Here is a 230,686-nt window from a genome sequence, read left to right on the forward strand (position 1 = left end):
TTATTATTAAGAGTTTACAGAGGTTTACCAAAAAACAAAGCCTTAATTAAGTTTTTATCTCAAGAAGGAATCAAGCAAATTCTTCAAAAGACAGAAAACTTTTATATGCAAGATAATAACAAGTTGATGCCAGAGGTTGATGCTGAATTATGGTTTACTGTTGAAGAAAAAAATAATCAAATTGATTTAACTGATAGAGGTATTGCACATTTATCAGATAAAACACAAAATGATACTTTTTTCGTTTTACCAGATATTAGTGTTATCGTTGGTCAGATTGATAACAGTGAAGAAACTCCAGAAGAGAAAGCAAGTAAAAAAGAAGAATTATATCGCGATTTTAGCGTAAAAAGCGAACGTATTCATACCATGAATCAACTTTTAAAAGCCTATACTGTTTTTGAAAAAGATGTTGAGTATGTGGTCATGGATAATAAAGTAATGATTGTTGATGAGCAAACTGGTCGTATTATGGACGGTCGTCGTTACTCTGACGGATTACACCAAGCATTAGAAGCTAAAGAAGCTGTAAATATTGAAGATGCAACACAAACATTTGCAACAGTTACTTTACAAAACTACTTTAGAATGTATCGTAAGTTATCTGGTATGACAGGTACTGCAATCACTGAAGCAGGTGAATTTTGGGAAATCTACAAATTAGATGTTGTAGAAATTCCTACAAACAGACCTATTCAAAGGGATGATAAAGAAGATTTAGTTTACAAAACTACTCGCGAAAAATACAACGCTGTTATTGATGATGTTGTAGAGCTATCTAACCAAGGTCGTCCGGTTCTTATCGGAACAACATCTGTAGAAATATCAGAATTATTAGGAAGAATGTTACAAATGCGTAAAATTCCTCATAATATATTAAACGCAAAATTACACAAACGTGAAGCAGATGTTGTTGCAGAAGCAGGTAACGCTGGTGTAGTAACAATTGCAACAAACATGGCAGGTCGTGGTACCGATATTAAATTATCAGAAGAAGTGAAAAAATCTGGTGGTTTAGCAATTGTAGGTACAGAGCGTCATGATTCTCGTCGTGTAGACCGTCAGTTACGTGGTCGTGCAGGTCGTCAAGGAGATGTTGGTTCAACACAATTTTATGTTGCTTTAGACGATAATTTAATGCGTTTATTCGGTTCTGAAAGAATTGCAAAAATGATGGACAGAATGGGATTAAAAGAAGGCGAAGTAATTCAGCATTCTATGATCTCTAAATCTATTGAAAGAGCACAAAAAAAGGTTGAAGAAAACAACTTTGGTATTCGTAAGCGTTTATTAGAATATGACGATATTATGAATGCACAACGTGAGTTTGTTTACAAACGTCGTCGTCATGCATTAGATGGGCAGCGTTTACAAATTGACATTGCAAACATGATTTACGATACTTGTAGCTCAATTGTTAAGCAAAACAAAGCAAATAACGATTATAAGAACTTCGAGTTCGAATTAATTCGTTTTTCGTCAATGACTTCTCCTTTCTCTGAAGAAGAATTTAACAAATTAACAGAAGAAGAATTAACTGACAAGTTATATGTAATTGTTTCTGCTCATTATAAAAATGATACAGAAAGACATGCTGATAGTGCTTTTCCCGTAATTAAAAATGTTTTTGAAAACGAAGGTGATCGTTACGAACGTATCGTAGTCCCTTTTACCGATGGTGTAAAAACATTACAAGTAGTTACCAATTTAAAAGAAGCATACGAATCTGAAGGGAAATCATTAGTAAACGATTTTGAAAAAAATATTACTTTATCTATTATTGATGAAAACTGGAAAGATCACTTACGTAAAATGGACGAGTTAAAACAAACTGTTCAGAATGCTTCGTACGAACAAAAAGATCCATTATTAGTTTATAAGTTTGAAGCTTTCGAATTGTTTCAAAAAACAGTAGACAAAGTAAATAAAGAAGTTTTATCTTTCTTATTTAAAGGACATTTACCAAGTCAAGATGCCTCACAAGTATCAGAAGCTACCGAACAAAAAAGAGAACAATTAGACACTCGTAAAGACGATGTTCAAAATTCTTCTCAACAAGCTATAAACAGGGCTCGTAATCAGCAAACTCAAGAAGAGCAAGTTGTTGAAACAATTGTTCGTGAGCAACCAAAAATTGGTCGTAACGAAAAAGTTACCATCAAAAATGTAATGTCTGGCGAAGAGAAAGAAGTTAAATACAAACAAGCCATCCCTTTATTAGAAAAAGGAACTTGGGTGTTGTACAACAAATAAACATTCTTAATTTTATAGTAAAAAAGCTTGGTAATTAAATTACCAAGCTTTTTTTATCTCTTTTTATTCTACCAATTAATAATATCAGAATTTATACTTTTTAAAAACGCATTTGTTTTAGAAAAATGCTCACTACCAAACCAACCTCGCCAAGCTCCTAAAGGTGACGGATGCGGTGCTTTAAAAACGGTATGTTTTTCTATATCAATAATACTCCCTTTTTTTCGGCAAACTTTCCCCAAAGTAAAAACACCACATTTTCTTTTTCTTCGGATATTTTTCTAATAACAACATCGGTAAATTCCTCCCAACCTTGCTGCTGATGACTTCCCGCCTCACCCTCTCTAACGGTTAAGGTTGCGTTTAGCAATAAAACTCCTTGTTTTGCCCAACGGGACAAATCTCCAGAAATAGCATACGGGATTCCAACATCTGTTTCAACCTCTTTAAAAGTATTTTTTAACGAAGGCGGATGCTTGATTCCGTCTTGAACAGAAAAACACAATCCGTTTGCTTGTCCTTTTCCGTGATATGGATCTTGCCCAATAATTACCACTTTTAAATCATCAAAAGAACAGTGATTAAAAGCTGCAAAAACAGCTTCTTTATTCGGAAAACAGGTGTGATTATCATATTGACTATCAACAAAACTGATTAATTTTTTAAAATATGGCTTTTCAAACTCAATTTGTAAAATATTTTTCCAGCTATCACTAATATTTAGTTGCATTGTTTGTTATTTTTGCTTCGGTTTCAAATATACTATTTTGACTAAAAACATTTCAGAAAAGACACTTCAAGATTTAGAATTCACAACAGTTTTAGAACAAGTTGCAGAACATTGTATTACAAATTTAGGTAAAGAAAAAACACTTGTAGTTCAGCCTATATCAAATAAAAGAAAATTATTTTTCGAGTTAAATTTAGTAAACGAATACTTGTCTTCTTTTGAAAACGAAAACAGACTTCCGAATCACTTTTTTGAAGATATTACAGAAGAAACTAAACGATTAGCCATAGAAAATAGTTTTTTAGAAACCGAAGCTTTTTTAAGAGTTGCTACAGTTACAGAAACTGTAAACGAAATGAAAAAGTTTTTAAAAAAATTTCAAACCTACTACCCTACTTTATTTACTTTAAGTGATCAGATAGAACTTACTACTTTTGTATCTGACAGTATAAAAGAAATTATTACTTCTTACGGCAAAGTTGCAGATAACGCTTCGCCTGTTTTAAAACAAATAAGAAAAGATATTAATAACGTACGCGGAAAAATATCGGAAAGCTTTACACATGCTTTAAGTAGAAATATTGCTAGTGGTTATTTAGATGATATTAAAGAAACTATTATAGATAATCAGCGTGTTTTGGCTGTTACAGCAATGCATCGTCGTAAAATTAAAGGAAGTTTATTAGGTGCTTCTAAATCTGGTAACATCGTTTATATAGCCCCACAAGCTACTTTAGCTTATAGTAGAGAATTGCAAAACTTAATATATGAAGAAAAGCAAGAGGTTGTTAAAATATTAAGAGCCTTGGCTAGTAAAATTCACCCTTTTACACCTTTATTAAACGAATACATTGTTTTTTTAACACATTTAGATGCGGTTGCTGCTAAAGCTAAGTACGCGAAAAGCATTAACGGGCTATTACCTAAAATTACCAAAGAGAAAAAGATTCTTTTTAAAGATGCTTATCACCCTGTATTATGGAAAAAAAATAAAGATCAGAATAAAAAAACATTTCCTCAAACAATTCGATTAGACGAGAGACAGCAAATTATTGTTATTTCTGAGTCCCAATGCTGGTGGAAAAAGTATTACTTTAAAAACAATTGGTTTATTACAGTTGATGTTACAAAGCGGATTATTGATTCCTGTTCACGAGCGAAGTGAAACCACATTATTCAACACTATATTAACGGATATTGGAGATAATCAATCCATAGAAAATCAGCTAAGTACTTATAGTTATCGATTAAAAAACATGCGTTCGTTCTTGAAAAAATGCGACGACAATACCTTGTTTTTAATTGATGAATTTGGTACTGGTTCTGATCCTGAATTAGGTGGTGCCTTGGCTGAAATTTTCTTAGAGGAATTTTATGAAAGAAAAGCATTCGGAATTATTACAACGCATTATGCTAATTTAAAGGTATTAGCTAACGAACTAGATAATGTTACTAATGCAAATATGCAGTTTGATGAACGTACCTTAGAGCCTTTATATAAATTATTTATAGGGCAAGCAGGAAGTTCTTTTACTTTTGAAGTTGCTCAGAAAAACGGAATTCCGTATAGCTTAATTAACAGAGCCAAGAAAAGAGTAGAAACAGAAAAAATTAGATTAGATAAAACAATTTCTAAACTTCAGAAAGAGCGTAATCGTTTACAAAAAACTTCTGAAAGCTTGGTTAAGCAGAAATCTAAAGGGCAAGAACATATTGATAGCTTGCAAGAAAAAGAAGATAAACTACAAAGTAAACTTTCTGGTTTTCAAGAATTGTATGACAATAACCAACGAATGCTTACTTTAGGTAGAAAAACAAATGAATTGTTGAATAAGTATTTTCAAACCAATAATAAAAAGGAGTTATCTGCCGATTTTTTTAAATGGGTTGCTGCCGAAAAAACAAAACGCATAAAAAAAGCGCCACTTAAAAAACTTACGAAGCTAGAAAAAAAGCAAGATAAAATTACTACTCAGAAGCAACAAGAAGCTATAAAAAAGGTAGAAAAAGAAGTACTTCAAAAAGTAGTAATAGTAAGAGCTGAAAAGAAAGAAGAAGCTAAAAAAATAGCCAATGAAAGAGCGGCTTATATTTACAAAATAAATGATCGCGTTCGCTTAATTGATGGTAACTCTGTTGGTACTATTGATAAAATTGAAAAGAAAAATGTTTTCATCAATTATGGTGTATTTACTACCAAAGCGAAACTAGAACAGTTAGAATTGGTAGAACGAGCAAAAAAGTAGTTAATTTTATCTTGATTTATTATTAAAAAAAACGAACTTTGCTAACTCATTTATTTAATGACTTAAAAACCTCTCACTAAAGTTATCAGTAAGCAAAAATAAAATCCTTAAAAAAGTAAAATAAACTATTAACCTAAACTTACTAATATATTAATTCGAGGAAATCAAAAACATGATTCTATTACTTAAAAAAAACTATAAAACACTTGTTATCCTTAACAAGTTCTTAAAATACATTCATTACATTATTAGGGAGATTTCACTAATTTTGATTACGATGTGTAGAAATAATTGGAATAAAGAAAAACTACAATACAACAAAGAAAATAAATTAAAACATTCACTAACAACATTGATGATCATAATTATCATTAGTAGTATGAATGCACAGTTAGAACTCGAATCTTTTATAGATATTGGTGAAAACAATGTATCAGAAGGTGTATATATAAAAAATGCTTATAGAGGTAATTATCAGTATAAAAAATATAATATTGAAACTGGAATACAATTTGATCTAAAGAGTCGTAATCCAAACACACTTACTGGGTTTGATATTATAGGTTCTAGAAAGTTTTTTATTAAAAACTTTTCTTTTGATGTTAAAGGTTTTTTTATGCTAAATAGATTTTCAGACTTACTTTATGAAACCAATTACGGAATAAGGTTAGAAACAAAAAAGCTTAAACATATTCTTTTTGAAATTGGTACAAATTTTAAAACGTATACAATAAATTCAAAAGCCAGAAAAAAATACAATATTGATAAATCAAATAGTAAACTGCATGAAGATTATATTGTAATGTACTTATTAACTGTCTTCCTAAAAAATCATGATAGTGATTGGAATGTTGGTTTTTCTGTTACTAATTTTGATTATTATGCAATTGATCAATTGGTTCATCCTCGTATTAATTTACAAATGAAGTATAAAATAAAACCTAATCTAACTTTATATCTTGATTCATGGTATAGACGTTCGGGTATTTTTAATATCAGTGCTAATCATTTTGGTTATTTTTTTAGAGGAGGTATAAAATGGAAAATATGAAAATAAAAATATTATTACCTTGCTTATTACTCACTTTATTATCTTGTGACGATAATGAATTTCGCGGTTTTTTCACCTCTTATGAAGATGCAAACAAACGTTTTGAGCAATCTCTTAACTGGAATGAACAATATGGGTATTCTGAACTAAACTTAAATAAAAATACATATGCGTTACATTTAATGGGAGATTCTCATGTTGGCGGGATAAAAGGTATAGATGCTTTCTTTAAAGAAGCCATAGACAAAGAAGCCACAGCTGCAGTATTATTAGGTGATTTAACATCTGGCCGTAAAGATGATTATGATTTTTTTGCAGAACACATTCCATCAAAAGATTTGCTAATGTACTATCCTATTGCAGGAAATCATGACTTATATTATGATGGTTGGAAAAGTTTTTATTCTTTATTTGGCTCATCGTCTTATTACTTTGTTGTAAATACTCCTACTGCAAGCGATCTTTTTATTTGTTTAGATACTGGTGGAGGAACTTTAGGTGACAAACAACTAAAATGGTTTAAAAAACTTTTAGAAGCGAAAAGAAAAGATTACAGATACTGTAATGTATTTACTCATAACAGTCTATTTCGCTTAGATTCAAAATCTAATTTACCGCTTATAGGCGAAGAGGTGCAAGTTTTATTAGATTTATTTATACGACATCGTGTAGACGTGGTAGCTACTGGTCATGACCACAAGAAAAACACTGCTACTTTGGGTAATACAACTCACATTGTCGTGGATGACTTGAAAGATGATAATAAAACTCCGAATTATTTAAAACTTATTTTTACAGAAGAAAAAATTGATTATAATTTTATTAAACTTTAACTATTTTCTCTTAACTTATTACTAAACAAAAATTGCTAGCTAAAACTTATTTAAATAAGTTTTAGCTAGCAATTTATATTGGAAAATAAATTTTTAAAAAGAAACTTATTCTAAACCTTCCATTTCTTTATCATAAAACTCTCCTGCCTTATCCATTAAACCGGCTAATTCGGTAGTAATATCTTCTTCTGTTTCTCCTGTTAAATCTTCAAACCATTCTACTTCATCGTCTTTTAAGTTGATTAAAAAACGTGGAAATTCTGTATGTAATACAAAAATATCTTCTGGATGATTGCTATTATCTGCTAATAAAAATTTAGGTAAATTCATAAAAAACGTATTATTTATATTTTATTTATCCCCAACAACGGGGTTTCTTTCAATCAATTTTAAAGTTAATCTGTTAAATCTAATAAAAAGTAAAATAGATGCTGTTGTTAAACCTGCTAATAAACCTAACCAAATACCAAAACTACCATAAGTTTCTTCAGTTCCTAAAAAATAACTGATAGGAAAACCTACAATCCAATACGATATAAAAGTAATTATTGTTGGTATTTTAACATCTTGTAACCCTCTTAATGCTCCTAATATTACAACTTGAATACTATCTGATATTTGAAAAATGGCTGCAGCTATTAATAAATTTGCTGCAATCTTCATTACTTCCATATTATCCGCATAGTTTTCAGCATCACTTAAATCTACATATAAATTAGGTAGCGATTTGTGAAATAGGTAAAATATCGTTGCAAATCCTATTGCTAATATTATCCCTAATAAAAAGATAGAAAAAGCGATTCTTCTAAGATCTATAAAGTTTTTTAATCCTTTTTGATTTCCTACTCTAATCATAGAGGCAACTCCTAATCCCATAGCGACCATAAATGTCATTGAGGACAAGTTTAAGGCTATTTGATTTGCTGCTTGTGCATTTTTACCTAACAATCCGCTTAACCAAATGGCTGCCGTAAAAATAGCGACTTCAAAAAACATTTGCATAGCACTTGGTGCACCTAAATTTATTATTTTACGAAGCATTAATTTATCGAGTACAAATAATTTGATATTAGTTACCAGTAACTTTGAGCGTTCTTTTCTTTTTAAAATCCACCAAAGGTGAAAGACCATTACAAATCGAGAAAATAAGGTTCCGTATGCAGCACCTACAATTCCCATTTCTGGAAAGCCGAATTTTCCGAAAATCAACAAATAATTTAAAATTACATTTAAAACATTCGCTAAAATTGTAGCATACATTGGGTAACGTGTCATAGACAAACCATCACTAAATTGTTTGAATGCCTGAAAAACAATCATCGGAATTAAAGAAAAAGCAACCAAATCTAAATACGGAATTGCTAATTCAACAACTTCAACAGGTTGCTTCATTAAATACATTAAAGGTTTTGATAAGAAAACCAATAGAAACATTAAAATACCTATAGTGGTACATAAAAACAAACCGTGTTTGAAGGTAGATTTTGCTTCTTTAAAATTGTTAGAAGAATCTGCTTCGGCAATTAAAGGTGTAATTGCTGTAGAAAATCCGATTCCTAAAGACATGGCAATAAACATAAAACTGTTTCCTAAAGAAACAGCTGCTAACTCTGCCGTTCCTAATTGCCCTACCATAATATTATCTACAAAACTTACAAAGGTATGCCCTAACATTCCTAACATTACTGGGGCTGCAAGCTTTAGATTGTATTTAAATTCTGATGTGTATTGTTGTAAGTTCAAAAGGTATTGTATTTCAAAACGCGAAGATAACTTTTTTAATAGTCCGCTATCTTTATCTTCTTCATTTTTTAATTAATTTAATTACCTTTGATTTTTATAAAAACAAACAGAAAATGGCTACAATAACATTAAAAGGAAATTCAATAAATACAACAGGAAATTTACCAGAAAACGGTAGTAAAGCAACTGACTTTTCATTAATTGCAACAGATTTATCAATTAAAAATTTAAATGATTTTTCTGGTAGTAGATTAATTTTAAATATTTTTCCTAGTGTAGATACTGGAACATGTGCAGCATCTGTTAGAGAATTCAATAAAAAAGTTGCAGGTTTAGACAATACAAAAGTTTTATGTATTTCTAAAGATTTACCTTTTGCACAAGGTCGTTTTTGTGGTGCTGAAGGAATTGAAAACGTAATTATGTTATCTGATTTTGCTACTGGAAAATTTGGTAAAGACTATGGTTTAGAAATTACAAATGGTCCTTTAGCAAACTTACACTCTCGTTGTATTGTTATAATTAACGAAGAAGGAAACGTTATATATACAGAACAAGTAAGTGAGGTTGTTGATGAACCAAATTATGAAACAGCTTTAAAAGCTTTATAATATTTCATGAAAAATCCTAATGATGGTTTTATTAAAGGAAGGTTGCGTAGTATGACCTTTGCTTTAAAAGGAATGTGGTTATTAATTACCACTGAAGACAGCATTAAAGCACAACTTTTTTTTGGCTTTATTGCTACTGTTTTAGGTTTCTATTTTAATATTTCTATGAATGAATGGATGCTTCAAACTTTAGTTATCGGAATGGTTTTAGTGGCTGAAGCATTAAATACTGCTGTTGAAAAAGTAGCTGATTTTGTACATCCTGACTATCATGAAAAAATAGGTTTTATAAAAGATATTGCCGCTGGCGCACCCGCTTTTGCAGCCTTTACCTCATTGATTATTGCAGGTATAATTTATCTTCCTAAAATAATAGCTATATTGTAACATTCAATTTATTTCTAACCTAAATACATGGCAAAAAAAAAGACAACCACTCAAAAGAAACAACCTAAAAATAATTCGTTAAAAAAAGTTTATTCTTTTTTTCTAACAAACACAATCAAACTATTTTAGGTGCTTTTTTAGTGCTTTTTTCAATATTTTTAACTGTTGCATTTATCTCTTTTTTCTTCTCTTGGCAAGAAGATCAAAGTGCTTTATCGCAATTCTCTAACAAAGCAATTCCTAGTAAAAATTTATTAGGAAAAATTGGCGCTATATTAAGTAACTTTCTTATTTACAAAGGTTTTGGATTAGGTGCTTTTATTATACCAATTACGTTATTTTTAACGGGAGCAAGAATTTTACTTCAAACCAATTTAAAAAGAATCGTAATTTCATGGAACTGGGGTTTATTAATAATGCTTTGGTTATCTATTTCACTAGGGTTTGTTAAAAAAAAGAATGCCCTTTTGTCTGGTATTATTGGTTTTGAATTAAACGAATACTTACAAACATTTTTAGGAAAAACAGGATTAATTATTTTATTATTTTTCTTTTTAATTGCTTATTTAATTATTCGTTTTAGTATTACTCCAGAAAAAATTAGCGAAAAAGTAAAAACAGCTAAAGAAAACAAAGTAGTAGACATAGCAATCGCTAATGAAGGAACTGTTGTAGCACCTGTTAAGGAAAAAGATTCAGAATCAAAATCTGGATTTGAATTATCTGTAGAAAATTTACAACCTACTATTTCAAAACATTCTGAAGTAAAAACCGCTACGGAATCAAAAGAGGAAGAAATTACTCTAAATGTCGATTTAAAAAGCGAACCTTTAGTAAAAGTATCCGAAGAAACAAAAAAAGAGATTGAAATTGCTATTGAACAAAATTCTGAGGAAAAAAGTGTTACTGAAAACTTATCTGATAAGTTAGTTAAAGATTTTGGTGAATTTGATCCTACCTTAGATTTAGGAAACTTCAAATTCCCAACTTTCAATTTATTAAAAGAGTATAACGAAACTATTTCTATAGATCCGGAAGAACTTGAGGCTAATAAAAACCGAATTGTAGAAACACTTAAAAACTATAAAATTGGTATTGCTCAAATTAAAGCAACTGTAGGATCAACAATTACATTATATGAAATTGTTCCTGAAGCTGGTATTCGAATTTCAAAAATAAAGAATTTAGAAGATGATATTGCCTTATCTCTTTCTGCCTTAGGTATTCGTATCATCGCACCTATTCCTGGTAAAGGAACTATTGGTATTGAGGTTCCCAATAAAAAATCAACGATTGTTTCTATGCATTCTGTTATTGCTTCAAAGAAATTTCAAGAATCTCAAATGGAGCTTCCTATTGCTTTGGGTAAAACAATTTCTAATGAAACCTTTGTGGTTGATTTAGCTAAAATGCCACACTTATTAATGGCAGGTGCTACGGGTCAAGGAAAATCAGTAGGTTTAAATGCTGTTTTAACTTCTCTATTATATAAAAAACACCCTGCAGAGGTTAAGTTTGTTTTGGTAGATCCGAAGAAAGTAGAATTGACATTGTTTAATAAAATTGAGCGTCATTACTTGGCAAAATTACCTGATAGTGAAGATGCAATTATTACGGACACTGCTAAAGTTGTAAACACATTGAATTCTTTATGTATAGAGATGGACAATCGTTACGACTTGCTTAAAAATGCCATGGTTCGTAATATTAAAGAATACAATACTAAATTTAAAGCACGTAAATTAAATCCGAATGACGGGCATCAGTTTTTACCATATATTGTTTTAGTAATTGATGAATTTGCCGATTTAATTATGACTGCTGGTAAGGAGGTAGAAACACCAATTGCTCGTTTAGCGCAATTAGCTCGTGCCATCGGAATTCATTTAATTGTAGCTACCCAAAGACCTTCTGTAAATGTAATTACAGGTATTATTAAAGCTAATTTCCCTGCAAGAATCGCTTTTAGAGTAACTTCTAAAATAGATTCTAGAACAATTTTAGATGCGGGTGGAGCAGATCAATTAATAGGTCGTGGAGATTTATTATATACTGCTGGAAATGATTTAAACCGAATTCAGTGTGCTTTTGTAGATACACCTGAAGTTGAAAAAATAACAGATTTTATTGGCTCTCAACGCGCATATCCTGAAGCTTATTTATTACCAGAATATGTAGGAGAAGAAGGTGGCACAAATGTTGATATAGACATTGCAGACAGGGATAAATTGTTTAAAAGTGCGGCTGAAGTTATTGTTACAGCACAACAAGGTTCGGCATCTTTATTGCAACGTAAATTAAAATTAGGATACAATAGAGCTGGTAGAATAATAGATCAACTAGAAGCTGCTGGTATTGTAGGCTCTTTTGAAGGAAGTAAAGCTAGACAAGTTCTAGTTCCTGATTTTGTTGCTTTAGAACAATTACTAGAAAACGAAAAAAATTAATAGTTATAAAAATATTCCCGTAACGGAAAAAAGTATAAAATGAAAAAACTAGCATTATTATTTATTGGATTATTTATTAGTGTAACCGCTATCGGTCAAAACACTTCTGCACAAGCTGAACAGTTATTAGATGAAGTTTCTAGTAAAATGGGGGCTTACAATAACATGCTTATTGGCTTTAATTCTTCTCTAATCAACAGAGAAGCTGGTATTACTAACGATCCACCAATACGAGGAGAAATAACTCTTTCTGGCGAAAAATATAACTTAGATTATTTAGGTAACAATTTTGTTTTTGATGGTAAAAAACTAGTTGTAATTAATCAAGAAGAAAAGGAAGTAAATATTTCAAACGGAAACTTAGATGAGGAAGATGGTTTTATTTACCCATCTAAATTATTAACTTTTTACAAAGAAGGTTATAATTACTCTATGGGGAAGCTTAATAATAGTAATGGTCGAAAAATACAATTTATTAACTTAACACCTATCGACAGTAATTCTGATATTGTAAAAGTTCAATTAGGTATTGATGCGAAAACAAAACACATCTATAAATTAGTACAAATAGGAGCTAATGGAGCTGAAACAACGTTTACGATTACCAAATTTAAAAGTAATCAACCTATTTCTAAAAATCTATTTTCTTTTGATAAGGAAAAGTATCTAAAAAAAGGATATTTTATCGATTAAGTTTTAAAATATAAGTTTTGTTAATAGTACTAAAAATCATTAACAAAACTTTTATTCTTTTATCCATTTAACCCACTACCTTTGCTACTGTGAAAACATTAGACAAATATATTTTAAAAAGCTTCTTACAGCCTTTTTTCGCAACATTCTTAATCATACTATTCGTTTTAGTAATGCAAGTACTTTGGCTTGCTTTTGATAGCTTTGCTGGTAAAGGAATAAGCCTTGTTATTATCTTAAAATTTCTTTGGTACACCATGCTTCTTATGGCGCCCCAAGCATTGCCTATCGGTGTTTTACTCTCCTCAATCATGACTTTAGGTGGTTTATCTGAAAATTATGAATTTGCGGCAACAAAATCTGCTGGTATTTCACTACCAAGAATGGTTCGTCCTTTAATTATTTTAACAATTATTTTAAGTGCTGTAAACTTTGTTTTTTTAAACAATGTATACCCGTATGCAATGTTAAAACAGCTAAACATGAAAGTTAATATTAAAAAGAAACAACCTTCAATTGCCTTGGTTGCTGGAAGTTTTAATACGGAATTACCTAACTTTCAAATTAAGTTTGATGAAAAATACGGTGAAGAAAACAATCTTCTTAAAAAAGTTATTATTTACGATCTTTCTGATAGAAAAGGAAACAATAAAATTATAACCGCAAAAAAAGGAAAAATAATTTCTGATGAAGGCAGTCGATACATGACATTAATTTTAGAAGATGGTTATTATTTTGAACATCATATAAAAAATGGAGCACCCATTAAAGAGAAACAAAAAATGCCTGCCTCACATGCTTATTTTGACGAGTATACTATTAACATCGATATTTCTTCTTTAAGTGGTGATGATTTAGAAAAAGAAAGGTATAAAACACAATACAATATGTTGAGTTTAAATCAACTTAAAGATACGATACCTGTGATGAAGAAAAATTATGACAGCCATATCTCTAGTAGAGCTAAAAACTTATTTTTAAGTATTGATGTAGACGATTTACATTCATATCCTGATTCTATAATAAATAAAGAGCTTTCATTAAATACTCTTGAAAATTTTAAACCAAGAGAAGTGAACATTATTTTAAGAAGTTCGATTTCTAAAATTGACCGTACTTTAAATAATATCAAGTCAAATAAAGAAACTATCAAGAGAAAACGAAAGTACCTAAATTTATACGATATTGAATTTTATAACAGAGTTGCTTTTTCACTTTCTTGCTTATTACTTTTCTTTATAGGAGCTCCATTAGGATCTATAATTAGAAAAGGTGGAATGGGGTTACCTATGATTCTTGCAATAGCGGTCTATGTACTCTATTTTTTCACCAACACTTTTGGTAGGAATTTAGCAGAAGAAAGCTCGGTTACAGCTATTTTTGGTTCTTGGCTAAGTGTATTATTAATGCTACCTTTGGCTATAACATTAACTATTAGAGCTAGTAAAGACAAAGGTTTATTCGATTTTAAAAGTTTTTTCACCTCAATTATCAATACATTTAAAAACATATTCTCTAAAAAAGAGAAAACAACATAACAATGGCAACACAAACAGCAACTAAAGTTCAATTAAATACTATTGAAGAAGCTATACAAGACATTAAAGACGGAAAAGTTATAATTGTTGTAGATGATGAAGATCGCGAGAATGAAGGAGATTTTTTAGCAGCTGCAGAAAAAACAACTCCTGAAATGGTTAACTTTATGGCAACGCATGGTAGAGGTTTAATATGTACTCCGCTTACCGAAGATCGATGTAAAGAATTAGAACTAAATATGATGGTTCATAATAATACTGACCCTATGGAAACCGCTTTTACTGTTTCTGTTGATTTAAGAGGGAAAGGTGTTACTACAGGAATTTCCGCTGCTGATCGATCTAAAACAATTCAAGCATTGGTTGATTCAGAAACAAAGCCTTTCGACCTTGCTCGTCCTGGTCATATTTTTCCTTTAAAGGCAAAAAACGGAGGTGTTTTAAGAAGAACTGGTCATACTGAAGCTGCTATTGATTTTGCTCGTTTAGCAGGTTTAAAACCGGCAGGTGTTATTGTAGAAATCATGAATGAAGATGGTACCATGGCTCGTTTACCACAGTTATTAAAAGTTGCAAAAAAATTCGATCTTAAAATTGTTTCTATTGAAGATTTAGTTGCCTATAGAATGGAGCATGATTCTTTAATTGAAAAGAAAGAAGACTTTAATATAAAAACTCGTTTTGGTGACTTTCGTTTAAGAGCTTACCAACAAACTACAAATAAACAAATCCATATCGCTTTAACTAAAGGTAATTGGACAAAAGATGATGCTGTTTTAACTCGAATTAATTCAACTTTAATTAACAATGATATTCTTGGTACTTTAACTAACAATGCAGACAAAAAACTAGACCAAATGTTTAATGTCATCAATGAAGAAGGTAAAGGAGCTATTGTTTTTATCAATCAAGAAAATCAAGCTTTAAACTTATTAAACCGTTTAAAAGGTTTAAAAGAAAACCAAGCAAACGGAGAAATGAAGGCTCCTAATGTTGTGATGGACAATAAAGATTTTGGTATTGGAGCGCAAATATTACACGATTTACACTTACATAAATTACGTTTAGTTTCTAACACAAAACAAACCAAACGTGTTGGTATGATTGGTTACGGATTAGAAATTGTAGACTACGTAAATTACTAAGACATACATTTTACAAAATAAAAAAGGAAGCTCTAGAGCTTCCTTTTTTATTTTGTAAATTTCACTAATTATAAATTGGTTATTGATAATTTAACCTCTTCGTATTCTGTTACTATCTCTTCGATAACTTCTTTAGCTGATTTTATGTCATTTATAATTCCTGCTATTTGTCCAATTTCAAGCTCTCCATCTTCTAAATCGCCTTCAAACATTCCTTTTTTGGCTCTTGCTCGCCCTAACAATTCTTTAATATCTTCTATAGATGGATTCTTTTGATACAACTCTTGAACTTCATTATAAAACTTATTTTTAACCAAGCGAACTGGCGCTAATTCCTTTAATGTTAATTGTGTTCCACCATCTTTAACAGCTACAATTGTTTTCTTAAAGTTATCGTGAGCAGAAGACTCTATAGTAGCTGCAAAACGACTACCAATTTGCACTCCGTCTGCTCCTAAAATCATCGCCGCTAGCATTCCTCTACCCGATCCTATTCCTCCAGCAGAGATCACAGGTATTTTAACCTCTTGCTTTACCATTGGTATTAAGGTAAGCGTAGTAGTTTCTTCACGTCCGTTGTGTCCTCCTGCTTCAAAACCTTCACAAACCACAGCATCTACACCTGCAGCTTCGGCTTTTAAAGCAAACTTTACTGAACTTACAACATGTACAACTGTAATACCTTTTTCTTTTAAATGAGAGGTCCAAGTTTTAGGGTTTCCTGCGGATGTAAAAACAATTTTAACGTCCTCTTCAATAATGATATCCATGATTTTTTCAATATCAGGATATAACATTGGTACATTTACGCCGAAAGGCTTGTCGGTTGCTTTTTTGCATTTCTGAATATGTTCACGCAATACATCAGGATACATAGACCCTGCGCCGATTAAACCTAATCCGCCTGCATTAGAAACTGCAGATGCCAATTTCCATCCAGAAACCCAAATCATTCCTCCTTGAATAATTGGATATTTAATATTAAAAAGTTGTGTGATTTTGTTTTGCATTACCCTCTAAAGTTTAATGGTTGAGAAAAATTAAATGGAATTGTTCTATTTAAATGTGTGGCAGGAATCCAACCTTCTATATTTTCAAAAAAAGTGATTATTTGTTTCTTTAATTTAGTGGGAAGCTCCTCGTCTATAGTAACATCTTTAATCCTTCCTTTAGTATCTATTACATAATAAACGTTCACTTTTCCTTTAACCTTAAAGTCTATATTTCTTATTAACTTTTTTAGTTTATCAATATATTTTTTATTCCCACCTTTAAATTTTGGTTTTTTAATCTTAAAATCATCATATTTAAAATCAATTTTATTTCCTTGCAAATTATAGAAAGTAGATTTTAATAGGGAATCCTTCTTAAAAACACCTCTACTGGCAATTGATCCATTATAATGATATAATTTCCAAACCCCTTCTTTATTTCCTTTTAAATATAAGGCCTCTATATTCTTATTTCCATTGTCAAACCAACGTGTTTCTTTTCCATGTTTTTCTCCTTTATCATTGTAATATAATAAAGAAGTCATTTTTCCATACTTGTTAAAATTAACCGACTCGCCAATTTTATTTCTTTTATCTTTTGATTTATAATGGGTATAATTATACAATTTCCCACTTCTTAGAAACTTTCTAACAAACCACAAAGAGTCTGACTTCTTTGTAATTATTTCAAAAGACCTTGCTTTTGATTTATCTTTTGTAATCTTTCCTTTTTTATCTAAAAAATTCACAATAGAATCTTTTTGTGAGTAACCTTTAAAACTCACTAATAAGATTAATAATAGCAATACCTTTTTCATATTTTTCTTTTCTTATTTGCAATCTATGATATTACTCCCGAACCTAAAAGTTCTTCGTTTATATACCAAGCTACAAACTGTCCTTCTTGAATAGCAGATTGCGGATTTTCAAATTCAACATACAATCCGTTTTCAACTTTATGAAGGGTTGCTTTCTCTAATTGTTGACGGTAACGAATTCGAGCTTCAACTTTCATTGTTTCGCCATATTTTAATCCTAAATCTTCACGAATCCAATGCAACTCTTCGTTAGATACAAATAATACATTTCGATATAAACCTTGGTGATTTTTACCTTCACCTGTATAAATTACATTTTCGTTTACATCCGTTTCAATAACATACAAAGCTTCTTTGGTTCCTCCTACATTTAATCCTTTTCGTTGCCCTTTTGTAAAATAATGCGCTCCTTGATGCTTACCTACTATTTTTCCATCCTCTTTTTTGTATGAGAATTTTGTCGAAAAATAACTTAGTTCAGCTTCTTTGCTTTCAAACTTCGGAATTGGACGCGTATATTGTTCAAAATCTGAAGGAATTTGTACAATTACTCCTTCTTTAGTTTGTAATTTTTGTTGTAAAAAATCTGGCAATCGAACTTTACCTATAAAACATAATCCTTGAGAATCTTTTTTATCCGCAGTAATTAAATCTGCTTTTTTTGCAATTTCTCTAACATCTGGCTTAGTTAATTCACCTATAGGAAACATTGCTTTAGATAATTGTTCTTGCGATAATTGACATAAAAAATACGATTGATCTTTATTGTTATCTTTTCCTGCTAAAAGTTTATAAACAGGTTTACCATCAATAACTTCTTCATCTTTTCTACAATAATGACCCGTTGCTACATAATCGGCACCAAGACTTAAAGCGATGTCCATAAAAACATCAAACTTAATTTCTCGATTACATAAAACATCTGGATTTGGTGTACGTCCTTTTTCGTATTCATTAAACATATAATCTACAATACGTTCTTTATATTGATCGCTTAAATCTACCGTTTGAAAAGGAATTCCTAATTTATCAGCAACAATCATTGCATCGTTGCTATCTTCTAACCAAGGGCATTCATCAGATATCGTTACCGAGTCATCGTGCCAGTTTTTCATAAACAAACCGATTACTTCGTATCCTTGTTCTTTTAATAAATAAGCGGTTACACTACTATCTACACCTCCCGAAAGTCCTACTACTACTCTTTTCATTCTATACTTTTGTAAGCTGCAAATTTACGAATAAGTTTCTGTTTTTATAATGGATAAAACTAATAGAATCATCAATTTAATTGATTGCTATTAATTACCATTCTTTAAGTCAGATAGTTTTTCTTTTTTTCTTTTATCAACAATTTCACCATCCATATAAAACTCCCACTTTCCAACTCTTTTTCCGTTCTTGTAGATACCTTTTTCCTTTATACCTCCTTTTAAATCGTAGTATTTACCTTCTCCTTCTAACTTTCCGTTTACATAAAATACGTCTTCAATTAAAATTGCAGAATCTGTAAATGTTTTAGAGACTCCATTCTTTTTACCGTCTTTATAAGATGTTTCTTGAGTTATATTTCCGTTCGGGTAATAATTTTTAAGAGTTCCATCTAGTTTCCCATCCTTATACTCTTCTTCAGAAAAAGTTTTTCCGTTCGAAAAATAATAAATCCATTTACCGATGCGGTTTTTCCCTATCATTTTACCTTCACTTTTAAGCGTACCTAATTCATTGTAAAACTTAACCGATGCAGTATCTTTAACAAATGTTTTTACAATTGTTGGTATGGTAGACGATGTAATATTATAAAATTTAAAAACGCCAACTTCTTTACCATCTTTAAAAGCACCTGAATAACGAATTTTTCCATTATCATAATTCTTTTTCCAAACTCCAGTTCTTTTTCCATTGGCATCTAATTTGTTTAATTTCTGAGCTTCTATAGAAACCATAAAAAAAACTGATAATAAAAGTACTGTTGAAAATATCCTCTTTATATTTAGCATTGATAGTTTTTTTATTTAATTTGATAATTTACTAAAATCAAAAATACACAAACCGTACCAATATGAGTATCGATTTTTTAATTTCTGTTTTAAATGACATGAAAAACCCTGCTAGGGTAAACAGAGATAATGCTGCTAATATTGTATTAGCACAACCAAATTTAATAAAACACTTAGTTGATTTAACTTTTAATGTAAATGTTAAGCTCTCAATTAAGGCTGCTTGGGTATTAGAATGGATTTGTACGCATCACGGAATTGAACATATTTTACCTTATTTAGATCGTTTTACTACAAATATTTCAATCGTCCGTTTTGATAGTGCTGTGCGTCCTTGCGCTAAAATTTGCGAACACTTAGCTAATGCTTTTACTTCAAAAAAAGGCAATAAAACTAAAACTACTTTAACACAAAGTCATATTGATGCGATTATTGAAACTGGATTTGATTGGTTAATTACGGATCAAAAAATAGCCGTTAGAGCTTATACTATGACTTTCTTATATTTATTCGGATTACAAAAAGACTGGGTGAATCCTGAATTAAAACACCTTATTGAAACAAAAATCATTCACGAAAGTAAAGGCTGTAAAGCTCGCGGAAAATATATTTTAGAAATGATTGAAAAACAAAAAACGAGCTTTTAAAACTCGTTTTACAATCTTAATCCAACTCATCTAAATTAGTTGGTTTCCTATAACCAACAAAAGGTTGTTTTAATAACTCTTTTAAACTGGCATTTTTTTCCGCATCTGGAAAAGTATCTACACCATACACAATTTTTTCTCTATCAAACTCCATATAAGTTCCGAAAATTCTATCCCAAATAGAAAAAATATTTCCGTAGTTAGAATCCGTGTATGGTAACATATTATGGTGATGTATTTTGTGCATATCTGGCGATACAATTATATAACTCAACACCTTATCTAACTTTTTAGGCATTTTTATATTTGCGTGTGTTAACTGTGTAAAAATTAACGACATTGATTGATACAGCATTATAATTGCAATTGGCGTACCCACTAACAAAACACCTATTAATGTGAACGTAAAACGAATAATACTTTCTAAAGGATGATGACGATTTGCTGTAGTTGTATCTACCTCATGATCGGTATGATGCACCAAATGTACCATCCAAAGTTTTGGAATTTTATGTTCGGTAAAATGTGCTAAATATGCTCCGAAGAAATCTAAAAACAACACACCTAAAACTACATATAACCACAATGGCATTTCCGGAAGCCAATTAATCAATCCGAAATTATTTACTTGCACCCAATCTGCTGTTTTTAATAATAAAAAAGCTAATGTAAAATTGATGACAATGGTAGTTGCTGTAAAAAACAAATTCGGAAAAGCATGTTTCCATTTATTATATTTAAAACTAAATAATGGTACTGCGCTTTCTAATAACAAAAAAAAAGTAATTCCGCCAACTAAAATTAAACTTCGATGACTAGACGGTATCGTCTCAAAATAATGAATAAGGGTTTCCAATGTAAAATATTTATCAAATAATTAGGAAACAAGTTACAAAAATAAATTTTCACTAAACAAACAGTTGTCTATAAATTATGATGAATAATTATTTTAATTATCATAAATTGCGATTATTATTTACCCACTCATTTCAAAATTATGCTAAAAGGCTGTTATACTATTTTAATCTTTTGCTTACTATTTTCTCAATTTAGCAGAGCACAAACACCTCCTAATGGTATAAATGACTTTAATACAATTGATATTAACGCCGTTTTAAATGTAACTGCTCCTGGATTACTAGACAATGATACTGATTTAGAAAACGACCCTTTAACTATTACTTTATTTACCATTAACGGTATTAATTTTACCGCAGGACAAACGGCTATTTTTAGTGAAGGAACCATTACGATAAATGCTAATGGTAGTTATAATTTTGTTCCTAACACCAATTATATTGGTATGGTAAGCGTTATTACATATACCCTTTTTGATGGTACGTTTTCTGCTACTGCAGACCTGCAAATAACAGTTGAAAATGAAAATGAACCCGAAGCTTTTAATGATTATGACACCGCTGAAGTAAATACGCTTTTATCTGTAAATGCTCCTGGTGTACTGGATAATGATACAGATGCTGATAACAATGTTTTAACAGTTACTTCTTTTACTATTAATGGTATTAATTTTGTTGCTGGTCAAACAGCCAATTTTAGTCAAGGTAGTATTACTCTAAATACAGATGGTAGTTATAATTTTACGCCTAACACTAATTACACAGGTAATGTTGATACTATTACCTACACTATTTCTGATGGTACTTATACAACTACTGCTAATTTATATTTAACTGTTGAAAACATAACCGATTTAATTGAGATAAGTAATATAGAGAGTTGTAATCAAGGCTATACTGTTAATGATGAATATAGAATACTCTATGAAATGTCGATAACAAATACAAGTACCGCTAGAGATTATCATGCTTCAAATCTTATTCGTAATATTAATTTAACAAATGATTTACAAGCTATTTTTGGTAATGGTTGTGTTACCGAAATTAGTGAAATGGAGATAACCACATCAGGAACCGTAGATTACGTAAACAATCCATATCCTTTAGAATACGGCACAACAAATGTAAATCCCAATTTTTTAAACCTAACATCAAGTGCAATTTTTGATAGCGCTACGATTAATAACGCTGTTTTATACCCAAGACAATCTATAAATATTAGATTTTGTGTTACAATTAATCCGTTTTGTAACGGACGCCCTAATCCTACACCTTCAGGATCTGGTATTGATTTTAATACAATTTTTAATGTTAGTTCGTCTATTGGAAATGCTACTGAAAATCTTTCTATATCAGATTTTCATACAACAGAAGCTATTATTGCTGCTGCATTACATGTACCTGAAACCAATCCTATCGTAAACTCTGATGGTACATTTGATTATAACAACCGAGTAATTATTACCAATGAAGGAGCTGGAACTGCTACAAATGTAAATTATAACATGGGCTTAGGTAATTTTATTGATAACGGAATCAATTTTAACAATATCGTTGTTTCTCAAATTTCTGATCCAGCCGTAACCATCAACCCTAATTATAACGGAGATACAGATTCCTTCTTATTAACCACTAACAATTCATTAGCAGCAGGAGAAACTATAATTTTAGAAATATTTTATCATATAGCCCCTATTTCATCTTCAAATGCCAATTCTTTTGATCAGTTAGAAATATCACAAACACAAGGTAATTTAGACGACTTTGATGAAACCATTTTAACAAACTCTAGAAGATATTCATACACCACTTGGTCAGATAGTTTAGGAAATCATTTAGATCGTTACTATACTACTTCCTCTCCAACAGGAGTCGCTTCATCTGCTTCTCAATGTACATGCACTACTACTAGTATGCGATTTTCATTTAGTGCTTCGTCATCAACCGAAAAAATTATTTCTTTGATTGATGAACAACCTAATGGAATTTTAGAACACCAAGAACTTACTTTTCAAATTACTATAACCAATACCAGTAGCGCTGTTCAAATTAAACATTTACAATTACAAGATGACTTAAATGCTATTTGTGGAGGAAATATTCTTTCAGTTAGCACTCCATTTTTTCAAAATTCTACAGCAACTACAAATCCCGTATTAAATCCATCTTACAATGGTACTTCTGATATTAATTTTTTTGATGGTAATTCTGGCCTTTTAGAAGCCAATGAAACCATTACTATCCAATTTTCTGTTCTTTTTGAGGAAGAATGCATTGGTAATAATACTGCCGAGTTTACAGCTATTGATCCATTAAACAACAATGCAAACTCAACAGGAATAATAGCTGTAAATGTTTCTACAGATACAGATAATGATACAATTATTAATGAGATAGATATTGATGACGACAACGATACAATTAGAGATATTGATGAATATAATGGTCTAGATCCACTAGACGATCACGATGCTGATTCTATTCCTAATTATAAAGATACTGACTTTAATATGGATGCAAATAATGATGGTGTTGTAGATATTTTTGATTTTGACAATGATGGTATACCTAATCATTTTGATCTTGACAGTGACAATGATGGAATTTATGATATTGATGAAGTTGGAAACGGGCATTTAAACAACAGTTTCGAAGGTAAAACAGACATGAATGTAGGTAGTAACGGACTGCATAATACTATTGAAAATAACGACACACCAACCACCGGCATTAACTATACAATTCTAAATACTGATGCTGTTGGAAACCCTGATTATATAGACATTGATGCTGATAATGATGGCATTGTTGATAACATAGAAGCACAAACCACAACTAGTTATACACCACCAAATAATACATATTTAATAACAGGTGTTGATACTGCTTACCCAAACGGAATAACACCTATAGATACAGATGGAGATCTTATCCCCGATTATATCGATTTAAACTCAGACAATGATATTCGTGATGATTATATTGAAGGGTGGGACTTTAATAACGATGGAACACCCGAAACAATAACTTCAAATTCTGATACAGATAACGATGGGTTAGATAATGCTTACGACAATGATGATAATCTTGTTAACCCTACAAACAATCAAATTCCAACTGATTTTCCTGATATTGATAATACTGATAATCCTGAAAGAGATTGGCGAGAAACTAATGCTATTTTTGTACTCATCAACAATGTAACTGCTAATGAAGGCGATCCTCTTCTTTTTACTATTTCATTAGTAACAAAAAACGACCATGCTGTTCTAACTCAAAGTGCCTCAATAATAAATATTAATTTTTCAAGTAGTGACGGAACAGCTACAACTAGCCAATATACTATAGCTACTGATCCATATGATTATAATCAAATTAACGCTTCCACTTTTAGTATTCCTGCATTTCAAGAAACCGCAATATTTTCAATGCCTTCATTAGACGATGCTATTCATGAACTCGATGAGCTTTTTACCATAACCGGAACCATAACATCTACAAACACTGTAAATACAGATATTTCAGGAATTGCAACTATTATTGATAATGAAGCACCACCTACCATTACCATGAACAATTCTATAGAAGACGAAGGTGTCGATTTAATGCATACAATTACAATTAGCCACCCTTCTTCTACCCCAATAAGTATTAATATTCAAACAAGTAACGACATTGCTGTAGAACCTTTTGATTATACTAGCGTTACAACAAACTTAACTATTGATGGAACTCTTGATCCTGCTAATGCAAATACAAATATTTCCTTTAATATTCCTACAATAGTCGACAATATAAATGAACCTGATATAGAGAATCTAATAGTAATCGGAACCGTTATTAGTAATAATGTAGGCATACAGGATTTACAAAAAACAGGAAGTATTGTTGATATTGACCCTTATCCAATAATACAAGTAGAAGATCTAACTGTAACAGAAGGTGAACCATTTATGTTTGAAATTAAACTTTTAAATGCTAGTTTAAATCCGATGCAAAACTATGCACCTATTTTTCTTAATATAGCTACTTTAGATGAAACAACTACAAGATCATTAGATTATCAAACAATACCAACCACCAATGTTATTCCTGCAAATACAGAAAGTATAACACAAATTATTACAACAATTGACGACACCTTAAACGAGGATACAGAAACTATGCTATTGCAAATAACTATCGCAACCCCATCAATAACATTAATAAGCAGAGGTACTATTAAAGATAATGATGTCCCTAATCTGTTTTCACCTAACGGCGATGGAAAAAGTGACACCTTTAAAATTTCTGGAATTGAAGGTTTCCCAAACTTTAAACTCATAATTTATGATCGTTGGGGAAGTGAAATATATAACTACAATAATAATGGAAGAACAACACCTCTTTGGTGGAATGGAAACTACAATGGAAAACCTGTACCAGCTGGGGTTTATTATTACACGTTAGATTTTAATGATGGTAAAGCAAAAGTTAAAACAAACTTTATACAACTTATAAGATGATATTTACAAAAAAAGCATTCTTAACCGTATTTACTGTTTGTTATAGTATTATCTGTGCGGCTCAACAAACACCACACTACACGCAATATTTATACAATATGCAAATTATAAACCCTGCTACCGTTGGTGCAAGGTCAGATTTAAATATGTCTTTATTAACCCGCCAACAATGGGCTGGTGTAAAAGGTGCACCAACGACTAATACTTTTTCTATTAACGGACGAACAAATAATGGTTTGGGCATAGGAACAACTGTTATAAATGATAAAGTAGGTTTATCAGAAAGCACCAATATAAATGTAGATGCCTCATACACCTTAATAATGTCGAGATATACAAGGCTTTCTTTTGGATTAAAAGGAGGTATTACTTTTTTTAATGATAACTTATCTGAAGGAATCACACCAGACAATGAAACTTATAATTCAACAAACGGAAATTATCCTAACATTGGATTTGGTGCCTATTATTATACTAAAAAATACTTTGTCGGTTTTTCAATACCATACTTATTAAAAACTCCTCAATTTCAAATACAACAAAATTCATCAACTGGAGTGCTTTCTAGTAACATGAGTTATTTTATGACAGGTGGAGTGCGATTAAAATTAACAGATAATATTTTATTTAAACCATCTACCATGGTAAAACATGTTAAAAACCTTCCTATCTCTATCGATTTTAATACTAACTTCCTTTACGACAATTTTTTAGAAGCAGGTATTTCGTATCGTTATGACGATTCTGTAAGCGTAATGTTTGCATTAATTATTGATGAAAAATACCGAATAGGATATGCTTACGACACTAAATTAACAGGATTAAGTAATAATTTTAATTCTCACGAAATTGTACTTCATATTGATTTTGACTTAAAAAGAAAAGGTCGATGGCTACAACATGAATCTTGTTATTTTTAACAGTTAATAGCAAGCATTAAAAATTATATCATTTGTTTTAACTGTAAAAATTCAATGCTTTTTACAGCTAAAACAAATATAATATTAACCTAATCTTTTTATTTTCTCGTTAGATCTAACTGGCAAACGTTTTTTAAGCTCTTCTACAATTCTGTATGTTGCAGGGCAAATAGCTGTATTTGCTATTGTTAAATCTGCTATTTGAATAAATTTCTTACGATTTGTATGCGGATATTCTGAACATGCTTTCGGGCGCACATCATAAATAAAACAAGAATTATCACTTTCATCTAAAAATGAACATGGTGCTGTTTTTAACACCATAAAATTATCAGAATCACGCTCTAAATGTTGTGCTTCAAAATCACGAACCTTCATTTTTAAATGCTTAGAAATACGCTCGATGTCTTTATCTGTAAAAATCGGACTCGTAGTTTTACAACAGTTACCACAATCTAAACAATCAGTTTTTGCAAATTCCTTCTCATGTATATCTTGTACTACAACATCAAAATTTTTAGGAACTCGCTTTTTTATAGTGGCAAAGTATTTTTTATTTTGCTTTTCTACGTCTGCTGCTAACTTTTCTAAATTCTCTAAATCTTTATCCATAATTTTTATTTTAAGAAGAAGTTTCGATGCTAATAATTAATGCATAATTACCTGAAGTAATATTCAGAAATATTAAAGACAAAACTTACTGCAAAACTAACCATATAAATTGTTAGAATCAGTTTAAATATCATCCAAATAAATTATGTAATTTTGCACTTCAATTTTCAACAACTAATGAGCATACAAACCTTAATAGAAACCAAAGTAAAAGAAGGATTTTTAGCCTTATATAATATTGAAATTCCTAGTGTAGAATTTCAAGCAACTCGTAAAGATTTTGAAGGAGATATCACCGTAGTGGTTTTTCCTCTTTTAAGGTATAAAAAAGGAAATCCAGTTCAAATAGGTAACGATTTAGGCGCTTATTTAGTTGAAAACGTTACTGAAATCACTAATTTTAATGTGGTAAAAGGTTTCTTAAACTTAGTAATTGAAAATAGTTTCTATACTGATTTCTTTAATAAAATAGCTACAGATACTACTTACGGGTTTATTTCGCCTTCGGCGGATGATTCTTCTCGTATGGTAGAGTATTCATCGCCAAACACAAATAAACCTTTACACTTAGGACATGTTCGTAATGTGTTATTAGGATATTCGGTTGCTGAAATTTTAAAAGCTTCAGGTAAAAAAGTATACAAAACGCAAATTATTAACGATCGTGGTATTCATATTTGTAAATCGATGTTGGCTTGGCAAAAGTTTGGAGAAGGAGAAACTCCAGAATCAACAGGTTTAAAAGGTGATAAATTAGTTGGTAATTATTACGTAAAATTCGATCAAGAATATAAAAAAGAAATTGCGACTTTAATAGCTTCAGGAATTTCTGAAGATGATGCTAAAAAGCAAGCTCCTTTATTTATTGAAGCACAACAAATGTTACGTAAATGGGAAGCTGGAGACGAACAAGTTGTTACCCTCTGGGAAACAATGAACTCTTGGGTTTATAAAGGTTTTGATGTTACTTATAAGAGTATTGGAGTAGATTTTGACAAATTGTACTACGAAAGCAACACCTATTTATTAGGAAAAGATGTTATTGATGACGGACTAAAAAATGGTGTTTTCTATAAGAAAGAAGATGGTTCTGTTTGGTGCGATTTAACGGATGATGGTTTAGATGAAAAATTGGTGTTACGTTCAGACGGAACAGCAGTTTACATGACACAAGATATTGGTACTGCAATTCAACGTTCTAAAGACATGCCAGATGTTGGTGGAATGGTTTACACCGTTGGTAACGAGCAAGATTATCACTTTAAAGTATTATTCTTAATTTTAAAGAAATTAGGTTATTCTTGGGCAGAGCAATTACATCATTTAAGTTACGGAATGGTAGATTTACCTTCTGGAAAAATGAAGTCTCGTGAAGGAACAGTTGTTGACGCTGATGACTTAATGGATGAAATGACAAATACTGCGCGTACGATTTCTCAAGAATTAGGAAAGTTAGAAGGTTATTCTGATGAAGATAAAGAAGAACTATATAGAATTATCGGATTAGGCGCTTTAAAATATTTTATTTTAAAAGTAGATCCTAAAAAGCGTATTTTATTCGATCCAAAAGCATCGGTAGATTTTCAAGGAAATACAGGTCCTTTTATTCAATATACCTATGCTAGGATTCAATCTATTTTAAGAAAAGCAGATTTTGACTCTTCTAAAGAAGTTACAATTGAATTACATGCTAAAGAAAAAGAATTAATAAAACAATTAGAGTTATATCCTGAGATAATTCAGCAAGCAGCGAAGAATTATTCACCTGCAGTAATTGCTAATTACACGTATGAGTTGGTAAAAGAATTTAATTCATTTTATCAAAACGTACATATTTTAGGAGAAGAGAATCAAGATAAAAAAGTATTTAGAGTTCAGTTATCTAAAAAGGTAGCCGATACTATAAAATCAGCATTTGGATTGTTAGGAATTCAGGTTCCTGAGAGAATGTAGATACCTAACAAGTACACGCGTTAGGGATTGAACGGCTTGTTTGAGCTCTTTTTAGTTGTCAGTTCGAGTAAACTTATGAAGAATGAATAAATTTGTATCGAGAACAAAACTAAAAAAGCGAGTAGTGAAAGCCCGCTCGAACGCCCAAATTATCGATATGATTCTGAAAATGTAATCAGTCGAAGTGACATAAATAATAAGAATAAACAAACAACAATAAAAACATACACATGAAATACGACGTATTAATAATCGGAAGTGATCCTGGAGGATATGTAACTGCAATTAGAGCATCTCAATTAGGATTTAAAGTTGGAGTAATTGAAAAAGAAAACTTAGGTGGAATTTGCTTAAACTGGGGATGTATTCCTACCAAAGCATTGTTAAAATCTGCTCAAGTTTACGATTACTTAAAACATGTTGATCAATATGGTTTAAAGGCAGAAGCAATCGATAAAGATTTCGAAGCGGTTATTAAACGTAGTCGTCGTGTTGCTGAAGGAATGAGCAAAGGTGTTTCTTTTTTAATGAAGAAAAACAAAATTGACATCATTAACGGTTTTGGTAAAATTAAAACTGGTAAAAAAGTGAATGTTACTGCTGAAGATGGATCTGTAACTGAATATAGTGCTGATAATATTATCATTGCTACTGGTGCTCGCTCTAGGGTATTACCAAATTTACCACAAGATGGTAAAAAAGTAATCGGTTATCGTGAAGCAATGAGCTTACCAAGCCAACCAAAATCTATGATAGTTGTAGGTTCTGGTGCTATTGGTGTTGAATTTGCGCATTTTTACAACTCAATGGGAACTGATGTTACTGTGGTTGAATTTATGCCAAATATTGTTCCTGTTGAAGATAAAGATGTTTCTAAGCAAATGGAGCGTTCTTTCAAAAAAGCGGGAATTAAAGTAATGACAAGTTCTTCTGTAGAGTCTGTTGATACTTCTGGTGATGGTGTAAAAGCTATTGTAAAAACCAAAAAAGGAGAAGTAACTTTAGAAGCAGATATTTTATTATCGGCTGTTGGAATTAAAACGAATATTGAAAACATCGGTTTAGAAGATGTTGGAATTATAACTGATAGAGATAAAATTTTAGTAAACGACTGGTACCAAACTAACATTCCTGGATATTTTGCTATTGGTGATGTTACTCCTGGATCTGCATTAGCACACGTTGCTTCTGCCGAAGGAATTACTTTGGTTGAAAAATTAGCTGGTGTACATACTGAAGCGATCGATTATGGAAACATTCCTGGTTGTACCTATGCTACTCCAGAAATTGCTTCTGTTGGTTTAACCGAAGAACAAGCTAAAGAAAAAGGATACGAATTAAAAGTTGGTAAATTTCCTTTCTCTGCCTCTGGTAAAGCTACTGCAGCTGGAACGCCAGACGGATTTGTAAAAGTGATTTTTGATGCTAAATATGGTGAATGGTTAGGTTGCCACATGATTGGTGCCGGAGTTACCGATATGATTGCTGAAGCTGTTTTAGGGCGTAAGTTAGAAACTACAGGTCATGAAGTATTAAAAACAATTCACCCTCACCCAACAATGAGTGAAGCGGTTATGGAAGCTGTTGCTGATGCTTATGATGAAGTGATTCACTTATAAGACTCTTAAAAATTTATATAATTGAAACCTCGCCTATTTATTGGGCGAGGTTTTTTTTATATCTTTGAGCATGAAAAAATTAATCCCAATATTCGCTTTATTAATTGTATGTTTTTATTCTTGTAAAACAGAAGAAAAAAAAGCTGCTACACACCCATTAAACGTTCCTTTTAACGAACGCCCAATTCCTACACTTCCAAACAATAATAATCTTGCAACGAGTGTTGTAGGAGGAGCCCATTATATATGTCCAAAAAAATGTAAAGGAGGAACTTCTGGTGTTAAAGGCGCTTGTCCCGTTTGTAAAACAGCACTTGCACATAACCAAGGTTTTCATAATACACCGCAAACACCTACTACAACACCAATATCAACTCCTGTAGCACCACCTGCTGCCGGACCAAATGCTGCAGGCCAATACCACTATACTTGTACTAATGGTTGTGCAGGAGGCGGAGATGCTGCTGGTAAATGTAAAAGTTGTGCTGGAGATTTAGCACATAATGCTGCTTTTCATAGTTAAAGACTTACACAATTTATAGAAATAAAAAAACCGAAGCAGCTTGCTTCGGTTTTTTTATTTCTATAATTAATCAACTTAGCTTATTATGAAACTCTATTAAATTGAGTATTTTAAATTTATTTTTATTTTATCATAAAACACACAAAACTAACAAATTACTAGCTAATTGATATTTAAAAACAAATTAATTATCAAATACTTAATAAAAGCAATATTTAATTATGGTTTCGGCACACTTATTGCATTTAACAATGCTTTAACACAAATCACAAACTATGAAAAACTATCTACTAAACAGTTTTAATTATTGGTGGGAGAATTGTTAAATGAAAAGGAAAGAAAAAACTCGAAGTATGCTAGCTTCGAGTTTTTGTTTTTTATTGTAATATATAGTAACTAATTATCTAATCAATTTTCTATATTTAATACGTTTCGGCATTAAATCTCCACCTAAACGTTTCTTCTTATTTTCTTCATATTCAGAGAAACCACCTTCAAAGAAATACACTTCACTATTTCCTTCAAAAGCTAAAATATGTGTACAAATTCTATCTAAAAACCATCTATCGTGACTAATAACAACCGCACAACCTGCAAAGTTTTCTAAACCTTCTTCTAAGGCTCTTAATGTATTTACATCTAAATCGTTTGTTGGCTCATCTAATAATAAAACGTTTCCTTCTTCCTTTAAAGTCATCGCTAAATGCAAACGGTTACGCTCACCACCAGATAATGTAGAAACTTTTTTGTTTTGCTCACTTCCTCCGAAATTAAAACGACTTAAATATGCACGAGAATTTACTTGCTTTCCTCCCATCATTACTAAATCTTGTCCTTCAGAAAAGTTTTCCCAAATAGATTTATCTTGATCGATATTAGAGTGTGCTTGATCTACATAGGCAATTTTAGCAGTTTCACCTACTTTAAAATTTCCGTCATCAGGAGTTTCTTCTCCCATAATCATTTTAAAAATGGTGGTTTTACCAGCACCATTTGGCTCGATAATTCCAACAATTCCCGCTTGCGGAAGATTAAACTCTAAATTATCATATAATAATTTATCACCAAATGCTTTCGAAACGCCACTCGCTTCAATAACATTGGTTCCTAAACGAGGTCCATTAGGAATATAAATTTCTAATTTCTCATCAGTTTGTTTTTGATCTTGACTCATCAATTTATCATAGTTCTTCAAACGTGCTTTTTGCTTTGTTTGACGACCTTTTGCTCCTTGACGAACCCATTCTAATTCTCGTTCTAATGTTTTTTGACGCTTAGAAGCTGTTTTGCTTTCTTGTGCCATTCTTTGAGATTTTTGATCTAACCAAGAAGAGTAATTCCCTTTCCAAGGAATTCCTTCACCTCTGTCTAATTCTAAAATCCAACCTGCAACATTGTCTAAGAAATATCTATCATGTGTTACTGCAATTACAGTTCCTTTATATTGCGCTAAATGGTGCTCTAACCAGTGAACAGATTCTGCATCTAAATGGTTAGTTGGCTCATCTAATAATAAAATTTCAGGTTCTTGTAATAAAAGTCTACATAAAGCAACTCTTCTTCTTTCCCCTCCCGATAAGTTTTTAATTGGCGTATCACCATCTGGAGTACGTAAAGCATCCATAGCAATTTCTAACTTCGTATCTAGTTCCCAAGCATTAGAAGCATCAATTTTATCTTGAAGCTCTGCTTGTTGTGCCATTAACTTATCCATCTTATCTGCATCAGAATACACTTCTTCTAAACCAAACATATCGTTGATTTTATTGTATTCTTCTAAAATAGCAACCGTTTCAGCAACTCCTTCTTTTACGATTTCGATAACTGTTTTACTATCATCTAATTTAGGCTCTTGCTCTAAATAACCAACTTTATATCCTGGTGAAAAAGTTACATCTCCTTGAAAATTTTTCTCAACTCCTGCGATGATTTTTAATAAGGTAGATTTACCCGATCCGTTCAAACCTAAAATACCAATTTTGGCTCCGTAGAAGAAACTTAAATAAATATCTTTTAAAACTTGTTTATTAGTACTTTGAAAGGTCTTTGAAACCTTATTCATTGAAAAAATGACCTTCTTATCGTCTGACATTTTATTGTTTTTTTATTAATTAAACTCTTCCTTTTAATGCATTAAAAACCCATGCATTTGCAAAGAAACCTAAACCTACTGCTGCAAATCCATAGCCAGCTACTTCATCGTATCTAAAAGCTCCTAAACATACCAGTAAAAGACCTATTAAAATCATTATAAACGTTGCCCAAGCTAGGACAGTATTTTTATTCATTGCCATAATTTACTTTTTATAAAAAATGTGAATTGCAAATATCGGGATTTATTCTCTCTTTAAATAATTCGCATAAAAAAATCTCACTAAATAGTAAGATTTTTTTATGCTCTTTTTATTTTTATCCTCTAGCTAACTTACGTAAAGCTACCCATTGTTTCATCATTTCACGAGCTTCTGCAGCTGGGTAACCAACTACTGTCTTTCCTGCCGCAACATCTGCTATTACTCCAGATCCTGCGCCTACTTTTGCGCCTGAATGAATTGTTGTATGATCTTTTATAGAAGCACTTCCGCCAATAACAACACCATCACCTAAGGTAACTGACCCTGCTAATCCACTATTTCCTGCCATGATACAAAATCTACCTAATACCGAATTATGACCGATTTGAACCAAATTATCAATCTTACATCCATCGCCTAAAACAGTAGAGCTAAACTTACCTCTATCGATACATGAATTTGCGCCTACCTCAACTTGATTACCAATTACAACATTTCCTATATGCGGAATTTTAGTTAAACCATGTTCACTTGGTCTATAACCAAAGCCGTCTGCGCCAATACTCACATTAGCGTGAAAAATACAATCATTTCCTACAATACTTCTTTCTCTAATTACGGTACCCGACCAAACTACAGTATTGTTTCCAATAGTCGTATCATCAAAAATTGAAACGTTCGGGTACAAAATAACACCATCTCCAATAACCACATTTTTACCAACATACGTGTTAGCACCAACCTTAGAACCGACACCTATTTTTGCTGTTTTATCAATTACTGCCGTTGAATGAATATCAGTTTCGAAATGAGGCCCATTTTCTTGAAATGCTTCCAATAATTTTGCCATTGCTAGATCGGCATTTGTTACTTTTATAAATGCTTTATCAACTCCTGGTTCAATTTCTATTTTAGCATCTATAATTGCTGCACTTGCATTAGAACTATCCCATAAACGCGCGAATTTCTTATTTCCAATAAAAGTAATTTGACCTTTTTTTGCTTTTTCTATTTGCTCTGGAGCGGTAATTTCTTCAGAACAATTCCCTATTAATTCTCCGTTTAATAATGAATTAATTTCTTTTATTGTAAATAATTTCATCTTGGTTTTTTGTAGTTAGTTTGCTAAAAATACTATTTAATTATCTAACAAAAAAAATCCTGCAAAAAAGCAGGACTTTTAATATTCGAGGGTCTTATATTTTTAAATTCCAGCTGCCAATCTACTTCCTTGATTAATAGCTCTTTTCGCATCCAATTCTGAAGCAAAATCTGCACCTCCAATTACATGGGTTTTTATTCCTTTGGCTTCTAGAGGCGCTAGTAATTCTTTTAACGGAACTTGACCTGCACAAATAATTACATTATCAACTGCTAATATTTTTTGTTCTTCATTTTGAGTGTAATGCAATCCTTCATCATCAATCTTAGTGTATTGCACTTCATTAATGAATTGTACTTTTTTCTTCTTTAAAGTTGCACGATGAATCCAACCTGTTGTTTTTCCAAGATTCGCTCCAAACTTTCCTTTACTTCGTTTGAACATAAAAATTTCTCTTGGTGATGGATGTATTGCTGCTTTAACTCCTTCTATTCCGCTTCTTGACTTAAGTGTTTTATCAATTCCCCATTCTTTTAACCAAGCATCAATATTTAAAGCGGTGCTTTCTCCTTCGTGTGCTAAATATTCTGAAACATCAAAACCAATTCCTCCTGCACCAATAACGGCGACTCTTTTACCTACTGATTTTTTGAACTTAACGACATCAATATAACTTAATACTTTTTCGTGATCAATTCCGTTAATTTTTAACTCTCTAGGTTTAATTCCTGTTGCTATTACAACCTCATCAAAATTACCTTTCGCTAAATCATCAGCAGATACTCTAGTATTTAACTTTACTGTTACATCATGTAATTCTAATTGCTTATTAAAATAACGAATTGTTTCATAAAATTCTTCTTTACCGGGGATTTGTTTTGCGATATTAAACTGACCTCCTGTTTCTTTATCGGCATCAAAAAGTGTAACTTCATGTCCTCTTTGAGCAGCAATGGTTGAAGCTGCCAAACCTGCGGTCCTGCACCTACAACTGCAATTTTTTTCTTTTTTTCTGCTGGATTGTAATTGAATTCTGTTTCATGACAAGCTCTCGGATTTACCAAACAGCTGGCTACTTTTTTCTGAAAAGCATGATCTAAACATGCTTGATTACATGCAATACAAGTGTTAATTTCATCATCCTTTTCTTCTCTAGCTTTATTTACCCATTCAGGATCTGCTAAAAAAGGACGTGCCATAGAAACCATATCTGCATGTCCTTCTGCTAATACTTTCTCTGCCGTTTCTGGCATATTTATACGATTAGAAGTTATTAACGGAATTGATAATTCTTCTTTCATTTTTTGTGTCACCCAAGTAAACGCGGCTCTTGGTACCGATGTTGCAATAGTAGGAATTCGTGATTCGTGCCAACCAATACCTGTATTAATTATAGTAGCTCCTGCTTTTTCAATCTCTTTTCCTAATTGAACAACTTCTTCCCATGAGCTTCCTTGTTCAACTAAATCTAACATTGATAATCGGTAAATAATAATAAAATTTTCACCTACACTTTTACGAATTTTATGGACTAACTCAATTGCTAAACGGATTCTATTTTCATAACTTCCTCCATAATTATCGGTTCTTTTGTTTGTTTTTTTGACAATAAACTCATTGATCAAATACCCTTCTGAACCCATAATTTCTACCCCGTCATAACCAGCTTCTTGTGCTAGCTTTGCACAGTTCACAAAGTCTTTTACGGTTCTACGAATTCCTGATTGTTTTAAAGCAAACGGTTTAAACGGATTAATTGGTGCTTGTATTTTTGACGGTGCTACTGTTACTGGGTGATATCCATAACGACCAGAGTGTAAAATTTGCATACAAATTTTACCTCCTTCTTTATGCACTGCATCTGTAACTACTTTATGTTCTCTTGCATGTTTTTTAGTGCTCATTCGAGCAGAAAACGGAGCCGTCCATCCTTGAATATTTGGTGATATTCCACCTGTAATAATTAATCCTACTCCTCCTTTAGCGCGCTCTGCATAATATGCTGCAAGTCTTTCTGTTCCGTTTTTTTCTTCTTCTAAACCAGTATGCATAGATCCCATCAGAATACGATTTCTTAAGGTTGTAAAACCTAAATCTAATGGCTCAAATATATGTTTGTATTTCATGAATTGAATATTTAAAAGTATTATGCACGCATAATACTTTGCAATATATGTTTATTTTTTGAACTTAAAAAGTAAAACAACTAATTACAAAATCATAAAATATTAATAAGTAATTCTTATGATATTAATATCTGTTAAGTAAGATAAATTAAGTATCAAATAAGTTTTAGCTTAATTATAACTGAAGTATTGATATTTTTTTTCATCTGATAAAAATACTATAAAAGAGAACTACGAATTTTATAAGCTAAGGTTTTTGAATAAATAAATTCAATTATTATTACATATTCATGGGTACATCAACAACCAATAATTTACTGTTTTTGTTACCAGTAATAGTTACGACATCTACATCATAAATACCTATTGCATCTCTTGTTTCTAATGTGTCATTTTCTACATCAATCGATCCGTCTATCAAGAAAAAATAAGCTGCATTTTTTAATTCATAGGTAACTTCTATACCTTTATCTAAATCAATCATTGCTATATAACCTTGTTGATTTATAGGTAAAGAGTTTGCTATTTGCTTATTTCTTGGGGATACTAATGTTTGAAATTTGTTTTTCCTTTCCACTTTATCAAACATTTTTTGATTGTAATATGGCGTTACATTTTCTATTTCTGGAATAATCCAAAGTTGTAAAAAATTAACTTCTTCTGTTTTACTATCATTAAATTCAGAATGTGTTACTCCTGTTCCGGCACTCATCACCTGTAATTCTCCAACTTCTATCGATCGTTTGTTATCCATACTATCTTTATGAGACAATGCACCTGAAATCGGAATAGAAATAATTTCCATGTTCTTATGAGGATGCGTACCAAAGCCCATTTTTGGTTGTACAATATCATCATTTAAAACACGAAGCATTCCAAAATTCATTCTTTCAAAATCCTGATAACTTCCAAAACTAAACGTGTGATTAGACTTTAACCAACCATGATCTGCATAACCTCTAGAGGCTGCTTTGTGAATTATTTTTTTCATCGTTTTAAATATTTATCGCATTCATAAAGTATATATAATGGTAATTGTTAGAGCCAAAACTGTTTTTTAAAAACATTAATATAAATAACCCATTTTTCCTTTTTGATAATCACGCATGGCTTCCATAATTTCGGTTTGTGTATTCATAACATAAGGACCATATTGCGTTACTTTTTCTTTAATTTCCTCTCCTGACAACACAAGCAAAGTACTTTCTTTTTTAGCTTCAAATTCAATACAATCACCATCTTGATTAAAAGTTAGCATTTGTGTTGCTCCCTTTTTTAAGGTTGCTACATTATTAATCAAAACTTCACCATCTAACAAATAAACTAAAGATTGATGATTTCCTGGAAGCTTTATATCCATTTTACCATTTTCTTTTGTCTTTACAGTAAAAACATTCACTGCTGTTTGCGTTTTTATCAAACCTTTTTTACCAGCCTGCTCTCCGGCAATAACTTTTAACTGAATAGTTTCATCATCGTTTTCAATTACAGGGATATATTCACTTTTTAAATGTTGATAATTCGCTGGCATCATTTTTTTTGATGCTGGTAAGTTTAACCACAATTGAATTCCTTCTAAATCTCCTCCTTTTGCTATAAATTCTTTTGATGGTCCTTCTGCATGAATAATTCCTCTTCCAGCCGTTGTCCATTGTACATCTCCCGCTTTTACTAACATTTCATTTCCTAAGGAATCTCTATGCAATTGTTCTCCCTTAAATAATAATGTAATTGGTTCAAAACCACGATGTGGATGCGATCCTAAATCAAACGGATTGTTAAATTCACTAATAGCATACGAGCCATAATGGTGTAATAACAAAAAAGGATCTACATTTTCGATGCCTTCTGTTGGTAATGGTTGGCGTAGTTTTATTGACCCCATGTTAACTAAAGGACTCGCTACTTTATGTTGTATTGTTTTTAGTTTCTTCATTTTTATTGATTTAACGCTAAATAATCTCCATGGAAAATATCTTCACATAATTAGTCTATCTTAACCCTATAACTAATAAATATTTTATCTAATTTTATCTAATAAATCACTCAGCTGAGCAGCTTCTTTTTCTGTTAAATTACCTAAATAATCTAAATTCAATGATGTATCAATCTCTTTTAATAATTCTAATCCTTGTTTAGATATATTAATATAAACGACTCTTCTATCATGATCGCAACGAATTCTTTCTATGAATTTTTTATCACATAACTTATCCATTAAACGAGTTGCGTTAGGAGCTCGTTCTATCATTCGATCTTTAATAACCTGTACCTTTATAGCTTCTCCGGCGCCTCGTAAAATACGTAGAATATTAAATTGCTGTGGTGAAATTCCGTAAGGTTTAAAAAACTCATTTTCGTTACTACTTAACCAATTTGCAGTATATTTAATATTGATTAATGCTTTTACTTTATTACTTGGAAATTTAGATTTTATGTCTTTTGATATATCTCCCATTTTTAATTAATCGTAATTAGTATAAAATCTACTTATCCCTTTAGGCTAGCTTCCTGTAATATTTTATTAAACTCATCAGAAGTTGGTGTTAAATACACCTCATCATTAATAAATAATGTTGGATATTTTAAAACGCCATCATACAATTCTTTTGTATGTTCTTTAGCTTTTTCATCAGTAGCTACATCTTTATATTCAAACGGAATGTCTGCCATTCGTAAATAATTTTTAAAAGCTACTGTGTGCGCATGTCCTTTTCTACCGTATATAATAATCTTCATTTTTTCACTTCTTTTCTGAATACAAATTTACAAAAAAACACTTTTTAATCCCAAGGAATATAAAGTCAACTCATTTAACAACTTATAATGAGTTTTTAAATATGGCAGCCGATTTTTTTAACTGCTCATTTAATTCTTCATTTACAATACTTCCTTCTTTATAATTATCATAAAAACTAGGTAATGAAAAATCAGCAACTACGTTTCCACCCATGTGAGCGAATCCATTTTTAGCTATTGATAAAGCAGATGCTCCGCCTCTCCCTCCTGGAGATGTTGCCATTAATAACATCGGAATGTTATTCCATAATTTCTGATTAATACGAGACATCCAATCATACATATTTTTAAAGGCAACCGTAAAGTTTCCATTATGTTCTGCTAAGGATAAAATAATTCCGTCTGTATCTTGAATTAAATCAAAAAACTTCTGAGCATTCTTCGGAATTTCGTTTACAGCTTCTTCATCAATTCCATAAACTGGTAAACTAAAATCATTTAAATCTAAGACTATTGTTTCTACTCCATCAATTAAATCAGAAGCATAAACCGCTAATTCTTTATTGATTGATTTTTTACTATTACTACCTGCAAAAGCTACTATTTTTTTCATTCTTATATTATTTTTGATGTTATTGGTGTTTCTCCTTTTACCATTTTAGCAACAGGACATTTCGCTGCCATTTCTAACAACTTAATTCTTTGCGACTCCGTAACTTCCTTTTCAAAAGATATTTCTTCTGTTAATGTTTTTTTAATTCCTTCGGATGTTAACTCTTCTTTCTGAGTTACGTTGACCGTTATTTTACCAACATCCCAGTTTTTACGCTCTGCATACATTCGTAATGTAATTGAAACACAACTACCAATTGCTGTTAATAAATACTCTACAGGCGTTGATCCTTTATTATTACCTCCTTTATTTGTTGGTACATCAATTACTGCCTTATAATTTCGCATAGTCGCCTCTGCAAAATAATTATTAGTTGTTAATATGGTTTCTGAAGATACTTTACTTGCCATTTATATTTTTTTACTATACACATACGAAGTTATTAATAAAACCATTGCTATTCCTGCGCCAAATTGCTCCCCATCTCCAATCATAACATGTGCAAAAAAAGCAAGAATAAAAGCAAAGAAAAAACCTGCATATGCCCATTCGTTTAAAAACTTACCTCTAAAAAACCACAAGGCTATTAGCCCTAAAATTTTTACAACTCCGTATGGATAAATAATATAAGATGGATAACCAAACCCTTCAAACATTGTTGATACTTCTACATTATTAAAAAAGTACATTCCTGCAGACATCAGCATCATTACGGTTAATAAACCTGTAGTCACATAAAAAATAATTTTATCTCTTTTCATCTTGATTCGTTTTAATTTCAATGCAAATGTACAAAAAATAAATTTAATTTCCATGGAATTTAATTTCTAGGTAAATTATTGTAATAAAACAATAGTATTTTATACTTTTGTAAAATGAATACAATAGAAATAGAAAATTTTAAAACTCAATATTCTACTCATTTTTATGACTTGAATATAGAATGGCTGAAAACCTTTTTTTATGTTGAACCTTTTGATGAAGAAGTTTTAAGCAATCCTACTACATATATTATTAATAAAGGCGGACATATATTTTTCGCAAAATTAAATAATGAAATTGTTGGTACAGTTGCTTTAATGCCAAAAGGAACTACTTTCGAGTTAACGAAAATGGCCGTTTCACCAAAACACAGAGGTTTTAAAATCGGACAAAAATTAATGCAGCATTGTATAAATTTTGCTAAAACTGATTTACAGTTGAACAACTTAATTTTATATTCTAATACCGCCTTAGAAAACGCTATTTACATCTATAAAAAATATGGATTTATAGAGATTCCTGTTGAAGAAAATTGCCCATACGAACGTTGTAATATTAAAATGGAATTACATCTAAATAATTAAAAAACTCCAGCTTTCGCTGGAGTTTTCACTTCAAAATAAAATATACAATTAACTAATTATACACTTTTAGTTTATTAAAATTATCTATACTGCAACTTCAATTTTTCTGATTTCTTGCTGATTTAATTCAAACTGATTAGATGTGTTTTTCTCACCTCCTGCTTTTAAAGCATTATCACCTGCAAAAAAGGTTTTATGATCGTCTCCTAGGTTAGATCCTGCCATTCTTTGATGCTTCACACACGAAACTCCTTTTCTGATTTCTTGTCTTTGCACACCTTTTACATATGCTAACATTCCGTCCTCTCCAAAATAACCTTCCGTTAAATCATTCATGTGAAGCGCTGTTGTATGATATGTTGGTAACGTTATTAAATGATGAAAAATACCTGCTTCACGTGCACTATCTGCTTGAAAAGTTTTAATTTTTTCATCAGCTATCCTACATAATTCCGAGCCATCATATATAACATCCATTAAATTGTTTTTATCATAAAAAGACATGTCTTTTCCCTCAATAAACATTGTATCATATACTTGATTACGGAAATTTAATGTCCAATTAAAAGAAGGCGAATTATTATATACTAATTTTGCATTAGGTACCACTTCTCTTACCTTATTAACCATATTTGCAATTTGTCCTACATGCGGAGTTGGCGTTTCGATCCATAATAAATCGGCACCATTTTGTAAACTCGTAACACAATCTAACACTACTCTATCAATATTAGAACCTTCCTTAAATTTATACAATCCGTTTGCCAATCTTACCGGACGCACTAATTTTCCGCCTCTCTTCAATAAAACATCATCCTCTTTAGCTTCGTCAATTGCAATTTCTTCAGCTTCTACAAAAGCTAAATATTGCGATGCTAAATCTCCTGGTTCTTGACTTACTGGTAATTTTTGGGTTAAACCTGCTCCTTCAGAATCGGTACGTGCTACTATAATTCCGTCTTCAACACCTAGTTCTAAAAATGCATATCTAATAGCATTTAATTTTGCAATAAAATCTTCATGTGGCACCGTTACTTTTCCGTCTTGATGACCACATTGCTTTGCATCAGAAACTTGATTTTCAATCTGTATAGCACAAGCTCCTGCTTCAATCATTTTTTTAGCTAAAAGATACGTTGCTTCTTCGTTACCAAAACCAGCATCAATATCAGCAATGATCGGTACAATATGAGTTTCGAAATTATCAATTTCATTTTGTACATCTTCACCATTTTCTAATCTTCTAAATAAATCATTTAACTCAATTGCATCTGCTTGACGTAGAAAATCATAAATCTCACTAATTAATGAAGAAACAGCTGTTTTTTCGTGCATTGATTGATCTGGAAGTGGTCCAAATTCAGATCGTAACGCTGCTACCATCCAACCCGATAAATACAAATACCTTTTACTAGTTGTTTGATGATGTTTTTTTACTGCTATCATTTTTTGCTGCGCCACAAATCCGTGCCAACAACCTAAAGACTGCGTATATTTTGATGAATCTGCATCATACTCAGCCATATCTTTTCTCATAATACCTGCTGTGTATTTAGCAATTTCTAAACCTGTTTTAAAACGATTTTGTGTAATCATTCTAGCTGCATTTTCAGAAGTAATAGCATCCCAAGTACTACCGTATTTTTTCTTAAGAGATTTTACGGTTTCTAATGCCGAATTATAACTTCCTTGCGCTAAATTTTTCATAAGTTTGTTTTTTAATTATTGAAGTTTTCTAGATTTTGATAATTCCGTCTCGCAAACTATTGCCGTAGTTGCGAGACACTTTTTTTATATGTGTTTGTATGCCGAAAGCGTTAAAAACTCTTTGTATTCTTTTGATACAACTAATTCATCAAATAGCTCAATTGCTAGTGTAAATTTTCCATTTGTAAAATTACTTTCTCCTACTAAATTTTTAATTTTTTCTAACTCTTCTTTCTTTAATGATTGATACATCGAAAGATTAAAATTTCTACCATCTTCAATCTTTACATTGCGATGTAACCATAACCAAACCTGAGTTCTTGAAATTTCTGCAGTAGCAGCATCTTCCATTAAGTTATACAAAGCTGCCGCTCCGTTTCCGCGCAACCAACTTTCGAGATATAAGATACCAACATTTATGTTTTTTCTAATTCCCTCTTCAGTAATAGTTCCTTTTGGCATTTCAACTAAGTCAGCTTCAGAAATTTTTATATCACCTCTAGAAACATGTATTTGGTTTTTAGTAGTCATATTTTCATTAAAAACATCCATTGCTACTTTTACCAAACCCGGATGTGCAACCCAAGTACCATCGTGCCCGTTCTTTACTTCTTGCTCCTTATCTGCAAATACTTTTGCAAAAGCAGCATCGTTAGCTTTTTCATCATTTTTAATCGGAATTTGAGCAGCCATACCTCCCATTGCATGTACTTTTCGTTTATGACATGTTTGAATTACACGTAATGAATACGCTTCCATAAACGGAGTTTTCATTGTTACCTGATCTCTATTTGGAACCATAAAATTCCTGTGATTTCTAAACTTTTTGATATATGAGAAAATATAATCCCAACGACCACAGTTTAAACCAGCCATATGATCTTTTAACTCATATATAATTTCATCTAACTGAAAACTAGCAGTAATTGTTTCAATCAACACCGTTGCTTTTATTGTTTTCTGCGGAATATTTAAATAGTCTTGCGCAAACACAAAAACATCATTCCACCATCTAGCTTCATTGTAATGTTCTAATTTTGGCAGGTAAAAATAAGTTGCTGAGTTTTGTTCTTGTAAGGTTTTAATATTATGAAAAAAATACAATCCGAAATCAACCAAAGAGCCAGACATTTTTTCTCCTTCTATAATAAAATGTTTTTCATTTAAATGCAATCCTCTTGGTCTTACCAACAAAGTTGCAATTTGATTGTTCAGTGAATATTTTTTATCATTTTTCTCATTATAAAACGAGATTGTTTTGTTGTTTGCGTCTCTTAAGTTAATCTGACCTTCTAAATTATTTGAGATATTAGGAGAGTTACTATCTTCAAAATCTGCCATAAAAGTTTTAGCTCCAGAATTCAAAGCATTAATAACCATTTTACGATCTACCGATCCAGTAATCTCAACTCTTCTATCTAATAAATCGTGAGGCAATTCTGCACACACCCAATCACCTTCTCTAATAGCTTTTGTTTCTGAAGGAAAAGAAGGGTAATTTCCCATATTAAAATAAGCCTGATCAATTTCTCTTTCCTCTAATAATTGCAACCGTTTTTTATCAAATTTTTCATGTAGTTGCAATAAAAATGTTTTCGCTTCAATAGTTAAAATATTTTTGTAATTAACTTCATTAAAACCTATACATTCTATTCTTTTAATCAAAACATCTTGATTCATAATAATTTACTTTTAATTATTGATACCTCAATAGTATAAAAAATAATTAAATAAATTTAGCGAACGTTCGCTAAATAATTAAAATATTCTAATTTTTATTAATTCGCTAATTTTAATATCTTTGAATTGCGAATCTTTTAATTAAAAATTTTGGAAGAAGAATATATTAGACTTGTTTTTGGATTAAAGCTAAAACAAATACGTACAGACAAAAAAATATCTCTTTTCGGGTTAGCTAAACTTACAGGCTTATCAAAATCTTATTTAAACGAGATTGAAAAAGGGAAGAAATATCCTAAAACAGATAAAATTGTTATTCTTTCAGAAAAGCTAGAAGTTGCTTACGATCATTTAGTTTCTTTAAAACTTGATAAAAATCTGGCTCCAATTGGTGAGATTTTACAATCAAAAATTTTAAAAGAAATTCCGCTGGATTTATTCGGTATTAAAGAAAGTAACTTAATAGACATTGTAGCAAACGCTCCTGCTAAAGTAAATGCATTTATTAGCACTATTATAAAAATATCTCAGAACTATAATTTAACTCGAGAAAATTTCTTCTTAGCTTCTTTACGTTCTTACCAAGAAGCACATAATAATTATTTTGAAGATATTGAAAACAACGTTATTGCTTTTGCTAAAGCGTATCATATCAACCTAAACAAACCTATTCATTCTAAAGATTTAGAAGATATTTTAACTGAAGAATACGGCTACACTATTAATAACGAAGAACTTTCTAAACATCAAAAACTATCAGAAATAAGAACTATTTATATCCCTAAAAACAAAACATTACTTATATATAACGATATAAGCGAAGCTCAAAAAACATTTATTTATGCAAAAGAATTAGCTTACAATTATCTAAAAATAGAGAATCGTTTATATACTTTTCCTTGGATAAAATTCGAGAGTTTCGATGAGGTTTTACATAATTTTATAGCTTCTTATTTTGCTGGTGCTTTAATAATACCAAAAGACAATTTAATAGAAAACTTAACTCATTTTTTCTCATTAAAAGAATGGCAACCGCTACAATTACATAAAATAACTAAAAATTATAATTGCTCTGACGAAACATTTTATCAGCGATTAACTAATATTTTACCGAAGCATTTTAATATAAAAAACCTGTTCTTCTTACGGTTTACACATGAAGAAAACTCACCTGTTTTTAAGCTATCAAAAGAATTACACATTACACAGCAACAAGCACCGCATGCCAACAGAAATAACGAGCATTATTGCAGAAGATGGGTTTCTATAAAAACAATTCAAGATTTAGAAAAAACAGTCGATAAAAACTCATCTTACGGAATACAAATTTCCTCTTATGAAAATTCAAGCAATGAGTATTTAGTATTATCTGCCGCAACTTCCGATCCTTTTAAAGGAAAAAATAATCGAAGTGTAAGTATTGGCATGTTACTTTCACCTCATTTAAAGAAAAAAATTCAGTTTTTTAAAGACGATACTTTCACAAAAAAAACAGTAGGTGTTACTTGTGAAACCTGTGCTATTAAAAACTGTGAAGAACGCGTAGCTGAACCGCGTATTTTAAACAAACAATCTAGAAACAACGAAATTGCAAAAACCATAGAAAACATCATTCAATCATATACTTAAACCACTTGTAGTATAAACGGTTTTTCTTACTTTAGCAATCGCAAACAAATAACTTACAAATGGATCTTAACTTCAACAAAAACGAAGACCACAATAAACTTTTAGCATCAGATTTACGCACTCGCTTTGCCAAAGTAAAATTAGGCGGTGGACAAAAGCGTATTGATAAACATCACGAAAAAGGAAAATTAACCGCACGAGAGCGTATTGAATATCTTTTAGATGACAATACTAAATCGATAGAAATCGGAGCTTTTGCTGGTGAAGAAATGTATAAAGAACACGGTGGATGCCCTTCTGGTGGTGTGGTTGTAAAAATAGGTTATGTTAGCGGTAAACAATGCATTGTTGTTGCCAATGACGCCACTGTAAAAGCTGGTGCTTGGTTTCCTATTACAGGAAAAAAGAACTTAAGAGCACAAGAAATATCAATAGAAAATAAATTACCAATTATATACTTAGTTGATTCTGCTGGTGTTTATTTACCATTACAAGATGAAATTTTTCCGGACAAAGAACACTTCGGAAGAATTTTCAGAAACAATGCGATTATGAGCAGCATGGGAATCACTCAAATTTCTGCCGTAATGGGTAGCTGTGTTGCTGGTGGTGCTTATTTGCCAATTATGAGCGATGAAGCTATGATTGTAGACAAAACAGGAAGTATTTTCTTAGCAGGAAGTTATTTAGTAAAAGCTGCAATTGGCGAAAGTATTGACAACGAAACATTAGGTGGCGCAACTACACATTGCGAAATTTCTGGTGTTACCGATTATAAAGCAAAAGACGACAAAGATGCTTTAGATAAAATAAAATTTGTTGTTGATAAAATCGGAGATTATGACAAAGCTGGCTACAGCCGTAAAGAAGCTTTTCCTCCAAAAGAAAACGAACAAGATATTTTCGGGATTCTTCCGAAAGAAAGAAATGCACAATACGACATGTTAGAAATTATCAATCGTTTGGTTGATAATTCTGAATTTGAACAATATAAAGAAGGTTACGGAAAAACAATTATTACAGGTTACGGCCGTATTGATGGTTGGGCTGTTGGTATTGTTGCCAATCAACGAAAATTAGTAAAAACTAAAAAAGGCGAAATGCAATTTGGTGGAGTGATCTATAACGATTCTGCCGACAAGGCAACACGTTTTATAGCGAACTGTAATCAGAAAAAAATCCCTTTAGTTTTCTTACAAGATGTTACTGGTTTTATGGTAGGTTCTAAATCTGAACATGGCGGAATTATAAAAGACGGTGCCAAAATGGTAAACGCTGTAAGTAATTCAGTTGTCCCTAAATTCACCATCGTTATTGGTAATTCTTACGGAGCAGGAAACTACGCTATGTGTGGTAAAGCTTACGACCCAAGGTTGATTGCTGCTTGGCCAAGTGCCGAATTAGCAGTAATGAGCGGAAACTCTGCCGCAAAAGTTTTATTACAAATTGAAACTGCTTCGTTAAAAAAACGTGGAGAAGAAATTACTCCTGAAAAAGAAGCTGAATTATTTGATAAAATAAAATCTCGTTACGACAATCAGATTTCACCTTATTATGCAGCTGCAAGAATTTGGACGGACGGTGTAATTAATCCGTTAGATACCAGAACTTGGATTTCTATGGGGATTGAAGCTGCGGATCATGCTCCTATCGAAAAAAAATTTAATTTAGGAATCATTCAAGTATAGATAAATGAGAAAGAAAATACTCCTTTTAATAATGCTTTTTACATTATTAAACGCTTATTCTCAATATAAAGAAACGAAGGTATTTTATAGAAACGGAACTGTTGAAAAAGGGTTTGCTAAGTTTCTTTTCTTAAGCAGCAATCTAAAGTTTAAAAAAAGTAAAACTCAAAAAGCACCTGAAATATTAACCTATAAAGAGGTTGATAAATTTATCATATATAATAGAGGTGAACATACAGAATATCAACACAAAATAGTAAATGGTAAAGCTGGTTCTAAATTATTAAAAGTTAAAACAAGAGGTAAAATTGATTTATTTTATGAAGTAAGAAAATCTGGTGCAGCTCCAATGGGAGGAGCCACTGGCGGTATGAATTTTTCTATAGGAGTTAGTTCTTCTTCTGAAGTATATTATATATCAAAAAAAGATTCTCCTTTTGCAACTAAACTTTTTCATTTACTTGATCCTTCAAAAAGAATTTTCAAAAAAATAATCCCTGAGTATTTCGGTGATTGCCCTGAGTTGATAGAGAAGATAAAAAAGAAGGAATATAAAAAAAGGCACATAGTTGAAATAGTAGATTTTTACAATAATCAATGTAAATGATTAATATTAAACAGGTATGAGAAAAAAGATTTTATGGACTGTGCTACTAGCCTTTTTAGGGTTTTTAGCGTATCAAACTTATGTTTTTACACTTGCTGAAGAAGATAATATAAAACCTATTTACCTTGTACCTAATGATGCTGTTTTTATCTTAGATACCGAAAGACCTATTGATACTTGGGAAGAAATTAATGCTAGTGAAATATGGCAACACCTTAAAAAGAATGCATATTTTAAAGACATTAGTAAAAGTGCAAACACACTCGATAATATTGTAAAAGAGCAAAAAAGCATTCTTAATTTTATTGGCGAACGCGATGTATTAATATCTGCACATGTTTACAAACCTAAAAATTACGACTTTTTATATATTATTGATCTAGAGAAACTTTCGAAACTCGATTTTTTTAAAAGCAGTATATCACAACTAACAGGCGATGGTTTTCAAATTACAAAAAGAATATTTCAAAACCACGAAATAACAGAACTGTACGACAAGAGCAAAAGAGAAACATTGCATATTGCTTTTATCAAAAATCAGTTAATAGCTTCGTACACACATATTTTAGTAGAAAATTCAATAAATCAATATCAAAAACCAGTAATTGGTAGAGATGTTAATTTTATTGAAATTACTAAAGAAACACCTGAAGATGGTTTTTTTAAAGTGTTTTTTCTATATAAATATTTACATAAATATCTTTCTTGTTTTACAAATAAAGCCAACAAAGAAGTTGTTGAAAATATTCAAAACTCTCTTTATTATTCTGGTTTTGATGTTTCTTTAATTGAAGGAACTATTATTCAGGCTGAAGGATTTACCAATGTGCAAGAAAACTCAGAAAGCTACTTAACTGCCATTCAAAAATCAGGAAAAGGTAAAAGAACTATTGCCAATGTTGCTCCAAAAAATACTGCTCTATACGTAAGTTTTGCTTTTGATAGTTTTGATACCTTTCAAGAAAACTTCGAAGAATTAAAAAAGGAGAAACCTCAAGAGTTCGAAACTTATAATCAGCAAATTAAAGAAATAGAAAACACACTCGACATCAATATAAAAGAAAATGTGTATAGTTGGATTGGTGATGAAGTTGCTTTAATACACTTCAATTCTTCACTTTCTAAAAACAAAAAAGATGTTGCGGCAATTTTTAAAACTACCGATATTGATGATGCTTCTGAAAACTTGGATTTCATTTTATCAAAAATCAAAGAAAAAACACCTTTACAGTTTAAACAAATTACATACAAAAAGCACACTATTAATTTTTTAGACCTTAAAGGTTTCTTTAAAATAGTTGCTGGTAATATGTTTAAAAAAATGGAAAAACCATATTTTACCATTATTAATGATTATGTTGTTTTTAGTGCAAATCCGAATACTTTAAAAGAAATTATAAATAATAATATTACCAATTACACTTTAGCATCTTCAAAAGAATTTAAAGAGTTCAATTATCTATTCGATAACAAATCTACCATTTTCACCTATATAAACACACCGTATATTTATAATGATTTAATGAGTTTTGTTGATAAAAAAACACAGCTTCAAATAAAGGAAAACAAAGATTATTTTATATGTTTCAATCAACTTGGTATTCAATTAACTTCTGAAGGAAATATTTTTAGAAGTAATATTACAACTACTTTTAACGAGCCGAAATTTGTGAAAGAACAAGTTGCTCTTAATCAAAAATTAAAAAAAGAACTAGCTTTAAAATTAGCTCCTAAAAAAGATAGTGTTTCTATAAAATCTGCTGATGCTATTTTTAACATCAAAGAAATAAATCCTTCTGATTTAAGTGCGAATGAATACATGGAATATTATAGTGACGGAAAACTAAAATTTGAGGTACAACTAGATGATGGTTTACTAGATGGAAGATATAAAATGTATTACCGTAACGGAAATATAAAAATAAAAGGAAGCTACAAAAACGGGAAGAAATCGGGTACCTGGAGAGCTTACGACGAAAAAGAAAATAATCTGATTATCAAAAAAAGATTTTAATTGTAATTAAATAATGCAATAGTTACATTTGCCGTTGCATAAACAAAACTTAAAAAATGGGAAGAGCATTCGAACTTAGAAAAGGACGTAAAATGAAGCGTTGGTCTGCAATGGCTAAAACATTTACCAGAATTGGTAAAGATATTGTAATGGCAATTAAAGACGGAGGTCCGAATCCCGATACAAATTCGCGTTTAAGAGCTGTAATGCAAAATGCAAAGGCTGCAAACATGCCTAAAGACAATGTAGAGCGTGCTATTAAAAAAGCGGCAGATAAAGATACTAGTGATTATAAAGAAGCTTTATTTGAAGGTTATGCGCCACACGGTATTGCGATTGTTGTAGAAACTGCAACCGATAATAATAACAGAACTGTAGCTAATGTGCGTGCCATTTTTAATAAATGTGATGGTAACTTAGGTACTTCTGGTTCAGTAATTTTTATGTTCGACCGCGTTTGTAACTTTACAGTTAAAAAAGAAGACATTACTGTTGATTTAGAGGAATTAGAACTAGAATTAATCGATTTTGAGGTTGAAGAAGTTTTTAACGACGATGAAGGAATTATTATTTATGCTCCGTTTGAACAATTTGGCGCTATTCAGTCTTATTTTGAAGAAAATAATATTGAAATTATATCTTCAGGATTTGAAAGAATTCCGACAACAACAAGCAAGCTTTCAGAAGAACAGCAAGCTGATGTTGAAAAGCTTTTAGAAAAACTAGAAGAAGATGATGATGTACAAAATGTATATCACAGTATGATTATGTAACCATCATACTTACATATAACAAAAACAAATCTCTCTATTGAAATAAAATAGAGAGATTTTGTTTTTTATATTCCTGTGTATTTATTTATCAACCGAACAATTAAATCATTTAACTTTTCTACTTTAAAATCGGTTGTTGTAGGTTTTAAGTGCTTATTTCCAATTCCGCTATCATCGGTTAAAAAAACATAGGTTCCGTTTGTTGAAACACTAAAATAACGCATTAAATACTCTACCGTTTTATCTGCACCACTAGCAACAATCGGTATAATTTTAATTCCTATTTCTTGTGCTTTCTTTATTTCGTTTTTTATCATAGCAATGTTTTCTTTATTTAAATGCGGTGGCGCATCTAACAATAAAAATAGCAACTTAGATTTTGCATTTACATTCCATGATTTAGACAAAGAAATTCTTAACGCCTCCTCTACAGCTTCTTCATAATCTCCTCCTCCACCAGCTGTTTGATGAGATAAATTTTCTTTTATTTTAGTAATATCCGTAGTAAAATCAAAATCTCTAACAACATATTCATCACCATGATCTCTATAAAATGTTAAGCCTATTCTTTTTTTCTGAACACTTGAATCTATACGAGTAATAATATTTTTTATTTCAGATTTTAAATAATTAATCTCATCACCCATTGAGCCTGTTGCATCGATTGTAAACATAATATCGATGTCGTTTAATTTTTCATTGGAATTATATGTAAGTCCAATTTTTGTGGTTTTCTTATTAATTCTTACTCCTTTTATCTCATTTTTATAAATTACTTGTAATGTATTATACTTACTATCATCTTTAAAAACTACCGCTTTACCAAAAACATCTGTTTTTGTTTTAATAATCACCTTATTTTTATCATCTAAAAACAAAATCGTAGCATTTATAATTGGTATATTATTTATGTCTTTCACAAACACATCAACTCTATTTTCTAAAGAAAATTTCCAATTGTTTTTCACTTTTAAAAATGCATCATTTTTCATTAACGCTTGCCAGTCTTCCCATTTGTCAATATCATTAATTTCTCCTGCTGTTAATTGCCCTGATTGTGATCCATCTATTTTCAATGAAGATGAGCCTTTCGTTTTTAGAGGTGAATATGCTAATGCTTTACTTTTTCTTTTAATTCCCATAGCAGTAGTTACTACTTCATCTAAAACATCAGTATTTTCAATTAGTAAGGCATTAATTATAGTTTTATCTTCAACCAAAACTTCTTTTGTTTCCATTCCTATAAATGAAAAAACTAATACATCTCCTTTACTTGCTTTTATAGCATACTTACCATCAAAATCAGTTTCAACACCTGTTTTTGTTCCTTTAATTAAAACAGTAGCTCCTGGCAAAACACCAGAATTATCAGAAACAACTCCTGTTATTTGTATCTCTTGCGCTTGCATCAATGACACAACGGTTATTAGAAACATGAAAATTATTCTTTTTAGCATAGTTATAGGTTTTAAATTTGATATAAACCTATTGCTATTTGTAACAATAGAAAACATATAATGAGTGAATGCTCACTTTAAGAAAGTAAAGAGGTTTATTTAATTAGTATAGCTGCGTTAATTTTCAATATATTTAGCAAAAAATAAAAATTGATATGATTTTTTACGGAACAAAAGGCTCGCACCTAAAAAGTGAAAGAAGAGGAGGTATAAAATGTGATCATTGTAATGAAATTACAAACCACACAATTTCTGTGTACGGTAAATACGCGTATTTATATTGGATTCCTGTTTTTCCTATGACTAAAAAAGTATTCTCAGAGTGTTCAAATTGTAAGACAACCAAGGCTTACAAAGAAATGAACGAGAAACTTAAAAATGCTGGTTTAGATGTAAAACGAAATACTAAAACACCTATTTGGTATTGGTCTGGCTTGGGTATTATTGCCATTTTAATAGCTATTGGTGCATATTCAGCTGGTAAGCATAAAGAAGATTTAGTTAATTACATTAAAGAACCTGCTGTTGGTGATGTAATTGAATTTAGAGTTACTGAAACAGGGTATTATTCTACTTTAAAAATTAAATCGGTTACTAACGATTCTATTTTTGTAATTCAAAATGATTATGAAACTGATAAAAAGAAAGGAATTTCTGATATTGACAAAGCTAAAAACTATACAACACCACCTTATAGTTTGGGTAAAAACGAAATTCAAGGATTCTTTGACAAAGGCTTATTTTATGATATAAATAGATAATGTTTAAAACTTAACTAAATCCAGCGTTTTTTTTCGTTGGATTTTTTTTGTTTCCGTCTCTATAAACTCTTTAACAAAATAAACCGCTTTCGGAATTTCATATTTAGAAAGTGATGCCTCTTTTTTAATTTTTGATAACAAAGAACTCTCGACTCCGCTCGAAGTGACATCCTCAATAACAAGAACTAATTTTTCTCCTAAAACTTCATCTTTAATTGCTGTAACGAAAAAACGTTGGTCGATAATTTCTGATAATTTCTCTTCTATTTTCTCCGGATGTAATTTTACTCCGCCAGAATTTACAACATTATCGTAACGTCCTAACCACTCAAACGCTGTTTTAGAAACAAGTTTTACAACATCATTTGTCCTAATTATTTCTGATGATACTTTTGAAGCTTCAATTATTAAGCAATTTCGGTCATCCTGACTTATTAAAACATTTGGTAGTGTTTTATAAAGATTTCTCGACTCCGCTCGAAGTGACAAATTATTTAATTTTTTAACAGCAACATGGGTAATCGTTTCTGTCATTCCGTATGTAGCAAATACTTTTGTAGAAATATTTTGAATCGCTGCAATTAAATCATTCGACACTACGCCTCCTCCAACAATTAGTTGATCTATTTTATGTAATTCATTCAACGAATTTCTTAACTGTAACGGAACCATTGCAGAGAAATTATACTGCTTTTTTATGTCTTTTAACGGATTCGAATCTGGTTTTACAACATCTAATTGCCAACCTAAAGTTAAAGCGCGTACCAACATCATTTTACCCGCAATATAATCGGTAGACAAACATAACAACGCTGTTGTATTTTCTTTTAAACTAAAAAATTCTCCTGTAGCAAAAGCCGAATTTTTCATAAACTCTTTTTGGAGCTGTATTGGTTTTGGCTTTCCTGTAGAACCCGATGTTTGTACAATTACAAAATCCTTTTCATTAAACCAATCCGTTAAAAAAGTAGTTACCGAACTTGAAATGTTTTTAGAAAAAGCAATCAATTCTTCTTCGGATGAAAATGATGCTCCGTTTAATTTAAAATTTTTGTGAAACTGATTTTCCATATCTCTAGTTAATGATTACTTCGTTCTTCGACCTCGTAATGACGTTAGGATTTATTTTCCGGTTATAATTATACTTTATACGTCATTCCGAATTTATTTCGGAATCTCATCAATTAAAAACAGCTCCTTATTATGAAAACCTGAAACAAGTTCAGGTTGACGAATTGCATTTATCATCAAGAAAAGATAACAAATAAACTATAACGATTCAATTTCTAATGGTTTTTCAATTTTACCCACCAACTTATCTTTCCAGTTTGTCCAACCGTATTTTTTAGAAAACAAAAACAACAGCAACGGATACAATACAAAAACAGATAAAAACATTTCAGAACCTACCGAAGGCTCAGAAGTATCAATAAATAAAGCATCTGTTTGAAAAACCATCCAATCGGTAGTTACTAAAAAAGCGGCTATAATATTATTTACGGCATGTAAACCCAAAGCTAATTCAGTTCCTTCATCCATTAAAGTTGTAATTCCGAAAAAGAATCCTGTTCCAATATAAAATACCATTGAAATATACCCTAATTTTTCAACTTCAGGATTTGCACCATGTAACAAACCAAAAGCAACTGACGTTATGATTAAAGGCATCCATCTGTTTTTAAACCAAGTTCCTATTCCTTGCATAAAATAACCTCTAAATAACAATTCTTCGAAAGTTGTTTGCAATGGCAAAAACAAAAAAGAAATAGCGACTAAAGTAAAAAACGGAACGGGTTTAAAATTCCATGTATAACTTTCAGGTTCTAAAAAAATACCCAATAATGTAATACTTACCGCTACAATTCCCCAAGTTATAAATCCGAACCAAAATCGATTCCAATCAATAGTTTCTCTACTTGTTATTACTGTTTTTACAGCTCTTTTATGAATATATTTTATCGTTAACAATAAAAAAAGTAAACCGATAGCAAACATGGATATCATTAAAAATAAAAACAAATTCTTATTGATACCTAAACTCATAAAGCTATCATTCGCAGCGCGAGAAAACTCACCTAAATCAGTCGAATGCAATGCAGCTACAACTGACAAAGGAATAATACCTATAAACTGCCAACCGAATAGTACTAACAAAATACCTGCTAAATAATAAACCCAATCGTTTCGACCTTTATATGCTTGTTGTATAAAATTCATATGTTATAAGTATGATAAGATTCTGAAACAAGTTCAGAATAACATTAGTCTAAATTAAATCCCCATTTCTTTAATGGATTGTATGCTAAACTCCCGTTTAAAACTTCTAATGGGCTTTCGAAGTTATTGGTAAATAAACTACCAGTTCCTAAACCTTGTGGCAATTTAGTGTTTAAAACATGCGTCCATTGTGCAATAGCGTTTAACCCAATATTACTTTCTAATGCTGATGTAATCCAATTATCGGCATTGTATTTTTTGGCTATAGAAATCCACTCTTCACTTCCTTTAAATCCGCCTACTAAACTTGGCTTTAAAATAATGTATTGTGGCTGTATGGTTTGGATGCATTTTTCTTTTTCTTCGGATGTAAAAACACCTATCAACTCTTCGTCTAATGCAATTGGCAATGGTGTATTTTCACACAAAGCTGCCATTTCTTGCCATTGACCTTGTTTTATAGGCTGTTCTATTGAATGTATATCTAATTCAGACAATCGTTGTAATTTCTCTAAAGCATTTTTTGGTGTAAATCCGCCATTTGCATCTACGCGCAAAGTAATTTCTTTTGATGAAAACTCATTTCGTATAGATTTTAACAAATTGATTTCTGCATCAAAATCGATTGCACCAATTTTCATTTTAATTGTTGAAAATCCTTGTTGTAGTTTATCTTTTATTTGCTGCTGCATAAAAGATTTATCGCCCATCCAAATTAATCCGTTGATGGATATATTTTGTTTTCCTTTTGTAAAATCTGATGGGAATAATTCAAACGGATTTTTTGCTTCTAACGATAAAAATGCTTGTTCTAATCCGAATTGAATACTTGGATAACGAATCGTTTCTGGTAATAAAGTTGTTAAACCTATATTAATATTTTGGCATACCCATTTTAATTTTCCTTCGTAATTTGGTATATCATCAATACTTAATCCTCTAAACAATCCACATTCTCCAAAACCTTGTTTGTTATCTTTTGATAACTTTATAAACCAAGTTTCTTTGGTTTTTAAAACACCACGAGATGTTCCGCTAGCTTGTTTAAAATTAAGAATGTGTTTATGATATGTTGCTATTATCATTTTAACCGATTATTGTTTTGCGTTAGGGATTGCAATGAAAATCCTTTTGTGAGGCACGAGCAAAAGATTGTAATGTAAAGCCCGCTCGAACGCCCAAAAACTTATTTTTCTAGCGTTGTTTTTAATTGATTCATATAGCCTAAACTTAATTCTTTAAAGGTTCCTTTAAAATAAGGAAACAAGCAAGCGGTCATATATGATTTGCTATTTATACTGCAATTTTGGACTATTTTGGTTTTGTTTCCGTTGGCGATAAAGTTAAAATCATCTGTTTTTATCATTTGATCTGAATCGAACTTAAAGGTGATTTTTTGATTCGGAATATATGCCGTTATTTTCTGAATCATTTTCATTTCTTGTCCGTTATTTACAGCAACTACAGTATAAGTGCTTCCTACCATTCCTGGTTTTTCTTCGATTGGCTCTATCGACTTAATATCTGGCAACCAGTTTTTCATTAAATCGACATTGGCTACGTTTTCGAAAACTTCATTTATTGGCTTATCTATTTCTATTTCGGCAGTATAGGTAACTTCGGTAATAACCACTCCTGTTAGTAAAAACATGATTACCAAAGCGGAAACGATTCCTAAAATTATCTTTATTGTTTTCATAATTGTTCTTTTAAAATTGTTTTTTCTGTTTACAAGATATTACCCAATCCGAATAGTATTGCAAATAAGAATGTACTTAATGCTACTTTTTTTAATTCGCCATCTAACAGTACTTCTTCTTTATTTTTATACACAAATATGAAGTGTTTTACTATTGGTATATAGGCTATTAAAAATAAGAATTGCATTGGTGAATAATATGTTAATACAACAAATATTAATGCAAACAAAAATGAGGTAATAATTAAAGAGTAATGGTACAATTTTGAAGATTTTGCTCCTATTTTAACAACCAAGGTATTTTTACCAACCTTTGCATCATTTACTCTATCGCGCATATTGTTTAAGTTTAAAACCGCTGTACTTAATAAACCTATTGTAATAGCTGGTAAAAAAATAATTAAATTTAAACTCTTTGTATATAAAAAATAGGTTCCTACAACAGCTAATAATCCGAAGAAAACGAACACAAAAATATCGCCAAAACCGCTATAACCATAAGCCGATTTGCCTACGGTGTATTTAATTGCTGCAACGATTGATGTGATTCCTAATAAGAGGAAAATTACTGAATATAAAAAATTGTCTCCTCCGAAAGAAACATAAATAAGCAAAAGGGCAATTACCAAAGTTATTGCTCCGGTAACGATCATTGCAGTTTTCATTTGTTTTGGCGTAATTGCGCCCGATGAAACCATACGAGCTTCCCCTTCTCTATTATCGTCAGTTCCTTTTACACCATCTCCGTAATCATTCGCAAAGTTTGATAATACCTGAAAACCGATGGTTGTTAGGATTGCTAGAATGAAAATTAAATAGTTTTTTTCATTCAAAAAATCAACATCTAAAAGTCCGTCAAATTCAATCTCTTGTATAAGAGGAACTGAAAAATTTGCTAAAAAAGCACCTACTACAATTCCTGAAATAGATAATGGTAAGGTTCGTAAACGTGCTGCTTTTATATAGTTTTTTATCATTTTAAATTTTGATTAAAACCTCTCGACTGCGCTCGAGAAGACCTATTTTGGTGTCTGTTCGAGCGCAGTCGAGAATTATTTGCTATATTTTATTTTATAAATTATTTGCTTCTGCAATTAGCTCGGCAATATCTTTTACAACTACTTGATCTTCTTTCATCTTAAACTTTACACCATCTGTCATCATTGTGTTACAATAAGGACATCCGGTTGCGATGATTTGCGGATTGGTTTCTAAAGCATCTTGCGTACGCAACACATTAATATCCATGGCTCCTTTTTCTGGTTCCTTAAACATTTGTGCTCCACCAGCTCCACAACATAAAGCGGTAGATTTACTACGCTTCATCTCTGTCATTTTAACACCCAAACTACGAATTAAGTCTCTTGGACTTTCATATACATCGTTTGCGCGACCTAAATAACAAGGATCGTGATAGGTTACTCGTTTTCCTTTTAAATTAGCGTCATCTATAGCTAAACGACCATCACTTATTAATTTACTAATAAACTGTGTGTGGTGATATACCTCATATTTACCTCCCAATCCTGGATATTCATTTTTTAATGTATTAAATGAATGTGGATCACAGGTAACTATTGTTTTTACTTCGTATGCATTTAAAATTTCGATGTTTGTCATTGCTTGCATTTGAAACAAAAACTCGTTTCCTGCACGCTTAGCAGCATCACCAGTTGAACTCTCTTCAGTACCTAACACAGCAAAATCTACACCTGCTGTATTTAATATTTTTACAAACGATTTTGTTATTTTCTTTGCTCTATCATCATAACTTCCAGCTGCTCCTACCCAAAACAATACTTCTGGTTGTTTTCCTTGAGCCATCATATCTGCCATTGTTGGTACGTTCATAATTTTATGTTTTTTAATTGATATGCTTTTTTTCTAAATATTCTCGATACAATTTTTCTTCATTCTTCAGAAAAATCACTCGAATTGACAATTACTAGATTAATCTTCGTCTTTCCAGTTTAATCTGTCTTGTTGGCTATACTGCCAAGGTGCTCCGTTATTTTCGATATTGGTCATCATTGCATTTAACTCTTGCGGAGCTGCTGATTCTTCCATCACTAAATAACGACGCATTTCCATTATAATAGATAAAGGGTCAATACCTATCGGACATTCTTGCACACAAGCATTACAACTTGTACATGCCCATAATTCTTCTGGAGAAATATAATCGTTTAATAATTGCTTTCCGTCATCTTTAAATACACCGTTGTTTGCATCAATGTTTTTTCCTACCTCTTCTAAACGATCTCGGGTATCCATCATGATTTTACGAGGCGATAATTCTTTACCTGTTAAGTTCGCAGGACAAGAAGATGTACATCGTCCGCATTCTGTACAAGTATAGGCGTTCATTAACTGCACCCAGTTTAAATCGGTAACGTCCGAAGCACCAAATTTTGCTGGCACTTCCTCTTCCGCTCCTTCTTCTGGCATTGCATACGGATCGGCATCAGGATCCATCATCATTTTAACCTCATTCGTAACAGCTTCTAGGTTATTAAACTGTCCTTTTGGCTTTAAATTTGCGAAAAATGTATTTGGGAAAGCTAATAAAATATGTAAGTGCTTAGAGTAATATAAGTAGTTTAAGAAAATTAAAATTCCTATAATATGTACCCACCAAGCCGATTTTTCTATAGTGTGTAAAGCTTCTGGTGAAAAATCAGAAAACCAAGGAGCTATAAATTGAGAAACGACATTTCCTGCTCCCGCTTCTTGAAAAGCAGTATCTGTAGCATTCATTACTAAGAATAACGACATTAAAACCATTTCGAAATATAAAATAATGTTTCCATCATTTTTTGGCCAGCCTGTCATTTCTTTACTCCAAAAACGTTTTACTTTTTCGATATTTCTACGCAACCAAAAAATAATAACTGCTACAAAAACTAAGGCTGCTAAAATTTCGAAATTAGCAATTAAAAATCCGTAAATAGCGTCACCTAAAATTGGTTGAAAAACACGATGTGTACCAAACAAACCGTCAATAACGATTTCTAACATTTCAATATTAATCAAAATAAAACCAACATAAACAACTACGTGTAAAATTCCAGAAACTGGGCGACGTACCATTTTATATTGACCTAAGGCTATTTTAGCCATGTTTTTCCAACGTTCAGGTTTTCTATCCGTTCTGTCTATATCTTTTCCTAATTTTATATTTCGGACAAGTTTTCGAACATTCATTACAAAAAATCCAATTCCTGCAATTAAGATAAATGCAAATAAGATATTTGGTAGGTATTTCTCCATCGTTCTTTAAGTATTAAGTTCTGTTAGTTTTTTAATAATTATAAGTTACTTCGTACTTACATTTTTAGTATTACTTTCTTCATTATATGGTTTTGCTTTTTTACCAAATAATGAAAAATGAACAAATCGTTTTGGATTTAATTTCATTTCACGTAACAACTCTTCCATTTCTTTAGAGGCATTGGTTAAGTTTGTGTACATTTTATCGTCGGTCATTAACTTACCTAAAGTTCCTTTACCAGCTTTCATATTTGCTAGCAAACCATTTACGTTTGTTAATGTTGATTCTAACTTTTTAACTGTTTCGCCTAAATTAGCTTCTGCTAAATCATTAGATATTTTAGAAAAATTATCTGTAATTTTTTTAGCATTATTAAGTGTTGAATCTATAGTAACTTTATTGTTTACTAACAAAGTATTTACGGATGATAATGTTTTGCGAACATCATAAATAGTACCTTCTAAACCAATAATACTTCTATTTAAACTTTTACGTGATTTTTTATCTAAAATTTCATTAAAACCTATTAGTAAAGAATCGGCTCCGACTAATACTTTTTCTAGTTTAGATTGAATAGGATTTAGTTTTTCTCCTACAGATGAAAAAAGATCAGATTCAACTTCTCCCTTTAAATAATCTCCAGAAACAGCTGTTTCGGCATCATATTTAGGAACAATTGCTAAGTTTTGCCCTCCCATTAAACTAGCCGAATAAATTTTAGCTATACTATTTTTAGAGAATTTAAAATCGTTGTCTAACGATATTTCGACTAATAAAACTCCTTTTTTTTCAGGAGTTGAATTGAATGATATATCAGAAATTTTACCAACTTTTAAACCGTTTATAGTAACTAAACTGGCGGTATTTAATCCATTAATATTTTTGTATTCAACAAAGAATTTTCTGCTACTACCATTAAACAAATCTTGCCCTTTTAAGAAATTGTATCCCCAAATAAATAAGACAATAATTACTATTGCAACAATCCCCGTTTTAAGTTCTTTCGACATATAAAAAAATTATAGCACGAAAATAGTAATAATTTTGACAGTATAAATATAGAACCCCTCTAAATTAACGGTTTTTCAATGCTTCTTTTATAGAAATTTTTTGTCCGTTTTTAAAAGCAACAACCCAAGCATCTTTATAACCGATATTTCTAACCGTTATTAAAGTCTTTTTTATTTCTGAAAAACTAGAAGAATTACCGTAGTAGTATTTATGATAACCGCCAATAAACATGGTCGTTGTATTCTTTAACCCTTTGAAATTAAAATTACTTCCGTCCAATTTCTTTTTTGATGCAGCAATTTGAACTTTAAAAACGACACCTGTAACTACTTTTTTAGTAGGTGTTGATTTTTTAATTACCCTATTGGCAGGCTTCTTAACTATTTTCTTAGGTATTTTTTTTGTTACTACTTTTGCAACAACACCTGCTTTAACTGTATTTAGTTTTAATCTGTTTACATATTTTTTTATGGCATCAGCAATTGCTTTAGCCATTTTTATTTGTCCAGATCTTGTATTTAAAAACTTACCCTCTTTTTTATTAGTTAAAAAACCTAATTCTATTAAAACACTCGGCATAACCGTTTCTCTTAATACTAAAAAATTAGCTTGTTTTACTTTTCTATTAACTCTTTTTAAGGACACAAAATTACTCTGAATAAAACTCGCAATACCTAAACTATTATCTAAATTCTCTTCTTGAAGCACAGATAAACCAATAACTGATTCTGGTGAATTAGGATCGTAGTCATAATTTTGTTTATAATTATCTTCTAATAAAATTACAGAATTTTCTCGCTTTGATATCTCTAAATTCTCTTTATTTCCACTTAAACCTAAAACAAATGTTCCTGCTCCGTTTGGTTCTGACTTATGGAATGCATCACAATGAATAGAAACAAATAAATCTGCTTTTTTATCATTTGCTATTTTTGCTCGATTGTGTAATTCGACAAAAACATTAGTCTTTCTCGTATACACAACATTAACATCTCTTGCTGTTAATAGTTCTTTTCCTACATCCAAAGCAATTCTTAATGCTACTTTGGCTTCTTTATATCCGTTTCCGATATTACCAGGGTCTTTTCCTCCGTGACCTGCATCTAAAACAATTGTATATTTCTTCTGTGCGGAAAGTGTCGTTGTAAACCCCAATAACATACATATTGTGGTTAAAAATAAAAAATAACTTTTCAAGTGATTATATTTACGTAATTTTAAGAATTGCATCAATAAAATTTAACTATTTTTGGATTTTATATTTAGGCATTCAAATAGTACGCCAAAGTTTTTAAATATAACACAAAAATAGTATTTATAACATTGCGAACAAATCTAACTTACATACTTTTAATTTTCTACCTTTTTTGCTTTCAATTAAGTGTAGCTCAAGATTTTGGTAAAACAACTATTAGCCCTCAAAAAGCTAAAAAAAAGTCGACTTTAAACATTTCAAAAGACATGTTACCACACTTAAAAGGAAAAGAACTGTTGAACTCAAAAAAAGATTCGATAGTTAACGACTCTATTAAACCTAAGGAGGTTATTGAAGGCATCATTACTCATAATGCTGAAGATTACACCATTCAGAATGCAAAAAACAAAACGGTAACTTTATATAACAACGCTCAAGTACTTTATACTGATATCGATTTAAAATCAGGTATAATTGTACTCGATTATAAAAACAATACCGTTTATGCTAAAGGAATTAAGGATAGTTTAGGATATCATCAACGACCAGTATTTAAACAAGGTGGTCAAGAATCTGAACAAGACTCTATTTTATTTAATTTCAAAACAAAAAAAGCGTTAGTTTATGGCGTAAAAACGGTTCAGGGTGAAATTATAACTTATGCTGAAAAAACAAAACGTGTAAATGACTCTACCATATATATGCGTCGTTTGCGTTTTACAACCTCTAAAAAGAAAAGACCAGATTATTACATTCAAACCAACAAAGCTAAACTAGTTCCTGGTAAAAAAATAATTGTGGGTGGTAGTAATTTAGTCTTAGCAGATGTACCTACGCCTGTGTATTTACCTTTTGCTTATTTTCCGATGACTAATAAAAGAACCTCGGGATTTATCATTCCTTCTTATGGAGATAGTAATAGTCAAGGTTTCTTTTTACAAAACGGTGGATACTATTTTGCATTAAGTGATTATTTTGATTTAACTGTTTTAGCAGACATATATACGAATGGAAGTTGGGGGTTAAGAACGGATTCTAATTATTATGTTCGTTATAAATTTAGCGGAAACTTTAGTGTACGTTTTGAAGATGTAACTCGAGGAATTAGAGGATTGAGTGATTATAGTAAATCTTCTAATTTTAATATTAGATGGAGTCATAGTCAGGATACAAAATCGAGTCCGAATTCTCGTTTTTCTGCCTCTGTTAACCTAGGAAGTAGCACCTACTACAGACAATCTTTAAACGAATATAATAATGCTCAGTTTTTAACCAACACATTAAGTTCTTCAATTTCGTATTACAAAAAATTTGTAGGTACCCCTTTTAATATAAATGTTACGGCAACGCATTCCCAAAATACAAACACCGAGCAAATAACCATGACACTGCCGTCTTTACAATTAAATATGGATCGTATTTATCCGTTTACAGGCAAAAATGGTGTTAAGAGAACTCCTATTCAAAAAATGGGATTAAACTATAGTATGCAAGGTAAATATCAAATAAATACTACTGATGATGAGTTTTTTACTGATAAGATGTTTCAGACTGCAAAAAAAGGGGTTCAACACAACTTAAGTACAAACACAAACATTAAAGCTTTTAAATACTTTACTTTATCGCCAAGTGTAAATTATAAAGAAGTTTGGTATTTTGATAAAATTAATAAACGATACGACCCTGCTGCTCTAAACTCTAACGGTAATTTAGGTGCTGCTGTTAACGATACTATTAGTGGTTTTAATCGTTTTCACGAATATAATTTTGGTGCATCATTATCTACAAACATTTACGGAACGTTTAACTTCAAAAAAGGAAGATTAAAGGCAATTAGACATACTATTAGACCTTCAATATCTTACGGGTACAGACCTAACTTTGCTCAAAACCACGATTTACAAGTACAACAAAATTCAGACCCTACCGATTTACTTACCTACTCTCCTTTTGCAGGTGGTATGTATGGTACTCCTGGTAGCGGTATATCAAACTCTATTGGTATTTCTGTTAATAATGTTTTAGAAGCCAAAGTAGCTCCTAAAGATCCTGATAGTGATGAAGAAGATAAAAAAGTTACCATTCTGAACAACTTAAATTTCAGTACTAGCTACAATATTGCTGCTGATAGTTTACGATGGAGCCCTGTTAGTGCAAATGCTGGTACTCGATTATTTAAAGATAAATTAGCTTTAAATGTAAACGCTAGCTTTGATCCGTATCAAGTAAATGACAAAGGACAAAGAATAAATCAATTTAACGCTAATATTTTAAGGCTTACTCGTTTTGGTGTTACTGCCAACTATTCTTTATCAAGTAAAGACTTCGAAGCAAAAAAAGAAGGAGATAAAGATGCGTCTAAAAACAAGGGGAATGGCGCACAAGATACTCCTGATGTATTTGGGCAGAATATGTCTGTTACAAATGGATTCCCGAACATTGCTAATAGTAGTCAAAACAAAAGTAAAACAAAAGAAACTAAACTATATGGCGCTAAAATCCCTTGGTCGTTAAATTTAGCTTATGCTATGAATTATACTGATAGCGGACTTGAAAGTAATATCGGAAGTCATTCTTTAATGTTTAGCGGTGATGTAGAGTTTTCACCTAAATGGAATGTTGGCTTTTCTTCTGGATATGATGTTAAAGACAATGCTTTTACATACACAAGACTTTCTTTTTCGAGAGATTTAGACAGTTGGCGTTTAAATTTTAACTGGACTCCTTTCGGTATAAATTCTTCTTATAATTTCTTTATCGGTGTAAAATCATCTGTTTTAAGTGATTTAAAATGGGATAAAAACAAACCACCAGATAGAGTATTATTCTAATAATGAAGAATAATGAAGAATAATGAGTCAATTTTTAATTTATCAATCATATGAAAAAAATTATAACAACAAGTAAAGCTCCTGCTCCTATTGGCTCTTATAATCAAGCAGTTTTAAGTGGAAATACACTATATACTTCTGGTCAAATTGCTTTAAATCCTGAAACTGGAGAATTAATTATGGACTCTATTGAAGCTGAAACAAAGCAGGTAATGAAAAATATGAAAGAAGTTTTAGCTGCTGCTGAAATGACTTTTGAAAACGTAGTTAAATCATCTATTTTTATTTCAGATATGCATAACTTTTCAAAAATAAATAGCGTTTATGCTGAGTATTTTAATGAAGCAACTGCTCCTGCTAGAGAAACCGTAGAAGTTGCCAACTTACCAAAATTTGTAAATGTAGAGATTAGCATGATTGCAATTAAGTAGTTATTAGAATTAAATCTAATATTTTTTACTAGCATTGATGTATACAAAATGAACGAAATCAGAAAATTTATTGATAATATTTCTCCAATGAATGATTCTGACTGGGAATTGTTCTCTTCAAAACTACAAGAAGTAAAATTAAATAAAAACACAATTTTATTGAAAGCTGGTAAAACTGAAAATTATTTATCTTTTATTTCTAAAGGAATAGTCCGACTATACATCCCAAAAGTTGAATCAGACTTAACTTTCGGTTTCCTATTTGACAATGAATTTGTTACTGCTTATGATTCATTCTTAACTCAAAGTCCGTCTGAATATCAAATAGAAACATTGACAGAAACTACCTTGTGGAAAATTTCGAACAAAGATTTACAAGAGGTTTATGACAAAACAAAGAATGGAAATATTATTGGACGAAGAATGGCTGAAAAAATGTTTTTAATAAAGTCTAAAAGAGAAATTTCCTTACTAAACAAAACAGCTGAAGAGCGATATTTAGATTTATTCTCTGATAGACCAATATTATTACAGCAAATTCCTTTAAAATATATAGCCTCATATATCGGAGTTACTCCACAAGCATTAAGTCGAATTAGAAAACGCATTACTTAATTTGGGTTCATTTATTTCTTTTATTCTTTCCTGACATTTGTACTTCTAAAACCCGGAAAACATGAAACCTTTAAGTATCCTTATATTAACTTTTATAATATCTATTTTTACCAATAAATTTATAAAAAAAGAATATAACTTTGCACTATCAGCCAGAATAGCAATATCAATAATGTTATTATTTACGGCAATTGGACATTTTTATTTTACAAAAGGAATGTCAATGATGATACCTAAATTTATTCCTTTTAAAGAATTTATTATTTATTTAACAGGAATGTTTGAAATACTTTTAGCAATAGGTATACTAATCCCTAGATTTCAAATAATATCTGCGTGGTTACTAATTTTTTTCTCCTATTAATGTTACCAGCTAATATATACGCTTCATTAAATAAGATAAATTACCAAAGAGGAACATTTGATGGAAATGGACTTATTTATTTGTGGTTTAGAATCCCTTTACAAATCCTTTTTATTGTATGGACATATCTTAGCACAATTCGATTTTAATATTCAAAAAAACTAAAAAAATCCATTTTTAAAAATTGGATTTTTTTAGTTTATATCGCCTTCATTAATAATTCAGCTGTTGCAGGATTTGTTGCTAACGGAACATCATGTACATCACACAAACGTAACAACATCGTAATATCTGGCTCGTGTGGATGTTTCTCGTTCGGATCTCTAAAAAATAACACCATATTACATTTACCTTCAGCAACTCTTGCGGCTATTTGAGCATCACCTCCATAAGGATCAGATAAGAATTTAGTCACTTTAAAACCTGCTTTTTCAGCTTTAGAACCCGTAGTTCCTGTTGAAATTAATGCTATCTTTTTTTGAAGTAAAATATTTTTATGTTCATTTAAAAACTGAACCATTTCAGCTTTCATTCCATCGTGTGCTATTATTGCTATTTCCATATTTATAAAATTAACTAAAAATTCCCGCTAATAGCGGGAATTAATATTAAATTAAAATTATTATTTTTTATAAAGAAGCTGAATACTCCAGTAAATCAACGATTTTCGTTGCATACCCATATTCGTTGTCGTACCAAGAAATAACTTTAAAAAAGTTTTCATTTAACTCTAAACTTGCATCAGCATCAACCACAGATGTTCTTGTTTCAGAAACAAAATCTTGAGAAACAACTTCATCTTCCGTATAACCAATAACACCTTTAAATTCGTTTTCTGAAGCAGCTTTAAAAGTTGCCATAATTTCTTTTAATGATGTTGCTTTTGCTGTCTTAAATGTTAAATCTACTAAAGAAACATCAGCTACAGGAACTCTTACAGCCATTCCTGTTAATTTCCCTAACATTTCAGGAATTACTTTGGTTACCGCCTTTGCAGCTCCCGTTGAAGTAGGAATAATGTTATTCACTACAGAACGCCCTCTTCTCCATTTTTTATTAGATCCATCAACGGTATTTTGTGTTGATGTTGCCGCATGCACAGTTGTCATTAAACCTTCCGTCATTCCGTAAGTATCATTAATAACTTTTACCAATGGCGCCAAACAATTTGTGGTACAAGAAGCATTAGAAATAACAGCTTCGTTTGCTGTTAACTCTTTATGATTTACACCCATCACATACATTTTAGCATCTTTAGAAGGTGCTGAAATAATTACTTTTTTAGCACCGCCTTTAATATGTAAGGCAGCTTTATCTTGATCTGTAAAAAAACCTGTTGATTCTATAATATACTCAGCTTCTACTTCATTCCATTTTAAATTCTCAGGATTTCTATCCGCAGTAACTCTAATTTCTTTTCCGTTTACAACTAAGTTTCCGTCTTTTACTTTTACATCACCATCAAAACGACCGTGAACAGAATCATACTTTAATAAATATGCTAAATAATCTACATCTAACAAATCGTTAATTCCTACAACTTCTATATTTGTTCTATTGATTGCTGAACGGAAAGCTAGTCTACCTATCCTTCCAAACCCATTAATTCCTATCTTGATCATTTTCTTTATATTTTGAATACTATTAGTCGTTTTTCTTAGAAAAACTTAAACTTTTTCTAAAAAAAGGAGGACTACAAATATAAAAATTATCGCAATAAAAAAACCTGATAATCATTAAAACTATCAGGTTGTGTTCTTCAAATAAATAAGTATTTATAAAGATGCTGAATACGTTAATAAATCAACAATTTTAGTTGCATAAGCAAATTCATTATCATACCAAGATATCACTTTATAAAAGTTACTATTTAACTCTAAACAAGCATCAGCATCTACTATTGAAGTCCTTGTATCAGACACAAAGTCTTGAGAAACCACCTTATCCTCAGTATACCCTAAGATACCTTTTAATTCTCCTTCGGATGCTTCTTTTAAAGCTGATTTAATTGCTATTAATGAAGTTGCTTTTTCAGTTCTAAAAGTTAAATCAACTAAAGAAACATCAGCTACAGGAACTCTAACAGCCATTCCGGTTAACTTACCTTCTAATTCAGGAATCACTTTGGTTACTGCTTTTGCTGCTCCTGTTGACGCCGGAATTAAATTATTTAAAACCGACCTACCTCTTCTCCTATCTCCATTTGGGCTATCTACCACTCCTTGCCCAGAAGTTGCTGCGTGTATGGTTGTCATTAACCCTTCTGCAATTCCGAATTTCTCGTTTAAAATTTTAGACAAAGGTGCTAAACAGTTTGTTGTACAAGATGCATTAGAAACAATTACATCTTCTTTTGTCATTTCTGTATGATTAACACCCATTACAAACATTTTAGCATCTTTTGAAGGTGCTGAAATAAACACTTTTTTTGCACCTCCTTTAATATGTAAATTTGCTTTTTCCTTGGTTAAAAAGAAACCTGTAGATTCTATTACATAATCTGCACCTACTTGATTCCATTCTAAATTTTCAGGATTTCTTTCTGCTGTAACCCTAATTTTTTTCCGTTTACAACTAATTGACCATCTTTTACAGCAACTTCGCCATCAAAACGTCCATGAACAGAGTCATACTTTAATAAATATGCTAAATAATCTACATCTAGTAAATCGTTAATTGCTACAACTTCTACATTACTTCTGTTGATTGCTGCTCTAAAAGCGATTCTACCTATTCTACCAAATCCGTTAATTCCTATTTTTATCATATTTATTGTTTTTAACATCTATTTATGTAGTCATGATATCGGAGACTCTTAATAACTCGATATCAATACTATCTTGTCCTTTAATTGCTTTTTCTAAATCGGTAGCAACTACCTTATTATTTTGTAAACCAACCATTAAATTTGTTTGATTATCTAATAAAAGCTCTACAGCTTTTACCCCTAATCTACTTGCTAAAACTCTATCAAAACAAGTAGGTGAACCTCCTCTTTGCATGTGTCCTAAAACCGAAACCCTTACTTCATATTCAGGTAAGTTTTTTTCTACATAATCAGCCAATTCAAAAACGTTTTTCCCAGTCTTATCGCCTTCAGACACTACAACGATACTTGAAGATTTTCCGGTTCGTCGGCTTTTCTTCAAAGATTCTAACATTCTTTCTAATCCTAAGTTTTCTTCCGGTATCAGTATTTCTTCCGCTCCAGCTCCTACACCTGCGTTTAAGGCGATAAAACCTGCATCACGCCCCATTACCTCAACAAAGAACAATCGATTGTGTGATGATGCGGTATCTCTAATTTTATCAATTGCTTCAACCGCCGTATTTAATGCTGTGTCGTAACCTATTGTATGCGTGGTACCAGAAATATCATTATCTATTGTACCTGGTATGCCTATGATAGGAAAATTAAATTCCTTGTTAAACACAACACCTCCTGTAAAAGAACCGTCTCCTCCAATTACAACTAAAGCGTCCACTTTATGTTCTTTTAAATTTTCATATGCTTTTAGTCGACCTTCTTTAGTTCTGAAATCTTTTGATCTTGCAGATTTTAATATGGTACCGCCTTTATTGATAATATTATTTACACTACGTGCTGTAAACGGAACTAAATCGCCTTCTATTAAACCTTGATAACCTCTGTAAATTCCCATGCATTCAGTACGATAGTAAGCACATGCTCTTACCACCGATCTAATTGCCGCGTTCATGCCAGGAGAATCCCCTCCTGAAGTCATGACTGCTATTTTTTTTATTTTTCCCATAAGATGAATATCAAATTTACTCATTTTAAATCATTTTAAATGCAAAGGATTGTTATCAAAAAGCATTAATTATGCTAACTTTTTTAAAAAAGAATTTTCTTTTTTTATCGCTTCAATAAATGCTATTAACGGTCTTCTTATAAATTTTTCTGGCACTTTTATTTTTCGTTTTTCTAATACCTCGTTAATTATTTCTCTTGCATGATACCCTATAGATCCTATAAAATACAGCGGTATTTCTGTTAATTCTTCTTTATACTTAAGTAGTTGTTTATCTATAAATTCTGATATACAATTGGTTATTATATTCTTAGCATACGGGTGTTCTATATTCTCAAATAAAAATCGAGCATATTTCGCTAAATATTTATTAGGCATTTTAGATCCGTATAACTTAGAAAGTACTTTATCATTATTCAAATTAAATTCTTTCTCTAACGAAAATTTTAAATCCTCAGGAAGTTCTTGATAATAATAGGCTCTTAAAACTTCTTTTCCTAAATGATTTCCGCTTCCTTCATCCATTAAAACATAGCCCATTGCTTTTACTTTTTGAACTATTTCTTTTCCATTAAAAAAACAACAATTAGAGCCCGTACCTAAAATAGCAACAACCGATGGTTTTTGAGATGCAGACAAAACTGCTAACATTAAATCTTCTTTAACAACTATTTTTGACAAACTAGGGAAAAAGTTCTCGAACACTTTTTTTACTTTTCTTTCGGCTTTTATGTTATTGCAACCTGCACCAAAAAAAAGACAGTGGTTATATTATTTTTATACTCATTTAATTCTTTACTATTAGTAAGAATATCATGAATACTTTTCTTCTTTAAAACAGAAGGGTTTACGCCTGCTGTTCTTAACCTTGTGATAACCCTATTATTTACAAGTTCATACAAAAACCAGTCACATTTTGTAGACCCACTGTCTGCTATTAAAATCACGTTAAGAAGCTTTTAATTGTACATTATTCTGTCTTATTCTAACGATTAAATCGTTTACTATTTTCTTCCCATATTTCGTTGTAAACTCTATAGTATCCTCAGTGATAACGTTTTTCTTATTTACAATCGTAAAAGGAGTATTACTTTTTGAAATATTATAGTAACTTTTATTACCATCTAAATATTTTTCAGAAAAAAAGGAAGTACACACAATTAATCCATCTATAATATCTTCTGACAATAACTTAATATAATTTACTTCTTTATTAGGATTATTACAAGTTTGATATATCATAACTCGATGACTATTTTCACTTGTTTCTTCTGTTATTCCGTTTACCAAATTGTAAAAAAAATCGTTTCGAAAATCAGGAATAATAACACCTATTATAAAGTTTTTTTCTTCTTTAAATTCCGCGCAAAAAAATTAGGCGTATAATTTAATGCAGTTGCTATTTTAATAATCTTCTCTTTAGTTACACTACTAATTTCATGACTATCATTTAAGGCTTTTGAAACTGTTGATATTGAAAATCCTGTTTCTAAAGCTATATTTTTAAGTGTTATTGTGTTTTGCATTTTTAAAAATATTTTCCGCTTATTTGAGTATAAAAAGATTCAAAACAACCTCTATCAGACATTGTAATAAAACATTGTTTCTTTTCTAAACCTCCAAAAGTTATATTAGTAGGCTTTTTTCCTTTAAGAGATATCTCTTCTAACAATACAGCTTTTGGCGACAATATAACTACGGTTCCTTTACCGTACCTACAAACATATAGGTTACCTAAACTGTCACAACGCATACCATCTAAACCAAAATCAATAAAATTTTTAAATAATTTTTTATTTTTAATAGTACCATCTTTATTAATATCATATACCCAAATTTTCTTTTGATGAGATTCATTAACATATAATTTTGTTCCTGATGGGTTTACTTCTATACCATTTGTTGTTCCCATATTTTGTTCAAGTAATACCATTTTTTCATTAATCACCATCCATAAATTCCCTGTATTATCTGACCAATTAGGATCACTTAAATATATAATTCCTGAAGGAGATATTGTTAAATCATTAGGCTGATTCATCTCTTTATTATGAGCATAAATATTTGGTACTATTGAGTTTTTTTTAACAATTAGCACATTATGACTAACATAATCAGCTATGTACATATTATCTTCTTTATCAAATCGGATTCCATTACCAATACTATTTTTAGGAAGCGTAATGTATGAGATTGAATTACCTTTTTCATCTACTCTACCTATTGTACCCTCTTTATCAAAATTCACAGCATAAAGATTCCCTTTACTATCAACCGCAGATCCTTCAATACCTTTGGTAAATAAATGTTCTTCTGTAAAATCGAATGCCACATAATAATTCTCTTTTTTACATAAAAAGAATAGAAATATCATACATGTGAAATAATAAAATAATCTTTTTGTTGTTACTTTTATTCTACTCATTTAAACTAAAGTTTTTCAATAATTTTTCTAATGAGAAACAAATCATAAGTTCTGTATCAACCATTGGTTTTTTTAAAAAAGCAATACACTCTTTTATTTTACCTTTTTCTTTAGCACTTATTTTATTATTTTTTAATATTTTTAAACATAAAATAGAAAGATCATTTATTTTATTATAGTGTACTTTTAAAGGTTTTGTATTCGCGTTTAAAGGTTTTTCTAAAAACTTACGATACCCTAAAATCCATTTATTAAAATATTTTTTTACTTCTTCTTTATTTTTGGCTGTTGGTTTAGCGGTAAATAAAACTACTTTTTGATTAAAGTTATACGCATCTATTGCATCGGCTGAACAAGCATCTGCAAAAAGTGTAAACGGTGAGAATGTTTTATATTCTATACCTTCTTTGTTTCTTGAATATACTTTTATTGGTTCGAAAATATTTGTCAAAATTTTAATTGATTCAACATCATCCGTTTTTGCTATATTTCTTAAAATAACATCTTTATTTTTTTTATGCGTTATTCCTAGCTCTTCTAAATTAGAGTTTACAACCGCTAATCGTACTCGCATATTTTTAAGATCGTTAACTTCTTTTTTAGACCAAAATCGTTCTGCAATAGCAGCTGTTCTTGGCCAAATTCGAGAATCTATTGTCAACGGAGTTACTAACTCACTCCACATTGTTGCTTCTACCCCTAAAATTCTTTTCCGTTCTTCTTTCGTTAATATCGCATCTCCAATTGGATCTACCGAATAATGATGTTCTACAGACAACATTCTGTCAATATAATACCCATTAGAAAGTACTGCTTGGTATCCTTTTTTAGCTGCTTCTATTAATGTACTTTGCTTTAAACCTTCGTGTTTTCCTCTCCAAGAATGAATCACTGCTGTAGTTGGTAATGAAGGTGTTAATATTTCATCCCATCCCATTAATTTTTTATCTAATTTTTTTAATATTTTTTCTAATTTGATATTAAAAAAAGTTTGAACATCATGATTTGTTTTTAAATTATGTTTATTTTTAAATGCTTGAATTTCTACATTTTCATCCCAATGTTTCCCTTCATTTTCATCTCCTCCTATATGAAAGTATTCATCAGGAAATAAGGGAGCTATTTCTCTAAATAATGTTTCTAAAAATAAATAGGTAACTTCTTTCGACGGATTTAAAGTTGGGTCGAAAACACCCGAAAAACGTTCAACATTATAACCATAACCATCTTTACTACCTAATTCTGGATATGCTGCTAATATTGCAGATGCATGCCCAGGAACATCAAATTCTGGTACTACTCTAATTCCTAAATTAGCTGCGTAATTGACAACATCTTTAATTTGTTCTTGTGTATAAAACAATCCGTCAGCAGCAATTTCTTGTAATTTAGGGTACACTTTAGATTCTACTCTAAAACCCTGGTCATCTGTTAAATGCCAATGAAAAACATTTAATTTCACAGATGCCATTGCTCTTAAATTTCGTTTAATAACGTTTATTGGCTGAAAATGCCTGGCAACATCAATCATTAAACCTCTCCATACAAAACGTGGCGAATCTTTTATCTCAACACCTTTTACATAAAAATAATTTTCATCGAAAGTTATTAATTGTAATAGGGTTTCTAAACCTCTTAAAGCACCAATATCCGTATTTGCATTTATCTCAATTTGATTATTTTTTACATTTAAAGTATATGACTCGTCTGTATCAGAATTTAATTTACCAATATTTGTAAAAGTAATTTTTACAGTTGCGTTTTCATTCTTTACTAAAGGAAAACCTTGGTTAATAAAAACACCTGTTCTATTAGTTACTCTTCTAATAAAATTAGTAGCATATTCATAAATTCTACTTTCCTTTTTATGTAAACTAACCGTAAAATTTTCATCAATAACTACCTTACTTTTATTTTCTTTAATTTCTTGTGGCCAAGGCATTAAATTATAATTATTTGATAATTTATGCTGACTGCTTACCGCTAAAAAACAAAGCAAGAAAACTATATAAAGTTTTTTTATTATTATTTTTATCATCTATTATTTTTTTTCTGAAAATTTTACGATTACTTTTCTTATCTCTTTCTATTAAAAGACCATTTTTTTTAAAAATGATACCTTTTAAATGCTTCAATAGCCGCATAATTTGCCATCCCTAGTTTGTGATACTTTTCTGCAGTTAATCTATTTCTATCTTCTGCTCTTACCCAAAACTCTCTGGCATCGTTACCCTGAAACATCACACCATCTTTTTGAGATTGATGATAAAAAATTGCGTGACGTTTTTTTATCACTTGATCAGGACTCATTGGTACTGCCATTTCAATTTCATGTGAACCCCACTCAAACCAAGCTCCCCTATACAACCAAACCCAACAATCTTTCATGTACTCCTTGGCTTTCAGTATTTCTATTGATTCAAATAAAGCATCTAAACATACTTTATGAGTACCATGTGGATCAGCCAAATCACCAGCGGCATAAATTTGATGCGGCTTAATATCTTCTATCAAAGCACACATAATATCTAAATCATCTTTTGATAGATTATTTTTTTTCACCTTTCCTGTTTCATAAAAAGGAAGATTTAGAAAATGAACATTCGAGTCTTCAAGACTTAAATATCTTGTTGCTGCTAATGATTCTGCTCTTCTAATTCCTCCTTTCAGCATTCTAACTTCCGGGGAATCAATATGATTTAATGTTTTATTATTGATACTTTTTATAATAGCATCTAAACCTTCATGATCTGATGTTAATGTTTTTGCTACTTCTGCAAATTTTAAAGCATCACTGTCTGCTACTGCAATATTACCTGATGTTTGATAGGCTATATGCACTTCGTGTCCTTGCTCAACCAAGCGATCAAATGTTCCTCCCATAGAAATCACGTCATCATCTGGGTGCGGGCTAAAAATAAGTACACGTTTTTTTGATGGTGCTGCTCTTTCTGGACGATTGCTATCATCTGCATTTGGCTTACCTCCTGGCCAACCAGTAATAGTGTGCTGTAGTTTATTAAATATTTTTATATTTAAATCATAAGCACTTCCTCCTTCTTCTGATAACAAACCAGACATTCCATGTTGATTATAATCTTTATCTGTAAGTTTTAAAATTGGTTTTTGAAGTTCTTGACTTAACCAAAACACTGCTTTCTTTTTTAGTTCGGTAGTCCACACACAAGAAGCTACTAACCAAGGTGTTTTAATTCTTGTTAATTCTGTTGATGCTTCTACATCTATAATAAAAGTGGTATTCTTATGATTTTGTAAATAACTTGCCGGAATTTGCGATGTTATTTCTCCTTCAATAGTTTGCTTTATAACTTCAGCTTTATTAATACCCCATGCTAATAACACAATTCTTTTTGCATTTCTAATTGTATTAATTCCCATAGTTATTGCTTTTTTAGGAACATTGTCTATTCCTAAAAAACTTGAAGCAGCATCTTGTCTTGTTATATGATCTAATGTTATACTTCTAGTACCTGAATTGTAATGTGACCCAGGTTCATTAAAACCAACATGACCCGTTCTACCAATACCTAACAATTGAAAATCTAAACCACCTGCTTCTTTTATTTTCAATTCATAATCTACACAGTATTGATAAATTTCGTCTGCCTTTATAGTACCATCCGGAACATTAATGTTTTCAGGTAAAATATCAACATGATTAAATAAATGCTCATGCATAAAATAGTGATAACTCTGAACATCATCTGGCTGCATAGACCAATATTCATCCAAATTAAATGTAATTACGTTTGCAAAGCTCAATCCTTCTTCAACATGTAAACGAACTAATTCTTCATATACTTTTATAGGTGATGATCCTGTTGCTAAACCTAAAATGCATTTTTTATTTTCTGCTTCTTTTTGCTTAATAAGTTCTGCTATTTCATTTGCAACAATCTTTGACGCTTCTAAAGAATTATTAAAAACTATGTTATGATTTTTCTCATAACGTGTTTCTTCAAATTGTCCTGCAGGCTTATATAATATATTTTGTGGGGTGTCTATTTGTGCGTATCCAACCATCTTTTTGTTTTTAGTAAATTTATTACCTATCTCCTTTTTTTGCTAATTTTTTCGACTAAACGCTAAAAAAAAGGCATAAAAAACAAGCGAGAGTAAAATAGTTTTACTCTCGCTTAAAAATTAATTCAAAAAAATTTAATTATTACTGTTTAAATACTAATAATACTAGTTTACATCCCACCAAAGTGGTGTAGAATAAGCATCAGCTCCTTGCTCACTTACTGCAAACTGAACTGCTGATGAGTTTTGTAGTTTAGTAGCTTGTGAGTAATTTAAACGTTTACCCATTTTATTATTAATACCCCCTGATGTATCTACCCATTCATTTAGAGCTGTATACGTTTTATCTGGAAATATATTTAAATCGAAACGTCTCATTACAGACCAAGCTTCATATCCGTTAGTGTATGCTGCATACCATCTATTTAAACCTATTTGTTGCATGGCATCAGCAGTTGTCCCAGATAATTGAGCTGAAGGTTCGTTAGATATATAAGTATTTACAGCCGAAGCATCTGCCTCCCAATCTGCTCCATTTGCTCTAATAGCTTCTTCAAAATGAGTTTGAGCTGCTACAATATTAGTTGCATATTTAGCTTCAGCTTGTAATAACTGTGCTTCAGCATACGTCATCGTTATGTATGGAAAAGTATCATCACTCCATACCCGAGCGTTAACTTTTGAAAGACTTTCAAAAGGCACTCCTGCAGAATAAGTTGATTTAGTTGCTACTTTACCTCCTTTATAGTCTGCCCATACACCTGCTACACCTCCTGCAATAGGCTCTGTGAAACCAAATAAACGAGGATCGTTGTTCGTTTTAAATGAGTTTACTATAGTTTCTGATGCTACCCATTTAGCTCCTGTTCCTCCCCAAGTGTGCCATATACTATAATAACCATTAAAAACAGCATCAGCATTTGAAGGGTCTTGTTCAATCTTAAAATTATCAGCAGAACTTGCTATAAATGGATTTGTTAAGGCTTCGTCAATAATACTTTGATTTCCTCCATTAGCTTCTTTACTACGCAAAGCCATTCTTAATAACAAGGTGTTTCCTGCTGCTAACCACTTGGCTGCATCTCCTTGATATACCATATCTCCATCGGCAATAGAATCTAATATTCCGCTACATGATTTTAAAGTATTAATTGCATCAGATAAATCTTGCATAATTAACCCATATACTTCTTCTTGTGTTTCAAATTTAGGGATTCCTCCATTACCTCCTTCTATATACGGCACAGCTCCAAACTGATCTGTCATTCGTTGATAGAAAAATCCTTTTATGATTTTTAAAACAGCTTCTGTACACTCATCTTCAAGTTTACCTCCTGACCCTGTTAACACTAATAATTCATATAAAGGTGCAGAAACTTCTCCCATAGGTGTATCCCATGCTGCATCATTCCAACCCGCATTATCATATCTTAAGCCTGCACCACCACCAAACCAGGTTCCTGAAAAACCGAATGAAACCTGTTCTGAAAAACGACCTGCCAAAATCATGTTACCTCTCCAAGTATTATACCTAGCTTCTACAAAGGCATGTCTTTGAACTTGAACTAATAAAGGATTTATATTTTCAAGAGTTTCTGAAGAAACACTATTTGGATCTGTATTAATTTCTTCAAAATCATTTGTACAAGAATGTAATCCTAATGATAGAATTAGTACAAAAGTAATTTGCTTAATGTATTTAATAATTCTCATTTCTTTTGTAATTTAAAATTTAACTGATAAGTTTACACCATAACTTCTTGTCCCAGGTAAAGAAAGTAATTCTATACCTTGTGCGTTTCTAGTATTAAAACCTGATACTTCTGGATCAAAACTATCTGTGCTTCTATCAAAAAAGAAAAGGTTACGTGCTATAAAACGAATAGAAGCACTTGATACTTTTATTTTACTAGTAAGCTCTTCAGGGAATTTATAACCTATAGATAATTCTTTTAATTTAATATAATCTGCATCATACACATAATCTTCTATAATATTTGACCCTGCAACTGTATTGTAATACGTTTGCGCGGGAACTGCAATGATATTGGCTACTCCAGTAACTTCATCAACACTATTTGGCACTATTATTCCTGTTTCACGGCCTTTTAAAGTACGTTTACTATTACCATTTAAATCTAAAATCATATCTGTTCTTGACAATATTTTACCTCCCATTTTAGAAGATATTAAAAAACTCAATGAAAAATCTTTATAAGTAAATGTGTTTGTTAAACCACCTGTCCAATCAGGATTGAAATTACCAAAACTTTTTTGTTCTAAAGATTGCAATGGTAAACCAGAAGAGCCTACTAAGATTTGGCCTTGATCATTTCTTCTATAGCCATTTCCTACTATCTCTCCATAACCTCCATTATTTATAGCTGAAATATTAAAAGATGTATTTCCTGTTATTATAGCTAAAGGCAACTGATTAGTACTTAAACCTGACACTTCTGTATCGTTTTTAGCAAAATTAGCGCCTACTTTCCATGTGAAATTTTCATTATTTATAACTTTGTAATTCACATCAACCTCAATACCTTTGTTAGTTATAGCACCTTCGTTAACTAAAAATCTTTCGTATCCAGAATCTACAGGTGCTGTTAATTCAAGAACTTGATCTACAGTTTTTGTGTTGTATACAGATAACTCTATGTCTAACTTATTTTTAAACAAACGTAAGTCTGTACCAAATTCTAAAGAAGTTGTTATTTGCGGTTTTAAATTAAGATTTGGTTTAAGAGTAGTAGTTGTTGCTGTTCCATTTCCAAGATAAGGATTACCTGATACATATCTTGGGTGAACATCATAAGGAGATATATCTCCATCACTACCCACTTGTGCCCAAGAAGCTCTTACTTTCCAATAATTAAAAGAATCGTTTTTAATATCAAACATATCTGATAAGATACCACTTACAGAAACTGAAGGATAAAAAAACGAATTATTACTTAAAGGTAATACGGACGACCAATCATTTCTTGCTGTAAATTGAGCAAACAAAAAGTTTTTATAATCAAAGTCTAAAGTTCCGTAAACAGAATTTACTTTACTTGTGTATTCACCAGTACCTGCATGTGGCTGACGACTATCTGTATTCCTCACATTATAAATACCAGGGAATATTATACCACTACCGATAGTTCCTTCTATAGTATTCCTTTTTTCTAACCTATTACCTCCTGCAGAAACTGACATACCTATGTCTTCATTTAACTTACGATTGTAAGTTAATAAAAAATCGATATTTGTTTCTTGATTGGTATATGTATTTTGGGTTACTTGCCCATTACCTATACTTATGTGACCAATAGGTATATATGAGAGAAAGTTTTGAGAACTATAATCTGTACCGGCTCTAAACATTGCCTTAAAATTATCTGTAAAATTATATTTAGCAGAAACAAAACCAAACACTCTGTTTTTCTTATCGTTCGTACCTACTCTTTCTGTAGCATGATAAGGGTTATTGTATACACTGGATAGATAATCATTATCTATATTTGCTTTTAATGCAGATAAACTAACATTTCTAGGCATAGAGTATAAACTAAAAACAGTATTATCTGTCCAATAAGACAAAGCTGGTCTGTTATTTACATTCTGATTAATATAGTTTCCTTTTAAATCTACATCTAGTTTACCCATATTTAGTTTTGTATACACAGAAAACGAATTTCTTTGCAATTCGTTATTCGGTACAATACCACTAATATCACTTCTTGTATAAGAAACTCTTGCTGTTAATTTTTCACTACCACCCTCTACATAAAAAGAATTAGTAATAGTAGAACCTCCTTTATAAAAGTTTTTTATATTATCTGGCTGTGCTGAATAAGCTCCCGTTTCTCCTGTCCAAAGTAATTGATTAGAGCCATCCATTTTTGGCACACAACTACTGCTAGAGCGTAAACCTGCTATATCTGAAGGAATTGCACCAAAAGAACCTTGTCCATAAGTATTTTGCAATTCAGCGTAGTAAGCTATCTCATCGAAAGTAACAGAAGAATTAAAACCAAAAGATACTTTCCCAGCTTTCCCTTTTTTAGTAGTAATCATAATTACACCATTTGCTGCTCTAGAACCATACAAAGCTGCAGCATTAGCTCCTTTTAACACTGAAATACTCTCAATATCATCTGGGTTTATATCGGCAATACCATTACCAAGTGAAACACCATTTCCCCATTCATCTACTTCACCTTCACTTTCATTATTAGAAATAGGAACTCCATCTACAACATAAAGAGCTTGATTACTACCAGTTATAGAAGAGTTACCTCTAATTACAACCCTATTTGCAGCACCAACACCTGCTGATGCTTGGTTAATATCTATACCTGCAACCTTACCTTGTAAAGAATTTACAACATTCGGGTCTTTACCTCTTTCTAATTCATCATTTTTCACATTAGTAACTGCATAACCTAAAGCCTTTTTTTCTTTTTTAACACCTAAAGCAGTTACAACTACCTCGTCTAAAACATTACCGTTTTCTAATGATACATCAATAACATTAACATCATTTACTGTTACTGATTTTGTTTTCATCCCTACAAATGAAAATACTAAAACATCTCCTTTAGTAGCTTTTATACTATACTTTCCATCGAAATTTGTTTCGGCTCCTATTGCAGTATTACTTATTATTACACTTACACCTGGTAAAGGTCCTTTGTCAGAAGCTGACATAACTGTTCCTGTAATTGTTTTTTCTTGTGCTAACGAATTGTATGTAAGCATCAATGAAAAACAAAAGAATAACAGGTTTTTAATTTTTTTCATAAAATAAAAGTTAATTATTTGTTTTGTTAAATTTAGGTTAAATAAAAAAACACTTTAAAAAAAAATATACGAACGACTTAAAAAAGGCAACAAACAACGTCTTTTTAACAAAAACTATAATTCTATAAAATTTCTTATTGTTTTTTGATAAAAAAAAATTAATTTCCTACTTTTTTTAACATATTTAAAACTAAATGACCCATAAACTAATTTATAGTAAAAAGAATAATAGAACTATTTCACGGAAATATCATGTTGTATTTTGGTTAAGTTATTTTATTTTTAATGTTATACGGTGGGGTAGCTATTTTGATGATTATTGGTATTCTTTTAAATCAAATTTAGTTGAATTTCCTTTACATATACTATTAGTTTACACAAACGTATATTTTTTTATACCGAAATACTTAATTACTAAAAAATACAAAACCTATGTTACATTATTGCTGTTAGCGTTAGGTATGCTTTATGCAGTTCGTACTGGTTTAAATTATATTTTAGTTACCAAAAATATTTGGCCAGAAACCGAATTGTATCAACAAGCTTTTACCTTTAATCATATTGTTGCAGTTACCATTGGCGAGTTATATGTACTCGCCTTAGCGACGGCTATTAAATTAACTGTAGACTGGGTGAATCAAAAAAACAGAATAGAAACATTAAGGAAAGAACATTTAAAGAGTGAATTAAATTTTTTAAAATCTCAAATACAACCTCATTTTTTTTAACACTCTTAACAATTTATATGCTTTAACTTTAGAAAAATCTAACCTTGCACCCAATGTTGTTTTAAAACTGTCAGACATTATGCAATATGTTATTTATGATGTTAAAAAAAGTAAGGTAAAATTATTAAACGAAATTGAATACATTCAAAATTACGCTGATTTAGAACTTTTACGATGTCATAAAAACTCAAAAATAACGATCAATCTAGAAGGAAATATTAATGATGTAAAAATTCCTCCTTTAATTTTTCTTTCTTATATCGAAAACTGCTTTAAACATGGTAACAAAAATAGTAGTGATTTTTACATCTTTATCAGAATAGAAAAAAAATCAAATGACTTTCTTATTCTAAATATCGAAAATTCTTTCGATATTACCAATACATTTATAAATAAAAATTTAAAGAGCGGTATAGGAAACTCTAACACAAAAAGAAGGTTAGATCTCATCTATAAGAATAAATACAGTTTAAAAATTCAAAAGAAAGAGAAAACATTTACCGTAAATCTTAAAATTCCTTTAACTTAAAAACAAAAAAGTGAACATAAATTGTGTTATTATAGACGACGAACCCTTAGCTATAAATGTTCTTAAAAATCATTTACAAGATTTTAAAAACATTGTAATTATTGATACTTTCAATAATCCTATAGAAGCAATGCATACTATTGAAAGTAACAAAATAGATGTGCTTTTTTTAGACATAAACATGCCTAAAATGAACGGTTTAGATTTTTTACGAAATACAAAAATAAAACCCTACATTATAATTACAACCGCTTATCGCGAATTTGCTATTGAGGGCTATGATTTAGATGTTTTAGATTACCTCGTAAAACCAATTCCTTTTCCGCGATTTTTAAAAACTATTAACAAATTAACACAACGTATACAAAGTAATAATACTGATTTAGAAATAGTAAAAGATGCACATATCTTTTTAAAAGTTGATAAAAAATTAGTAAAAATTAAACACAATGATATTTTATATATAGAAAGTTTAAAAGATTACATAAAAGTCACCACAACTGAAGGTAATTACGTTGTACATAAATCACTAACAAGTATCACAGAAGAGCTTCCTAGTGAACATTTCCTAAGAATTCATAGATCTTATACTATCGCTTCTGATAAAGTAAATTATATGGAAGGAAATTCTTTAAATATTAGCAATAAAAGAATACCTATTGGAAGAAAGTATTTAAATACTACAAAACAAATCATTTTAAAGAATAATAATGAATAAGACCAATAACGTTATATTTAATGTTGTTTAACAAAAAAATAACGTTGTTAGTAGAATTTATTTACAAACGAACCTTCAACTTAACTAAATTTAAAATCTTAAAACAAAAATAAATTCAATGATCAACTTAAGCTTGCTCGATTCTTCAATCATTATCGGATTCTTTATTCTCTCTTTACTTATAGGTCTTTGGGCTTCAAAATCCGCAGGAAAAAGTAGTGCAGAATTCTTTTTATCTGGCAGAAACATGCCGTGGTGGTTATTAGGTGTTTCAATGGTTGCAACTACATTTGCTGCCGATACTCCTGGATTAGTAACCGAATTGGTTCGTAAAAACGGAGTTTCAGGAAACTGGGTTTGGTGGGCAATGTTACTTACCGGTATGCTTACCGTTTTTTTTTACGCAAAACTTTGGCGAAAATCTGGAATTAGTACCGATTTAGAATTTTACGAATTAAGGTACTCTGGTAAAATGGCAAGTTTTTTAAGAGGATTTAGAGCCATATACTTAGGGGTGATTTTTAATATAATTACCATGGCTGGAGTTTGTTTAGCAGGTGCAAAAATCGCCAATATCTTATTAGGTATCTCACAAGGTGAAATGTTGTTATACTCATCTATCATTGTTGTTATTTATTCTTCTTTAGGTGGATTAAAAGGAGTGTTACTTACCGATTTTGTTCAGTTTATAATTGCAATGATTGGTTCGGTTTGGGCAACTATTTACATTATAAATCTCCCAGAAATAAATGGATTATCTAATTTATTAAGTCACCCTAATGTGAGTGATAAATTAGCAATGTTACCTGATTTTTCTAATACAGAATCTTTAATTACCTTATTTATAATTCCGTTTGCAGTACAATGGTGGAGTACTTGGTATCCTGGTGCAGAGCCTGGTGGTGGTGGTTATATAGCACAACGAATGTTGGCTGCTAAAGATGAAAAAAATGCCACTTGGGCAACTTTGTTTTTCAATTTTGCACATTATGCGTTACGCCCTTGGCCATGGATTATTGTTGGATTAGCTTCTTTGGTTGTTTTTCCAAGTTTAGAAAGCATGAACCAAGCATTCCCAAGTTTATCTCCTGAAATGCAAGGACACGATGTTGGATATGCTGCAATGATGACCTATTTACCTGCAGGATTATTAGGAATCGTATTAACATCCTTAATTGCTGCTTTTATGAGCACCATTTCAACTCAATTAAACTGGGGAAGCTCATATTTAGTAAACGATTTTTATAGCCGATTTATAAACAAAAGTGCTTCTGAAAAACAAAAAGTAGTAGTTGGTAGAATATCAACTGTTTTATTAATGCTGCTTGCTGCCCTATTTTCTTTCTATTTACAATCAGCAAAAGACGTATTCGATTTATTATTACAAATCGGAGCAGGAACAGGATTACTATTTATTTTACGCTGGTTTTGGAGCAGAATAAACCCATATAGTGAAATTGCTGCAATGGCCATTTCATTTGTTATTGCACTTTTCTTTTTTATCAACGGAAAAATGGAAAACCCTTTCTTCGAAATTGCAGGATACTGGCAATTAATAATCGGTGTTGTAATTACAACTATCGGATGGGTTTCTGTAACTCTTTTAACACAACCTAGTAATGCTGAAACTATTAATAAGTTTGAAGCTTTAATTTTCGACGGAGAAGATAAATTTAAAAATATAGGTATAAAAATAGTAGGGTTTATTACAGGTACTATTGGAGTATATAGTTTCTTATTTGCAACTGGTAATTGGATTTACGGCAAAACATTGCTAGCTACTTGCTTATCGATATTAACCTTAATATGTGTTTATATTTTACTTAAAATTTGGAAACGTATTTCTTAAAAAGTAAAAACCCTTAAAATAAAATTATTTTAAGGGTTTTTATTAATTAATAGCTTTCCTATAACTCAATAATATTTGTTGAATGTGTTTATTCTCATAAACCGAAGGATATAATTCTTTAATAATCGAATGATAATCATAGTCAATGGCTATTGCATTTCTTAAATGCGTTAAACTATAATCTTCTTTATCAAGAATCATAAATAAACCACACAAACGATATTCTATCTCGGCAAATTCTTTGTATATTTTTTTCGCTTTAATTACTATTTTTAAAGCATCTTCAAAATCACCTAAAAACAATAATATATCTGCCAATGCGGTATATATTTCTATTTCCTGATCACCAAAGGCTACACAAGTGTAAAAAGCTTTTACAGCTTCTTCATAAAAGTTAAGCTTCAAGTTAATATCACCATATTTTTTCCAATAACGCGTATTGGTATCATCAATCTGTAGTGCCTTATTTACATAATACAATGCTTTTTGATAATTATCATCATTATAGCAAGCATTTGCGAGTAACATCCATGCTTTATCTAACAACGGATCTTCATGAACCGCCTTTTTATAAAAATGCATAGCAGTATGAATATTCTGTAATTTTTCATAACACTCTCCTACTCTTATGTATGCAAACGCCGTAGGATCGTCTAATTCTAACGTAATTAAATAGTTATTTATGGCTTCTTCATAACGATTCAGTTCCTCTAAAGTTTTGGCTTTTTCTAAATATCCACCAATAAAACTCTCGTCTATTAAAACTGAAAAATCGAAAGCTCTAAGCGCTTCCTTGTGCATACCTAATTCAGAATATTCTTTTCCTAATTGATGCCAAGCAACCTCGCAATACGGGTTATGATCTACATACTTTTTTAAAAACTGTATTGCCTCTACATGTTTTTCTTGCATATCAAAACAATATACAATGTTGTACAAAGATGAGTAATCTTCATAATCAGCTTCTACACATTTTTCAAAATTTAAACGTGCGTTTTCAAAATCATCCAAATACAAATACTCCATTCCTAACATCGACCAAATATCAGACGGATCTTCTATAAAACTCAAAGATTCTTTTAAAATTTTTATTGCTTCAATATGTTGTTTCTTTTTAGATAAAATCAACGCCTTTTGAATAAAAACTTCATCATTATAAGCATCAATAGCCTCAATCGCTTTTAGCATTCTACTAGCTTCCTTCAATTCATCTTCAAAAATTAAAAGCTCAACCTTCATTAATTTTAACTGAATTGAAGAAGGATGCTGCTCTAAACCTAATCTCACCGCTTTTTTTGCCAATGAGTGTTTGGCAATACTTAAATAATGTTCAATAATAGTTTCAAACTCAACGGCGTCAAAAAAATATACATCGTTGGTTTTCAACATAGATTCAAATTTCAATATCGACATAAGCTACATATTTGAATGTATATAAATTTACTGCAAGAACAGTGCCTATTTACCTTTAACTCTTTTTGTTTTCAACAATTTAATTAACAATACCAAGCTCATTTTAGTTATTCAGTTTTCTTATTTGAAAGAACAAATTATTTTTCTATATTTGGAAGGATTAAAGTTTTACAACAAAACTTACACCTAATTATAAATAAAAAAATCATGAGTAAATTTGACGAAAAAGTAGCATTGTATAAGAAATTTATGGATGATAGAAATCTTCCTTGTAATCTTGATTTATTAAAAGCGGTAACTAAAGGATTAGGCCTTCTATTTACAAAAAAGATGCTGAAACAGTGTCTGGTACTGATGCTAAGGAATTAGAAACAGTTAAGAAAAATTTCTTAATGAAAAAGTTAAGTTTAGCTGATAGTACTGAATTAGACAAGGCTATTGATGGTGTAATGGAAAAAATAGGAAGATCTGAAAGAAACAAGTATCGTGCTGTAGTTTACTATATGTTAGCTCAAAAATTTGGCAAAGAGGCTGTTTACGGAATGTAAAAAATACATTTTTTATAAAAAAAAGTCCTGTATTGATTTTAATACAGGACTTTTTCTATTTTAGCCGTCAACAAACAAACTATAATTATGTCGCAGTTTATTAGTGTTTTTGACATGCTTAAAATTGGTGTTGGCTCTTCTAGCTCACACACTTTAGGCTCTTGGAGAGCCGCTCAGCAATGGATTGAAAAGTTAAAAAAAACGCAGGTTTTTAATGCCGTTGATGGGATTAAAATAGATTTATATGGTTCTTTATCCTTAACAGGAAAAGGACACGCAACCGACTTAGCTGTTTTATTAGGTTTAAGCGGTACAGATCCAGAATATATTCCTGTAGATGACATAGATGCCATTATCTATAAGATAAAAGAAACAACTACTTTACATTTAAATGCCGAAAAACAAATCGTTTTCTCTATTGAAAATGTTGTTTTTAATAAAGATTTTTTACCATTTCATTCTAACGGATTAACTTTTAAAGCGTTTTCTAAAGGTAAAGAAATCTCTAGTGAAACTTATTATTCTATCGGTGGAGGATTTGTCATTCAAGAAGAAATAACAACACCTTCAGATACTGAAATAAATAAAAAAAACTTTCCATACCCAATAAATAGGGCAACCGAATTAGAAGCATATTGCGATAAAGAACAAAAAAATATTTCTGATATTGTTTATCAAAATGAATTAGTTTTAAAATCTTCGGATGAAATAGATGCTGAACTAAAACGCGTTTGGGAGACCATGCTAGAATGCATGTATATTGGTTGTCATACAGAAGGTATTTTACCTGGTGGATTAAACGTAAAACGTAGAGCATATGGCACTCATACGAAACTAATTAAAGATGCAGCATACTCCAACGAACAAGAATGGATTACCGCCATTAGAAGTACCGAAGTAAAGTTTCGTGAAATTTTAAAATGGGTAAGTTGTTTGGCTTTATCTGTAAATGAAGTAAATGCTGCCTTGGGTAGAGTTGTAACAGCACCTACAAACGGAAGTGCAGGTGTTATTCCTGCTGTTTTAATGTATTATTTAGTTATAGAAAACCACGAAGCTGATTTTGAACATATTAAAAAATTCTTATTAGTAGCTGGCGAAATCGGAAGTATCTTTAAAAAGAACGCAACAATATCTGCCGCAATGGGTGGCTGTCAGGCTGAAATTGGTGTTTCATCGGCAATGGCTGCTGCTGCGCTAACGGAGCTTTTGGGAGGAACACCAGGGCAATGTTTGGTTGCTGCCGAAATAGCTATGGAACACCACTTAGGTTTAACTTGTGACCCTATTGGTGGTTTAGTTCAAATACCATGTATTGAACGTAATGCAATGGGAGCAATTAAAGCTATTAATGCTGCTGAGTTAGCTTTAGAAACAAATCCAAAAGAGTCTTTAGTTCCTTTAGACAAAGTGATTGATACCATGTGGGAAACTGCAAAAGACATGCACAAAAACTATAAAGAAACCTCTGAAGGTGGTTTAGCAATTACCGTTGGTTTAGCTGCTTGTTAAAAATTTATAAACAGTAATCTATATTTTTTCCTTAGCTTCTTTGATTAAAGAATAAATCTTTTTTGAGTCAGGTATATATTCTAAAATAGAGTAACTTATTTTTCTATCAAAGAGCTGATTTGTCCAATGGAAACCATTAAAATTATAAAAATCTAATGGATTTTTTTCACCAAAGTAAATATTCCCAAAACCTCTACTATATTCATAAAGTTCAATTCCGCTAACAGTCTCTAAATCTATTTCAACCCTTCTTTTAAAGATAAGTTTTGATTTAATAATTATTTGCTTCTCTGTTAAAATATATTCTAAGTTTTTTCTGTAATAAAAATCGATAAAGAATCTGAGAAAACAATAAAAAAAAGATGTTGTAACAGCCAAAATTCCTAAAAAGAAAAACATTAAATTACCATCAGGTATGTTTTTTACCCAATTAATAGAGAGTAAAAAAATAATAGTTGTAAAAGGAATTGTAACTATGTCAGAAAACCTGAAGAAAACACCTTGTTTTGGTTTAAATTTTAAAATTATATTATCTTTCATTTTGTTACCATAAACTTAGCGTGTAAAAAACAATTCTGTATCAGTAGACATTTCTTCAGAAAATCTGTAATTATCAACGTTAAACCCTTTTAATTCTGCTATTTTTTTAACATCATTTTCAATAATATACCGCACCATTAAACCGCGTGCTTTTTTAGCAAAAGTCATAATCGTTTTATATTCTCCGTTTTTTAAATCTTTAAAGACAGGGGTAATCATTGGTACTTTCAATATTTTCTTTGGCAGTGCTTTAAAATACTCTGTACTTGCTAAATTAATTAACAACTCGTTGTCTTCTAATTCATCATTTAAAGAATTTGCTAAATCATTGCTCCAAAATTTATATAGGTTTTCTGTTCTTCCTACTTTTAATTTCGTTCCCATTTCTAAACGGTACGGCTGAATTAAATCCAATGGTTTTAGCAATCCATACAATCCTGATAAAATTCGGAGTTTATCTTGTAAAGCAGGTAATTTATCTTCTGAAAGTGTCATTACATCAATTCCTCTAAAAACTTCACCTGTAAAAGAAAAGATGGCTTGTTTTGAATTCCCGATCTCAAACGGAGTTTGCCAATCTTGATTTCTATCATAATTTAAACTTGCCAAATCATCAGAAATTTTCATTAAATCACTTAACTTCTTTCTAGAAAGTGTTTTTAATTTTTTATTCAATTTTGTTGATTGCTCTAAAAATCGTGGCTGAGTATATAAATTGGTATTTGCTTTGGTTTCAAAATCTAATGACTTTGCTGGAGATATAATAATTTTCATTCAACTAATATTTAATGTAAAAATAGCAAGCTATTTTAAAAAATGCGTTTATAGTTAGTATTTTAAATCAATCGTGTTATCAAAAAAAATAATAGCTTCTTAAATTATTAATCCATCATAAGCTAAAAACACATTTTCGGGCAATTCTTTTTCAACTTCTTCATGTAAACCTAGCAATTCGCTTATATGAGTTAAATATGCTTTCTTCGGATTTAATGCTGCAATAAAAGCTAAAGCTTCCTCTAAATTAAAATGAGTTGCATGTGCTTCTTTTCTTAATCCGGTTACAATTAGTATATCTAGGTTAGATAATTTCTTCTTTTCTTCTGCGGATATTGTTTTAATATCTGTAAGATAAGCAACATCGTTAAAGCGATATCCTAAAATTGGTAATCGCCCGTGCAGTACTTCAATTGGGGTAACTTTTACATCCTCTAAAAAAAAACTGTTTTGATGAGATATTACATTCGGGGCTACTTTTGGCGCACTAGGATACCTGTTTTCTGTAGCAAAAATATAATCATACCTTCTCTTAAGAACCTCTAAAACTCTTTCTGACGTATAAATAGGCACTGCTCCCATCTGAAAACAATACGGTCTTATTTCATCTAAACCTGCAATATGATCGGCATGTTCATGAGTAAATAAAATTCCGTTTATCGATTCCACATTTTCACGTATCATTTGCTGACGAAAATCAGGATCGCAATCAATTACATAGTTAATAGCATCCCAAGAAATCACTATTGAAGAGCGCAATCGCTTATCTCGTGAGTCTTTAGATAGTGCTACAGGGTGTTTACTCGTAATCATTGGCACTCCTGTTGAAGTTCCTGTTCCTAAAAAAGTGACTTTTAATTGCTTTTTTTCTTTCATTGTTAACACAAAAATACGACAAAAATTGCCTGATAGTTCCTATTTTCAGTACATTTGTTATCCCTAATAAAAAATAACAAAATGGCAATTACGCTTAAAGGAGATCAGAAAATAAGTACTGTACCTACAACTGACAGTAAAGCTTTAAAAATCAACTTAAATGCCCATATTTATGGAACATTTGCTGAAATTGGAGCCGGTCAAGAAACTGTTCGTAATTTTTTTAGAGCTGGTGGTGCTTCGGGTACAATTGCAAAAGCAATGAGTGCTTATGATAAAGACTTCTCTGATGCCATTTATGGAGTTGAAAACGACAATCGTTATGTTACAGAAAAACGATTAAAAAAGATGTTAAGACACGAAATGGACTTAATTGAAGAACGTCTTGATCGTCAAAAACATCCTGAAAAGTTATTTTTTAGTTATGCAAACACCGTTGCAACCATTAACTTTTCTAAAAAGTTTAAAGGACATGGTTGGGTTGGAATTCGTTTTCAGTTAGATCCACTTGAGGACTACAATGAAATTATTTTACACCTTCGTTTTAAAGAAACCGATGCACGCCAACAACAAGAAACTTTAGGAGTTTTAGGTGTTAACTTGGTTTATGGTGCATATTATTTAAATGATAATCCGAAGGAGTTATTAAAGTCATTTTATGATAATATTGACAGCGATCGTTTAGAAATTGACATGATTAATTTTTCTGATCCTCGATTTATGTATGTTGATAATCGACTAATGAGTTTACAGTTAGTTAAAAATGGCATGACAAATGCCGTAATGTTCGGCTCTGATGGAAATAACTTATTACCCGCTCAAGTACTTTATAAAAAGAATATTTTAGCGCTTCGCGGAAGTTATCGTCCTGTTACGAAAGTAAATATGGATATGTTCGAGCGCTCGAAAGAACTATTTTTAGCAGAAAAGAAAGTTAATCCAGAAAAAACACAAGTTATTTTTGAAATCACCTTAAGTAACCTTCGTGCCGAAGGTGAAATTAATGAACGTGATTTCTTAGACAGAGCAGAATTACTTTGTGCACTCGGACAGAATGTAATGATTACCAACTATCAAGAATATTTTAGATTGGTAGATTACTTTAGTGAATTTACTAAAGAAAGAATGGGATTAGCTATGGGAGTTAATAATCTTATTCAAATTTTTGATGAAAAATATTACCGTGATTTAAGTGGTGGTATTTTAGAAGCTTTTGGTAAACTTTTTTATCGCGATTTAAAAGTATACATGTACCCTTATAAAGACGAACAAACTGATGAGTTTATTACTAGCGAAAACTTAAAGGTACATCCTAGAATGAAAGAACTCTACAAGTTCTTTAAAAACAATGGTAGACTTATTGATATTAAAGATATTGATGAGAAAAGTTTACATATATTTTCTCGTAAGGTTTTAAAGATGATTAAAAACAACGAAGAAGGTTGGGAAAAAATGCTTCCAGAAGGTGTTTCAGAAACCATTAAAGAAAAACGCTTATTTGGTTGCTCTAGAAAACGAGTTTAAATAATTTAGTTTCATTTTAAACCTTTTACTATCTTTAAAGTCTAACAGCTAAACAACATTAGTTGACCGACGAACTTATTCTTATAACACAACTACAAGAACCTAATACAAAGGAAGTAGCTTTTAAACAATTACTATCGCTTTATAAAGAGCGCTTGTATTGGCATATACGAAAAATTGTTGTTTCTCATGACGATGCCGATGATGTTTTACAAAACACTTTCATTAAAATTTTTAAAAATATTGATACTTTTAAAAGAGATAGCAAACTATATTCTTGGATGTATCGAATTGCCACTAACGAGTCTATTACATTTATCAATAAAAGAGCAAAAGAAAAGAATGTTGATATTACCGAATACCAGCAAGAATTAGTTTCTAATTTAGATAGTGACAATTGGTTTACAGGAGACGAGATTCAACTTATTCTACAAAAAGCAATTGCTACTCTACCCCAAAAACAACAATTAGTTTTCAATATGAAATATTTTGATGAAATGAAATACACGCAAATTTCCGAAATATTAGAAACTTCTGTTGGCGGTTTAAAAGCATCTTATCATATTGCTGCAAAAAAGATTGAGCACTTTATTAAAAATTATAATTAAACCTTTTACAAAAATTAAAGTCTTAGAATAGAGATGAATAAAGAGTTAAAAAATAAAATAGATTTCATAAATCAAAAAACAGGTAAGAAAACAGGATTTTCTATTCCTGAAAATTACTTTGAAGAAATGGATGACAATTTTTTTACTACTATAACCATTAAAAATCTCCCTAAAAAAGAGATTCTCAAAACACCTGAAAACTATTTTAATACTGTTGAAGATACTATTTTAACTAAACTAAATATAGCAACACCTAAAAAAGGAAAAGTTATTTCTTTATACCAAAAAGCACTAAAATTTATTCCGGTTACTGCCGCTGCATCTGTTTTATTATTTATTGGTTTAAATTACTTTAACACAAACAACACTTTTACTTTTGATGATATTACGCAAGCTGATGTAACTTCATGGTATGAAAATGGATACGGAACTACTAATAATGATGAATTAGCAATTACTTTAGATTCTTCAGATTTTGAAGAAGATATTTTAACCTCTATAAATGATGATAATTTAGAAGATTACCTAAACACCATTGATGACACAACACTTTTAAACGAAATTCAATAACAATGAAAAAAAACATACTCTTACTATTTTTAATGCTCATCGCATTTTTTAATAGTCTAACAAGCGAAGCGCAATCAAAAGAAAATAGTTCTAAAAAAATTAGCACTTATAAAATTGCTTTCTTAACCGAAAAATTAAATTTAACGGAAGGTGAAGCTCAGAATTTTTGGCCTATTTACAATACGTATAGTAAAAACAAAATGGCACTTCATAGAGAAAAACGTCAAATTATAAAAAAAAGAATATATAGTAACAATGGAGCTATAGAAGATATTTCTGAAAAAGATTCTGAACAAATTTTAGATAAATTTCAATCGATAAACAAACAGGAATATGAAATGAAAGCATCTTTTCATAATAAAATATCAAAGATATTATCTTTTAAAAAAATATTACTGTTACAAATTTCTGAACACGAGTTTAATCGTAAACTTATGCGAAAGTATAGGGGAAAAAAAGACACCAAAGAAAAAACAAAAAAATAAGAATAAAAAAAGAAGCTTTTAGCTTCTTTTTTTTATTCTTATTTTTTAACTAAAGCTAAACAAACATATAAATCAGGTTTGTTAGCTGTGAATTTTTTTAACCAAATTGTTAACTCATCTATTTCATAAGGTAATAACCTATTTAATGCTTTTTCTAACTCTCTACAAAATAAATCAGTATTGAAACTTACTTTTTTTAATACAGTTTTAGTGTATTCGTACATTGCTCTTGCCATGTTACTTAAAGGGGATTAGTTGTTTTATTATTACTGAACGTAATTTACAACATTTTATTCCTTAATGAATGTTAAAATTTCACAAAAAAAAACCGATACTTTTAAAAAGTATCGGTTTTTAAACATTTAACTTACAGTTTATTATAAGCTATTTACTTTTTCGATTAAAGCGTTTGCTTTATCTTCTAACTCAGCGCTTATTGCTTTAAAGTGAGCTTTTTTATTTTCAACTTTTTTAGCATTTATTTTTGCTATTAAACCATCAAACGTTTCAAAAACCTCATCTACAATAGCTTCTGACTTTTCTGCATCTATCTCAGGGTTTAATTGAGCTGATAATCTACAGATATCAATAATATCTCCTAAAGTATAATCGATATCTTTTTTTAAGTTTTTAATGCTTGCCATAATTATTATTTTTTTGCAAAATTAATCGATTTTATCTAATTCTGCTTGAAATTTATCAAAAAATTGCCCTACGTGATATCCATCAACTAAAGCATGGTTTACATTCACAGATACTGGCATCATTTTTTTAGTATCAATAACATTTATTTTACCAAAAGCCAATTGAGGTACGCTGTCGTTTTTATTGCCAGAGTTCGGCTCTTTATGTCCTGTGAAATTGACCCAAGGTAAAGCTGAACAATGTATGCAACCTAAAGAATATTTGGGAGGAAACAAATCAGTTGAATTTACAATACGTTCTTTTTCTTTTTGAAAACTTGTGCTAAACACTTCAAAATCATCTGAAAAATCTATGTATGAAAATCCGAAAGTATAATCGGCTCTTGCTATGGTTGCTGACGCATTAATTACATCATAAATTGCAACTTTATCATCTTCTATTCTAAATTTAAAGTTTTCAATCGCATTAATTGCCTTCATACATGCGTGCAAATAATGAACAAAAAAAGATTGTTTTTTTGTTTTAGCTGATTCATAACATATAGTAACATCCACGTTAGCTACAATTCCGAAAGTTGGATCTGCTAAAGTTCTAAAATGATTAAAATGCTGCTTTCTATTCCAGTTTTCAATATCTAAATACTTCATCTATAAAAAAGTTAATACTTCGGTTATTTCTGAAATCGTTTTATAACTGTTTGATTCTTGTTCACAACTAACTTCTTCATGTGCCCAGGTAGTATGAAACGGAACATGAATTGCTGAAGCACCTACAGCTACCAACGGTAAAACATCTGATTTTAATGAATTCCCTATCATCAATAATTCTGAAGGATTGACATCTAAATGTTTTATCAACTTTAAATAATCTATTTCTTTCTTATCGCTCATCACCTCTGTATGATGAAAATATTTTAATATTCCCGATTTCTCTAACTTTCGTTCCTGATCTAATAAATCGCCTTTTGTAGCTACAATTAATTTATACTTTCCTTGTAACTTTTGTAAAACCTCTTCTACTCCATTTAATAAATCAATCGGTTGCTCGAGCATTTCTTTACCAATCTCAATAATTCTATCTATTATTTTTTGATTGATTTTATAATTCGACAATTCCAACGCACATTCAACCATCGATAATACAAAACCTTTTACACCATACCCGTAAATTTTAAGATTATCGATTTCCTTTTTATATAACTCTTGATGAATTTTGTTTTCGGTTTCATAACCTGATAAAAGTTTAGCAAATTCATTTTCTGCATCTCTAAAATAAGTTTCGTTTATCCACAGTGTATCATCTGCATCAAAAGCGATTACTTTAATATTATTCATTTATTAACAAGGTTTTTGCTTTTTCTAGTACTTTTTCAATAATTATTTAAAAAACAAGATAATTACATCAATCAAAGATACATATTTAAACAGTTTATTAAATTCACCAAAGTGAGCTTATTAAAAATTTAACATTAATGTTTTTACCTTTTTTATTGTTTCCTAAAAAAAATGAGTACATTTGGTTTATTATGAAAGTACTTTTACATACATATACTATTATTTTAAACACTGTCTACATGATTATGTGCAATACGCGCATGCATAAACAGTATCTATATATTAAGAAAAGCACTCCAGAAAACAAATTTAAACAGCGGTTTTAAAAAATCGATATTTAATACAAACTACAAGAGGTGCTTTTTACAAAAAGCACCTCTTTTTATTTACTAATATTTTAAATTTTAAGCATTATGAAAACAGCAAAGAACACAAAACAAATTGGCAGGTATTTAACAACAATGATGTACTTAGTACAAAACCTATTTTTAAAAGAATCTAAATTTCCACCAATAAATCCATAACACATGAATACTCACATCGCTTCAAAAAATAACTCATCACATTTTACGGTTAACAAAAAACAAGTTAGCAAAAACAAAATACTAAAGCCCTCAATTTTATATAACAAAATTGAATCTACCGTAAACTCTTCCCTTACGCTTTACGAAAACCCTTCGAACATAAGTTTTAAAAGTATTGAATTTGATATTTTAGAAAACGCTTATTTAAATGACAAACTTATCATTAAAAATAATATTAAAAAATTGAGCGACACTGAAGTTGTTTTAAACATAACAGTATCTAAAAAAGAAAAAAAAGACATTATATGTAAAGCCATATTTGGTTACAATTTACAAAAAGCTTCTTAATTCGTTAAGTTGATTTGGTTAACAGGCTCGAGGTTTTACTTTGGGTCTGTTTTATTTTATATACACTTCTAAAAGCTTAACTTTTTCTGTAAACACACTCACCTTCTTTATACAAGCCGGAATCAAAATAGTTTCTCCTGTCTGTAATTTTTCTTGTTGATTCTCGTATTCAAAAATAGCAGTTCCTTCTACACACATATAAATTACAAAACTATCTTTATCATCATGATTCAAGTTGTAATTTTTCGTTAGGTGTAAAAAATTTGTGGTAAAATATTTACAATCTACAATATTTGATGGGCTGTTTTTTTTCTTTAGATACTCTGCTTTATAGTTAGATTTTGCAGAATAATCAATCGCATCTAACGCTAAATCTAAATGCAAATCTCTTTGTACTCCTGCTACATTTTTTCTATTCCAATCAGAAATACGATAAGTAACATCAGAAGTTTCTTGAATTTCTGCTAACAAAACACCTTTACCAATTGCATGAATTCTTCCTGCTGGTACTAAAAAGGTATCTCCTTTTTTTACAAAATCTACATTTAACAACTCTAACTCATTACCCTCCTCAACAGTTTTCGAGAAAGTTTCCTTATCCGTTTCTTCTGAAAAACCAACAATTATTTTCGCTTTTTTATCAGAATTAACAACATACCACATTTCTGTTTTACCTAAAGAATTATGTCTTTTTTGTGCTAATACATCATTAGGATGCACTTGTAAACTTAATTTTTTTTTGCATCTATAAATTTAATAAGTAGCGGAAATTTATCTTGAAATATACTGTATACCTTTTCTCCTAAAATTTCTTCTTTAAATTCTTTAATCAGTTCATTTAAAATTTTCCCTTTTAAATTACCATTACTAACAACAGAAATATCATCCTCTATACCTGAAATTTCCCAGCTTTCACCGATATCTTTTCTATCAGATTTTTTATTAAGTAAAGTTTCTAGCTTTTCTCCTCCCCAAATTTTAGATTTTAAAATAGGCTCAAATCGTAGTAATTGATGTATCATAGGTTATGTACCGCTATAAGTTACGTAGTTTCTTGGTGTTTCATATAGCGTAATTTCTAAGTCTAATTTTTCAGGAATACTTACACGTAATTTATCATATATTACAACTGATATATTTTCAGCTGTTGGAATTTTGTTTTTAAACGCGTTTACTTCAATATTTAAATTCTTATGATCAAAAGCATCTTCTATTTCTGTTTTAATCAAATCTTTTAACTTTCCTAAATCATAAACAAATCCAGTTTCTACATCTATTTCACCTGTTAAAGAAACAATTAAATCGTAATTATGACCGTGATAATTTGGATTGCTACATTTACCAAAAATCTCCAAATTTTTCTCATCAGACCATTTCGGATTAAACAATCTATGTGCTGCATTAAAATGCGCTTTTCTATGTACAGTTACTCTAGGCATTTTTTAAGGTATCGTAAGATTCTTTGAATATAATTTTAAACCAAGCTGTATATATTTCAGGACATTCTTCAATATCTTTTTTAACAGCTTCTAAACCCATCCATTTATAAGATTCAACTTCCTCTTTATTGATTTTTGGCGATTCGTTAAAATTTCCAACCATTACATGATCTAATTCATGCTCTGTTAATCCATTATCAAAAGGTGCTTTATAAATAAAAGAAAACACTTCTTTTAACTCACAAACAAAACCCATTTCTTCATAAAGCCTACGTTTTCCAGCAGCTAAATTTGTTTCTCCACTTCGTTGATGCGAACAACAAGTATTTGTCCATAATAAAGGAGAATGGTATTTATCAGCAGCTCGTTGTTGTAACATTAATTCTTTTTTATCATTAAAAACAAAAACAGAAAATGCTCTATGTAACAACGCTTTTTCATGAGCTTCCATTTTCTCCATCAATCCTATCGGATTGTCTTGCTCATCTACTAATATAACTTGTTCTTTCATCTATTAAATTTATGAAAAACAAACTTACAAAAATGATATCAGTTCAACAATTAAACCTTTGAACAGTTAAGCATTAAACCGTATCTTTGCAGCCTTAAAATTTATAGATGAGTTTTTTAGAAGAAATACAAAAAAGGCGAACATTCGGAATTATATCTCACCCCGATGCAGGTAAAACAACATTAACTGAAAAGTTATTATTATTTGGAGGTGCGATTCAAGAAGCCGGAGCCGTAAAAAACAACAAAATAAAAAAAGGAGCTACTTCCGATTTTATGGAGATTGAGCGTCAGCGTGGAATTTCAGTTGCTACTTCGGTATTGGCTTTCATCTATAAAGACAAAAAAATAAACATTCTTGATACGCCTGGTCACAAGGATTTTGCGGAAGATACTTTTAGAACTTTAACTGCTGTAGATAGTGTTATTGTGGTAATTGATGTTGCGAAAGGTGTAGAACCTCAAACCGAAAAACTGGTAGAAGTTTGTCGAATGCGTAAAATTCCGATGCTTGTATTTATTAATAAATTAGATCGTGAAGGTAAAGATGCTTTTGATTTATTAGATGAAGTGGAACAAAAACTTGGCTTACGTGTAACTCCGATGAGTTTTCCTATCGGAATGGGATACGATTTTAAGGGAATTTATAATATTTGGGAAAAGAAATTAAATCTTTTTTCAGGCGATAATAAAACAACAATTTCTGAAGGTGTTCAGTTTGATGACTTATCAAACCCAGAGTTAGATAAAATTATTGGAGAAACTTCTGCAGAAACTTTACGAGAAGAATCTGAATTGGTATACGAAGTATATCCTGAATTTAGTCAGCAAGAATATTTAGCGGGTGATTTACAACCAGTATTCTTTGGTTCGGCTTTAAATAATTTTGGAGTAAAAGAATTATTAGATGCTTTTATTGAAATAGCACCGCAACCACAACCTAAAAAAGCAGAAGAACGCTTAGTAGATTCTAAAGAAGAAAAACTAACAGGCTTTGTTTTTAAGATTCATGCCAACATGGATCCTAAACACAGAGACAGACTTGCTTTTATAAAAATTGTTTCAGGAACTTTTAAAAGAAATTCTCCTTACCTACATGTTCGTAACGGTAAGAAAATGAAATTTTCGAGTCCGAATGCTTTTTTCGCTGAAAAGAAACAAATTGTAGACGAATCTTTTCCTGGTGATATTGTTGGTGTACATGACACCGGTAACTTTAAAATTGGTGATACCTTAACTGAAGGAGAAGCATTAAACTTTAAAGGAATTCCGAGTTTTTCTCCAGAGCATTTCCGTTACGTAAACAATGCCGATCCAATGAAATCTAAACAACTATACAAAGGTTTAGATCAATTGATGGATGAAGGTGTTGCGCAGTTATTTACTATGGATATGAACGGACGTAAAATTGTTGGTACCGTTGGTGCCTTACAATACGAAGTTATTCAGTACCGTTTAGAGCATGAATATGGTGCAAAATGTACGTATGAAAATATTTCTGTACACAAAGCTTGTTGGGTACAACCTGAAGATGAAAAAAACGAAGAGTTTAAAGAGTTTAAACGTGTTAAGCAGCGTTATTTAGCAAAAGACAAACAAGGTAAATTGGTCTTTTTGGCAGATTCTTCTTTTACGCTACAAATGACACAAAGTAAATATCCTACCGTTAAACTACACTTAACGAGTGAGTTTGAATAGACAGATGAAAGAAATCAAAAATAAGAAACAAGACGTTATTGCGAGAAATGAAGCAATCTCCTTATTTAATAAGGGATTACTTCATGGCGTTCGTAATAACCTATTCCTTTTTCTTCTTTTTTCACTTTTCTCTTCTCTTATTTATAGTCAAGGAGATTTAGCCAATTTAAAAGGTAAAGAATTACATACCAAAGTCCGTTTGAATTTTATTCCTGTTCAAATGCCTACGGATGATTTTCCGAATTTAAAACCTACAATGGGACTAGCTGGTTTACATTATCAAATACCGATTAACGATTGGTTGTATGGTGGTGCGGGTTTTCATTTTGCGGTTACTGGCGATCAAGGTGGTTTATTTACTTTAGGAGCAGAAATAGGCATAAATAAACAACTATATAAAAACATTTATATTGATGCGAACTTCCATTTTGGTGGTGGTGGCGGATACCGTAATTTGGTAAACGATGGCGGATTTATAAATCCGAATATTGGTTTACAATACAAAAAAAACAACTACTCTTTTGGAGTACAATACAGTCACCTAAATTTTTTATCAGGAGAAATAAAAAGCAATTCGGTTTCTGTTTTTGTTGAAATTCCAAGTGTTTTACGTTTTACGGATTATGATAAAGCACATCAAAAATTTGCTTCAACGAATCTTTCTTCGGATGCTTTTTGGAGCAAGCCTATTGTAAAAAACGCACAACAAGTCCGCTTTGATTTTTTTAAACCTTTCGGGGATTCAAAAAAAGATAATGGAGATGCTTTAAACGAGTCTTTATACGTAATCGGATTTGAATATCAGAAATACCTGTCAGAAAACACCTTTTTATTTGCACATACTGATGCTATTTACAAAGGTTTACGTGCTGGTTTTATGGATTTATTTTTTGGTGCAGGATATCACCCATATCAATCAAAATACATTAATATTTTTACCAAACTAGGTGTTGGTGCTGCTGGTGGTCGTGTGGCTCCTGAAGGTGGCTTAATGATTTATCCATCTGCTGGAATCGATTTAAAAATATCCGATAAATTAGCACTAAGCGGTCATGGTGGTTATTACAGTGCAATAGCTGGAGATTTAGAAGCCTATACTGTTGGTTTTGGTTTAAAGTACTTCGGATTAAATGGCGGAACAACATCCAAAGAAAAAAAATACAATAACTTTTACACACAAGGTTTACGAATTGAAATTCAGAATCAATCGTATTTTGATGTTGCAAAAACCGATGATGTATTTGATGCTACAGCAATCGATTTACAATTAATTGGTTTAAAAGTAAATTTCGACCTTAACAAATGGTTGTATATTGCTGGTGAAGCGAGTTTTGCTTACGATGGTCGTTCGGGTGGTTATGCTCACGGATTAGTTGGTGGGGGAATTTATTCTCATCGATTTTTTAATAATAAAGCACGTGGTTTTGCTGAATTTATGGCTGGTGCTGGTGGTGGTGCAGGTGTAGATACAGACGAAGGAATTATTGTACGTCCTACCTTAGGTTTAAGTTATGATATTACAAATGGTGTTGCAATTATGGCTTCAGCTGGAAAATATTATTCGCCTTTCGGAAATGTAAAATCGACGAATATGAATATTGGTTTAAGTTTTAACCTAGCCACCTTATTCGTAAATAAATATATAGTATGCTTGCGCTAGGGATTGAAGTGACATCCTTTTATGAAGAATGCATAAAAGATATAATGGAAAGCCCGCTCGAGCGCCCAAAAAAATAAAAGTTTAATTAGTAAATAATAGTAAAATGAATAACGGAATTTACGCAAAGTTCACAACGCCAAAAGGCGCTATTTTAGTGAATTTAGAATACGAGAAAACTCCTGGAACGGTAGGTAACTTTGTTGCTTTAGCTGAAGGGAATTTAGAAAATGATGCAAAACCACAAGGAACTCCATATTATAATGGTTTAAAATTTCACCGTGTAATTGCAGATTTCATGATACAAGGTGGATGTCCGCAAGGAACTGGAACTGGAAATCCTGGTTATAAGTTTGATGATGAATTTCATCCTGATTTAAAGCACGATGCTCCTGGTAAATTATCAATGGCAAATGCAGGATCTGGAACAAACGGTTCTCAATTTTTCATTACACACACACCAACGCCTCATTTAGATGGTAATCATACTGTTTTTGGAAACGTTATTGAAGGACAAGATGTTGTAGATGCTATTCAGCAAAACGATACTATGGATGTTGAAATTATCCGTGTAGGTGAAACTGCTGAAAAATTTAATGCTGTTGAAGCTTTTAGAACTTTTGAAGGATCTCGTGAAAAACGTGAAGCAGAAGAAAAAGCAAAACAAAAAGAATTGTTAGATTCTGTTGCAAAAAGTTATGACGAAACTCCATCTGGATTACGTTATAAAATTTTACAAAACGGAGAAGGAAAACAAGCTACGAAAGGCGCAAATGTTTCTGTACACTATAAAGGCCAGTTATTAGATGGTACTGTATTTGATTCTTCTTATAAGCGTAAGCAACCAATCGATTTTGCAATCGGTATGGGACAAGTAATTGCTGGTTGGGATGAAGGTATTCAGTTATTAAAAGTTGGAGATAAAGCAAGATTTGTAATTCCATCTAACTTAGCTTATGGTTCAGCTGGCGCTGGAGGTGTAATTCCACCAGATGCTACTTTAATTTTTGATGTTGAATTAATGAATGTGAAATAATTTTCATTTTAATTAAAATATTTTAAAACTCTCTATTTTTCAATAGAGAGTTTTTATTTACCCTAAATTAACCTTCTTAACATTTATTACATCATATGATAAAACACATATTACACTTACTTAAAGTATAACCGAACTTACTTGTTCATCTTTACAGTGTATTAAAAACAACAACAAAGTGAAGAAAATGCTCCCCCTTATTATGCTATTAACTTTTAATTTAACTAATTGTTATAGCCAAACAGAAGTATGTAAAACTCCAGAAGAGAATATTATTGATTTAAATGAAATTTCAATTAAAAAATGTGATATTACTGAGAAAAAAGGAACTAGAAAAATAACAAAAACGAACTCCACAAGGAAAAGAATTAGCTCTCGACCTAGAAAATCAAAAAACACTACGCGTTACAAATCAAAAAACCTTTCTAGAGAAGTATTATTTACATTAGTAGAAGAAATTCCGATGTTTTTGTCTTGCAAAAAAAGTACTAGAAAGAATAATATAAAATGTTTTAAGACGAAAATCAAAAAGCACTTTTCAAAAAATTTCTATGCAACAAAATTCAATAATGAAACTATTGAAGATAAGATTTTCATTAAATTTAGTGTAGATCTTTATGGTAACATTATTAATTCAAAAATAAAAAGCAAGAAGAATAATAAATTACTCCACAAAGAACTAAATAGAATTTTACATAAGTTACCTCCATTCATCTCTGGAAAAGAAAAAGGATTACCAGTTATTGTCACCTACTCTTTTCCTCTTAACTTAACATTAAATTGATAATATTTAGATATCAATAGTAATAAATGTTGCATTATAGAATTTTCAAAAAAAAAACGTTGCAAGAAAAAAAGGCCTTAATTTTTACGTTATTAAAACAGCAATTTACCCATGAATTGAAAAAAATAGACCATTTTAAAATTTCTTTATATAAGTGACTTATTATTGATTAAACCTACTGTTTATCTGCTACCACATACTAAAACAATAAAAACCAACACTTTATATTCAAAAACAAAAAGTAAATATATTTGATTATTTATATATTTTTTTATATTTTTACAACTTAAACAAGTTAACTACTCTTGTTAACCCCTTAAAAGAGTCTGATTATGAAGAAATTCCCCTTACTAGTAGCTGCTATGCTTATGACTGTAATAGCTGTTGCGCAACAAGAAGTTTGTGACACTCCTGATGAATCTATTGCTGACCCTAACAGTATTACTAAATGTGCTGTTGAAGACACTGGAGACGGAGGAAAGAAACAATTAACAATTCAAGTATCTACAAGAAGACGTGTTGTTCGTAAAAAGAACGAAACCGTTTCTGCTATTGGTGGTACTACAGCATCTCAGAAAGTTGCTAACATCAAAAAGAATACTTTATTAGTTGGTAAGCTTGAATTAGAAGACAACTCTGAAACTATCGAAAGAATTCCATTTAATCTTGTTGAAGAAATTCCATTATTCTCAAAATGTAATAATGTTCCTTTAATAAAACAATCTAAATGTTTTGACACGCAAATGTCTAAGCATATCATAAAAAACTTCAAATACCCTCAAGATGCATTTGATGCAGGTATTGCTGGTAGAGTTTTAGTACAATTTACTATTGACGAACAAGGTAATGTTGGGACTATTCAGATGAGAGGACCAAAAAATGGTACTTCTCTAGAAAATGAAGCTAGTAGAATTATAAATAAACTTCCTGCATTTATACCTGGTAAACATAATGGTAAAGCAGTAAAAGTTAAGTATGGTATTCCTATTACTTTTAAGCATCCAAATCCTAAAACTACTGAGAAATCAGTAAGCAAAACGATTGCAAGAAAGCAACCTGTTAAAGTAAAAAAAGAGAAATTAATTACAGATTTTGTTAAATTTAATGATGTTCAAAGCATCCCTCAATTTAACGCTTGTTTAAAAGTTCCTGACACAAAAAAAGTTAATTGTTTTAACGAAAGAATGATTAGTCATATTCAAAGAAACTTTAACTATCCTGATGCTGCTGCCGCTCAAGGTATTGAAGGTAAAGTTTGGGTTCGTTTTATTATAGGTAAACAAGGAGAAGTTAGTAACATTAGAATGAGAGGCACTAAAAATGGTCAACTTTTAGAACAAGAAGCTAAAAGAATGGTATCTAAATTATCTACTTTTACCCCTGGTAAACAAAACGGTAAGCCAGCAAACGTTGAGTACTACATACCTATTAACTTTACATTACAGAATCAATAAATAAAATAGTTCTTCATAAAAAAAGCTTCAAATTAATTTGAAGCTTTTTTTATATGATTTAATGAAATACTTATTTGAACTTTGAGTTTTATTTAACATCAAAAATGGCTATTTAAGACTGTTTTTTATATCAATATTGGCCACAACTAATGATTTTATACTCCCTTTCTTTAATTTTGTCTTCTATACCATTTACAAGCCTCATTAGAAATCCAACGCCGATTACCTCATGAGATGTAAAATTCCATAAATAATATTTACAATTTTTTACCCTTTCTCTTAAAGTGTTATTTTTCATAAATTAAAACACTAATGGTTTAAACACATAAAAAAAGCACGAATCATATGATTCGTGCTTTTAATTTCGATACAAATTACACTAGTAATTTAATTTCTTAATAAAACTTAGCTTAGATTTCCAAACATCTAATTGATCTTTAAACTCCTGAATACCTTTTCTTACGTTTAAAACTAAAGGGTTATCATCTTTAGCGTTCGAAAAGAAACCTAAATTATTTTCTAATTGTTGCATTTCACGAACTGTTTCATCAATTTTTTTACGAATAAAATACTGTTCATTATCTAATTTCTTATAATCCTCTTGCGCTAAATAAGTTTCAATTGCATTTTTGAACTTCATCATTTCAATTTCAGCCTTACTCATATTTAAGTTTCCTAAATGAGCATCAATCGCTTTATTGAATTTCTCATCTAAATGACGTGCATTCCTTGGCAGCGCACCTAATGCCCTCCATTTAACAATATTTTCTTGAATATTCTCCAATGTTAAACCTTCTGAGACCTTAATCTCTTCAATAAACTCTTTTTTAGCTTCTACAACAGCTAATTGTTCATTGTTTTGTTCATCCTTTTGAGCGTGTAATCTATCAAAATAAAAATTACATGCGTTTTTAAAGCGCTTCCAAATATCATCAGAGAATTTTCTTGGCACATGTCCAATTTTCTTCCAATCAGACTGAATACGCTTCATCGTGTTAGTAGCTTCTTCCCAATCATCGCTATCTTTAATACTCTCAGCTAATTCGATTAAAGCAATTTTACTTTTTAAATTGTCATTTTGAGTGCTTTTTTCTCCTTTATAAAATACATTTTTAGAACTGTTAAATTTCTTAGTAGCATTTTTAAACTCTTGCCAAACATCTTCACTTTTATTGTAAGGTAACTTACCTATATCAAAGTACTTTTTACGTAGTTTTTCAAGTTCTACAATACTTTTTTGCCAATCATTATGTGATTTATTATTAGAAGTATCAAGTGCATTAATTTCTGATACTACTTCTAACTTAGCGTCAATCATTTCTTGATACTTAGATTTTAACTCTCTAAAGTACTGGTGACGTTTATCATGTATTTTTTTAGTAGCTTCACTAAATTTACCCCAAACATCTTCTCGATGCTCCTTACCAACAGGTCCTATTTCTTCTTTCCATAAACGATGTAAATCTTGTAAGTCTTTAAAGGCTACATTTACATCTATTACTTCATTTAGTGCCTCTGCTCGTGTAATTAATTTAAGCTTTTCTTCTAAATTATGTTTAAAATCAAGTTCTCTAAAATCTTTATTTAAATGTAATAAATCGTAAAAACGTTCAACATGATGATGGTAAATTTTCCAAGTATCATTATATTTTGTTTTTGGTACTGGCTACCAATGGTCTTCCACTTTTTTTGAATAACTTGAAAATCGTTATACATTGTTTTTGCATCAGCATTTACAATCAACTCTTTTAGCTCGTCAATTAAATTATTTCTTTTATCAAGATTTTCTTTTAATTGCTTATCTAACTGAGAATAATGTGCATCTCGTTTCGCTTTATACTCTCCTAATAATTTATTATAAGCCGATTTTACAGGACTAGTAAACTGGAAATCTATTGAATTTCCTCCTTCAGCTAAAAAAGCCTCTTTCTTTTCTGCTAACAAAGCACCAAACTTTGCATTAAACGCATTTTTAAGAGCGTCTATATTTGATTTTAATTGCTGTATTTGATAATTATTTAATAACTTTTCTAATTCTTCAACCAAAGAATCCAACTCCATTAAAGTATAATCTTGCATTGGTATCTCATGCCTTTCATTAACTTTTTCAGCTTCATTTGCGACTTCATTCTCAACTGCGTTTACCGCATTTTCAGTTTGCTCCTTTACTACAGTTTCTTCTTGAGTAATTGGTTCTTGTAATTTTTCTTCGTTATTTTCTAACATATCTACAATGTTTAAGTTCCTTTAAATTAATTTTATAAATATACGGATTCTTATAGAATATCAACTTTTATTTTAAAGTAGTTATTGCTATTTATCATTCCAAATTCTCCAAGATTTTTCCGCTTGTTGTTCTAACATCTCTAGCCCATTCTTAATTACCGAATTCTGTTCTTTTCCTTTTCTTAAAAAAGTAGTTTCTGTTGGGTTGTATATTAAATCAAATAATAAATGTTTATCATTTATAAACTTATATGGAATATCTGGACAGTCATTTATATTAGGATGCGTGCCTAAAGGGGTACAGTTAATTATTAAATGATGCGATACAATTACCTTTTTTGTTAAATCTTGGTATGACATTTCTTTTTTACCTTTAGGGTTCCTTGACACAAACTTATACTTAATGTTTAATTTTTTAAGTACGTAAGCAACTGCTTTAGAAGCACCACCTGTGCCTAAAATCAATGCCTTTTTATGATGTTTTTTCACCAAAGGTTTTAGCGATTTTTTAAATCCGTAAACATCAGTATTAAATCCTTTTAATTTTCCTTTTTTAGAAATTTTTATAGTATTAACGGCTCCTACCTTTTGTGCTGTTTTATCTATTTTATCTAGATAATTAAAGACATCTAATTTATATGGAATCGTTACATTCAACCCTCTTAAATGATGTTGATGCTCTTTTATTTTTTGAGGAAGCTCTTTTATCGATTGAATATCAAAATTAATATATTCGTTATTTTGAAGTTTTAATTCTTCAAATTTACTTGTAAAATATCCTCTTGAAAATGAATATGAAATGTTTTTACCTACTAAAGCATAAACATTGCTATTTTCTTTTTTTCCATAAAAATCTATCATTAAAATTAAGGTTACACCAAAAAGAATAAAACCTATCGAAATCCATGTTTCTTGTTTTGAAAGATCGGGTATAAATCGCTCGTAATTCTCTACAATTTTATTTCCTTGTTGATCTAACAAAAAAGTTTTATCATTAACTTTAAATATTGTTTTTTTCCAAGGCCAAACAATACCTAAAGACCCCGTAATAAAACCGATAATAACTGCTGTTACTATCTGATTCCACCTTTTTAAAACATAACCTAATATATGCGACATAGATACTAACCCAAATGCCGAACCTGCTGTAAAAACGCTTATAATTTTTAAATACCTAATTTTTACAGAATCTTTTAAAACCTCAAAATCTCCTGACAAAATGCTTGTAACTACACCTCCTAAAACATTAACACTATCAACCAACAACAATACATAATTACCTAATAAAATTAGAATAAATGAACCCGAGAGCCCTGGTAATGTCATTCCAGAAACACCTATAATTCCGCATATAAAAACAAACCAAAGATTGTCATTTTCTTTTGCAGGCGTCATAAAACTAATAAATATACCTATAGACATTCCTATTACTAAGGCTAAGAAATTTTTAAGTTTCCAATCCTTAAAATCTTTTGATACAAAATAAATAGACCCTATAATCATTCCAAAAAACCAAGCCCAAACATATAATTCGTAGTTTTTTAAAAAATAATCAAGCAATAAAGAAACGCTAAAGTAACTAAACATACTTCCTAACATTACCGAAACTAAAAATTGCAAATTGGTATACTCTGCAAAACTTTTAAATCTTCCTTTAAAAAGCAACATAAAAGCTTTACCGTTTATTCTTTGAAAAGAAAAAATAAGCTCTTCATAAAACCCCATTACAAAAGCTACCATACCACCTGAAACACCTGGTACTTTATTCGCACCTCCCATGATCAATCCTTTAAAAAAAAGGAGCGCTTTTTCTGATAGTGAACGTTCTTTATACATTTTAGTTTATTACCTGCCTAAGATACTTCTTTTCTATTGCTCTTTTACTGCTAGTTTTTCAAGTAATAAAATGAATGCAAATCCAATAATGATTAGTAGAGATGCATACATTAATTGAGGATCTCCATCATATGAAAATGGTAAAATGGACTGTTCATTAAACGCAACTTGTTCTCCGTGGGAATTTGTTCTGAATGTTAGTACTTCTTTCCATGGCCAAATTTTATTTAACGAACCTATTATAAAACCTGTTAAAATAGCTAACGTGTAATTTTTATAGTTCGAAAATAAATATTTTAAAACTCTAGAAAATGATAACAATCCTATAATTGCTCCTGCACCAATAGCTGCTATCGTAGTAAAATCACGATTATTTACCGCTGCTAATACAGGTTTATAAGCCCCTAAAAGCACTAATATAAATGAACCTGAAATACCTGGTAAAATCATAGCGCAAATAGCAATTGCTCCCGCAAAAAACATAAAAAGTGTTGATGAACTTTCCGATATCATCGGATTTAAAGTAGTTATATAATATGCTAATACGGCACCTAAAACGACTAAAAATATAGCTACAATATTCCACTTTGTAATTTGCTTTGCAATATAAATTACACTTGCTAAAACCAATCCGAAGAAAAAAGACCACAATAAAATTGGATGATTGGTTAATAGCCAAGAGATCACTTTAGCTAAAGAAATTACACTTATAAACATTCCTATAAAAAGTGATGCTAAAAAGTTACCATTCAATTGTTTCCAAGCAGCTTTTAATCCGTCGTTTTTTAATGTTTTTAACAAACTTAAATTAACATTACTAATTGAACTTAACAGTTCTTCATATATTCCTGAAATAAAAGCAATTGTTCCTCCAGAAACTCCTGGCACAACATCTGCTGCACCCATAGCAACTCCTTTTAACATGATTACCAAGTAATCTTTATTTGTTCTGTTCATATAAACTTGATTATTCTTTTTTCTCTTTAGTTTTAAATCTAATTAATTTATTCTTTTTAGGTTTTAAAGTATCTTTTCTTATTCTTTTTTTCTTTAATCCTATTTTTTTACTTAAGTCTGATAAATTATTAAAATTTACTTGATATGAGATACCTACTCCTTGTGTATATCCTTCTTCTTCTGTTGAATATTGTACTTCGTTTTGTCTATTAAAAACAGTTCCTCTTAAATTACCTTCTTCGTTTAACAATACCTCAACTTTTACTTCACCAACTACACTGGTTTGTGTATTTGCTCCCACAGGAACTCCTACTTTACCGTTTACTAAAATTCGATCACTCAATTGAGTAGAAATAGATACATCTACCTGATCGTCGGACTTTAAATCGTTAACATCTCCCCTATCACCTTGTGTATATCCCAGTCCTAATTGAAACTTATTCCCCTCACTATTTAGCATATCTGTTAAAATACCTGAAGCAATTTCTGATGCCGTACCTGTTAATCCTGATGCAGCACTTGTACCAATAGCATCTTCATTATAAAAAGTACCAAAGGCTAATAAAAATGAGAAGTGTTGCATTTTAGTATTCAAATCATTTCCATTTAAAATAAATTCTAATTCTGATGCTACTGTTGAATTTGCATTCGGAATTTTTATATCAAACTCTTGTTTTGAATTAAATAAACCTCCTGTAATTTTAGTATATAAATCAATCGGAATTTTACGACTCGAATTTATATTATCTAACAATTGTGCCGGATTTGCTTTGGTTTTATAAATTGCTATTAAATCTAATTCTGCTTCATATGGATTCCCATTCCATGCAATAGTTCCTCCTTTCTGAACAATAAAAGGTTTTGTTATTCCTGCATATTTAAAATTATACAAGCCTTTGTCTATTTCAAAATCACCGTACATTTTAAATTTTCCTAAGGTATTAATATCAATCCTTAAATTACCTTCTCCACTCCCTTTCAACTCACTTCCAGCAACCTTGTCTATTACCACTTGGGCAATTGCATCTTTAGTTACTTCTAGATTAATTTTTAAATCGAGCCCTTTTATGTCTTTAATTCCTTTGTTAATTTTTTCTTCATCAGGTTTCCCTGTTTTAAAACGAATTAACTTATAGTTATCTATCGTTTTTACATCATTTAAGGGAATTACAAATACGGTACCTTTATTTGTTTTACCTTCTACAAGAATATCTAAATTATTGGTAAGTCCTCTAATCTCTGCATTTCCATCTAAAAAACCAGTTCCGTAATAGGATGTTTCTTCCTTCTCTTTGGTATCTAATATTAGTAAATTATCTGTATCAATATCTAATTTCAAATACCAATCTTTAAAATTTTGATGCGCAATATAACCTGATAAACTACCTTGGGTTTGGTGTTTTGTATCCTCTAGTAAAACAGCATCTAACATAAACTGTTGACCATCTAAAACAATACTTGTATTTCCTTTTAAGTCAAAATCGATATTTAAATACGGAAAAGTTAAACCCGCCTCTTCAAAATTTAATACTCCCTGAAAATCAGGATTCTCTAAAAATCCTTTAGCTGTAAAATCACCAGTTACTTTTCCTCTTAATTTATTTAAAACTTCTTCACCTAAAGGACTAAAGGCAGCAATTTCGTATTCTTTTAAAAATACATTTAAATCAATTGTTGGTTTTTTTTCTGAGAAATCTATTCCTCCAACTGCTGAAATATTTTTAGCCTTTTCACTAATTAAAGAAAGGTTTACTTGGTATTTTTCATACGAATTATCACCCGTTACATTCAACGCTAAATCTCCTTGAACAAAGTCATTGATATGAAAATCTTCTATTAGTAAGTTTCCTTTTGGTACTAATTTTTCTCCTTCTTGTTTAAAATCAACAGTACCACTTAAATCACCTGTTAAACTTAAATTATCTATTAAAGGTAAAAAACTACCTAATTTCACTTTACTAAAATTAGCTTTTAAATCCTTATAAGTACTATCACGAACAACTCCGTTAAATTCGATTTTTTGTTCACCTGATTGAAATAAAAATGGACTTATCGTAAAATTATTTTCTTTTAAATCGAAGGCTACTTTATGATTTTTATCTTCTTTTTTATTGATAACCCAATCAAACCCTTTATAATTAAGTTTCGATTTTTGAAGACCTACAACCGATTTTTGTAGTTCATTAATTGTATAATAAAAATCGAGATTAAAACTTTCTGAATAATCTTTCCCTCCTTTAAAAACAGATTTAAAATACAACGTATCATTTTGTGTTCTGTTTAATAGATTCAGTTTTTCTACATTATAATACTCCGTATTAATTTTATTTACCGTTAAATGCGTATTGTATAGCTTGTTTTTATTATCTAACCTTAACACTATATTTTCAATTTCATTTTTATAAATAGCTATTTCTGGTGATGTAAACGTAAGTTTTAAGGCATTTTTATCAGAATTAATTTTTCCTTTTAACCTTGTATTCTTTCCTATAGATATGTTTGGTAAAAAGACATCTATAATTTGGTTATAAATGGTAAAATCGAAATCTATAAACTGATTTGGTGCTACTTTGTTTGCTTTATAATTTGTATAAACACTTCCTAAAGCATTTTGAGTAATTGGTAATAATTCTTCAAAAGAAAATTTTCCGTTTAATTGTCCTTTAACAATATCTTCTGAGTTAACTTCAATTGTTTTAATACTGTCTTTTACCGATGAATTTATTTCAAATATTTTAAACGGATATTCTTGCTTCTGATTTCTATATACAACATCTTTAAAAGTTGCTTTCCCTATAATATCATCAAAGGTATTTCCAGAAATATTTAATTGAATTTTTCCTTTTATATCAGCGATACTATCACGAGTAAAAAGGTTTGTTCTTTTAAGATCAATTTTATCGATATCTGCAATAAAATCGAATTTATTTATTACTGAAGAAAAATCTGCTAATCCTTCAAACTTTAGTTTAAAATTGTCGTCTTCTGCGCTTAATAATCCATCAAATTTTTTGTTTTGAAACTGACCATTAACATTTAGGTTTTTGTAATCGTAATTATTAAAACCAAGGCTACTAACCTTTCCAATAATAATGGTATTTATATTATCTACATTAAATCCACTACCATTTACATCCGCTCTTAATGATATTTTACCAAGTATAGGATCGTTTGCAAAGACTCCTAAATCGAAATTTTCAAATTCTACTTCACCAACATATACTGCTTCATCAATATTATCTATTTCTGTTAACTGAAGGTCAGACATTATAGTTCCTATTTCTGATTTTACAGAAAGCGTTGCATTTATTTGTTCTGGTGTAACTCTTACAATTCCATTAAGTGAAAAATCACCAAGCCTCTGAAATTCTGACGGCAACGACTTTCCTAATAAATTAGGTAATACATTTTTTAATTGAATATAATTTGCAGTAACATTGGCTAGTTCGGCATCAAAAACAAAACCTCTACTTTTTTTCACCGCGTTTACAAACCCCATATCACCAATAACTTTCATTCCGTTTTTAGAATGAAGCCTAATATTATTAGCACTAAAATTATTTAAGACACCATTCATGTTTCCTGTAAAATACAGAATATCATTTCCATTTAATTCAGTGTATAATTTGCTTAAATCTTTAATTGAAAGAGCACTTTTCAAAAATTTTGCTTTAAAATTTACCTTATCATTAAAATTCGCAAAATCTTTACGATTGTAAGTGAGCTTTATATCTCCTTCTATTTTTGATTCATTATCAGTTTCTAATATAGTTTTATCAAAATTCATATACTTTTTGGTGTACACAAAATCTGTAGAAAAATTAGAGATTTTAATTCCTCTATTTTCGGTAAAACTCATTTCTCGCATTTCTAGAGAAACATTAGGATCAACAATTGAAAAATCTAATAGATTTCCACTTGCATTATAGGCAGCAAACTGCAATGGTTTTTTATCCTTTTCATCGAATAATTTAAAAGTTAAATCTTTAATAGTAACTTTATCACTTCCTAAAACAAAAGGGTTTGATAAACTATCTCGTGGTTTGCCATCTTCAAAACTATCTATAAAGATAGACATGTTATCGTTCTTTTCGCCCTTATAAGTTCTCATATTAAAATAAGTACCACTTAAAGAAGCTTCCCCTAAATCAACTTGATTTTCTATTACTCGTTTGGCATTTAAAAGTGAAGTACTTAAATTCTGAACAAAAATAAGGGTGTCTTTATGATGATCACGAATTTCAATTTCTTTTAACTGAACACTTCCTAACCACGATAAATCAATTCTTTTTATAACAATATTCGTATTATATTCTTGGTTGAGCCAGTTCGTTGCTTCTTTGGCTAATTTGCTTTGAACAAATGGTAGCGATAACAAAATAATAAGCAAGACTATGAAAAGCAGCAGGTACTTTAAGAACCTCCACAATATTTTACCTACTTTTTTAATGAGAATATTTTTCATAAAATGCCTAACAAATGTAATCAGCTAACTGCAAAAATATTGCCTTATTTTAAAGAAATATTAATTTTAACGAAATTCTAACGCAATATCGATATTTTTGCACTTTAATACATAATACATTGAGTACAAAAAACAGCTACATCTTAGGTATTGAAAGCTCTTGTGACGACACAAGTGCTTCGATAATTTATAACGGAAAAGTAATAAGTAATGTTGTTGCTAACCAGGAAATACACGCTAAATACGGCGGTGTTGTTCCTGAACTTGCATCAAGAGCGCACCAACAAAATATTGTTCCGGTAGTACAACAAGCTATTGAACAAGCTAATATTACCAAACGCGATTTAAATGCCGTTGCTTTTACACGCGAATCTGGCTTAATGGGATCATTATTAGTAGGGACCTCTTTTGCCAAATCTTTTGCTTTAGGACTAAATATTCCGTTAATAGCTATAAATCATATGCAAGCGCATATTTTGGCTCATTTTATTATAGAAGAAGATAGTAAAATACCACCTTTTCCTTTTGTATGTTTAACCATAAGTGGCGGACATACGCAGATTGTAAAAATTACCAATCATTTTGAGATGGAAATTTTAGGTGAAACAATTGATGATGCTGTGGGTGAAGCTTTTGATAAATCAGCAAAAATATTAGGCTTACCTTATCCTGGTGGTCCTTTAATTGACAAATATGCGCAATTAGGTAATCCGAAAGCATATCAATTTACAAAGCCTAAAGTGGGCGATTTACAATTTAGTTTTAGCGGATTAAAAACAGGTATTTTACGTTTTATTCAGAAAAATGTAAAAGAGAATCCTAATTTTATTACAGAAAACTTACATGACATTTGTGCTTCTATTCAACATACGATTGTTGAAATATTGATGGATAAATTAAAAAACACCGTGAAACAAACCGATATAAAACACATTGCTATTGCTGGTGGAGTTTCGGCTAACTCTGAAATTAGAAAACGTTTAGAGCTTGCTGAAAAACATTGGGGATGGACAACCTATATTCCTAAATTTGAATATACGACTGATAATGCTGCCATGATTGCCATTGCTGGTTATTTAAAATATTTAAACAATGATTTTTCTGATATTTCAGTTACATCAAAAGCTCGTTTAAAAGTTACTGAATAACTATTTTAAACCCTATTTATTTATACAAAACACCGTTAAAATTATTTAACGGTGTTTTTTGTTTAAGAGCTTGTTTAAAAAAAACTGTCAGTTCGAGTGATTTTTTTCTTCAAAAAATTGTATCGAGAACTTTTTTAACATCAAAATAAAACGATTCAAATTCTCGATACAATTTTAATCCCTTTTAGTCATTAAAATCACTCGAATTGACAAAATTGTAGCAAATTTAGGATGAGAAACTGAAATAAATTCAGTTTGACGGATTCAATTGACTGTTTCCTTTCTATAAAAATTTAAACTCTAAATATAAAATTTAATACAAATTTCTAGCCCCGATTGCAGCATTTGTTTGAGCTCTTTTTTTGATTTTTCTTCAAAAAAAAGCGAGTGCGGAAAGCGGGAAATTGCTTCAAAAAATAATTTTATAAATCGATTTCTTTTAATGCTTTTATATTATTTCGCTCTAAGAAAGCATCGATAGTTTCGAAATGCTCAATAACACGCTGCTCTTTAAATTCAAATACTTTTTCTGATAATCCTTGTAAGAAATCACGATCGTGAGATACTAAAATTAAGGTTCCGTCGAAATGCAATAACGCTTCTTTTATCACATCTTTAGATCGTAAATCTAGGTGATTGGTAGGCTCATCTAAAATTAACACATTTACAGGTTCTAGCAATAACTTAACCATTGCCAAACGTGTTTTCTCTCCTCCAGAAAGCACTTTTACTTTCTTTTCAATATCATCACCAGCAAACATAAAGCGACCTAAAATGTTCTTTATTTGCGTACGAACATCACCTTCTGCAACCTCATCTACCGTTTGAAAAACGGTTAATTCTGGGTCTAATAATGAGGCTTGATTTTGTGCAAAATACCCAACCTTGGCATTGTGTCCTAAGCCACATTCACCATCAAAATCTATTTCGCCCATAATAGCTTTTATCATGGTTGATTTCCCTTCTCCATTACGCCCTACAAACGATACTTTTTCGCCACGAGCAATTGAAAAATTAGCATCTTCAAAAACAGTTAAATCGCCATATTTTTTTGTTAAGCCTTCTACTTTTACAGGATAATCTCCAGACCGTGGAGATGGTGGAAAACGCAATTTTAACGCTGTAGTATCTACTTCGTCAATTTCAATCGGCACAATTTTCTCTAACATTCGCACACGCGATGCTACTTGATTTGTTTTTGAATAGGTTCCTTTAAAACGCTCTATAAAACCTTTAATATCTTCAATTGTTTTTTGTTGTTCTTGATATGCTTTTATTTGATGTGAACGACGTTCTTTTCTAAGCTCTAAATAATGAGAATAATTCGCTTTATAATCGTGAATCGTTCCCATGGTAACCTCAATAGTTCGGTTGGTTATATTATCGATAAATGCTTTATCGTGCGAAATTACCACTACTGCTTTAGCTTTGTTTAACAAAAAGTTTTCTAACCAAATCACAGATTCGATATCTACGTGATTCGTAGGTTCATCGAGTAAAATTAAATCGGGTTTTTGCAATAAAATTTTAGCCAATTCAATACGCATACGCCAACCACCACTAAATTCGCTTGTTAAACGGTCAAAATCCTCTTGCTTAAATCCTAATCCTTTTAACGCTTTTTCTACCTCAGCTTCGTAATTTACTTCTTCTAAAGCATAATAACTTTCGCCTAAATCAGTAACACGCTCAATAATTTTCATGTATTCTTCCGATTCGTAATCGGTACGTGTTTCTAACTGCTTATTTAATGATTCCATTTCAGATTTCATCTTAAAAACAGCATCAAAAGCTTTAGATGCTTCTGCTCTTACCGTGCAATTATCCTCCATTAATAAATGCTGTGGCAAGTATGCAACTACTGTATCTTTCGGGCTTCTAACTCCGCCTTTACTAGCTTTAGAAACTCCTGCTATAATTTTCATCATAGTTGATTTTCCGGCACCGTTTTTACCCATTAAAGCTATTTTATCATTTTCGTTTATTACAAACGAAACGTCTTTAAATAAGGTTTTTCCACTAAACTCAACCGTTAATTGATCTACAGTAATCATGTATCTATATTTTGAATGGCGAAATTAGCAAAAACTGTGCATAACTTATTAAAAACTTTAAGGAATGCTAGTTATTGATTTTGTTATATTTACAAGAAAAATTGCTAATACTTTATGCTACCCTTTTTTGTAATTGGAATGAATGGAATGAGGTTTTAGGTATAACTAGTTGTGGCAATAATACTTCGGAAACGTTATTTTAAGATAAATCATTACAGATAATTTTATGTTAATTCACTTAATTAATATAATGAAAACTAATTTTATCATTTAATTTTTTGTAAATTTAGAGGGAATTTAAAACCAATAAAAACACAATTTATTTAATCGTATCTTTGCAAACCTTTAAAAATAGAAAAAATGTATAATCCGATAACAATATCAAATTTCTTTATTCAAGAATATGGTAATGATAATAACATTACTCCTATGCGTCTTGTTAAATTGGTTTATTTATCTCACGGTTGGTATTTAGGTTTAACAGGAAAAGCACTTATTGACGAAAATCCAGAAGCTTGGCAATATGGTCCAGTAATACCTACTGTTTATCATTATTATAAAGCATTTAGAAGTAGTCCAATAAAAAACACTACAAATTTCAATAATTATAATTTAGAAATAAATCCAACTGATTTAAAATTTTTACGTTCAGTTTGGAATACATATAAAAACTATTCTGCAGTAGAATTAAGTGCAATGACACATCAAGTTGGAACTCCTTGGTTCATTACTTGGAATAATATGTCTCATAATAAATTTACTTTAGGTCTTAACAATAAACAAATTCCTGATAATTTAATTAAAGAACATTATCAAGAAAAAATAGAATTGTTAAATAAAAAAAAGCAGGAAGTATCATAAATCTTCATTAAATTATGGAATTATCAGAAGAAGATTTAAATAAACTTATTGATGAGACTTTTAAAAGCATTCAAGATTCTAAACAACCTGAAAGAGACGATAATGCCGAAAACACTTCTTTTGCTGAAAAAGAGGAGAAAAACTGGACTTCTCTTGACCAATTAGAAAACGAATATAAGTCTTTAGAAAATAAAAGATATAAAGATGACACTGCACACAGGAAAGTTTTGTCAACTTGGGCAGGAACTTTAGTTTCTTTTTGGTTGGTTTGTGTACTCCTAATTCTGACAAGTAATACAAATAAATTTAAACTTTCTGATTCTGTATTAATTGCACTTTTAGGAACTACAACTTTGAATGTTTTAGGGTTAATGGTTATAGTTTTGAATGATTTATTCAATAAAAGTAAATAATCTTTGCCACATTTAAAAAAATAAAAGTTTCAGTAATGTCAATGAACTTTTGATAATTGCAAACGTACTATTATTGGCAACACCGTATACAATTTATTACTAATTCTAGCCAATTAAAATAAACAGATATTCACCTTGCAAGTAGAAATAAAAAATCCACGAACAAAATGTTACAAATGTATGCGCCCTGCTAGCACTTGTATTTGTAAACATCTTAATTCTTTTCATACCAATACTCGTTTTATTATTTTGATGCATCCGAAGGAATACCGAAAAGAAAAAAGCGGAACAGGGCATATTACGAATCTTCAACTTGAAAATTCAGAAATTATAGTTGGTGTCGATTTTACGAATAATAGCCGGGTAAATGAAATACTTGCTGATAAAGAAAGTAACGCTTTCTTACTGTACCCAGGAAAAGATAATTTTAACTTCTCTACAAGAAAAAGTGCTGAAATAAACTCTTTTATGGGTGATAATCCACACATATTCATTCTCGATGGCACCTGGCCTTGCGCTCGTAAAATGCTTAAACTAAGTACCAATTTACAACAATTAAAAAGAGTCAGTTTTGATAATAAAATAAAATCGAAGTTTATTATTAAGCAACAACCAGCATCTCTTTGCCTTAGTACAATTGAGTCTGTTTACACCGTAATAAACTTACTTAACAAGGGTAATTTAGAAAAATGCGATACAAAAAACTTCCTGCTTCCTTTCGAAAAAATGATAGACCATCAACTCGAATATGCGCTAAACCCAAATAACAAAAACTATAGTGCTACAGCAAATAAAGAGATGATTACCAAAAACATGTACAAGAAAAAAACGGAAAGAAGTGTTATTTTTGAACAAAATAGTTGTAAGTGCTAAAACTGTTATAAAAATATAACTCATAAAAGAATGTACCAGTAATTTTAAAAATACAACTACCAAATAATTATGAATGATATAGTTGCAAGCATCACAATGATTCTTATTTTAGGTTGCCACGCGGCAGCTATTCTCATTGGCTATAAAAAGCAAAAAACTACTTTAATAATTTCTTATTTAAATGCAATTATTGTAGTTAGTTTCTTCATTTTTTGGATCATTGATAACCTTAACGTAAAACAACATAATTTCGGTTTTATAGAATTATTTGCAATAGGTATAGAAGTTTGTGTTTTAATAGCAGCCCTTTATTCTATCAGCGGTTTTTATAATAAAACCGTTGTGAAAGTGATCAATTATATTGGTTTCGGATTTCATTTTTTGTTTACAATAGGAATGTTGTATTTTATGTTAACATTTAAATTCGATACCCTTTTTTAAACGCCAAATTGCGTTAAGTGATGTTCTAAATGTTTGTAAAAAGAATTATTCCATTCTTTAGTAGATAATTTACCAAAAGAGTGTGATTCTTTTCCATCGAAATATTGCTCGCCTAATTCTTGAGTTTTTATTATAAAGGCGATTAAACGCTTTTTTTCTGTTTCAAATTCTCGTTCATCAGTAATTATAAATTGCGGAGCAGTTCTTCCGTTTTTAGCAAAAGGTGTTTCATTTACTACCGCTTTTTTTACGAATGTTTTAAGCATCATTCTAACAAAAACATTTGGCCTTGGATGCTTGCTTGTATAAATCATTTCATAAGCAACACAACAATGCGCTAACATTTCAGCAACGCCCATTTTACCCCAACTAGGTTGACTTGTTGGTGTTAATTGCGCTATTCTATTAATTACTTCGTTCGTAATTTCTTTGTTAAAAATGTTTTTCATTTTTTATGATTTTTTTGCTAATAAAATAATATCTGAAATATGTGCATAAATTACAATCGGCACAATTACACCACCTAATAATATGGTAGGGAAATAAGTAATCGCAGTATTTGGAACCGTATACCCAAAGTTTTTATATAATAATTCTTGTGATAAAAACCCGTTAGTTAAAATGAAAAGAATAAAAATCAATCCTAAAACATTCCATCCTAATAAAAGTTTTTTGTTTACGTTTCCGTATTTCATCCAAAGTAATAATAAAATAGATGTAATCCCTGGAATAATATCAAAATTCCAACCTTTAAAAGTCATTTCCATTGGTAATAATTCTCTTATTGCCAATTCAAACAACAATAATTCTACCGGAAAACGCACAATATGCACAGCGGTACTCCAACGAATATCTCTGTTTTTATAAAATTTATTTCTAATTAAATATACGATAAAAAATGCTGGTGGCGCCATTACCAATGGGAAGGTAGAATATGTATCACCTTCTGTATAATGGTAAACTCCGTTATAGGCAAGTATGCAAATTAATACAGACCAACCTATTATTATCGGTAAAGTTGTCTTTTTTAAGTTGTTCGATTTTACAAATGCGAAAATTGCATAGACTGTTATTAATAAAAACGAAATTGAAATATAAAGTGGTAAATCTGGTGTCATATTTTAATATTTATGTCAAAAATACTACAGCTATTTATAATAAAACTTGCCAATTGACAAGAAAGGGAAATTATATTGAGATAATACGCAATGAATAACATTTAGTTATTATGCGAATCTAAAACAAGTTCAGATTGACGGATATTTTTATAATTGATAACAGGTAATTATCTTTTTCGAAGTTTATCTTTCAAAGTCATTCCGTATTTATTTCTGAATCTTATCATTAAAAAAAATCATAATGAAAAAACCTATTCGTGTTGATAAATGCGGTTTTTAATGCATTATTTTAAATAGTAATTCCTTTAAAATATCTCTATGAGATTGATTAGCTCCTACCCCTTTACTTTTTACATCTGCTTCACGTAATAAAGCGATTACTTGTGATACTTTTCGCATTGGATAATTTTTTGCAGCCGAGCTATAATCGTCTACAAAAAACGGATTCACACCTAAATTTTTAGCTACCGAACCTTTCGATTTATCTTTTAATCCATGATACATTAATAGTTGTGTAAAAAAACTATTTAACAATGAAATAGTCATTACTAACGGGTTACTTTTCGGGTTTTGCGCAAAATAATTGATTATTCTATTTGCCTTAACCACATCTCTTTGCCCTATTGATTTACGCAACTCGAAATTATTAAAATCTTTAGAAATACCGATATTTTCTTCAATATGCTTATCGGTTATAATGCTATCTTTTGGTAAAACAGATGTTAATTTATCTAACTCGTTTGCTATTTTACTTAAATCAACTCCCAAAAACTCTACTAACATCTGAGATGCTTTAGGTTCTATATTGTACTTTTTGCCGCCTAAAACTCTACGAATCCAATCAGAAACTTGATTTTCATATAATTTCTTACTCTCGTAAATCAATCCATTTTTAGCAATTGTTTTATAGGCTTTTTTACGTTTATCTAACTTTTTGTATTTATAATTAAAAACCAAAACCGTAGTTGGTTGCGGATTTGTAGCATAAGCCTCAATCTTATCAATCGTACGACTTAAATCTTGTGCTTCTTTTACAATAATCACCTGGCGATCTGCCATCATCGGGTATCGTTTTGCTGACGAAATAATTTCATCAATCGAAACATCTCGACCATACATTACTACTTGATTAAATCCTTTCTCAGACTCATCAAGTACATTTTTTTCTATATAATCAGAAATTTTATCGATATAATAAGGCTCCTCACCCATTAAGAAATAAACAGGCTTTATGTTTCCTCCTTTTATATCAGCTATAATATTTTTAATTTCGTTCATATAATATTCGCTTTTAGCGATGTTGATAACATCGTCCTCCTCCTTTAACTTTTCTTCTACAAGAACTACCAGATTTTGTTCTTGCTCCACAAGTAGAACTACTATTACTACTTTTTTGATACAAATTTGATGAACGCCTTACTTGTTTTGTATGCTGATAACAATAACCATTTGCGAGTCTTGTTTTATGCTTACACCTCGTTCCTTTTTTGGTATATCCACTACATCGTACACTATTAGACTTTCCTACCGCTTTATTTTGAAAACTATTTGATACACCCAAAAAAGCAGGCTTACATATTTTACATCTTCCTAAACCAATTGTTTTAATTTCTTGCGTACTAACTTTTGCTGATACATTTTCAACCATTCGACAGGTAGCCGTATGAAACTTTTTCCCAGACGGTGTTTTGTAAAAACTTTGCGCTTGTACCTGAATTGCAACAATGAATAAAATGAAAAAGCTAAACCGCACTTTACTAAACTTAAATAATTACTTTTGAGACATGCAAAAACTGAATCTTCCTAACTATACATTCAAGCTCAAAAGTAACGAAAATAAGACGCTTATTTTTGATAAATGGAGAAAAAAATACTTGGTATTAACTCCAGAAGAATGGGTACGTCAACATTTTGTACAGTTTTTAATTGATGAAAAAAAATATCCTGTTTCGTTAATTGCTCTTGAAAAACAACTAACTATAAACAACTTAAAAAAACGCACTGATATTGTTATTTTCTCTTCGGATGGAACGCCAAATATTATTGTAGAATGTAAGGCTCCGAAAATTAAAATAGCACAAGACACTTTCGATCAAATTGCACGCTATAATTTAAAATTAGATGCCAATTACTTAATTGTTACCAACGGATTACAGCATTATTTTTGCAAGCTCGATAAAGAAAATGAAACCTATATTTTTTTAGAAGATATTCCTGATTATAAATAAGTTGCTACTTTGAGTAGCCTCACCGATTAGTTCTCGATACAAAACTCTAAAAAAAGAGTTTCACTCGAACTGACAACACATTAATTATAAACAAACTGCCACTTCGAGTATTTTGAAGAATGAAAAATGTATCGAGAAGTCTAGTTAATTAGTTATCAATACAAAGCTCTAAAAAAGAGTTTTACTCGAACTGACAAAACATTATAAAAAAACAAACTGTCACTTCGAGTATTTTGAAGAATGAAAAATGTATCAAGAAGTCTAGTTAATTAGTTATCAATACAAAGCTCTAAAAAAGAGTTTTACTCGAACTGACAAAACATTATAAAAAAACAAACTGTCACTTCGAGTATTTTGAAGAATGAAAAATGTATCGAGAAGTCTAGTTAATTAGTTATCAATACAAAGCTCTAAAAAAGAGTTTCACTCGAACTAACAAAACATTATAAAAAAACAAACTGTCACTTCGAGTATTTTGAAGAATGAAAAATGTATCGAGAAGTCTAGTTAATTAGTTATCAATACAAAGCTCTAAAAAAGAGTTTTACTCGAACTGACAAAACATTATAAAAAAACAAACTGTCACTTCGAGTATTTTGAAGAATGAAAAATGTATCGAGAAGTCTAGTTAATTAGTTATCAATACAAAGCTCTAAAAAAGAGTTTTACTCGAACTGACAAAACATTATAAAAAAACAAACTGTCACTTCGAGTATTTTGAAGAATGAAAAATGTATCGAGAAGTCTAGTTAATTAGTTATCAATACAAAGCTCTAAAAAAGAGTTTCACTCGAACTAACAAAACATTATAAAAAAACAAACTGTCACTTCGAGTATTTTGAAGAATGAAAAATGTATCGAGAAGTCTAGTTAATTAGTTATCAATACAAAGCTCTAAAAAAGAGTTTCACTCGAACTAACAAAACATTATAAAAAAACAAACTGTTACTTCGAGTATTTTGAAGAATGAAAAATGTATCGAGAAGTCTAGTTAATTAGTTATCAATACAAAGCTCTAAAAAAGAGTTTCACTCGAACTAACAAAACATTATAAAAAAACAAACTGTCACTTCGAGTATTTTGAAGAATGAAAAATGTATCGAGAAGTCTAGTTAATTAGTTCTCGATACAAAACTCTAAAAAAAGAGTTTTACTCGAACTGACAAATATTAATAACAAACAAACTGTTACTTCGAGTATTTTGAAGAATGAAAAAAATGTATCGAGAAGTCTTACTTGTTAATTCTCTATAAAAATAATTTCACTCGATCTTACAAAAAACAAGAACATAAACTGTAAATTCGCTCTCTTGAAAACAGCAATCGTTATATTAAATTGGAATGGTAAAAAATTGTTAGAACAGTTTTTACCATCGATCGTAAATTTTAGCTCGCAAGAAGCCGAAATTTATGTAGCCGACAATGCTTCTACAGATGATTCTATTGAATTTATCAAGCAAAATTATCCTACTGTAAAAATTGTAAAAAACAATATTAACGGCGGTTATGCAAAAGGGTATAATGATGCTTTACAACATATTGATGCCGATATTTATTGTTTAGTAAATTCGGATATTGAAGTTACTAAAAATTGGTTAACACCTATTTTAACTACTTTTAAAACAGCGCTAAACACTGCTATTATTCAGCCTAAAATTTTAGACTTTAAAGACAAATCGAAATTTGAATATGCGGGTGCTGGTGGCGGATTTATAGATTTATATGGCTATCCGTATTGTCGCGGGCGTATTTTTAATCATTTAGAAACCGATAACGGACAATTTAACGATACGACTGATATTTTTTGGGCTTCGGGGGCTTGTTTATTTATTCGCTCTGAGGTGTATCATAAACTAAATGGCTTTGATGAAGATTATTTTGCGCATCAAGAAGAAATCGATTTATGTTGGCGTGCTAAAAACGAAGGTTTTAACATAAAGTATGTGGGGGATTCAACAGTATATCATGTTGGCGGAGCTACATTGGAAGCTATCAACCCTAAAAAAACATACTTAAACTTTAGAAACAGCTTACTAAACGTTGTTAAAAACGTACCTAGAAAATGGTTTTTGTTCGTTGTTTTTTCTCGTTTGATCTTAGACGGAATTGCTGGTGTAAAATTCTTAACAGAGTTAAAACCTCAACACACAATTGCTATCGTAAAAGCGCATTTTAGTTTTTATGCAAACTTCTTTAAGTTTTTAGGAAAAAGAAAAAAACTACAAAAAAAAGCGAATTACAACAAACATACTTCTGTTGTTTGGCAATCTTATGCTTTAGGAAGAACTAAATTTAGCCAGCTGAGATAACTCTTTTTTACTGTTTTTTTTAATGGTTCCTAGGTATTGAATACATCAACCTAAATATTTTTTAAACTTATTTAATAAACAGTTATGATTCACAGGATGTGATTCCGAAATAAATTCGGAATGACGTTAACAAATAAAATCCTGACTAAAAAAACATGTTCTATGTTCTTTTTCTTTCTTTGAAATTTTTATACTCTTGAATCCGTAAAACTGAACTTGTTTCAGGTTCACATAATACAGGCATTCAATATCAAAAGTAAATTAGGAGTGACGTTTACGATACTCGGAAATTCATAAAAAGAGGTAGCCCCGATTGTAGCATTTGTTTGAGCTCCTCGCAGAGAGCGAGTGCGGAAAGCGGGAAATAGCTTCAAATGCTATATAATATATGTAGTTAAAAAAGTTATTTACAAAATATCTAAACTTCCTTTTCCTTCACGGATTACTTCTGGTAAATGGTTTGTTAAATCGATAACTGTAGAGGCGAAATTATCTCCGAAACCACCATCTACAACAACATCAACAATGTTTTGCCACTTCTCGAAAATCAATTCAGGGTCGGTAGTATATTCTATAACCTCATCTTCATCGTGAATAGAGGTTGAAACAATCGGGTTCCCTAAAGCTTCAACAATTGCGCGTGCAATTGCATTATCTGGCACACGAATACCTACGGTTTTACGCTTTTTAAATACTTTTGGCAAGGAGTTACTTCCTGGCAAAATAAAAGTGTATAGCTTCAGGCAACGCTCTTTTTAAAATTTTATAAGTAGCTGTGTCTATTTGTTTTACATAGTCTGATAAATGACTTAGATTATTACAAACAAACGAGAAGTTAGACTTCTCTAACTTTACGCCTTTTATTTTTGCTATTTTTTCTAAAGCTTTTGTATTGGTGATATCGCAGCCTAATCCATAAACAGTATCTGTTGGATAAATTACCAAACCGCCATTTTGCAACACTTTTACAATTTTAGCTATTTCTTTTGGGTTCGGGTTGTCGTTATACAGTTTTATGAATTGCGTCATACTATAAAAGTAATCTTTTGTGAATAAATACTCCTAATTTTTAGTTAAAAAATACGTTATTGATTATCATCAATGAAAAGATAATTGTTATAAAACATCTTTGTATGAAATTAACATTTATTTTATTATGAAAAAAATAAGCAGTATTCTTTTACTTTTATTAAGTTGTTTTTTATACGGACAAAATGGAGTTATCAAGGGCTTGGTTATAGATAAACAGTCTGAACTTCCTCTTATTGGAGCGACAATAGAATTACTAAATTCAAAAACACCTTTAGGCACGACTACCGATATTGATGGTTATTTTACTCTTAAGAACATTCCTTTAGGAAGACAAATTATAAGAGTTAGCTACGTGGGGTACGAAAATAGTACCATACCAGACATTGAAGTAAATTCTGGTAAAGATATTTCTCTTACAATTGCATTAACTGAAAACTTTAATCAACTTAATGAAATAGTTATTACAAGTTCTAACACCAGTAAACTTAAAGCTAGAAATAAATTTACCTCAATATCAGCCCGCCAGTTTGGTATTAAAGAAGTTGGTAGATATGCTGGTGGTAGAAGTGATGTTGCTAGACTTGCTAGTAATTTTGCGGGAGTTGCTGCTCCTAACGACAGTAGAAATGATATTGTAGTTAGAGGAAACTCACCTACCGGATTATTATGGCGTTTAGAAGGTATTCCAATACCAAGCCCTAATCATTTTTCAACCTTAGGTACTACAGGAAGCCCAATATCTGCTCTAAACCCAAATATGCTTAAAAATTCTGACTTTATTACTTCTGCTTTTCCTGCTGAATACGGAAATGCTATTGGTGGTGTTTTTGATTTAGGTTTTAGAAAAGGAAATAAAGACACCAACGAATTTTCTTTTCAAATGGGTGCTTTTTCAGGAATAGAATTAAGTGCTGAAAGGCCTTTTAACAAAAAAAACAATGGTTCTTTTTTAATTGCTGCCAGATATTCTTTAATAGGCTTAATAAATGGTGGTGGCACTAGTGATACTCCTAATTACATGGATGTTTCTTTTAATATAGATTTCGGTAAAAGTAAGTTAGGTGAGTTTTCTTTATTTGGAATTATTGGAGATTCTAGTATTGATTTTTTAGGTAAAGATTACGATAAAGATGATTTATTCTCTGCTCCAGATGAAAACTCTTTTGTTATATCTAATGTAGCACTTGTTGGCTTAAAACATAAATTACAACTTACAAATAATTCTTATTTAAAGACAATTATAGCTGGTACTTTTAATAAAAATGATTACAAAGAAGAACGTATATTAAATCTAAATACACCTTCACAAAGTAATTTAAAATATACAGAAAATATAGATAAGGAGACTCGTCTTATTTTTTCAACAATGTATAACACCAAAATAAATCAAAGACTAACATTAAGAACAGGGTTTTTAGCTGAAAATTTTAATATAGATTATGACAGAAAAGATAGATCGGAACAGCCTGATAACGACAACGATGGTAATCCTGATTTAGTTACTATTAGACAAATTAAAGGTGACTACACCATTTTTCAACCTTATATACAAAGTAAATATAGGCTTTCGAAAAAGTTGATTCTTAATACAGGGTTACATGCAATGTATAGTGATTTAAACGAGCAATTTGTTATTGAGCCTCGTGCATCTATAAACTGGCAATTGCATCCTAAACACGCTCTTAATTTTGGATATGGATTACATCATCAAAACACACCGAGCCCTTTAGTATTTTTAAATAAGAAAATAGATGGTATAAATACACAACCTAATAAAAATCTTGATTTTATTAAAAGTAATCATTTTGTACTTGGATATGATGTAAAAATAGCGCCAAAATGGAGAGGTAAATTAGAATTATATCATCAAACAATTAAAAATGCTGCGGTTGATAAAACTCCATCTAGCTATTCTTCATTAACAGAAGGAGCCGATTTTACTTTTTCTTCGGATAAAACCAATTTAACAAACGCTGGTACAGGAATTAACCAAGGACTTGAACTTACTTTAGAAAAATCATTTAGTAAAGGATATCATGCCTTAATTACAAGCTCAATATTCGATAGTACTTACAAAGGAAGTGACGATATAGAAAGAAATACTCCTTTTAATAACGGTTATGTTTTTAATTTTTTAACAGGAAAAGAGTTTAAATTAGGAGCTAGTAAAAACACGATACTATCAATAGACACTCGTTTTGTTAATGCAGGTGGTAAATATTTTACACCTGTAAATCTTGAAGCTTCAAAAGTTGCTGGTTATCAAATACTAGATAACTCCAATGCGTTTAGCAAGCAATATGACAACTACATGCGCTTAGATTTAAAAATAGGAGTAACTTTTAATAATAAAAAACGGAAAAGTTCTCATAAATTCTATGTTGATCTGCAAAATATTACAGATAAAGAGAATATTTTTGTAAAAAAGTACAACAGAACAACTAACACGATAGAACAAGTAAATCAAGCTGGTTTCTTTCCAGACTTTGGATATCGTTTTCAATTTTAACAACAAAAGTTTACCAACCATGCATAAACAAGTTATTGATTTCTTTAAGCAATTTATCTCTATGAGCGAAGAGTCTTCGAACTTTATCAAAGCTAATACGGTCGTTAAAAAAATAGCTAAAAATGATTTTTTACTAACACAAGGAAAAGTGTGTGATTTTGTTGCTTTTATTAACGAAGGCGCTTTTAGATCTTTTTATAGTGTTGATGGGCAAGAATACAGTAAACAATTTTTCTTTGAGAAAAACTTTTGTACAGATTATAGTAGTTTTCTTACTCAAAAAAATTCACTTAGCTATTTACAAGCTATTGAAGATAGTACTGTAATTATATTTAACAAGAAAGTAGTTGATGAAGCTTATAAAGTTATACCTAACTTTACTGTTTTTGGCAAAAAATTAGCCGAAAACTTGTACATTATTGTTTGTGATATTAAAGCTTCTTTTATCTTAAACACTCCAAAAGAAAGATATGAGAATTTAGTGAAAGAGAGGCCTAAGGTTATACAAAGAATACCACAGTATATGATTGCCTCCTACTTAGGTATTACTCCTGAAGCTTTAAGCCGAATAAGAAAACGTATTTTAAATAACAAAAACATATAATAAAAAGCTCCTTGTTTTAAATAAAACAAGGAGCTTTTTTAATGATTATAAAAATTAAACTAATCCTTCATTAAAAATCGAAATCGTCTATATTTTCAAAACCAGGATAATCATCATTAAACTCATCATCTAAATCATCAGGCATATCTGCCTTAAATTCTTTTTCTGGTGCTTCATCAGGAATTTCACCTACTGTTAAAATTATTTTAGATTCGGTAACTAGTTCGTCAGATTGCTCTACAACTTCCACATAAAACGTCCACATTTGTAAAAAATCATACACATATATCAGTTTATCATTCATACGTGGCAATGTTTCTTTTAAAACACAAGTAGCCATTGAAGCTTCTTCACCTGCTTCTGCCATATCGAATAACGGAATTTCTTCTCCTTGGTTCCAATCTTCATCGGTACGATAAAAAGAAGCCATTTCTTGTCCGTTAAAACCAAACGATTTAGCGATATCGAAATGTAAATCTTCTAATGATTTTACTTCATTAACCACTAATGTTCTAATTACATCTTTTTTGGTATCTAATATTACACGTACTTTATACATTCTATCATTTTTAGTCGCCACAAAAATACGTATTTTTGACTGAAAATTATAGCAAAATGAATAAGCAACAATCTCTCGATATACTTAACGGCTACAATAAAGATACTTTAATGGAAACTCTTAAAATTGAGTTCGTTAATGTTGGTGCTGATTTTTTAACGGCAAAAATGCCTGTAAACGCTAAAGTACACCAACCTTATGGTATTTTACATGGTGGCGCTACCGCTGCTTTAGCCGAAACTGTTGGCAGCTCTGCTTCTGCTTTTTTCTTAAATGATAAAAATAAAATCGTAAAAGGAATCGAACTGAGTATTAATCACCTAAAAAGTAAAAGAGAAGGAGAAGTTTTTGCCACTGCGAAAGCAATTCACCAAGGTAGAACAACGCATTTATGGGAAGTTAAAATTGTAGATGAAGAGGGTAAATTAATTTCTCTATGTAAAATAACTAACATAGTTTTAGATAAGAAGTAAATGAAATTATTTAAGAAAATTTTTAAAATTATAGCGCTATTTTTATTTTTAGCGCTTGTAATTATATATTTCTTATTCTCTAGTTTCTCCGTGCCAAAATCTGACAAAAAAGTAATTAGTAAGTTTATTAATAATAGTATAAAACCTACAATAACACACGAAACCTTTGCGTCTTATAAATACAGAAAGATAACCATACAAAAAGATACTACATTGCCTACATTGGTTTTTGTTCATGGAACCATTGGTTCATCTACCGATTTTATTGAGTATATGACTGATAGTTTGCTGTTAACTAAAACAAATATGGTTTCTTATGACAGAATTGGTTACAATTATAAAGATGCCAATTCGGTACAAGAAAGCATTGCTTTTGAGCGTAATATGCTACACGACATTATTAAAAACTTACATCCTAAAAAAACAATTTTAGTCGGCTATTCTTATGGCGGACCAATTGCTTTAGCGGTAAAAAAAGAGGTAAAGAAAGTTATTTTACTAGCTCCTGCAGTTTATAGTAAAGTAGAACCGATGCCTTGGGCTATTAATTTTTACAAATGGAACGTAACGCGTTGGTTGATTCCTGCGGTTTGGAAAGAGGCTTCTAAAGAGAAAATATCACATAAAAAAGATTTACAGCATTTTGAAAACAACTGGAAATCTTCTCCTAATAAAGTTTTAAGTATTCACGGAACCAATGATTGGATTGTTCCTTTTGAAAACTCTTTGTTCTTACAAAATCAATTTACAAAAGAGCAGTTCGAATTAACTACTCTTAATAATGCAGGACATGGATTAATATGGAGCAACTTTAAAGAAATTAAACAACAATTACTAAATCAATTAGATTGACTATATTTTTAAGCATAGAAAAAGCTCTCGAAAGCAAGCTTCCTTTTGTCGTTTATCGAAAACCAAATACTACATTATTAAAAGGATGGTTTCAAAAAAACGATAATTTATATACTTCGAAAGAGTATACCGAAAGCGGATTTATATTTGCGCCTTTTGATGATAAAAATGCTGCTATTTTACTCCCTAAAGAACATTCTCTTTTTCAGGAAGAAGAAGCCTTATTTAAGATTGATTTAAGTGATGAAAATAATTTTGAGCCTGATTATTCTTCAGAAAAATCACATATCAATTTAGTTGAAAAAGGTATTAAAGCGATTGATGAAAATCAATTTAAAAAAGTTGTTTTATCAAGAAAAGAAGAACTAAAACTCACCGATTTTAACGCTATTAAAACATTTAAAAAGCTACTAGCTAATTACCCAAATGCATTCACTTATATATGGTTTCATCCGAAAGTTGGAACGTGGCTAGGTGCAACGCCAGAAACTTTAGTACAAATTAAAGACAACAATTTTAAAACAATGTCTTTAGCAGGAACACAAGTTTTTAATAACACAACTAATGTTTCTTGGTCTCCAAAAGAAATTGAAGAACAACAATTTGTAACCGATTATATAACAGATAAACTTATAAGTATTTGTAAGAAAACAGTAAAAGGAACTGTAAAAACTATAAAAGCGGGAAACTTATTACATTTAAGAACCTTAATTTCTGGAGAAATGAATTCAGAAAATTCGACTTTAATAAAAAAACTACATCCCACTCCGGCTGTTTGCGGATTGCCTTTAGAAACCTCTAAAGCCTTTATTTTAAAAAACGAAAATTATAACCGAAGTTATTATACTGGTTTTTTAGGCGAATTGAATTTAAAAATTGATACCAAAAACACTTCTGAACTTTTTGTGAACCTTAGGTGTATGGAAATTAAAAACAGCTCAGCTTTTATTTTTATTGGTGGCGGAATTACCAAAGAAAGCAACCCTAAAAGTGAATGGAAAGAAACTATTGCGAAAACAAAAACAATGAAAAAAATATTATAGAGGAAAAACACCCTGTAAAAAAAATATTTTCCTTGTATTTAAACTTACCAATTGACAATAACCATATAATCAACTATATTTAAGCTCATTAAAATTGGTTATATGAGAGAAAAATTACTTAAAAAAAACAATCTTTACTATAAACTTAATAGTAAAGTTGGTAGAATCTTAACACAAGAACAACTAATTGAAACAACATCTAAAACAAGCAACAAAACAAGAGAGCTTGTTAATTAGCATTGTAAAAAATAAAAAGCACCAACCTTTAACAGTTAGTGCTCTTATGTGTAAATTGAATTTGAATTGATTTTTTTAGCTTTAACTTAAATGCAAACTATAGTTTGTATTTAGGTTTTTGCTTACAGTTATCTTCTGCTTAAATATCGTCGAAAGAAACGTCTGTAAAACTTTCAGCTGAAGCTACTTCTTGCTCTTCGCCTGCTGTTTCTTCTTCTTTTTTGTAATCTTTTTGGTGACGTTCACTTATTACTTCAGATCCTTTTTCGTTTACAATAAAATCAGTCGCTTTATTTAGCATCTCTTTAAAGTCAGAAAAATCTTCTTTATATAAGTAAATTTTATGCTTTTGATAATGAAAAGAACCATCATCATGAGTGAATTTTTTACTCTCGGTTACTGTTAAGTAATAGTCATCTGCTTTTGTAGATCTTACGTCAAAAAAATAGGTTCTTCTTCCTGCTCTTAAAACTTGTGAAAAAATTTCTTCTTGCTCTACTCTCTCTCTCTCACTCATAATTCGTTTCTTAAATAATAATTGTTTACTTAAAATTGCTCAACAAATCTAACAAAATAATTGACTTGGCAATACGAAACCTTACATTTCTTTTTCTAAAAGTTGCTGTTCGTACAGCTCTTTATAATAACCTGCTGTTTCTATTAATTGATTATGAACACCTTGCTGAATAATCTTACCTTCATCTAAAATAATAATTTTGTCCGCGTTTTTTGCTGATGAAACTCTGTGACTAATAATAATTGTAGTTTTATCGCTTGATACTTTTTCTAAATTTGAAAGAATTTGTTCTTCGGTTTCTGTATCAACTGCAGACAAACAATCATCAAATATTAAAATTTTAGGATTCTTTATAATAGCTCTTGCAATTGATATTCGTTGCTTTTGTCCTCCCGACAAAGTAACACCTCTCTCACCTAAAATAGTTTTATAACCTTCTTTAAAATCGACTATATTATCATTAATCACCGCATTTTTTGCCGCTGCTATAATTTCTTCTTCAGAAGCGTCTTCCTTTCCGAACTTTATATTATTCTGAATCGTATCAGAAAACAAAAACGGATCTTGTGGCACAAAACCAATTTGCCTTCTTACATCATATAAATTGCACTCCTTAATATTTATCCCGTCAATTAAAACCGCTCCCTCACTTACATCATACAAACGAGAAATTAAATTAATTATTGTTGTTTTTCCACTTCCTGTTTTTCCTAAAATAGCTAGAGTCTCTCCTTTTTTAATTACTAAGCTCACTTTATTTAAAGCCGTAATATTAGTATCTTCATACGTTAAAGACACATCTTTAAATTCAATTTCTCCTGCAACCTCAGTGGTTACATCTGTATTATTTACAATCTCTGGAATCTCTTCTAAAAACTCATTAATTCGTTGTTGCGAAGCTTCCGCTTGCTGCACCATAGAAGTTACCCAACCAACTACTGCTACAGGCCAAGTAAGAATGTTTACATACATTACAAATGCCCCAATTGCTCCTAGTTGAATTTCGCCTGCGATGTATTGTTTACCACCAATATACAATACAATAATATTACTTAACCCAATTAATAAAATCATCAAAGGAAAAAATAAAGCTTGAATTTTATATAACTCTATGTTCTTTTCCTTGCTCTGATCTGCTATTTCATCAAACGACGCAATCACCTCTTGTTCTATCGCATAGGATTTCACCACATTAATTCCCGAGAAAAACTCTTGATTAAATGTTGTTAATTTTGATAAATATTGTTGAACAACTGTACTTCGTTTATTAATTTGTTTACTTAACACAAAAATAGAAACCGACAGAATAGGAAACGGAACCATCGTATATAATGTAAGCTTTGGTGAAATGGCATACATTTGAGAAAACCCAATTGCTAGAGATACCAACATGTTTAAAGAATACATGATTGCTGATCCAAAATACATACGAACCTTAGAAACATCTTCACTAATACGATTCATTAAATCACCCGTTCTATTCTTCTTATAAAAGTTAATAGATAAGCGTTGATATTGCTGATAAATTTCATTTTTTAGGTCAAATTCTATCATTCTCGACATTACAATAATTGTTTGTCGCATTAAAAAAGTAAAAAACCCTCCCAATAAAGTTACTCCGATAATAAGTAATATATTATTTAGTAAAACTGTTTTCACTTCTGACAAATCTGTTACTTTACCTAACTGATAATCTTCAACAACATTTAAAGAATCACCAACAAAATCGGGAATTTTAAGTGTTAAAATCTTTGCTAATACTGTAATTAAGACTCCTAATAATAATCTCCATTTATATTTTATAAAGTATTTATTAAGATATTTTAATGAATTCAATGTGAAAAATGTTTTTTTAGTTAAAATTCAGGGCTAATAACCCTTTGTTGTTAAAGATAACACAATTAAGACCACTTTTTTTGCTTATGTTTTAACGATTTCTTACTTTTGTACTCGAATTTTTGAGATTCTTAAAACACTCTCAAATTAAAAATCAAAACAAATGACATCAGAAATCATTGATACTAAAGACCTTAAGAACGACCCAGTATTTGGTCAGTTATCTTTCGACAATCACGAACAAATCGTTTTTTGTAATGACGAAGATACAGGTTTAAAGGCAATAATTGGTATTCATAATACAACTTTAGGATCTGCTTTAGGAGGTACTAGAATGTGGCAATATACGAATGAATGGGAAGCGCTTAATGACGTATTACGTTTATCTCGTGGAATGACTTATAAATCTGCTATTACAGGATTAAATCTTGGTGGTGGTAAAGCCGTAATTATTGGTGATGCTAAAACTCAAAAAAACGACGCTTTAATGCGTAAGTTTGGAGAGTATGTTAATTCTTTAAGCGGAAGATATATTACAGCAGAAGATATTGGTATGGAAACTCGCGATATGGATGTTATCCGTGAGGTTACACCACACGTAACTGGAGTTTCTGAAGCTATAGGTGGATCTGGAAACCCTTCTCCTGTAACTGCTTATGGTGTTTACATGGGAATGAAAGCTGCTGCAAAATATCGTTTTGGAACAGACAATTTAGAAGGTAAAAAAGTTTTAGTACAAGGTGTTGGTCATGTTGGTGAAACTTTAGTAAAACACATTACTGATGAAGGAGCAAAGGTTATCTTAAATGATATAAACGAAGCTCGTTTAGAAGAATTAAGTAAAAAATACGGTGCAAACGTAGTTTTAGGAAATGATATTTACGGATTAGATGTAGATATTTATGCTCCATGTGCTTTAGGTGCAACAGTAAACGACCAAAGTATTGCGCAATTAAAAGCGAAAGTTATTGCAGGTGCTGCAAATAATCAATTAGCAGACGAATTAAAACACGGTAAATTATTAAGAGAAAAAGGAATTGCTTATGCTCCTGATTTCTTAATTAATGCTGGTGGAATTATAAATGTATATGCAGAAGTTGTTGGTTATGACAAGGCTGAAAGCATTAAAAGAACTGAAAACATCTACAATACTACCTTAGATATTTTCAACTTAGCTGATAAAGAAAGTATCACAACACACCAAGCTGCTTTTAATATTGCACAAGCAAGAATTGATGCTCGTAAAAAAGAGCAAAATAGCTAGATAAAAAACAAAAAAGTTTTACTTTTGCAGAGCGTTAGAAATAGTTTCTATCGCTCTTTTTTTTAAAGTTCTTTAAAATGATTAACAGAAGACATATTCGAGTTAAGGTAATGCAGTCGGTTTATGCAATGCAGCAATCGCAGAGTGATGATATTGTAAAAGAAGAAAAGTTCTTAAAAAACAGCATTCAAAAGATGTATGATTTATATGTTCTAAACCTTCAATTACTGGTTGAAGTTCAGAAATTGGCTCATAAGAGAATGCAACTTTCTAAAAAGAAAATACTCGTTACTAAGGACGATTTAAATCCGAATACGAAATTTATCGACAACAAAATTTTCAGTTTACTAAGTGAAAGCACTAGCTTAGAAGCTTATGTTGAACTTAATAATCTTAATTATTGGGAATTTGACAATGAATATGTACGTATTATTTTAGACGAATTACAAAAAAGTGATTTGTATAAAAAATACATGGATACTGCTGAAGATTCATACAAGGTTGATAAAACTTTTATTATCGATTTTTTTAAAGAAATAATTGCTCCTAATGAAAAACTAGCAGATTATTTTGAAGATAAAATGATTTCATGGGTAGATGATATTCCTTTTGTAAATACTTGGATTGTGAAATCTTTAAATAAACAAAAAGCTCAAAATCCTTTTATTTTAGGAAGTTTATATAAAGACAGTGAAGACAAGCAATTTGTAGGTGATCTATTTACAAAAACAGTTTTACATCAACATAAATATCAAGAAGATATTATTGAAAAAACACCTAACTGGGAAGCTGATAGAATTGCAGATATTGACATGATTATCATAAAAATGTCTATTACCGAATTTTTACATTTTCCATCTATACCAAGCAGAGTTAGTATCAATGAATACATCGAATTAGCAAAAGATTATTCTACCAATAAAAGTGGTTATTTTATAAATGGTGTTTTAGATAAATTATCTAAAGACTACCTCGCAGACAATAAGATGGTTAAAATTGGTAGAGGATTATTATAAAAAATCATTATTTTTACAAAAAATAAATTAAAACATATTAAAATGAAGAAAATAGCCTTAGCAATTGCATTTGTTCTTTCAACAGGAATATTAGTTTCTTGTGGAGATGGAAACGCAGCATCTAAAGTAAAAAAAGAAAACGTAGAAAACGCTGAAAAAAGAGATGTTACTATTAGTGCTGGTTCAGCTTCTATTTCTTTTGACAAAGAAGAATATAATTTCGGAACTGTTAAAGAAGGAGAAATTGTTAAAACTACTTTTATCGTAACAAATACAGGTAAAGGAGATTTAGTAATTACAAATGCACAAGCAACTTGCGGTTGTACGATACCTGTTTGGCCAAAAGAAGCAATTGCTCCTGGAAAAACTGGAGAAATACAAGTAAGTTTCAACACAAACGGAAAACCAAACAAACAATCTAAATCGATAACATTAACTACCAACACAACAAAAGGTAGAGAAATTTTAAAGATTTCAGGTATGGTAACTCCTAAAAATAAAGCAGTATAATGTTTGCAACCATTTTTTTACAAGCAAGTACACAAGAAAGCATCATGAATATGCTTCCTTTTGTTGCAATGATTGGAGTGTTTTACTTTTTGATTATTCGTCCGCAGATGAAACGTCAAAAAAACGAAAAGAAATTTCAAACTACCGTTCAAAAAGGAATTAAAATAATTACTACTAGCGGAATTCACGGTAAAATTGTTGAAATTAATGACAACGATAATACCATTACTGTTGAAACAGGTGCTGGGAAAATAAAATTTGAACGCTCTGCTATTTCAATGGAGTTAAGTAAAAAATACAATACTGAGATTAAGAAATAATTTAAAGTATTTATCATAAAAAAGAGCGCTAATTAGCGCTCTTTTTTGTTTTTTATGTAGATTGCATTATATTACTAACTGTGAAAAATAAACTTAACATACCCAAAACTTTTTTTGGTTTTTTATTAGCCTCTGTATTCATTTGGCTCCTTATAAACCTTTCTAAGGAATACACTACTGAAATAACAATTAGCACGGTATATACCAATTTACCTATCAAAAAAACGATTATTGATATTCCTGTAAAAGAAATTCCCTTACTTGTAAAAGGAAGTGGATTTAAATTAATTACTACAAGTCTTACCAATAATCCGATAATGTTAGATTTAGAAAAAATCAACAACAAAAAAGATACTGACTACTACTTTTTAACTAATAAATTACAGTCTGAAATACAAGATCAATTAAAATCAGGCATTGAGTTAATTAGTATTAAAACAGATACAATTCCGTTAAAAGTAGGTACATTACATTCAAAAAAAGTTCCTTTAAAAACAGCCTTAGATATTACATTTCAACTTGGTCATGATTTAGCTACTCCTATAAGTATAAAACCCGCTACAATACTAATCTCGGGAGAACAATCGTTGTTAAAGAAAATAAAATATTTAAGTTTAGAGAATATTAGTTTAGAAAATATTTCTGAAAGCACAAAAATAAAAGCAGTAATAAATGTTCCTGAAAACGTAAGAACAGATATCACTTCTGCTGAAATAAATATTGTTATTGATAAATTCACCGAAGGGGAAATAGAGGCTCCGATTTTAGTTAAAAATGCCCCAAAAGGAATAAATATTTTTCCTAAAAAAGTGAAGATAATTTATAAAGTAGGTTTAAATAATTTTAATAAAATAAATGCAAATCTATTTGAGGTAATCTGCGATTATAATCAAGTTAAAAACAACGAAACTTCATACTTAACGCCACAAATCATAAAGTCTCCAGGTGCTATTACGCTTGTAAGAACCGTACCAGAAAAAATAGATTTCTTAATACATAAATAATGGTAATAGGCTTAACAGGAGGTATTGGCAGCGGAAAATCTACAGTTATAAAAATGTTTTCTAAATTCGATAACATTGCTATTTACATTGCTGATGATGAGGCTAAAAAACTAATGAATTCTTCGGATGAAATTAAAACGCAACTAATTGCTAAGTTCGGAAAAGAAACATATCGTAATAATCAACTCAACAGACCTTATTTAGCGAGCATTGTTTTTAATGATCCAGAAAAATTAAAAACGCTAAATGCCATTGTACATCCTGTTGTAAATGATCATCTACAACAATTTATACTCCAAAACGTTAACAAAGAATACATTTTATATGAAAATGCAATTCTCTTTGAAAATGGCAGCAATGCTTTTTGCGACAAAATAATTACGGTAACTGCCCCTGAAAACATCAGAATTCAGCGTGTTTTAAAAAGAGATAATTCAACGATTGCTACTGTTAAGAGTAGAATTAAAAATCAATGGAATCAAACAAAAAAAACATTACAATCTCATTATATTATTGAAAATAATACACTTACAAAAACTGAACTCCAAATATTAAATATTCATAATATTTTAACAAAAACAACCAAATAGTTTGCGTTTTACCAATAGTATTTCTTAAAATTATCTTAATTTTACAGAAACTCTGTTAATCTAAGTTAAAAGTAGACACTCCTTCATTTTATTGATTTATTTTTGAATAATGGGTAAGAGAATTTTTATTCTTATTGTTGTTTTAATGAGTATTTCTTTAATAGGAATCATCTCAGTTCAAGTATATTGGATTAAGGATGCTATAAAGAATAAGCAACAACAATTCGACAACAACATTACAATTGCATTGGCACGAACATCCGAAAGGATAAAAGACAGAGAATACTCTGAATTCCTTCAAGATAATCAAGAATTTCTTAAGGATAAAAAGTTTGTTTCTGATGCAGAGATAACCACGTATTTATTTCAACAAATAGACACAACAAATAAAAGAAAGTTCACATTCGGTACAACTATTTTGGGTGAAAGCATAAAAATGCCTGGTGATTTTGTTGATAATGATTCTATTGTTGTTAAACGTTATTCAGGAAAACAAGATTTTTATTTCTCTCAGGTAATTAAATCAGATAATAATGATTTTAATTCTTTTATAGAAGAAAATAGTTATTCAACTTTTAAAACCTACCCTAAATTTAATAGGCGGTTAATTGAAAATATGTTACGCCAAAGAAATAGGCTATATCCAATTAATCAACGTATTGGTAATAAAGAATTGAATTTTACGATACAAGAAGAGCTTGCCAAAATGAATATAACCCAAAACTTTAAGTATGGTGTTTATGAAGATGGTTTAGCTACACAATTAAAATCGGGTTATTTTACTATACACCCGAAAGATGCGAATTACCCGTTGTTTGAAGACGACAATGGAGATAGTAAATATAAGCTATATATAAAGTTTCCTGATGAGCGTAAAAACTTATTATCTGGAATGATGAAAATTTTAGGTTTATCTTTATTATTTATTGGAATAATTATTGCTGCTTTTTCTACATCACTATATCAGTTGGTTCGTCAGAAAAAGATATCAGAAATAAAAACAGATTTTATCAATAATATGACACACGAGTTTAAAACACCTATTGCTACTATTAATTTAGCGCTAGATGCTATTAAAAACCCTAAAATAATATCTGATGAAGAAAAAGTAAAGCGCTATGTACGCATGATACGTGAAGAAAATAAACGTATGCACGGACAGGTAGAAAATGTATTACGAATTTCTAGATTAGAAAAAAATCAAGTTGAAATTAGTAAGGATGCTACCGATATGCACGACACAATAGAGGAAGCTATTGAACATATTCAATTATTAGTAGATGATAAAAAAGGAAGTGTAACATCACATTTTGAAGCTATATCGACTGAAGTTCTTGGAAATCAATTTCATTTAACGAACATCATTGTAAATATGTTAGAAAATGCTTTAAAGTATTCAGATGAGGCTCCTAAAATTGATGTTTATACAGAAAACACAAATAAATACTTTATCTTTAAAATAAAAGATGAAGGGATTGGAATGAGTAGAAATGCTCAGAAATATGTTTTTGATAAATTTTATAGAGAACATAAAGGGAATATACATAACGTAAAAGGTCATGGTTTAGGATTAGCTTACGTTAAAGAAATTATAGAAAGCCACCAGGGTAGTGTTCATGTTGAAAGTGAGAAAGGCAAAGGAAGCTTATTTACTGTGAAAATACCATTAATATAAAATAAAATAAATGGGAAGTAAAAGAATATTATTAGTAGAAGACGATCCGAATTTCGGAACAGTTCTTAAAGATTATTTAGCATTAAATGATTACAATGTAACACATGCTAAAGACGGTATAGATGGATTAATCATGTTTAAAAACGGAGATTATGATTTATGTATTTTAGATGTAATGATGCCTCGTAAAGATGGTTTTTCGTTAGCGCAAGACATCCGTGTAACAAACAAAGAAATTCCGATTGTATTCTTAACAGCTAAAACATTAAAAGAAGATGTTTTAAGAGGATATCAAGTAGGTGCTGATGACTACTTAAATAAACCTTTCGATTCTGAAGTTTTATTACATAAAATAAAAGCAATTTTACAGCGTAAAGAAAACGAAAAATCGAGTGACACTGATGAATTTGAGTTTAAAATTGGAGGTTTTGATTTTAACTCTAAACTTCGTCACCTTTCACTTAACGGTGCTGAAGCGCAAAAACTTTCACCTAAAGAAAGCAAACTTTTAAGAATGTTAGCTGTGCATAAAAACGATTTAATGCCACGTGAATTAGCCTTAACAAAAATATGGAGAGACGATAATTATTTTACTTCTCGTAGTATGGATGTGTACATTGCTAAGCTTCGTAAGTATTTAAAAGGTGATGAAAATGTTGAGATTTTAAACATTCATGGAGAAGGATTTAGACTGTTAGAGAAAATATAGAACAGTAATTCTAAAAATTACGAATTTAAAGACTTCCTTTTCCCAGGAAGTCTTTTCTTTTTTATAAATTGTAACAATAATTTTAGTAATTCGTCGAATACTTATAATCAACAAAATCGAAAAATTTGGAAACAATTTTATCAATAAAAAACCTCGATAAAAAATACGGCAAAGTCCATGCAGTAAATAACCTTTCTTTTGATATTCAAAAAGGAAATGTTTATGGAATTCTTGGACCCAACGGAAGCGGAAAATCAACTACTTTAGGTATTATTTTAAATGTAGTAAATGAAAACTCTGGAAGTTTTAGTTGGTTCGACGGAAAGCTTTCTACTCATGAAGCCTTAAAAAAAGTAGGTGCTATAATTGAGCGTCCTAATTTTTATCCATACATGACCGCTGTTCAAAATTTACAATTAATTTGTAAGATTAAAGGAGTTTCTGCTGATAAAATTGATGAAAAATTAAAAGTAGTTAATCTTTTCGAAAGAAGAAATAGCAAATTCAGAACCTACTCTTTAGGGATGAAACAACGTTTAGCAATTGCTTCAGCATTGTTAAATGATCCTGAAATATTAATTTTAGACGAGCCTACTAATGGATTAGATCCGCAAGGAATCCATGAAATCCGTCAAATAATTAAGGATATTGCCAAAAACGGAACCACAATTTTACTTGCCTCTCACCTACTCGATGAAGTTGAAAAGGTATGTACACACGTACTAATTATAAGAAACGGGGTAAAACTATACAGCGGTAATGTTGATAATATGATTGTTTCGAACGGAGTTATAGAAGTAAAAACAGACGATAACATTGATAAATTAGTAAATGTTTTAAAAAACTATTATGAAGTTGCCTCCGTTGATGTTGAAGGTGATTTGGTTACTGCTCGTTTAGAAAATGAAATTCCGGCTTCACAATTAAACAAACACTTATATGAAAACGGAATAATTGTATCGCATTTAGTTAAACGTAAACTTAGCTTAGAACAACAATTTTTAGATTTAACTAACAACAACTAATTCAACAAATATGTTACGCCTTTTATATATAGAATTCCATAAATTAAGATACAATAGAGCTAGTAAAGTTCTTTCAATAATTTATTTTGCCTTACTAACATCTGTTGCTTTAATTGCAGCAATTAAATTTGACGTAGATCCAATAAAATTTCATTTAGCCGATCAAGGAATATTTAACTTTCCTTACATCTGGCATTTTAACACCTATATGGCTGCTATTTTCAAGTTCTTTTTACTACTTGTAATTGTATCTATGATGGCCAATGAATACAGTTACAAAACTTTAAAACAAAATTTAATTGACGGGTTAAGTAAAAAAGAATTTATTCTTTCAAAATTTTATACCGTGATTGCATTTGCTGTAGTATCAACTATTTTTGTTTTTGCTATTTCTTTAATATTAGGAGGTATTTATTCAGACTTCAATGAATTATCTATTATTTTTTCTGATTTAAGTTATCTATTTGCTTTCTTTATAAAACTAGTAGGTTTCTTTTCTTTCGGATTATTTTTAGGAATCTTAATTAAACGATCTGCCTTTGCTGTTGCAGCAATGATTGTATGGTTAATTATAGAAAGTATTTTTAAAGGCTATTTATATTGGACATTTAAAGACCTAAAAACAGGTACCGAGTCTGCCGTAGATGCTATTATGCAATTTTTTCCATTAGAAGCAATGGCTAACCTAATAAAAGAACCATTCACAAGGCTAGGCGCTGTTAAATCTGTTGCTAATCAAATAGGGGAAAATTTCACTAAAGATTATTCTGTTGGCCTTCTTAATATTGGTATTGTTTTAATATGGACTACCATTTTTATATATGCTTCATATTTTTTGTTAAAAAAACGAGATTTATAGAGGGTAATAAGTAGTTTAGCTGTTTTACTATAACAATAAACTACTTTAATAATGAGAAGAACTCTGTTACTTTTTATCTTTTTTACTTCTTTATCAATATATAGTCAAAAAGAAGCTAATTTTTGGTTTTTTGGAAGAAATGCAGGGATAGATTTCAATAATAACACCGTAACCTCATTAAATAATGGATTATTAAACACCGATGAAGGCTGCTCATCTATTGCTGATGAAAATGGTGCTCTTCTGTTTTATTCTGACGGAATTAACGTCTGGACTAAAAACCATGAGTTAATGAAATATTCGAACGGTAGTCTTGCAAATAATTTACAAGGAAACCCTTCGAGTACGCAATCTGGCTTAATCATCCCGAATCCTGAAGATAAAAACATCTACTATATTTTTACTGTAGGTACAGACTATGTAGGTAATGGAAGTGTATACCCTGTTAACCCTGGTTTTAATTTTTATACAATTGATATATCAAAAGGTAACGATGGAGAAATTACTAACGGCTACCAATAAACCTTTCCGACGGAAAAGATTTAACTTGGTCTGAAAAAGTAACAGCTGTTCAAGGAAAAGACTGTACGGAAATTTGGATTCTTTCAATAGTACAAAACACTTTTTATGCTTATAAGGTTGATAAAGATGGTGTAAAAAACACAAGTCCTGTTACCTCTTTATCTTCATACACCTTAAAAGATAAAAGAGGTTATTTAAAAGCCTCACCTGACGGAACAAAAGTAGCTTTAGCTGATTTCACCAACGACGGAAGTGGTAGATTTGTTTTATATGATTTTGATAATGCTTCAGGAAAAATAACATCAAATGGATTACTTCTTACTGATGGGGCTTTTGATGGGAGTCCTTATGGAGTTGAGTTTTCACAAAATTCAACAAAGCTATACACCTCTACATACACACAAAGTTCTGATGCTTTTAATATTCTTCAGTATGATTTATTAAAAGCAAACATACCAAATACCAAAACTAACGTTTGGTCTGGCACAGGCTACCGAGGAGCATTACAATTAGGCTATGATGGAAGAATTTATGCGTCCATACCTGATAAAACACATTTAAGTGCTATAGAAAACCCAGAAGATGCAGCTACAAACATTAACTTTAATCCTAACGCTATCCATTTAGGTGGTGCAATATCTTCACAAGGATTACCGCCTTTTATACAGTCTTTTTTTGCCCCCGTTAATTTAATAAACACAACTACAAATGTAGTTTTAAATAATTCAAATCAGGTATTTTGTATCGGCGAAACCTATGAAATTGAACCCGAGAAAAATGACCCTACTGATACCTACACTTGGTTTAAAGATGGTATAGAAATTACTACTTCTAGAATATTAACAATTGACAACACCAATTTTGGCAGTGGTTTATATGAAGTTAAAATAGAATCGACATCTGATTGTAAAAAAACTTTTACAGGAAGGGTTCAAATTACTTTTGTACCCAAACCTACCATAAACAATATATCAACTTACATTCAATGTGATTTTGACAGCAATCCTGTTGATGGATTTGCTGCCTTTAATCTTCAAAACTTAGAAAATGATTTAGTAAACGATTCTACAAATATGTCTTTTGATTTCTTTGAAACATCAGATAGTAGTTTTTCTTCACCTTTAAACAAGGTAAATTATATAAATAGTGTTTCAACGAGTCATTCAGTATTAGTAAGAGCAACTAATACGATAACTAATTGCTATCAAACTGCTACAATCAATTTACAAGTAAACCCTACTGGTTTAACGTCTTACAGCAATGAACATATTCCAGAATTGGATGAAAACGAAATAAATTTAACTGCTAAATTTAGTATTGGCTCTAATAATGGTATTTTTGATTTCTCAAAAAAAACACAACAAATAATATTTAATTCAAGTGGAGCTCTTTCTTTAACAACACACGATTTTCAGTATTATCGTACTTCTCAAGATGCTTCTTTACAAACGAATCAAATTTTAACTCCATATGAAGATGATTTATTTAGTGATAATTCTGATGTATATGTTAGAATTTCAAACAAAGGAGTCAATTCTTGTGAAGCTGTAGGTAGTTTTAAAATTTTTGTCGAAAAGCTACCAATTCCTCAAGGTGATTTAAATGAAATTATTTTATGTGTTGATAACCCTAGAAGAACACCACAACTTCAAACGACTTCTTTAAATGCTGATACTGGTACTAGTACAGATACTTACAAATGGTTTTTAAACGGAGTTCAAATACTAGGTGAGATATCTGCTATACATAATGCTTCTGCTGGTGGGTTATATAAAGTTGAGGCTTATCGAAATCATCCTAATATCACCACCCCTTACATGGGATATAATACTTTTAGAGTAAAAGAATCTAATCAAGCTTTAGTTATCAAAATAACATCTGCTGATGACAACGATATTCCTGAAAACAATAAAATTAAAATTACAATAGATGGTATTGGTGATTATGAATACGCCTTAAACAGTACAAATCTTAGTGATTTTATAAAAGGAGAAGAAAACCTGTCTCATACCTTTACAAATATCCCTCCTGGTTTAAATGCTATTTCAATCAGAGATCGAAATGGATGTGGAATTATATCTTCTAACAAAATTTCTACGATTTATTTTCGACGACATTTCACTCCAAACGGAGATGGCTACAATGACACCTGGAATGTTTTAGGTATTAATAATAGTTATTATACAGTTGTTAAAGTTCAGATATTTAATAGGTTTGGAAAGCTAATAAAAGAGATAACTGATAAAAAATCAACAGGTTGGGACGGCGTATATAATGGTAGTACCTTACCTTCTAATGACTATTGGTATAACGCAAAACTAATTAACGTCAATGGTCAAGTTCGTGAAAAAAATGGTCATTTTTCTCTTCTTAAAAAATAAACTAAACTTATATTTACCTCCTCAAAACTTTTATTTTTCTTGCTATGAAAAAAATCATTATTTTATTATTAATTTTATTCCCTTCAATCATTCTCTCTCAAGATGGTGGTACAACTTGTGATACTTCTGAGCCTATGTGTTCAGATAATAATGGTGTAAAAATATTTAACAATACAACAAACACTCCTGACAATGGAAGTACTGCTTGTTTATATTCAACCCCTAACCCTTCTTGGTTTTATATTAAAGTGGAATCAACCGGAAACCTAGAGTTTGAAATTATTCAATCTACCGATTTTGATGCAAGTGGTAACCCTATAGGATCTGATCTTGATGTTGATTTTGCTGCCTGAAGTGCCATTTAACACCTCTAATTCTAACTGTACGTCTTTAGCCAAAGAATGTATAGATAGTAGTGGAAATTCAATCCTCTGTCCCGATAACATTACATCTCCTAATTTTTATACCAATAATTTAGACAACACCAATATTATTGATTGTAGTTATTCTGGATCTAGTAGAGAAAACTTTACCATTACTAATGCACAAGCAGGTGAGTTTTACATTTTATTAATAACAAACTTTGATAATGGTACAGGTAAAATTAAACTGGAACAAACAAATTATGCTGAGACTGGGGCTGGAACAACTGATTGCTCAATTGTTTCTGGAGAGCTAGGCTCTGATCAAGATATTTGTGATGGAACTACTGTTACTTTAGATGGTACTCCTACCGTTGGAACCGTTACTAATTATGAATGGCAAGTAGATACTGGTAGCGGATTTACAACAATTACTGGAGAAAACAATGCTACTTTAAGTATTAACAACAATCTTTCAGGAACATACAAAAGTATAATTACTGATAATTTAGGTAATAAAGGTTCTGATGATGTTGTTATTAACTTTTTACCACTTCCGGTAATTGCAAATACAATTGTTACACTAAACCAATGTGATACTGATACTGATTTAATCACAGATATCAACTTAACATTAGCTGAAAAAAACATTTCAGCTAACTATTTAAACGAAACATTTAAATATTATCCTACCGAAAATGACGCTATAAATGACACTTCAGAAATCACCAACCAAACAGCGCATTCGGTTAGTGATGGAGATATTATTTGGGTGAGAACAATTTCTGATAAAGGCTGTTATCAAATATCTGAAATAGAAATCACGGTAGGCTATCAGGCTGATGTTATTTATCCTAAAGAATTTACTAATTGTGATGATTATTTAGATGCTGATGGAAATAACACTGCTAGTAATAGTGATACTGACGGAATTACCTATTTCGACTTAAGCTCTGTTGAACCTGACATCAAAGCTACTTTTCCAGCTGCTAATAGAGCTAATTTAACGGTTTTGATTTTTGAAACCATAGCTGATAGAGACGCTGTAATTAATAACATTACTAATATTTCTAATTACCGTAATAAAAATGTCCCAGCAACCACCCCACAACCTTTATATGTTAAAATAATAGACAAAACAAACAATAATTGTGAAGGCTTGGGAAGCTTTACTATTGAAGTACTGCCAATACCTGTTGCTAATAATGTTGCAAATTTTGAGTACTGTGATGACTTTGCTAGTGGAACCTTTAATGATGGTAAAAATATAAATATAAATTTAAGAGATAGAGTTAGTGATATTTTAGGAACTTCACAAGCACCATCAGATTACACCGTTACTTTTCATACTAGCCCTGCTGATGCTAATTCAGGAAATGCTCCCATTTCAAATGATGCCAATTACACAAATCAAACAAGAGACAACGAAACCATTTATGCTCGCGTTGAAAATAATGACACCGGATGTTTTAATGATCATCTAACTTTTGATATCATTATAAATCCTTTACCAGTTATAACAAACCCTATCCCAGACCTAGAAGTTTGTGATATTATAACTTCAGGTGATGGCGATTCTAGAAATAGAATTGTGCAAAATATTAATTTATCTGAAAGAGATATCGATGTTCTTAATGGTAGAGACCCTGTCTTATTTGAAATTACATATCACAGAACTAACCAAGATGCTATTGATGGAGTATCACCTCTCAATAAAACAAATTATACTAACGATCCTATCCACACAAACTTTCCTACTGATTTTTCAAGTGACGCACCTGCTACTGAATTAATTTACATTAGCATTCTTAACAAAAATACCAATTGTAGGTACGGTATTGCTACTCTGCAATTGGTAATATATCCTGAACCCCTTGTTCCTTTAAATATTACAAATTATACAGATTGTGATAATAAATCGGACTCTTTTTTAGATGACGCGAATGGAATAAACGGAGATATTACACTTAAAAACAAAACAACTGAAATACTTGTAAACTATCCAACAAGCGAACACAGTAATTTTACCATTACCTTTCATGAAAATTTATCGGATGTTGAGTCGGGAGCAAACCCACTTGATGAAAACAAATATGAAAATACTACAAACAATCAAACTATTTACGTTAGGGTTAAAAATGATAAAACTTCATGTGTTAATAACAATTTAACTTTTAACATCATCATAAATCCGTTGCCAGATTTCATAGTATATAGCCCTGTTATTGTATGTTTAAACAACCCACAAACAAGATTAGAACCTATAAACCCTAATGCTACTTATAGTTATGAATGGACATTAAAAGGCAACTCTACTGTTTTAAGTACCAATGCTTTTTATGACGTTACAGTAGGTGGAACCTATGTAATTACTGCAACAAAGCAAGATGGAACTGGTTGTAAAAGAAGTAGAGAAATTGTAGTAAACGAATCTATAAATCCTACTTTAACAAGTGATGATATTGTTATAATTGACGACACAAATAATAGTGGATTAGATGATTATTCAATTAAAATAATTACTGAAAATCAAAATTTAGGAATTGGTGATTACGAGTTTGCTATTACTGATGAAGATAACAATATAACAGGTTTTCAAGACGAACCTTTATTTGATAACATTTCGGGAGGTTTTTATACTGTTTTAGTTAGAGATAAAAATGGATGTCAACCTGATGCTACTATAGAAATATCAGTTATTGAATATCCCAAATTCTTAACTCCAAACGGAGATGGTAAAAATGATACTTGGAAAATTAAAGGAGCTGATTCTAGTTTTTATCCTTCAAGTAACATTACAATTGTTGATCGATATGGTAAAATTGTAGCTATAATTCCTATTGATAATCAAGGATGGGACGGAACCTATAAAGGTAAATTATTACCATCTAATGATTACTGGTTTAAAATTTATTTAGTTGACCGAAAAGATAAAATTCACCAACATCAAGGTCATTTTTCTCTTTTAAGAAAATAAAAAAACTTCTTTTATATCTAATAAATACGGATAGTTTTTCACATAAACTATCCGTATTTTTGTTGCATGGACTTTGAATTACACTCAGATTTTAAACCTACTGGCGATCAGCCAACAGCAATAAAACAATTAGTAAACGGATTAGATACCAACGAGAAACACCAAACATTGTTGGGGGTTACTGGTTCTGGTAAAACCTTTACTGTTGCCAATGTTGTTGCCGAAGTAAACCGACCTACTTTGGTCCTGGCACACAACAAAACATTGGCTGCACAATTGTATTCTGAGTTTAAACAGTTCTTCCCAAACAATGCTGTAGAGTATTTTGTTTCTTATTATGATTACTATCAACCTGAAGCATATATTCCTGTTACAGGTACTTTTATCGAAAAAGATTTATCTATAAATGATGAGATAGAACGCTTACGAATTAGCACTTCCTCTTCCCTACTTTCGGGTCGTAGAGATATTATTGTAATTGCATCTGTTTCTTGTTTGTACGGTATCGGAAATCCGAATGAGTTTAAGAAAAATGTAATTCCGATTGAAGTAGATCAGCAAATTTCGCGCACAAAATTTTTACATCAATTGGTTACCAGTTTGTATTCTAGAACTGAAATAGAGATAAAAAGCGGAACTTTTAAAGTAAAAGGTGATGTTGTTACTATTTATCCGTCGTACGGAGATAGCGGTTATCGTGTGCATTTTTTTGGTGATGAAATTGAAGAAATAGAAACTTTTAATATAGAGGATAATCAAGTAATTGAAAAATTAACCGAACTAACCATTTACCCTGCAAACTTATTTGTTACCTCACCTGATGTATTGCAAAATGCGATTCATAAAATACAGGAAGACATGGTAAAACAAGTAGATTATTTTAAAGAAATCGGTAAACATCTAGAAGCTAAACGATTATTAGAACGTACCGAATTCGATTTAGAAATGATTCGTGAATTAGGTTACTGCTCTGGTATCGAAAATTATTCTCGTTATTTAGATGGTCGAGATCCTGGTACACGTCCGTTCTGTTTATTAGATTATTTTCCTGAAGATTATTTAATGGTGATTGACGAAAGCCATGTTACCATTCCGCAAACCCACGCCATGTATGGTGGTGATAGAAGCAGAAAAGAAAACTTAGTAGAATACGGATTCCGTTTACCTGCTGCGATGGATAACCGTCCGTTAAAATTTGATGAATTTGAATTGTTACAAAACCAAGTAATCTACGTTTCTGCAACGCCTGCAGATTATGAATTACAAAAAACAGAAGGTGTATTTGTAGAACAAGTAATTAGACCTACCGGATTATTAGATCCTGTAATAGAAGTGCGCCCAAGTTTGAATCAGATTGATGATTTAATTGAAGAAATTCAGATTCGTGTAGAAAAAGACGAGCGTACTTTGGTTACCACTTTAACCAAACGAATGGCAGAAGAATTGGCTAAATATTTAACTCGAATACAGGTTCGTTGTCGTTATATACATTCGGATGTTGATACCTTAGAGCGTGTACAAATAATGCAAGATTTACGTAAAGGAATATTTGATGTTTTAATTGGTGTAAATCTACTTCGTGAGGGGTTAGATTTACCTGAAGTATCGTTAGTTGCTATTTTAGATGCTGATAAAGAAGGTTTTTTACGTAGCCACCGATCTATTACGCAAACTGTTGGTAGAGCAGCAAGAAATGTAAACGGACTTGCTATTTTATATGCAGATAAAGTTACCAATAGTATGCAACGCACCATGGATGAAACCGATCGTAGGCGTGAAAAACAGATTAATTACAATACTAAAAACGGAATTACACCAACGCAAATTAATAAAAAACTAGATAACACACTTTCTAAAGATACCACAGCAACATATCAATACGATAATGCGATACAAAAAGCTGCTGAACAAGATTTACAATATTTACCTAAAGAAGAAATAGAGAAACGTATTCGTGCCAAACGTAAACAAATGGAAGAAGCTGCCAAAAGTTTAGATTTTATGGTTGCCGCACAATTACGTGATGAAATTGCAGTTTTAAGGAAGAGTTTATAGAAATATTTAGTTTGATTCTTAAAGTTAAAACTAGTAAATTCGTTATTGATTGATATCAATCATTGAAACAACGGATACCTAAACATTGTGTGCAATATCGAAAATGACAAATCCATATAAAAAACATCTTGACATTTTTTTTGAATCTATTATAGATTTAAAACATACAGCTAAAAGACTTAATAAGGTTTTATTACAAGATGTAGAAAGGTACACAACTGAAAAAACTGGATTATTATCTGGAACAGCTTTGATTATTGGAGATTGGACAGCATCAACTGATAATGGGTATAAAATTAATTTTCATACTGGAATTAAAAAATCAACATTTAAAGAAAATTATTCTTTGGAAATTGAAAATATTCTTTCTAGAGAGTTTGGACTTGCATTTGCTCAATCTTTCGAGGCATTTGAAAAACTATTAAAGGACTCCGTCTACATAAAAATACAAACCGACACAAATTTCAGAGAAGATTTAAAACCAGACAAAGATTATTCGAGAAAGAAACTGAGTGGAGGAGACGAAATTTTCAAGTTAATCAAAAAAGCTTGCGGAAAAGAATTTACAAAATATTCAAAACAAAATAACAATAATTTTAAGCTTAGTGAATTCTTTAAAATAATCTCTGAAGTCAGACATTCTATGATTCATTGCAAAGGCAAACTAGAAACTTCGAAAATACCTAAAGACAAATATTATAAATCACTTTTTGAGCATTTATTCTCATTAAACAAACTTGAGAATGAAATAATAGAATTAAAATTAAATTATAAGCTCTTAGACAAACTTTTGATCTACATATCAGAATTTGGTTTTCAATTTTTTAAATTTTTAAGTGAGGTTGACAATTATGAATGGAAAATCTAAAATACTGCACACAATATCGTATATAATTTATTACTGGTTCTAGCCTAGTTACAAAAATTCTCACGGATTTTCTAGATCATTAATTATTACTGTATTTAGTACTTAAAAAACGATAACGAAACTTAAAAATAATAATCAACAAAAAGCCAAAACTTTAAAAGTGACGGCTTTTTGTTGGTTATTCTATATCTCTTAAAACATCAGTAGCTAAAACATTTATATAGTATCGTTTTAGTAATTATTTTTTAGTCAAAAATTAATCTTCACTTCCCCAAGGAGCACTTGGTGTCTCTATTTCTTTTGTTAAATCGAATTTTACAGAAAACAATCTATCGGTTCCTATTCTACGTAAATTATACGTAAAACTTGTTTTATCAATCGTAATCCACCAAACGTTATTAGAAGCATACGGAATTAAATTGGCTGTATGTTTATCCGCAGGAAAAAATTGAATATTTGGCAATCCTGTATTGGGGTTTGAACCTCCATATTGCGTAATTTTATCTTCCGAGCCATCCTTATGTCGATGATCGTGTTTTAATTGTATTAACTTATCGGTATTCATGGTAAAAACCCAGGTACGAGATTTATCATCACCTACAAAAAACGGAATTCTAATTGTATTGTTTTCACAAGAACGAATATGCATTACTAATTTCTCTCCTGTAAATCCATCGCCTTCTTTTGCTCCTGCTATTATTTTACCCTCAAATGCCTTTCCACAATGAGTTTGTAAAGTATTCCAAAACAATTCTGAATTTGTTTTTTCTTGTGCTAGTAATTGAAAAGGAAGTAAAATAAGGATTAATAATTTTCTCATTATGTAGTATTTATATTCCAACAAGATAAAACAAAAAACCCTCACTTTAAAAAGTGAGGGTTTTAATATATATTTAACTAAAAATTAATTCTTAAGCTCCTAAAACTTCTGCAACTTTATCTGCAGCTTCCTGAAACTCAGTAGCAGAAATAATTTCCATTCCGCTATTGTCAATTAATTCTTTTGCTTCTTTAGCATTTGTTCCTTGTAAACGACAAATGATAGGTACATTAATTCTGTCTCCCATACTTTTATAAGCATCTACAACTCCCTGAGCAACACGATCACAACGAACGATTCCTCCGAAAATGTTTACTAAAATTGCTTTTACATTACTATCTTTTAAGATAATTCCGAAAGCTTTTTCAACACGTTCAGCATCAGCAGTACCACCAACATCTAAAAAGTTAGCTGGGTCACCACCTGCTTGCTTAATTAAATCCATAGTTCCCATTGCTAAACCAGCTCCGTTTACCATACATCCAACATTACCATCTAAATCTACATAATTTAAACCTGCAGCCTTCGCTTCAACCTCAATAGGGTTTTCTTCACGAATATCACGCATTGCAGCATAATCTTTATGACGATATAAAGCATTTTCATCTAAAGTAACTTTAGCATCAACAGCCATTATTTTATCATCAGATGTTTTTAACACTGGGTTAATTTCGAACATTGCCGAATCTGATTTTACATACGCAGTATATAAAGCAGTAACAAACTTTGTCATTTCTTTTAATGCAGCACCACTTAAACCTAAGTTAAAAGCAATTTTACGTGCTTGAAAAGGCATTAATCCTAAAGCAGGATCAATTTCTTCTGTAAAAATTAAATGTGGCGTTTCTTCCGCTACAGTTTCAATATCCATACCTCCTTCTGTAGAATACATAACCATGTTTCTACCAGTTGCACGGTTTAATAAAACTGACATATAATATTCATCTGGTTCACTTGCACCAGGGTAATATACATCTTCACAGATTAAAACTTGGTTTACTAATTTACCTTCAGCTGACGTTTGAGGTGTAATTAACATCATTCCTAAAATATCATTAGAAATACTTTTTACATCATCTAAGTTTTTAGCCAACTTAACTCCACCACCTTTTCCACGACCACCTGCGTGTACTTGTGCCTTAATTACATGCCAACCTGTACCTGTTTCTTCTGTTAATTTCTTTGCTGCTTCAACAGCTCCTTCTGGTGTATTTGCAACGATTCCACGTTGAATACGAACCCCAAAACTGTTTAATATTTCTTTACCTTGATATTCGTGTAAGTTCATTAGATATGAATTTTTAAAGTCGAACAAAAATACGAATTCAATTTATAATACATTACTATTTATTGTAATTTTTATTTTTACACTTCTTTAACTTATCTAACTGCAACAATTATTTTTTTAACATGTCTTTAGAGTAATTAACATGAATTTATGATTTAAAAATTGAAATCATAAATATTTTTGCAAGTTATTTTACCATATCAATCAACTATGTATAAAATTGCCACATCACTATTCGTTATTTTACTTTTTTCTAAAGGAATTAAAGCTCAGGAAATTAATCAGAATAGAAAAAAAATGAATGCTACTCGTTTAGAATTTCCTCCTCAAATTGATGGAATTACTGATGAAGTTGCATGGTCGAAAATTCCAGTCGCTAAAGATTTTGTAATGATGCGACCTACTAACGGACAAAAAGAACCAAATACCCATAAAACTGAAGTTAAATTAGGTTACGATGATGATGCTATTTATGTAAGTGCAGTAATGTACACACCTACGCCATCTAAAATACCTGCAGAATTTAATAGTAGAGATATTATTGGTAATTCAGATTTTTTTATGTTGATGATAAATCCAAATGATGATGGTCAAAACCCTACTATGTTTATTGTAACCGCTTCTGGTGTTCAGGCTGATTCAAAAGTTTCTACAGGTAATGAAGACTATAATTGGAACGCTGTTTGGAAAAGTGCTATTAAAATAAATGCTGATAGTTGATCCGTAGAAATGAAAATACCATATCGCGCATTACGTTTTGCAAATACGCCTGTACAATCTTGGGGTGTAAATTTTCATAGAGAAGTAAAAAACTTAAATGCTCGTTTTACATGGAATCCTATTGACAACACACAAGGAAGTTGGACACAATATGATGGTTTAATTGAAGGTTTTAAAAATATTACACCACCTACTCGTTTAAATTTTTATCCATACGCATCTGCAACCACAACAACTTTTGAAGGAAAAACTGATTTTGACTGGAGTGTTGGTATGGATTTAAAATACGGACTTACCGAAAATTTCACTTTAGATGCTACTTTAATTCCAGATTTTGGACAAGTAGGTTTTGACGATGTAAGTTTAAACTTAGGTCCTTTTGAACAGCAGTTCTCTGAACAACGTCAGTTTTTTACTGAAGGAACAGAACTTTTCACCAAAGGACGTTTATTCTATTCTCGTAGAATTGGTAGTTCTCCTATAAGATCAGCTTCGGTAGATGAAAACATTGAAACCTTAATAGATTCACCAGAAAAAGTACAAATGCTAAATGCTATAAAAATATCTGGAAGAACAAAAAATGGTTTAGGAATTGGTTTTTTTAATGCTATTACCGACAAGACAGAAGCAACAATCAGAAATAATTCAACAAAAGAAACAAGAACAGAAGTTATCAATCCGCTTTCTAACTATAACATTTTGGTATTAGACCAACAGTTTAATCAAAACTCATCGGTTACATTAATTAATACCAATGTTACTCGTAATGGTAGTTTTAGAGATGCTAATGTTTCTGGTTTACTTTGGCATATTGAAGATAAAAAGAGCATGTATAATATTGATGGTTCTTTTAAAATGAGTAATATTTTTGATGATGAAGAAGATCCAAATACTGGGTATACTTTTGATACCAGTATTGGTAAACAATCTGGTAACTGGCGAGGTGAAATTGGTTATAATTTCGAAAACAAAGATTTTAACCCAAATGATATGGGAATTTTATTTAGCAATAATGAACAAAGTATTTATGGTTTTGTTGCTTATCACTTATTAAAACCGAAAGGGATATTTAATAGCTACAGAATAAGTACTTCTTATAATATTAATTTTTTACATAAACCAGGTACATATACTGGTACTCGTGGTAATTTATCTTTTAGAGCGCAAACTAAAAAGCGTTTTGGTTTCGGAGCTAATTTAAACTACAACAGTGAAAGCAAAGATTTTAACGAACCAAGGCAAGGTAATACAAGTGGTATATTCTTTAAAAGACCACAAAGAGTAAATATCAATCAGTGGGGATCTAGTGATTACCGAAATAAATTTGCCATTGATTACAACTGGAATTATACATTTTTCAAAAACAATCCAAAAGAAAGTTACGGATTTAGAATTTCTCCGAGATATCGTTTTAATAATCAGTTTTCTTTAGTTTATGGCTTTAGATATAGTAAAACGAATAACGATCAAGGTTTTGCAAATGAAATTGATCAAGATATCATAGATGATAATCCTGCTTTAGCTCCTTTATTAAATGATTTAATTTTCGGTCAAAGAGATAGATCTTCATATAATAATTCTTTATCTGGTAAATATAGTTTTAGCACAAAATCTTCATTATCATTAACGTTCCGTCATAATTGGAGTAAAGTACCTTATCAAAATCAATTTTACAAACTAAATACCAACAATGGTTCTTTAGAAAACAGTACTTATACAGATAATCATGATGTTAATTTTAATAGCTGGAATTTAGATGTAAATTACTTATGGCAATTTGCTCCTGGTAGTCAATTAATCGCATTTTACAGAAATTCTATTTCGAACTCGAGTGATAATGCTACTCAAAATTTTTCAGAGAACTTAAATTCTCTTTTAGAAGAATCTAACAGACATACTTTTTCACTTCGTTTTGTGTATTTTATTGACTATAATAACTTAAAAAATATTTTTTAACAAAAGTGTTTATATATGATTTGAAATCAGATAGCCTTTAAAGGTTATCTGATTTCTTTTTTATACATTCGTTACATTGAATATATAACTATGATTGTTGCTAAAAACATCCATAAACACTATGGGGAAGTTGAAATTTTAAAAGGTGTAAATCTTCATATTAAAAAAGGAGAAATTGTAGCTATTGTTGGTCCTTCGGGGGCAGGAAAAACCACGTTACTTCAAATTTTAGGAACCCTAGATAAACCCAAAGTAAATGAAAACTATGAGTTATCTCTTAATAACGTTTCTACCAAAGGGCTAAGTGATAAAGAAATTTCTTCTTTTAGAAACAAACATATCGGATTCATTTTTCAATTTCATCAATTGCTTCCTGAATTTACAGCGTTAGAAAACGTTTGTATTCCTGCTTTTATTGGTGGCAAATCTAAAATAGCTACCGAAAAAAGGGCTAAAGAGTTATTATCTTTCTTAGGCTTATCACATAGAGAAAACCACAAACCAAACGAACTTTCTGGTGGAGAACAACAACGCGTAGCAGTTGCAAGAGCTTTAATAAACGAACCTTCAGTAATTTTTGCAGATGAACCTTCTGGAAATCTAGATTCAACATCCGCAGAAAACTTACATAAATTATTTTTTGAATTACGTGATAAATTCGGGCAAACCTTTGTACTAGTTACCCACAATAAAGAATTAGCTAAAATGGCAGATCGTACTTTAACGATGAAAGACGGAGTTATTGTTGCTTAATGTAACACCCTACTCTTTTTAACTACTTATAAATAAAAGTAAACATGAAAAACACGTTTAACGAATTGATTAAGTATTTAAAAAATCCTGTTTTAGAAAAGGATCCAAATCAAGATAATTCTTATCGATTTAAAAAATTCTTACACTTACTTGTTATAAGCATACTTACAGCATTTATAATAACTCCACTATTTGCTTTAATAGAGCATTTCGGTTACGTAGACATGAATACGCATGCAATGGAAGAATTAATAAAAAGCATGTCTAAACTCAAGCTTTTTCTATTTGTAGTTGTTGCTGCGCCTTTATTAGAAGAGTTGTTTTTTAGAGCTCCAATCACTTTATTTCATCGCAAAAAATATTTTAAACTGATTTTCTACGCCTTTGCTTTCATTTTCGGGTTCATACATTTATCTAATTTCGAAATAACAACAAACGTACTTATACTAGCACCTATTTTAGTCGCACCGCAAATAATATTAGGTGGTTATTTAGGATTTATCAGAGTCCGTTTTGGCTTAATTTGGAGTATCCTTTTACACGCCAGCTACAATGCCTTTTTTATTTTAATGAGCTTTGCTTCAGATTTTGTATAATTATGAATAAGATTGAACTTAAAGAATTTCTTGACGAAAAAGTAACAACGTATAATAATCCAGATTTTATTGAGAGTGACCCAATTCAAATTCCGCATCAATTTTCTTTAAAAGAAGATATTGAAATTGCAGGTTTTTTAGCGGCAACTATAGCTTGGGGAAATCGTAAAATGATAATCAAAAATTCATTACGAATGGTTGAGTTACTAGGCAATTCGCCCTATGACTTTGTAATGAATCACACTAATGATGATTTAGATAATTTTAACGGATTTGTACATCGTACTTTTAATGCTGATGATTTTAGATTTTTTATAAAATCCCTTAAAAACATTTATGAAAATCATAACGGATTAGAAGCAATATTATCAACCCAAAATAAAGATAATTATCAACTCGCAATACATAATTTTAAACAAGTTTTTTTTGAAATCCAACACCAGCAAAGAACATTAAAACATGTTTCTGATCCGCTGAAAGGCTCAGCATCAAAACGTATAAACATGTTTTTACGCTGGATGGTTCGTAATGATAATACTGGTGTAGATTTAGGCATTTGGAAAACACACAAACCTGCACATTTACACTGTCCGTTAGATGTACATTCAGGAAATGTTGCTCGAAAACTGGGAATATTAACCAGAAAACATAATGATTGGAAAGCTTTAACCGAATTAGATATTACCTTACGAAGTTTCGATAAAAATGATCCCGTAAAATACGATTTTGCTTTATTTGGGCTAGGCGTTTTTGAAAAATTTTAGCAATGCAAACATTTATTCACTACTTCTTACACTTCGGGTTTCCGCTTATAATTGCCTTTTTATTTTTTAACAATAATTGGAAAAAAGTCTACTTAATTTTAATAGCAACTATGCTGGTCGATTTAGATCATTTATTGTCTACGCCAATATTTCAACCGAATAGATGCAGCTTTGGCTTTCATTTTTTTCACTCATACTTCGCCATGATTGGCTACGTAATTTTATTGTTCTTTAAAAAACCATACCGCATAATTGGTATCGGTCTTTTACTACACATGCTTACCGATTTAACAGATTGCTTGTTTATGTACACCAACTGTAAAACGTGTTACGAAAACACTCCAGCAATATCGATTTTAAAGTTTATAACAGCCCTCTTTTAAAACAAAATAGCGCTAGATTTATATAATTTATTTGAAGCTATTTCCCGCTTTACGCACTCGCTTTTTTTTGAAAAAAAATCAAAAAAAGAGCTCAAACAAATGCTTCAATCGGGGCTAAAAACTTATGCTACATTTTAAAAAACTATTATTGCTAAAAAACCGAATCCGTAAAACTGAATTCATTTCAGTTTTACGGATTCATTTGCCGTGGTTATTAGTTTTATGTGATGCTGAAATAAATTCAGCATCAAGTTTATATCTATAAAAACACTTTATTTAAAGTTTAAACAGTCGCTTATTCTTTTAGTTTTAAATCACAATACCAAAAACTAGTATCGTAATTTTTAACTTTCTCTGATGTGCCTTTATGACAGTTCTGAGAGTCATCTTTATTTAACGTATATGATTTTAGTAACTTCTCACCTATTTCAAATTCAATTGGTTTATTAAAAATTGATCCGTCAAAACAAAAAGTATGAAACTCACCATTTTCACCACAAACATCAACATCCTCTGGTAATTCATTTATAAAATCTTCATCTATAATTCTACCAACAAATTCTTCTCCTAACTTTTTAGCATTTACACAAACCGTAATAGTTTTAAAACCAAGTGTTAAAAACGCTCTCAATAATTCTTTTGTATCTTGTTTCCATAACGGATACACACCTGTAATACCAACTTCTTGTAATTTTGTATCTCTATATTTTCTTAAATCTTCTAAAAATATATCTCCAAAAACAGCATGGTTTAATCCTAATGATTTTAACTCAGCAGTTTTTTCTAACATTTTCTCATTATATAAATCCATCGTTACATCCGCGGGAAAATATATTTTTTCTAACGGAATACCAATACTTTCTGCTTGTGCTTCTAATAAATTTTCATGAAGTCCGTGCATAGAAACACGTTGATAATCTTCATTTACATTCGTTATTAACTTTTCGATATGATATTCTTTTTGCTGTAATACTTTATACAATGCAAATGCCGAATCTTTTCCTGAACTCCAATTAAAATACGCTTTTTTCATAAGGCTAAATTATAGAATTTAAAGCATAAAAAATCCTGCTAAAAGCAGGATTTATATTTTAATATAAGTTTATTAGAGTTTGTTTAAATTTCATTTAAAAACCTTTTATCACTAAAGCTAAAAAATCAAATCCGTCAAACTGAATTCATTTCGGTTTCGCATCTTAATTTACTGTAGTTCTTAGTTTTATGCGATGCTGAAATAAATTCAGCATGACGTTTACATCTAAAAAAGTACTTTATTTAGAATTTAAAACAGACTCTTAATTATTTATTTTCTTTTTTGATTTAAGCTTGTTGGTTTTTCTTGTTTAACCAACGGAGTTCCGTATAAGTCAAAATCACCAGCTTCATCTATTTTAATATCTATAAACTCACCTAATTTTATATAATGTTTCGTAGCATCTACAATTACATCATTATCAACGTCTGGTGAATCAAATTCTGTACGACCGTAAAAATATTCTCCGTCTTTTCTATCAAATAAACAACGGAACGTTTTTCCTATTTTTTGCTGATTTAATTCCCAAGAAATTTGAGATTGCACTTCCATAATTTCGTTTACACGACGGAACTTTACATCCGCAGGAACATCATCTTCTAAAACAAAAGCGCCCGTATTTTCTTCATGAGAATATTCAAAAGCACCCATTCTCTCAAAACGCATTTCTTCAACCCAATCTTTTAATTCCTGAAATTGTTCTTCCGTTTCTCCCGGATACCCAACAATTAAAGTAGTACGGATTGCCATATTTGGCACAGCTTCTCTAAACTTATGAATTAGTGAAGTTGTTTTTTCGTGGGTTGTACCACGCTTCATCGATTTTAAAATCTCGGTATTTATATGCTGTAACGGAATATCTAAATAATTACAAACCTTTGGTTCGTTTTTCATTACGTCTAATACATCCATCGGAAAACCTGTAGGAAATGCATAATGCAAACGAATCCATTCTATTCCGTCTACCTTTACCAATTCTTTTAATAAATCAGCTAAAGCACGTTTTTTATAAATATCTAATCCGTAATAGGTTAAATCTTGTGCAATTAACATCAATTCTTTAATTCCTTTCTCGGCTAATTTTGTAGCTTCTATAACAATTTCTTCAATTGGTGTAGATTTATGTTTCCCTCTCATTAAAGGAATTGCACAAAAAGAACAAGGACGATCGCAACCTTCAGCAATTTTTAAATACGCGTAATGTTTTGGTGTTGTTGTTAAACGTTCACCAATTAATTCGTGTTTATAATCTGCTTCTAATACTTTTAATAATTCTGGTAATTCGTGCGTACCAAAATACTGATCTACATTTTTAATTTCAGCTTCTAAATCGGGCTTATAACGCTCACTTAAACAACCAGAAACAAATACTTTGTCTATCTCTCCTGCTTCTTTACGCTGCGCATAATGCAAAATAGTATCAATGCTTTCTTCTTTGGCCTTACCTATAAAACCACAAGTATTAATTACAACAATATTACCATCATCTTCAGGATCTTCATGAACCACGTCTTTACCATTGGCTTTTAATTGCCCCATTAACACTTCACTATCGTAAATGTTTTTAGAACATCCTAAAGTAACTACGTTGATTTTGTTTTGCTTTGGTGATTTTGTGCGCATTGTACTATAAAAATTTAGAGTGCAAAGATACATCTTAAATATTTTACACCCTTACTACTTTTGTTTGATTCTTGCTCCTTTTTTTGATAGCTTCAATAACGTTGGATTTAAATCATTAAAACGATTTTATCCTTTTGATAAGCTAGTCAGACATTAAAAATCAAGATTTCGAAAACCCAATTATATTCTCTAAATTCGTCTTACCCAAAATAGGTAATTAAAAATGACGAATAAATATTTAAGTTTTATATCTGACGAACACCTATTATCTTGCATTGAAAATCTACATAAATCATATTTAAAAGCCAAGGCTAATGTGAGTAAAAAGAAGTTTTATAAAAACAAGATTGATACGATCAAATTAACTTTTGACGCTAAATTCAACGATTTGGATGAAGAAACATTGATTAAGACAGAAATAAATCGCCAAATAGATAAATCTATCAACAACTCTATAGGAACTTTTCACGAGGAAATATTAGGAGGAATTACAGGATTTGAAATAGGAAACCTAAGTGGATTTGATATAAAAGCAACTGATAACACTTTATTTGCCGACATTAAGAACAAGCACAATACAATGAATAGTAGTTCTGCCGAAAGTTTATTTCAAAAATTAGCCAAATACGCAGATACTTACAAACAAGCTAAATGTTATTGGGTACAAGTTTTAGCTAAAAATAGTTTTAATGAAAAATGGTTTGGAGAAATCAACGGGAAAGAATACAGCCATAGTAGAGTTTACAAAATATCAGGAGACCAATTTTATAAATTACTCTCAGGAAAAGAAAATGCCCTGTTTGAATTATACCAAATTTTACCACAAGCAATTTCTGATTACTTGAGTAAACATGAAAATAAGAAAACACAAAACAACTCAGCTCTTGAAGAAATTTCAACAAGTTCTAAAGAAGCAAACAGAAGTGTTTTAAATGAAATTACTTTTGAAAACTACAACTACTATTTAGGTTTTGATAAGCTTAAGTAATAAGCGTTTAAAAATTTAATTATCGAGTAACCTATTTCTTGCCCTAAATTACAAGGAACGGCATTTCCTATCTGTTTATATTGTTGAGAAACTGACCCCATAAACTTCCAATCATCTGGAAAAGTTTGTATCCTCGCATATTCTCTTACGGTAAACGGACGAGTTTCTTCTGGATGGCATCTTTCAGTTTGTTTTTGAGCTGGACTACAGGTAAGTGTTAAACTCGGTTCATCCCAACCTATTCTACGAGCAATTCCTGTTTTTCCTCCTCCTAAATAGAAACTTTTTCCCATATACTCTTTTTGAATATCTAAAGGTAAATTTCTCCAATATCCTTTTTGAGGGACTAAATCTAAAACTACTTTTTTATGTTCAGGATATTTTGAGCCTTCAGATTTTGGCACATTACAATCATACAATTCTCCTTTTTTAAGGGCATCAACTAAATTATAGATTTTATTATGTGGTTTTGGGTATTCATATTTTAAATCAATATCCTTACGAATTCCTACTAAAATCACACGTTCTCTTTTTTGTGGAACTCTGTAATTAATCGCTTTTAACACTTGTACAGGAACAACATTATAACCAATTTCGTCTAAAATTGAAATCATTCCCTCAATTGTTTTTCCTTTTTCGTGAGACAACAATCCTTTAACGTTTTCTCCAATACAAATAAGTGGGTTAACCTCTTTTACTGCTCTTGCAAATTCATAAAAAAGTGTTCCTCTTGCATCTTGTAGCCCTAATTTTTTTCCTGCATAACTAAACGCTTGACAAGGAAATCCGCCAGTAACAATATCTACTTGATTATTATATTCTGTAAAGTCAAAAGATTTAATATCCCCTTCTAAAACATTCCAATTTGGTCTATTTTCTCTTAATGTTTCACAAGCCCATTTATCAATTTCGTTTAAGGCTACACATTTAATTCCTGCTTTTTCCATACCTACAGCCAAACCTCCTGCTCCTGCAAATAATTCTAAAACTTTAAACTCTTGAATGGGTGCTACAAAATTATCAACAGTATCTTCATAATCTATAGATAACTGCCCCAATAGCGTATTAATTTGTTCTTTTTTGTAAATTCTATATTGGCTAATAGGCTCTCTAACAGCAATAAATTTACCTTCCCTGTCCCAACGTCTTAAAGTTTCTTTACTCTTACCTAAAATTTGGGAAACCTCATTTAACGAATAATATTCTTTTGTAACCATATTACACAACCTTACACATTGGTTACAAATTTACAATAAAAATCGGAAATAAAAAACGTATGCCAACAATGTGTAAAAAAACTCCTTAAAAGGAGTTTTTTTATATTCTATATGTATGTAATTCTATTTAAAAAAAGAATCTACAAATTCGTATTTATTAAACACTTGTAAATCGTCTATACCTTCTCCTACTCCAATATATTTTACAGGTATTTTAAATTGATCTGAAATACCAATTACTACTCCACCTTTTGCTGTTCCGTCTAATTTGGTTACTGCTAAAGAAGTAACTTCAGTTGCTTTTGTAAACTGTTTTGCTTGCTCAAACGCATTCTGACCTGTAGAACCGTCTAACACTAGTAAAACGTCATGTGGTGCATCTGGCACAACTTTTTGCATTACACGTTTAATCTTCGTTAACTCGTTCATTAAGTTAACTTTATTATGCAAACGCCCTGCAGTATCTATAATAATTACATCTGCATCTTGCGTTACGCCTGACTTAACAGTATCGAAGGCTACAGAAGCAGGGTCAGAACCCATTTCTTGACGAACGATAGGTACATCTGTTCTATCTGCCCAAACTTGTAATTGATCTATTGCAGCTGCTCTAAATGTATCTGCTGCTCCAAGAACAACTTTTAAACCTTGCTTTTTAAACTGAGCTGCTAATTTACCAATCGTAGTTGTTTTACCTGCTCCGTTTACTCCCACCACCATTATTACGTATGGTTTTGTGTTTGCCGGAATTGTAAATTCAGTGTCGTCTTTTGTATTTGTTTCAGAAAGTAAACCTGCAATTTCTTCTCTTAAAATCTGATTTAACTCTTCTGTTCCTACATATTTATCTTTAGCAACCCTTGCTTCAATTCTTTCGATAATTTTTAACGTAGTATCTACACCAACATCAGAAGAGACTAATACTTCTTCTAAATTATCTAAAACATCATCATCTACTGTTGTTTTTCCTGCAACAGCTTTAGAAAGCTTCGTAAAAAAACTAGATTTTGTTTTTTCTAATCCTTTGTCTAATGTTTCTTTTTTCTCTTTAGAGAAGATTTTCTTAAAAAAACTCATAGTTATATTTTATAATCGTTTATATAGGTTAAAAACTATACCAAACTTATTATATAGTCAAATTGTCATTATACGATTACTTTCGCGTTAAGGATTGCGGCATTGTTGAAGCTCCTCGCAGAGAGCGACTGCCAAAAGCCTGACCCGAAGGGTAACGCCCAAAAATACAGTTTTTTAGCACAAAAAAAAAGCTACTCTCTTATGAAAGTAGCTTTTATTTATTTTGTATGAAAAGTATTAATTTTTCGCGATAAAATCGTTTACTTTTGAAGGATCCATAATAGCTTCAACAAATGTATAAGCTCCTGTTTTTGGAGATTTTACCATTTTAATTGCTTTAGTTAACCTTTTTGCGCCTGTTTGTAACGATGCTACTGATTTCTTTGCCATGTTATATGGGTTATTTAAAGTTTAAAAAAACTTTTAATTATTTAATTTCTTTATGAACTGTCATCTTCTTTAAGATAGAATTAAATTTCTTTAATTCCATTCTATCAGGAGTGTTCTTTTTGTTTTTTGTAGTAATATAACGTGAAGTTCCTGGTTTACCAGTTGCTTTGTGTTCAGTACATTCTAAAATAACCTGAACTCTGTTTCCTTTTTTTGCCATCTCTGTAAAATTTTATCTAGTAAGGAATTACTTAGTTAAGAAACCGTTTACTCTAGCATTTTTAATCACTGCAGAGATTCCTTTTTTATTAATATTTTTTAATGCAGAAGCAGATACTTTTAAAGTAATCCACTTATCCTCTTCAGGTATATAAAAACGCTTAGTCATTAAATTAGCGTTAAATTTTCTTTTAGTTCTATTTAATGCGTGAGAAACATTGTTCCCAACCATTGCTTTTTTTCCTGTAAGTTCACAAACTCTAGACATCTTCTTGACAGTTTTTAGTATTATTTCTAAACGAGGTGCAAATTTACGCATTTATATTGATTGCGCAAAAATTTCTCTTTTAAATTCTTATTATTTTTGATATATTCTAACTGAGGCTAAGCATCTAACCTACCGGAATCGTAACAGTCGGCAAATTTACGAAATTATATCAATAAAAACACGCTATACTAATAAGTTTTTAATTATTTACTCGCAAACAACTATCAACAAACTTTAAACAACTAACAAACAAGTCTTTAATTGTTTTTCAAAACATATTCGCTTAGCAGTTCTAATGCTTTAGTAACCGTCCTATTTATTACTTTTTCTCGGGGCTGTCCAAAATTAAATTTGTGCACCTCTACATTGTATTTATCAGCAATAGCAATATAAACCAATCCTACATTTTTATCATTATGATCAGTAGTTGATCCTGCATTTCCTGTCACTGCAATTGCATAATCTGTTTTTAATCTTTCCAAACAACCAATCCCCATTTCTTTAGCAACTTCTTTACTTACCACTGTAAATTCTTCAATTACCTGTTTTGAAACCCCTAATAATTGTTCTTTTAATGCTGCTGTATAGGTAATAAAACCTCCTTTAAAATAAGCAGAAGATCCTGCTACAGAAACTAAATCGGCTCCTATTCTACCACCTGTTAAACTCTCAGCAACGCTTACCGTTTTATTGAATTTCTTTAACAAAACACCTACACTACTTTCTATAGATGCTTCTTCATCATAGCCTACAATAACATCAGAAATTAAAGCATTTAACTCAAAAACACTTTTTGCAACTTCTTTTTCGATAAATTCTTTATCAGCTCCTTTTGCTGAAATTCGCAATCTTACTTTACCAAACGACGGTAAGTATGCTAATTTAATATAGTTTGGCAAGTTGTTTTCCCACGTTTCTATTCTTTCGGCAATAACACTTTCACCAACACCAACCGTCATTATTGTTGTGTGTGATATAAATGGTAATTTAAATTTCTCTTGAATTTTAGGCAATACCGCATTCGTAATTAATCCTTTCATTTCATAAGGCACACCTGGTAACGAAACAAAAACAGTATTATTCTCATAAAACCACATACCTGGCGCTGTCCCAAAATGATTCATTAACAACGTTGCCTTAGATGGTAATTGCGCTTGATACCTTTGAATTTCCTTATACGGATGCTTTATTTTTTTGAATAGACCTTTTATGTGCTCAATTACTTCTGGATATTCAACAACCTCATCGTCTTTAAAATATTCGGCGATTGTTTTTTTAGTAATATCGTCTTTTGTTGGACCAAGACCTCCTGTTATAATTACGATATCTGCCCTACTTTCTGCTTCTTTTAAAGCATTTAAAATATGCTGTTTTTCGTCTTGAATAGAGGTTATTTGATATACTGAAACGCCTATTTTATTTAATTCCTGCCCAATCCATTGTGAATTTGTATCTACAATTTGACCTATAAGAATCTCATCTCCTATTGTAATTATTTCTGCGTTCATATGCCTATTAAAAAAAATCCCGCAAAAGCGGGATTTATAATTATTTTATTTTAATTTCAAAAGCTTGTTTACCTTCAATAACGCCTGTTAAAATGTCATTTTCTTTTACCGCTCCAACTCCCGCTGGAGTACCTGTAAAAATAACATCTCCTTTTTTTAAAGTGAAATATTCCGACACATAACTAATCAATTCATCTATTTTCCACAACATCGATTCCGAATTACCATCCTGAACTACCTCCTCGTTTTTATGCAACTGAAAAGAAATACTCTCTAAATTAAAATCTTCCTTCGGATAAAAGGCACCAATAACGGCACTACCATCAAAAGCTTTTGCTTTTTCCCAGGGCAACCCTTTTTCTTTACATTTTGCTTGCACGTCGCGTGCCGTAAAATCGATTCCTAACCCTATTTCATCATAATATTTATGAGCGAATTTAGGAGAAATATGTTTTCCTACTTTATTTATTTTCACCAAAACCTCCACTTCATAATGAATGTCATTAGAAAAAGGCGGAATAAAAAAAGGCATTTTCTTCGGAAGGATTGCTGAATCTGGTTTCAGAAAAACAACAGGATTTTCTGGTTTTTCATTTGCTAATTCTTCGATATGCTTGGCGTAATTACGCCCAATACAAATTATTTTCATTTTATTGAAAAACTAAATATTTAAATTATTCTCGATATAAATTTATTCATTCTTCATAAATTCACTCGAACTGACAAACTATATACACAGATCTATGGAATCCATGTTTTAGGAAAGTTTGGCTTTCTTTTTTCAAGAAAAGCATCTCTACCTTCTTTAGCCTCTTCTGTCATATATGCTAAACGCGTAACTTCACCAGCAAATACTTGCTGCCCTACCATTCCGTCATCCGTTAGGTTCATTGCAAACTTTAACATTTTTATTGATGTTGGCGATTTTTCTAAAATCTCTTGCGCCCAATCAAAAGCAGTCTGTTCTAATTCGTCATGAGGTACAACCGCATTTACCATTCCCATATCATAGGCTTCTTGTGCTGAATAATTTCTTCCTAAAAAGAAAATTTCACGGGCTCTTTTCTGACCGACCATTTTTGCTAAATATGCCGATCCGTACCCTGCATCAAACGAAGTAACATCTGCATCTGTTTGCTTAAAAATAGCGTGCTCTTTACTCGCCAAAGTTAAATCACAAGTAACATGTAAACTATGTCCGCCACCAACTGCCCAACCAGGAACAACACAAATCACTGCTTTTGGCATAAAACGAATTAAACGCTGTACTTCTAATATATTCAAACGATGATAGCCATCTTTTCCCACATATCCTTTTTCACCACGTGCGTTTTGATCTCCTCCTGAACAGAAACTCCAAATTCCATCTTTTGTTGATGGCTCTTCCGCAGATAATAATACCACTCCGATATTCGTATCTTCATGTGCATCCTGAAAAGCATCTAACAATTCTGATGTTGTATGCGGACGAAATGCATTACGCACATTAGGACGGTTAAAAGCTATTCTCGCTACATTGTGCGACTTTTTATAAGTAATATCTTCATACTCTTTGGCAACTTTCCATTGAGGTTGTATCATAATTTTAAAATATTAACGTTAGTAAGTAGAGCAAAAATAACATAATAACTTTGTTTTTCTTTTCTATATTTGAACGATATAATACGAATCTTATGAAACAACTATATTTTTTAGTCACTTTATTACTAAGTACCAGTCTTTTTTCACAAAAAATAATTACCGAAAAGATCAATTCAACAGAATTTGCTAAAGGTAGAACTGTAAAAATTTACATCCCTAAAAATTATGACAAAGACGAAACTGTTAGCTACCCAGTAGCAATTGTTTTAGGTGATCAATATCTTTTTGACCTTTATGTAGGTAATGCGAAACTATATGCAGATACAGACAAAGCACCTCGACAGATAGTAGTTGGTATTGATATGAGAGAAACCTATACTAAAGATGTTGCGATTATTCCATCTAACAATGCTTTAACAAATAGCGCTAAGAAATTCCAGAATTTCATAAAAAAGGAGTTAATTCCGCATATGGAAATAAATTACAGAACTTCTCCTTTTATGACTATTGCAAGTGAAGGAAAAGGTGCTGATTTTATCACTTATTTCTTAAAGGATGCTGAACCTATTTTCAACTCTTTTATATGTATCACTCCAAGATTTACTGAATTTAGCGCAAGCAGAATAGAATCTTATTCTTTAAGTAGATTAGGCTCGATAGATAACTCTTATTTTTTATACACTAGTAACAACAAGAAATATATTACTGCTAAACAAAACGATCGATTTAGCCAATTAGGCACATTTTTATCTTCTTTTAATGCAGAAAACATACACATTACTTTTGATAAATTTACAAATGCACCGAATCACTTGTCGGTTATTGGAGAAACAATACCAAGAGCTTTTGAGAAAATGTTTTACTTGTATGCTAAAATAACGAAAAGCGAATTTGATAAAAATATTAAAGATTTAGGACCTTTAGAAGCTATTAAATATGTTGAAAAAAAATACCTAGACATTCAATATTTATACGGATCGAATTTAAATGTTCGTTTAGATGATATTTTTGCTATTGAAGGAATCGTTATTGATAAATTAGATGGCGATTATTTGCGTGTTTTAGGTGATTTTGTAATGATTAAATATCCAGATTCTCATATTGGTGATTTTTATGTAGGAAAGTATTACGAAAAAGGAAAGGACTACGAAAAAGCAGAGTTTTATTACAAAGCAGCTTATGGTAAAATGGAACCTTCTGATCCTAACGCAAATGCTTTTTACGAAAATATTAAACGTGCAACTAGCTTAAAAGAAAGTCAACCAAAAGAAGAAATTATTGAAGACCTTCCTGAAGAGGATGATAATGAAGAGGAAAAAGAGGACGATAAATAAAGTATTATATCTAAAACAAAAACCGCGACTTAATTAAATAAGTCGCGGTTTTTTATTTTGTGTTCGTTTATTTACTTTATCAGCTCTATTCTATCTTCTTTTAATAAGATTTTTTTATCTTTATACAAACCACCAATAGCTCTTTTAAAGGCTTTTTTACTCATTTGTAATCGAAATTTAATTGCATCTGGAGAACTTTTATCGGTAAGCATTAAAAAACCTTTTTCATCTAATTTTCTAAGAATTACATCTGCATCTGTATCAATTACATTTCTAAAACCTTGAGGTCGCAAAGAAATATCAATCTTCCCGTCTTCTCTTATGTTTTTAACATAACCGTAAGTTTCCATACCTTCCTCTATGTCTTGGTATACTTCACTATTAAACAACAAACCATCAAATTCATCATCAATTAAAACAGTATATCCTAGTGGAGTTTGCTCAATAATTTTTAAATTTACCTGATCTCCTTCTTGTAATCTATTTTGTGAATCCTCTTGTAATCCGTCTTCTAATTCCATTTTATAAGTTTTTAAAATAGTTCTTTAAAACTACGTCATTTAATTCTTTTGGAGTAAAAATCTCCATTATTTTTGGTTGACTTGATGTTTCATAAAAATCATTCAATTCAACATTTAATTCTTCTTGATTAGCAACAGCCGTATAATTAAAACCATACATTTTTGCTAAATGTTCAGCAGTTAAACTATGTGGTGTTTCAAAATAATCAGTCGCATTTGTAGTTGATGGCTCTGGAATGAATCTAAAAATTCCGCCGCCAGCATTATTTAAAATAATAATTCTAAAACTATTTGGAATATTTGTATTCCACAATGCGTTAGAATCGTAAAAAAAACTTAAATCACCGGTAACAAAGGTAGTTGGTTTTTCATCAGCAAATGCAGCGCCAATTGCTGTACTTGTACTACCATCAATTCCGCTTGTTCCTCTATTACAAAACACCTGAAATGTTGCATTCAAATCAAATAATTGAGAATATCTAATTATTGAACTATTGCTTATTTGCACCTGAGAATTATCAGGAATAAAATTTAAAATAGTCTCAAAAGATTTTAAATCTGAATATACGCAATCAGTTAAATAATCCTGATGCTTTTTAGCTCTTTCTTCTTTTTTTGTTAGCCAATTATTTTGGTAACTACTCTTTATAGTGTCTCCTCTACTTTCAATTTCCTGTAAAAAACTGATTGGTTTTTCTTGTATAAATTCCGATAAACAATGGTAAGTATCCATCGGTTTTAGTGCATCAACGTGCCAATGATGCTTTGGTTGGTATTTTCTTAAAAACTGTTTTATCTTTTTAGAAATCACCATTCCACCTAGAGTTACCAACACATCTGGTTGTAAGGCTAAAAATTCCGATTCAGTTAACGGAGCTATTAATTTATCAATCGAGTTTATAAACTTCGGATGATATAAATTAGACGTTGTTTCTGTTAAAATCAACACCGATTCATCATTCGTAAAATTACGTAGCACTTTTTGCAACTCATCATCAGGAAAATTATTCCCTACTAAAATCATTTTTTTAGATGAAGAGTTCCAAATTTCAGATAGTTTTTGATAATTAACAGATTGCTTCACTTCGTTCGCAATAACGTTGGAAAAATTAAATTCTTTTAAATCATCAACCGTTTCATACAACGGCTCATTAAAAGGAACATTAATATGCACCGATCCTTTTTTAGTAATTGCTGTTTGTAATGCTTCTACTATTAAGTTAGTATTCTTTTCTAATTGATTTTCGCTTTCTACTAAATTTGCAGAAAACAGAATATGATTTTCAAACACATTTTCTTGACGAATGGTTTGTCCGTCCCCAATATCAATTAAATGCTTAGGTCTATCCGCAGAAATTACAACTAACGGAATATTGCTATAAAAAGCTTCTGCTATCGCAGGATAATAATTTAACAACGCCGAACCTGATGAACAAATAATTGCCACCGGTTCGCGCTTTTGCTGTGCTATTCCCATTGCAAAAAAAGCAGCACAACGCTCATCAACAACACTTAACGTTTCTATCTCTGGATGATTTGAAAACCCTATTGTTAACGGGGCGTTTCTTGAACCTGGAGAAATTACAACCGTATCAATATTATATTGATTACAGGCTGAAATAACTAATTGAGCAAGTTCTTTTTTTGGATACATTCTATTTAATTACAAGGCTGCAAAGTTACAAAGTCAAAAAGTTATAACGCAAAAAAAAGTCAGAAAGTAAAACATTTTCTACTTTCTGACTTATTTATACAAAAACCAACTAAGTTGATTAGTTTCCTTTCTTATAATCTTCTAAAAACTTCGCTAAACCAATATCTGTTAAAGGGTGTTTTAATAATCCTTCAATAGCGCTTAAAGGATCTGTCATTACATCAGAACCTAATTTAGCACAATCAATAATATGCATGGTATGACGTACCGATGCTGCTAATATTTGTGTTTCGAACATGTAGTTATCATAAATCTGACGAATTTCAGAAATTAAGTTTAAACCATCTGTTGATATATCATCTAAACGTCCAATAAACGGAGAAACATACGTTGCTCCTGCTTTAGCAGCCAATAATGCTTGACCCGCAGAAAACACTAAAGTTACGTTTGTTTTAATTCCTTTTGATGAAAAATATTTACACGCTTTAATTCCGTCTTTTATCATTGGTAATTTTACCACAATTTGCGGATTTAATGCAGCTAAAGCTTCACCTTCTTTTACCATTCCGTCAAAATCTGTTGAAATTACCTCAGCAGAAACATCACCTTCAACTAATTCGCAAATTGCTTTGTAGTGGTTTATAATGTTCGCCGCACCAGTAATTCCTTCTTTTGCCATTAAAGACGGATTTGTGGTTACACCATCTAAAATACCTAAAGCTTGTGCTTCTTTAATCTGATCTAAGTTAGCTGTATCTATAAAAAATTTCATTTTGTTATAATTTATTTTGAAGTTGTGTTATTCTTTTTTGGGCGTTCGAGCGGGCTTTACACACTCGCTTTTTTAATAATCTCACTACGTTCAATAATTAAAAAGAGCTCAAACAAATGCTTCAATCCCTAACGCAAAATACTGTACAAATTTACAATTTATAATGGTTCATTAACAGTTTTTCGTAAACTTTATCTGGTAAAACTCGTTTTAACACGACTGAAAACTTCTCCATAAATCCACCAATTTTATAATGAATATTAGGATTTTTTTCTCTATGATCTGATGAATTGCTTTTGCCATTACTTTCGGATCCATTCCTGAATTTACATGGCCATCCATTAAAGCTAAATTCTCTGTATACGTCTCTTTATATGCTGAATTTTCATAAACCGGTGTATGAAATCTTCCTGATGCAATATTGGTGGCAAAATCTCCTGGCGCTACATTAATTACTTTAATCCCGAAACCTTTAACTTCCATACTTAAAGCTTCCGTTACCAGTTCTAAAGCACCTTTACTTGCTGAATATATTCCTCTAAAAGGTAATCCCATATAACCCGCTATCGAAGTAACGTTTATTATTGTTCCCGAATTTTGCTTTCGCATTTGTGGTAATATAGCTTTAGCTACATCTATAACTCCGAAAAAATTCGTATTAAAATTAGCACGCATTTCATCAGTCGGAGTATCTTCTATCGACCCTGTTATACCCTTACCTGCATTATTAATTAACACATCTATTCTGCCTTCTTTTTCAATTACTTCTGCAACTGCACTTTCTATGGTTTGTGGTTTTGTTACATCTAAAGCAACCATATTAAAAGGCAAACTTACTTTATCAGGATTCCTACTTGTACCGTAAACGGTGTAATTTTTAGCATGTAAATACGTAGCAATTGCTTTTCCAATTCCTGAAGAAGCACCTGTTATTAGAATAACTTTAGACATTTTAAATAATTTTAAGCAAATATCTTAAAGTTCATCGCAATAAAAAAAGAGTTTAATCACTTATATTAGCCATATATTGTAAGAACACAATCATTATGAGTAAGAAATCAATTTTTAGTATTTTATTTTTTCTAATTAGTTTTAGTCTTTTAGCACAAACATCTTTGTTTGACCACTCTAAAACATTTACAAAACAAGATTCACTTCGTGGATCTATTACTCCTGAAAGAGTTTGGTGGAATTTAACCTATTATCATTTAGACATTAGCGTAAATCCGGATAAAAAATTTATCAACGGAAAAAATACCGTACAATACAAAGTTTTAAAACCTCATAATGTTTTACAAATTGATTTGCAGGCTCCTTTAAAAATTACCAAAGTAATTCAGAACGGAAAAAAATTAAAAGTAGTTACCGACGGAAATGCTCATTTTATTCAGTTAAAAGCAATTCAAAAAACTGGAAGTATAAATTCGTTAGATGTGTATTACGAAGGACATCCAAAAGTTGCAAAAAACGCTCCTTGGGATGGTGGATTTTCATGGAAAAAAGACAATAACGGAAATCATTTTGCAGCAACTTCTTGCCAAGGTTTAGGCGCAAGTGTATGGTGGCCAAATAAAGACCACATGTATGACGAAGTAGATAGTATGGCAATTAGCGTGCGTGTTCCTAAAAATTTAATGAATATTTCTAACGGAAAATTACGTAAAACCGAACATCATAAAGACAACACTACAACGTATCATTGGTTTGTAAATAATCCGATTAATAATTACGGAGTAAATGTAAATATTGGTGACTATGTACATTTTTCTGAAAAATATAATGGTGAAGATGGTGGATTAGATATGGATTATTATGTGTTGCGTGATAATTTAGAAAAAGCAAAAAAGCAATTTAAAGATGCGCCAAAAATGATGAAAGCTTTTGAGCATTGGTTTGGGAAATATCCTTTTTATGAAGACGGATTTAAACTTGTAGAAGCTCCGTATTTAGGAATGGAACACCAAAGTTCTGTTACCTACGGCAATAAATATATGAACGGATACTTAGGTAGAGATTTATCTGGAACTGGTTGGGGTTTAAAATTCGATTTTATTATTATTCACGAATCGGGGCACGAGTGGTTTGCTAATAATATTACCAATATTGACATTGCCGATATGTGGATTCATGAAAGTTTTACTGCCTATTCTGAAAACCTGTTTTTAGATTATTACTACGGTAAAAAAGCATCAAAAGAATATGTTATCGGAACTCGTAGAAGTATTCAGAACGACATTCCTATTATTGGTCAATATAACGTAAACAGTGAAGGTTCTGGTGACATGTATTACAAAGGAGCAAATATGCTACATACTATTAGAACCTTAATTAATGATGATGAAAAATGGCGACAAATTTTACGCGGATTAAACAAAGTCTTTTATCACAAAACAGTTAACACCAAACAAGTTGAAAACTATATTTCACAACAATCCGGAATTGATTTAACCAAAGTTTTTGATCAATATTTACGTACCGTTAAAATCCCGGTTTTTGAATATAAAATAAAAAACAACCAACTTTCTTATCGTTGGAACAATGTTGTTGCTGATTTTAATATGCCTTTAACTATTTTAGTTGATAGTAAAAAACAAGGATTAAATCCAACTGAAAAATGGCAAACAACATCAATTAATTCTAATACAATTAAAATTGATGAAAATTTTTATGTTGATAATAAAGAAGTAGAATAATTGTTTTTTATATGTAATTTATAAAACATAAGCAACGGTATAAAATGAAGAAAATTTTACAAATTTATAGTGTAATTATAGTTATCACTTCTTTTGCCGCTTGTAAAACACAAAACCGAACAGATCAACTAAAAAAGAAGAACAAAGAGGTTGTTACTCTTAACAACATATACCCTATTAAAAAAGCAGATACGATACAATCTACTAATGCCCCTTCAAAAATTACACGCAAAATTAGGAAAGATCTAAAAGGAAATTTATTATTTGCTGCTTATAAAAACATCATTAAATATGATGGAGTCTCGTTTACAAATATCAAAACACAAGAAAGCATCGCTTCTTATGATGCTTTTGATGTTTGGCAAGATAAAAATGAAACTATTTGGGTTGCTAGCACTCATTTTGGTGTATTTCAATATCCTAAATCTACAATACTCAAAGCAAATAAAAAATCGTTTAACCATTTTACCACAAAAAATGGACTTGCCCATAACAGAACTATGTGTATTTACGAAGATATGGCTGGTGGAATTTGGGTTGGAACTGAAGGAGGAATAAGTTATTTTAACGGAAAAACACCTCCTAACAAACAAATAATTACTCGTAATTTCACTGTAAAAAATGGACTTACAAGCAACAGTATTAATATAATTCTAGAAGATAAAACAGGTAAAATATGGGTTGGTACTAGAGGAACGTTAGTTATATATAATCCTTTAAGTAAACTTAATTCTGGCAAAGTATCTTTTACAGAAGTAACTGATTACAAAGGCAAAACCTTTAAGAATATTTGGGCAATTTTAGAAGATAAAAATGGTGATATTTGGTTAGGCGGACAATATGGCCTTTGGCGTTACAGTGGTAATTCATTTACTAAACTAACATCAACAAATATTACTGCTATTTACGAAGATACAAAAGAAAATATTTGGTTTACCCATGGCGCTTCTAACAATCAAAAAGCTGGACTTTCTCGTTACAACAAAAAATCATTATTAAACAAGGAACCAAAATCTACGCAAATATTTAGTGATAACGGAATGCTTTTTGGCATAAATGAAGATAAAAATAATGCCATTTGGGTTGGGAAATTAAATGGAGTATTTCGGTATAGCGAAAAGTCAGTTAGTTTCTTTAAAAATAATTAGAGGTTATTAGATAGTTACTCCTATTTTTAATAATCAAACAATTATCAATAACTTCATTAGCTGCTTTCGTTCAAATTTATTTTGACCTCAGTAATACTCAACAGACAGTAGATATTAAAAATTCATTAACTGAATAAGCATGATATTTTGACAAGGTGGTATTCTAGCCCTCTTAAGAACGATACTTATTTAACGTAAAAACAACCAAAAAACACTTGTTTTATTAAGGCCTTTTGGTTGTTAATCTTATTTTAAAAAAGATTATGATTAAACAACATCTTTTACTTTATTATATTTAATTTCAGCATAATCAGAAATCACTTTTTGAGCTAACGAATAATCTTGTGCTTTAGAATGTTCACTCTTATAAGCTACACAATAAATTCCACCATCGTAGGCTGCTTTAATTCCGTTTGTAGAATCTTCAATCACCAAACATTCTTTTTTATCAAACCCAGCAATTTCAGCTGCTTTTATAAAAATTTCAGGGTGCGGTTTTGAAGCTTTTAAATCCGCCCCACTAATTTTGCCCTTAAAATATTGATTCAAATCAAATTTATTAAAAACATTATTTATCGTAGCCATAGATGCCGACGATGCCAAAACTAACGTAACTCCGTTTGTATAATAATCTTTAATTAAATCTAAAACCCCATCTAACAACTGTAAATCGTTATCCTCAGAAAAAAAGAGTTCTTTAAAAAAAGCTCTTTTATAGGCAACTAATTCAGTTGCGGCTAATGAGAGTTTAAATTTAACTACTAAATCGTTACAAATATCTATAGTAGATTGCCCTGTGTACGCATTATATTGTTCTTGAGAAACCTTAATACCTACTTTTTTAAACATTAAAAAATATGCTTGTTTGTGTAACGGTTCGGTATCTACAATTACACCATCCATATCAAATAAAACTGCTTTTAAAGCCATTGTTTTTAGTTTGTGTTATGCGTACAAAAGTAGGTAATTGACTTTAGAGAAACCTATTATTTTTTCTCGCATTTCTTCAATACTTCTTCTGCCCTTTTCTGCAAAAATGTAGGATAAAACTTTACTGTCATTTTTTCTTCTTTACTTAAAGCAATTGCTTTTTTCACATCTTTACAAAAAGGTGCTGTAGACTGACCGAAAAAACGAGCTGCACCTATGTCATTTTCTGCCTTACTAAATATTACCCTCGGATTATTAGGCGCTATTTTTAATGCTTTTGCATACAAAGCTGTATTTTTCATAGACATTGACATTCCGTATTTTTGACCATCAAAAACTATATAAGCTGTATTTAAAAGTGCTTGTGTAATTAATATTTCAGGGTTATTCGGAGAATTTAATGTCGCCAAATCTATAAACTCTTGTGCTTTTGTTAATTTTGATTTTAATTTATTCTCATCTTTTATTTGAAAACTTTCTAATATTTGAACCGTTGCTGCATAAAATGGCGGTAACCAATTTTCTTTTTCAGCATTAGAGATTCGCTCAAATAACTGTCCTGCTTCGGCACTCTTATTTGCACTCCAAAGTTCAAAAGCTTTGGTCATTCCTTTTTCATATTCACTTTGTGCTGATAAATTTACTGCAAGTACTAATGCGATTAACGTAATTACTTTTTTCATGTTTCTTATTTTTGATTGATTTTTATTTTACTCTTTATTGATACTTCAAATATCTCTACTTTCTAACGTATTCCATAAAAAAGGAAACCGAGTTGTAACTTTTTACGGCTGAATTGTTATGCTTATAAATTATCTAATTGATTATCTTTTTTATTATCACTAATTGTCCAAAAGAAACCTACAAAGAAAAATCTATCTGCATTTGGTGTAATTGCTTGTCTATTAAAAACACCATTCATATTAGGCGTGTTTTTATAGTTATATCCAAATACATTTTCGGTTCCTAAAACGTTGTTCACAGAGAAATACAATATTTTTTGTTGACTAATTAAATACGCCCAGTTTACACTTACCGAATTGTAATTTTTTGTTTTATCATTTAAAAATCTAACTTTATTAGGATTAGTATAATTTCTACCAGAAGCAAAATTATAACTCAACCCTACCTGACTTTTCCAATCCTTAATAAAATGTTTTGCTACTACCGATAAATTATGTGCTGACGCAAAATTTGGAGTAGCCTTTGTTGGATAGTTTTTATAATCTCTTTCGGTGTCTAAAAACGAATATGAAATCCAATAATCCGTGTTTTTTATACTTTTATTATCTCTCCAAAAAACATCTATTCCTTTTGCAAAACCTGCTCCTAAATTTGAAAAATTAGATATTGGTAAAGCTAAATTTGTATCATACTTTACTAAATCTTGATACTTTTTATAATATGCTTCTACTCTAAAAATTTGTTTGCTTTTTACATATTGATAATTAGCTATAAAATGCGACGTGTTTTCGGCTTTAAAATCAGTATTGAATTTTAAATAATCATTTTTAGGGTTTTGAAAAAAGCGTCCATAAGCAAATGAAAACTGTGCGTTTTTTCCTGATTTATAAGCAATAGAAGCTCTTGGTGAAATCGTAAACTCATTTAATAATTCAGAGTATTCACCACGAACACCAATTTTAGATGCCAATTCTTTTGAGAAAAATATATCAGCCTCAACATAGCTTCCTAAAATATTATTATCAAATCCATACTCTAACTTCTTATTACCTACACTCTTATAATTTTCATTAAAATCAGTAACAAAATATTCTGCTCCAAAATTTAATTTAAATCGATTCGAAAAACGTTTTTTCAATGCAACTTTAAAATGTGCAGAATTCTCATCATCTGTAACCTTATCTTCTATAATTTTAATATCTGAATGGTCGTTCGTAAAACTTACACCTGTTGCAATTTTCCATCCATCACCAAAATTATTTTTATATGAAGTATTAAAATATAAGTTTCGGTTTGTTAATCCAAAGCGCAAACCATCCGCATAATTTATATCATCTTGCGTTAAATCTAAATCAGAATAACTAAAGGCTCCATAAATTTTTAACATTGATTCGTTTTTAAACTTAAAACGATACACCGCTTCACCACTCATGGCTTGCACTGGTTTATGCCATGTATTTCTATCTGGAAAAGCAGCTTGATATGGTGCTAAATTTACATACGATGCGTTTACACTTAAAGAGTTTTTACCAAAAATCTGAGTATTACCAACACCCAAACCAACCGTCATAAAAGACAAATCTGTTTTTTCTTCAACAGCCTCATCTGTTGTATTTAACAACAACACACCCGACAATGCTTGTCCGTATTCCGCAGAATAACCTCCTGTAGAAAAAGTAATTCCTTTAAATAAAAAAGGAGAAAATCGTCCGCGAGAAGGTATATTATTTGCTGATGGTGAATATGGTGTAAACACTCGAATTCCATCTACAAAAATTTGCGTTTCTTCAGCTTCTCCTCCACGTACAAAAAGTCGCCCATCTTCATCTACTTTTGATGTTCCTGGTAAAGTTTGTAAAGCACCTACAAAATCGCCCAATGCGCTTGCTGTTGTTACCACATCTAACGGTTTTAAAGCGGTTACTTTTGCATTATCACCAGCTTCAAAAGTTCCTGCGTTAATAGTTACCGCATCTAATGTATTTACATCATCTCGTAACTTAATTTTTATGTTATTCAATAAAGAAACATTTGCTGTTTTTGAAAATGTTTCGAAAGATATAAAAGAAATGATTAGCGTTTTTATCCCTTTTCTTGAAGTTGAAAAAGAAAAATCCCCTTTAATATCTGTTGAAGCTCCATCATAAGTTCCGTCTAAATATACATTTGCTCCTTCAATCGGATTTCCTTTTTTATCTGTTACTTTTCCTGAAATAATTGTTTGCGCAACCACATAACCTTGAATTAGTAAGCATATAATAAATAATAATTGTTTCATTTTTTTTTATTATTTGATAGTACAAAATTGCTTTATTTTTAAAACTTAACATAAAAAGACACACTCAACTGTATAAATTTAATGACGAACTGTTTTCTACCACAAAATTAATTACTACACCTTTTTTATACTTACCTAATCTTGCCATCTTCTTTACAAATCTTGCTAAATTTTAAGTCAAAATAGCCTAAAACATTTCATAAAACTGTATTTTTACATAGTCTAAAAAATCATAATGTCACACGATTTAAGCGATTATAGAAAATCATACGAAAAACAGGAACTTTTAAAGGAAAACTGCCCTGAAAACCCGATTGAATTATTTAGAAACTGGTTTATAATAGCTGATAATTCTGATATGGTAGATGAAACTAATGCGATGACCATTTCATCAATAGGTTTAGATGGTTTTCCGAAGAGTAGGATTGTATTATTAAAAAAATATACTTGGGAAGGTTTTATCTTTTACACGAATTATAATTCAGAAAAAGGAAAAGCAATTTTAAAGAACAATAATGTGTGTCTTTCTTTTTTTGGGCTGGTTTAGAACAGCAAATAATTATAAAAGGAAAGGCTGAGAAATTATCAGAAAATTTATCTGATGGTTATTTTGAATCTAGACCCGACGGAAGTAAGCTTGGCGCTTGGGCTTCTAACCAAAGTAGCGTTGTTACATCTCGTAAAGAACTTGATGAGCAATTAAAAACAACTACAGAAAAATTTAGCGGAAAAGAAATTGTACGACCACCACATTGGGGTGGTTTTATGGTAAAGCCTGTTTCAATTGAATTTTGGCAAGGCCGTCCTAACAGAATGCATGATCGTATACGGTATACTTTGCAAAAAGATTTCTCTTGGAAACTTGAACGTTTAGCTCCTTAGTTTTATATTTACATAGCTTTTAAAAATTAAATGAAAACACTTTATATTGTTCGTCACGCAAAATCTTCTTGGAAGTATGAAAGCGTAGAAGATATTGATAGACCGTTAAAAGAACGTGGTATTAAAGACGCACATCTTTTATCTAAATATCTATCCGAAGAAATAAAAAGACCAGATGTATTTGTGTCTAGTAGTGCAAATAGAGCTTTACATACGGCTGTTATTTTTTGCGAAAACTTTAAATATCCACTTTCTAATCTGAAAATAAAACGTCAATTATACAGTTTTAGTGATGGGTACTTGGTTAAAACAGTAAAAGCATTAGATGATAGTTTTGACAGTGCTATTATATTTAGCCACGATCATGGTATTAATAGTTTTGTTAATAAATTTGGTGATAAACCCATCGCTCACGTATCTACTTGCGGAGTTATTGGTATTCAGTTTGAAGAGAAACATTGGAAAAATATAAAAAAAGGAAGTACAGCTTTAGTTGAATTTCCTAAAAACCATAGATAAAACTATATATTTTGAAAATTAAAAAATACGGTGCGATTGATATAGGTTCGAATGCTGTAAGACTTTTAATAGCAAATGTTATTGAAGAAAAAGATAAAGAACCTCAATTTAAAAAATCCTCATTAGTTCGAGTTCCGATTCGTTTAGGTGCCGACACTTTTGTTTCAGGGGTAATTTCTGAAGAAAACACCAATCGAATGATTGATGCTATGGATGCTTTTAAATTACTCATGAAAGTTCATGGTGTTGAAAAATATAAAGCTTGTGCTACCTCAGCAATGAGAGAAGCCGAAAACGGAACAGAAGTAATAAAAACGATTTTAAAGAAAACAGATATCGAAATTGATATCATTGATGGTAAAAAAGAAGCTGCCATTATATTTGCTACCGATTTAAATGAGTTAATAGAATCTGACTTAACCTATCTTTATGTTGATGTTGGTGGTGGTAGTACGGAGTTTACGTTGTTCTCGAAAGGAAGAATTGTTAAATCGAAATCTTTTAAAATAGGTACCGTTCGATTGATCAATAATAAAAAATCTGAAAACAAAGCTATCTTTAAAAAAGTACAAGAATGGGTTGAAGAAAACACTCAAAGTTACAAACGTATTTCTTTAATTGGATCTGGTGGAAATATCAATAAAATATTTAAAATGTCGGGAAGAGATATTGGTAAACCAATCTCATACATTTACTTAAATGCGCAATATCAATTCTTAAAAAAGATGAGTTATAGAGATCGAATTTCTGAATTAAGCTTAAACCCTGATAGAGCCGATGTAATTGTGCCAGCAACCAAAATTTATCTTTCTGCCATGAAATGGAGTGGTGCTCGTAAAATATTTGTTCCAAAAATAGGTCTTTCAGACGGAATCATTAAAAGCCTGTATCTTAACAAATTATAAGTTACCTTTAAAAAACAAAAAAACCGAACAGATGTTCGGTTTTTTTAGCAATAATTTATAACTGTTATTTAATTAAAGTTATCTTTAACTTAAGCTCTTTCTGTAACCATGTTTTAAGTTCTTTTTCATTTTTAAGAACAATAGAATCAGCCAATTTCTTATTCCACACAACAGACAATTCAGGAATCGTATCAATTTTTATAAAATCTTTAGAAGATAATTTTTTAGAAAAACTGATTGCTTTAATATCATTAAATCTAATTTTTGCTTCTTTTGCAATTTTACTAAACGGCACGCTGTTTTTATCTGTTTGCTCTATGCTATTATTTAAAGTTGATATGGTGCTCTTTAAATCTTCAATCTCTCGATGTAATCCTTTTATTACATTATCTTTTTCATCTAAATCAGTAATTGCTCTATCATAAGCATCTACTACTCTATCTACACTTCGTGCTTTGTTTTCGTTTATAATCAACTCATAATCGTCTAACCTTGCATATGTTTTTAATTCGTTTCTTAAAAAAGTTTCTGTAGCATCCGTTACATCTCCATTAAAAAACAAGTTCACTTTTTTAACATCTTTATGAATTTTTTCTCGTTGTAGCCATAAATCTTTGTTCGACTCTATTTTCTCTTTTAAAAATTTCTCGTAACTTGAACTTACTACACTCTCTTGATATACATTAATAAAGGTAAATATTGCTGGTATTATCACTAAAAAAGCTACAAATGAAGTTAGCTGAGCTATTCTTTTTCTTTTTATTGAATTTACATAACGAATCATTGTAAACCCTAATAATTTTAACACTAAAAATGTTGCTAGTGCTATAAATATTGTATTAATAGTAAAAAGATACATCGCTCCAAAAAAGAAGTCATATCTTCCAATAGCCAATCCCCAACCTGCAGTACATAAAGGCGGCATTAATGCCGTAGCAATTGCCACACCAAATATTACAGATGCTATTGTACCTTTTTTTGTACGTGCAATGATTAAAGCTAACCCACCAAAAAAAGCGATTAATACATCGCGAATATCTGGTTTTACTCTTCCTAATAATTCTGATGTTTCTTCTTTTAACGGAAACAAGAAAAAGAATAAAAATGCGGTTAATAAACTCAATACAATCATCGTTGCTAAGTTTAGCATCGATTTTTTTAAGGTATCAATATCATTAATAGCTATTGACATTCCTATTCCTAAAATCGGCCCCATTAATGGAGATATTAACATGGCTCCAATTACTACAGCTGTCGAGTTTGCATTTAAACCAATCGAGGCCACAAATATTGAACAAATTAAAATCCAAGTAGTTGCTCCTTTAAACGGAATATCACTTTTAATTGCTTCAATCGTTGCTTCTTGATCTGTATCTTCTCGAAAATCTAATAATTCAATAATAAACTTCTTTGAACTTTGCCACAAACCTTTTGCATCTTCTTGAATGGCTTGTTTAGACTGCTCTACATTTTCATCTTGATTTATTTTTTCTTCCATCTAAATTCTTTTTTTCAACTGTGGAAAGATACAAAATTTGCACTTTATTTTATAAAAAATAGCAAGCTCGAAGATTTCTCTTCGAGCTTGCTATTTTTTATAATTACATTGTTTAATTAATGTTTAATTTCTTTTTTAAATTGCTTGAAACTGCTTCTTTATGCAACAATACTGAAATAGTTTTCAATTTAAAATAAGGGATAGACATGTATACATATCCGTTATTTCCTTGTTTTTTCCCCCAAGAGTTTTTAACTTTAAAGTATTTATTTCCTTTTTGGTCTTTAACCAAACCAACAATATGCATTAAATGATCATCAGTAGTATTAAAGTTTTCAAATTCTGATTGTCGTAAACTTGGTGTTATCTTCTTTTCTTTTACAATCTCCTTTAATCCTTTTTCACTTTCTAAACTACTCGCAGGGATAAATGCGACTCCGTTTTTTGATGAAAATGTTTTTTCAGACACATCACAATCTAATTCTATTGTATATCCTTTTTCGATAGCATCTTCTGTTACTGCAACTAATTCATCTAAAGAAACATTGTAAAATGATCCGTTTGAAAAATTATCAGGAATATTTAAAACAAACTCTTCGTATATTTTGGCGTGCTTAAAAGAAGTGATTGTAACATAGTTTGATGGATTTATTTTCACATATTCTGCAAAGCTTTTTGGCGTATATGCTTTACCTTCAAACTCGAAATTAGTTTTATTTTCTCCTAAATAAACATCTAAAACACTTTCTGTTGCTTTTTTCCATTTCGGACTTAATTGTTTTGCCGGATTTTTGATATAAGCATCTAACATCGATTTTAAAACAGTAACAACCTCAGCATGATTATGTGATTCTTGACCTAAATCTAATCCAGAAAAAATTTGTTCAGGAACCAATCCGTATTTTGCTACCGAATTTATAACATCATGTCCTAAACCACCTTCACTAAATTGTGCTTTTCCTTGGCGATATAAATAATTACTTGCTTTATCTGAATACGTATTACGAACTGTATACATTTCTGATAAATCGATGTTCTTACCTGTTAATCTTATAATTTCAGATTCTAAAAATGATGTTGTAGAGAAACTCCAACAAGTACCAGTTCTTCCTTGGCTTTTTACTTGTGTATTTTCTATATCTTTTATTGTTTTAAATTGATATTCTTGCGCTGTTATTAAACCGATACTTAAAAAACTAAATGCGGTACCTATTAACAAATTTCTCATAAGATGATTTTTATTTATAGAGCAATTTACATTTTTTAAAACAACCTAAAAATTTTAATCCCTTAAAAATCTACAATTACTCCTATTCCTGGCAAAGCTCTCCCCGAAGTACTTTCTATTTCTTCTAATAGATATCTTGAATTATCGCTAGGGTCAGAAACCCTACCACTTCCATCTTCTATTGGTAATAAGAACGGTTGTTGCTTTGAGCTGCTTGCGTATACATTTTGAATATCAATATATAAATTAATCGCCGCCTTTTTTAAAAACCATGTTTTATCTACTCTAAGATCTAACTGTGTATAGGTAGCAAATCGTTTACTATTTAATTTAGTGTAATCTAAAATTCCGCCATTTACAACATCATAATTAGATTTTAATGACGAAGCATCTTTATCGTAAGGAGTATAAGGCCTACCACCTACCAATCTAAATTTAGCTCCAACTTCCCAGTTTCTCTTTAGCTTTTTTCCTGCGGTAATAGTTAATAAGTGTTTATTATCCCAAGTAGAAGGAATATAATTACCCATTTGATTTTTAAATTCACTTCTTACAAAAGTATACGATGCGATACCATACAAACCTTTATTTGATTTTTTTTGTGCCAAAATCTCAAATCCGTATGCTCTTCCTTTTGAATTAGAAACAACCTCTTCATTTCCTACAACTCCAAAGTCAGCACCCAAATTTGCTAAACTTATTTGATTTCTTACAGATAGCGGATACTTACTATACGCCTTATAAAAACCTTCTAAAGTAATTTTGGTACTTGCATTTGGTTTGTATGCCAATCCGCTTACAAAATGATCAGATTGTATATACTTTAACCCTTTTTTATTTACAAACTCACCAACATTATTTTTAAATCCTAAAACGGTATATGATGGTAATTGATAATAACGCCCTACTGATGAATTTAATGAAAACTGATCGTTTAAGCTATAACTTAAAGAAAGTCTTGGAGAAAATTGATTTAAAGGATTTTTCATTTCACTATTATAATCAACTCCATCGATTCTAAATCCGAAGGAAACACCTAATTTATTATTCAAATATTCTTTTGAAACTTGACCAAACACACCATACTTTATAAAATCGATTTCTGAATTAAAAGCGTCTTCAAAAACAGCATTAGAGTTCGCTACTTTTCGATAAGTATTATTTATATACGTTGCTTTTTCGAGGTTTGTACCAATATTTATTTTGTAATCATTTTTTACAGTTAAGTCACTTTCATACCTAAACTTTGTTTCTATTTCTTTAGAATTATAATCTAATAATAAATTAGCAGGAACTTCTTCGTTCATGAAGTACTTTATAGCTTCATTTTTAAGTTCATTTCTGCTTAATACAAACAAATGGGTAGCGTCATCAGCAAAATATTTATAACTCGCCCCTACTGTATAATTCCACTGCGTATTTATAGGGACTCTATTTAAAAAAATTGTGTTACTTTTTAATTTATTAATATCTGTTTCACCATCATTAACCGTTTTATTTAATTTAAAATTATCGATAGCTCCTAATGCAATAATAGATAGTTCACTGTTTTCTGATAATTGCGATTTTACATTTAATTGAAAATCGTTATAAGTTGGTAAAAAAGGTAATTTAATTAATTTGAATAAAAATTGAAGATATGATTGACGTACAGAAAACATAAACGTAGTCTTATCTCCCAAAGGCCATCTAAAGTTATACCTGCATCAGATGTACCTATAGTCGCTCTTGTTTTAAGCGCTGTTGGATTCCCTCTTTTTTGAGTAAACTCTATTACCGAACTTAAAGTATTCCCTCTATTTGCAGGAAAAGCACTCGAATAAAAATCAACTTTACGAATTAAATCAGCATTCATTATCCCTACAGGTCCTCCAGTAGCTCCTTGTGTTTGAAAATGATTAATCACCGGAACTTCTACACCATCTAAATAGAATTTATTTTCAGCAGTTGCACCTCCTCTAATAATAATATCATTTCTAAAGCCAGGGTTTGAAGCTACCCCCGGAAATGATTGAATCACTTTTAAAACATCTCTATTTCCTCCGGGATTTTTTTCTATTTCAGCAACTCCTAAAGATTGTAATGATAGCGGACTTTCTAATGACTTCTTGTATAAACTAGCTTTTATTTCAACTTCTTTTAGATTGGTGCTATTCTCTTTTAATTCGATAGTTATAAAAGGAATTTTATCTTTTGTAACCAAGTATTCATCAGAAATTACGGTTTCATATCCTATAAACGAAATTTGTAGTTTATTATATCCTAACGGGATATTCGTTATTTTAAAGGCACCATTTTCATCCGAAGCAATTCCAATAGATGTTCCATAAACTAAAACATTTACAAATGGAACAGCTTTTCTGGTTTTAGCATCGATTACTTTTCCTGATATAGCTCCCTGATCTTGACTTACAGCTATAAATGACTGTAATAACACGATTAATAAAATTATCTTTTTCATAGGTATCATCATTAATATTTTGCTAAAATGCAATTTATTTACTAAACAAAAAAAACCTTAATCAAATGATTAAGGTTTTGTGGGGAGAGCAGGATTCGAACCTGCGAAGTCGTAAGACAACGGAGTTACAGTCCGTCCCAGTTGGCCGCTTTGGTATCTCCCCAAAGCTTTAGAAAAAAAATAAAAGCTTTTCTTAATAAATAAGAAAAGCTTTTTGTGACCGGGCTGGGGCTCGAACCCAGGACCCTCTCCTTAAAAGGGAGATGCTCTACCAACTGAGCTACCAGGTCATTTATTTTTCTCCTTAGCGGGTGCAAATATAGCATCTATTTTTAAATACACCAACTTTTTTACATTAAAAAAGTATTCAATTATCATTAAAAAACAAACAATACTGATAACCTGAATGTTACTAAAAAACATATCTTATCAAAAAAACTTTATTATAGACCAAAAAGACATTAAACCTTGTTATTTTTATCTTAGAGACTGTATTAAAGAAGAACAATTTTTATTACAACTTCCTTTTTCATATTATTATGAAATAACAATATTCTTTAAAACAAAAAAGCATTACTTAAATAAAGTAATGCTTTTTTGTTTTAATGCTATTATTGATTAATCCCAATTTACCAATAATAAATTTCTTGTGTATTATACTACAAATATGCAACAAAAAAACACTCTGTAAAACAGCTAATGTATAAATGGTATTATTTTACGTGTAAATGGTATTATTTTAAACTTAACTCTTCTTTAACAAAAAAACAAGTTGCTATTTATAGATCAAAAATAAATCAACACAGTATATTTTCCATAAAAAAACTCAATCTATAAAGATTGAGTTTTTGTGGGGAGAGCAGGATTCGAACCTGCGAAGTCGTAAGACAACGGAGTTACAGTCCGTCCCAGTTGGCCGCTTTGGTATCTCCCCAAAGCTTTAGAAAAAAATAAAAGCTTTTCTTAATAATAAGAAAAGCTTTTTGTGACCGGGCTGGGGCTCGAACCCAGGACCCTCTCCTTAAAAGGGAGATGCTCTACCAACTGAGCTACCAGGTCATTTATTTTTCTCCTTAGCGGGTGCAAATATACGTTCCTTTTTCACTTCTACAAAGTATTTTTATTAAAAAAAATAACCGAATTATTAATCGCTAACTTAGTCTATTGTTTTACAATAAATTAACACTTAAATTATTTTTCTGATAAATAAGCTTGACGTACTTTTTTGAACAAATTTGAAGAATATACAAAATCTACCACTGCCTGATTATCCGTTTTAAATATTTCTTTATGAGATCCCTCCCACGCTTTCAGTCCGTTTTTAAGAAAAACAATCTTATCTCCTATTTCCATCACCGAATTCATATCATGTGTATTAATAACGGTTGTTATTTTATATTCATCAGTAATTTCTTGAATTAAATTATCGATAACAATTGATGTTTGCGGATCTAAACCTGAATTTGGCTCATCACAAAACAAATATTTAGGGTTCATTACAATTGCACGAGCAATAGCTACCCTTTTTTGCATTCCTCCAGATAATTCAGCTGGAAACTTTTTATTTGAATTTTCTAAGTTAACACGTTTTAATACAAAGTTAACCCTATCTAACATTTCATCTTCTGGTTGCTTGGTAAACATTTTTAAAGGAAACATTACATTTTCCTCAACAGTTTGTGAATCAAACAAAGCACTTCCTTGAAAAACCATTCCTAGTTCTTTTCGAAAACTCCTTTTATCTTCTATAGTCATTTCAGTGTTTACACGTCCATCATAAATGATACTTCCTTTTTCTGGAATATGTAACCCAATCAATGATTTTAAAAAAACTGTTTTACCTGAACCACTTTGTCCTATAATTAAACTTGTTTCCCCTGGCAAGAATGAAGTTGAAATTCCTTTTAAAATTTCAATACCATTAAATCCTTTATGTAAGTTATTTACTTCAATCATTATGTTAATAACATTTGAGTTAATAAATAATTAGCGATAACAATAAGAACGGTAGTCCAAACAACAGACTGCGTACTCGCTTTACCAACTTCTAACGATCCTCCTTTTACATAATACCCATGATACGATGGCACTGTAGCTATTAAAAAGGCAAAAATTAATGTTTTTATAATTGCATAGGTTAGTAAAAACGGGTCAAATTCCATTTGCACACCTATTATATAATCTGTTCCAGAAAACAAGCCAGAAAGTACTCCTGCAAGCCATCCTCCAAAAATTCCTAAGAACATCCCTAGAACGATTAAAAACGGGTAAAAAAATACTGTCGCAATTATTTTTGGTAATACCAGATAGTTTAAAGAATTAATTCCCATTACTTCTAAAGCATCAATTTGCTCGGTAACTCGCATCGCACCAATACTCGAAGTTATATAAGAACCTACTTTTCCTGCTAAAATAATAGAACAAAATGTAGGTGCAAATTCTAATATTATAGATCGTTTTGCTGCAAAACCGATTAAAGATCTTGGTATAAACGGACTTTCTAAATTTAAGGCTGTTTGCAATGCTATTACTCCACCAATAAAAAATGAAATAAAAGCAATAATACCTAACGATTTTAGCCCTAATTCATCTATTTCTCTAAACAAAGCCTCTCTAAAAACACGCGCACGCTGTGGTTTTGTAAAGACTTGCTTTAGCATGGCAAAGTACTTTCCTATATGCTCAATGTAATTCATTAAACTAATCTATTTTTCTTTTTTGCTAAAGTATTAAAAAAGCATTAACTCTTTGCTTTAATATCTATTTTAGTGTTCATTTACTTACCTTTGGTTTTATCAATTTTAAAAAACAAAATGAAAAAAACACTTCCTTTAGCTGCTATCATTATACTTTGCTTATGCAGTTTTATCTCTACTGAAAAGAAAAAAACTAAAAAACCAAAACTGGTTGTTGGTATTGTTATCGACCAAATGCGCTATGATTACCTTACTCGTTTTGCTAGTAAATATGGTAAAGATGGTTTTAATCGCTTATTAAATGGTGGGTTTTCTCTTGAAAATGCTCATTATAATTACATCCCAACTTACACAGCTGTTGGTCATGCGTCAATATACACCGGAACTACACCTGCAAATCATGCTATAATTAGTAATAGTTGGTACGATAAATATTTAAAAAAATCTATTTATTGTGTTGATGACAGTAATTATAAAACCGTTGGTATTAACGGAATAAATGGAAATAAATCTCCACATAGAATGTTAACCACTACAATGACTGATCAGTTAAAATTAGCTCAGAATATGAACGGAAAAACTATTGGTATAGCAATTAAAGATCGTTCTGCAATTTTACCTGCTGGTCATGCAGCAAATGGCGCTTATTGGTTTAACGGTGGTAATGAAGGTAAGTGGATTACCTCATCTTACTACATGGATAAACTTCCTGAATGGGTAACCAAATTTAATAGTTCTAATATTGCAAGTGACTATCTAAAAAAACCATGGAATACACTTTATGATATAAATACTTATACTGAAAGTATTACTGATGATAATAATTTTGAAATGCCTTTTAAAGGTGAAAAGAAACCAGTTTTTCCACATGACATACCTAGTTTAAAAAGCAATAACAGCAATTTTAGTATCATAAAAGCAACACCTGCTGGAAATTCTTTAACTACTGATTTTGCAAAAGCAGCTATTATTGGAGAAAACTTAGGAAAATCTGATCATACAGATTTTCTAGCTCTTAGTTATTCTTCAACAGATTATGTTGGGCACCAATTTGGAGTAGCTTCAAAAGAAATTGAAGATACTTATTTGCGTTTAGATAAAGATTTGGCTAACTTATTTCAGTTTTTAGATACACAAGTTGGCGAAGGTAATTACACTTTATTTTTAACCGCAGATCATGCAGCCGTTCAAGTTCCATCATACTTACAATCTGTTAAAATTCCTGCTGATTATTTTAGCTATAAAAATTTTAATGAATTTGTTAGTAAAACAACTTTAAAATATTTTAAATCTGATGATTTAGTTGAAAAGATATCTAACTTTCAGATTTTCTTAAACAAAGAAAAAATAGAAGAATTAAAATTAAATACAAATGATGTTGCTCAAAAAATTGCTGATGAAGTAATTAATTTTAAAGGTATTTACAAGTCTGTAACTGCAAGAACTTTACAAACTACAACTTTTACCTCTGGAATTTTAAATTCGTTACAAAATGGATATAATCAAAAATTTTCTGGAGATGTTTTATTGGTTCCAAATCCATCAACAATTAGTCATCCACGAAAAGGTACAACACACGGTTCAGGGTATTCTTATGACACACATATACCAGTAATTTTTTATGGTAATGGAATAAAAAAAGGAACTTCTAAAAAGAAATATGAAATTATAGATATTGCTCCTACAATCTCAAATTTATTACAAATAGAGTTTCCAAACGGTTCTACAGGTAAAATTATTGAAGAAGTTTTAAACTAAAAAAAAGCACTCTACAATGAGTGCTTTTTTTTGTTCAAAATATATACAAAAAAGGGGACGCTATTTATTTAGGATTATTTAATATAATAAGAGCAGCAATTACACCAGGTACCCAGCCACAAAGCGTTAACAAAAACACAATTATGATTGATCCACAACCTTTACCTATTACCGCTAATGGTGGAAAAAAAATTGCTAATAAAACTCTTAGTAAACTCATTTATTTTATAATTTATTAATCTACTATATAGACGCTTATCTTTCTGATTTGTTACAATAAAAACCCGCTAATAGCGGGTTTTTATTTTTTAATAATTAAAAAACTACTAATTTCTACATTAACTTCCCGAAGAAAATAGCATTCATTAATAACTTGTTTGTACCGAACCAAAAAGCTCTAAAGTTCGTGTTATCAGTAAAAACAATAACCTTACCTGACCCTAATCTATTAACTTTAAACGGAACCGTATTTTTTAATACATTTAAGTTTTCTTTAGAAACATAACCACTCAACAAAGGGTTATCGGTATATTGTATCGGATTATTATAACTCTTTTTGTCTGCCTGAATAAACTGACGTGTATTTCTAAATAAAGCGATTTTATTATTCTTACACCCAAAGTTTACAGGATGTGAACGATCAATTTTAGCTTCAAAAATAGCACCACCTATTACTTGCGCACCCGATTGTAACGATTTGTTTTCAAACGATATATTTTCAACTGTATCAATCTTAGTTTTATTAAATTTTAAGTTGATAAACTTTTTATTTGATAACCAATTCACAGCATTTCTATAACCAATTAAAACACCACCATTTCTTACCCAAACTTTCAATTTCACTTCTAGTCTTTTATCAACCGAATAACTATTAGGCACAATAATCGTTGTATACTTCTCTAAATTTACTCTTGAAGCATACGAAACATCTAATTTTGTTAATTTCATTTCAAAACGCTGATCTAATAAATGCCAAATTTCACCAGCATCGTAACTCGTCATTCCACTACCAACTAACATCGCTACTTTTTGTGGTTTTATTGCTCGGAAATTTCTACTACCTAAATCAATTCCGTCATTTAATCCCGTAGATACTCCTGAAATTTTAATATGATTTTCAACCGCAACTTTATTTAAAAACTCATATAAGTCTGAGCTTTTTAATTTCTGATTTTGAGCTGGAATAAAAATGGTTCCGTAATCAAACGATTCACCGTTATTTTTAAACTGCTTCATTGCCACTTTTGCACGCAATCCGTTTTCTAAAATTTCATTTAACGCTTTCGGAGTTTCATATTCATTCCACGAAAACAAATATCCAACACTACTTTGGTTTTTAATTGTTCCTTCTTTTTTCTTTAACTCAATAATTTCTTCTCCTGCTTTTGATAAAGAAATATTATCAGCAAAATCTACTCCAAAGGCATGATTGAATGTCCATGCAGAAACATCGTAAAATAAACTATCCTTAAAAGTTGTTCTAACATCAAACATTGCTTTTACCAATCGATTATTTTTCTGATTCATTGGCACAACATAACTATAACCTTTTTTAAATTTTTTTCCTTTTGATGTAAAATCAGTTTTTAATTCGTGTATTTTTATTTGATGCTTTTTTAAAACTGCTGCTAAATGATACGTTTTTACGGCATCTTTTTCATCACCAAAAACAATCGCTTTATTATCTCCAGAATTTCGAGATTTCTCATAAAAACTTTGTTGATATTTTAAGATTTTTACGCGCATATTTTTAGCTGCTTCTAAAGTTGATAAAGTAGCTGTAAATTGATTGCGGATTGTAAACGGAAAAGTTAATATTCCGTTTTCACTTTCTTGCGCATGTCCGCGAGAACTTCCTTGTTCGAACAAAATACCGATGCTCCCATTAATATCTGGAAATGTTGAACCTTTTCCATAGTAAAAATCATCAAAACTCTCTTCTGAATAATATGTAGATCCTATTTTATCAAAAGCCTTTGCGTGATAGGTTGCAATTTCTTTGGTTAAATCTTGATTCATCTGCGGAGTTAACGGGTTAGTTCTACTCGGAATTCCCGGTTGAAAAAAGAAACTCGAATTGGTTCCCATTTCATGATGATCAGTTAAAATATTTGGTAACCATTTATGAAAAGATGCTATTCTGGCTGCACTTTCAGGTAACTGAACTGGCAACCAATCACGATTCATATCAAACCAATAATGATTTGTTCTTCCACCTGGCCAAACTTCGTGATATTCTCTATCATTAGGATCAGGATTTATATTGTCTGCCTTGTTCGTATTTGCCCAATATGCAAAACGTTGTAAACCATCAGGATTCAAAGATGGATCAAATAAAATTACTGTATTATCTAATAACTCATCAATTTTAGTTCCTTCTGCTGCAGCTAAATAATAAGCAGATGCTAATGCAGAGTTTGTTCCGCTTGGCTCATTTCCATGAATAGAAAACCCTTGGTAAACAACAATCGGTTGCTTAGATACATCTATCGAAACATCATCAGTTGCTTTTATATGTTGTTTTCTAATCCGTTCTAAATTCTGCTGATTTTTAGCTGAAGTAATTGTTAACAATAATAATGGTCTTCCTTCATATGTTGTTCCTCTATTTTCTATCGAAACTCTATCGGAAGCCTTTGCCAAAGCCTTCATATATTCTACTAACTTATCGTGTGTAATATGCCACTCGCCTACTTCATGACCAATAACCGATTTTGGTGTGGGTATATTTTTAGCATACGAAACATCAGTAGGCAAATAATATGATAAATCTAATTTTTGTTGTGCAGCTACTGAAATTGACACCAAAATTAATAGTAGTAAAAAAGCTTTTTTCATTTGTTATGTTGTTTGATAAGTTAACAAATATATTAAATCAAAAAGTGGTATTTTAAATATTAACACCTTGTTTTAACGATTAAACAATCGCTATTCATATAAAAGTAACAAAAAAGTTCAACTAGTTGTTTTTTAGCATTAAAGTCAACTCATTTAAGATCAATAATGAATAGGTAATTAAAAGGCAACATCTTTAAAAAAAATTTATAAACATAGGTTAACAAACTAACTATAAAATCATTATATATTTGTAGTGTTATTATACATAGCATACCCCCCTAATGTTATAACCACCATTTAATAATAACATCCCCTTATAAATTAACCCTTAACTTGTGTGTTATGGGTTTTTTTATGCTCAAAAAATGCTTCTACAGCTATCTATTATAAAATAGCCACATATTTACCATGTTATCAAAATATAATTCTCTTATCAACAAATAAAAACTTCTATAAAGCTTAATAAATCACTTTATAAACATAGGTTAACAAACTAACTACAAAACAGTTATATATTTGTAGTGTTGTTATATATAACTTACCCCCCTAACGTTATAAACCCCCTTAAATAATAACATCCCCTTATAAATTAACCCTTAACTTGTGTGTTATGGGTTTTTTTATGCCCAAAAAACGCTTCTATAGCTATCTATTATAAAACAGCTACATATTCACCACGTTATCAAGACATAATTCTCTTATCAACAAATAAAAACTTCTAGAGAACTTAATAAACCACTTTATAAACATAGGTTAACAAACTAACTACAAAACAGTTATATATTTGTAGTGTTGTTATATATAACTTACCCCCTAACGTTATAAACCCCCTTAAATAATAACATCCCCTTATAAATTAACCCTTAACTTGTGTGTTATGGGTTTTTTTATGCCCAAAAAACGCTTCTATAACTATCTATTATAAAACAGCTACATATTCACCACGTTATCAAGATATAATTCTCTTATCAACAAATAAAAACTTCTAGAGAACTTAATAAACCACTTTATAAACATAGGTTAACAAACTAACTACAAAAGAGTTATATATTTGTAGTGTTGTTATATATAACTTACCCCCCTAACGTTATAAACCCCCTTAAATAATAACATCCCCTTATAAATTAACCCTTAACTTGTGTGTTATGGGTTTTTTTATGCCCAAAAAACATTTATTCTTACTTAGATAACTGAAAATGAAACAATAAACAGTTACACACTTAACAACCAGAACGAATAAATACCATTTACACACTATTTCTTACCAATTACACAAAATTTATTTTTACAGTATAAAGCAACAGATTAATCTTGTAAATTTGTGCCAGGGGAATATTAATTATAAAAACAAAATCATGGCTAAACAACTACACAAATGGGGATTAAGTGTTTTAAAAACTACAGCAATGCAATTATCTGAATTAGGTAAAGCTGCTAGTTACGCTATCAATAATTAATTAAAAATTACATCATAAAGAAAACCATTCATTTTATACAAAATGGATGGTTTTTCTTTTTACAAGAAGCATTAATTACTACAACTACATATCTGTACTTTCGAAATTCTTCATAAAGAACTTGCTATAAATTCAGATAAAAATTTACTATATTTCATCGGATAACGAAAAGCAAACTCAAACAAGAAGTAATCTATTTTGTAACTTACAATGTTACAGAAGATGATCTTTTTAATTGATCATCAAAAGCATAATTTATCTGAATGAAAATCAAAAAAATGTTTATGCATATTCTAAAACAGATATCACCTAACAACAAAGTCAAATTGATTTTTTAAAACCTCTTTTTTAATTAAAATTGTTTTTTCTCTTAAAAAAATACCTCCAAGAAAAACTAAAACAACACATAACAACCTATTTTTAGGTTATATTTACATTAAAAACACACATTAAAGATTAATTTCATTTATTTTGTATTTAAATCAAACAAATTATGTCATCAAAAAGCACAGTACAAGTTTTAAATACAGCAAAGGCATTTGCCTCTCCAGAATACATTCGTAATCGCTTCTCTACGATTATGTCTGACATGTATAAAAATGAAGTACCTCTTTACGGTGAACTACTTGATTTGGTTCATGAAATTAACGACAATGTGCTTTCTGAATCTAAAGAAATAAAAGAGCAATTAGTACATACTGGCGAAATTACTCGACTAAATATGGAACGTCACGGAGCAATTCGTTTAGGCAAGCCACATGAACTATTTACAATGAGGCGTCTCTTTAAAGTTATGGGAATGTTTCCTCTTGGGTATTATGATTTAGCAACCGCAGGTGTTCCTGTTCATGCTACAGCGTTTAGAGCTATCGAAAACACAGCGCTTAACCAGGCTCCTTTTAGAGTTTTTACCTCCCTATTACGTTTAGACTTAATTGATGATGATAAGCTTCGTAACAATATAGAAACTATTTTAGAAGACCGTCATATTTTCACAAAGAAAGTCCTTGAATTAATTGAAAAATCTGAAAAAGAAGGAGGCTTAAATAAAGAAGATACCGAAATATTTATTCAAGAAGCATTGCAAACTTTTCGATGGCATGATACTGCTACGGTAGATCACGAAATGTACGAAGCACTACTAGGACAGCACAGATTAATTGCTGATGTAGTTGCTTTTAAAGGCCACATATAAACCACCTAACACCAAGATCTTTAGATATAGACAAAGTGCAAATAAGTATGGCCGCTCGTAATATTACTCCAAAAGACAATATAGAAGGACCTCCTGCTAGAAAATGCCCTATTTTGTTACGTCAAACAAGTTTTAAAGCATTAACAGAAAAAGTAATTTTTAAAGGTAAAGTTGGAAATGAAAAAACAGGAGAACACAAAGCTCGTTTTGGAGAGATTGAACAACGAGGTGCGGCATTAACACAAAAAGGATTAGACTTATATAATGAGTTATTAGGTAAAACACGTAAAACAATTGGAGGATCACCAAATGCTGAAAATGCTTCAGAGTACAACCAATTATTAAAAGAAAATTTTAAAATATTCCCTGATAACTATAAAGAGCTGCAATCAAAAAAACTTGCCTATTTTCATTACTTTACTACAGATAAATCAAAAAATATATCTAAAAATAAAACACATACAAAATTAGATGTAAATCAATTATTAAAGGATGGTTATTTAACTATAGAACCAATGGTTTACGAAGATTTTTTGCCAGTAAGTGCTGCGGGAATTTTCGCCTCAAACCTAGGTACAGATGATGCAAAACATGAATATGAAGGAAGCTCTAATCAATCTTTATTTGAAAAAGATTTAGGAGAACCTGTTTACGAATTAATGAGATGGTATGAAAACATGCAAGATGAAACCATAAAAAAATGTTTAGCGCAAATAAATGCTTAATATTAAAATTATGTAGTCTTACTATATAGCATGCGGCTACATTTTTTTTAATAAAAAGAGCTTGTATATTTACAAATTAAATGAAGATCATTCTAACAAAACTATACTTTTGAAAAATCAATTTGATTATATAGACAAGCAAATACTATCAAAACTACGTTTAGATGCTCGCAAAGCCTTTTCACAAATAGCTGAAGAATTGAAAGTTTCCAATTCTTTAGTACATCAACGTATAAAAAAACTTACTGCCGAAGGTGTTATTAAAAATGCTGAGTTTGTTTTAGAAGAAAACAAGTTAGGTTATAAAACAAAATCATACACTGGTATTCGTTTACGTGAAGCACGCTTTGCAAAAGATGTTATGAAAGAATTAGAAAAAATACCTGAAATTACTGAATGTAATTTTGTTTCTGGTAACTACGCTATTTTCATTCTAATTTACGCAAGAGATAATCAACATTTACAAAAAATATTATATGATAGTGTGCATTTAATAAATGGTGTGGCAGGAACCGATACTTTTATTTGTTTTGATACTTGTTTTAAAAGGAATATACCAATAGAATAATGATAAATAAAACAGCAGCCGTTTTATGGACAGGCGGAAAAGATTGCGCTTTGGCTTTTTTTAAAGCACAACAAGCAGGCTATAACATTACTCATTTAGTAACATTTGCTCCTAAAAACCCAGATTTTAAAGCACATCCAATTCACTTGATAAAAAAACAAGTAAAGGCTATTGGTATTCCGCATTTAATATTAACAGTAAGCGCTCCGATAAAACAAAGTTACCAAAACACTATTCAACAATTAAAAGAATTTTATAAGATTGATACTTTAATTACTGGTGATATTGATGAAGTCGATGGACATACTAATTGGATTGAAGAATGTTCGCTAAAATCAGGCATGAAAGTTTTTAATCCTTTATGGAAAAAAGAAAGAATCTATTTACTAAACGAATTAATTACGAATGATTTTACAGTAGTATTTTCACTAGTAAAAAAAGAAGATTTAACTAGCGATTGGATTGGTAGAACTCTTGATAAAACCGCTATTAATGATTTAAAAAAGAAATTAAATATTGATATTTGTGGAGAGAACGGAGAATATCACACTATGGTTTTAAATGCTCCTTTTTTTAAACATCAAATAGTAGTAAACAAAGTTGAAGTTATTGAGAACGATAAATACTACTATTTAAAAACAATACTATAAACCTTTTAGGTGCTTAGATAATGGCAAAGAAAACACATTTACTAGATTTAGAAAAGAGTTTAAAAGGTGAATTATTTTTTGATGATTTACACAAAAATTTATATGCTACCGATGCATCTGTTTATCGTAAAATCCCGTTAGCAGTAACTTATCCGAAGGATAGTGAAGATCTTAAACTTTTAATTGATTTTGCTACAAAAAACAACATCACTTTAATTCCGAGGGCTGCAGGAACTTCTTTGGCAGGTCAATGTGTTGGTGATGGTATTGTTGTTGATATTTCTAAACATTTTACTAATATTTTAGCTTTTGATGAGCAGCAAAAAACCATTACAGTTCAACCCGGAATTATACGAGATGATTTAAACAGATTCTTAAAATCTTTCGGATTATTTTTTGATCCAAATACCTCAACTTCTAACCGCTGTATGATTGGCGGAATGGTGGGAAATAATTCATCAGGAAGCACCTCTATTCGTTACGGAGTAACACGTGATAAAGTAATAGCTATTGAAGGATTATTATCTGATGGGAGTAATGTTCTTTTTTCTGAAATTACTTCGCAAAAGTTCAATCAAAAAAAATAGAAAACTCTTTAGAAGGTACTATTTATAGAACCATTTATACAGAACTTTCTCAAGAAGCAGTTCAACAAGAAATAATAAATGAATTTCCGAAACCAGAAATTCACAGACGAAATACAGGTTATGCAGTAGATGAGTTTTTAACCTCTGATTTATTCGGTGGAAGTGAACCCACTATTAATACCGCAAAATTTTTATCTGGTAGTGAAGGAACGTTAGTTTTCTCTACTGAAATCACCATCCAATTAAACGACTTACCTCCTACTTATAGCATTATGGTTTGTCCGCATTTTACCAGCGTAAACGAAAGTTTAAAAGCTACGGTAACAGCTATGAATCACCAATTATATGCCTGTGAATTGATGGATAAAGTAATTTTAGATTGCACCAAAAACAATAGAGAGCAAGCTAAAAACCGCTTCTTTTTACAAGATGATCCTGAAGCTGTTTTAATGTTAGAAGTTTCTGCAAACACTATAGAAGAAGCTGAGGTTTTAGCTGATAATTTAATTGAAGATTTAAAAAACAATAACTTCGGATATCATTATCCGAAAGTATATGGAAATGACATTGCCAAAGTGCATCATTTACGAAAAGCCGGATTAGGTTTACTGGGTAATATCGTAGGAGACATGAAAGCGGTTGCCTGTATTGAAGACACTGCAGTTGCTTTAAACGACTTACCTGAATACATCGAAGAGTTTACCCAAATAATGGATAAATATCAGCAAGATGCTGTTTATTACGCACATGCTGGTGCAGGAGAATTACACTTACGACCGATATTGAATTTAAAAAAACAAGAAGATGTTGTTTTATTTAGGAAGATAACAACTGAAACTGCTCAACTTGTAAAGAAATATAAAGGTTCGTTTAGTGGTGAACATGGTGACGGAATTGTACGCGCTGAGTTTATTCCGTTAATGATTGGTGCTAAAAATTACGAATTATTAAAACGAATAAAAAAAGCATTCGACCCGAATAATGTATTTAACAAAGGAAAAATTACAGATGCTTTTCCGATGGATAAAAACTTACGTTATGAAATCGACAGAAAAGAACCTCTTATAAAAACATTACAAGATTTTTCTGAAAGCGAAGGTATTTTAAAATTGGCTGAAAAATGTAACGGTTCTGGTGATTGCCGTAAATCTCCTGAAGCTGGCGGAACATTATGTCCGAGTTACAGAGCTACTAAAAACGAAAAAGAAACTACACGAGCAAGAGCCAATATGTTACGTGAAGTTTTAACAAATAACACCGCCAAAAACAAATTCGATTCTAAAGAATTAAAACAAGTCTTAGACTTATGTTTAAGCTGTAAAGCTTGTGCTACCGAATGCCCAAGTAATGTTGATATTGCCTCTATGAAAGCTGAGTTTTTATATCAATACCAAGAAACCAACGGTTATTCTTTTCGCAGTAAATTATTTGCCAATAATGCAAAATATAATAAATTAGGAAGTAAACTCCCTACAATAACAAACTTTTTAACCAACACATTGTTAGCTAAAAAAATAATGGGAGTTGCAACCCAGCGCTCGGTTCCTAAATTAGGAAAACAACCTTTAGATAACTGGTTAAAAAAACAAATTGTCACTTCTAGTGCAGATAAGAAACCTTCTAAAAAAACTGTTTATTTATTCAACGATGAGTTTACCAATTTTTACGATGCCGAAGTTGGTAAAGACGCTGTAATCGTTTTAAAAAAATTAGGGTACGAAGTAAAATATAATAACCACGAAGAAAGCGGTCGTAGTCATATTTCTAAAGGATTTTTAAAAGAAGCGAAAGAATTGGCTAATAAAAATGTCGCTATTTTTAAAGACAACATTACTAAAGAAACTCCGTTAATAGGAATAGAACCTTCTGCTATTTTAACTTTTAGAGATGAATATATTCGTTTGGCAGACGATAAATTATCCGCAGAAAAAATTGCTAAAAATGTTTTTACTATTGAAGAATTTCTAGCTACTGAAATTGAAAAAAATAACATTAGCACCTCTTTATTTACATCTAAAAGCAAAGAGCTTAAAATTCACGGACATTGTCATCAAAAGGCATTATCATCAACACACGCCAGTTTTACGATGTTAAACATTCCGAAAAATTATAAAGTTACCATCATGAATACTGGTTGTTGCGGAATGGCTGGTAGTTTTGGTTACGAAAAAGAGCATTATAAAGTAAGTATGCAAGTTGGTGAAGACACCTTATTTCCAAAAATTAGAAACTGCGCAACAGAAATAGAAATTGCTGCTGCAGGAACGAGTTGTCGCCATCAAATTTATGACGGAACCAAACGTACTGCTAAACACCCTATTACTATTTTAAAAGAAGCATTAATTTAACAACAACTTCACGAATACAATATTTCGTGAAGTTATTTTAAAATTTTATTTTGATTTATTAAGCTTTTGGTAAAAACACTTCAGCCATCATACAGCGAGCACTACCGCCGCCACAAGTTTCAATAGTTTGTAATGAACTATGTACTATTTTACAATATTTCTCTATTGTTTTTATTTGACTCGTAGTTAACGAATTATAGGCTGACGTACTCATAATTAAAAAACGTTCATCATTGCCACCGCTTACCTGTAACAAATTTCCTGCAAATTGTTGTACTTGCTTTTCGGTAATAGCTATCACTTCTTTTTTATCAGATTTCAACTGCTTTACGAGTTCCTTTTTTTCTTTTTTATCATCTATAGCCTCTAAACAAACCACTGTAAAAGTTTCTGCCACACACATCATTACATTGGTATGATATATGGCTTCTCGTTTTTCGTTAACCGTTTGATTTGCGGTAAAAATTACGGGTGTATATTCAAAATCCTCACAAAATTCGATAAATAATTCTTCATCCGCCCTTGGCGATAAAGCACAATATGCTTTGCGATTTGCGCGATCTAAAATCATGCTTCCGGTTCCTTCTAAAAAAATAGTTTCTTCTTCAGCTTCAGAATAATCGATTACATTTTTAATCTCAAAACCTTTTGTTTCTAAAATTTGTAATACATCTTCTCGTTTTTCTAAACGTCTGTTCTCAGCAAACATCGGATAAATTGCAACATCACCATTTTCGTGAAAAGAAACCCAGTTATTTGGAAACAATGCATCTGGAGTATCAGGCTCTTTAGTATCTTCAACAACAATAACATTAATACCTACTGTTCTTAACTTAAGCACAAAAGCATCAAATTCTTGCTGGGCTTTTAAGTTAATTGAAGCAGGTAACATACCTGCCAATTCTTGTTGATAAAAATTATTTACAGCCGTTTGCTCGTTCATTCTAAAACTCGCCGGACGAACCATTAAAATAGTATTGGTAGTTTGTTGCATACTGTTAAAATATAAAATTAGTTTTTATTACGAATAATATCTGCTAGGTAATTTGCATCTTTTGGTACTCCACCCAAGGTAGCTGATCCACGAGTAAACATCCAAGGTAAACCAATAAAATATAACCCATCTATATTACTTACACCTCTATAATTTTTTGGATAATTATCTTCATCTAACTCCAATCCTTCAATCCATTTAAAGTTCGGACGATACCCTGTTGCCCAAATAATATTTTTGATCGTTGATATTTTATCTTTTTCGAACTCTATTTCAGTATTTAAAGCATCTTTTGTTCTTCCAACAGCGATTACATTTTTTCTAGATAAAATTTCTTTAACATCCGTACCAATAACTGGTTGTATTGATGTGTTTATTTTTTTCCCTATCCAACTATATTTACTATAACTTAAAAACCCGATTAAGGTAAACCACCACCAAAGTGTTTTACCTAAAAATTGTTGCGGTAATGATTTTACGTTTGTGTTTCCTGAAAAATATACGGTTCTGTTTTTATCTTTAGAAATTTCATCTAAAATCTGATAACCAGAATCTCCTGCTCCAACCACTAATGCATCTCCGCCTTGTAACTGATTTGCTTTTTTATAGTAATTACTGTGCATTTGAAATATACTTTCTGATATTTTAGTATTACAAGGCGGCGTGTACGGAATATGAAACGGCTCTGTGGCAACAATTACATTTTTTGTTACTATCTCGCCATTTTTATAAGTTACATAAAATCCGTTTTCATTTTTTCTTACAGATTTAATTAATGTATCTAATTGTAAAGGAATATCAAATTTTTCTACATATAACTTAAAATAATTACTAACCTCAAATTTTGTAGGATAATGTCCTTTAGGAGCATCAAATTTCATCCCTGGCAAATGATTGTATTCTGTTGGCGTAAACAATTTTAAAGAATCCCATCTATTTAACCAAGAAGCACCAATTTCTTTTTCGCCGTCAATTACTAAAAATTTCTTATTCATTTTTTTTAAATGATAAGCCATTGATAGTCCTGCTTGAGCACCTCCAATAATTACATAATCTAACATCAATCTTATTTTATATTTACTCATCAAAGGTATAAACAATATAATAGCTATTGAATATTTTTACTGATAATTCTACACGATAAAAATCAGCATAAAAAAAGCTCGAAAGATTAACTTTCGAGCTTTTTTTATTTTAATAAATTTAGTTCCTAGCAGAAAATATCATTCAATAATTTCGCTAAACGTACCCCTCCTTTTTGTAACTGCTCTCTAACAACAGGAAAATAATCATACGAATAACGGTAACGTAATTTATCGCCTGATTTTACTGAGCTGTATACTTTTTTTGTTAATTCATGCGTATCATGTACCCAATCTATTACAGTTCCTCTTTGTAGTACTTTAACCTGTTCTTTTGATAATTTTTTAGCATTGTTTGCCAACTCAAGATAACTCATTTTCCAGCCACCAATCATATCTTCATCCCAAACTCTATGCAAGTTTGTTCCTTTTCCATGCCATTGTACCTGAATTGCATTACCTCCTTTATCTTCTTTTCTTCCAACATGCATTGGTTGGTGTAAATCGCCTACTAAATGCACTAACATTTTTAAATAGAAACGCTTGTCTTCAACAGTACTTTTTTTATCTTTTAAAACCTTAACACATTCTTTTATACCTGTAACTAAATCTCCTTTCGGATTTTTCTCTGATGCTTCGTATTTAGTATCAAAAGGCATATTTACATAATGCCACGTATAAAATCTACCATATTTTTTTCTATCAGATTTAATTTCATCTGCATACGTAGATACAAATGCCAAACTTTCGCCTTGTAATAATTTGGCTATTTTCTTTTTAGCAGATTTAGTTAAATTGTTTTCAGCAATTTTACCTGTTGCTCTATGACCTGTTTGTCCCCATAAATCTTCATTATTGGCAATAGATGAAACACTAATAAAAAAAATACAGCACAGTAATAATAACTTGGTTTTCATAAATAAATTTCTATTAATTTTTTGCTAAAATATAAAATATTTAGTCACAAATTTGGATTTAACAATAAATTAAACATATCTTTACGATATCATTTTGATATCACTTTAATTTAAAATAAAAATGAAGACAGAAAAAATAATAAAACCAGCAAATGGTTATTTAATGCTATTAGTAACACTAACGTTTTTCTTTGGAGGAATTGTAATGAGTATAATAGATGAAACCCCTATTTATCTTCCTGTTACGCTTATCGGATTTATTGGACTGTTTGGTTTCATTTTAGTAAACCCAAACACATCTAAAGTAATTTTACTTTTTGGTAAATATGTTGGAACCATAAAAGATAACGGTTTATATTGGGCTAATCCTTTATACAAAAAGAAAACAATTTCGTTAAGAGCAAGTAATTTTGATAGCGAACGTTTAAAAGTAAACGACAAATTAGGAAATCCAGTAATGATTTCTACCATTTTAGTTTGGCGAGTTACCGAAACATATAAAGCTGCCTTTGATGTTGATAATTACGAGAATTTTGTTCGTGTACAAACAGATGCTGCGGTGCGAAAATTGGCAAGTATGTATCCGTATGATAATTTTGCTGACGAAGGTCATGAAGAAGATATTACACTTCGTTCAAGTGTAAATGAAGTAAGTGAAGCTTTAGAAAAAGAATTGGAAGAACGTTTAGCTATTGCAGGAATTGAAGTTTTAGAAGCTCGAATTGGTTATTTAGCTTACGCACAAGAAATTGCAAGTGCTATGTTAAAACGCCAGCAAGCAACGGCTATTGTTGCTGCGCGCCATAAAATTGTACAAGGAGCTGTTGAAATGGTTGAAATGGCTTTAGAAGAATTAAATAAGAAACAAATTGTTGAATTGGATGAAGAACGCAAAGCTGCTATGGTAAGTAATTTATTAGTGATTTTATGTGGAGATAAAGAAGCTTCTCCGGTAGTAAACACAGGAACTTTAAATCATTAATTATGAAAGAATATAAAGTAGTACAACCCAAGTTAGGCCTAAGAAATAGAACCCAGAAATACGAAGATCTTCTAAATCAATACGCAAGAGATGGTTGGGTTGTAAATAACATATTTCAAAGTACTGGAGGCATTATATTTGAACGTAACAAGAACAGGTAATAATGAAAATTTTTAAAGAAGAACAACGTTTTACTCAATGGTGGATTTGGCTTTTATTTTTAAGTCTAAACCTATTTTTCTTCTATGGTATTTACCAACAATTAATTTTAGACATTCCTTTTGGAAGCAAGCCTACATCTAATATTTTTTTATTAATTACTAGTTTTATTTTTTTAATAGCTACAGTTTTCTTCTTCTATTTAAAATTAAAAACAAGAATAGATGAAACCGGAATTTACTATCGCTTTTCTCCTATTCAATCTCAATTCAAAAAAATTAAATGGGATAGCATAAAATTTGTTAGAGTACTAAAATTTAAACCAATTGCTGATTACGGCGGATGGGGAATTAAAAACAATTCCTATACAGTAAAAGGAAACAAAGGCATCCTATTCGAATTTAAAAATGGAAAAAAATTCTTAATTGGTACTCAAAAACAAGATGAAGTAAAACGCGTTTTAGAAACCTATAAAAACAAATTATCATGATTAGAATACTCACAATTATTATCTTTTATACTTTTAGTAGCGTTGTTTCTTTTGCTCAAATAAAATCAGAAGAAATATTAATAAAAAACAATGAAATTGAATTACCTGGGACTTTAACTTTTACTTCAGAGAAAACTCCTTTATTAATTTGGATTCATGGTTCTGGTAATGTTGACAGAGACGGAAACCAACGCCCTTATGTAAAAGCTAATTACATAAAACAATTCCGCGATAGCGTTAACCAACAAGGTATTGCTTTTTTTAGTTACGATAAAAGAACTGCAAATCAAAAAAACATGCCAATTTTAAAAAAAGGGGTACTATTTGATTCTTTTATTTCTGATACTCAAAAAATTATTTCTCATTTTAAAAATAACAAAAGGTTTTCTGAAATTAGTTTAATCGGTCACAGTCAAGGCTCATTAATAGCAATGCTAGCGAGTAAAAACAGCAATAAATATATTTCTTTAGCAGGTTCTTCTAATTCTATTGATCAAAAAATAGTTGAACAAATGAGAGCCAAAAATCCACTTATTGTTAACACGCTACAAGAACATTTTAAGGAACTAAAAGAAACTGGTGGAATCAAAAATGTTGATCCAACTTTAGTTACCATATTCAATCCACAAAACACTCCTTTTTTTAAAAGCTGGATGAAATACAATCCATCCGAAGAAATTAAAAAATTAGAGATTCCTGTATTAATTATTAACGGAACGAAAGATTTACAAGTATCAATAGAAGATGCAAAAACACTACATAAATCTAGTTTAAAATCTGAATTAGTACTTATAGAAAATATGAATCATGTTTTAAAACATATTGATAAAGATGAAAATAATATGAAATCATATTTTTCTGCCGATTTTCCTTTATCAGATAAATTAATTAAAACCGTTGTTACTTTTGTAAAAAAATAGCCATGGCAAAAAAGAAAGCATTTGCACTTCGCATAAATGAGGACATGATTAAAGCTATTGAAAAATGGGCTGCTGACGAGTTTCGTTCTACAAACGGACAAATCGAATGGATGTTGATGCAAACACTTAAAGATGCAAAACGCGAGCCTAAAAAAAAGGAAGACTAAAATTAACATTCAATTTTGTTTATAGCTAAATAACGGAACGTCATTCTGAATTTATTTCAAAATCACACCTTAATAATAAATCGTAAATTGTGATGAGAACCTGAAACAAGTTCAGGTTGACGCAAAGTGAATTATTATAGCATCAATAAAAACGTATCAAAAAGCTTTTTCTTCAACAAAAAGGAAAAATAATTTCTTAATAAAACGTTAAAAGCCACTCAATAATTATTGAGTGGTTTTCTATTTTGTAACTTGTTCTGCAAATCAAACTAACTATAATGAAAAGAATATTTTCAATCGTATTTTTACTGATAACGCCACTCCTATTTTCACAAGAATTTTCGATGGATTTAGTTAAAAAAATGAAACCTAGAAACATCGATCCAGGTGGAATGAGCGGACGCGTAACTTCTATAGATGTTGTAGAATCTAATCCCGAAATAATGTATGTTGGTACAGCATCAGGTGGAATTTGGAAATCTACTTCTGGAGGTATAAAATGGAAACCTATTTTCGAAAAAGAATTAACCGCATCTATTGGTGCTGTTGCTATTCAACAATCAAACCCAAGTGTAATTTGGGCAGGAACTGGTGAAGGAAATCCTAGAAACAGTTTAAATGGCGGATTCGGGATTTACAAATCGTTAGATGCCGGTAAAACATGGAAAGCCATGGGATTAGAAAAAACACGTCATATTCACCGTGTAATAATTCACCCAACAAATCCTGATATTGTGTATGTTGGTGCTATTGGTTCGCCTTGGGGTGAGCATAAAGAACGTGGTGTTTACAAAACTACTGATGGTGGAAAAACTTGGAAACAAATTTTATTCAACAATATAAAAACAGGTGCGGCTGATTTAATTATGGATCCGTCAAATCCTAATAAATTAATCGCTGCCATGTGGGAACACAAGCGCGATCCTTGGTTTTTTAAATCAGGTGGGAAAGGAAGCGGAATGTACATTACACACGATGGTGGAGAAAATTGGAAAAAAATTACCGATAAAGAAGGTTTTCCGAAAGGAGAACTAGGTAGAATTGGTGTTGCCATTGCCCCTAACAATCCTGATGTAATTTATGCTTTGGTAGAAGCCAAAAAGAATGCACTTTATAAAAGTGAAGATGGCGGATTTAAATGGAAAAAAATAAACGACAAACCAGGTATTGGAAATCGTCCTTTTTATTATTCTGAAATTTATGTAGATCCTCAAAATGAAAATAGATTATATACTGTTTTTACCTACATCAACGTTTCGCAAGATGGCGGAAAATCTTTTAAACAATTAATGCCTGCTTATGGTGTTGATAATGGAGTGCATCCAGATCATCACGCATGGTGGATTCATCCGAAGAATGGAAAATTTATGATTGATGGAAACGATGGTGGATTAAATATTACCAAAGATGGTGGTAAATCTTGGCGATTTATCGGAAATCTTCCTGTAGCGCAATTTTATCATATTAATGTTGATAATGAGTTTCCGTATAATGTTTATGGAGGAATGCAAGACAACGGTTCTTGGCGCGGACCTGCTTATGTTTGGAAAGCACAAGGAATTAGAAATAGTTACTGGCAAGAAATTAGTTTTGGAGACGGATTTGATGTAGTTCCTGATAAAGATGATGCTCGTTATGGATGGACAATGAGTCAGCAAGGATCAGTTTCTCGTTACGATTATAAAACAGGTAATAATTACAACGTAAAACCAACACATAAAGACCCGAATGTAAAATTACGTTTCAACTGGAATTCAGCTATTAATATTGATCCTTTTGATAATTCGACGCTTTACTTCGGAAGTCAGTTTGTGCATAAATCGGTAGATAAAGGATTAACTTGGGAGGTGATTTCGCCTGATTTATCAACCAATAATCCAGAAAAATTAAAACAAGCCGAAAGTGGTGGTTTAACTATGGATGCTACTGGTGCTGAAAATCACTGTACCGTTTTAGTTATTGAGCCTTCTCTTTTACAAAAAGATGTTTTATGGGCTGCTACTGATGACGGACAAGTTCACATCACAAAAAATGGTGGCGCAATTTGGACAAATGTTGCTAACAACATTAAAGACTTACCTAAAAACTCTTGGGTTACACAAATTAAAGCTTCAAACAAAAATAAAGGTGAAGCGCTTTTAGTTGCCAACGATTACAGACGTTTTAACTACGAGCCGTATGCATACAGAACTAAAGATTACGGAAAAACTTGGCAACGTATTGTTGGTAAAAATGATGTTGAAAGCTATGCTTTATCAATTATTGAAGATCCAGAAAATGCAAACTTATTATTTTTAGGTACTGATGATGGATTGTATATTTCTTTAACCGCAGGAGAAAAATGGACAAAATGGACAAATGGTTTCCCAACTGTTCCTGTTAAAGATTTAGTAATTCATCCTCGTGAAAACGACTTGGTAATTGGTACTTTTGGTAGAGCTGCTTGGGTTTTAGATGATATTCGCCCACTACGTGCTATGGCAAAAAATAATGTTACCAATCAAAAATTAACCTTGTTTGCACCACCAACTGCTTATCAGGCAGCTAGCCAACAACCAACAGGAAGTAGGTTTGGTGCCGATGCAATGTATCAAGGTGAAAACAGAAGGCGTGGTGCTTTAATTTCATACTACATCAATAAACCAATTCAAAAGAAACAAGAATCAAAAAGCAAGAAACAGGATAAAAAAGATGTTCGTTCGAGCGCAGTCGAGAATAAAATCAAACACGATTCTATTAAATTAGAAATTTTTGACGGAACTCGAAAAATAAGAACCCTAAAATTTAAAACTCCTAAAGAAAACGGATTACACAAAACTACTTGGTATTTAAGAGAAAAAGGTGTCGCTAGAGCTTCTAGAAGTATCAGAAAACAACGTAGAGAACCAGGTGGTGTTACTGTAAAACCAGGGACTTATAAATTAAAAATGACTTTTGGGGATGCTGTTTCTGAACAAAATATTAACGTTGAATTTGATCCTAGATTACAAATATCAGATGAAGCTATCAATCAGAAATACAATGCTAGCAAAGAGTTGGAAACCTATCAAGAGAAAATTGCTACTGTTGTAAAACAATTGGTTGAAAGTAAAAACACAGCAACTTCTTTAAAATCTAAATTTACCAAAGAAGATAAAAAGAAGTACAAGGTAGAAATAAAAGCATCAAAAGAAATTATCAAAAAAATTGATACTTTAATCGCAATGTATTTAGGTACAATTGATAAAAGACAAGGAATTACTCGCAATCCTGAAGTTACAATAAACAATCGTTTTAGTACAGCTCGTTGGTATGTTGGCAGTAGATTTGGGAAACAAACAGCAACTGAAAAACAATTAATAAATCAGTTTAAAACATCTTACACTAAAGGAATAGAAAAAACAAATATTTTCTTTTCTGAAGATTGGAAAAAGTATAAATCGACTGTTGAAAAAATTGAAATTTCTCCTTTCAAAAAAACTAGTACTTTTTCTATAAATTAATTATTTTTGAAACTTAATTAAATTTAAAAATCTCCTACCCTTTAGCGTAGGAGATTTTAATATTACATACATTATGAAAAAAGCAATTTTTATCTTTATTATTTTATTCTCATTAAAAAACACCGCTCAGAACACTCCTCAAAATGAATTAGGAGCTTGGTATATGTATAACGGTTCTCATCAAATTTCTGATAAGTTTAGTTTAAAAACGATGGCTCATTTTCGTTTTTTTGAAATTGGAGATGATATGCAACAATTTATTGGTCGTTTAGGAGGAAACTACAAAATCAATAAAAACATGAGTGCTACTTTAGGGTATTCGTATTTAAACACCGATGGTTCTTTTAACGTTGACGGAGGTGAAGTAAATGAACACCGTATTTATGAAGACTTTAATTTAAAGCATAAAATAAACAAACTTGGTTTAGCGCATAGATTTAGAGCTGAACAACGTTTTTATAACTCAATAACCTCACATTTTATACGCTACCAAATCGGGTTAAGTCATCCTTTAAACGAAAAGTGGAGTACTTATTTATATAATGAAGTATTTTTTGATTTTGATGACGAAGCTTACAATCAAAATTGGTTGGGTGCAGGTTTTAAATATCATTTATCTAAAAAAACAACATTTAAAGCTGGCTACCAGAGAATAAACGTAAATGGTGGCGGTAATTTTAATAGAATTCTTTTAGGTGTTGCGATTAATACAGATCATCGTAAAAAGAAATAAAAAGCTATTTTAGCAAAAAACTAATTAAAAAATGAGCGCACCAACTTTTACAAACGATGCTATTGTATTTGGAATCTTAATGATTTCTTTAGGATTTGTATTTTATACAGAATCTAAAACCGATGGATTTTGGCATAAATTTTATAAAATAGTACCTGGTCTTTTTATGGCTTATTTTATACCTGCTATTTTCACCACTTTTGGCGTGATTTCTCCCGAATGGGAAACTGTAACCGTAACCGGTGAAGTTGTAAAAGGAAAATCTCAATTATATTATGTTGCTAGTCGATTTTTATTGCCTGCTGCCTTAGTTTTAATGACGTTGAGTATCGATTTAAAAGCTGTTTTTAACTTAGGTTCTAAGGCATTAATTATGTTTTTTACAGGAACTGTAGGAATTGTAATCGGTGGACCTTTGGCTATTTTATTAATCTCAATATTTTCTCCAGAAACAGTTGGTGGTGCAGATTTTGACGCAGTTTGGCGTGGACTTTCAACATTAGCCGGTAGTTGGATTGGTGGTGGCGCAAACCAAACAGCTATGTTAGAAATTTACCAGTATAATCCTCAAAAATATGGAGGAATGGTATTTGTTGATATTGTAGTTGCTAATATTTGGATGGCTATTTTATTAATAGGTATTGGTAGAAAAGATAAAATTAATAAATGGTTAAAAGCTGACACCTCAGCTATTGAGGAATTAAAAGAAAAAGTATCTAAATTTACACAAAGCGTAAAAAGAAATCCTTCTTTAACTGATATAATGATTATGTTGGCTATAGCTTTCGGAACCGTTGGTTTTGGCCATTTTGCATCTTCTTATTTAAGTACCTTTTTTAATGATTTAGTTGCTGGTATTAAATCTGAAACATGGAAAAACATCTTTACCTTTTTAGGTGCTGGTTTCTTCTGGTTAATTAGTATTTCAACCATTATTGCAATAGCTTTATCGTTTACAAAAGCAAAAAAATACGAAGGTGCTGGCGCTAGTAAAATTGGTAGTGTCTTTATTTACATTTTAGTAGCAACCATTGGTATGAAAATGGATTTAGCCATGATTTTTGATAATTTAGGATTAATTGTTATCGGTTTAGTTTGGATGAGTATTCATGCCGGTTTGTTAATTTTAGTTGCTAAATTAATTAAAGCTCCGTATTTCTTTTTGGCAGTTGGTAGCCAAGCCAATGTTGGTGGCGCAGCCTCTGCTCCTATCGTTGCTCAGGCATTTCATCCATCATTAGCAACCGTTGGTGTTTTATTAGCTGTCTTCGGATATGCAATTGGAACTGTCGGTGCAATATTATGTACAATTTTAATGGAATTATCCGCTACTTTATAAGAGAAATCTGCATATTTGCAATTCAAAATTTATAATCACATGAAAAAACTTATCGCTATTTGTGCGTTTTCAATATTAGCTTTCGCTTGTTCTTCTAAAAAAGAAGGAAATATGATTGTTAAAGGTCAGATTAAAGGATTAAAAAAAGGTGTTTTATACCTTCAAAAGATGAATGATACAGTACTTGTATCTGTTGATTCTATGACATTATTAGGTGATGATAAATTCATTTTAACAGATGATGTTGAATCTCCAGAAATGTATTACCTAACTTTTGATGGAAATACAAACGAAAAAAGCTTAATGTTTTTTGGTGAAAAAGGAGAAATTACTATTAATGATAAATTAGAAGAGTTTGGTTTTAGACCAGTGATAACAGGATCTAAAAATCAAGAAGTTATGGATAAATTTCGCGATATTAATCGAAAATTCCAAGATCAACGTTTAGAGTTTATTAAAAGAGATATGGAAGCTCGTCAAGCTAAAGACGAAGAATTAATAAAACAAGTAGCAGTTGATTATAAGAGAATGATGCGTCGTCGTTTTTTATTTTCTACCAACTTTGCCATCGCAAATGCGGATAATGAAGCAGCTCCTTATATTGCTTTGTCTGAATTATACGATGCTAATATTATGTTATTAGATACCATTAACAATAGTTTATCTGATAAGGTTAAAAACTCAAATTACGGAAAACGTTTGCAAAAATTTGTTAACCGCATAAAAACTGAAGAAAGCGCTAAATAATAAAAACTTCTTTTTATAAACTAAAAAAACTCGATACTAATAGTATCGAGTTTTTGTTTTTAAAAATTTCATCTATTAAATCTTAAATGAGATGATAGGTAACTTACTATGATTTGCAATATCTTCTGAGATACTTCCTTCAAAGAAATGAGACACCCCTTTTCTACCATGTGTAGCTACCGCGATAACATCAGCATCACTTTTATTAGCAAAATATAATACGCCGTTCTCAACTGTGTAATCAAAAACAATTTCAACCTTTTCTATAGCACTCGCATCTTCATTTGCCTTTTCAAAAAACTGCTTCATTTTTTCTTCTATTTCTCTACTACTTTTAAATTTTGTAGATGGTGTACTAACATATACCAATTGTATAGTACCACCAGTTTTTTTGAAAAAAGTTTTTGCTTCTAAATAAGGAGTAACATCATCATCAGAAAAATCGCATGCAAAAACAATCTTTTCTATTCTTTTTGCAATCGCTTTTTCTTTAACTACTAATACTGGTACATGTGCATGACGAATTACTTTTTCGGTATTAGAACCTATAAACATTTCTTTTAATCCATCAGCTCCTTTAGATCCCATTACAATTAAATCTACATTTTCTTCTCTCGCTAATTGATCTAATTCACTAAAAATTTTAAAGTGTTTAATTATTGGTGTTACTTTTATGTCTGATAAATATTCTTTTTGCAAAAACTCTTTGAATTTTTTTTCTGCTAACTTTAAGTAAAAAAACGTTTCTTGATTAGAAAATGCATCTGATTGATTAACTAATGCGTTCGAAAGTTCTAGCATATGAACTACTACAACTTCTGCATTGTTTTTCTTAGCTAAGAAAGCGGCTGTTTCTAATGCGTTTTCTGAATGAATTGAAAAATCTACAGGGACAATTATTTTTTTCATAATATGATTTATTTGGGTTTAACTACTTTTATAAAGTTACTAAATTTATATCATAAAAAGGATGACTTATATCATGTATATAACTCAATGACAACCCTCTACCGAAGTAACTATATCTTTAACTGGTAACGGAGAAACATAAGGTATACCTAAACCTAAACCTCGTAAGATGAATAAAACACCTATAAAAACGACTACATACGGAATTGCTTGTTGAATTCTTTTTCGTAGCAATCCGTTCGCAAAATTACCTACATAAACTATGATCGTCATTAACGGAATTGTTCCTAATCCGAAAATAAACATATATAAACTTCCCGACAAAGCATTGGTTGTTGTTAAGGCTCCAAAAACGGCCATATACACCAATCCGCAAGGAAGAAATCCGTTTAAAAATCCGATCGTAAAAAAAGTATCGTTTCCTCTCTTTTTTAATTCTTTTCCTAAAGCAGCTTTAACTTTCATTACAAATTTATTCAGCTGCTTTGAAAAATTATATTTCTGAAAAGTCTTTGGTAAAAGGATAACTAAAATCATCAAAACACCAACTATAATTGAGAGCTGTTGCTGAAATCCGAAGAAATAAAATCCTTTTCCTAAAAGCCCAAACAGCAATCCTATTAAACTATAGGTAAATAAACGCCCTAAATGATAACTAAGTATTTGGAAAAACTGTTTTACCTTATTGGTTCTATCAACAGGTAACATAAAAGCAATTGGATCGCACATGCCTATGCAGTGAAAGCTACCTATTAAACCAAATATGAGTGCCGAAAGAAACATTAATAATTTAATTCTTCTTGATATAAATATGCTGTATTTTTGTAGTTCCAAGAAACTGTAATGTTCCAACGACCACCTAACAAACGTTTCTCAGGCACGAGCAAATATGTATTAGAAATTGAAATAAGGGTTTCAAAATCTAATTGCTTATTAGATGGTCTGTATAGGAACACTTTTCCTTTAATATCAGTAGGATTAAATTCTGTTGGAAAATATATTTTTAATCCTTCTGGTACTCTTTTTACTATAATATTTTCTTTTAAATTTTTTGCGTTTTTTGTTGCGTCTATATTTTCTTGGAACTCTAATTCCTTTTGATAATACTTTTCAGTTACCAAATCGTGATTATAATTTTCACCAGTACTCATCGATATAACGAAGTACATAATAAAACTCATAAATGCTATAATTACGATTACTATACTTGTGCCCCAGTTTAGTTTCATCTTTTTTGTTTTTTATGCCTAGTCGAACACAGTTTAAAGCTCTTTTATTAAGCGCTCAATTGCCCTCAACCAAACAAAATTATTATCTATAACTTCTTGATCCTAAAAAATTGGTTTTAGTAGTTTCTATTAATTCATCTCCACTATAAACACCTATTCTTAGAGTTACTTTTTCTCCTTTCATTTCTGATTGATGCATTTCTATAAACAAAGTTCCTTCTGCTAATCCTTGTTTCGGAACTTCAAAACTTTGATGTGTTACTGTTTCTATTTTTCCTCTATGAGATAATAACTTATAACTTACTTCGTTAATTTGTTTTGTTGTTTTATTAATGACTTTATAAGTATAAATGTTACTGATAACATCGTTTTCTTTATGTTGATATAATTGCCCTGGTAATCGTAATATTGTTGCTTCAACATCATTTCTTAAAAACAACATTCCTATTAAAACAGCTATTAAAATTCCTAAAACAGCAGTATACCCTTTCATTCTGGCCGTAAATTGAAAAGGTGTTTTCTTTTCAATATTTTCTTCACTTGCAAAACGAATTAATCCTTTTGGTAAACCAACGTTTTCCATCATATGATCACATTCATCAATACAGGCAGTACAATTTACACACTCTAATTGTGTTCCATTACGAATATCAATTCCAGTAGGACATACATTTACGCATTGAAAACAATCAATACAATCTCCTTTACCACTTGTTGCTCTATCTTCTTTTTTATTGAATTTAGCTCTTCCTTTTTCTCCTTCTCCACGTACGTGATCATAGGCAACGTTAATCGTTTTATTATCTAACAATACACCTTGTAACCTACCATAAGGGCAAGCTATAATACATACTTGTTCTCTAAACCAAGCAAAAACAAAATAGAAAACTCCTGTAAAAATCAACAAAGAAATTAAAGTACTTGTGTTATCTAACGGGTTGCCAGTTATGTACTCAATTACCGTATCGCCACCAATTAAATACGCTAAAAACACATTAGCTATTAAAAATGATATGATAAAAAAGAGAAACCATTTTAATAATCTCTTCTTTATTTTTTCGGCATTCCATGGTTGTTTTTCTAAACGGATTTGTTTTCCTCTATCACCATCAATCCAGTATTCAATTTTTCTGAAAACCATTTCTAAAAATATGGTTTGCGGACAAATCCATCCGCAGAAAATCCGACCGAAAACAACGGTAAATAGAATAATAAATACCACACCTACAATCATTGAAACTACTAATAAATGAAAATCTTGTGGCCAAAAAGGAAATCCGAAAATATTAAACTTTCGTTTTATTACATTAAATAATAAAAACTGATTTCCATTAATTTTAATAAATGGCGCTGCTAATAAAATCAGCAATAAAAAATAACTAACGTACGATCTATATTTATAAAATCTTCCGCTTGGTTTTTTAGGATATACCCAAGCACGCTTACCTTCATTATTGATGGTACCAATACTATCTCTAAATTGTTCGTTCTTGGGTGTTTCCATTTTTAACTATTAAAACCAAATCGTTTTTTTAAATTCTTTACGCTACACTATCTATCCTTTATTCGGCAACTTCTTTTACTGGTTCCGAATCGTCTTTATGTAACTCTCCTTGGGGCGCTTTTGGGTTTGCTGGTGTTGTACCTTGCATTGCCATAATATAACTTGCTACTTTTTGAATATCATTAGGTTTTAACGTTTTACCCCAAGCAACCATTCCTTTTCCATCTCTACCACCGTTTGTAATGGTTGTAAACACGTTTTTTATACCGCCACCTAAAAGCCAATATTTATCGGTTAAATTAGGTCCGATTCCTCCACCACCATCTCCAATATGACAAGCAGCACAGTTTAAATTATATACTGCTTTACCTCTTTTTAAATCACTTTCTGATGTTAAAACTGTTACTGTTTCAGCATCGATAATTGCTACTTTTGAAGTTGATTTATAGGCTGCTAATTCTCTTTTAGCAACTGCTACAGATTCGGCATATTCCATCTCTTGCGTATAACCATCTAACACCTCAAATCGTACTAAATATACTACTGCAAAGATTATTGTTCCGTAAAACATATATACCCACCATGGCGGTAAATTATTATCTAGCTCTTTAATTCCGTCATAATTATGATCTAAGATAATTTCTTGTTCTTCTTCTATTGCTTTGCTATCTGTCCATTTTTTTATTAACGTTCTGGCTCAAGCCAAATGATCAATCTCGTCAGGATTTATTCCTGCCTTAACCATAGCAACTTCCTCAATCTTTGTTACTCCTGTAATTGTAAGTATTTCCTTCGCTAAAATAACTAAGCCAAAAGCGATAAGACCTAACCAAACTATTGGGTTTTCTAAAAAATTATAAGGATTTGCATATAAACTGATTGCTTTTGCTAATGCAAATGGGGTTAAAAACGTAAACAAGAATGAAATAGCAGATTGAACTCTTGTGTAGTTTTTAGGCATTAACTCATTCGCTTTATTTACAACTGTATTCGATAAAACTTCTTTTAAAAGTACCACCAAACCAAAACCGATTGTGATATACCAAACTACCGAATTTTCTAAAAAATTAAAAGGTTCTTTATATGCCTTAAATGCCTCTGCTAAAACAAATGGCATTGAAAAAACAAAAAGAAAAGATACTATTGATTGAATATATTTTTTCATAATAATTTACTTTAATCATTTAAAGGTAATTCACTTACCTTACTTATATACTCCTTTTTGGCTGTAAATACCCACCAAAACAACACCATAAAAAAGGTAAAGAATATTGTTAATGAGATCATCGGGTATATTTCTATACCTGTAATGCTCTCCATATGATTTTTTACGAATTTTAACATAATTTCTAATTTTTACTCACTGAGTGAGTTTTTAATATTATAGTAATGTTCTTAATTATAGTTAAGAACATTACTAACTTATTAGACTATTGTCTACTCAATTGTTTTTGAACGTCTTTTACTTTTATATCTGTACCTAATCTTTGTAGGTAAGAAATTAAAGCGACAATCTCTCTGTCTTTCATTTCTATGAAATCTTGCCCATTATCAGCTGCATACTTTTTATCTGAAGCATAGTTTTTAGCAAAATCAGGATCTTGGTGTAAGTTTTCTTGAATTTTAGCTCCTTGTGCATCCATATTGGCTTGCGCATTTGCTATTTCTTCATCTGAATAAGGAACACCAAGAGAAACCATTGCTTTCATCTTTCCTTCTGTGTTACTCTTATCCAATTTATTTCTTACCAACCATTGATACGCTGGCATAATAGAACCTGGTGATGTACTTTGCGGATCATACATATGGTTTAAGTGCCAACTGTCAGAATATTTACTTCCGATTCTATGTAAATCTGGTCCTGTACGTTTACTTCCCCATAAAAATGGATGATCGTATACAAATTCACCCGCTTTAGAGTATTCTCCATATCGCTCTACTTCACTTCTAAAAGGGCGTACCATTTGAGAGTGACACCCAACACATCCTTCACGAATATAAATATCACGTCCTTCTAATTCTAAAGGTGAATATGGTTTTACACTAGATATTGTTGGTATGTTTGATTTTACTAATAATGTTGGTACAATCTGAACAACACCTCCTATTAAAATTGCAACTGTTGCGTATATTGTTAATTTAATTGGCTTTCTTTCTAACCAAGTATGCCATCCTTCACCTTTTGTTCTGTTTTTAGAAACTTTTGTTAAAGGTGCTGCTTCTGCTAAATCATCAGTAACATCGCTACCTGCTTTTACAGTTCTTATCATATTGTATAACATTACAAATGCTCCAACAATAAATAAACTACCTCCAATAGCACGCATCCAATACATTGGTATAATTTCAGCTACTGTTTCTAAAAAGTTACCATAGGCTAATGTACCATCTGGATTAAATTGTTTCCACATAGAAGCTTGTACAAAACCTGCCACATACATTGGTAATGTATACATAATGATTCCTAAAGTACCAATCCAAAAATGGAAGTTTGCTAAGGCTGTAGAGTATAATTTTGTTTTAAATAATTTCGGTACCATCCAGTAAATCATTCCGAAGGTAAAGAAACCGTTCCATGCTAAAGCACCTACATGCACGTGTGCAATAATCCAATCACTAAAGTGTGCAATTGCATTTACATTTTTTAAAGATAGCATTGGCCTTCAAAAGTTGCCATACCATAACCGGTAATTGCCACTACGAAGAATTTTAAAACAGGGTCGGTACGTACTTTATCCCAAGCTCCACGAAGTGTTAACAATCCGTTTATCATTCCACCCCAAGAAGGTGCTAGTAGCATAATTGAAAATGCAACCCCTAAATTTTGTGCCCAAGTTGGTAAAGCGGTATATAATAAATGGTGAGGTCCTGCCCAGATATAAATAAATATTAAAGACCAAAAGTGTACGATTGATAATCGATATGAATATACCGGCCTGTTTGCTGCTTTCGGTACGAAGTAATACATCAACCCTAAAAACGGTGTTGTTAAGAAAAATGCCACCGCGTTATGCCCGTACCACCATTGCACCAAGGCATCTTGCACACCTGCGTACACTGAATAACTTTTTAAGAAACTAACAGGTAACGCTAAACTATTAAAGATATGTAATACTGCAACGGTTACAAAGGTTCCTAAATAAAACCAAATGGCTACATATAAATGGCGTTGTCTTCTTTGTAAGATTGTCCAAATCATGTTTGCTCCAAAAGCAACCCAAACTAATGCGATTGCAATATCTATAGGCCACTCTAACTCTGCATATTCTTTAGAACTTGTATAACCTAAAGGAAGCGTTATGGCAGCTGCAACAATAATTAATTGCCATCCCCAGAAATTAAAATTACTTAAAAAATCACTCGCCATACGTGCTTTTAGCAATCGTTGTAACGAATAATAAACTCCTGCGTAAATCGCATTTCCTACAAATGCAAAAATTACCGCATTGGTGTGTAACGGACGTAAACGACCAAAACTTAACCACGAAATTCCGTCTGTAATATTTGGGAATAAAAACATTAGTGCCAATAATAAACCTACTGAGAAACCTACAATTCCCCATAGTAGTGTGGCGTAAATGAATTTTTTTACGATCTTATTATCGTAATAAAATTGTTGCATTTCCATAATTTAATTGAATTTGATATCTATTGTTAGTTATTGATTTTTGTTTCTTCTTTTACTAATTCGTCATCAAAAAGCATACGAACAGATGGCGTGTACGAATCATCGTACTGTCCATTTTTTACAGAAACAATAAATGCAATAAAAAAAATAATTGCCACTAAGATGCTTAGTGTAAGTAGTAAGTAAATAACGCTCATATCTTGCCTGATAATTGTTTTACAAATTTAGTTTTGATGACCTTATTAAAACATGACAAATGTCATGTTTTATGGTTTTGTTAAGAAAAACTTAAAGTTAATCATTTTATTTATACTTAAATCGTCATAGAAAACAGTTTTGTTTCTGGTTTGTTTCTATGTAACCGCTTATCAAATGCCATGCAAATATTCCGCACATAAGGCCTTGCTTTTTCTGGAACTGACAAGCTATTTCCTTCAATAGAAACTAATCCATCTTCTTCCATTTCTTTTAATTTTTCTAAATGATTTTCAATTGCATCCATCTGTAAATGCTCAGCATCCCACGAAGTGGAAAAATGACACATAATATTTAAAATATGTTTACGGATAACTAAATCTTCTTCGGATAAAATATGTCCTCTAAAAACAGGAATTTCTCCTTCATTAACTATTTTTTGATATTCTTTTACTGTTTTTACATTCTGTGCAAATCCGTACCAAGAATCTGATATTGCCGACATTCCTAAGCCAATCATTAATTGTGTTTTATTGGCTGTGTAACCCATAAAATTACGGTGCAATGTTTTTTCTTGAGTTGCTTTATATAAAGAATCTGTTTTTAAAGCAAAATGATCCATTCCAATTTCTACGTAACCCATTTCAGCAAATAGCTCTTTTCCTATTTCGTACAATTCACGCTTCTCTTCATTTTTTGGTAAATCTTGTTCGTTAAACCCTCTTTGTCCAACACCTTTTACCCAAGGTACATGCGCATAACTATAAAAAGAAATTCTATCGGGTTGTAATTCTTTTGTTTTATTAATGGTATGAATTACATTCTCTTTGGTTTGAAATGGTAAGCCGAAAATTAAATCGTGACTAATAGATGTATACCCTATTTCTCTTGCCCAACGTGTTGCTCTTTCAACATTTTCAAAAGGCTGCACTCTATGAATTGCTACTTGTACTTTTTCATTATAATCTTGTACACCATAACTTACACGAGTAAAGCCAACATCAAACAAAGTTTGCAATTGTTCTTTTGTAGTATTATTTGGATGCCCTTCGAAACTAAACTCATGATTTTCGTGTTTTTTTGCGTTTACAAATAACCCGTCGATAAGTTTTTTTAACTGTTCTTTTGAAAAAAAAGTAGGTGTTCCACCTCCTAAATGAATTTCTTTTATAATAGGTGTTTCATCTACTAAATCAGTATATAAATTCCATTCTTTTAAAACAGTGTCTATATAATCTTCTTCCACTTCATGACGTTTTGTAATGTGTTTATGACAGGCACAAAATGTGCATAAACTTTCGCAAAACGGTAAATGTATGTATACGCTAATTCCTTCTGATGAATTACTTTCTATAAAAGATTTTTTGAATGTTTCAATCCATTTCTCTTTAGAAAAAGTATCGTTATCCCAATACGGAACCGTTGGATAACTGGTGTATCTTGATCCTGGAATATTATATTTTTGTATTAGTGAATTCATATCCTCTATATAATTTTATTTCATTCTTCAATAAAATCACTTAAACTGGTTACTATGCCAACTCTAAAGCGATTTCAATCATTTCTTTAAATGTATGTTCTCTTTCATCTGCAGTAGTTCTTTCTCCTGTAACCAAACTATCAGAAATTGTTAAAATAGAAAGTGCATTTACTTTATGTTTCGCTGCAACGGTATACAACCCATTTGTTTCCATTTCTACACATAATACCCCGTATGCTGCCCACTTTTTATAGCTTTCAAATTCATCAGCATAAAATTCATCAGAACTTAAAATGTTTCCTGCTTTTAACGGAATATTTTTCTGCTTTGCGATTTCTAATGCCTTTTGAAATAATTCAAAACTTACTGTTGGTGCATAATCTGCTCCGTTAAAACGGATGGTATTTAATCCTGAATTTGTAGATGCCGACATTGCAATAACAATGTCGCGAATCTTCACTTCTTTTTGATACGAGCCTGCGGAGCCAACACGTATTAAATTTTTAACCCCATACTCATTTATCAATTCGTGTGTATAGATTAAGGTAGAGGGAATTCCCATTCCTGTTCCTTGTACCGAAACTCGCTTTCCTTTATAGTTACCTGTAAAACCTAACATACCGCGAACATCATTATAACAAACAGGTTTTTCGAAAAATGTTTCTGCAATCCATTTTGCTCTTAACGGGTCTCCTGGTAATAAAACTGTCTCTGCAATTTCTCCTTTTTTTGCACCTATATGTACACTCATCTGATTATATTTTTATCCTCCATTCCGAATTTATTTTGGAATATCATTATTCAAAAAATGTATGATTTAAACCTAAAACAAGTTAAAGTTGATGAATTATTAATAACTATTATTGGTTGAAATTCCTTTTGTAACTAAAGACACTCCCGATGATGTTCCTAAACGAGTTACGCCTATATTAATATACTTCTCAGCGGTTTCTTTATCTTTTATTCCGCCAGCAGCCTTTATTTGCACTTTATCATTCACAACAGCTTTCATTAATTGAACATCTTCGAAAGTTGCTCCGCTTGTACCAAACCCAGTAGCTGTTTTTATAAAATCGGCACCAGCATTAACCGCTAATTGTGAAACCTCTTTAATTTGTTCTTTTGATAAATAACAATTCTCAAAAATCACTTTTAAAACATTTTCACCAATCGCTTCTTTTATCAATCTAATCTCATTTTCTACATACACAATTTCGCCATCTAGTAATTTACCTATATTAATAACCATATCTATTTCTGATGCTCCGTTATTAACACATTGCTTAGCTTCAAAAACTTTGGTTTCAGTCGTCATTGCCCCTAGCGGAAAGCCGATTACAGCCGCAATTTTTACTTCCGAATTATGCAATTCTTTTTTTACCAGTTCAACATAACATCCGTTTACACAAACCGCATAAAAATTATGCTCTTTGGCTTCGGCACACAGCTTTACAATTTCGTTTTTAGTTGCAGTAGCTTTTAATAACGTATGGTCTATATATTTATTAAGTTTCATACTTATACGTTTTTTACTCTCTTTAAAGTGTCTGATTTCGATAATGTTAATCGCACAATACTTTCTTCTACAGCCGTAAGATTGTGAACTATTTGTGGTTTTAATGAAATTAAATCACCCACATTTAATTGTTTTACTTCGTTATCTACTCCAAAATCGATACATCCTTTTAGTACCTGAACAATAATTGCAAACGGAGCTTGATGGTCTTCCATCACCTGGCCTTTATTAAATACCACTCGTATTTCTTTCGAAAAATCGGTATCTAACAATAATGATACTGCTGGTTTATTCTCATTAAACTTAATATCTTCTAAAAATGAGGCTATCTTCATATGTTCTTTTATTTAAATGCCCAATATGGACTTCATAATTTTTATTTTATTTTCCTTCCTAATAAATTTGTTGCAACTGTGGTAAACACAACAATACTAATAGAACTTAAAGGCATTAAAATTGCCGCTATTACTGGTTTTAACTGACCTGTTGTTGCAAAATATAGCCCAATTAAATTATAACATAAAGACAGTATAAAACTATATTTAATTATTTTGATTGCTTTTTTTGAAGCTTTAATATAACTCGCTATTTGATTGAATTTAGAAGCGTCTAAAATAGCATCGCAAGCTGGTGAAAACACATTGATATTTTCTGATAATGAAATACCAACATTACTCTGCGCCAATGCTCCTGCATCATTTAAACCATCACCAATCATAATTACATTTGCTCCTTTATTTTGTAATTTTTCTACATAATGCAATTTATCTTCTGGCTTTTGATTGAATAAAAACGAAGTGTTTTTTGGTAACAACGTTTCTAAATATTTCTTTTCTCCTTCATTATCACCAGAAACAACCGCTAAATTATAGTTGGAATTTAATTCAGAAAACAAGTTTTCTACTCCGTTTCGGTAAGCATTTTTAAATACATACTTTCCTTTGTATTTATCGTTAATACTTACATGTACCGAAGTATCTAAATTAACTTGTTCGCTTGCATTTTTAACAAAAAATGATGACCCTACTTTTATTTTTGTTTGCTCATGTATAGCTTCAATACCTTTTCCTGTGTGTTCTTTAAAATCGTCAACTAAAACCATTTCTTCATTTAAAGAGCCATATAACATTCTGCTTAACGGATGGTTTGACGCTCGCAACGTGCTTTTTAATATTGCTTTTTCTTCGGATGACAACTCACAACCTTTATAATTAATTTGATTTTCTTTACTCGTTGTTAACGTTCCTGTTTTATCAAAAATTACCGTATCAATTGCTGCTAATTGTTCAACAACCGTGGCATTTTTTAAATAAAATTTTTTCTTTCCTAAAATACGTAACATGTTTCCTAAAGTAAACGGCGCAGCTAACGCAATAGCACACGGACACGCAATAATTAATACCGCTGTAAATACATTTAAGGCTTTACTTGCATCAACATACAACCAAAATGCAGTAGCAATAAAAGCGATTAATAATATTGTAATTGTAAAATGCTGACTAATACGATCTGTTAATGTTTTAAAAGACGAATTTTTATCTTTTTTA

At 30.7% G+C, this 230,686-nt stretch carries 203 protein-coding genes, 4 tRNA genes and 12 pseudogenes (2 of these 219 cut by a window edge); 99 read left to right on the forward strand and 120 right to left on the reverse strand.

Going from position 1 to position 230,686, the window contains the following annotated elements; genetic code table 11:
- Positions 1-2,253: the 3' portion of a preprotein translocase subunit SecA gene (gene secA, locus PG912_RS09190; protein WP_275687306.1), read on the forward strand. 1,098 nt of this gene lie to the left of the window's left edge; only the last 2,253 of its 3,351 coding nucleotides appear in the window; its start codon lies beyond the left edge, outside the window; its stop codon occupies positions 2,251-2,253.
- A gap of 68 nt (positions 2,254-2,321) precedes the next feature.
- Here the strand turns inward: secA and ung are convergent.
- Positions 2,322-2,983 (reverse strand): annotated as a pseudogene (gene ung, locus PG912_RS09195) (uracil-DNA glycosylase).
- A gap of 37 nt (positions 2,984-3,020) precedes the next feature.
- On the opposite strand from ung, the pseudogene PG912_RS09200 reads away from it, so the two are divergent.
- The 3 genes and pseudogenes from PG912_RS09200 to PG912_RS09210 all read left to right on the forward strand — a co-directional run bounded on the left by PG912_RS09200 (position 3,021) and on the right by PG912_RS09210 (position 7,113).
- Positions 3,021-5,229 (forward strand): annotated as a pseudogene (locus PG912_RS09200) (endonuclease MutS2).
- Positions 5,230-5,506: 277 nt separating this feature from the next.
- A complete protein-coding gene (locus tag PG912_RS09205; protein ID WP_275687307.1) occupies positions 5,507-6,280 on the forward strand; it encodes a hypothetical protein in 774 nt (257 codons plus the stop codon).
- A complete protein-coding gene (locus tag PG912_RS09210) occupies positions 6,277-7,113 on the forward strand; it encodes a metallophosphoesterase family protein (RefSeq protein ID WP_275687308.1) in 837 nt (278 codons plus the stop codon). Before PG912_RS09205 ends, PG912_RS09210 begins: the two co-directional genes overlap by 4 nt.
- Positions 7,114-7,218: 105 nt before the next feature.
- Here PG912_RS09210 and PG912_RS09215 read toward each other — a convergent pair whose 3' ends face one another.
- Positions 7,219-7,443 carry a hypothetical protein gene (locus PG912_RS09215; protein ID WP_218772832.1) on the reverse strand — a complete coding sequence of 75 codons (225 nt, stop codon included), beginning with the start codon at positions 7,441-7,443 and terminating at the stop codon, positions 7,219-7,221.
- Between the two features lie 21 nt (positions 7,444-7,464).
- The gene (locus PG912_RS09220) at positions 7,465-8,796 is read right to left on the reverse strand and encodes an MATE family efflux transporter (RefSeq protein ID WP_408648416.1); all 1,332 of its coding nucleotides are present in this window, start codon (positions 8,794-8,796) and stop codon (positions 7,465-7,467) included.
- A 173-nt stretch (positions 8,797-8,969) separates the two neighbouring features.
- On the opposite strand from PG912_RS09220, the gene tpx reads away from it, so the two are divergent.
- From tpx to ribB, 6 genes are all read left to right on the forward strand, one after another.
- Positions 8,970-9,467 (forward strand): thiol peroxidase, encoded by a 498-nt coding sequence (gene tpx / locus PG912_RS09225; protein ID WP_275687310.1) that lies wholly within the window; start codon positions 8,970-8,972, stop codon positions 9,465-9,467.
- Positions 9,468-9,473: 6 nt separating this feature from the next.
- Positions 9,474-9,854 carry a diacylglycerol kinase family protein gene (locus PG912_RS09230; RefSeq protein ID WP_275687311.1) on the forward strand — a complete coding sequence of 127 codons (381 nt, stop codon included), beginning with the start codon at positions 9,474-9,476 and terminating at the stop codon, positions 9,852-9,854.
- Between the two features lie 140 nt (positions 9,855-9,994).
- Positions 9,995-12,301 carry an FtsK/SpoIIIE family DNA translocase gene (locus tag PG912_RS09235; RefSeq protein ID WP_275687312.1) on the forward strand — a complete coding sequence of 769 codons (2,307 nt, stop codon included), beginning with the start codon at positions 9,995-9,997 and terminating at the stop codon, positions 12,299-12,301.
- A gap of 39 nt (positions 12,302-12,340) precedes the next feature.
- Entirely contained in the window at positions 12,341-12,994 is a 654-nt protein-coding gene (locus PG912_RS09240; protein WP_275687313.1) for a LolA family protein, read from the forward strand.
- An 89-nt stretch (positions 12,995-13,083) separates the two neighbouring features.
- A complete protein-coding gene (locus PG912_RS09245; RefSeq protein ID WP_275687314.1) occupies positions 13,084-14,532 on the forward strand; it encodes an LptF/LptG family permease in 1,449 nt (482 codons plus the stop codon).
- Between the two features lie 2 nt (positions 14,533-14,534).
- A complete protein-coding gene (gene ribB, locus PG912_RS09250) occupies positions 14,535-15,677 on the forward strand; it encodes a 3,4-dihydroxy-2-butanone-4-phosphate synthase (RefSeq protein ID WP_275687315.1) in 1,143 nt (380 codons plus the stop codon).
- 68 nt (positions 15,678-15,745) lie between these two features.
- On the opposite strand, the gene PG912_RS09255 is transcribed toward ribB, so the two are convergent.
- The 4 genes from PG912_RS09255 to PG912_RS09270 form a co-directional block, all read right to left on the reverse strand.
- Positions 15,746-16,687: an NAD(P)H-dependent flavin oxidoreductase gene (locus PG912_RS09255; RefSeq protein WP_275687316.1), complete on the reverse strand. Its 942-nt coding sequence runs from the start codon at positions 16,685-16,687 to the stop codon at positions 15,746-15,748.
- Complete coding sequence (locus PG912_RS09260) at positions 16,687-17,418, reverse strand: toxin-antitoxin system YwqK family antitoxin (RefSeq protein ID WP_275687317.1); 732 nt, start codon at positions 17,416-17,418, stop codon at positions 16,687-16,689. The genes PG912_RS09255 and PG912_RS09260 overlap by 1 nt, the downstream gene beginning before the upstream one ends.
- A 92-nt stretch (positions 17,419-17,510) precedes the next feature.
- Positions 17,511-18,722 (reverse strand): tRNA 2-thiouridine(34) synthase MnmA, encoded by a 1,212-nt coding sequence (gene mnmA / locus PG912_RS09265; protein WP_275689036.1) that lies wholly within the window; start codon positions 18,720-18,722, stop codon positions 17,511-17,513.
- 66 nt (positions 18,723-18,788) lie between these two features.
- Entirely contained in the window at positions 18,789-19,487 is a 699-nt protein-coding gene (locus PG912_RS09270) for a toxin-antitoxin system YwqK family antitoxin (RefSeq protein ID WP_275687318.1), read from the reverse strand.
- 62 nt (positions 19,488-19,549) lie between these two features.
- On the opposite strand from PG912_RS09270, the gene PG912_RS09275 reads away from it, so the two are divergent.
- On the forward strand, positions 19,550-20,134 hold the full coding sequence (locus PG912_RS09275) for an adenylosuccinate lyase (RefSeq protein ID WP_275687319.1): 585 nt from the start codon (positions 19,550-19,552) through the stop codon (positions 20,132-20,134).
- Positions 20,135-20,150: 16 nt separating this feature from the next.
- Here the strand turns inward: PG912_RS09275 and PG912_RS09280 are convergent, their stop codons facing one another.
- Positions 20,151-20,990 (reverse strand): sterol desaturase family protein, encoded by an 840-nt coding sequence (locus PG912_RS09280; RefSeq protein ID WP_275687320.1) that lies wholly within the window; start codon positions 20,988-20,990, stop codon positions 20,151-20,153.
- A gap of 141 nt (positions 20,991-21,131) precedes the next feature.
- Here PG912_RS09280 and PG912_RS09285 point away from each other — a divergent pair, with 141 nt between their 5' ends.
- Together PG912_RS09285 and PG912_RS09290 are read left to right on the forward strand one after the other, a co-directional pair.
- On the forward strand, positions 21,132-25,496 hold the full coding sequence (locus tag PG912_RS09285) for a T9SS type B sorting domain-containing protein (RefSeq protein WP_275687321.1): 4,365 nt from the start codon (positions 21,132-21,134) through the stop codon (positions 25,494-25,496).
- Entirely contained in the window at positions 25,493-26,416 is a 924-nt protein-coding gene (locus tag PG912_RS09290) for a PorP/SprF family type IX secretion system membrane protein (protein WP_275687322.1), read from the forward strand. Before PG912_RS09285 ends, PG912_RS09290 begins: the two co-directional genes overlap by 4 nt.
- Before the next feature lie 84 nt (positions 26,417-26,500).
- Here the strand turns inward: PG912_RS09290 and PG912_RS09295 are convergent, their stop codons facing one another.
- On the reverse strand, positions 26,501-27,028 hold the full coding sequence (locus PG912_RS09295) for a YkgJ family cysteine cluster protein (protein ID WP_275687323.1): 528 nt from the start codon (positions 27,026-27,028) through the stop codon (positions 26,501-26,503).
- Between the two features lie 177 nt (positions 27,029-27,205).
- Between PG912_RS09295 and argS the strand changes: the two genes are divergently transcribed.
- The 3 genes from argS (at position 27,206) to PG912_RS09310 (ending at position 31,123) form a co-directional block, all read left to right on the forward strand.
- Positions 27,206-28,981 (forward strand): arginine--tRNA ligase, encoded by a 1,776-nt coding sequence (gene argS, locus PG912_RS09300; protein ID WP_275687324.1) that lies wholly within the window; start codon positions 27,206-27,208, stop codon positions 28,979-28,981.
- 230 nt (positions 28,982-29,211) lie between these two features.
- Positions 29,212-30,600, forward strand: coding sequence for a dihydrolipoyl dehydrogenase (lpdA, locus tag PG912_RS09305; protein WP_275687325.1), 1,389 nt, complete (start codon positions 29,212-29,214; stop codon positions 30,598-30,600).
- A gap of 70 nt (positions 30,601-30,670) precedes the next feature.
- Positions 30,671-31,123 (forward strand): heavy metal-binding domain-containing protein, encoded by a 453-nt coding sequence (locus PG912_RS09310; RefSeq protein ID WP_275687326.1) that lies wholly within the window; start codon positions 30,671-30,673, stop codon positions 31,121-31,123.
- 400 nt (positions 31,124-31,523) lie between these two features.
- On the opposite strand, the gene ettA is transcribed toward PG912_RS09310, so the two are convergent.
- The 11 genes and pseudogenes from ettA to PG912_RS09365 form a co-directional block, all read right to left on the reverse strand.
- Entirely contained in the window at positions 31,524-33,215 is a 1,692-nt protein-coding gene (gene ettA / locus PG912_RS09315; protein ID WP_275687327.1) for an energy-dependent translational throttle protein EttA, read from the reverse strand.
- 19 nt (positions 33,216-33,234) lie between these two features.
- The gene (locus PG912_RS09320) at positions 33,235-33,411 is read right to left on the reverse strand and encodes a CAL67264 family membrane protein (protein ID WP_260586890.1); all 177 of its coding nucleotides are present in this window, start codon (positions 33,409-33,411) and stop codon (positions 33,235-33,237) included.
- 121 nt (positions 33,412-33,532) lie between these two features.
- Entirely contained in the window at positions 33,533-34,519 is a 987-nt protein-coding gene (gene lpxD / locus PG912_RS09325; protein ID WP_275687328.1) for a UDP-3-O-(3-hydroxymyristoyl)glucosamine N-acyltransferase, read from the reverse strand.
- A gap of 102 nt (positions 34,520-34,621) precedes the next feature.
- Positions 34,622-36,645, reverse strand: a pseudogene (locus tag PG912_RS09330) (oxidoreductase).
- A 280-nt stretch (positions 36,646-36,925) separates the two neighbouring features.
- On the reverse strand, positions 36,926-37,636 hold the full coding sequence (locus PG912_RS09335) for a pirin family protein (protein ID WP_275687329.1): 711 nt from the start codon (positions 37,634-37,636) through the stop codon (positions 36,926-36,928).
- Between the two features lie 75 nt (positions 37,637-37,711).
- Positions 37,712-38,581, reverse strand: coding sequence for a pirin family protein (locus PG912_RS09340; RefSeq protein WP_275687330.1), 870 nt, complete (start codon positions 38,579-38,581; stop codon positions 37,712-37,714).
- A gap of 84 nt (positions 38,582-38,665) precedes the next feature.
- Positions 38,666-39,103 (reverse strand): MarR family winged helix-turn-helix transcriptional regulator, encoded by a 438-nt coding sequence (locus tag PG912_RS09345; RefSeq protein WP_260586578.1) that lies wholly within the window; start codon positions 39,101-39,103, stop codon positions 38,666-38,668.
- A gap of 32 nt (positions 39,104-39,135) precedes the next feature.
- Positions 39,136-39,384, reverse strand: coding sequence for a glutaredoxin family protein (locus tag PG912_RS09350; protein WP_275687331.1), 249 nt, complete (start codon positions 39,382-39,384; stop codon positions 39,136-39,138).
- A gap of 82 nt (positions 39,385-39,466) precedes the next feature.
- Positions 39,467-39,997: an NADPH-dependent FMN reductase gene (locus tag PG912_RS09355; RefSeq protein ID WP_275687332.1), complete on the reverse strand. Its 531-nt coding sequence runs from the start codon at positions 39,995-39,997 to the stop codon at positions 39,467-39,469.
- A 2-nt stretch (positions 39,998-39,999) separates the two neighbouring features.
- Positions 40,000-40,407 carry an OsmC family protein gene (locus tag PG912_RS09360; protein ID WP_275687333.1) on the reverse strand — a complete coding sequence of 136 codons (408 nt, stop codon included), beginning with the start codon at positions 40,405-40,407 and terminating at the stop codon, positions 40,000-40,002.
- Positions 40,408-40,758: a DoxX family protein gene (locus PG912_RS09365; RefSeq protein WP_275687334.1), complete on the reverse strand. Its 351-nt coding sequence runs from the start codon at positions 40,756-40,758 to the stop codon at positions 40,408-40,410.
- A gap of 114 nt (positions 40,759-40,872) precedes the next feature.
- Here PG912_RS09365 and PG912_RS09370 point away from each other — a divergent pair, with 114 nt between their 5' ends.
- On the forward strand, positions 40,873-41,343 hold the full coding sequence (locus PG912_RS09370) for a GNAT family N-acetyltransferase (RefSeq protein WP_275687335.1): 471 nt from the start codon (positions 40,873-40,875) through the stop codon (positions 41,341-41,343).
- A gap of 84 nt (positions 41,344-41,427) precedes the next feature.
- Here the strand turns inward: PG912_RS09370 and PG912_RS09375 are convergent, their stop codons facing one another.
- Both PG912_RS09375 and aceB read right to left on the reverse strand, forming a co-directional pair.
- The gene (locus PG912_RS09375) at positions 41,428-43,050 is read right to left on the reverse strand and encodes an isocitrate lyase (protein WP_275687336.1); all 1,623 of its coding nucleotides are present in this window, start codon (positions 43,048-43,050) and stop codon (positions 41,428-41,430) included.
- Positions 43,051-43,134: 84 nt separating this feature from the next.
- The gene (aceB, locus tag PG912_RS09380; RefSeq protein WP_275687337.1) at positions 43,135-44,730 is read right to left on the reverse strand and encodes a malate synthase A; all 1,596 of its coding nucleotides are present in this window, start codon (positions 44,728-44,730) and stop codon (positions 43,135-43,137) included.
- 150 nt (positions 44,731-44,880) lie between these two features.
- Here aceB and PG912_RS09385 point away from each other — a divergent pair, with 150 nt between their 5' ends.
- The 5 genes from PG912_RS09385 to PG912_RS09405 are packed head-to-tail and all read left to right on the forward strand — an operon-like array spanning position 44,881 to position 51,441.
- A complete protein-coding gene (locus PG912_RS09385) occupies positions 44,881-46,359 on the forward strand; it encodes a helix-turn-helix domain-containing protein (RefSeq protein ID WP_275687338.1) in 1,479 nt (492 codons plus the stop codon).
- Positions 46,360-46,418: 59 nt separating this feature from the next.
- The gene (locus PG912_RS09390; RefSeq protein WP_275687339.1) at positions 46,419-48,047 is read left to right on the forward strand and encodes an acyl-CoA carboxylase subunit beta; all 1,629 of its coding nucleotides are present in this window, start codon (positions 46,419-46,421) and stop codon (positions 48,045-48,047) included.
- 4 nt (positions 48,048-48,051) lie between these two features.
- Positions 48,052-48,654, forward strand: a complete 603-nt coding sequence (locus PG912_RS09395; protein WP_275687340.1) for a hypothetical protein — start codon at positions 48,052-48,054, stop codon at positions 48,652-48,654.
- Between the two features lie 16 nt (positions 48,655-48,670).
- Complete coding sequence (locus PG912_RS09400; protein ID WP_275687341.1) at positions 48,671-50,668, forward strand: DUF3352 domain-containing protein; 1,998 nt, start codon at positions 48,671-48,673, stop codon at positions 50,666-50,668.
- 56 nt (positions 50,669-50,724) lie between these two features.
- A complete protein-coding gene (locus tag PG912_RS09405) occupies positions 50,725-51,441 on the forward strand; it encodes a YebC/PmpR family DNA-binding transcriptional regulator (protein ID WP_260586591.1) in 717 nt (238 codons plus the stop codon).
- 65 nt (positions 51,442-51,506) lie between these two features.
- On the opposite strand, the gene PG912_RS09410 is transcribed toward PG912_RS09405, so the two are convergent.
- Positions 51,507-52,898, reverse strand: coding sequence for a vWA domain-containing protein (locus PG912_RS09410; RefSeq protein ID WP_275687342.1), 1,392 nt, complete (start codon positions 52,896-52,898; stop codon positions 51,507-51,509).
- A gap of 155 nt (positions 52,899-53,053) precedes the next feature.
- Between PG912_RS09410 and PG912_RS09415 the strand changes: the two genes are divergently transcribed.
- Positions 53,054-53,659, forward strand: a complete 606-nt coding sequence (locus PG912_RS09415; RefSeq protein ID WP_275687343.1) for a zinc-ribbon domain-containing protein — start codon at positions 53,054-53,056, stop codon at positions 53,657-53,659.
- Between the two features lie 3 nt (positions 53,660-53,662).
- Here PG912_RS09415 and PG912_RS09420 read toward each other — a convergent pair whose 3' ends face one another.
- From PG912_RS09420 to PG912_RS09460, 9 genes are all read right to left on the reverse strand, one after another.
- Positions 53,663-54,730, reverse strand: coding sequence for an AMP-binding protein (locus PG912_RS09420; RefSeq protein ID WP_275687344.1), 1,068 nt, complete (start codon positions 54,728-54,730; stop codon positions 53,663-53,665).
- Between the two features lie 198 nt (positions 54,731-54,928).
- The gene (locus PG912_RS09425; RefSeq protein ID WP_275687345.1) at positions 54,929-55,876 is read right to left on the reverse strand and encodes a CPBP family intramembrane glutamic endopeptidase; all 948 of its coding nucleotides are present in this window, start codon (positions 55,874-55,876) and stop codon (positions 54,929-54,931) included.
- Positions 55,877-55,920: 44 nt separating this feature from the next.
- The gene (locus tag PG912_RS09430; RefSeq protein WP_275687346.1) at positions 55,921-56,961 is read right to left on the reverse strand and encodes an o-succinylbenzoate synthase; all 1,041 of its coding nucleotides are present in this window, start codon (positions 56,959-56,961) and stop codon (positions 55,921-55,923) included.
- A 101-nt stretch (positions 56,962-57,062) separates the two neighbouring features.
- Complete coding sequence (locus tag PG912_RS09435) at positions 57,063-57,575, reverse strand: SRPBCC family protein (protein ID WP_275687347.1); 513 nt, start codon at positions 57,573-57,575, stop codon at positions 57,063-57,065.
- Positions 57,576-57,604: 29 nt separating this feature from the next.
- Positions 57,605-58,552, reverse strand: coding sequence for a 1,4-dihydroxy-2-naphthoate octaprenyltransferase (menA, locus tag PG912_RS09440; RefSeq protein ID WP_275687348.1), 948 nt, complete (start codon positions 58,550-58,552; stop codon positions 57,605-57,607).
- Between the two features lie 94 nt (positions 58,553-58,646).
- Positions 58,647-59,426 carry a (Fe-S)-binding protein gene (locus tag PG912_RS09445; RefSeq protein ID WP_275687349.1) on the reverse strand — a complete coding sequence of 260 codons (780 nt, stop codon included), beginning with the start codon at positions 59,424-59,426 and terminating at the stop codon, positions 58,647-58,649.
- Positions 59,427-59,525: 99 nt separating this feature from the next.
- Positions 59,526-60,845 carry a 4Fe-4S dicluster domain-containing protein gene (locus tag PG912_RS09450; protein ID WP_275687350.1) on the reverse strand — a complete coding sequence of 440 codons (1,320 nt, stop codon included), beginning with the start codon at positions 60,843-60,845 and terminating at the stop codon, positions 59,526-59,528.
- Positions 60,846-60,890: 45 nt separating this feature from the next.
- The gene (locus tag PG912_RS09455) at positions 60,891-61,856 is read right to left on the reverse strand and encodes an MlaD family protein (protein WP_275687351.1); all 966 of its coding nucleotides are present in this window, start codon (positions 61,854-61,856) and stop codon (positions 60,891-60,893) included.
- Positions 61,857-61,920: 64 nt separating this feature from the next.
- Entirely contained in the window at positions 61,921-63,018 is a 1,098-nt protein-coding gene (locus tag PG912_RS09460) for an N-acetylmuramoyl-L-alanine amidase family protein (RefSeq protein ID WP_275687352.1), read from the reverse strand.
- Between the two features lie 300 nt (positions 63,019-63,318).
- Between PG912_RS09460 and PG912_RS09465 the strand changes: the two genes are divergently transcribed.
- The 4 genes from PG912_RS09465 to PG912_RS09480 all read left to right on the forward strand — a co-directional run bounded on the left by PG912_RS09465 (position 63,319) and on the right by PG912_RS09480 (position 67,293).
- Positions 63,319-65,883, forward strand: a complete 2,565-nt coding sequence (locus tag PG912_RS09465; RefSeq protein ID WP_275687353.1) for a putative LPS assembly protein LptD — start codon at positions 63,319-63,321, stop codon at positions 65,881-65,883.
- Between the two features lie 50 nt (positions 65,884-65,933).
- Positions 65,934-66,314: a Rid family detoxifying hydrolase gene (locus tag PG912_RS09470; RefSeq protein ID WP_275687354.1), complete on the forward strand. Its 381-nt coding sequence runs from the start codon at positions 65,934-65,936 to the stop codon at positions 66,312-66,314.
- Between the two features lie 48 nt (positions 66,315-66,362).
- Positions 66,363-66,929, forward strand: a complete 567-nt coding sequence (locus PG912_RS09475) for a Crp/Fnr family transcriptional regulator (RefSeq protein ID WP_275687355.1) — start codon at positions 66,363-66,365, stop codon at positions 66,927-66,929.
- Positions 66,930-66,990: 61 nt separating this feature from the next.
- The gene (locus PG912_RS09480; protein ID WP_333780648.1) at positions 66,991-67,293 is read left to right on the forward strand and encodes a DoxX family protein; all 303 of its coding nucleotides are present in this window, start codon (positions 66,991-66,993) and stop codon (positions 67,291-67,293) included.
- 199 nt (positions 67,294-67,492) lie between these two features.
- Here PG912_RS09480 and PG912_RS09485 read toward each other — a convergent pair whose 3' ends face one another.
- The 12 genes and pseudogenes from PG912_RS09485 to PG912_RS09540 all read right to left on the reverse strand — a co-directional run bounded on the left by PG912_RS09485 (position 67,493) and on the right by PG912_RS09540 (position 82,323).
- Positions 67,493-67,855: a methylglyoxal synthase gene (locus PG912_RS09485; RefSeq protein WP_275687356.1), complete on the reverse strand. Its 363-nt coding sequence runs from the start codon at positions 67,853-67,855 to the stop codon at positions 67,493-67,495.
- Positions 67,856-67,922: 67 nt separating this feature from the next.
- Positions 67,923-68,915, reverse strand: a complete 993-nt coding sequence (gene gap, locus PG912_RS09490; protein WP_275687357.1) for a type I glyceraldehyde-3-phosphate dehydrogenase — start codon at positions 68,913-68,915, stop codon at positions 67,923-67,925.
- 153 nt (positions 68,916-69,068) lie between these two features.
- Positions 69,069-70,066: pseudogene (gap, locus tag PG912_RS09495) on the reverse strand (type I glyceraldehyde-3-phosphate dehydrogenase).
- Positions 70,067-70,082: 16 nt separating this feature from the next.
- A complete protein-coding gene (gene pfkA, locus PG912_RS09500) occupies positions 70,083-71,066 on the reverse strand; it encodes a 6-phosphofructokinase (protein ID WP_260586891.1) in 984 nt (327 codons plus the stop codon).
- 69 nt (positions 71,067-71,135) lie between these two features.
- The gene (locus PG912_RS09505; protein ID WP_275687358.1) at positions 71,136-71,747 is read right to left on the reverse strand and encodes an N-acetylglucosamine kinase; all 612 of its coding nucleotides are present in this window, start codon (positions 71,745-71,747) and stop codon (positions 71,136-71,138) included.
- A gap of 267 nt (positions 71,748-72,014) precedes the next feature.
- Positions 72,015-72,404 carry a type 1 periplasmic-binding domain-containing protein gene (locus PG912_RS09510; RefSeq protein WP_333780706.1) on the reverse strand — a complete coding sequence of 130 codons (390 nt, stop codon included), beginning with the start codon at positions 72,402-72,404 and terminating at the stop codon, positions 72,015-72,017.
- Positions 72,401-72,592 (reverse strand): LacI family DNA-binding transcriptional regulator, encoded by a 192-nt coding sequence (locus PG912_RS09515; protein ID WP_275687359.1) that lies wholly within the window; start codon positions 72,590-72,592, stop codon positions 72,401-72,403. Before PG912_RS09515 ends, PG912_RS09510 begins: the two co-directional genes overlap by 4 nt.
- A gap of 2 nt (positions 72,593-72,594) precedes the next feature.
- Positions 72,595-73,491, reverse strand: coding sequence for an SMP-30/gluconolactonase/LRE family protein (locus PG912_RS09520; RefSeq protein ID WP_275687360.1), 897 nt, complete (start codon positions 73,489-73,491; stop codon positions 72,595-72,597).
- Positions 73,484-75,529 (reverse strand): beta-N-acetylhexosaminidase, encoded by a 2,046-nt coding sequence (locus tag PG912_RS09525; protein WP_275687361.1) that lies wholly within the window; start codon positions 75,527-75,529, stop codon positions 73,484-73,486. The genes PG912_RS09520 and PG912_RS09525 overlap by 8 nt, the downstream gene beginning before the upstream one ends.
- A gap of 68 nt (positions 75,530-75,597) precedes the next feature.
- Positions 75,598-77,535 carry a glucosamine-6-phosphate deaminase gene (gene nagB / locus PG912_RS09530; protein WP_275687362.1) on the reverse strand — a complete coding sequence of 646 codons (1,938 nt, stop codon included), beginning with the start codon at positions 77,533-77,535 and terminating at the stop codon, positions 75,598-75,600.
- A gap of 165 nt (positions 77,536-77,700) precedes the next feature.
- The gene (locus PG912_RS09535) at positions 77,701-79,248 is read right to left on the reverse strand and encodes a SusD/RagB family nutrient-binding outer membrane lipoprotein (protein WP_275687363.1); all 1,548 of its coding nucleotides are present in this window, start codon (positions 79,246-79,248) and stop codon (positions 77,701-77,703) included.
- A 12-nt stretch (positions 79,249-79,260) separates the two neighbouring features.
- Complete coding sequence (locus PG912_RS09540; RefSeq protein WP_275687364.1) at positions 79,261-82,323, reverse strand: SusC/RagA family TonB-linked outer membrane protein; 3,063 nt, start codon at positions 82,321-82,323, stop codon at positions 79,261-79,263.
- 194 nt (positions 82,324-82,517) lie between these two features.
- Here PG912_RS09540 and PG912_RS13700 point away from each other — a divergent pair, with 194 nt between their 5' ends.
- The 4 genes from PG912_RS13700 (at position 82,518) to PG912_RS09555 (ending at position 86,147) form a co-directional block, all read left to right on the forward strand.
- Complete coding sequence (locus PG912_RS13700) at positions 82,518-83,051, forward strand: LytS family sensor histidine kinase (RefSeq protein ID WP_333780649.1); 534 nt, start codon at positions 82,518-82,520, stop codon at positions 83,049-83,051.
- On the forward strand, positions 83,041-83,580 hold the full coding sequence (locus tag PG912_RS13705; protein WP_333780707.1) for a sensor histidine kinase: 540 nt from the start codon (positions 83,041-83,043) through the stop codon (positions 83,578-83,580). The genes PG912_RS13700 and PG912_RS13705 overlap by 11 nt, the downstream gene beginning before the upstream one ends.
- A 10-nt stretch (positions 83,581-83,590) precedes the next feature.
- A complete protein-coding gene (locus PG912_RS09550) occupies positions 83,591-84,298 on the forward strand; it encodes a LytR/AlgR family response regulator transcription factor (protein ID WP_260586617.1) in 708 nt (235 codons plus the stop codon).
- Positions 84,299-84,419: 121 nt separating this feature from the next.
- Entirely contained in the window at positions 84,420-86,147 is a 1,728-nt protein-coding gene (locus PG912_RS09555) for a sodium:solute symporter family protein (RefSeq protein WP_408648417.1), read from the forward strand.
- Between the two features lie 42 nt (positions 86,148-86,189).
- On the opposite strand, the gene PG912_RS09560 is transcribed toward PG912_RS09555, so the two are convergent.
- Entirely contained in the window at positions 86,190-87,536 is a 1,347-nt protein-coding gene (locus tag PG912_RS09560; RefSeq protein ID WP_275687365.1) for a tetratricopeptide repeat protein, read from the reverse strand.
- 231 nt (positions 87,537-87,767) lie between these two features.
- Between PG912_RS09560 and PG912_RS09565 the strand changes: the two are divergent.
- A pseudogene (locus PG912_RS09565) lies at positions 87,768-88,108 on the forward strand (DUF2853 family protein).
- Between the two features lie 87 nt (positions 88,109-88,195).
- Positions 88,196-89,620: an L-serine ammonia-lyase gene (locus PG912_RS09570; RefSeq protein WP_275687366.1), complete on the forward strand. Its 1,425-nt coding sequence runs from the start codon at positions 88,196-88,198 to the stop codon at positions 89,618-89,620.
- Positions 89,621-89,638: 18 nt separating this feature from the next.
- On the opposite strand, the gene PG912_RS09575 is transcribed toward PG912_RS09570, so the two are convergent.
- The 3 genes from PG912_RS09575 to PG912_RS09585 all read right to left on the reverse strand — a co-directional run bounded on the left by PG912_RS09575 (position 89,639) and on the right by PG912_RS09585 (position 91,810).
- Complete coding sequence (locus PG912_RS09575) at positions 89,639-90,160, reverse strand: YdbT family protein (protein ID WP_275687367.1); 522 nt, start codon at positions 90,158-90,160, stop codon at positions 89,639-89,641.
- 15 nt (positions 90,161-90,175) lie between these two features.
- Entirely contained in the window at positions 90,176-90,934 is a 759-nt protein-coding gene (gene yaaA, locus PG912_RS09580; RefSeq protein WP_275687368.1) for a peroxide stress protein YaaA, read from the reverse strand.
- A gap of 99 nt (positions 90,935-91,033) precedes the next feature.
- The gene (locus PG912_RS09585) at positions 91,034-91,810 is read right to left on the reverse strand and encodes an MBL fold metallo-hydrolase (RefSeq protein WP_275687369.1); all 777 of its coding nucleotides are present in this window, start codon (positions 91,808-91,810) and stop codon (positions 91,034-91,036) included.
- A gap of 81 nt (positions 91,811-91,891) precedes the next feature.
- Here PG912_RS09585 and PG912_RS09590 point away from each other — a divergent pair, with 81 nt between their 5' ends.
- The 4 genes from PG912_RS09590 (at position 91,892) to PG912_RS09605 (ending at position 94,997) form a co-directional block, all read left to right on the forward strand.
- Positions 91,892-93,334 carry a TonB-dependent receptor gene (locus tag PG912_RS09590; protein ID WP_275687370.1) on the forward strand — a complete coding sequence of 481 codons (1,443 nt, stop codon included), beginning with the start codon at positions 91,892-91,894 and terminating at the stop codon, positions 93,332-93,334.
- Between the two features lie 62 nt (positions 93,335-93,396).
- Positions 93,397-93,942 carry an RNA polymerase sigma factor gene (locus PG912_RS09595; RefSeq protein ID WP_260586626.1) on the forward strand — a complete coding sequence of 182 codons (546 nt, stop codon included), beginning with the start codon at positions 93,397-93,399 and terminating at the stop codon, positions 93,940-93,942.
- Positions 93,943-93,975: 33 nt separating this feature from the next.
- A complete protein-coding gene (locus tag PG912_RS09600; RefSeq protein WP_275687371.1) occupies positions 93,976-94,512 on the forward strand; it encodes a hypothetical protein in 537 nt (178 codons plus the stop codon).
- Between the two features lie 2 nt (positions 94,513-94,514).
- Positions 94,515-94,997, forward strand: a complete 483-nt coding sequence (locus tag PG912_RS09605) for a hypothetical protein (protein ID WP_275687372.1) — start codon at positions 94,515-94,517, stop codon at positions 94,995-94,997.
- Between the two features lie 38 nt (positions 94,998-95,035).
- Here the strand turns inward: PG912_RS09605 and PG912_RS09610 are convergent, their stop codons facing one another.
- The 4 genes from PG912_RS09610 to PG912_RS09625 form a co-directional block, all read right to left on the reverse strand.
- Complete coding sequence (locus PG912_RS09610; RefSeq protein WP_260586629.1) at positions 95,036-95,233, reverse strand: hypothetical protein; 198 nt, start codon at positions 95,231-95,233, stop codon at positions 95,036-95,038.
- 141 nt (positions 95,234-95,374) lie between these two features.
- Positions 95,375-95,641 (reverse strand): hypothetical protein, encoded by a 267-nt coding sequence (locus tag PG912_RS09615; RefSeq protein WP_275687373.1) that lies wholly within the window; start codon positions 95,639-95,641, stop codon positions 95,375-95,377.
- A 21-nt stretch (positions 95,642-95,662) separates the two neighbouring features.
- Entirely contained in the window at positions 95,663-96,289 is a 627-nt protein-coding gene (locus PG912_RS09620; protein WP_275687374.1) for a chloramphenicol acetyltransferase, read from the reverse strand.
- On the reverse strand, positions 96,290-96,976 hold the full coding sequence (locus PG912_RS09625; protein WP_275687375.1) for an HAD family hydrolase: 687 nt from the start codon (positions 96,974-96,976) through the stop codon (positions 96,290-96,292).
- A gap of 527 nt (positions 96,977-97,503) precedes the next feature.
- On the opposite strand from PG912_RS09625, the gene PG912_RS09630 reads away from it, so the two are divergent.
- A complete protein-coding gene (locus tag PG912_RS09630; RefSeq protein ID WP_275687376.1) occupies positions 97,504-97,848 on the forward strand; it encodes a hypothetical protein in 345 nt (114 codons plus the stop codon).
- A gap of 51 nt (positions 97,849-97,899) precedes the next feature.
- On the opposite strand, the gene PG912_RS09635 is transcribed toward PG912_RS09630, so the two are convergent.
- Genes PG912_RS09635 through idi form a run of 4 tightly spaced genes read right to left on the reverse strand, consistent with a single transcriptional unit; the run spans position 97,900 to position 99,798 of the window.
- Positions 97,900-98,568, reverse strand: coding sequence for a class I mannose-6-phosphate isomerase (locus tag PG912_RS09635; protein ID WP_333780650.1), 669 nt, complete (start codon positions 98,566-98,568; stop codon positions 97,900-97,902).
- A gap of 8 nt (positions 98,569-98,576) precedes the next feature.
- Positions 98,577-98,870 carry a type I phosphomannose isomerase catalytic subunit gene (locus PG912_RS13710; protein WP_333780651.1) on the reverse strand — a complete coding sequence of 98 codons (294 nt, stop codon included), beginning with the start codon at positions 98,868-98,870 and terminating at the stop codon, positions 98,577-98,579.
- A 3-nt stretch (positions 98,871-98,873) separates the two neighbouring features.
- Positions 98,874-99,287, reverse strand: coding sequence for a 6-pyruvoyl trahydropterin synthase family protein (locus PG912_RS09640; RefSeq protein WP_275687377.1), 414 nt, complete (start codon positions 99,285-99,287; stop codon positions 98,874-98,876).
- Positions 99,280-99,798, reverse strand: coding sequence for an isopentenyl-diphosphate Delta-isomerase (idi, locus tag PG912_RS09645; protein WP_260586636.1), 519 nt, complete (start codon positions 99,796-99,798; stop codon positions 99,280-99,282). The genes PG912_RS09640 and idi overlap by 8 nt, the downstream gene beginning before the upstream one ends.
- Positions 99,799-99,905: 107 nt before the next feature.
- Between idi and PG912_RS09650 the strand changes: the two genes are divergently transcribed.
- The 5 genes from PG912_RS09650 (at position 99,906) to PG912_RS09670 (ending at position 106,426) form a co-directional block, all read left to right on the forward strand.
- On the forward strand, positions 99,906-101,495 hold the full coding sequence (locus PG912_RS09650; RefSeq protein WP_275687378.1) for a peptide chain release factor 3: 1,590 nt from the start codon (positions 99,906-99,908) through the stop codon (positions 101,493-101,495).
- 4 nt (positions 101,496-101,499) lie between these two features.
- The gene (locus PG912_RS09655) at positions 101,500-103,155 is read left to right on the forward strand and encodes a hypothetical protein (RefSeq protein ID WP_275687379.1); all 1,656 of its coding nucleotides are present in this window, start codon (positions 101,500-101,502) and stop codon (positions 103,153-103,155) included.
- 103 nt (positions 103,156-103,258) lie between these two features.
- Positions 103,259-104,188 (forward strand): peptidylprolyl isomerase, encoded by a 930-nt coding sequence (locus PG912_RS09660; RefSeq protein WP_275687380.1) that lies wholly within the window; start codon positions 103,259-103,261, stop codon positions 104,186-104,188.
- Positions 104,189-104,390: 202 nt separating this feature from the next.
- Positions 104,391-104,972 (forward strand): hypothetical protein, encoded by a 582-nt coding sequence (locus PG912_RS09665; RefSeq protein WP_275687381.1) that lies wholly within the window; start codon positions 104,391-104,393, stop codon positions 104,970-104,972.
- Between the two features lie 332 nt (positions 104,973-105,304).
- Positions 105,305-106,426, forward strand: coding sequence for an energy transducer TonB (locus tag PG912_RS09670; protein ID WP_275687382.1), 1,122 nt, complete (start codon positions 105,305-105,307; stop codon positions 106,424-106,426).
- A 379-nt stretch (positions 106,427-106,805) separates the two neighbouring features.
- On the opposite strand, the gene PG912_RS09675 is transcribed toward PG912_RS09670, so the two are convergent.
- From PG912_RS09675 to PG912_RS09700, 6 genes and pseudogenes are all read right to left on the reverse strand, one after another.
- Positions 106,806-108,056, reverse strand: coding sequence for a DUF349 domain-containing protein (locus tag PG912_RS09675; protein ID WP_275689038.1), 1,251 nt, complete (start codon positions 108,054-108,056; stop codon positions 106,806-106,808).
- Positions 108,011-108,652, reverse strand: a complete 642-nt coding sequence (locus PG912_RS09680) for a DUF349 domain-containing protein (protein ID WP_275687383.1) — start codon at positions 108,650-108,652, stop codon at positions 108,011-108,013. The genes PG912_RS09675 and PG912_RS09680 overlap by 46 nt, the downstream gene beginning before the upstream one ends.
- 87 nt (positions 108,653-108,739) lie before the next feature.
- Positions 108,740-109,513 (reverse strand): shikimate dehydrogenase family protein, encoded by a 774-nt coding sequence (locus tag PG912_RS13815; protein ID WP_275689039.1) that lies wholly within the window; start codon positions 109,511-109,513, stop codon positions 108,740-108,742.
- Positions 109,487-110,488, reverse strand: a pseudogene (locus PG912_RS13820) (DUF368 domain-containing protein); the annotation flags it as partial. The pseudogene PG912_RS13820 and the gene PG912_RS13815, both read right to left, overlap by 27 nt.
- Positions 110,489-110,521: 33 nt before the next feature.
- Positions 110,522-111,445, reverse strand: a complete 924-nt coding sequence (locus PG912_RS09695; protein WP_260586645.1) for a DUF368 domain-containing protein — start codon at positions 111,443-111,445, stop codon at positions 110,522-110,524.
- 10 nt (positions 111,446-111,455) lie between these two features.
- Positions 111,456-115,910 (reverse strand): translocation/assembly module TamB domain-containing protein, encoded by a 4,455-nt coding sequence (locus PG912_RS09700; protein ID WP_275687384.1) that lies wholly within the window; start codon positions 115,908-115,910, stop codon positions 111,456-111,458.
- Between the two features lie 119 nt (positions 115,911-116,029).
- On the opposite strand from PG912_RS09700, the gene tsaD reads away from it, so the two are divergent.
- A complete protein-coding gene (gene tsaD, locus PG912_RS09705) occupies positions 116,030-117,058 on the forward strand; it encodes a tRNA (adenosine(37)-N6)-threonylcarbamoyltransferase complex transferase subunit TsaD (protein WP_275687385.1) in 1,029 nt (342 codons plus the stop codon).
- A gap of 422 nt (positions 117,059-117,480) precedes the next feature.
- Here tsaD and PG912_RS09710 read toward each other — a convergent pair whose 3' ends face one another.
- Positions 117,481-119,112: an ABC-F family ATP-binding cassette domain-containing protein gene (locus tag PG912_RS09710; protein WP_275687386.1), complete on the reverse strand. Its 1,632-nt coding sequence runs from the start codon at positions 119,110-119,112 to the stop codon at positions 117,481-117,483.
- 360 nt (positions 119,113-119,472) lie between these two features.
- Here PG912_RS09710 and PG912_RS09715 point away from each other — a divergent pair, with 360 nt between their 5' ends.
- From PG912_RS09715 to PG912_RS09730, 4 genes are all read left to right on the forward strand, one after another.
- Positions 119,473-119,973, forward strand: a complete 501-nt coding sequence (locus PG912_RS09715) for a Panacea domain-containing protein (protein WP_275687387.1) — start codon at positions 119,473-119,475, stop codon at positions 119,971-119,973.
- Positions 119,974-119,987: 14 nt separating this feature from the next.
- Positions 119,988-120,386, forward strand: coding sequence for a hypothetical protein (locus PG912_RS09720; protein WP_275687388.1), 399 nt, complete (start codon positions 119,988-119,990; stop codon positions 120,384-120,386).
- Between the two features lie 135 nt (positions 120,387-120,521).
- Entirely contained in the window at positions 120,522-121,259 is a 738-nt protein-coding gene (locus PG912_RS09725; protein ID WP_275687389.1) for a tRNA-uridine aminocarboxypropyltransferase, read from the forward strand.
- Between the two features lie 69 nt (positions 121,260-121,328).
- Positions 121,329-121,700 carry a hypothetical protein gene (locus tag PG912_RS09730; protein WP_275687390.1) on the forward strand — a complete coding sequence of 124 codons (372 nt, stop codon included), beginning with the start codon at positions 121,329-121,331 and terminating at the stop codon, positions 121,698-121,700.
- Here the strand turns inward: PG912_RS09730 and PG912_RS09735 are convergent.
- The 4 genes from PG912_RS09735 to PG912_RS09750 all read right to left on the reverse strand — a co-directional run bounded on the left by PG912_RS09735 (position 121,697) and on the right by PG912_RS09750 (position 124,466).
- Entirely contained in the window at positions 121,697-122,149 is a 453-nt protein-coding gene (locus tag PG912_RS09735; RefSeq protein ID WP_275687391.1) for a DUF1569 domain-containing protein, read from the reverse strand. The genes PG912_RS09730 and PG912_RS09735 overlap by 4 nt on opposite strands.
- Positions 122,150-122,152: 3 nt before the next feature.
- Positions 122,153-122,818, reverse strand: a complete 666-nt coding sequence (locus PG912_RS09740; RefSeq protein WP_275687392.1) for a hypothetical protein — start codon at positions 122,816-122,818, stop codon at positions 122,153-122,155.
- A gap of 276 nt (positions 122,819-123,094) precedes the next feature.
- Positions 123,095-124,096: a DNA polymerase III subunit delta gene (gene holA / locus PG912_RS09745; RefSeq protein ID WP_275687393.1), complete on the reverse strand. Its 1,002-nt coding sequence runs from the start codon at positions 124,094-124,096 to the stop codon at positions 123,095-123,097.
- A gap of 13 nt (positions 124,097-124,109) precedes the next feature.
- On the reverse strand, positions 124,110-124,466 hold the full coding sequence (locus PG912_RS09750) for a DUF5763 domain-containing protein (protein ID WP_275687394.1): 357 nt from the start codon (positions 124,464-124,466) through the stop codon (positions 124,110-124,112).
- A gap of 136 nt (positions 124,467-124,602) precedes the next feature.
- On the opposite strand from PG912_RS09750, the gene PG912_RS09755 reads away from it, so the two are divergent.
- The gene (locus tag PG912_RS09755; protein WP_275687395.1) at positions 124,603-125,046 is read left to right on the forward strand and encodes a type I restriction enzyme HsdR N-terminal domain-containing protein; all 444 of its coding nucleotides are present in this window, start codon (positions 124,603-124,605) and stop codon (positions 125,044-125,046) included.
- 1,309 nt (positions 125,047-126,355) lie between these two features.
- Positions 126,356-127,354 (forward strand): glycosyltransferase family 2 protein, encoded by a 999-nt coding sequence (locus PG912_RS09760; protein WP_275687396.1) that lies wholly within the window; start codon positions 126,356-126,358, stop codon positions 127,352-127,354.
- A gap of 407 nt (positions 127,355-127,761) precedes the next feature.
- Here the strand turns inward: PG912_RS09760 and PG912_RS09765 are convergent.
- Positions 127,762-128,383, reverse strand: a pseudogene (locus PG912_RS09765) (L-threonylcarbamoyladenylate synthase).
- Positions 128,384-128,510: 127 nt separating this feature from the next.
- Between PG912_RS09765 and PG912_RS09770 the strand changes: the two are divergent.
- Positions 128,511-130,895: a TonB-dependent receptor gene (locus PG912_RS09770; RefSeq protein WP_275687397.1), complete on the forward strand. Its 2,385-nt coding sequence runs from the start codon at positions 128,511-128,513 to the stop codon at positions 130,893-130,895.
- Positions 130,896-130,914: 19 nt separating this feature from the next.
- The gene (locus PG912_RS09775; protein WP_275687398.1) at positions 130,915-131,499 is read left to right on the forward strand and encodes a Crp/Fnr family transcriptional regulator; all 585 of its coding nucleotides are present in this window, start codon (positions 130,915-130,917) and stop codon (positions 131,497-131,499) included.
- A gap of 70 nt (positions 131,500-131,569) precedes the next feature.
- On the opposite strand, the gene PG912_RS09780 is transcribed toward PG912_RS09775, so the two are convergent.
- Positions 131,570-132,058, reverse strand: coding sequence for an IS1096 element passenger TnpR family protein (locus PG912_RS09780; protein WP_275687399.1), 489 nt, complete (start codon positions 132,056-132,058; stop codon positions 131,570-131,572).
- Between the two features lie 56 nt (positions 132,059-132,114).
- Between PG912_RS09780 and PG912_RS09785 the strand changes: the two genes are divergently transcribed.
- The 4 genes from PG912_RS09785 to PG912_RS09800 all read left to right on the forward strand — a co-directional run bounded on the left by PG912_RS09785 (position 132,115) and on the right by PG912_RS09800 (position 134,663).
- Complete coding sequence (locus PG912_RS09785; protein ID WP_275687400.1) at positions 132,115-132,531, forward strand: PaaI family thioesterase; 417 nt, start codon at positions 132,115-132,117, stop codon at positions 132,529-132,531.
- Complete coding sequence (locus PG912_RS09790) at positions 132,532-133,383, forward strand: alpha/beta fold hydrolase (RefSeq protein ID WP_275687401.1); 852 nt, start codon at positions 132,532-132,534, stop codon at positions 133,381-133,383.
- Positions 133,380-134,426, forward strand: coding sequence for an isochorismate synthase (locus tag PG912_RS09795; protein WP_275687402.1), 1,047 nt, complete (start codon positions 133,380-133,382; stop codon positions 134,424-134,426). Before PG912_RS09790 ends, PG912_RS09795 begins: the two co-directional genes overlap by 4 nt.
- A 102-nt stretch (positions 134,427-134,528) precedes the next feature.
- Positions 134,529-134,663: a hypothetical protein gene (locus tag PG912_RS09800; RefSeq protein WP_260586662.1), complete on the forward strand. Its 135-nt coding sequence runs from the start codon at positions 134,529-134,531 to the stop codon at positions 134,661-134,663.
- Positions 134,664-134,802: 139 nt separating this feature from the next.
- Here the strand turns inward: PG912_RS09800 and PG912_RS09805 are convergent, their stop codons facing one another.
- Both PG912_RS09805 and PG912_RS09810 read right to left on the reverse strand, forming a co-directional pair.
- Positions 134,803-135,180 carry a PUR family DNA/RNA-binding protein gene (locus PG912_RS09805; RefSeq protein WP_260586663.1) on the reverse strand — a complete coding sequence of 126 codons (378 nt, stop codon included), beginning with the start codon at positions 135,178-135,180 and terminating at the stop codon, positions 134,803-134,805.
- An 81-nt stretch (positions 135,181-135,261) separates the two neighbouring features.
- A complete protein-coding gene (locus tag PG912_RS09810) occupies positions 135,262-137,016 on the reverse strand; it encodes an ABC transporter ATP-binding protein (protein ID WP_275687403.1) in 1,755 nt (584 codons plus the stop codon).
- 163 nt (positions 137,017-137,179) lie between these two features.
- On the opposite strand from PG912_RS09810, the gene PG912_RS09815 reads away from it, so the two are divergent.
- The 11 genes from PG912_RS09815 (at position 137,180) to PG912_RS09865 (ending at position 146,510) form a co-directional block, all read left to right on the forward strand.
- A complete protein-coding gene (locus PG912_RS09815) occupies positions 137,180-138,280 on the forward strand; it encodes a Glu/Leu/Phe/Val family dehydrogenase (RefSeq protein WP_275687404.1) in 1,101 nt (366 codons plus the stop codon).
- 77 nt (positions 138,281-138,357) lie between these two features.
- The gene (nusB, locus tag PG912_RS09820) at positions 138,358-139,296 is read left to right on the forward strand and encodes a transcription antitermination factor NusB (RefSeq protein WP_275687405.1); all 939 of its coding nucleotides are present in this window, start codon (positions 138,358-138,360) and stop codon (positions 139,294-139,296) included.
- 42 nt (positions 139,297-139,338) lie between these two features.
- Entirely contained in the window at positions 139,339-139,806 is a 468-nt protein-coding gene (locus tag PG912_RS09825) for a DUF1573 domain-containing protein (protein WP_275687406.1), read from the forward strand.
- The gene (gene yajC / locus PG912_RS09830) at positions 139,806-140,126 is read left to right on the forward strand and encodes a preprotein translocase subunit YajC (RefSeq protein WP_260586668.1); all 321 of its coding nucleotides are present in this window, start codon (positions 139,806-139,808) and stop codon (positions 140,124-140,126) included. The genes PG912_RS09825 and yajC overlap by 1 nt, the downstream gene beginning before the upstream one ends.
- 80 nt (positions 140,127-140,206) lie before the next feature.
- On the forward strand, positions 140,207-141,130 hold the full coding sequence (locus PG912_RS09835; protein ID WP_275687407.1) for a CdaR family protein: 924 nt from the start codon (positions 140,207-140,209) through the stop codon (positions 141,128-141,130).
- Complete coding sequence (gene coaE / locus PG912_RS09840) at positions 141,130-141,720, forward strand: dephospho-CoA kinase (protein ID WP_333780653.1); 591 nt, start codon at positions 141,130-141,132, stop codon at positions 141,718-141,720. Before PG912_RS09835 ends, coaE begins: the two co-directional genes overlap by 1 nt.
- A gap of 109 nt (positions 141,721-141,829) precedes the next feature.
- Positions 141,830-143,395, forward strand: coding sequence for a sensor histidine kinase (locus tag PG912_RS09845; RefSeq protein ID WP_275687408.1), 1,566 nt, complete (start codon positions 141,830-141,832; stop codon positions 143,393-143,395).
- A gap of 10 nt (positions 143,396-143,405) precedes the next feature.
- Positions 143,406-144,104, forward strand: a complete 699-nt coding sequence (locus PG912_RS09850) for a response regulator transcription factor (protein ID WP_260586671.1) — start codon at positions 143,406-143,408, stop codon at positions 144,102-144,104.
- Between the two features lie 125 nt (positions 144,105-144,229).
- The gene (locus PG912_RS09855; RefSeq protein WP_275687409.1) at positions 144,230-145,129 is read left to right on the forward strand and encodes an ABC transporter ATP-binding protein; all 900 of its coding nucleotides are present in this window, start codon (positions 144,230-144,232) and stop codon (positions 145,127-145,129) included.
- Between the two features lie 10 nt (positions 145,130-145,139).
- Positions 145,140-145,988 carry an ABC transporter permease gene (locus tag PG912_RS09860; RefSeq protein ID WP_275687410.1) on the forward strand — a complete coding sequence of 283 codons (849 nt, stop codon included), beginning with the start codon at positions 145,140-145,142 and terminating at the stop codon, positions 145,986-145,988.
- Positions 145,989-146,039: 51 nt separating this feature from the next.
- Positions 146,040-146,510 (forward strand): hypothetical protein, encoded by a 471-nt coding sequence (locus PG912_RS09865; protein ID WP_275687411.1) that lies wholly within the window; start codon positions 146,040-146,042, stop codon positions 146,508-146,510.
- A 529-nt stretch (positions 146,511-147,039) separates the two neighbouring features.
- Here the strand turns inward: PG912_RS09865 and PG912_RS09870 are convergent.
- Positions 147,040-147,210, reverse strand: coding sequence for a hypothetical protein (locus PG912_RS09870; RefSeq protein ID WP_275687412.1), 171 nt, complete (start codon positions 147,208-147,210; stop codon positions 147,040-147,042).
- A 373-nt stretch (positions 147,211-147,583) separates the two neighbouring features.
- Between PG912_RS09870 and PG912_RS09875 the strand changes: the two genes are divergently transcribed.
- The 5 genes from PG912_RS09875 to PG912_RS09895 all read left to right on the forward strand — a co-directional run bounded on the left by PG912_RS09875 (position 147,584) and on the right by PG912_RS09895 (position 155,153).
- Complete coding sequence (locus PG912_RS09875) at positions 147,584-148,891, forward strand: T9SS type B sorting domain-containing protein (RefSeq protein WP_275687413.1); 1,308 nt, start codon at positions 147,584-147,586, stop codon at positions 148,889-148,891.
- 44 nt (positions 148,892-148,935) lie between these two features.
- Complete coding sequence (locus tag PG912_RS09880; RefSeq protein ID WP_275687414.1) at positions 148,936-149,244, forward strand: hypothetical protein; 309 nt, start codon at positions 148,936-148,938, stop codon at positions 149,242-149,244.
- The gene (locus PG912_RS09885) at positions 149,225-152,230 is read left to right on the forward strand and encodes a T9SS type B sorting domain-containing protein (protein WP_275687415.1); all 3,006 of its coding nucleotides are present in this window, start codon (positions 149,225-149,227) and stop codon (positions 152,228-152,230) included. The genes PG912_RS09880 and PG912_RS09885 overlap by 20 nt, the downstream gene beginning before the upstream one ends.
- A 66-nt stretch (positions 152,231-152,296) precedes the next feature.
- Complete coding sequence (gene uvrB, locus PG912_RS09890; protein ID WP_275687416.1) at positions 152,297-154,285, forward strand: excinuclease ABC subunit UvrB; 1,989 nt, start codon at positions 152,297-152,299, stop codon at positions 154,283-154,285.
- Between the two features lie 103 nt (positions 154,286-154,388).
- Positions 154,389-155,153 carry a hypothetical protein gene (locus PG912_RS09895; protein ID WP_275687417.1) on the forward strand — a complete coding sequence of 255 codons (765 nt, stop codon included), beginning with the start codon at positions 154,389-154,391 and terminating at the stop codon, positions 155,151-155,153.
- A 256-nt stretch (positions 155,154-155,409) separates the two neighbouring features.
- Here the strand turns inward: PG912_RS09895 and PG912_RS09900 are convergent, their stop codons facing one another.
- On the reverse strand, positions 155,410-155,973 hold the full coding sequence (locus PG912_RS09900; RefSeq protein WP_275687418.1) for a hypothetical protein: 564 nt from the start codon (positions 155,971-155,973) through the stop codon (positions 155,410-155,412).
- Positions 155,974-156,064: 91 nt separating this feature from the next.
- Entirely contained in the window at positions 156,065-157,261 is a 1,197-nt protein-coding gene (gene sucC / locus PG912_RS09905) for an ADP-forming succinate--CoA ligase subunit beta (protein ID WP_275687419.1), read from the reverse strand.
- Positions 157,262-157,471: 210 nt separating this feature from the next.
- On the opposite strand from sucC, the gene PG912_RS09910 reads away from it, so the two are divergent.
- The 6 genes from PG912_RS09910 (at position 157,472) to PG912_RS09935 (ending at position 162,433) form a co-directional block, all read left to right on the forward strand.
- Positions 157,472-157,981: a carbohydrate binding family 9 domain-containing protein gene (locus PG912_RS09910; protein ID WP_275687420.1), complete on the forward strand. Its 510-nt coding sequence runs from the start codon at positions 157,472-157,474 to the stop codon at positions 157,979-157,981.
- Between the two features lie 9 nt (positions 157,982-157,990).
- Positions 157,991-159,937, forward strand: a complete 1,947-nt coding sequence (locus PG912_RS09915) for a DUF5916 domain-containing protein (protein WP_275687421.1) — start codon at positions 157,991-157,993, stop codon at positions 159,935-159,937.
- Between the two features lie 90 nt (positions 159,938-160,027).
- A complete protein-coding gene (locus PG912_RS09920) occupies positions 160,028-160,690 on the forward strand; it encodes an ABC transporter ATP-binding protein (protein ID WP_275687422.1) in 663 nt (220 codons plus the stop codon).
- Between the two features lie 44 nt (positions 160,691-160,734).
- Positions 160,735-161,286 carry a CPBP family intramembrane glutamic endopeptidase gene (locus PG912_RS09925; RefSeq protein ID WP_275687423.1) on the forward strand — a complete coding sequence of 184 codons (552 nt, stop codon included), beginning with the start codon at positions 160,735-160,737 and terminating at the stop codon, positions 161,284-161,286.
- Positions 161,287-161,288: 2 nt separating this feature from the next.
- Positions 161,289-162,050, forward strand: coding sequence for a TIGR02757 family protein (locus PG912_RS09930; protein ID WP_275687424.1), 762 nt, complete (start codon positions 161,289-161,291; stop codon positions 162,048-162,050).
- Between the two features lie 2 nt (positions 162,051-162,052).
- The gene (locus tag PG912_RS09935; RefSeq protein ID WP_275687425.1) at positions 162,053-162,433 is read left to right on the forward strand and encodes a DUF6122 family protein; all 381 of its coding nucleotides are present in this window, start codon (positions 162,053-162,055) and stop codon (positions 162,431-162,433) included.
- Between the two features lie 295 nt (positions 162,434-162,728).
- Here the strand turns inward: PG912_RS09935 and PG912_RS09940 are convergent, their stop codons facing one another.
- Positions 162,729-163,466 (reverse strand): Dph6-related ATP pyrophosphatase, encoded by a 738-nt coding sequence (locus tag PG912_RS09940; protein WP_275687426.1) that lies wholly within the window; start codon positions 163,464-163,466, stop codon positions 162,729-162,731.
- A gap of 270 nt (positions 163,467-163,736) precedes the next feature.
- A complete protein-coding gene (gene rimO, locus PG912_RS09945) occupies positions 163,737-165,089 on the reverse strand; it encodes a 30S ribosomal protein S12 methylthiotransferase RimO (protein ID WP_275687427.1) in 1,353 nt (450 codons plus the stop codon).
- Between the two features lie 223 nt (positions 165,090-165,312).
- Between rimO and PG912_RS09950 the strand changes: the two genes are divergently transcribed.
- Positions 165,313-166,077, forward strand: a complete 765-nt coding sequence (locus tag PG912_RS09950) for an Eco47II family restriction endonuclease (protein WP_275687428.1) — start codon at positions 165,313-165,315, stop codon at positions 166,075-166,077.
- Here the strand turns inward: PG912_RS09950 and dcm are convergent.
- From dcm to PG912_RS09990, 8 genes are all read right to left on the reverse strand, one after another.
- Positions 166,050-167,294, reverse strand: coding sequence for a DNA (cytosine-5-)-methyltransferase (gene dcm / locus PG912_RS09955; RefSeq protein WP_275687429.1), 1,245 nt, complete (start codon positions 167,292-167,294; stop codon positions 166,050-166,052). The two genes, PG912_RS09950 and dcm, sit on opposite strands and share 28 nt — an antisense overlap.
- Before the next feature lie 123 nt (positions 167,295-167,417).
- Positions 167,418-168,371: a signal recognition particle-docking protein FtsY gene (ftsY, locus tag PG912_RS09960; RefSeq protein WP_260586689.1), complete on the reverse strand. Its 954-nt coding sequence runs from the start codon at positions 168,369-168,371 to the stop codon at positions 167,418-167,420.
- Positions 168,372-168,608: 237 nt separating this feature from the next.
- Positions 168,609-168,761, reverse strand: coding sequence for a DUF4295 domain-containing protein (locus PG912_RS09965; RefSeq protein ID WP_068704382.1), 153 nt, complete (start codon positions 168,759-168,761; stop codon positions 168,609-168,611).
- A 37-nt stretch (positions 168,762-168,798) separates the two neighbouring features.
- The gene (gene rpmG / locus PG912_RS09970; protein ID WP_028887391.1) at positions 168,799-168,981 is read right to left on the reverse strand and encodes a 50S ribosomal protein L33; all 183 of its coding nucleotides are present in this window, start codon (positions 168,979-168,981) and stop codon (positions 168,799-168,801) included.
- 27 nt (positions 168,982-169,008) lie between these two features.
- Positions 169,009-169,248, reverse strand: a complete 240-nt coding sequence (gene rpmB / locus PG912_RS09975; RefSeq protein ID WP_260586690.1) for a 50S ribosomal protein L28 — start codon at positions 169,246-169,248, stop codon at positions 169,009-169,011.
- A gap of 257 nt (positions 169,249-169,505) precedes the next feature.
- Positions 169,506-170,756, reverse strand: coding sequence for a competence/damage-inducible protein A (locus PG912_RS09980; RefSeq protein WP_275687430.1), 1,251 nt, complete (start codon positions 170,754-170,756; stop codon positions 169,506-169,508).
- A 40-nt stretch (positions 170,757-170,796) separates the two neighbouring features.
- Positions 170,797-171,405: a fumarylacetoacetate hydrolase family protein gene (locus PG912_RS09985; protein ID WP_275687431.1), complete on the reverse strand. Its 609-nt coding sequence runs from the start codon at positions 171,403-171,405 to the stop codon at positions 170,797-170,799.
- Between the two features lie 92 nt (positions 171,406-171,497).
- Positions 171,498-172,337 (reverse strand): 1,4-dihydroxy-2-naphthoyl-CoA synthase, encoded by an 840-nt coding sequence (locus PG912_RS09990; RefSeq protein ID WP_275687432.1) that lies wholly within the window; start codon positions 172,335-172,337, stop codon positions 171,498-171,500.
- Between the two features lie 92 nt (positions 172,338-172,429).
- Here PG912_RS09990 and PG912_RS09995 point away from each other — a divergent pair, with 92 nt between their 5' ends.
- Positions 172,430-173,671: an alpha/beta hydrolase-fold protein gene (locus PG912_RS09995; RefSeq protein WP_275687433.1), complete on the forward strand. Its 1,242-nt coding sequence runs from the start codon at positions 172,430-172,432 to the stop codon at positions 173,669-173,671.
- Between the two features lie 71 nt (positions 173,672-173,742).
- Here the strand turns inward: PG912_RS09995 and PG912_RS10000 are convergent, their stop codons facing one another.
- The 4 genes and pseudogenes from PG912_RS10000 to PG912_RS10015 form a co-directional block, all read right to left on the reverse strand.
- Positions 173,743-174,192, reverse strand: a complete 450-nt coding sequence (locus PG912_RS10000; protein WP_260586695.1) for a S1 RNA-binding domain-containing protein — start codon at positions 174,190-174,192, stop codon at positions 173,743-173,745.
- Between the two features lies 1 nt (position 174,193).
- Complete coding sequence (menD, locus tag PG912_RS10005) at positions 174,194-175,846, reverse strand: 2-succinyl-5-enolpyruvyl-6-hydroxy-3-cyclohexene-1-carboxylic-acid synthase (protein ID WP_275687434.1); 1,653 nt, start codon at positions 175,844-175,846, stop codon at positions 174,194-174,196.
- Positions 175,847-175,964: 118 nt separating this feature from the next.
- On the reverse strand, positions 175,965-176,618 hold the full coding sequence (gene fsa / locus PG912_RS10010) for a fructose-6-phosphate aldolase (RefSeq protein WP_275687435.1): 654 nt from the start codon (positions 176,616-176,618) through the stop codon (positions 175,965-175,967).
- 151 nt (positions 176,619-176,769) lie between these two features.
- Positions 176,770-177,569, reverse strand: a pseudogene (locus PG912_RS10015) (SDR family oxidoreductase).
- A gap of 95 nt (positions 177,570-177,664) precedes the next feature.
- Here PG912_RS10015 and PG912_RS10020 point away from each other — a divergent pair.
- On the forward strand, positions 177,665-179,311 hold the full coding sequence (locus tag PG912_RS10020; RefSeq protein ID WP_275687436.1) for a M1 family metallopeptidase: 1,647 nt from the start codon (positions 177,665-177,667) through the stop codon (positions 179,309-179,311).
- 44 nt (positions 179,312-179,355) lie between these two features.
- Complete coding sequence (locus tag PG912_RS10025; protein WP_275687437.1) at positions 179,356-180,459, forward strand: ligand-binding sensor domain-containing protein; 1,104 nt, start codon at positions 179,356-179,358, stop codon at positions 180,457-180,459.
- A 267-nt stretch (positions 180,460-180,726) separates the two neighbouring features.
- Here PG912_RS10025 and PG912_RS10030 read toward each other — a convergent pair whose 3' ends face one another.
- From PG912_RS10030 to PG912_RS10040, 3 genes are all read right to left on the reverse strand, one after another.
- Entirely contained in the window at positions 180,727-181,389 is a 663-nt protein-coding gene (locus tag PG912_RS10030) for an HAD family hydrolase (protein WP_275687438.1), read from the reverse strand.
- A 56-nt stretch (positions 181,390-181,445) separates the two neighbouring features.
- The gene (locus tag PG912_RS10035; protein ID WP_275687439.1) at positions 181,446-182,072 is read right to left on the reverse strand and encodes a hypothetical protein; all 627 of its coding nucleotides are present in this window, start codon (positions 182,070-182,072) and stop codon (positions 181,446-181,448) included.
- A gap of 122 nt (positions 182,073-182,194) precedes the next feature.
- The gene (locus tag PG912_RS10040) at positions 182,195-184,351 is read right to left on the reverse strand and encodes a TonB-dependent receptor (protein ID WP_275687440.1); all 2,157 of its coding nucleotides are present in this window, start codon (positions 184,349-184,351) and stop codon (positions 182,195-182,197) included.
- Between the two features lie 235 nt (positions 184,352-184,586).
- Here PG912_RS10040 and pdxH point away from each other — a divergent pair.
- From pdxH to PG912_RS10055, 3 genes and pseudogenes are all read left to right on the forward strand, one after another.
- Positions 184,587-185,233 (forward strand): annotated as a pseudogene (gene pdxH, locus PG912_RS10045) (pyridoxamine 5'-phosphate oxidase).
- Between the two features lie 30 nt (positions 185,234-185,263).
- Positions 185,264-185,752 (forward strand): SixA phosphatase family protein, encoded by a 489-nt coding sequence (locus PG912_RS10050; protein ID WP_275687441.1) that lies wholly within the window; start codon positions 185,264-185,266, stop codon positions 185,750-185,752.
- Between the two features lie 8 nt (positions 185,753-185,760).
- Positions 185,761-186,657, forward strand: a complete 897-nt coding sequence (locus PG912_RS10055; protein WP_275689041.1) for a Ppx/GppA phosphatase family protein — start codon at positions 185,761-185,763, stop codon at positions 186,655-186,657.
- Positions 186,658-186,721: 64 nt separating this feature from the next.
- Here the strand turns inward: PG912_RS10055 and PG912_RS10060 are convergent, their stop codons facing one another.
- The 10 genes from PG912_RS10060 to PG912_RS10105 form a co-directional block, all read right to left on the reverse strand.
- On the reverse strand, positions 186,722-188,155 hold the full coding sequence (locus PG912_RS10060; RefSeq protein WP_275687442.1) for a DUF389 domain-containing protein: 1,434 nt from the start codon (positions 188,153-188,155) through the stop codon (positions 186,722-186,724).
- A 112-nt stretch (positions 188,156-188,267) separates the two neighbouring features.
- Positions 188,268-189,383 (reverse strand): C1 family peptidase, encoded by a 1,116-nt coding sequence (locus PG912_RS10065; RefSeq protein WP_275687443.1) that lies wholly within the window; start codon positions 189,381-189,383, stop codon positions 188,268-188,270.
- Between the two features lie 62 nt (positions 189,384-189,445).
- The gene (locus PG912_RS10070; RefSeq protein WP_275687444.1) at positions 189,446-191,044 is read right to left on the reverse strand and encodes a TonB-dependent receptor plug domain-containing protein; all 1,599 of its coding nucleotides are present in this window, start codon (positions 191,042-191,044) and stop codon (positions 189,446-189,448) included.
- Positions 190,999-191,844 (reverse strand): TonB-dependent receptor, encoded by an 846-nt coding sequence (locus tag PG912_RS10075; RefSeq protein ID WP_275687445.1) that lies wholly within the window; start codon positions 191,842-191,844, stop codon positions 190,999-191,001. The genes PG912_RS10070 and PG912_RS10075 overlap by 46 nt, the downstream gene beginning before the upstream one ends.
- Before the next feature lie 80 nt (positions 191,845-191,924).
- Positions 191,925-192,007 (reverse strand) — tRNA-Tyr (locus tag PG912_RS10080).
- A gap of 54 nt (positions 192,008-192,061) precedes the next feature.
- A tRNA-Lys gene (locus tag PG912_RS10085) sits at positions 192,062-192,134 on the reverse strand.
- 561 nt (positions 192,135-192,695) lie between these two features.
- A tRNA-Tyr gene (locus tag PG912_RS10090) sits at positions 192,696-192,778 on the reverse strand.
- Positions 192,779-192,830: 52 nt separating this feature from the next.
- Positions 192,831-192,903 (reverse strand) — tRNA-Lys (locus PG912_RS10095).
- A 132-nt stretch (positions 192,904-193,035) separates the two neighbouring features.
- Complete coding sequence (locus PG912_RS10100) at positions 193,036-193,800, reverse strand: ABC transporter ATP-binding protein (protein WP_275687446.1); 765 nt, start codon at positions 193,798-193,800, stop codon at positions 193,036-193,038.
- Positions 193,800-194,540 (reverse strand): MlaE family ABC transporter permease, encoded by a 741-nt coding sequence (locus tag PG912_RS10105; protein WP_260586713.1) that lies wholly within the window; start codon positions 194,538-194,540, stop codon positions 193,800-193,802. The genes PG912_RS10100 and PG912_RS10105 overlap by 1 nt, the downstream gene beginning before the upstream one ends.
- A gap of 117 nt (positions 194,541-194,657) precedes the next feature.
- Between PG912_RS10105 and pafA the strand changes: the two genes are divergently transcribed.
- On the forward strand, positions 194,658-196,298 hold the full coding sequence (gene pafA / locus PG912_RS10110; RefSeq protein WP_275687447.1) for an alkaline phosphatase PafA: 1,641 nt from the start codon (positions 194,658-194,660) through the stop codon (positions 196,296-196,298).
- Positions 196,299-196,362: 64 nt separating this feature from the next.
- Here pafA and PG912_RS10115 read toward each other — a convergent pair whose 3' ends face one another.
- Both PG912_RS10115 and PG912_RS10120 read right to left on the reverse strand, forming a co-directional pair.
- A complete protein-coding gene (locus tag PG912_RS10115; RefSeq protein ID WP_260586715.1) occupies positions 196,363-196,518 on the reverse strand; it encodes a YqaE/Pmp3 family membrane protein in 156 nt (51 codons plus the stop codon).
- 113 nt (positions 196,519-196,631) lie between these two features.
- A complete protein-coding gene (locus PG912_RS10120; RefSeq protein ID WP_275687448.1) occupies positions 196,632-199,136 on the reverse strand; it encodes a M14 family metallopeptidase in 2,505 nt (834 codons plus the stop codon).
- A gap of 2,046 nt (positions 199,137-201,182) precedes the next feature.
- On the opposite strand from PG912_RS10120, the pseudogene hglS reads away from it, so the two are divergent.
- The 4 genes and pseudogenes from hglS (at position 201,183) to PG912_RS10140 (ending at position 206,666) form a co-directional block, all read left to right on the forward strand.
- Positions 201,183-202,513 (forward strand): annotated as a pseudogene (gene hglS, locus PG912_RS13825) (2-oxoadipate dioxygenase/decarboxylase HglS).
- A gap of 109 nt (positions 202,514-202,622) precedes the next feature.
- The gene (locus PG912_RS10130; RefSeq protein WP_275687449.1) at positions 202,623-203,081 is read left to right on the forward strand and encodes an Lrp/AsnC family transcriptional regulator; all 459 of its coding nucleotides are present in this window, start codon (positions 202,623-202,625) and stop codon (positions 203,079-203,081) included.
- On the forward strand, positions 203,081-203,731 hold the full coding sequence (locus tag PG912_RS10135) for a Dph6-related ATP pyrophosphatase (RefSeq protein WP_275687450.1): 651 nt from the start codon (positions 203,081-203,083) through the stop codon (positions 203,729-203,731). The genes PG912_RS10130 and PG912_RS10135 overlap by 1 nt, the downstream gene beginning before the upstream one ends.
- A 20-nt stretch (positions 203,732-203,751) precedes the next feature.
- Positions 203,752-206,666: pseudogene (locus PG912_RS10140) on the forward strand (FAD-binding and (Fe-S)-binding domain-containing protein).
- 58 nt (positions 206,667-206,724) lie between these two features.
- Here PG912_RS10140 and ctlX read toward each other — a convergent pair.
- The 3 genes from ctlX to PG912_RS10155 all read right to left on the reverse strand — a co-directional run bounded on the left by ctlX (position 206,725) and on the right by PG912_RS10155 (position 209,659).
- Positions 206,725-207,660 carry a citrulline utilization hydrolase CtlX gene (gene ctlX / locus PG912_RS10145; protein ID WP_275687451.1) on the reverse strand — a complete coding sequence of 312 codons (936 nt, stop codon included), beginning with the start codon at positions 207,658-207,660 and terminating at the stop codon, positions 206,725-206,727.
- Between the two features lie 17 nt (positions 207,661-207,677).
- Positions 207,678-208,721 (reverse strand): flavin-containing monooxygenase, encoded by a 1,044-nt coding sequence (locus PG912_RS10150; RefSeq protein ID WP_275689042.1) that lies wholly within the window; start codon positions 208,719-208,721, stop codon positions 207,678-207,680.
- A gap of 149 nt (positions 208,722-208,870) precedes the next feature.
- Entirely contained in the window at positions 208,871-209,659 is a 789-nt protein-coding gene (locus PG912_RS10155; protein ID WP_275687452.1) for a S1/P1 nuclease, read from the reverse strand.
- Between the two features lie 121 nt (positions 209,660-209,780).
- Between PG912_RS10155 and PG912_RS10160 the strand changes: the two genes are divergently transcribed.
- The 9 genes from PG912_RS10160 to PG912_RS10200 all read left to right on the forward strand — a co-directional run bounded on the left by PG912_RS10160 (position 209,781) and on the right by PG912_RS10200 (position 218,678).
- On the forward strand, positions 209,781-210,641 hold the full coding sequence (locus PG912_RS10160) for an SPFH domain-containing protein (protein WP_275687453.1): 861 nt from the start codon (positions 209,781-209,783) through the stop codon (positions 210,639-210,641).
- A gap of 2 nt (positions 210,642-210,643) precedes the next feature.
- On the forward strand, positions 210,644-210,802 hold the full coding sequence (locus tag PG912_RS10165) for a DUF4177 domain-containing protein (RefSeq protein WP_275687454.1): 159 nt from the start codon (positions 210,644-210,646) through the stop codon (positions 210,800-210,802).
- 2 nt (positions 210,803-210,804) lie between these two features.
- Positions 210,805-211,290 carry a DUF6141 family protein gene (locus PG912_RS10170; RefSeq protein WP_275687455.1) on the forward strand — a complete coding sequence of 162 codons (486 nt, stop codon included), beginning with the start codon at positions 210,805-210,807 and terminating at the stop codon, positions 211,288-211,290.
- On the forward strand, positions 211,287-212,210 hold the full coding sequence (locus PG912_RS10175; protein WP_275687456.1) for an alpha/beta hydrolase family protein: 924 nt from the start codon (positions 211,287-211,289) through the stop codon (positions 212,208-212,210). Before PG912_RS10170 ends, PG912_RS10175 begins: the two co-directional genes overlap by 4 nt.
- A gap of 2 nt (positions 212,211-212,212) precedes the next feature.
- Positions 212,213-212,377 (forward strand): Arc family DNA binding domain-containing protein, encoded by a 165-nt coding sequence (locus tag PG912_RS10180; RefSeq protein WP_275687457.1) that lies wholly within the window; start codon positions 212,213-212,215, stop codon positions 212,375-212,377.
- Between the two features lie 278 nt (positions 212,378-212,655).
- Complete coding sequence (locus PG912_RS10185) at positions 212,656-215,859, forward strand: WD40/YVTN/BNR-like repeat-containing protein (RefSeq protein WP_275687458.1); 3,204 nt, start codon at positions 212,656-212,658, stop codon at positions 215,857-215,859.
- Positions 215,860-215,932: 73 nt separating this feature from the next.
- Positions 215,933-216,592, forward strand: coding sequence for a DUF2490 domain-containing protein (locus PG912_RS10190; protein WP_275687459.1), 660 nt, complete (start codon positions 215,933-215,935; stop codon positions 216,590-216,592).
- Positions 216,593-216,623: 31 nt separating this feature from the next.
- Positions 216,624-217,931, forward strand: a complete 1,308-nt coding sequence (locus PG912_RS10195) for a DUF819 family protein (protein WP_275687460.1) — start codon at positions 216,624-216,626, stop codon at positions 217,929-217,931.
- Positions 217,932-217,970: 39 nt separating this feature from the next.
- Positions 217,971-218,678, forward strand: coding sequence for a DUF4369 domain-containing protein (locus PG912_RS10200; protein WP_275687461.1), 708 nt, complete (start codon positions 217,971-217,973; stop codon positions 218,676-218,678).
- A gap of 75 nt (positions 218,679-218,753) precedes the next feature.
- On the opposite strand, the gene PG912_RS10205 is transcribed toward PG912_RS10200, so the two are convergent.
- The 14 genes and pseudogenes from PG912_RS10205 to PG912_RS10270 all read right to left on the reverse strand — a co-directional run.
- Complete coding sequence (locus PG912_RS10205) at positions 218,754-219,587, reverse strand: universal stress protein (protein WP_275687462.1); 834 nt, start codon at positions 219,585-219,587, stop codon at positions 218,754-218,756.
- An 84-nt stretch (positions 219,588-219,671) separates the two neighbouring features.
- Positions 219,672-220,370 (reverse strand): sulfite exporter TauE/SafE family protein, encoded by a 699-nt coding sequence (locus PG912_RS10210; protein ID WP_275687463.1) that lies wholly within the window; start codon positions 220,368-220,370, stop codon positions 219,672-219,674.
- On the reverse strand, positions 220,370-220,816 hold the full coding sequence (locus PG912_RS10215; protein WP_275687464.1) for a FixH family protein: 447 nt from the start codon (positions 220,814-220,816) through the stop codon (positions 220,370-220,372). The genes PG912_RS10210 and PG912_RS10215 overlap by 1 nt, the downstream gene beginning before the upstream one ends.
- Positions 220,817-220,898: 82 nt before the next feature.
- Positions 220,899-222,320 (reverse strand): cytochrome c oxidase accessory protein CcoG, encoded by a 1,422-nt coding sequence (ccoG, locus tag PG912_RS10220; protein ID WP_275687465.1) that lies wholly within the window; start codon positions 222,318-222,320, stop codon positions 220,899-220,901.
- A 58-nt stretch (positions 222,321-222,378) separates the two neighbouring features.
- A complete protein-coding gene (locus PG912_RS10225) occupies positions 222,379-223,005 on the reverse strand; it encodes a cbb3-type cytochrome c oxidase N-terminal domain-containing protein (RefSeq protein ID WP_333780708.1) in 627 nt (208 codons plus the stop codon).
- Positions 223,006-223,017: 12 nt separating this feature from the next.
- Positions 223,018-223,485, reverse strand: a complete 468-nt coding sequence (locus PG912_RS10230; protein ID WP_275687466.1) for a hypothetical protein — start codon at positions 223,483-223,485, stop codon at positions 223,018-223,020.
- 11 nt (positions 223,486-223,496) lie between these two features.
- A complete protein-coding gene (locus tag PG912_RS10235; protein WP_260586739.1) occupies positions 223,497-223,664 on the reverse strand; it encodes a CcoQ/FixQ family Cbb3-type cytochrome c oxidase assembly chaperone in 168 nt (55 codons plus the stop codon).
- 86 nt (positions 223,665-223,750) lie between these two features.
- Positions 223,751-225,948 (reverse strand): annotated as a pseudogene (gene ccoN / locus PG912_RS10240) (cytochrome-c oxidase, cbb3-type subunit I).
- 26 nt (positions 225,949-225,974) lie between these two features.
- Complete coding sequence (gene ccoS / locus PG912_RS10245; RefSeq protein ID WP_064965835.1) at positions 225,975-226,145, reverse strand: cbb3-type cytochrome oxidase assembly protein CcoS; 171 nt, start codon at positions 226,143-226,145, stop codon at positions 225,975-225,977.
- Positions 226,146-226,261: 116 nt separating this feature from the next.
- The gene (gene hemN, locus PG912_RS10250; protein WP_275687467.1) at positions 226,262-227,623 is read right to left on the reverse strand and encodes an oxygen-independent coproporphyrinogen III oxidase; all 1,362 of its coding nucleotides are present in this window, start codon (positions 227,621-227,623) and stop codon (positions 226,262-226,264) included.
- A 52-nt stretch (positions 227,624-227,675) separates the two neighbouring features.
- Positions 227,676-228,374, reverse strand: a complete 699-nt coding sequence (gene deoD, locus PG912_RS10255; RefSeq protein ID WP_275687468.1) for a purine-nucleoside phosphorylase — start codon at positions 228,372-228,374, stop codon at positions 227,676-227,678.
- A gap of 99 nt (positions 228,375-228,473) precedes the next feature.
- Positions 228,474-229,139 (reverse strand): deoxyribose-phosphate aldolase, encoded by a 666-nt coding sequence (gene deoC / locus PG912_RS10260; protein WP_275687469.1) that lies wholly within the window; start codon positions 229,137-229,139, stop codon positions 228,474-228,476.
- A 2-nt stretch (positions 229,140-229,141) separates the two neighbouring features.
- Positions 229,142-229,474, reverse strand: coding sequence for a cupin domain-containing protein (locus PG912_RS10265; protein ID WP_260586744.1), 333 nt, complete (start codon positions 229,472-229,474; stop codon positions 229,142-229,144).
- 41 nt (positions 229,475-229,515) lie between these two features.
- A protein-coding gene (locus PG912_RS10270; protein WP_275687470.1) for a heavy metal translocating P-type ATPase crosses the window boundary here: on the reverse strand, positions 229,516-230,686 show its end. It continues 1,202 nt past the right edge of the window; the window shows 1,171 of its 2,373 coding nt (coding positions 1,203-2,373); its start codon lies beyond the right edge, outside the window — the gene reads right to left on this strand; the stop codon is at positions 229,516-229,518.

The sequence above is a fragment of the Tenacibaculum retecalamus genome (assembly GCF_027941755.1).
Lineage (GTDB): Bacteria > Bacteroidota > Bacteroidia > Flavobacteriales > Flavobacteriaceae > Polaribacter > Polaribacter haliotis_B.

Bases quoted from the DNA above. Each gene is read 5' to 3' on its own strand.
- PG912_RS09230 (WP_275687311.1), top strand. From the start codon at position 9,474: ATGAAAAATCCTAATGATGGTTTTATTAAAGGAAGGTTGCGTAGTATG.
- hemN (WP_275687467.1), bottom strand. From the start codon at position 227,623: ATGAATTCACTAATACAAAAATATAATATTCCAGGATCAAGATACACC.
- PG912_RS09885 (WP_275687415.1), top strand. From the start codon at position 149,225: ATGTTGATTTTGCTGCCTGAAGTGCCATTTAACACCTCTAATTCTAAC.
- coaE (WP_333780653.1), top strand. From the start codon at position 141,130: ATGGTAATAGGCTTAACAGGAGGTATTGGCAGCGGAAAATCTACAGTT.
- PG912_RS09640 (WP_275687377.1), bottom strand. From the start codon at position 99,287: ATGCCTAGAGTAACTGTACATAGAAAAGCGCATTTTAATGCAGCACAT.
- PG912_RS13700 (WP_333780649.1), top strand. From the start codon at position 82,518: ATGACCCATAAACTAATTTATAGTAAAAAGAATAATAGAACTATTTCA.
- PG912_RS09845 (WP_275687408.1), top strand. From the start codon at position 141,830: ATGGGTAAGAGAATTTTTATTCTTATTGTTGTTTTAATGAGTATTTCT.
- PG912_RS09575 (WP_275687367.1), bottom strand. From the start codon at position 90,160: ATGAAAGATAATATAATTTTAAAATTTAAACCAAAACAAGGTGTTTTC.
- PG912_RS09900 (WP_275687418.1), bottom strand. From the start codon at position 155,973: ATGAGAAAATTATTAATCCTTATTTTACTTCCTTTTCAATTACTAGCA.
- PG912_RS09370 (WP_275687335.1), top strand. From the start codon at position 40,873: ATGAATACAATAGAAATAGAAAATTTTAAAACTCAATATTCTACTCAT.
- PG912_RS10070 (WP_275687444.1), bottom strand. From the start codon at position 191,044: ATGTTTTCTGTACGTCAATCATATCTTCAATTTTTATTCAAATTAATT.
- PG912_RS09775 (WP_275687398.1), top strand. From the start codon at position 130,915: ATGCATAAACAAGTTATTGATTTCTTTAAGCAATTTATCTCTATGAGC.
- PG912_RS10265 (WP_260586744.1), bottom strand. From the start codon at position 229,474: ATGAAGATAGCCTCATTTTTAGAAGATATTAAGTTTAATGAGAATAAA.
- PG912_RS09365 (WP_275687334.1), bottom strand. From the start codon at position 40,758: ATGAAAAGAGATAAAATTATTTTTTATGTGACTACAGGTTTATTAACC.
- lpxD (WP_275687328.1), bottom strand. From the start codon at position 34,519: ATGAAATTATTTACAATAAAAGAAATTAATTCATTATTAAACGGAGAA.
- PG912_RS09615 (WP_275687373.1), bottom strand. From the start codon at position 95,641: ATGGCAAGCATTAAAAACTTAAAAAAAGATATCGATTATACTTTAGGA.
- PG912_RS10100 (WP_275687446.1), bottom strand. From the start codon at position 193,800: ATGATTGAAGTAAATAACTTACATAAAGGATTTAATGGTATTGAAATT.
- PG912_RS09520 (WP_275687360.1), bottom strand. From the start codon at position 73,491: ATGAGTAGAATAAAAGTAACAACAAAAAGATTATTTTATTATTTCACA.
- PG912_RS09395 (WP_275687340.1), top strand. From the start codon at position 48,052: ATGAGAAAGAAAATACTCCTTTTAATAATGCTTTTTACATTATTAAAC.
- nagB (WP_275687362.1), bottom strand. From the start codon at position 77,535: ATGGTTGGATACGCACAAATAGACACCCCACAAAATATATTATATAAG.
- PG912_RS09930 (WP_275687424.1), top strand. From the start codon at position 161,289: ATGAATAAGATTGAACTTAAAGAATTTCTTGACGAAAAAGTAACAACG.
- PG912_RS09620 (WP_275687374.1), bottom strand. From the start codon at position 96,289: ATGAAGTATTTAGATATTGAAAACTGGAATAGAAAGCAGCATTTTAAT.
- PG912_RS09710 (WP_275687386.1), bottom strand. From the start codon at position 119,112: ATGATTACTGTAGATCAATTAACGGTTGAGTTTAGTGGAAAAACCTTA.
- pfkA (WP_260586891.1), bottom strand. From the start codon at position 71,066: ATGGGAAAAATAAAAAAAATAGCAGTCATGACTTCAGGAGGGGATTCT.
- PG912_RS09610 (WP_260586629.1), bottom strand. From the start codon at position 95,233: ATGGCAAGAGCAATGTACGAATACACTAAAACTGTATTAAAAAAAGTA.
- PG912_RS09275 (WP_275687319.1), top strand. From the start codon at position 19,550: ATGAGTATCGATTTTTTAATTTCTGTTTTAAATGACATGAAAAACCCT.
- PG912_RS09670 (WP_275687382.1), top strand. From the start codon at position 105,305: ATGAAGAAATTCCCCTTACTAGTAGCTGCTATGCTTATGACTGTAATA.
- PG912_RS09695 (WP_260586645.1), bottom strand. From the start codon at position 111,445: ATGAACAGAACAAATAAAGATTACTTGGTAATCATGTTAAAAGGAGTT.
- PG912_RS09350 (WP_275687331.1), bottom strand. From the start codon at position 39,384: ATGAAGATTATTATATACGGTAGAAAAGGACATGCGCACACAGTAGCT.
- PG912_RS09590 (WP_275687370.1), top strand. From the start codon at position 91,892: ATGGCAATTACGCTTAAAGGAGATCAGAAAATAAGTACTGTACCTACA.
- PG912_RS09680 (WP_275687383.1), bottom strand. From the start codon at position 108,652: ATGTTAGAAAATAACGAAGAAAAATTACAAGAACCAATTACTCAAGAA.
- PG912_RS10160 (WP_275687453.1), top strand. From the start codon at position 209,781: ATGAAGACAGAAAAAATAATAAAACCAGCAAATGGTTATTTAATGCTA.
- PG912_RS09540 (WP_275687364.1), bottom strand. From the start codon at position 82,323: ATGAAAAAAATTAAAAACCTGTTATTCTTTTGTTTTTCATTGATGCTT.
- PG912_RS09535 (WP_275687363.1), bottom strand. From the start codon at position 79,248: ATGAGAATTATTAAATACATTAAGCAAATTACTTTTGTACTAATTCTA.
- PG912_RS09865 (WP_275687411.1), top strand. From the start codon at position 146,040: ATGAGAAGAACTCTGTTACTTTTTATCTTTTTTACTTCTTTATCAATA.
- PG912_RS09425 (WP_275687345.1), bottom strand. From the start codon at position 55,876: ATGAATTTTATACAACAAGCATATAAAGGTCGAAACGATTGGGTTTAT.
- PG912_RS09650 (WP_275687378.1), top strand. From the start codon at position 99,906: ATGAGTTTTTTAGAAGAAATACAAAAAAGGCGAACATTCGGAATTATA.
- nusB (WP_275687405.1), top strand. From the start codon at position 138,358: ATGATTAACAGAAGACATATTCGAGTTAAGGTAATGCAGTCGGTTTAT.
- PG912_RS10120 (WP_275687448.1), bottom strand. From the start codon at position 199,136: ATGAAAAAAGCTTTTTTACTACTATTAATTTTGGTGTCAATTTCAGTA.
- PG912_RS09455 (WP_275687351.1), bottom strand. From the start codon at position 61,856: ATGTCGAAAGAACTTAAAACGGGGATTGTTGCAATAGTAATTATTGTC.
- PG912_RS09995 (WP_275687433.1), top strand. From the start codon at position 172,430: ATGAAACAACTATATTTTTTAGTCACTTTATTACTAAGTACCAGTCTT.
- PG912_RS09740 (WP_275687392.1), bottom strand. From the start codon at position 122,818: ATGACACCAGATTTACCACTTTATATTTCAATTTCGTTTTTATTAATA.
- PG912_RS09430 (WP_275687346.1), bottom strand. From the start codon at position 56,961: ATGATAATAGCAACATATCATAAACACATTCTTAATTTTAAACAAGCT.
- PG912_RS09755 (WP_275687395.1), top strand. From the start codon at position 124,603: ATGCAAAAACTGAATCTTCCTAACTATACATTCAAGCTCAAAAGTAAC.
- PG912_RS09800 (WP_260586662.1), top strand. From the start codon at position 134,529: ATGAGAGAAAAATTACTTAAAAAAAACAATCTTTACTATAAACTTAAT.
- PG912_RS09405 (WP_260586591.1), top strand. From the start codon at position 50,725: ATGGGAAGAGCATTCGAACTTAGAAAAGGACGTAAAATGAAGCGTTGG.
- aceB (WP_275687337.1), bottom strand. From the start codon at position 44,730: ATGAATCAAGATGTTTTGATTAAAAGAATAGAATGTATAGGTTTTAAT.
- PG912_RS10135 (WP_275687450.1), top strand. From the start codon at position 203,081: ATGATAAATAAAACAGCAGCCGTTTTATGGACAGGCGGAAAAGATTGC.
- PG912_RS09980 (WP_275687430.1), bottom strand. From the start codon at position 170,756: ATGAACGCAGAAATAATTACAATAGGAGATGAGATTCTTATAGGTCAA.
- PG912_RS10180 (WP_275687457.1), top strand. From the start codon at position 212,213: ATGGCAAAAAAGAAAGCATTTGCACTTCGCATAAATGAGGACATGATT.
- deoD (WP_275687468.1), bottom strand. From the start codon at position 228,374: ATGAGTGTACATATAGGTGCAAAAAAAGGAGAAATTGCAGAGACAGTT.
- PG912_RS09270 (WP_275687318.1), bottom strand. From the start codon at position 19,487: ATGCTAAATATAAAGAGGATATTTTCAACAGTACTTTTATTATCAGTT.
- PG912_RS09410 (WP_275687342.1), bottom strand. From the start codon at position 52,898: ATGCTAAAAAGAATAATTTTCATGTTTCTAATAACCGTTGTGTCATTG.
- PG912_RS09785 (WP_275687400.1), top strand. From the start codon at position 132,115: ATGAATAAGCAACAATCTCTCGATATACTTAACGGCTACAATAAAGAT.
- PG912_RS09920 (WP_275687422.1), top strand. From the start codon at position 160,028: ATGATTGTTGCTAAAAACATCCATAAACACTATGGGGAAGTTGAAATT.
- PG912_RS09655 (WP_275687379.1), top strand. From the start codon at position 101,500: ATGAAAGAAATCAAAAATAAGAAACAAGACGTTATTGCGAGAAATGAA.
- PG912_RS09770 (WP_275687397.1), top strand. From the start codon at position 128,511: ATGAAAAAAATAAGCAGTATTCTTTTACTTTTATTAAGTTGTTTTTTA.
- PG912_RS09220 (WP_408648416.1), bottom strand. From the start codon at position 8,796: ATGTTAGGAATGTTAGGGCATACCTTTGTAAGTTTTGTAGATAATATT.
- rimO (WP_275687427.1), bottom strand. From the start codon at position 165,089: ATGCGCACAAAATCACCAAAGCAAAACAAAATCAACGTAGTTACTTTA.
- PG912_RS10020 (WP_275687436.1), top strand. From the start codon at position 177,665: ATGAGTAAGAAATCAATTTTTAGTATTTTATTTTTTCTAATTAGTTTT.
- holA (WP_275687393.1), bottom strand. From the start codon at position 124,096: ATGAACGAAATTAAAAATATTATAGCTGATATAAAAGGAGGAAACATA.
- PG912_RS10165 (WP_275687454.1), top strand. From the start codon at position 210,644: ATGAAAGAATATAAAGTAGTACAACCCAAGTTAGGCCTAAGAAATAGA.
- PG912_RS09815 (WP_275687404.1), top strand. From the start codon at position 137,180: ATGACATCAGAAATCATTGATACTAAAGACCTTAAGAACGACCCAGTA.
- rpmB (WP_260586690.1), bottom strand. From the start codon at position 169,248: ATGTCTAGAGTTTGTGAACTTACAGGAAAAAAAGCAATGGTTGGGAAC.
- PG912_RS10200 (WP_275687461.1), top strand. From the start codon at position 217,971: ATGAAAAAACTTATCGCTATTTGTGCGTTTTCAATATTAGCTTTCGCT.
- PG912_RS09600 (WP_275687371.1), top strand. From the start codon at position 93,976: ATGAATAAAGAGTTAAAAAATAAAATAGATTTCATAAATCAAAAAACA.
- PG912_RS09240 (WP_275687313.1), top strand. From the start codon at position 12,341: ATGAAAAAACTAGCATTATTATTTATTGGATTATTTATTAGTGTAACC.
- PG912_RS09475 (WP_275687355.1), top strand. From the start codon at position 66,363: ATGAACGAAATCAGAAAATTTATTGATAATATTTCTCCAATGAATGAT.
- uvrB (WP_275687416.1), top strand. From the start codon at position 152,297: ATGGACTTTGAATTACACTCAGATTTTAAACCTACTGGCGATCAGCCA.
- rpmG (WP_028887391.1), bottom strand. From the start codon at position 168,981: ATGGCAAAAAAAGGAAACAGAGTTCAGGTTATTTTAGAATGTACTGAA.
- PG912_RS10230 (WP_275687466.1), bottom strand. From the start codon at position 223,485: ATGAAAAAATATATTCAATCAATAGTATCTTTTCTTTTTGTTTTTTCA.
- PG912_RS09735 (WP_275687391.1), bottom strand. From the start codon at position 122,149: ATGAAAAACATTTTTAACAAAGAAATTACGAACGAAGTAATTAATAGA.
- PG912_RS09445 (WP_275687349.1), bottom strand. From the start codon at position 59,426: ATGAACGTACCAACAATGGCAGATATGATGGCTCAAGGAAAACAACCA.
- PG912_RS09935 (WP_275687425.1), top strand. From the start codon at position 162,053: ATGCAAACATTTATTCACTACTTCTTACACTTCGGGTTTCCGCTTATA.
- PG912_RS09875 (WP_275687413.1), top strand. From the start codon at position 147,584: ATGTCTTTTGATTTCTTTGAAACATCAGATAGTAGTTTTTCTTCACCT.
- PG912_RS10155 (WP_275687452.1), bottom strand. From the start codon at position 209,659: ATGAAAACCAAGTTATTATTACTGTGCTGTATTTTTTTTATTAGTGTT.
- PG912_RS10175 (WP_275687456.1), top strand. From the start codon at position 211,287: ATGATTAGAATACTCACAATTATTATCTTTTATACTTTTAGTAGCGTT.
- PG912_RS10035 (WP_275687439.1), bottom strand. From the start codon at position 182,072: ATGAAAAAAGTAATTACGTTAATCGCATTAGTACTTGCAGTAAATTTA.
- PG912_RS09255 (WP_275687316.1), bottom strand. From the start codon at position 16,687: ATGCAAAACAAAATCACACAACTTTTTAATATTAAATATCCAATTATT.
- PG912_RS10195 (WP_275687460.1), top strand. From the start codon at position 216,624: ATGAGCGCACCAACTTTTACAAACGATGCTATTGTATTTGGAATCTTA.
- PG912_RS09730 (WP_275687390.1), top strand. From the start codon at position 121,329: ATGAATGATATAGTTGCAAGCATCACAATGATTCTTATTTTAGGTTGC.
- PG912_RS09700 (WP_275687384.1), bottom strand. From the start codon at position 115,910: ATGAAAAATATTCTCATTAAAAAAGTAGGTAAAATATTGTGGAGGTTC.
- PG912_RS09320 (WP_260586890.1), bottom strand. From the start codon at position 33,411: ATGAATAAAAATACTGTCCTAGCTTGGGCAACGTTTATAATGATTTTA.
- PG912_RS09215 (WP_218772832.1), bottom strand. From the start codon at position 7,443: ATGAATTTACCTAAATTTTTATTAGCAGATAATAGCAATCATCCAGAA.
- PG912_RS09860 (WP_275687410.1), top strand. From the start codon at position 145,140: ATGTTACGCCTTTTATATATAGAATTCCATAAATTAAGATACAATAGA.
- argS (WP_275687324.1), top strand. From the start codon at position 27,206: ATGAGCATACAAACCTTAATAGAAACCAAAGTAAAAGAAGGATTTTTA.
- PG912_RS10210 (WP_275687463.1), bottom strand. From the start codon at position 220,370: ATGTTTCTTTCGGCACTCATATTTGGTTTAATAGGTAGCTTTCACTGC.
- PG912_RS09965 (WP_068704382.1), bottom strand. From the start codon at position 168,761: ATGGCAAAGAAATCAGTAGCATCGTTACAAACAGGCGCAAAAAGGTTA.
- PG912_RS09940 (WP_275687426.1), bottom strand. From the start codon at position 163,466: ATGAAAAAAGCGTATTTTAATTGGAGTTCAGGAAAAGATTCGGCATTT.
- PG912_RS09290 (WP_275687322.1), top strand. From the start codon at position 25,493: ATGATATTTACAAAAAAAGCATTCTTAACCGTATTTACTGTTTGTTAT.
- PG912_RS10000 (WP_260586695.1), bottom strand. From the start codon at position 174,192: ATGGAATTAGAAGACGGATTACAAGAGGATTCACAAAATAGATTACAA.
- PG912_RS09435 (WP_275687347.1), bottom strand. From the start codon at position 57,575: ATGAAAACAATAAAGATAATTTTAGGAATCGTTTCCGCTTTGGTAATC.
- PG912_RS10065 (WP_275687443.1), bottom strand. From the start codon at position 189,383: ATGAGAAATTTGTTAATAGGTACCGCATTTAGTTTTTTAAGTATCGGT.
- PG912_RS10040 (WP_275687440.1), bottom strand. From the start codon at position 184,351: ATGAAACAATTATTATTTATTATATGCTTACTAATTCAAGGTTATGTG.
- PG912_RS09515 (WP_275687359.1), bottom strand. From the start codon at position 72,592: ATGCAAAACACAATAACACTTAAAAATATAGCTTTAGAAACAGGATTT.
- PG912_RS09360 (WP_275687333.1), bottom strand. From the start codon at position 40,407: ATGGCAAGTAAAGTATCTTCAGAAACCATATTAACAACTAATAATTAT.
- PG912_RS09750 (WP_275687394.1), bottom strand. From the start codon at position 124,466: ATGGTTGAAAATGTATCAGCAAAAGTTAGTACGCAAGAAATTAAAACA.
- PG912_RS10060 (WP_275687442.1), bottom strand. From the start codon at position 188,155: ATGGAAGAAAAAATAAATCAAGATGAAAATGTAGAGCAGTCTAAACAA.
- PG912_RS09790 (WP_275687401.1), top strand. From the start codon at position 132,532: ATGAAATTATTTAAGAAAATTTTTAAAATTATAGCGCTATTTTTATTT.
- PG912_RS09625 (WP_275687375.1), bottom strand. From the start codon at position 96,976: ATGAATAATATTAAAGTAATCGCTTTTGATGCAGATGATACACTGTGG.
- ettA (WP_275687327.1), bottom strand. From the start codon at position 33,215: ATGTCAGACGATAAGAAGGTCATTTTTTCAATGAATAAGGTTTCAAAG.
- tpx (WP_275687310.1), top strand. From the start codon at position 8,970: ATGGCTACAATAACATTAAAAGGAAATTCAATAAATACAACAGGAAAT.
- PG912_RS09205 (WP_275687307.1), top strand. From the start codon at position 5,507: ATGTGTAGAAATAATTGGAATAAAGAAAAACTACAATACAACAAAGAA.
- PG912_RS09720 (WP_275687388.1), top strand. From the start codon at position 119,988: ATGGAATTATCAGAAGAAGATTTAAATAAACTTATTGATGAGACTTTT.
- PG912_RS10050 (WP_275687441.1), top strand. From the start codon at position 185,264: ATGAAAACACTTTATATTGTTCGTCACGCAAAATCTTCTTGGAAGTAT.
- PG912_RS09450 (WP_275687350.1), bottom strand. From the start codon at position 60,845: ATGGAGAAATACCTACCAAATATCTTATTTGCATTTATCTTAATTGCA.
- gap (WP_275687357.1), bottom strand. From the start codon at position 68,915: ATGATCAAGATAGGAATTAATGGGTTTGGAAGGATAGGTAGACTAGCT.
- PG912_RS09340 (WP_275687330.1), bottom strand. From the start codon at position 38,581: ATGAAGAAACTAAAAACAATACAACATAAAGTAGCGAGTCCTTTAGTT.
- PG912_RS09485 (WP_275687356.1), bottom strand. From the start codon at position 67,855: ATGGAAATAGCAATAATAGCACACGATGGAATGAAAGCTGAAATGGTT.
- PG912_RS09825 (WP_275687406.1), top strand. From the start codon at position 139,339: ATGAAGAAAATAGCCTTAGCAATTGCATTTGTTCTTTCAACAGGAATA.
- PG912_RS09630 (WP_275687376.1), top strand. From the start codon at position 97,504: ATGAATACTCACATCGCTTCAAAAAATAACTCATCACATTTTACGGTT.
- PG912_RS09715 (WP_275687387.1), top strand. From the start codon at position 119,473: ATGTATAATCCGATAACAATATCAAATTTCTTTATTCAAGAATATGGT.
- PG912_RS09420 (WP_275687344.1), bottom strand. From the start codon at position 54,730: ATGGAAAATCAGTTTCACAAAAATTTTAAATTAAACGGAGCATCATTT.
- PG912_RS09415 (WP_275687343.1), top strand. From the start codon at position 53,054: ATGATTTTTTACGGAACAAAAGGCTCGCACCTAAAAAGTGAAAGAAGA.
- PG912_RS09585 (WP_275687369.1), bottom strand. From the start codon at position 91,810: ATGAAAGAAAAAAAGCAATTAAAAGTCACTTTTTTAGGAACAGGAACT.
- PG912_RS10205 (WP_275687462.1), bottom strand. From the start codon at position 219,587: ATGAAAAAAATAATTGTCCCTGTAGATTTTTCAATTCATTCAGAAAAC.
- PG912_RS09470 (WP_275687354.1), top strand. From the start codon at position 65,934: ATGAAAAAAATTATAACAACAAGTAAAGCTCCTGCTCCTATTGGCTCT.
- PG912_RS09400 (WP_275687341.1), top strand. From the start codon at position 48,671: ATGAGAAAAAAGATTTTATGGACTGTGCTACTAGCCTTTTTAGGGTTT.
- ribB (WP_275687315.1), top strand. From the start codon at position 14,535: ATGGCAACACAAACAGCAACTAAAGTTCAATTAAATACTATTGAAGAA.
- PG912_RS10115 (WP_260586715.1), bottom strand. From the start codon at position 196,518: ATGAGTTTACTAAGAGTTTTATTAGCAATTTTTTTTCCACCATTAGCG.
- PG912_RS09660 (WP_275687380.1), top strand. From the start codon at position 103,259: ATGAATAACGGAATTTACGCAAAGTTCACAACGCCAAAAGGCGCTATT.
- PG912_RS09460 (WP_275687352.1), bottom strand. From the start codon at position 63,018: ATGTTATTGGGGTTTACAACGACACTTTCCGCACAGAAGAAATATACA.
- PG912_RS09780 (WP_275687399.1), bottom strand. From the start codon at position 132,058: ATGTATAAAGTACGTGTAATATTAGATACCAAAAAAGATGTAATTAGA.
- PG912_RS09850 (WP_260586671.1), top strand. From the start codon at position 143,406: ATGGGAAGTAAAAGAATATTATTAGTAGAAGACGATCCGAATTTCGGA.
- PG912_RS09925 (WP_275687423.1), top strand. From the start codon at position 160,735: ATGAAAAACACGTTTAACGAATTGATTAAGTATTTAAAAAATCCTGTT.
- PG912_RS09375 (WP_275687336.1), bottom strand. From the start codon at position 43,050: ATGAAAAATTTAGCGCAAGGAAGTTATAATTCGGCATTAGAAACCGTA.
- PG912_RS10105 (WP_260586713.1), bottom strand. From the start codon at position 194,540: ATGAATTACATTGAGCATATAGGAAAGTACTTTGCCATGCTAAAGCAA.
- PG912_RS10190 (WP_275687459.1), top strand. From the start codon at position 215,933: ATGAAAAAAGCAATTTTTATCTTTATTATTTTATTCTCATTAAAAAAC.
- ctlX (WP_275687451.1), bottom strand. From the start codon at position 207,660: ATGCAACAAACTACCAATACTATTTTAATGGTTCGTCCGGCGAGTTTT.
- PG912_RS09465 (WP_275687353.1), top strand. From the start codon at position 63,319: ATGTTACCACACTTAAAAGGAAAAGAACTGTTGAACTCAAAAAAAGAT.
- PG912_RS09355 (WP_275687332.1), bottom strand. From the start codon at position 39,997: ATGAAAAAAATAGTAGCTTTTGCAGGTAGTAATAGTAAAAAATCAATC.
- PG912_RS09335 (WP_275687329.1), bottom strand. From the start codon at position 37,636: ATGAAAAAAATAATTCACAAAGCAGCCTCTAGAGGTTATGCAGATCAT.
- PG912_RS09665 (WP_275687381.1), top strand. From the start codon at position 104,391: ATGCTATTAACTTTTAATTTAACTAATTGTTATAGCCAAACAGAAGTA.
- PG912_RS09310 (WP_275687326.1), top strand. From the start codon at position 30,671: ATGAAAAAATTAATCCCAATATTCGCTTTATTAATTGTATGTTTTTAT.
- PG912_RS09605 (WP_275687372.1), top strand. From the start codon at position 94,515: ATGAAAAAAAACATACTCTTACTATTTTTAATGCTCATCGCATTTTTT.
- PG912_RS10185 (WP_275687458.1), top strand. From the start codon at position 212,656: ATGAAAAGAATATTTTCAATCGTATTTTTACTGATAACGCCACTCCTA.
- sucC (WP_275687419.1), bottom strand. From the start codon at position 157,261: ATGAACTTACACGAATATCAAGGTAAAGAAATATTAAACAGTTTTGGG.
- PG912_RS10235 (WP_260586739.1), bottom strand. From the start codon at position 223,664: ATGTTAAAATTCGTAAAAAATCATATGGAGAGCATTACAGGTATAGAA.
- ftsY (WP_260586689.1), bottom strand. From the start codon at position 168,371: ATGAGTTTTTTTAAGAAAATCTTCTCTAAAGAGAAAAAAGAAACATTA.
- lpdA (WP_275687325.1), top strand. From the start codon at position 29,212: ATGAAATACGACGTATTAATAATCGGAAGTGATCCTGGAGGATATGTA.
- PG912_RS09525 (WP_275687361.1), bottom strand. From the start codon at position 75,529: ATGATAAAAATAATAATAAAAAAACTTTATATAGTTTTCTTGCTTTGT.
- menD (WP_275687434.1), bottom strand. From the start codon at position 175,846: ATGTATCCAAAAAAAGAACTTGCTCAATTAGTTATTTCAGCCTGTAAT.
- yajC (WP_260586668.1), top strand. From the start codon at position 139,806: ATGTTTGCAACCATTTTTTTACAAGCAAGTACACAAGAAAGCATCATG.
- PG912_RS10030 (WP_275687438.1), bottom strand. From the start codon at position 181,389: ATGGCTTTAAAAGCAGTTTTATTTGATATGGATGGTGTAATTGTAGAT.
- PG912_RS09895 (WP_275687417.1), top strand. From the start codon at position 154,389: ATGACAAATCCATATAAAAAACATCTTGACATTTTTTTTGAATCTATT.
- PG912_RS13815 (WP_275689039.1), bottom strand. From the start codon at position 109,513: ATGATAGATTTTTATGGAAAAAAAGAAAATAGCAATGTTTATGCTTTA.
- fsa (WP_275687435.1), bottom strand. From the start codon at position 176,618: ATGAAATTTTTTATAGATACAGCTAACTTAGATCAGATTAAAGAAGCA.
- PG912_RS09950 (WP_275687428.1), top strand. From the start codon at position 165,313: ATGACGAATAAATATTTAAGTTTTATATCTGACGAACACCTATTATCT.
- PG912_RS09985 (WP_275687431.1), bottom strand. From the start codon at position 171,405: ATGAAAATAATTTGTATTGGGCGTAATTACGCCAAGCATATCGAAGAA.
- PG912_RS09480 (WP_333780648.1), top strand. From the start codon at position 66,991: ATGAAACCTTTAAGTATCCTTATATTAACTTTTATAATATCTATTTTT.
- dcm (WP_275687429.1), bottom strand. From the start codon at position 167,294: ATGGTTACAAAAGAATATTATTCGTTAAATGAGGTTTCCCAAATTTTA.
- idi (WP_260586636.1), bottom strand. From the start codon at position 99,798: ATGAAAGAACAAGTTATATTAGTAGATGAGCAAGACAATCCGATAGGA.
- PG912_RS10170 (WP_275687455.1), top strand. From the start codon at position 210,805: ATGAAAATTTTTAAAGAAGAACAACGTTTTACTCAATGGTGGATTTGG.
- pafA (WP_275687447.1), top strand. From the start codon at position 194,658: ATGAAAAAAACACTTCCTTTAGCTGCTATCATTATACTTTGCTTATGC.
- PG912_RS09570 (WP_275687366.1), top strand. From the start codon at position 88,196: ATGTCGCAGTTTATTAGTGTTTTTGACATGCTTAAAATTGGTGTTGGC.
- PG912_RS13710 (WP_333780651.1), bottom strand. From the start codon at position 98,870: ATGATACATCAATTACTACGATTTGAGCCTATTTTAAAATCTAAAATT.
- PG912_RS09880 (WP_275687414.1), top strand. From the start codon at position 148,936: ATGAAAAAAATCATTATTTTATTATTAATTTTATTCCCTTCAATCATT.
- PG912_RS10215 (WP_275687464.1), bottom strand. From the start codon at position 220,816: ATGAAACTAAACTGGGGCACAAGTATAGTAATCGTAATTATAGCATTT.
- PG912_RS10150 (WP_275689042.1), bottom strand. From the start codon at position 208,721: ATGTTAGATTATGTAATTATTGGAGGTGCTCAAGCAGGACTATCAATG.
- PG912_RS09295 (WP_275687323.1), bottom strand. From the start codon at position 27,028: ATGGATAAAGATTTAGAGAATTTAGAAAAGTTAGCAGCAGACGTAGAA.
- PG912_RS09910 (WP_275687420.1), top strand. From the start codon at position 157,472: ATGTATAAAATTGCCACATCACTATTCGTTATTTTACTTTTTTCTAAA.
- PG912_RS10075 (WP_275687445.1), bottom strand. From the start codon at position 191,844: ATGAAAAAGATAATTTTATTAATCGTGTTATTACAGTCATTTATAGCT.
- PG912_RS10025 (WP_275687437.1), top strand. From the start codon at position 179,356: ATGAAGAAAATTTTACAAATTTATAGTGTAATTATAGTTATCACTTCT.
- PG912_RS09805 (WP_260586663.1), bottom strand. From the start codon at position 135,180: ATGAGTGAGAGAGAGAGAGTAGAGCAAGAAGAAATTTTTTCACAAGTT.
- PG912_RS09560 (WP_275687365.1), bottom strand. From the start codon at position 87,536: ATGTTGAAAACCAACGATGTATATTTTTTTGACGCCGTTGAGTTTGAA.
- menA (WP_275687348.1), bottom strand. From the start codon at position 58,552: ATGATAAAAAACTATATAAAAGCAGCACGTTTACGAACCTTACCATTA.
- deoC (WP_275687469.1), bottom strand. From the start codon at position 229,139: ATGAAACTTAATAAATATATAGACCATACGTTATTAAAAGCTACTGCA.
- PG912_RS09990 (WP_275687432.1), bottom strand. From the start codon at position 172,337: ATGATACAACCTCAATGGAAAGTTGCCAAAGAGTATGAAGATATTACT.
- ccoS (WP_064965835.1), bottom strand. From the start codon at position 226,145: ATGAGCGTTATTTACTTACTACTTACACTAAGCATCTTAGTGGCAATT.
- PG912_RS09915 (WP_275687421.1), top strand. From the start codon at position 157,991: ATGAAAATACCATATCGCGCATTACGTTTTGCAAATACGCCTGTACAA.
- PG912_RS09345 (WP_260586578.1), bottom strand. From the start codon at position 39,103: ATGGGAGATATATCAAAAGACATAAAATCTAAATTTCCAAGTAATAAA.
- PG912_RS09390 (WP_275687339.1), top strand. From the start codon at position 46,419: ATGGATCTTAACTTCAACAAAAACGAAGACCACAATAAACTTTTAGCA.
- PG912_RS09285 (WP_275687321.1), top strand. From the start codon at position 21,132: ATGCTAAAAGGCTGTTATACTATTTTAATCTTTTGCTTACTATTTTCT.
- yaaA (WP_275687368.1), bottom strand. From the start codon at position 90,934: ATGAAAATTATTATATCTCCAGCAAAGTCATTAGATTTTGAAACCAAA.
- PG912_RS09210 (WP_275687308.1), top strand. From the start codon at position 6,277: ATGAAAATAAAAATATTATTACCTTGCTTATTACTCACTTTATTATCT.
- ccoG (WP_275687465.1), bottom strand. From the start codon at position 222,320: ATGGAAACACCCAAGAACGAACAATTTAGAGATAGTATTGGTACCATC.